The following is a 225,454-nucleotide window of genomic DNA, read 5'->3' on the forward strand; positions in this document are numbered from 1 at the left end:
CAATCGGATTGCCGCTGCCGGCCAGCAGCTCAAGGTTGACCGAGACCTGTAGGAACAGGCCGGTCAGGCAAAGGGCTGCAATGGCGGGGGCTATGGTCGTGGTGAACATCGAATAGCCGTTGGGGGTTTTGCGGAAGAAGGCGATGACCGAGAGACTGACGATGATCTGCACCGCAAGGATGCCAATGACGGCAAAGGCCGACATCCACGAGAAGACGAGCAGATAGGGGTCTGCGCCGAAGGCGGCAAAGGCGATCAGGATGCCCGCAACGATCAGCGCCTGCACGCGGCCCGCCATATGTGGCGAGGCATGGCGGGGGTGGACGCGGGCCAGACCGCTCCAGGCCAGCCCTTCGCGCCCCAAAGCAAAGAAGTACCGGTTCAACGTGTTGTGGAACGACAGCACGCAGGCAAACAGGCTGGTGATCAGCAGGATGTTCATCACCTGAGAGGCCCATGCGCCAAGGATCGCCTCGATCGCGCCGAAATAGAACCCGTCGAGCGAGGCATTGGCGACCTCGACCACGTTGGAGGGACCGTAGTATTGCACGATGGCCCAGGTCGAGAAGGCGTAGAAGGCAGTGATCAGACCGACCGCGACATAGGTGGCGCGCGGAATGGTCTTGGCGGGCTCATGGGCCTCTTCGCCAAAGATCGCCGTCGCCTCGAAGCCGATGAACGACCCGATAACGAAGACCAGCGTGACGCCCAGCCCGGGGCCGAACACTTCGGATGGGCGGAAGCCGGACAGGGTCAGCCCCTCCGCGCCGCCACCGATCACGATGCCGATGTTCATCAGCAGCAGGATCACGATCTCGGCCACCATGCAGACGCCAAGGATGCGTCCCGACACGGCGATGTTGAACTGCCCGCAGACAGTGACCGCGGCGAGGGCCAGCAGACCCCAGACGTACCACGGCAGTTCCAGCCCGAGTGACGCCATCGCGCCGCCCATGAACACGCTGAACAGGCCGTAAATCGCGACCTGCACAGCGGCGTAGGTGGCCAGTGCCATGACCGCGCCACCAACGCCCAGCGGCTTGCCGAGGCCGCGCGTGATATAAGTGTAGAACGCCCCCGCATTGCCGACGTGACGGCTCATCGCGGTGAAGCCGACGGCGAACATCAGGTAGATCAGTCCGGTGACCACAAAGGCCCCCGGCACACCGACGCCCGAGCCGAAGGCAAAGGCCGGTGGCGTCGCCCCAACCACGGCGGTCAGTGGCGCCGCAGCGGCGACAACGAAGAAGACAATATGCGCCATGCTGACTGAGTTGCCTGTCAGCCCGGTTGCTCCGGTGGGTGGGTCAATGGCGGTGTTGTGATGTGTGGTCATGGCAGTATCCCTGTTTTTTATCCGCCAAGCAAACTTCAAACATCACAGATATGCCTATTGCAGAGGGCGACAAAGACTCGATAAAATGCGCCAAATGACCTAGGGGTAGCCAGAAATGATCACTTCGGCCCAAAAAGCAGGCCCCTTGCCCAGAGTTCCATCGCTTCGTGCATCGGTCTTCGTGCCCATTCTTCAGCACATTGCTGAAAATGGTGGCGATGTGGAAAGTCTGCTGAAGGAAAACGGGCTGAGCGCGGCGCGCGTCGATGATTCCTACGCCGCCGTCTCGCTGCAATCCTATCTCAATTTCTTCGAGGACGCGGCCAGTTTCCTTGCCGATCCGATGCTGGGTGCTCGGATCGGGATGCGGATCAGGCCGGCGGATCTTGGGCCGATCGGGATGCTTGTGTTGCAGTCCGGCTCAGCGCGCAGTGGCTTGGACCGCTTTTGCCGGTTCACGAATGCGCTGCAGAACAGCACCGGGACCAGCCTCGTTCCCGGCGACGATTGTCTGATCCTTACCTACAACATTTTTGGCAAGGGCCTGATGGGCAGCCGTCAGGACAGCGAGTTCTCACTGGCGTGCCTGTGTCGATTGCTTCAGCTGGCGATCTCTCCGGACTGGAGGCCGCTTGAGGTGCATTTTGATCATGCGCCCCTTGGGGACGCGGGGGCCCTGTCGCGGCTGTTCCGTGCGCCCGTGCTTTTTGGTCAGAGCTGTAGCCGCCTGATCCTGAAACCGGACGCGATCGACCGTGTCTTGCGCCCCGAGGACAGCGATCTGATTGCATTGATTGAACGCCATGTCGCCAGTCTGGTGATGACCGATCACGAGTCCATGGCGCTCAGCGACAAGGTCCGCTCTCTGGTCTCATTGTACCTTGGCCAGAGGCCGATGACGCTTGACGTGATTGCTGCCGAGCTGGGAATGACGCGCCGCAGTCTGCAACGCAGGCTGTCCGACGAGGGCACCAGTTTGCGCGAACTGACACGGGCGCATCGGCTCAGAATTGCGGAAACCTATCTCAGCGAAAGCAGTCTGAGCATGACCGAGGTGGCGGCAGCCCTGAACTATGCTGATGGGACGGTGTTCTGGCGCGCCTACCGCGACTGGACCGGCAAGGCGCCGACCAAACAGCGCTGAACGAAAGGGAAGGCATGATGGGCTTTGCCGTTCGCTTTCTGGTTCAAACGCACCTCTCCATGGGGGTGCCCTCTGCCATGGATCACTGCAGACGCCCGTCATGCATGGTGCCGGTTCGCCGCGCCAGCTTTTGCGATCGTGGATACCGTCCGGATCAATTTTCGTCGATGGGGCATCTTCGGGCCGTGATCGCTGACGCCTTCTCCTGCGAACCTCACGCGGGCTTCTGAGGAATACCGGGCCCATATCTCGTTAAACGATCATAAAAAGCGAAGCGGCAGCGCTCTTCTCTGGTGTCATTTTCAGCCATTCTGACAGGGCCCCGCATGATCTTATATCGCGCGGGCTGGCAGATCTCTCCGAAAATTCGCTCGAAACGATCACCTCGACACCTGCATGAGGTCCCGACTTTTCTCGAGATTGACCCTCAGGTCGCAGCCAACTGTGCCCCCGACCTGATATCGCCTGCGCATCTGCGTATGACGAGGCTTCCGGCAAGATCGCTATGGACCTTAATCGCCAGGCATTTCAAAAAAGGGGCGTTGAGCATGTCTTTCAGTGTGCCGTTCTGCGCCCAGGTTCGCGCAGAAGTTTTCGACTGAGTATGAGTTCGTTTGCGCGGAGCTGGGTGGCGCCGCTGAGGTGGCCATGGACTTCGCAGAGCGCCTGCGCGCTGATGTGCGAGGTCGAGCAGATCTGGCACTTCCGTCTGCGCTATGTGGCGCTTGACCCGGCGGGCACGCGGACGCAGATCCTGCAGGGCGACGGCCCAGAGACGGAGCGGTTTTGCGAGCTGAAAGCCGGGATGGCGCAGGGCGCTATTTCTTCTTTTTAGAGTTGTTGGGATAGCGCGTGCACTCCCAGTGGTACGTGCCATGCCGGGACATGGCCAGAGTTGCGCAAGATCTCACGTTGCTCGTCGATGGCTGGCATGCGCCACTCGGAGAGAGCTCACGCTCAGACGGCGTTCGCTGCGCGCTGGTGGGCCGCAACAGGAACGGCGCACCGGCTGCGATAGCGCCATTGTACATGATCTGCCACGTGATCCGGGACAGCCCGACCTGAACTCAGGTGCAGTTCAGTACGGCGCTGCTGCGTAAACTGAAGTGCGCGGAGAGCCTTTTAGGGCCGTCGTTGCCGCCGCGCTGGTTCTCATTGAGGCGGAGGTTGGTGCGGTATGCGTGCCGGGCGGTCAGGTGGTAGATATGTCGACCCCGATCTTGCGCAAATCGACGGCCTCGGCCAGCACGTCAATCTTTGCGCCGACGCCGCGGCAGGCGGAGAGCACGGGGCTTCGCCGTATGTCAACACCATGCCGGTTCCAGCTCCCGCGATGTTTGATGCCGACCTTTGGGGCCAACCCGCGCATGGGATGATGCCTTTGACGCAGATGACGGAGTGCCGCTCGCTCAGCATGCTTCAGGAATTGTCCACGTCGGCGGCGAAGGCCGTTTAAGGTCAGGCCTCGTTGTCTCGCGTCAGCATTTCGAGGGGGCAGGGGAGGAAACTGCCATGTCCAGCGCTTCGCTCAGCGCGGGCGACTCTCCGGGTGTTGCGGCGTAATCCTGCTCGGCGTCTGGTGTGCGGCTGGCGCAGGTCCGAAGCACGTCGCGGGTGTGCGTGTCGTTCGCGCCTTTGGGGGCTGGATCATCGCCATGTCAGTTCCGTTCACCACCATTTCGGATAGCACAACTGGACGACCCTGATAGGCGGAAAAGGACAGCACCATCTGGCCAAGCTCGCCGAGGGGACAGGCTGAAAGCGTCAGTGCCGCTAGCATGGCAAGGGGCAGACGCAGCATCAGAACTCTCCTGTCGGAACCGGGCCCATGCCCTCTATTCCTAAGCGACCTCCGGCGTGATCGTCCACCTTGACGATGGACACGATGATCTTCTCAGGGTCAGGGCGGTTGGCAGGCTGTCACGCGCGCCAGTCCGCGCATGATGTTCTGAGTGGGCGAAGCGACAATCGCGGTGTGCTTGCCGGTGCCGGCGGTGATCGAGGTGCCGGCATCAGGGGTATATTTGCCCGCGACCTCGCCTCTTACAATCGCGTCGCAGCTCGCTGAGGTGATCGGCATAGACCGACTGGCTGAGCGGATTGCAGACGCGGTAGATGTGGTCCTTGCTGTATGTATCAAGACCTCTTCACGGGGCTACGAATGCTTGAAGCGCAACTCGTTGTCGCCCGCGCCCTACCTGGTGATCACTCTCTGGCTGGCGACACCTTTGGCTTGCTGGCCTTGCACATCGTCGAGCGTTGTCTTGAGCGTGGAGAGCGCGGCGGCGAAGGCCGCAGGATATAGCGCCCGGTAGGCATAGCTGCAGCCCGAGACATAGTTGGGGGGCAGGAATGGCTCGCCGTCAGGCGCAGGTTCTCTTGGCCCAGGCTGTGGACCGTATCATCGGAGGAACGACACAGGCGCCGCCACGCGCCTGATCGGAATAGTCCCCTTGCCAGTCGATGCTTTCGATCTTGCCCCCCCCATGCAAGGTACCTCCCGTGCGCTCGACCTCCCATTGAGGTGGTCGCGTCTTGAAGTTGCAATCGGTCAGCAGGATCGCGGCGGTGGTGATGCGCCGCGCCGGGGGCCATGTTGGGAATTTCCTGTGTCTTCCTGTTGGTTCCTTATGCGGGCCTGAAGGGCCACGCGCCGATCGTTGCGTGGCGTTCGATGTATCGCTGAGGATCATCTGATTTTCATCATCGACCGTGGGCGAAATGGCAGCTAATCCCTTGGCTCTCCGTTAGCCGGGTGGCGAAGGCTATGTCGGTTTCGCGTTTATGAACCGTGTACTGAAGCTCGGTGTCGACGTCGAACAGCTTGATCATAAGCGCGCCGGCATCGCTGTAGGGCCGCTGCAGTGTGGTCAGGATGGTGATGTAGGTCTTGTTGTGGCCACACCGGCCGCCTTGATGGCTGCGCTTACTTTCGGGGGCGGCATTGCCGTCGTCTCAATGAGTTGAGGGTGCGTGATCTGGTCTGGCTGACCTTGGCCTGGTCCTTAGTGCAGGTGAATTTGTCGCCGCGTCCTGTCCCGTTCGGGCAGCGCTGACCATTGTCCTGAAGACCAGCAGGGGGAGCCTCAATTCCGGTGAGGCTCGCGACCTTACTGCGCTCCAAGGGCTTGCTTGCCGGGATGACGCAGGCAAGATCCGGATGTTCGGCGATGCCGCGTTCGAGGCAGGGGCCTCGTCATAACCCGCAGGCTGGTAAAGGCGCTCTCTACCCTAGCCTGATGACCTGACCGCGGCTGCTGCGCCCGGCGTTGTGAAGCGATACGTGAGGCACGGTGCCGCCCGTTGCACCCGCCCCGTCACTGGGCTGACCCATCCCACGTTATCGTGCTCATGAGGGCCTTGTGCCAAACGATCGGCCCTTTTCCCGTTTCCCACAAGGCCCGGCTCAGCCCCGTCGCACTTCAGGTCAGGGCCAATCCGCCAAGTTTTCCTCTCCAACAAAGGCGGTGGTCATGCGGCGGGGTCTGCGTGTGCAACCGGCATCTGTACTTGCCCGATTTCGCGACACCTGTGCCGATTTTTTTTGCGATGCGGTGCAGGGAGAGCGAAACTTTTAAGCCTGAAACTTTAAGCTTGAATTAAATTTTACTTCTGCTCACAGTCGATGAAAATAAAAATGTCGCAGGATCCGGTCGTTTTTACTTTGGCGCGATCACTGCAGCAGACGACCAACACTGTGAGGAATGACATCCCATGACCTGCGATATCCCGCGTGCTGCGGCACGTTTGCACCATCAAAAGCCATGCAGGGCTCTGCCCTCGACGAAGCAACGTCGCTGACATCACATCCGTGCCGTTTGATAATTTATACCGCCTTCAGGGCGTCATCTAGATATGGGGGTTGTGACGATGCTTGGGTCTACGGCGCATCGCGATAGTTTTTGTCGGGACAATCTGCCGCCAGTGGCAGAGTGGCCGGAGTTGCTGGACGGGTTCGATTATCCCGAGCAGCTGAACGCAGCGGTGGAGCTGACGGACCGCATGGTCGAGCGCGGCTTCGGCGACAATATCGCGCTGGTCGGCAATGGGCGGCAGCGCACCTACAAGGAGCTGACCGATTGGACCAACCGGCTGGCGCATGCGCTGGTCGAGGACTATGGCGTGCAGCCGGGCAACCGTGTCCTGCTGCGCTCGGCCAACAATCCGGCGATGGTGGCCTGCTGGCTTGCGGTGACGAAAATCGGCGCGGTGGCGGTGAATACGATGCCGATGCTGCGCGCCAAGGAATTGCACCAGATCGTCGACAAAGCGGAAATCGCTGTGGCCCTTTGCGATAGCCGGATGCTGGAGGAGCTGGAGATCTGCGCCAGCACCAGCGCCCATCTGAAAACGGTTATCGCCTTTGACGGCACCGCCAATCATGAGGCGGATCTGGACCGCGCAGCGCTCAACAAGCCTGTTAAATATAGCGCTGTCGCGACAGGGCAGACAGATGTTGCCCTGCTGGGCTTTACCTCGGGCACGACCGGATCGCCGAAAGCGACGATGCATTTTCACCGCGACCTTCTGATCATCGCGGATGCCTATGCGGCTGAAATTCTGGGGGTGACGCCTGAGGATGTGTTCTGCGGCTCTCCGCCGCTGGCCTTTACCTTTGGCCTTGGCGGGCTTGCGATTTTCCCGCTTCGGTTCGGGGCGACGGCGGTGCTGCTGGAAAATGCCAGCCCGCCGAACCTGATCGAGATCATCGAGAAACACCGCGCGACGATCTGTTTCACGGCACCGACCGCCTATCGCGCCATGTTGCGCGCGATGGATGAGGGCGCGGATCTGTCGTCGCTGCGCTGCGCGGTTTCTGCCGGTGAAACCCTTCCGGCGCCTGTCTTTGATGAATGGGTCGCGCGGACTGGCAAGCCAATGCTGGACGGGATTGGCGGTACGGAAATGCTGCACATCTACCTCTCGAACCGTCTGGGCGATGCGCGGGCAGCGTCGACGGGCACGCCGCTCAAGGGGTATGAGGCGAAGATCGTCGACGACGAGATGAACGAAGTCCCGCGCGGCACGCCCGGCCATCTTGCGGTGCGGGGGCCTTTGGGGTGTCGGTATCTGGCGGATGAGCGGCAGGCGAAATACGTCCGAAATGGCTGGAACCTGCCCGGCGATACCTTCGTGCAGGATGCCGAGGGCTATTTCCACTTCGCGGCGCGCTCAGACGACATGATCGTCTCCTCGGGGTATAATATCGCAGGGCCTGAGGTCGAGTCCGCGCTGCTGGCCCATGCTGCGGTCGCAGAATGTGCGGTGATCGGCGCGCCGGACGAGGCGCGCGGCACGATTGTCGAGGCGCATATCGTGCTCAGCGAAGGCTTTTCGGCCTCGGACGCTCTGGTCAAAGAGCTGCAGGATTTCGTCAAGGCGACCATCGCGCCGTTCAAATATCCGCGGCGGGTGCATTTTGTGGCGAGTCTGCCAAAAACAGAATCCGGTAAAATCCAGCGGTTTCGCTTGAAATCCTGAAGAGGGTCTGACGAAACTCTTCTTGGGCGTGCCGGGAGAGACATCTATTCAATCGCTTGATCCAGCTTTCTTTTTGCCGAACCACGCAGACCAAAAACTAAAAACAACATAAAAACCAATACGGATGGAAAAAATGAAAATCGTAAAGACTCTGTTTCCTTCGCTGGCTCTGAGCCTTGCTCTGGCGGGCGGCGCAATTGCCGAGCCGGTCAAGGTCGGGCTCATCACGACCCTGTCGGGTGGCGGCGCCACCCTTGGCATCGATACCCGCGACGGCTTTCTGCTGGGGCTGAAGCAGGCGGGTGCCACCGATGTGGAGGTGATCGTTGAGGACGATCAGCAAAAACCGGATGTTGCCGTGCAACTGGCCGACAAGATGATCCAGTCCGACCAGGTGGACGTGCTGACGGGGATCGTCTGGTCGAACCTCGCGATGGCGGTGGTGCCTGCCGCAGTGGGGCAGGGCAAGTTCTACCTCTCGACCAACGCCGCACCGTCGCAGCTGGCGGGGGCGGGCTGCAATCCGCTGTATTTCTCCGTGTCCTATCAGAACGACAACCTGCATGAAGCCGCAGGGGCCTTCGCGACCGATACCGGCTACAACAAGGTCTTCATCATGGCGCCGAACTATCCGGCCGGGAAAGACTCGCTGGCTGGGTTCAAACGCTACTTCAAGGGCGATGTGGTTGACGAGGTCTACACTCAGGTCGGCCAAACCGATTACGCGGGCGAGATCGCGCAGATCCGCGCGTCGGGCGCGGATGCCGTCTTTTTCTTCCTGCCGGGCGGCATGGGGATTTCCTTCATGAAGCAATATGCCGATAGCGGTGTCGACCTGCCGCTGGTCGGGCCGGCCTTCTCCTTTGATCAGAATATCCTGCAAGCGGCCGGGAAGGCCGCGCTGGGGGTGCACAATACCTCCAACTGGTCCAAGGACATCGACAACGAGGCGAACAAGACCTTCGTGGCCGAGTACAAGGCGGAATACGGTCGCCTGCCGTCGATCTATGCCTCCTATGGCTATGACACGGCGCATCTGCTGCTGTCTGCGATGAAAACCGCCGATGTGAAGGACAAGGAGGCGTTCCGCGCAGCGCTCGCCAAGGCCGATTTCGCCTCGGTGCGTGGCAAGTTCAGCTTCGGTCCGAACCAGCACCCGATCCAGGACATCTACGTTCGGGAAGTTGTCGAGGAAGATGGCATTCTGACCAACCGTATCGTCAGCACAGCTCTCGCCGACCGTGCCGATGCTTATGCGGCCGAGTGCAAGATGTAAGAACCCCTGAAGAAAGCGCGCACGGGCCGATGCGGCACCGTGCGCGCCGCTTGGGGTGAAGGAAATCCTATGACATTGCTGTTGATCGAGCAGATCCTGAACGGGCTGCAATACGGAATGATGCTGTTTTTGATGGCCGCCGGGCTGACGCTCGTTTTCGGTGTCATGGGGCTGATCAATCTGGCGCACGGCTCACTCTATATGTTGGGGGCGTTCGTCTGCGCTGCAGTGGCGGGGTTCACCGGGTCATTCTGGCTGGGTCTGGTGGCGAGCCTGATCGCCTCGGCTGCGGCGGGGGCCGTGATCGAGGTCGCGGTGATCCGGCGGCTTTATGCGAGAGACCACTTGGATCAGGTGCTGGCGACTTTCGCGCTGATCCTCGTCTTCTCGGAAGGCTGTCGCTGGGTGTTCGGGTCCTCGCCGCTGTTCCTGACTGTTCCGGCGGTGCTGTCGGGGGCGGTCACCTTTCCCGGCGGGCTGCAATATCCGTTGTTCCGTCTGGTGATCATCTTTGTCGGGCTGGCGGTGGCGGGCGGGCTGTTCTGGCTGATCGGTGGCACGCGGCTTGGCGTTCGCATCCGCGCCGGTGAGGCGGATCGCGGCATGATCGCGGCCCTCGGCGTCGACATCAGCCGTCTTTACACAATCGTTTTCGCCCTTGGCGCGGCGCTGGCCGGGATCGCGGGGGCGCTGGTGGGTACCTTGCAATCGGTTCAGGTCGGCATGGGAGAGCCTGTTCTGATCCTTGCCTTCGTGGTGATCGTGATCGGCGGGATCGGGTCGATCAAGGGGGCGCTGATCGGCGCGCTACTGGTCGGGATGACGGACACGATGGGGCGGTTCCTGCTGCCAATGGGATTTGCGCAAATCATGGACCCCGCAGCGGCGCGGGGTGTTGGCTCGGCGCTGGCCTCGATCCTCATCTATCTTTTGATGGCGGTGGTGCTGGTGGTGCGCCCGCAAGGGTTGTTCGGAGCAAGAACATGAACATCACACGCGAAACAGTGGTCAACAGCGCGGTTCTGGCGCTTCTTGTTCTGGTGCCCGTGGTGGCACAGCTGCGCGGCGATCCGTTCACGATCACGCTGGCGACCAAAGTGGCGATCTTCGCACTGGCGGGTGTGGGCCTGAACCTCGCGCTGGGGTTCGGCGGGTTGATCTCGTTCGGACATGCGGCGTTCTTCGGGATCGGCGGTTATGTCACGGGGATCCTGGCAAGCCATGCGGCGAACTACGAGCCGCTTTTCGACGGCGCGTTTACCGTGAACGGCACGCAGCAGATGCTGCTGATCTGGCCGATCGCGATCGTGGTCGCGGGGCTGTTCGCGGTGGTGATCGGGGCCCTGAGCCTGCGCACCAGCGGTGTGTTCTTCATTATGCTGACTTTGGCCTTCTCGCAGATGATCTATTATTTCGCGGTGTCTTGGCCCAGCTATGGCGGCGAGGATGGTCTGTCGTTTTACACACGCAACCAGTTCCCCGAACTCAACATGTTTGATCCACTGAACTATTTCTGGGTCTGCTTCACGCTGCTGATCCTGGCAGTGGGCCTGTCGGCGATGATCACGCGCTCGCGCTTCGGACTGGCGCTTGGCGGCGCGCGGCAAAACCCGCAACGGATGGCCAGCATCGGCATTCGCCCGTTCTGGCTGTCGCTGACGATCTTCGTGATTTCGGCGATGATGACGGCTCTTGCCGGCTCGCTGTATGCCGATCTGAACCGTTTCGTCAGCCCTGCGATGCTGAACTGGCACATGTCGGGCGAGATCATGGTGTTTGTCATTCTGGGCGGCAATCGGCGGCTTCTGGGGCCGGTGGCTGGGGCGGGTCTGTATATTCTGGCGGAACATCTGTTGGGCCAGTTCAGTGATTACTGGCAGTTCTTCCTTGGTCTGGTGCTTCTGGCTGTGGTGCTTTTTGCGCCCGGCGGAGTGATCGGAATTCTGACACGGAGGCGCGGCGATGTCTGAGGTGATCCTTGAAATCCACAATCTCCATAAGGCCTTCGGGGCTTTGCAGGCGACGCAGGATGTTTCGCTGACCCTTCGGCAGGGCGAGATTCACGCGCTGATCGGGCCAAACGGGGCGGGCAAATCCACGCTGATCAAACAGATCGCGGGGGAGATCCGTCCCGACAGCGGCAGCATCGTGTTCGCGGGCCAAAGGGTCGAGACTTGGGATGCGGCGGCGCGCGCACGGGCGGGTCTCGCGCGCAGTTTCCAGATCTCCTCCGTGATGCCCGACTACACCGTCTTGCAGAATGTCGTGCTGGCGGTGCAGGGCGCGCAGGGGCGCAGCTTCGGCTTCTTTCGTCCCGCGCTATCGGACCGGCATCTGACCGATCCGGCACAGGCGCATATCGCGCATGCCGGGCTGGAGGGGCGCGAAGGCGTCACGGCGGCGGCGCTGTCGCATGGTGAGCGCCGCAAGCTGGAGATCGCGATGGCTCTGGCGTTGCAGCCGAGGGCGTTTTTGCTGGATGAGCCGATGGCGGGCATGGGGCCGGAGGGCGCGCGACAGTTGACGCCGATCCTGTCCGAGCTGCGTACATCCGCGCCGATCCTTTTGGTCGAACACGATATGGACGCAGTCTTTGCACTGGCCGACCGGATTTCCGTGCTGGTCTATGGGCGCATCATCGCCACGGGCTCTGTCGCGGAAATCCGTGCAAATCCAGAGGTCCGCGCCTCTTATCTGGGAGAAGAGGCATGAGCCTGCTGTTGGAACTGGATCAGGTCACGGCGTCCTACGGATCTGTCCAGGCGCTGTTTGGTGTCAGCCTCAGCCTGCGTGAGGGCGAGGTCCTTGCGCTGATGGGGCGCAATGGCATGGGCAAGACGACAACGATCAGCACGATCCTGCGGATGCTGCCGCTCAAAAGCGGCGCTCTGCGCTTTGCCGGGCGCGACATTGCAGGGCTGGCGTCGCATCAGGCCGCGCGGCTGGGGCTGGGGCTTGTGCCCGAGGGGCGGCGCGTGTTCGCTCCGCTCAGCGTGCGCGAAAACCTTATTGCTGCGGCGCGCCCAGGCGCATGGGATATGGCCCGGGTGGTTGCGCTTTTCCCGCGGTTGGGCGAGCGGCTGGAGCAGCGGGCCGGCACGCTTTCAGGCGGCGAGCAACAGATGCTGGTGATTGGGCGTGCGTTGATGACCAACCCGCGCCTCCTGATCCTCGACGAGGCGACAGAAGGGCTGGCCCCCGTGGTACGGCAGGAAATCTGGGCGGCGATCCATGCGCTGAAAGCCAGCGGTCTGGCGCTGATCATCGTCGATAAAACGCTGAAAGAGCTCGCTCCCGTAGCCGATCACGCGGTCATCCTGGAGCGCGGAACAACAGTCTGGACGGGCGACTGCAAAGCACTCACGCCGGAGCTGACTGACCGGTATCTCGGCGTCTAGACGCCCAAGCTGAAGGGGTGAATCGCGGCGGGCGCTGGAATGCTGACGTCTTTCTTGGGGAAAGCGATCCTCCGCTTGTGCACAACTGATCAGGCAAGCGCGGAGAGATGATATGTTTGCAAAGGGCGACTTAGCGATAGCGGGGGGCATCTGCACGCGCGGGTACTCAGCACTTTCTTGGCCATTGGTTAATAGTCGTCGCCTCTCATGCAGGTAAACATGCAGTGCCGGTAAACAGACGCATGCCGAATTGGGCTGCCAGCTCCGACACGGTATCCTTGCACTTTCAGTGCGTTGAACTTAGCGGCATGCGGCTTTCGTTTCGACATCTTCGATGTCCCATGTGCTGAAAATCAGCAGACAGAAAATCGGAGATTATGTCAGAGTTCAGTTTTCGGTAACCACCTCAGTTCTCACAGTCTTGCGACCGAAATCTATCCTGGGCTCCGGACCCATGACTCGTTTTGAGGCTACGAGGTCTGCATGTTTCACTGTCCCTAACCAAAGCGCGGCTTGATGAGCAGTCCTCATTGGCTAAGCGATGCCCAGATGGAGCGGCGTTGGCTTTATTTCCCGACGAGCCGTGGCGTGCCGCGCGTCGATGACCCGTTGCCCGGCAGTTGACGTTTCGGATTACCGAGCGGGAGTGCATCCTGAGCTAAATTATCTATTTATTCGCAATGGCTTGAGTTGGCAGGATACTATGCGAGAGTATGGTCAATAAAAGTCGATCTGTATCGACGGGACTTATATCAAAGTACATCGCATGCCCTCGAGCCTTGCGACAAAAGAATGCGGCGAACAGAGGGCAGTATGCCACACTGCCCGGGAGCGTATTGAGCCCCAATATTAACCCACTGAAAATCTGCTCCTGCTACAAAGTAGAAGTTAGCAATGAGTGTGTCGATGGACGAGAGCATCAAACGTTGGACTGCGAAGCGAAAGACAGCTGAGGTGATCGCGATCATTCAGGGCGAGACAACGGTGGCCGAAGCGGGCCGATCCTTCGATCTGACACCCTCCGATATCGAGGGCCGGGTCGGGGATGCCAAGCGCGGCATGGATCTCCAAGGGGACCGTGGCTGCAGTGCAGCCGCGTAAGCACCGAAGATGTCCCCGCTGGCCAATCCGTTCGACATCAATGCCCACTACGACAAGCCGCTGAAAATCTGCAGGAGGCATATGGCGAGGCGATGCTTGAGGTGCGCGCCCGAAAAAAGCTGCAGGCCCTCCTGGTGAGGCGCTGAGCCGCTCTTGGTCGGAGGCAAGGGCCGAACGGAGGGCGGTAATTGATCCGGACGCTTCACGAGGGCCTCGCGGTGTCGATCGCCGGGCTTGTCCCCTTGGTTCGGCGTGCCGCTTCGGACACCCTATGACAAGCCGATTTAGTCAGCGCAGAAGATCGATCCGCGTTTTGGCGATCCGATCAAGGCGATGGTCGAGGAGGAGCCCTCCTTCGGCTAACGCACGGTGGCCTGGCTGCTGGGCTTCAAAAGTGAGTCCCCGAACGCCACAGGTCCGAGTGCGCGGGCCGAACAATGGTCCAGCGGATCTTCCAGCTCAAGGGCTGGCAGGTTCGCAAGCGCGCCGCGGGCATGCGCCCCCGCATCCAAGCCATCCCTTCCGTCGCCACGGCACCGAACCAATGCCCCCTCTCGGCAGATTTGCTTTGCAAATCGCCTGCCGGGCAACGCGTCTACTAATCTGGCCCGCGTCTGGGCCGGAAAGGATGGATGGGCCTCGCTGGCGTCCGTCGGGAAAACGATCCCGAGGATCATTTTCTTGTCCTCGTCACTGATCGACGGCCACAGCTGCGGGCTTCTAGGCTGGCATCTGTCGCGCTCGGGCAAGGCCACTAACGCCAGCGCGGCCCTCGAGCACGCCCTGATCGCCAGGTTCAGGACATGAGGCCGGGTCGAACAGGAGTTCCTGCTGAGGTCGGACAACGGTATTGTGTTCACCGCCATCGCTTCGAGAGCATCCAGCATGCGAGCCGAGTCATCGGCGACTGTATCAGCTTCTACAACAACCGCCGTCCTCATCAGGCGCTTGCCATGCGCACGCCTGCCGAGGCATTCAGATGAGCGGCTTAACCTGAGCAGATTCAGATGGGACAATACGGCAGCGATGCTCCAAGAGGGGCAAATTGGCATGCCGTCACCGCTGCGCAAGGCAAACCTATCAGGTTCTTCATGTCTGCAGGACCCCATCTCGGTGATGAAGGCATCACCTGCTGGGCTGCGGGGCAGTGATTCTACCGGCGCGGCGGGCTTTCTGGGCAGTCTGTCGGAGGCCGATTGGTTGTTGCTGGACAGGGGTTATGATGCTGATTGGATGCGAAACCGTTGCAAGGCAGAGGGATAAAAGCCTGCATCCCAGGCCGATAGTCGCGCAAGAAGACAGTGAAACACGATAAGCGTCGCTACAAAGGCGTAATCGCATCGAGCTTTGTCGGACGCCTAAAGGACTGGAGATGTATCGCCACACGTTACGACGGGTGCCCGGAGACCCACCTCTCTTCTATCGCTTTGGCCGCAACCGTCGTGTTCTGGCTCTGATCAAGAACGAATCCTGACCCTTGTGGCATGACCACGCTACTTAGCCTGTCGGCCCGATGCGCCGGTCGCTGCCTTCCCAAAGAAAAGCTGCGATTTCTTAGAGCTTTGACCTCAAAGCGGGCCCAGATCTTAGAGATGCACAAACATCTACTGGCACAGATCCGCCCGCATCAGAAGCCTGGCGCAGCCGAAATGTTCGACAGCATCGATACCGAACTGAAGGCGCTGCTCGAACGCCTGATCAAGGAGCTGGAAGATAGGATCGGGGCCGCCATATCCAGCGACGATTTGCTGGCGGAGACCTCTGGTGTTCTACGCTCCATCCCCGGGATCGGACCAGTGGCCAGCGCAATGCTGATCGCCGAGATGACTGAGCCTGGCACCGTGACCCGCGAACAGGCCCCAGCTCTCGTAGGGCTCGCCCCCGTAGCGCAGACAGTGGAACCCTTCGCGGGAAGCGAACCATTGCAGGCGGTCGCCGTGCCCTGAGGCATGTGATATTCCAAGATGCTCTGGTCGCCGCGCATCTTAACCCGGCCATGAAGACCTTTGCGGATCGTCTGCGAAAAGCCGGGAAACCGCACAAGTTTATTACAATGGCCGGCGCCTGGAACCGGGTCAACCTTTCTCACACCCTGTGTGAAAGCCGTCAGAAATGGACGCCTTCGACCGTGTGAGGGATAGATTTGCTAGGCGCTGCAAAAGGCAATGAGGTGTTGCATTTCCGCAACGTGAAAATAGTTGTATGGGCCAATAAATATATTTGGGAAAATTGCCGCGAAAATACTCAGCTTGTCAGGCGACATATGAGGAGAAATTGAAATTTTCATTTACCCAGGCGGCACTTCAATCTACGAAAATACATACTCTCGAACGCCATGCCAATCTTTACCAGTTCCGAAAATAATCCCTGAACTGCCGTTAATTGAGTCAATCGCCAATTCGATTATTTGCACATTTGTATGGGAATTTTAAAGTGTCCGCGTGGCGCCCGGTCGGCTGTGATTAAATGATGCGTCCTCGGTAAACTACGGCTTCAGTTCTCCGCTATGTCGTAATGAGAGCAGCATGGCCGCCTTAAAGGCTGAGCGTGCAACGCCCGTTACTTTTGCCTCTGTGCAGCAAGGCGATGCGATCCCTGCAATAGACACGGCGAAAGTCTGCTCTGAGGAAGGGGGAAGACCAGCTTTGCAGATAGACCGAACTTTCGCTGCGCCAGACTAAAAAGTCGCGAAAAGGGTGACTATTGCACCATGCCTCACGCTGCAGAGCCGTCACCCCTTAACAGGATCAAGTGCAGATTAATCGCCCTGAGATCATGCCATCAAAAATTTCCGCTATCCAATGCGTCTATTACATTTTCGATATGTCTACGCATCGCTGCTCTCGCCTGATCTCCGTTGCCACTCCGCAGGGCCTCTAGGACTGTTTCGTGATCATCGATCCAATGCAGGCGGAGGATCGGGCTTCTTATGTGCTTCTGGAGGCTCTGCCACATCGGTCCGGTCATATCTTGCCAGATCCGCTGCAGTAATCCCAACAGGACCGGATTTTGGGTGGCTCTGGCGATGGCAAAGTGGAATTCGCGGTCGCCATTTTCGGTCTCTGCTGACATGCGATGCTCGTCGCGCATTTTCTGCACGTAAGCCGCGATCGCCTCCAGTGCTTCCGCAGTTGCACTGACCGCGGCCAATGCGCAGATCTCCGGCTCAAGGGTCAGGCGCGCCTGGAGGATGTCACTCGGGCTGGGCTGATCTTCAAGATCACCGGACAGTGTCATGGCATGATCCGGGGGCGGCGGGGCAAGCACAAACACCCCGGAGCCGACCTTGATCGACACCAGCCCGGAAATTTCGAGCGCAAGCAATGCCTCGCGCACACAGGTGCGTGAGACGCCGTAGTCACGGGCAAGGTCGCGCTCCGTCGGCAGTCGCTGTCCTGGCTCAAATTCGGCGGCGGCGATCCTTGTCTCAAGGCTATCAGCAACCTGGCGGTAGACGCGGACAGCCCTGATCGTGCGGTTTACCGACGGGGACGGGGGGTTAGCTTGATCCATAAAACGCCGCCGGGTTCGCGAGGGGGACAACCGTATCCGGGCCGGCGGCATAGGGCGCAAGAGCGGCGCGGTCGAAATCGACACCAAGGCCAGGGGCATCCGACAGGATCACCTTGCCATACACGGGCGCGGCCGCGTGGTGTGCAATGCCCTGATCCATGAAGCTGCCTCCGTCAATGTTCTCGACCGGATAACACCCGGGTATCGCTGCAGCAACGATAACCGAGGCTTCGAGAGCGCCGTGCGGCGCGATCGTCAGGTTGGCACAATTGCCCAGATGCGCGATCTTGAGCCACTCGGTGATGCCGCCGACCTTCAGCACGTTCGGCTGCAGATAGTGGACGGCCCCGGAGGACACGTAGCGCCAGAATTCGTATCGTGTAGAGACCTCTTCGCCCAAGGCAATCGGGGTGGGAGAGACAGAGGCAAGCCGCGCGTGACCGTCGACATCATCGGAGGCCATCGGTTCTTCCATCCAGACAGGATCAAAGCGCGCATAGGCCGTGATGCGCCGCAGTGCCTCGCCCGGTTTGAACCGCTGGTTGGCGTCCAGCATCAGGGGGCGGTTGCCGATCACCTTCCGGACGGCCGCGATGCGCGACAGATCATCCTCGACCTCGGGACGCCCGACCTTGATCTTGAACAGGCGGTTGCCGGCCTCCAGAAAACCACGCGTCTGCTCGACCAGAGCGGCCTCGCTGAGGTGCAGGTTCACCGCACTTGCGTAGACTTCCAGGCTATCGGCCGCGCCGCCGATCAGCTTGCGCACGGGCAGACCAGCCAGCTTGCCGCGCAGATCCCAGAGTGCGAGATCAAAGCCCGCAACCGCGAGCGCCGCGATACCGCCCGGGCCCGGCTGATGACTGCGCCGCCAAAGCTCGTTCCAGAGGGCCTCATGATCATGCACGTCGCGGCCAATCAGCATCGGGCCAAGATAACTGCGGGCCAGTGCGGCCACCGCCATCCCTGCGTTGCCCATCGTCGAACACCAGCCGGTTCCGGTCAGCCCACCTTCCAGCGTGACCTCGACCAGAATGTGTTCGTGGTGCGTGATCGCATGTGCTGCTGAAACCCAAGGCTTGGCGAGAGGCACCCGGAATATCGACACGGAGAAGGATTCGATCCGGGTTTTCGCCTGTTGCGGTGAGGTGGTCATGTGTCCGCGCCCTTTATAAGTTGCATCTGGTCCAATGGTCCAGTGGTCCAACCAATCTGTTGACAGCACCGGAATTGCCTGTCAAGTCTTCCGCGTCCTTTCACTGCAGGGCACATCATGATGAGGGAGGAGACGAGATGACCAAACGTTCCAACATGACACTGACGCGCCGTAGCATTCTTAAAACGGGGCTCGCGGGCACCGCGCTGCTGGGCGCGCCAATGATTGCATATGCCAAAGCGGCCACGACACTGCGTGCCGCGCACGTGGAATCGACGGAAAGCGCGACGCACAAAGGCTATCTCGATTTTGCGCAGAAGGTTGCGGAGTCGACCGACGGTGCTGTCGAGGTCAAGGTTTTCCCGGCCGGTCAGCTGGGCAACCTGCGCGACCTCTATGAGGGCATCAAGCTCGGCTCGGTCGACATCACGTCCTCTGGCCCCGACTATACCGCCAACATCGCGCCCATCATGGTGACAGCTGCACTGTATTATTCCTACCGTGATGAGGCCCATGCGGATTCGCTGCTGGACGGTGCGTTTTCGGCCAAGCTGTCCGACGCTCTGGCGTCCCAGGCGGGCATGCGCATTCTGGCCTGGGGCGAGCTCGGCTGGCGGTCTGTTTTCAACACCGCCCGTCCGATTGAGACAGCAGAGGATTTCAAGGGCCTGAAACTGCGTGTCCCTGAAGCCCAGCTACACCTGCTGCCGATGGCTGCTCTTGGTGCCGCTCCGACGCCGATCCCATATTCCGATGTCTACACCTCGATGCAGACCGGCGTCGTCGATGGGGCAGAGGGCACGCCTGCCGCCGTTGTGCAGCAGAAGTTTGATGAGGTCTCGAAGTTCTATTCGCTGACGCGCCATCTCTACAACCCGCTGCATCTCGTGATTGCCGACCGCAGCTTTGGCCGCATGGCGCCGGAGCATCAGTCCGCCGTACAGGCCGCTGCGACCGAGGCATTCCATGCGCAGCGCACACAGGCACGCGCCGACAACACCGCCGCACTGACCAAGATGCAGGACGAAGGACTGCCCGTGAACACGCCCGACGTGACCGAGATCCGCAAGATCGTGATCCCGACGTGGCAACCGCTGGTCGAAAACCTCGGCGCTCAGGGGCAAGAGCTGGTCGATATGCTGCTGGCCTGACGCCGACTCTGCGAAACATGGATGAGGCCAGCGGCCGCCGCCCTTTGGCACTGGCCTCATCGGACGAAAGTAGGGGGACAACAATGCTATTTCTCGAAAAGATCATCGGCTGGATCGTGGCCGCAGTCTTTGGTCTGTTCGTCGGGCTGACCTTTCTGCAGGTTGTCCTGCGCTATGGGTTCTCGAACTCGCTGGGCTGGATCGACGAGGTGTGCCGGTTCGGCTTCATCTGGATGATTGGCCTTGCCGCCGCCATCGCCGCGCGGCACGGCACGCATATGGCGATAACTCTTCTGGAGGAACTGGTCGGCGCCAGTTTCAAGCGACCGCTGCAGATTCTGGGCGACCTTGGCCTGATCGCTTTCGCCGCCCTTCTGGGGATCGGGGGCTGGCAACTTGTCCAGCTGAACTGGACCTCCTTATCGCCCGCGATGCAGCTGCCGATGGCCTACGTCGAGCTGATCCTACCCATTTTCGGTGTGCTGACTGCCCTTTTTGCCGCCGAGCATGCCGTCCGGCTGATCCGGCGTCCGGAACCAACCGCGCCGCTGACGAAAGAAACCTGAAATGCTCGCTCCCCTTCTGATTTCATTTGCCGGGTTTCTGATCCTGCGTATTCCCGTTGCCGCAGCAATGGGGCTGTCCGGGGCGATCGCGCTCTTGAGTTCCGACATGAACCTGCCGCTGGCCGTCGTGCCGCAGCGGGTGTTCGTCATGCTCGACAGCACATCTCTGCTTGCGATCCCGTTCTTCATTCTCGCCGGTGCCATCATGGAGCGCGGCGGTATGGCCCGTCGCATGATCGCATTTGCCGAGACGCTCGTGGGCCACTGGCGCGGCGGCCTTGCGCAGGTCGATGTTCTGGCGAGCACGATCTTTTCGTCGCTGACCGGGTCAAGTGCCGCAAGCGCCTCTGCCACCGGGGCCATCATGATCCCGGCGATGAAGCGTGCAGGCTATCCGGCTGGGTACGCGGCAGCACTTGAAGCGACAAGTGCCGCAACCGGCCCCATCATTCCGCCATCGATCATCATGGTCATCTACGGCTCTCTTGCGGGTGTGTCCGTGGGCGCCATGTTCCTGTCCGGGATCATTCCGGGGCTATTGATCACGCTGGGCCTTTTTGTCGTGAACGCGGTCATGGCGCGCCGCCACGGTTGGGGTGGTGCTGCCCGCACGCCTCTGCTTGGGCGCCTGAAAGCTGGCCGTGATGCGGCGGCAGCCCTGCTCGCGCCCTTCATCATCATTGGCGGCATTCTCGGCGGCGTATTTACCCCGACCGAGGCAGGCGCTGTAGCCGTGGTCTATTCGACGCTGGTTGGCGTCTTCGTCTACAAGGAAATCCGTCTCAATGAACTGTTTGGTGTTATGCGTGAGGCTGCGCTGACGACGGGTATCATCGGTCTCATCATCGCGTCTGCCGGGATCTTTGGCTGGGTTCTGGCGCTGGAGCAGGTGCCGCAGACGATCGTGGATTGGGTCCAGAACTTCACTGAAAGCCCTACCATGGCAGTGACGCTGGTGGTGCTGTTCGTTCTGGTGATCGGCTGCGTCGTCGATGTGACGGCGGCGGTCATCATTCTGGTTCCGGTGTTCGCGCCCCTTGGGGCCAGTTATGGCTTCGATCCGGTCCATTTTGGCGTCATCATCTGTATCGCTCTGGTCTATGGCAATGTCACGCCGCCCGTCGGTCTGCTGTTGTTCCTGACAGCCGCCATTGCAAAATGCTCGGTCAGCGAAGTGATGCGATATCAGCTTCCCTTCTACCTCGTACTTACCTTGACACTGGTTATCACCGTGGCTTTTCCAAGCTTGGTTCTATGTCTTTCAAAGCTCTGAAAATAGAGTTCCTATCTTGTCTGGCATTGCGAGATGCCTGAAAATCTTCACACTTCAGGACTTTGGCTTACTTTACACTGTCTTTGCAGGTGAAGGGGAGGAAACCCAGCACGGGGCAAGCTCTGATTTTCGCTGCCGAGGCGACTAGGTGTGTCGAAACGAAAGCAGCATGCCACTGAGTTCGAGCCAAAGGTGGCGCTGAAAGGTGAGGCGCCCGTGCAGGCGCTGGCGAGCCGGTGTGACGTGTATCTGTTACCAACTATGCATTTTACATGCATGAGAGGCGACGGGGATCAAGCAATGGAAATCTGCGCCTCATGCCAACTCAGCAGAAGCCTAAAACGATTGTTGCGGACACTTCCGAAAATGACGTTTAGGCGATCTGCCAGCGTCGCATCGCTTTTGCTGCGCTAACTGCGAATAACATGAAAGAACCGGCTGCCGTCGGTCGCGTTGGCCTGTTGACGTGGTTCGGAGAGGTTGCCACATGCCGCGCTGTCGCGAGGCGTTGCGAGCCACTTTTGCATCGTACCGCGATCAGATCGAGCGCCCGCCTTTGCTGCCTCTTAACTTTTCGACAGACACTTAGCCATCTACCTGCGCCTCTGGGTTGGATAGCAAGTCGTTCATGTCCGACATGGCTTTGAGGAACAAGGTTTCGTACGCGCATGTATTTACGGCCAAGGTAACTGACCATGGATCGACACGGTCCGCAGTGACCTATACCGGCCTGAGGCGCGCTGCCATGTCCAACACCATCAGGCCCCGCGTTTCCCCGGTCAGAGGGTCCAGCACTGGCTGGGGCGTCAGCTCCCCCGCGCTGTCAATCTCGAAAAGAGTACGGAAGCGCTCTATCAGGGCACCATTGCGGTCGAGGCGGAAATACCGATCAAGGAGCCAGGCAAACCTTTCCGGGGCAGTGGCTTCGACAGTCGGCGTAGAAATGGCAGTTGTCTTCATGGTCTATCCTTTGATTAGGCATGACTGCTCCGGTCTCTGACGCAGGCGCGCAGAGGGAGAAGCCTTAGGAGTTGAGGAGGTTTCCCGTCGGCCACGAGATGAACGCCCTGGATGTGATCTCGGAGCAGAACGCACGAGCCTATGCTGCAAACCGGGCCACAGCCGCAGAGGAGAGGATTCTGGTGATTGATGCAGACACGCCGGCGCCGAGTGGCGACGGGGATAGGTCTGTCTCGGACCTAACAGATGCAGAGGTGGCCTCGCTGACGCCGGAGCTGGTCGGCTACCTCAATCTGTTCGGACCGGCGGCCATCGACTTGATTGACAAACTGAGAGTGGCGGAAAACCGTCAGTTCCTGCAAGAGGTTGGCCTTCAAAAAATGCGGTTCTACAAGCTGGGCAACGGGCGGCAGATGGTCGCCTTCAAAGGCTCAAACAGATTGCGCACACTGATAACCGGAACGACCTACGGACTGAAAGGGTTGACGTCAAAGAACATTTCGCTCCTGGATGTTGGTGTCACGCCTGCCATGGGCAACCTCAAGGCGGGGATTAAGACGGTTGGCTCGAAGGCCGGCGTGCTGTCCCTTATTTTTGTGACCAGTGTCGACATCGGCAGCTACTACGCGCAGCCCGCCCATGAGCGCGAGCTATCCGATCTGATGGTTGATCTGGGTTTCGACCTTACGGAAACCGCTATAGGCATCGTCGCGGGGGCTGTCGCGGCGGGCCTCACAATGGGCGCGGTCGTAGCGGCTCCGGTCGCAGTGGTGGTCGCGTTCGGCTTGATTGTCGGGATTGTCGTTTCAATCGGGATCAGTACGGTTGAAAACTATACCGGCGTGCGTCAGTCAATGAAGGACGCGCTGCGGAACACCGAAGCGTCCTCTGACAGCCTTTATCAACAGATGATGGTAGCGACATGAACAGGACGCTACTTCAGGGTAAGCCCTACCGATCCGGGCCTGAGCTCCGCGGCTTGTATGGCAATGGTCTTTTCATGCATCTGTGTATGGCATTCATGCCATGGTTTATCTTTGCTTTGGAACAAGGCCACCTTGCCGTCTTCGGGGCGGTTTTGTTTGTCTTGGAGGCCCTGTTCCTTGCCTGCTATCTGCGGCAGCGCAAGATGCAGACTGCCGATGGCTACTATCGGCTGAAGTGGTTGGCCATGGGGGATCTGCTCTGGCCGGTCTTCGGTGTTGGTATGATCCTGAATGCAGGTGTTCTCGTCATCCCATCTTGTACAATTCTGGTGGCGCTGGCAGCGGTGGTCATGGCTTTGAACATCCGTGAGGGGCGGGCGCAAAATCTTGTGAAGCTTACGACCTCGTTGCGTCGCAAGGGCTTGCTGGTCGAGGATGACGCAGGCCAGATCCGGATGTTCGGCGACGCCGGATTCGAGGCGGGCGCCCCTTTCTCTGACAAGATTCGCACGGGCTTGCACTATGTCTCAGGTCTATGCATGGTGATCGCAATCGCGGCGATGATCCTTCCGCTTAAGCCTTTCCGGGAAATCGACGGCCTACCGCTGCTAATCTTTGGCATGGGCGCTAGCTTGGGCGCGCAGATTCTGTTCTCGCCCCTGTTACGAGACCTTGTCATAACTGGAATGCCCCCACTGAAGTGGTCCACCTTTTGGGATAGAATTATCCCGTTTTCAGGAGGACGACGAGATGGCTGGCAAGCGAGAGAAGCCCGAGGATATCGTGCTGAAGCTGCGACAAGTTGAAGTGCTGCAAGGGCAAGGCAAATCAGTTCAGGAGGCCGTGCGGCAGATCGGTGTGACTGTTCAGACCTACTATCGGTGGCGCAAGGAGTATGGCGGCATGAGCCGCGATCAACTCAAGCGGCTGAAAGAGCTGGAGGCCGAGAATACCCGGCTCAGGCGTGCCGTGTCGGATCTCACGCTGGACAAGATGATCCTGGCCGAGGCTGCACGGGGAAACTTCTAAGCCCTTCCCGCCGCAGGCAGTGCATCGACCATGTGCGGCAAACCCTCAGCGTATCGGAGCGCAGGGTTTGCCGCACATTGGGTCAGCATCGCTCGACGCAGCGCAAGGTGCCCTGTGGTCTGCCGGACGAAGCCCGGCTGACCGAGGACATCACCGCGTTGGCCGAAGAGTTTGGGCGCTATGGATATCGCATGATCACTGGGCTGCTGAACAACAGTGGCTGGCATGTAAATCACAAGCGCGTTGAACGGATATGGCGGCAGGAAGGGCTTAAAGTCCCGCAAAAGCAGCCCAAAAAAGGCCGACTTTGGCTGAATGATGGTTCCTGCGTCCGGCTGCGGCCGGAGCGCCCGAACCATGTCTGGTCCTATGACTTTGTCCAGGACCGAACCCACGACGGGCGGATCTTCCGCACGCTGAATATCATCGATGAGTTCACGAAAGAGGCGCTGGTGATCCGGGTCAAACGCAGGCTCAATTCAACGGATGTGGTCGATGCTTTGACGGATCTGTTCATCCTACGCGGTCCGCCGGAATACATAAGGTCGGACAATGGCGCAGAATTTATTGCCAAGAAGGTGCGTGCCTGGATCGGTGCCGTGGGCGCAAAAACCGCATTCATCACACCAGGCTCACCGTGGGAGAACGGCTACTGTGAGAGCTTTAACGCCCGTTTCCGGGATGAGTTGCTTAACGGCGAGGTCTTCACCACGTTACGCGAGGCCCAGATCCTGATCGAACGCTGGCGTCGTCACTACAACACTATCAGGCCACACAGCGCTTTGGGATACCGGCCGCCGGCGCCCAAGAGCATCGTCCCGATAGACCAAAGACCGACTATGCATTAACATTCAAACTGGACCACTCGATGGGGGCACTCCAGAGCAGTCGAGTGTCATGTGGTGCGTGGCGCAGAAAGGCGCAAGAAGCGGTCAGGCATCATACGAAACCTGGCGTGTTGCCCTCCTTGCTGCCGCATAGCGGATGGGAGACGATGGTTTCGCTGAAGCCTTTGAGTATGTGCGTGGGGACTGGCGAGCGGTTTCGACGAAGGGTGTCAAACGGCAGACCGCAATGGTTGACGAGTAGCGGGAACGAAGCACACTCGCGTCAGGTCATCCTCGGCATCACCATGCTTTTCGTTCGGGTAGCCGAGCGAGACGTTCTGGATGCGTGTCCCTGCTATCATGGCAGATAGCCTCCGGTGCGAATGTCCAAAGTACCAGCAGTCAATGTCATGCGCCCGAAGGAGATCTTCCAGGTTCGAGTGGAAGGCCGACGTAAGCCTGCCGGTGGGTCCTGCCGCGGAAAGATGCGGGCCGTGGTGGCTCACGACAAACGTTCGCCCCTTCGGTGAAAAGTGCGGTTCAGCAAGGCGCTCCGTCAGCCAGTCCCTGTGGTTCTGGTGGACTGCGATCGTGTCGTCCGGGGTAATGGGACGCAGGCGATGAGCCTGCTCCACATCGACGTCGCGCATATCGCCGCCAGGCGCCGCAATCGAAATTACTTTATAATCGCGCATCAAGCGTTGCGCGACCTCCTTGCCAACGTCCGGGGCGCCCAAAACGTTGAAGTCGGTCCAGAGGGTGGCGCAGAAATAGCGATCTCCGCGATGGCGCAGCTCCGCTTTCTGTACGTACCAGCTCCCGTGGGCGCGGACGAGCTCGCGCAACGGTGCATCATCGTCGAGCCGAGTATTGTAGTAGTCGTGGTTGCCCGGCAGGACGAATATGCGATCTGCCGGGACGTAGCGGGTGAGATAGGCGAGCGCGTCTTGCAGGGATGGACCGAAGATGTCTGATAGGTCGCCAGCGACGATCAACGCGTCAAGGTTCTGCTGGTGAAAGCACGCCTCAAGGCCAAGAGACGCGAATGGATTGCAGCCGTACTGAGAGTAGGATTTGAAGTGTAGGTCCGCGATGATCGCAACAGGTCCACCGTGGTTCGGGATTTCGAGAATGGACGGATCGGACAAATTTGCCTCCCAAAGGCTAAAGAACACTCTGACCCGGCGGTCGGCCGGGCCGTGATTGGGCCAAAGAGCCGTCCCCTCTAGGGACCAGCTCATGCAGACTCCCCCAAGAACTGCAATGGTTGCCGGGGCCTTGCAAGGCCTTGATCCTTATGGATTATTTTTCGCATCCCTCATTCTAGCCCCGTGGGCCAATATTTGCTGACCAATCAAGGCGTCAAAAAATATTTTTCGCACCCTCGAGAGCCGAGCGCCGGGGAGTGTCCAAATCCAAGCTGTGGCCGCCTACCTACAATCCAAGCCCGTCAGCGATAACCTCAACCAGATGCGTATGGGTTGCCTTGCGGTCCGTGCCTGCTGGATCTGAGCAGATCGGGTCCTCACCTTCTTCGTCCAGCATGTCCGCAGCTCCCGGTTTGCAGGCCGCGATAAAGGTGAAGTGGTGAGCAGGCGCGATTTCGACATAATGCGCATCGGGCAAGCGGCGGGTGAGGTCGTTTCCGCTCGGCCGAACATCAACCGCCCCCAGACGATCTGCATCCCCCAGATTGATCAGCGTCATACCGGTCAGCGCAGCAGCGACGCTTATGGGGTCGGCTGAGCCTCCAAAGCCTGGATCCACGATAACGGCCTTCGCGATGCGCTAGTCGAGGGTATGGGCTGTTCACGTTGGGCGGGAAGCTGACTTTCGCTGCGTCGTGGATGAACGGCGCAGTGCGCAGCTGACAGACATTGCCCGCAGAAGATCACTTCTCGGCCTTAAGCGATCTCTCCCGCAGGCATAATTCATTCAGACATCTCGACCTCGGCTTCTTCCCGGATTATTTTTACAAAGTCGATTGGGTCGTTGAAGTAATTTCGATATGCCGACCGCAGCTGTTTAGGATTACTCGCTCGAACGTAAACAGCATTTAAGCTCGAACCCGAAGTCTCTAATTCAGTGGCTTTAGCAATTGCGTCGCCGGAATTTTTGAACGGAATCACTTCTAGTCCGGCACTTCCATCAGTGTTTTGGAAAACATTTAGAACGGTATGCTCTTGCAGCTTCTCCTCGTCCTCAAACTGCTTGAGTGCGGACAGCCGCTGGAGAATCCCGAGCTCATCCTCAAGGCTCTGAAGCTGCTCCTGAAGTTCGCCTGTGCTCACCTCCAAAAAAGCTCTTTCCACATGTTCATGTTTACGAGCAATAATCTCGCTGGCAATTGCAAAGAATTTGCCCCGCTTCGATTGATCCATTTCGAACTTTGTTCGTTCTCCGTCGATTAAGTCCGAGATCTCAACTGCCGTAGCCCAAGCATGCTGGGCACGAGTGCGGTATTGAATCTCTACCATCAGTCCATCCCAAGGCTTTTTGGTTTCAGTCCGATCACTGCCACGTGGCAGGTGCCGATATACATCATGGATACCGCGGTATCCGGTGAACTTGGGCGCTTCTATGTAGTCGTACTTTTCGCGTGGGTATCTCAGCGCATGATTGACGCCTTTCATCACAGCCGCCGAATTTAGATAATCCCTGAAGTCATGAAGATCTGCCAGGTTTTCAAAAATCATCCTGCAACCGGCGAAATCATGCATGGTGGAAACGTCTGCAATTAGAGGATCGCCTGCATCATTTTTTCGTTTCAGCTTGTCAATCACAGTGTTTCGGCGCTTCAATCGCTGCGCAAATTCAACGTTATACGGCTTGATCGCAATTTTTCGCTTTAGCCAGATTTGAAACGTGTTAATGACATAGCCGTGGGATGAGCGCCACTTATCGACAAGATCAAAATCTGCGTCTGTCCCAATACCATCCGCGATACGTTTTCCTGCCTGTTTGACTTGGGATTTGCTATCAGGTGGTGGGGACCAGATCGACATCATTATTCCAGAATTTGTGCTTGTCGCCTCAAACTTACTTGTAAAGCGCCTGCATGTCACCGGAGATTCTGTGGACACCGAACTGGGCCCGACAAGCGCCTGCTTGAACCACGGTGATAAGATTGGCTGTGAACAATTGATCACACGTTACAGAGGTCAGCTTAATGGGGATGGTTATCTGCTGCGCTTGGCACCAAGGTCCGGTGCGGGCTGCCACCGGCCATCTACCGCTTCTAGTTTGAAGGTCGGCTCTGGGCCGTTCGCCCCGTTATGCTTTCAGTCGGGGCCCTTTTGGGGCCGTCCGCTTCCTGCGCATTGCAGCCCACTGTAGAGCCTGCAGCGAAAGCAAACGTGGCGGATAAGCTTTGAGGATTCGCCTTCACTTTACGCGGTCAAGTGATCTTAAGGTCGCCAAGAGTACTGTACTGCCCTTCGCCCTTTCGACGGTCAGTTACACAAGGTGCCAATACCAGGATACGTATTTAAACCTATCCTTCCCAGGCGTGCGCTTCAGATAGACATGTGCTTTATGTCAATTACCGAGCCAGTTCGCGATATTTTCCGCGGCATCTTTCAATTGCTGATCGTGAGACTTGCCGGTTACTCTGATACGAGGCTTCAGGTCGTGGTCGCCGTCTTCGAGCCAGGTCAGGGAAATTTGCGGAGATAGCCTGTAGCCTGAGACCTCTGCGCGTGTGCCGAAAGGATCCCTGCTGCCCTGGCAGATCAGGGTTGGGGTCTGCAGCGCTTCAAGATGGTCCACCCGCAGCTTCTCGGGCTTGCCGACGGGGTGGAACGGATATCCGAGACACAGCAGGCCTGCGATGCAGCCCTGCGCATGGAGATCGTCAGCGATGTGGCTGGCGACACGGCCCCCCATGGACTTGCCGCCGATGATCAGGGGTCCGTCGCAGGGCAAGGCATCGATGGCGGCGCGGTATTCCTCCTCAAGCAGGCTGACCTTCGGCGGTGGGCGTTTGGCGCCGCCCGTCCGGCGGGCGGCCATATAGGAGAATTCGAACCGGGCGACGCGCAGGCCCCGAGTGGCCAGACCCTCGGATATCGTATCCATGAATGGGGTGTCCATTCCGGCCCCGGCGCCATGGGCGAGCAGGATCGTCGGACGTCCGGGTACATTGCCGTTCAGAAGGAACTGGAATTCAGTCAAATCACGGACCCTATATATAGTAAGGGCGCCCAGTGGGCGCCCTGCATGTAGATCTCGGGAAAAACTTAGCCTTCCACGGGAGAAACTTAGGTTGGTCTTACAAACTCAGTGCGTCCAGGCGCCGCGACGCTTCGTGGCGAAGTTTTCGCCATAGCCGCCGGCGCGGATGTTGGCCTTGCGCACCTGAGGCTCGGTCACCACGGCTTCGATGCCATGTTCGGCGGCGTAGTCCAGTGCAGCTTCCTTGGTGTCAAAACGCAGGCGCACCTGAGTCTGCGTATCGGCAGAAGAGGTCCAGCCCATCAGGGGGTCAACCTCACGCGCGGAGTTGGGAAAATACTCCAGCAGCCAGGACCGGGTTTTGGCCGTGCCCGATTGCATGGCGGTCTTGGTGGGGCGGTAGATTCGTGCACGCAGCATGGGATGGCTCCTTGATGACGCCTCCTTATCGGGAATTTCTTAACGTACTGCAAGCGCCAGAGGCGTCACAGGGCGGGGCGATGTCCCTCTGAAAGCGGGCAGGGGGCCATTATGCTGCCACCCGCTGACAGGATGTGCATCTGCGCGGGGTTGCGAAGCCGCGAAAAGGGGCCAATTCTATAGCCAGACCGAACGGAGTGCCCATGCCCTACGCCCACAGCGACAAGTCCATGCCGATGATGACCGCCCCCGCGCCCGACGTGAGGACGCGCGAAAAGCTTGAGGGTGGCAAGCAGCTGGTCATGCAGACGGAATTCACTGCCGCCGGTGACCAGCCCAAAGCGATCACCGAACTCACCCAAGGTGTGCTGGAGGGCGAGCGGGATCAGGTGCTGCTGGGGGCCACTGGCACCGGCAAGACCTTCACCATGGCCAAGATCATCGAGAAGACGCAGCGCCCGGCGATCATCCTTGCGCCCAACAAGACGCTGGCAGCGCAGCTTTATGGTGAGTTCAAGAATTTCTTTCCCGACAATGCGGTCGAATACTTCGTCAGCTTCTACGACTACTACCAGCCCGAAGCCTACGTCGCGCGCTCGGACACCTATATCGAGAAGGAAAGCCAGATCAACGACCAGATCGACCGCATGCGCCACTCGGCCACGCGGGCGCTGCTGGAACGCGATGACGTGATCATCGTCGCCTCGGTGTCGTGCATCTACGGTATCGGCTCGGTCGAGACTTACGGCGCGATGACGCAGGATCTGAAGGTCGGCGGCGAATACAACCAGCGCCAGGTCATGGCCGATCTGGTGGCGCAGCAGTACAAGCGCAACGATCAGGCCTTCCAGCGCGGCAGCTTCCGGGTGCGCGGCGACAGCTTGGAGATTTTCCCGGCTCACCTTGAAGATCGCGCCTGGCGGCTGAGCTTCTTCGGCGAGGAGCTGGAGAGCATCACCGAATTCGACGCGCTGACCGGCGAAAAGACCAACACCTACAAGCAGATCCGTGTCTACGCCAACAGCCACTACGTGACGCCGAAACCGACGATGCAGCAGGCGATCATCGGCATCAAGAAAGAGCTGAAACAGCGCCTCGACCAGCTGGTCGGTGACGGCAAGCTGCTGGAGGCACAGCGGCTGGAACAGCGCACCACCTTTGATCTTGAGATGCTGGAGGCGACCGGCGTCTGCAACGGGATCGAGAACTACTCGCGCTACCTCACGGGCCGCGCCCCGGGCGAGCCACCGCCCACGCTCTTCGAGTTCATCCCCGACAATGCCATTGTTTTCGCCGATGAATCCCACGTCAGCGTGCCGCAGATCGGCGGCATGTATAAGGGCGACTTCCGGCGCAAGATGACGCTGGCGGAACACGGCTTCCGTCTGCCCTCTTGCATGGACAACCGCCCCCTGAAGTTCGAGGAATGGGACGCGATGCGCCCGCAGTCGGTCTATGTCAGCGCCACGCCCGGCAAATGGGAGATGGAGCAGACCGGCGGTGTCTTCACCGAACAGGTCATTCGCCCCACCGGCCTGATCGATCCGCAGATCGAGATTCGCCCGGTCGAGATGCAGGTCGACGATCTGCTGGACGAGATCCACAAAGTGACGGCGAACGGCTTTCGTACTCTGGTCACCACGCTGACCAAGCGCATGGCCGAAGATCTGACCGAATACATGCACGAGCAGGGCATCAAGGTCCGCTACATGCACTCCGACATCGACACGATCGAGCGGATCGAGATCCTGCGCGATCTGCGTCTCGGGGTGTTCGATGTGCTGATCGGGATCAACCTGTTGCGTGAGGGCCTCGATATTCCCGAATGCGGGCTGGTGGCGATCCTGGATGCGGACAAGGAGGGCTTCCTGCGCTCGGAAACCTCGCTGATCCAGACGATTGGCCGGGCGGCGCGTAACTCCGAAGGCCGGGTCATCATGTACGCCGACCGGATCACCGGCAGCATGGAGCGCGCTCTGGCCGAAACCGACCGTCGCCGTGAAAAGCAGGTCGCCTACAACGAAGAGCACGGCATCACCCCGACGACGATCAAGAAGAACGTCGAGGACATCCTGCAGGGCCTCTACAAGGGCGATGTCGACATGAGCCGTGTCACCGCCAAGGTCGACAAGCCGATGGTGGGGGCGAACCTTCAGGCGCATCTCGACGGGTTGCGGCTGCAGATGCGGAAGGCGGCCGAGAACCTGGAGTTCGAGGAAGCCGCGCGGCTGCGCGATGAGGTCAAGCGGCTGGAGGCGGTCGAACTGGCCATTGCGGATGATCCGATGGCGCGGCAGTCTGCCATTGATGCGGCGGCCGAGGCCTCGACCAAATCACGCGGTCGCTCGACCGCGGGGCGCGGTGGCCAGCACGGCGGCAATGTTCAAAGGCGTAAAAAACGGTGAGCCGGGCGGAACAGAGCGAAGATGCACCTGAGCAGGCACCGCTCAGCGAGGCGGCGCCCCTGCCGGTTGCGCTGATCCTCGGGGCGGCGGTCTGGCCCGGTGGCATGCCTTCGCCTGCGCTGGAACGGCGGGTGCGCCATGCCCTTTCTCTGTGGCAGGCGGGCGTTGTCAGCCGGCTGATCTGCTGTGGCGGCGTTGGCAATCATCCCCCCGCTGAATCGCAGGTGATGCGCGCCATGCTGATCGAGGCGGGCGTGCCGGGTGAAGCGATCGGTGTCGAGATCCGCTCGAAGGACACCATCTCCAATATCGGCAACGCTCTGGCGCAATACCCCGAGCTTTGGAAGGGCCAGGTGCTGATCGTGACCGACGGCTTTCACGCCTACCGGGCCCGCCGGATCGCCGCCTGGTTCGGCCTCGATGCCGAAAGCGCCAGCGCCCCTGACGACGATATTCCACGCGGCTTGCTGATGCGGGCGCGCCTGCGCGAAGCCGGCGCTATGGTGAAGACGACGGTCTGGATGGCACTGCATCACTGATCCGGCGGTTCGCTCGGAACAAAAGCGGCCCTTCTGGCGTTTGATTTCCGAACGCACAAGACGCAAGCAACTGGAGCCGGACCAATGGAATATGGACTTCTGGGACTGATCGTCCTTATCGCCGACATCTACGCAATCTATCAGACCGTGACCTCCGGCGCCTCGACCGGCAGCAAGTTGCTGTGGGTGCTGTTGATCCTGATCCTGCCCGTCATCGGGTTTATCCTGTGGCTGGTTGCAGGCCCACGCGGCGGCAGCGTGCGCGTCTGATCTCACGACATCGCGACCCGAGGCAGTTTTCCTGAGCTTCCTCGTTTTCCTGATCTGAAAGGCCACTGCAATTTCGCGGTGGCCTTTTTGCATGTGCCTGTAGGTCACCTGTGCAATCTGAACCAATTTCGCAACAAAACTGGGGAAATTGGACATGACGCGCTGTCGCTCTGGCCGGAATTTGAAGTCCGCGTGTAACCATTCTCTCATATTCGAACTATACGATGAATGGCCTGCCACTGGTGCGGCAAGAGGGGGATGAGATCACATGAAAGGCCGTTTGATCCTGATCGCAGCCGCATGGTTCGCTGGCCTGCTGGCCGTACCCGATGCGGCGCTGGCACGGGACTTTCTTGGCTATGGACGACATGTCAGCAATGACCTTCTGGGCGATGGCAGGGACCGCTGGCATAGCGGGTCGATAAGCTCCAGCCGGGTCTGGGGCGATCCCTGGACAGGGGCGCTGCCACAGGATTTCGCCAGCTTACTGGAGCTGCGGATCGCGGGCGAGATCATGGCCCCGGAAAACCTCAGACGGCCAGCCCGTGATGATCGTCCCTATGCGACGTCGCTGTCCTTTGGGCTGCACAGTCATTTCGACTGGCAGGGGATGGAGACGACACTCGGCACGGATCTGGTGCTGACCGGGCCAATGACCGGGCTGCCCTGGTTGCAGGACAAGGTGCATGACTGGTTGGGGGCCTCAACGACCTCGGCAAGAACCAAGGCGGGGGCGGTGCCGGATGGCGTGCACCCAACGCTGGCATTTGAAAACGGCCGCAGCTATGGGCTTGGTGCTGCCACGCTGCGCCCCTTTGTGGCCGGGCGCTGGGGGGATGAGACGCTGCTGCGCGCCGGTGCCGATATCACCATCGGCTCTGTCGGGATGGCTGAGCTGCTGGTGCGTGACCGGGTGACGGGCCAGCGCTACCGCGTGGTGACAGCGCCGCATCCGGGGGTCGCTTTCGTGCTCGGTGCCGATTACGCCTATGTTCAGGACTCGATCTACCTGAGACGGCCCCGCGATACGCGGGCACGGGTGCGCACAGGCGTGCATTTCCAGACGCGCCGCGTCGGTGGCTTTTACGGGCTGACATGGATGGGACCGGAGTTCGAGGGGCAGAAGGAGGGGCATGTCATCGGCTCCGTCCGCCTCAAGGTCGACTTCTGATCCTTGGGGGCGATGCGCCCTTTTTATATTGGGGTTTTCTGCGGCTGCGTGATTGACTCTGTGCGGACCGCGTATATAAGCGCGGCTCCATTGGTGTTGGTGGCCCCCGCGAGGGGATGCCTGTCATGGGCCGAAATCAGCGACGGGCAACCCGGTCTGAAATTGGTACCAAGAGGACAACGCCCTTTCAGTCCAAGGCTTTGCCGAGGCTGGTTTCGACCCGAAGAGCCGCTTTTACAAGGGGTTACAAGGTGCAGGGCCGGTTTCGCTGACGTCGGGGACGCAATCGAGAAAGGATATCAGCCGTGACCAAACGCACGTCTGCCAAGTACAAAATCGATCGCCGCATGGGCGAGAACATCTGGGGTCGTCCGAAGTCCCCGGTCAACCGTCGTGAGTATGGCCCCGGCCAGCACGGTCAGCGCCGCAAGGGCAAGGTTTCGGACTTCGGTCTGCAGCTGCGCGCCAAGCAGAAGCTGAAAGGCTACTACGGCGACATGACCGAAAAGCAATTCCGTCGCATCTTCGCGGAAGCTGAGCGGGTCAAGGGCGACACCGGCGAGAACCTGATTGGTCTGCTGGAACGCCGCCTGGACGCGGTTGTCTACCGCGCCAAGTTCGTCGCAACCGTCTTTGCTGCGCGCCAGTTCGTGAACCACGGCCACGTCACCGTGAACGGCCAGCGCGTCAACATCCCCTCCTACCGCGTCAAGGAAGGTGATGTCGTCGAAGTCCGTGAAAAGTCTAAGCAAATCGCCGTCATCCTGGAAGCTACCCAGCTGTCCGAGCGCGATGTGCCCGACTACATCGATGCCGACCACTCCAAGCTGACCGCGACCTTCGTGCGGACCCCGGGTCTGAGCGACGTTCCCTATCCGGTTCAGATGGAACCGCATCTGGTCATCGAATTCTACGCTCAGAACTGATCCAGTTCAGAGCCAAAATTCAGAAAGGGTCGCACCAGTGGTGCGGCCCTTTTTCGTTGTGCGAGCGCTGGGTGTGGAGGACGGGAGAGGCTGTTTTGCGGCAGATTTCGATGTCGGTATTGCGTCGGTATCCGAACGGTATCTGAACGGTGCGATTTTCGCGCAATCAGCCGTCTGAAGCGCCGCCAAGACCCGTGGGTCCCACGGTGAACCGGGACCGTTTGGGCGCGCTGGGGATGGACAGTCTCTGGCGGGCGATAGGGGTGGCTCGGACGCAGAGGGTGGAATGACGGTGGGGCACCGCTGTTAAGGACGCGGCAGATGGCAGCCGGAGTGCAAAAGGAAAGCTCTGACAAAACCCAAGGACTTCAGGCCCGTTTCGAGCGTCGCTTCTGAGGCATAAATGCCAGCCCCCTCATTGCCTTTCGGCGGGGCGGCGCCGTAGGGCAGGGCGCTGTCTTACATGCACCGTATTTATTTATCATATTGATATATATCGGAAATATATCAAATCCGAAGGCTGATCGTCCCCCGTTCCCCCAGCCCACTATGCGATAGCCCCCGGTCAGGCCGCGGCCCCGGGGCAGGCTTTTCGTCGCTGGCACAGACTTCATCTTTCAATAGCGCGGTTTCGCGGCTAGAAGTTGGGCCGTTGCAAGGTGCGAGACAATGACACAGACGATTACGCCCCAGCCGGGGATCCTCGAAATCGCCCTCTATCAGGGTGGCCAGTCGAAAGTGGAAGGCGTCACCGACGTCGTCAAACTTTCGTCCAATGAAAACCCTTATGGCGCTGGTGAGGCGGCGATCGACGCCTTCCGTCGTGCCTCCTATGAATTGCATCGTTACCCCAATACCGATCATACGTCCCTGCGCGAGGCGATTGCCGCCCAGCATGGCCTTGATGCCGCCCGCGTCATCTGTGGCGTCGGGTCGGACGAAATCATCCACTTCCTCTGCCAGGCCTATGCCGGGCCGGGCGATGAAGTGCTGTTCACCGAGCACGGCTTTGGCATGTACCGCATTGCCGCCCTCGCCGCCGGGGCCACCCCGGTCGAGGTGCGTGAGCGTGAGCGTGTCACCGACGTCGACGCTCTGCTGGCCGGCTGCACGGAAAACACCAAGCTGGTCTTCATCGCCAACCCCAACAACCCCACCGGCACGATGATCGGCGGGAACGAGGTTGCGCGTCTGGCCGATGGTCTGCCGGCGCAGGCCATTCTGGTGCTCGACGGGGCCTATGCGGAATATGTCGAAGGCTTCGACGGCGGGCTGGCCCTGCTGGAGCAGCGCGAGAACATCGTCATGACGCGCACCTTCTCCAAGGCTTACGGTCTGGGCGGGTTGCGCATTGGCTGGGGCTACGGCCCCAAGGCGATCATCGACGTGCTGAACCGCATTCGCGGCCCCTTCAACCTGTCCAACGCCCAGCTCGCGGCGGCCGAGGCGGCGGTCAAGGATCAGGCCCACGTCAATCGCAGCCGCACCGAAAACACCCGTATGCGCGCCTGGCTGGCCGAGGCGCTGGCCGAACATGGCGTGCCCTCCGACACCTCCTGCGCCAACTTCATTCTGGCCCGTTTCGCCAGTCCGGAGGAGGCCGAGGCCTGCGATACCTTCCTCAAGCGCCGGGGCCTGATTGTGCGCCTCGTCGCCAGCTACAAGCTGCCGCATTGCCTGCGCATCACGGTGGGGGATGAATCCTCCTGCCGCCGGGTGGCCCATGCGATCGGCCAGTTCAAGGCCGGAGCCGAGGCGTGATCTACAATAAAGTCGCTCTGATCGGGCTGGGCCTCATCGCCTCGTCGATCTTCTGGTCTGCCAAGCGCGGCGGTCTTGTGGGGCAGGTGTCGGGCTATGCGCGCTCTGCCGCCACCCGCGACACCGCCCGCCGCATCGGCCTGTGCGACGTGGTCTGTGATACCGCCGCCGACGCCGTGGCTGACGCCGATCTGGTGATCCTCTGCGTGCCCGTCGGGGCCATGGGCGCCGTCGCCGAAGAGATCCGCCCGTTCTTGAAGCCCGGCGCTGTCATCTCGGATGTCGGGTCGGTCAAGAAGGCCGTGATCGAGGCCGTGCAGCCGCATATCCCCGAAGGCGCGCATTTCATCCCCGCACACCCGCTTGCGGGCACCGAACATTCCGGCCCCGAGTCGGGCTTTGCAGAGCTTTTCGACAACCGCTGGTGCCTGCTGGTCCCGGTCGAGGGCAGCGATCCCGCCAAGGTCGCCGAGCTGCGCGCCTTCTGGGAGGCTCTGGGAGCCAATGTCGAGGAAATGGACGCCGAGCATCACGACCTCGTCCTCGCCGTCACCTCGCACACCCCGCACCTGATCGCCTATACGATGGTCGGCGTGGCCGACGATCTGCGCCGCGTGACGGACAGCGAAGTCATCAAGTACTCTGCCGCCGGTTTCCGCGATTTCACCCGGATTGCCGCCAGCGATCCGACGATGTGGCGCGACGTCTTCATGACCAACAAGGAAGCCACGCTGGAGATCCTTGGCCGCTTCACCGAGGAGCTGTTTGCCCTGCAGCGCGCGATCCGCACCGGCGACGGCGATCTGCTGTTTGATTACTTCACCCGCACCCGCGCCATCCGGCGTGGCATCATCGACGCGGGCCAGGATACCGATGCGCCCAACTTCGGTCGCGCGGCAGGGCGGAAGTGAAGCTTTTTCTGGTCGGGCTCGCCTGCCTGCTGCCCCTCGCGGCGGCGGCGCAGGCCCCCGAGCGGTCGCTGCGTCCCCTCGCTTCGCCCCGCGCCATCACGGCCCCTGCGCCGCCCCTCGCCGAAGCAAAGTCTGCCGCCGTGCAAGCCCCCAAAGCCTCCACTCCTGCGCCGAAAGTCCGCCCCCTGGCGCGCCCTGAGGCGGCATTGGGCCAGATCGCAACCGCGCCGCGTGATCCCAAGCAGGCCGAGACGATGGGTGTGACACGCGAACTGGAGCCCGGACCGGACGGCATCCAGCTCTCCAAACGTCCCAAAGCCCGCCCGATCGATGTCCGCAAGCTCGCCGGTGTGCAGCAGACTGCGCCCGCCCCCCGTGCGAATGCGCCGGCCCAGAAAGTCACGCCCGTCAAAGGCCAGATCTGTGGCGATCCGGCGATTCAGGGTGTCTTCGTCGGCCCGGTCGAGGCCAGCCTTTCGGCCTGTGGCATCGACAGCGCCGTGCGCGTCCAGTCGATCAGCGGCATCAAACTGTCGACCAGCGCGCTGATCGATTGCAACACCGCCACCGCCGTGCGCACCTGGATCGACAAGGGCCTGCGCCCCGCCGTGGGCAATTACGGTGGCGGAGTCAGCACGCTGCAGATCGCGGGCAGCTATGCCTGCCGCACCCGCAACCACGTCAAGGGCGCGCGGATTTCCGAACACGGCAAGGGCCATGCCATTGATATCGCTGCAATCCGCTTGAAGGATGGCACCAGTCTCAGCGTGCTGAACGACTGGGGCAAGGGCAAGAAGGGGCGCATGTTGAAAGCCTCTCATGCGGCGGGCTGCCGGATCTTCGGCACTACGCTGGGCCCCGAATCCGACGCCCAGCACCGCAATCACTTCCACTTTGACACGGCGCCCCGGCGCGGCGGTGTCGGCTACTGCCGCTGATCAGCGCAGCCGGAACACCGGCGCTGGCCCAAGCGAGATCGGGCCGAGGTAGACGCGCCCGTCCCGCAGGCTCAGCGTGACATCCAGAGTCTCGGAGTTGCCGCCCATCCGTGCCATCAGCCCCAGCGTGGTTTCCGCGATGCTGGCGACCGACGCATCCAGCGCCCCGGCGGCGACAGCGGCCTGCACCATCTGACGCCAGTTGCGCGCCTGCAGGCTGACGTCGCCGGTGGCCTGCCCGGCTTCGTCCACAGCCAGATCCGCCGCAATCTGCAGCGCCAGCGCGCCCCACTCGGCCCGCGCCAGCGCCACGGTGATATGCCGGGGCTGCGGGCGCGCGCGATTGATCGCGGAAATATCCCAGGGCTTGTCGAAGGTTACCGTCGCATCCAGACGGGCCTCCTGCATCTGGTCCGGCAGGGCCATGCCTGAGGTGACACGATTGCGCAGGACCTCTGGCGGTGTCAGCCCGCTTGCCAGCAGGCCCAGCCGATAGGTGCGCTCGTCATCTTCATGTTGCGACACGGCGAGGCTCAGATGATCCAGCGACGCGGGCTGCGGCCCGGCGAGGACCAGCTTGTCGGCCGACAGTTGTGCGCGATCCAGCTGCAGGCTTGGCCCCGCGTGCAGCCGCAGCGAGGCCCGCAGATCGTCGTTGCTGATCGGATAGCTGTCCTGCGGGGTGCGCAGCAGCATGGTTTTCGGGGCCACGGCAATGACGTGGTTGGGCTGATAGGACAGCGCCATCAGGGCGAACTTCGGCAGATCCAGCGCCACGCCGGTCGCCGGATCGGCCAGCGCCATATCGGTCCAGATCGCATCCAGCCGGTTGGGATAGCCCTGCACGGTGAACCCCGCGTAATCGGCCTGCCAGCCCTCGGCCCGGCGCGCGGCGAACCACTGCGTCAACGCGCGCTTTTCGGTATGCGCGGCGATGAACCAATAGCCGGACCACAGGGCGGCTGCGGCCAAAATGACGATCACCAGACGTTTCATGCAGCTGCCCCCTTTTCGCGCTGTGCCCCTTGTTGTTTATACGGCCCCGAAAGAGAAGGACCAGTGATGCCAATGTGGGTTTTCGGCTACGGATCGCTTTTGTGGAAACCGGGGTTCACGCCTGCCGCTGAGGTGGTGGCGCATCTCTCGGGCTATGCGCGGTCGTTCTGCATGTCCTCGATCCACCATCGCGGCTCGGTCGAACACCCCGGTCTGGTCCTCGCGCTGGACGCCCAGCCCGGCGCCGCCTGCACCGGCCTCGCGCTGCAGGTCGCCTCCGGGGAGGAAGACACCGTCCTGAGCTATCTGCGCGAACGAGAGCTGGTCTCCTCCGCCTATATCGAAAAACGCCTGCCGGTTGAGCTGAGCGATGGCCGCACCGTCGAGGCCGTCACCTACGTGATCGACGCCGCGCATGTGCAATACTGCGGAGGCATGCCGCTGGAGGCGCAGGCCCGGATCATCGCCCACGCCCATGGCGGCATGGGGCCGAATGCCGAGTATCTGTGGAACACTGCCCGCCATCTGGACGACCTTGGCCTGAGCGATGCAGATTTGACATGGCTGGCCGCCCGCGTCACTGAAATCTTGGGATAAATCCTTTTCTTGCAAGGGCAAACGCCATACAACCTACGCAACAGGAACCACATCCGGGACACGTCCGAATGGACCATACGGACCGCAAGGTCGCGCCTCAGTTTTCGCAGCCCATCCGCCAGATCATCCTGATGCTGATCGTCATCGGGCTGAGCGGTGTCGGGGCGTTTTTCGCCGCGCCCAGCGTGCTGCCGGTGTTCATCCCGAACCCCTATCTGAACGGCTTCATCGCCTTTGTCTTCGTTCTGGGCGTGCTTGCCTGCTTCTGGCAGGTGGTGCAGCTGATCTCCTCCGTGCGCTGGATCGAACGCTTCACCTCGGGCAACCTCGAGACAATCGAACGGGCGCCGCGCCTGCTGACGCCGCTGGCAACGCTGCTGGGCGCGCGCAACAAGCGGATGCAGATCTCCTCGACCTCCGCCACCTCGATCCTTGAATCCGTCGTCACCCGGATCGACGAGGCGCGCGAGATCACGCGCTATATCACCTCGTTGCTGATCTTCCTCGGGTTGCTCGGCACCTTCTACGGCCTCGCCACCACGGTCCCGGCGCTGGTTGAAACCATCCGCAGCCTCGCCCCGCAGGACGGCGAGGACGGCATCGCCGTCTTCACCCGCCTGATGGCCGGGCTTCAGGGCCAGCTCGACGGCATGGGCGTCGCCTTTGCGTCCTCGCTGCTCGGCCTCACCGGCTCGCTGATCGTCGGCCTGCTGGAGCTTTTCGCGGGTCACGGCCAGAACCGTTTCTACCGCGAGCTTGAGGAATGGCTCTCCACCATCACTCGCCTCGGTCTGGCCGAGGGCGACGGCGCGGCGGATCAGTCCATCCTCGTCGGCGTGCTGGACAACATCGGCGAGCAGATGGAGGGCATGCAGCAGATGTTCGCCCGCTCCGATGCCTCCCGCTCCGAGGTTGACTACAAGCTCTCCGCCCTTGCCGACACCATCGAACGCCTGACCGACCGCATGGCGGCGCAGAACGCCGTCACCAGCCCGATTGCCGAAGCGCTGAGCCGCATTGCCGATGGTCAGGATGCGCTGCTGGTCAAGCTGGGCGAAACGCCCGAGGGCATCGACGCCGAAAGCCGCATGCGCCTGCGCTCCATGGATGTGCAATTGCTGCGCATTCTTGAGGAAATCAGCGCCGGACGGCATGAAACCATGGCTGAGCTGCGCACCGATATCGCCGCCCTCAGCCGCGTCATCTCGCAGACCCAGAGGGCGCAGGTCACCCGTGCCATGTCGCCGCGCTCCGATACCGATCAGGACGGCTGACCATGGCCCTCTCCCGCAGATCCGGTGCCCGGCTTCAGGCCAATATCTGGCCCGGTTTCGTCGATGCGATGACCGGGCTGCTGATGGTGCTGATGTTCGTTCTGACCATCTTCATGGTGGTGCAGTTCACGCTGCAGGAAACCATCACGGGCCAGAAGACCGAACTCGACGACCTCTCCTCCGACCTCGCCGCGCTCAGCCGCGCCCTGGGGCTGGAACGTGACAAGGCGGCGAAGTTGGAAACCCAGGTCGGCACGCTGACCTCGACACTGGACGACGCACAATCGCGCGCCGATCAGCAGGCGGCGCTGATCGCCTCGCTGACCCAGGCCCGCGACCAGACGCAGGATGCGCTGCGTCAGGCGCAATCCCAGATCACCGATTTCGAGGCGCAGGTCGCCACCCTGCTGTCGCAGCGCGACGACGCCCGTGGCTCGGTCACCGCGCTTGAGGCAGAGCGCGACCAGCTCACCAGCGACCGCGACGCCCTGCAACTCGCCGTCGCGCAGGCCCGCACCGAGATCGACGCACAGGCCGAAGCCGCCCGTCTCTCCGCCGCCAAACGCGAGGCGATGGAGGCCCTGATTGCCAGCCTGAAAACCGATCAGGCCGAGGCGAGCACCCAGAACACCGCGCTGAACGCGCAGCTCAGCGACCTGCAAAACCAGCTCACCGAAGAAGAGAAATCCCGTCTGGCCGAAGCGGCCGCCGCGCAAGCGCTGCGCGCCAAGCTCAAGGACGCACAGACCGAGCTGACCTCGATGACCCTCGCGCTGGAATCCCAGCGCAAGAAGGCCGAGGACACGCTGACCCTTCTTGCCGCCGCTCAGGCCGCCGAAAAGGACCTCGACGACAAGCTGCTGGCGGCTGTGCTGGCACAGGAAACCGCGCAGGCCTCCGCCAGCCAGCTGCAGGATGATCTCTCGCGCACCCAGGCCCGTCTCGCCGAAGCCGAAACCGGACGCGAGGCCAGCTATGGCCAGCTCACCGCTCTGGAAACCGCCCTCGCCACGGCCCTTGCCGATGTCGATGACCGCGACGCCAAACTGGCCGAGCTTGAAGGCCGCCTCGCCGTGCTGGAAAAAACCCTTACCGCCAGCGAGGGCACGCGCGACGATCTGACCCGTCAGGCCGCCGTGCTGCGCGACGAGATCGACGCCGCCAAAGCCGCTCAGGCGCAGGCCGAAGCCGCCGCGACCACTGCCCGCGACGCCACCGCCACCGCCCGCGCCGAGATGCAGACCCAGATCGATACCCTCAAGGCCGACGCGGCCGAGCGGGAGGCCACGCTGAACGCCCAGCTCGCCCGCGCGCAGGCCGACACCGCCGAAAAGGTCGACGCGGTTGAGGAAATCCGCCTGCGTATCGTCGCGCTCGAAGCCGCTCTGGCCCGCGCCACACAGGAAAAGACCGGGCTTGAGGATCGCCTCAACGCCGCCCTGCAAACCGGCAGCCAGACCGAAAAACTGCAGGCCGACAAGACCGCGCTCGAAGGCGAACTCTCCCGTGTCCAGCAGCAGGCCGAAGGGCGCGCCGCCGAAATCGCCACCCTACAGGACAAGCTGACTGCGCTTGAGGCCGCGCTGACGCGCACCCAAACCGCGCTCGACGCCGCCGATGCGACACATGCGGAGGAGCTGGCCTCGATCCAGAAACGCCTCGCCGCCGCGCTCGCCGCGCAAAAGACGGCCGAGGCCGCCTCGGCGGATCGCGACACCGTGCGCCAGCAGCTGACCGCCGCGCTCGCCGCGAAACTTGCCGCCGAACAGCAGACGAAAGACCAGCTGAGCGAGACCGAGCAGCGCCAGATCCTGCTGCGCCAGGCCAATCAGGCGCTGGAGCAGGAAGAGGCCAAGTCCGCCGAAAGCCAGCGCCGCGCCACCCTGCTGAACCAGCAGGTCTCGGCCCTGCGCACCCAGCTCGCCGGACTTCAGGCCTTGCTGGACGATTACAAGGCGCGCGAGGATGTCAGTCAGGTGAAGATCCAGTCGCTCGGCTCCGACCTGAACGCGGCCCTCGCCCGCGTCGCCGCCGTCGAGAAAAAGGAACGTCAGCGCCTGCAGGAAGAGGCCGTACGCCTCAAGGCCGAGGCCAACAAGCTAGAGAAATACCGCTCTGATTTCTTTGGCCGGATGCGCGAGATTCTGGATGGTCAGGACGGTGTGCGCGTCGTCGGCGACCGCTTCGTCTTCTCCTCCGAGGTGCTGTTCGGCACGGGGCAGGCCGACCTGTCGGAAGCGGGCAAGCAGCAGATCGATCAGGTGGCCGGGCTGCTCTGGGAAATCAGCGACGAGATCCCGCCCGAGATCGACTGGATCATGCGCGTCGATGGCCACACCGACAACGTGCCGCTGTCCGGCACTGGTGAATTCCGCGACAACTGGGAGCTGAGCCAGGCCCGCGCCCTGTCTGTCGTGCGCTACATGGTTGATTCTTTGGGTATTCCGCCGCGCCGTCTGTCGGCCAATGGTTTTGGCCAGTACCAGCCGATCGCCGTCGGCGACAGCCCGGAGGCACGCGCCCTGAATCGCCGGATCGAGCTGAAGTTCACCGAACGCTAAGCTGCGCTTGGGATCCATCGCGGCCATGAGAGAGGCTGCGTTGCCCCGCATTCGTCAGCGCCGCAGGTTCTGGGGACGGCCAGCACGCGCAGCTTTCAGGAACGCGGGCTGGCCGTCCCATTGATGCGACCCCCGGCCCGCGCGGAGCTATCGAACCTCAGCCCGGCGTGCGGAGCCGACCCCTCGGGGCAGGGGCCTGCGGACATGCAAAAGGGCGGGGAAATTCCCCGCCCTTTCAAATCATCTCACCAGATCACTCGGCCGTAAGCAGCGGAGGCTTGTTGCCAGAGAGGCGCAACTTGTCCGGCCCCTCCATTTGCAGATCCAGCTCGCCGTTCTTGACGCCGACGCGGACAACCCCGCCCTTGGTCAGCTTGCCGAACAGCAGTTCCTCGGCCAGCGGCTTCTTGATGTATTCCTGGATCACGCGGGCCAGAGGCCGTGCGCCCATTTTGTCATCATAGCCTTTGTCGGCCAGCCATTCAGCGGCGGGTCGGGTCAGCTCGATGCTGACACCACGATCCAGAAGCTGGGCTTCGAGTTGCAGCACGAACTTCTCGACCACCTGCATGATGACCTCTTTCGGCAGCGGCGCGAAGGAGATCACGGCATCCAGACGGTTGCGGAATTCAGGCGTGAAGGTCCGCTCGATCGCGGCCGTATCCTCGCCCGTGCGCCGGTCGCGGCCAAAACCGATGGCCGATTTCGACTGTTCCACGGCGCCCGCGTTGGAAGTCATGATCAGGATCACGTTGCGGAAGTTCACTGTCCGGCCGTTGTGGTCGGTCAGCTGGCCGTGGTCCATCACCTGCAGCAGGATGTTGTAGACATCCGGGTGCGCTTTCTCCATCTCGTCCAGCAGCAGCACGCAATGCGGATGCTGGTCGACACCGTCCGTCAGCAGCCCGCCCTGGTCAAACCCGACATAGCCCGGAGGCGCGCCGATCAGCCGCGAAACCGCGTGTTTCTCCATGTATTCCGACATATCGAAACGCAGCAGCTCCACGCCCAGCGTATCGGCGAGCTGGTTGGCGACCTCGGTCTTGCCGACGCCAGTGGGCCCGGCAAACAGGTAGTTGCCGATGGGCTTTTCAGGTTCGCGCAGACCGGCCCGCGCCAGCTTGATCGCCGAGGACAGCGCATCGATGGCCGCATCCTGACCGAAGACAACGCGTTTCAGCGAGGCCTCCAGATCTCTCAGCACGGCGGCGTCGTCCTTGTTGACCGATTTCGGCGGGATGCGGGCGATCTTGGCCACGACGGCCTCGATCTCTTTCACGCCGATGGTCTTGCGGCGTTTGCTCTCCGAAATCAGATGCTGTGCGGCGCCGGCTTCGTCGATCACGTCGATCGCCTTGTCCGGCAGCTTGCGGTCGTTGATATAGCGCGCCGCCAGTTCCACCGCGGAACGGATCGCGTCGTTGGTGTACTTGATCGAGTGGTGTTCTTCGAAATACGGCTTCAACCCCTTGAGGATCTTGACCGAATCTTCAACCGAAGGCTCGTTCACGTCGATCTTCTGGAACCGGCGCGACAGCGCGCGGTCTTTCTCGAAGTGCTGACGGAACTCCTTGTAGGTGGTGGAGCCCATGCAGCGCAGCTTGCCGCCCTGAAGCGCAGGTTTCAGCAGGTTCGACGCATCCATCGCGCCGCCAGACGTCGCCCCGGCACCGATCACGGTGTGGATCTCGTCGATGAACAGCACCGCGTCGGGGTGCGCCTCAAGCTCCGTCACAACGGATTTCAGGCGTTCCTCGAAGTCGCCACGATAGCGGGTGCCGGCCAGCAGCGCCCCCATGTCGAGCGAAAAGATGGTGGTCTTGGACAGCACCTCAGGCGTTTCGCCAGAGATGATCTTGCGCGCCAGCCCTTCGGCAATCGCGGTCTTGCCGACGCCGGGGTCACCCACCAGCAGCGGATTGTTCTTGCGGCGGCGGCAGAGCACCTGAATGCAACGCTCCACCTCAGAGGCGCGGCCGATCAGCGGATCGACATCGCCCTCACGCGCCTTGACGTTGAGGTTGACGCAATATTTGTCCAGAGCAGATTCCTTCCCGTCAGTTTCGCTTGCAGCGGATTGGGACGATTTCGAGGAATTCTGCCGTTCTTCTTCGGGCGCGCCTGTCACCGGGCGGCTTTCCCCATAGGCGGGGTCTTTGGCCACGCCATGGGCGATGAAGTTGACGGCATCGTAGCGCGTCATGTCCTGCTCCTGCAGGAAATAGGCCGCGTTCGATTCGCGTTCGGCAAAGATCGCGACAAGGACGTTGGCCCCGGTCACTTCGGTGCGACCCGAACTTTGCACATGGATGGCGGCGCGCTGGATGACGCGCTGGAAAGCTGCGGTGGGGACGGCTTCGGAGCCGTCGATGTCGGTCACGAGGTTGGCGAGCTCCTCGTCGACGAATTCGACAAGAGTCTGTCGCAATTCCTCGGTATCTACCGAGCAGGCTTTCATGACGCGGGTCGCATCTGGTTCATCAATCAGGGCCAGCAGCAAATGTTCGAGCGTCGCAAACTCGTGACGTCGGGCATTTGCCAGCGCCAGCGCTGCATGGATTGCCTGTTCCAGGGTGGTCGAGAATGAAGGCACTGTGGTGCTCCTTTTCGAACTGTGTCGGAGCGGGGAGAAACGAGCCCCAATTCCAACCATGGCCTCTTAGTCTTAAAGTTTGGTCGATCTGGACCCAGCTTCAAGGATTTTCTTTGGCTGCGCGATCACATTTCACTGCGCAGCCGGTATATCGCGTGACAAATCGGCGTTTCAGAAGGCGTCCTTGCGGCGTCTGACTTCGGCAAAGACCTCGTCAGCAGGGGCACCAGGCAGTCCGACGGCTTCGGCGACAGAGGGCTGGTGGGCACGCAGAAAGGGGTTGGTGTCCATTTCATCAGAGAGGAGAGACGGCACTGTCGGCTGACCGGCCGCGCGCGCGGCTTTCACCGCGTTGATACGAGATATAAGCGCGGGATTTTCTGGTTCAATCGTCTGGGCGAATTTCGCATTCGCTTCTGTGTATTCGTGTCCCGAACAGACGAGGGTATCGCCGGGCAGGGCGGCCAGCTTGCTCAGGCTGGCGTGCATCTGGGGGAAGGTCCCCTCGAACACGCGGCCACAGCCGAACGCCATCAGGCTGTCGGCGGTGAACACCAGCTTGGCACCCGCCATGTGAAAGGCGATATGGCCCAGCGTATGGCCGGGCACCTCGATCACGCGCCAAAGGCCATCGCCTGCGCCGCCGGTATCGCCCTCGGCGACATAGCGGTCCATCGCGGGCATCTTGTCGGCTTCGGCCTTCGGGCCAATCACCGTCATGTCGGGAAAACGGGCGCGCAATTCGGCGATGCCGCCGACGTGGTCGTGGTGGTGATGGGTGATCAGCAGCGTGTCCGGCACCCAGTCGCGCGCCTCCAGCACCTGCAGGATCGGAGCGGCCTCCGGCGCGTCGACAATGCATGTCCCCTCTGGACCGTGGGCCAGATAGGCATAGTTGTCTTTCAGGCAGGGCACGGTGACGAGTTCAAGGGCCATGGTCAAATTGTCCTTCCTTGCTATTGTCCCCGAGTGAAACCGATCAGAGGGCGGCTTGCAATGCATCTGGACGTGCAGGACCTGCGGAATTTCTATTATCGCTCCACTCTGGGTCGGGCGGCACAAAGCAATGTGCGCAACCAGATGTTGAAACTCTGGCCCGAGGCGAAGGGTCAGACGGTCCTTGGCTTCGGCTTTGCGGTGCCCCTGTTGCGCCCCTATCTGGCCGAGGCGCGCCGCGTCATCGCCCTGATGCCGGGGCCGCAGGGCGTCATGCCCTGGCCTGCGGGCATGCCCAATGTCTCGACCCTGTGCGAGGAAACCCTCTGGCCCATCGACACTGGCCATGTCGACAAGCTGGTCGTCATGCACGGGCTTGAGACATCGGAGAGGCCGACCGATCTGCTGAAGGAATGCTTTCGCGTCCTTGGCCCCGGCGGCAAGGCCCTGTTCATCGTGCCGCACCGCTCTGGCCTGTGGTCGCAATCCGATCGCACGCCCTTCGGCTATGGCCGCCCCTACAGTCAGGGCCAGCTCGAGTCCCAGCTCAAGCTGCACTCCTTCCTGCCCGAGCGGCATGTGCATACCCTCTACCAGCCGCCCTCGCAGCGCCGGTTCTGGCGCAAGACCGCGCCGTTCTGGGAAAAGCTGGGCGGCACCCTGTCGATGGTCGTGTCGGGCGGCGTGCTGATGGTCGAGGCCAGCAAGCGGGTGCAGGCCCCCTCCGGCCCCGGCGAGAAAGTGCTCCGCTCCTCCGGTTTGCGCGTGCTCGAAGGGCTGGCCGCGCCCAAGCCCGAAACCGCCCGCAGTGCCGGGGCCGGCTGGTCCGGCTGCCGGTTCGAGGGGGCGGACGACTGAGGCGCGCGATTCGCTCGCGCGTCGCTCTCTATGGCGCGGGACGACTGGGCCGAGCCTGCCGCCCATGTCCAGCGGCGACGGGGCAGGACGGTGTGCTGGCACTCGGAGAAAGGCGAAATTCGCACCGCTCGGATACCGTTCAGATACCGACGCAATACCGACACCCGGATTCAGCGGACTTGGCTGCCGATCCCGAGGGGGAAACGCCGCGAACACCCACCCTGCAAAATGTCGAAACCCCTGCGAATTTCGCCCTGACTGCGTGATCCTTGCAACGTCTCACCGGGATATCCGGGCCGCAGACACATTTTCTTAAGAAATACTCAGACGGCCTGATTTGCGCGAATCCTTGATAATGCAGGAATTGCTGCCATAGGTGAAATCCCGAAAAGGTGAACAATTTCTAGCCCTTTGGGGTCAAAGCTGGAAGTGGGCAGGGGGGTGCATATGGCGTTACCCTCTGAAAACACTGAAAAAGCGGCCGGTTTGCTATACGTGCAAAGCACCTCAAGCGGGTTGATGGGGGGGCAGTGCTCTGCTAGACCCGTGCCGATTTTGATGCTTTGGCTGCGCCAAGGCTACAAACCCCCTGCGCCGGTGTTTTTACCGGTACGGGGCCAGACATCGGAAGGGTGGACGTGTCCGAACCAGCTTCGATCTCCTACGGCATCGCCTCGCGCTATGCCTTGGCCGTTTTCGAGATTGCCCGCGAGAATGGCGCGCTGTCCGAACTCGACGCCAGCATTGCAAAACTTGCAGAAGCCCTCGCCGTCAGCGCCGATCTGCGTGACGTGATCGCTTCGCCCATCCTCAGCCGTGCCGAGCAGGAAAAGGCGATCTCCGCCGTTGCTGCCGGGCTTGAGCTGATGCCTGCCGTCCAGCACACGCTGGCGCTGATGGCGCAGAACCGCAGACTGTTCACGCTGCCGCAATTCGTGCAGCGTTCGAACGAACTGATCGCCGAAGAGAACGGTGAAGTGACGGCAGATGTGACCAGCGCCACGGCGCTGACCGCTGACCAGTCCAAGAAACTCTCTGCCACGCTTGCCGAAACTGTTGGCAAGACCGTGAAACTCAACACGACCGTCGATGAATCCCTCATCGGTGGTCTGGTCGTCAAAGTGGGCTCGCGCATGGTCGATACGTCGATCCGCACGAAGCTGAACGCACTCCAGAATGTCATGAAAGAGGTCGGATAATGGGAGTCCAAGCAGCCGAAATTTCTGCTATCCTGAAGGAGCAGATCAAGAACTTTGGCCAAGACGCCAAAGTGGCCGAGGTTGGTCGCGTGCTCTCCGTCGGTGACGGTATTGCCCGTGTGCACGGCCTCGACAATGTTCAGGCCGGCGAAATGGTGGAATTCCCTGGTGGGATCCGCGGCATGGCCCTGAACCTCGAGACCGACAACGTCGGTGTCGTGATCTTCGGGTCTGACCGTGACATCAAGGAAGGCGACGTCGTCAGCCGCACCAACTCCATCGTGGACGTGCCTTGCGGCAACGGCATGCTGGGTCGTGTTGTCGACGGTCTCGGCAACCCGCTCGATGGCAAAGGCCCCATCGAAGCAACCGAGCGTCGCGTGGCCGACGTCAAGGCGCCGGGCATCATCCCGCGTAAATCGGTTCACGAACCCATGGCAACCGGCCTCAAGTCGGTCGACGCCATGATCCCGATCGGCCGTGGCCAGCGCGAGCTGATCATTGGCGACCGTCAGACCGGCAAGACCGCTGTGGCGCTCGACACGATCCTGAACCAGAAGTCCTACAACGAAGCCGCCGGCGACGATGAAGGCAAGAAACTCTACTGCATCTACGTTGCTATCGGTCAGAAACGTTCGACCGTTGCGCAGCTGGTGAAGAAGCTGGAAGAGACCGGCGCGATCGAATATTCGATCGTCGTGGCCGCAACCGCCTCCGATCCCGCGCCGATGCAGTACCTCGCGCCCTACACCGCGACCGCAATGGCGGAATTCTTCCGCGACAACGGCCGCCACGCGCTGATCATCTATGATGACCTCTCCAAACAGGCCGTCGCGTATCGCCAGATGTCGCTGCTGCTGCGTCGTCCGCCGGGGCGTGAAGCCTACCCGGGTGACGTGTTCTACCTCCACTCCAGACTTCTGGAGCGTTCGGCGAAACTGAACGAAGACTTCGGCTCCGGTTCGCTGACGGCTCTGCCGATCATCGAAACGCAAGGTGGCGACGTTTCCGCGTTCATTCCGACCAACGTGATCTCGATCACCGACGGCCAGATCTTCCTGGAAACCGAACTGTTCTACCAGGGCATCCGTCCTGCTGTGAACACCGGTCTGTCGGTGTCGCGCGTGGGTTCGTCGGCTCAGACCAAGGCGATGTCCTCGGTTGCGGGTCCGGTGAAACTGTCGCTCGCTCAGTACCGCGAGATGGCTGCCTTCGCTCAGTTCGGCTCCGACCTTGATGCCGCGACCCAGCGTCTGCTGAACCGTGGTGCGCGTCTGACCGAGATCATGAAGCAGCCGCAATATTCGCCGCTGACCAACGCCGAAATCGTCTGTGTGATCTTTGCAGGTACCAACGGGTATCTCGACAAGGTCGCCGTCAAGGACGTGGGCCGCTTTGAAGCTGAACTGCTGAAATTCCTGCGCAACACGCGCCCGGAAATCCTGCAGTGGATCACCGACGAAGATCCCAAGATCAAAGGCGCACCCGCGGACAAGCTCAAGGCAGCACTCGACGAATTCGCCGCTGACTTCGCCTAAGCCCGAGGGAGGATGACATGCCTTCTCTGAAGGATCTCAAGAACAGGATCGCGTCGGTCAAATCGACCCGCAAGATCACCAAGGCCATGCAGATGGTTGCCGCGGCGAAACTTCGCCGCGCGCAAGACGCTGCCGAAGCCGCCCGCCCCTATGCGGAACGCTTTGACGCGGTTCTGGGCCAACTCGCCGCTTCGGTGGGTGGCTCGGACACGGGTCCGAAGTTGCTGACGGGGACCGGCAAGGACGACGTGCACATGCTCGTCGTCATTACGGCAGAGCGGGGCCTTTGCGGCGGGTTCAATACGAACATCGTCAAGAAGGCCAAGCAGAAGATCAGAGAGCTGAAGACAGCTGGCAAGACGGTGAAGATTCTCACCGTCGGCAAGAAGGGCCGTGAGCAGCTGCGTCGCGAATACAGCGATCTGCTGGTCGGTCACATCGATCTGAGCGGCATCAAGACGCTCGGCTACGTCAATGCACAGGATATCACCCGTGATCTTCTGACCCGCTTTGACGATGGCGAGTTCGACGTGGCAACGATCTTCTACGCCTCGTTCCAGTCGGTGATCGCCCAGACGCCGACCGCCTTGCAGGTCATCCCGGCCCAGTTCGAAGCGCAGGACGGTGACGCCACCGGCCCGCTCTATGAATATGAGCCGAGCGAGGAAGCCATCCTTGCCGACCTGCTGCCCCGCGGTATCGCGACGCAGATCTTTGCGGCGCTGCTGGAAAATGCGGCCTCTGAGCAGGGCGCGCGGATGTCCGCAATGGACAACGCGACCCGCAACGCAGGCGACATGATCGACAAGCTGACGATCCAGTACAACCGCTCGCGTCAGGCCGTCATCACCAACGAGCTGATCGAAATCATTTCGGGCGCCGAGGCGCTCTGACGAAACCGGAGACCAACACATGGCAAACGCAAAAGGCAAAGTGACCCAGGTCATCGGCGCCGTTGTGGACGTGCAGTTCGAGGATAGCCTGCCAGCTATTCTTAACGCGCTGATCACTGACAACAACGGGAACAAGCTGGTTCTGGAAGTCGCGCAACACCTTGGTGAGAACACTGTTCGCACCATCGCAATGGACGCAACCGAAGGTCTGGTGCGTGGTCAGGCCGTCGAAGACACCGGCTCGCCCATCATGGTGCCGGTCGGCAACGCGACCCTCGGCCGGATCCTCAACGTCATCGGCGAGCCGGTTGACGAAAAAGGCCCCGTGAACGCTGACGAATACCGTTCGATCCACCAGCCTGCGCCCGAATTCATCGAGCAATCGACCGAATCCGTCGTGCTGGAAACCGGCATCAAGGTCATCGACCTGCTGGCGCCCTACGCCAAAGGCGGCAAGATCGGCCTGTTCGGCGGCGCCGGTGTGGGCAAGACCGTTCTGATCATGGAACTGATCAACAACATCGCAAAGGTGCACTCGGGTTACTCCGTGTTCGCCGGTGTTGGTGAGCGGACCCGTGAAGGCAACGACCTTTACCACGAGATGATCGAATCCAACGTCATCAAGCCCGACAACCTCGCGGAGAGCCAAGTGGCCCTGGTCTACGGCCAGATGAACGAGCCTCCGGGAGCCCGTGCCCGCGTTGCACTGACCGGCCTGACCCTGGCCGAACAGTTCCGCGACCAGTCCGGGACCGACGTTCTGTTCTTCGTCGACAACATCTTCCGCTTTACCCAAGCGGGCTCCGAGGTTTCGGCTCTGCTCGGCCGTATTCCTTCGGCCGTGGGCTACCAGCCGACGCTGGCCACCGACATGGGCCAGATGCAGGAACGCATCACCTCGACCAAAGCCGGCTCGATCACCTCGATCCAGGCCGTCTACGTTCCCGCGGATGACCTTACCGACCCGGCGCCGGCAACCACCTTTGCCCACCTTGACGCCACCACCAACCTTAACCGTGCGATCTCGGAACTCGGCATCTACCCCGCCGTTGACCCGCTCGACTCGACCTCGCGTCTGATGGACCCGCAGATCATCGGTGAAGAGCACTATCAGGTGGCCCGTGACGTTCAGGGTATCCTGCAACGCTACAAGTCGCTGCAGGACATCATCGCTATCCTCGGGATGGACGAACTGTCCGAAGAAGACAAACTGACCGTGACGCGCGCCCGCAAGATCCAGCGCTTCCTGTCGCAGCCCTTCGACGTGGCAAAAGTGTTCACCGGCTCTGACGGTGTGCAGGTTCCGCTCGAAGACACGATCTCGTCGTTCAAAGCCGTTGTGGCTGGCGAATACGACCACCTTCCCGAATCCGCCTTCTACATGGTCGGCGGCATCGACGAGGTGATCGCCAAGGCCGAAAAGATGGCCTCGGAAGCCGCGTAAGGGGCTGATCAATGGCAAACACGATGGACTTCAGCCTTGTTTCCCCGGAACGGAGCCTTGTCTCCGGTCTGGTGACCGAGGTGCAGATTCCGGGCACAGACGGTGATCTGACGGCCATGCCAGGGCATGCGCCGATGATCACCACCCTGCGCCCCGGCCTGCTGCACATCAGCGGCCCCAATGGTGAGGACGATTACGTCGTCACCGGCGGGTTCGCCGAGATTTCGGCCGAGGGCGTCACCGTCCTGGCCGAGCGCGCGCTGCACCAGAAAGAGATGACCCAGGACATTCTGAATGACTGGGTTGTCGAGGCACGCAAGGCCTGGAAAGACGCGACAGACGACAACGGCGTGGCCCATGCGGCCAAGTTGCTGGCGGATATGGTGGCCATGGGCACCCATGTGGGTCTCGACCCGGATCACGCAAACTACGTCGACTGATCTTTGCGTTTCAGTATTGCTTCAGGCCCCGGCATTGTCCGGGGCCTTTTGCGTTGGTGCTTCGGATTGACGGTAGTATTCGTGCCGCCCTGCAACCTGTTGGCAAGGTTGTGCGTGTCTTGACTGGGGCAGGGCGGCCCCGCTGCTGCCACCCTGTCGCGGCATCTTGTCGAACCGACTGTCTCAGCTTTAGTATCGGGATTGATGAAAAAACTATCCACGCATCGCATCGGCGTTGAGCAGGGTGACAGCACTCTGTTCTCCGATTTTCAGGACGGCGGCGAGATGTGGACCGGCACTGGCCCGCGCGAACGGCGCAAACGTGTCGCCTTCTCCGAAGCCTTTGCGCAGCCGCCCAGTGTGCAGTGTTCGTTGTCGATGTGGGACATGGCGCAGGCCAGCAACCAGCGCGCCGATATCTCGGCCGAGAGCGTGACAGAGAAAGGGTTCGAGATCGTCTTTCGCACATGGGGCGATACGCGCGTGGCGCGTGCGCGTGTCGCCTGGATGGCCATCGGTGAACTGGCGCATGAGGACGACTGGCAGGTCTGAGCGGCGGTCGGCGGGATGCACGCACCCCGCCGTAGCCAGCTTCAGATTTCGATGGCCGTCATGACTTCGGGCTCGATCACCTTCACGCCCGGCAGGCTTTTCGCCAGCAGATCGGCGCTCTGTTCCAGCGCCGGGAAGGTTTTGTAGTGCATCGGGATGACCGTCTTGAAGTTGAAGAAGGTCTTCGCCGCATAGGCCGCGCGGCGCATGTCCATGGTGTAGTGGCCACCCGCGCAGAGGATGCCGATGTCAGGCTCATGCAGATCGTGGAAGATCTTCATGTCGGCCATCACGTCGGTGTCGCCCGAGAAATAGATCGAATGCCCCTCGCCCTCGATGACGAATCCCGCTTCGGAGCCGAGGTAGATCGGCCCATGCGGTCCGTCGGTCGAGGAGGAGTGCGTCGCGTTGACCATCGTCACCGAAACGCCGTCCAGTTTGATCGTGCCGCCCTTGTTGAAACCGGTCGTCTCAATCCCGTGGTTGGCGGCCAGCCAGCCCATCAGCTCGACCATGCCGAAGACCGGGATGCCCAGCTCTTTCGCGATGCCGGCGGTGTCGGTGACGTGGTCGCCATGGCCGTGCGTCACGAAGATATGCGTGGCACCTGCGATCGCCTCGGCGCGGCGCGCCTCGGGGAAGGCGGGGTTGCCGTCGAACCAGGGGTCGAGCAGCAGAACCTTGTCCGCGATCTCAAGCCGAAAGGAGCCGTGTCCGAGCCAGATGATTTTCATGTTGAACCTCCGAAGGTTTGCACCCAGCCTGCGATCAGAGCTGACGCAAGGCGGGGTCTTGTTCCGGGCCAGACACTAGCGTTGCAGTGACGAAAGGAAAGACCCATGGACCTGATGGCGCAGGTGGATGCCTATTGCGAACGCCTCGGGCCCGGTCTCTGGGCCGAACCGGTCAATGCCCTGACCAACCTCGCCTTCATCGCCGTCGCCGCGGCGCTGTGGCGGCCCTGCCGGGGCCTGCCGCTCGCCCGGCTGCTCTGCTGCGTGCTGTTCGGGATCGGCGTCGGCTCGGGCCTGTTTCACACGGTTGCGACAGCCTGGGCAGGGATCGCAGACACGCTGCCGATCCTGATCTTCATCCTGATCTACATCTTCGCCGCCACGCGCCATTTCTTTGAAGCACGCGTCTGGGTGGCCGTGATGATCCCGGCGCTGTTCCTGCCCGTGTCCTCAATGCTGACACCCCTGCTGCGGCTGGTACCCCTCTACGGCGCCAGTGCGGCCTATCTGCCGGTGCCGATACTGATCTTCACATATGCGGCACTGCTGGCAAAACGGGCGCCCGGCACGGCCTGGCGGCTGGCCTTAGGGGCTGGCATCCTCATGCTCTCGCTCACCTTCCGCTCGCTCGACGCGTCCCTCTGTGACGCCACAGAGGGCCTCGGCACCCACTTCCTGTGGCATATTCTCAACGCAATCATGCTCGGCTGGATGATCTGGACCTATCGGTTTCACATGCAGACCCGCCATATGCTTGCGGGCGGGGCCTTGCGGCGCTAAACCCGTGCGCGATCCAAGTGAAAGAGGCGTTCCATGTCGATCGACACAGCAACCGCGGCCCGCGTTGCGAAACTGGCCCGTATCAAGGTGGAAGAAGACCAGCTTCCCGCACTGGCGGAGGAGTTCAACACCATCCTCGGCTTCATCGAGCAGTTGAACGAAGTCGATGTCGAGGGCGTCGAGCCGATGACCTCGGTCACCCCGCAGCGCCTGAAACGGCGCGAGGATGTCGTGACCGAAGGCGATCAGCAGGCCAAGATCCTGTCGAACGCTCCCGACGCCCGCGAGGGCTTTTTTGCCGTGCCGAAGGTGGTGGAATAATGTCTGATCTCAACACCCTGACCATCGCCGCCGCCCGTGATGCCCTGCGCAAGGGCGACACGACCTCGGCCGCGCTGACCGCCGCGTGCCTCTCGGCCATCGAAGGCTCTGGCGCGCTGAACGCCTTCGTGCACAACACCCCCGACCTTGCCATGCAGCAGGCCGAGGCGGCTGATGCGCGCCTCAAGGCGGGCGACGCCCCGGACATGTGCGGCATCCCCCTTGGCATCAAGGACCTGTTCTGCACCAAGGGCGTGCCGTCGCAGGCGGCCTCGAACATCCTCAAGGGCTTCCTGCCGGAATACGAATCCACCGTCACCCAGAACCTGTTCGATGCGGGCGCGGTGATGCTGGGCAAGCTGAACATGGACGAGTTTGCCATGGGCAGCTCGAACGAAACTTCGGCCTACGGCAATGCGGTGAACCCCTGGCGGCGCAGCGATGACGATACCGCGCTGACGCCCGGCGGCTCCTCCGGTGGCTCGGCCTCGGCTGTGGCGGCGGACCTCTGCCTTGCGGCGACCGGCACCGACACCGGCGGCTCGATTCGCCAGCCTGCGGCCTTTACTGGCATCACCGGCATCAAGCCGACCTATGGGCGCTGCTCCCGCTGGGGCGTTGTCGCCTTCGCAAGCTCGCTCGACCAGGCCGGTCCGATGACCAAGGACGTGCGCGACGCCGCCATCATGCTTGAGGCGATGTGCAGCTACGACGCCAAGGATTCGACCAGCATGGACATCCCCGTGCCGAACTTCGAGGCGATGCTGACCGGCGATGTCAAAGGCAAGACCATCGGTATTCCGCGCGAATACCGCCTTGACGGTATCCCGGACGAGATCGACGCCCTCTGGACTGCGGGCAAGGAAATGCTGGCTGATGCAGGCGCCAAGATCGTCGACATCTCGCTGCCGCACACCAAATACGCGCTGCCCGCCTACTACGTGATTGCACCGGCCGAGGCGTCCTCCAACCTCGCGCGCTATGACGGGGTGCGCTATGGCCACCGCGCCAAGCTGAGCCACGGCGACGGCATCACCGAGATGTACGAGAAGACCCGCGCCGAGGGCTTTGGCCACGAAGTGCAGCGCCGCGTCATGGTCGGTACCTACGTGCTGTCTGCGGGCTTCTACGACGCCTACTACAACCGCGCCCGCAAGGTCCGTGCTCTGATCAAGAAGGACTTCGACGATGCCTTCGCGGCGGGTGTCGATGCTATCCTGACCCCGGCGACCCCGTCCTCGGCCTTTGGTCTGGGCGAGATGGTGGATGCCGATCCGGTGCAGATGTACCTCAACGATGTCTTCACGGTTACCGTCAACCTTGCCGGTCTGCCCGGGATCTCGGTGCCTGCGGGTGTCGATGCCAAGGGTCTGCCGCTGGGTCTGCAACTGATCGGTCGCCCCTGGGAAGAGGGCGATTTGCTGAACACCGCCTATGCGTTGGAGCAGGCCGCAGGCTTTGTTTCCAAGCCGGCGAAATGGTGGTAAGTACTGCTTAAATACCGACGTCATAGAGACAGGATACCGCGGGTGATGTCCGGTATCCTGTCTTGCACATTTTAGCCGCGGCGATCTGAGCCACAACGAGAGAGTTTTCGATGCGCGTGTTGATTCTGGGAACGGCCCTTCTGGGTCTTGCGGCCTGTAACCAGACCGGGCCCAACGGTGGCAATGGCTCCTATGGCAGCCTGAACCAGTATGCGCGGGAACGCGAAATGATCCTGCAGGCCGGTCAGACACAGGGCTCGGGCGGCGGTCTTCCGGCGGCCGATACCGTGACCAGCCAGCCGCTGTCGGCCATGGGCACACTGCCCGCCGGTGCGGCCACGACCTCGGCCTCCGCGCCCTATGGCACTGACCCCGAAGCGCTTGATATCGCGCGTGAAACGCAGGCTGCTCTGCAGGCCGCCGGGATGAACTCCGGGGTTGTGCCGCTGCAGGCCAGCCCATCCAATCCGGCCCCCGAAGCGGTGAACGCCATGGGCATTTCGCAAGAGAACAACTTTGAGGCCGTGGGCGAGCAACGCTCGATCGCGCAGGACAAGGAGTTCATCGCCCAGAACCGCGCCAAGTACGAACAGATCGCCCCCTCGGAGCTGCCCCAGCGTGTCGATACCGGGCCGAACCTTGTGACCTACGCACTGCAGACTTCGAACCCGATGGGCCAGCGGCTGTATTCGCGCATCCAGATCGCCTCCGAATCCCGGTTCAACCGCAAGTGCTCGCAATACCCCTCGCCTGACCTTGCACAAACCGATTTCCTGAAAAAGGGCGGGCCTGAGCGTGACCGGATGGGCGTTGATCCCGATGGCGACGGCTATGCCTGCTCCTGGGATCCGGCCCCCTTCCGCAAGGCCTCGCGGGGCTGATCTTGACGCACGGACGGCAGCAGGGGGCGATCTGGCATCCCTCGCCGAACGTGAATGCACGGCGGGGCGGTGCGCTGCCCGATATCGTCGTGCTGCACCATACCGCCATGGCCTCTGCCGAGGTGGCGCTGCAGCGGCTCTGTGACCCGGAGCCGCCTGAGTGCCTCTCTCCCGTGTCCTGCCACTATCTCATTGGGGAAGCAGGGCAAATCTGGCAGATGGTGGATGAGGCCGATCGTGGCTGGCACGCCGGGGTCGGGCAGTGGGGCGACGTGACAGACGTCAATTCGCGCTCGGTCGGGATCGAGCTGGCCAACAGCGGGTCAGTACCCTTTGCCGAGGCGCAGATGGCGCGGCTGGAATGGCTGCTGCCGCAAATCCTTCAGCGTTGGGATATCCCTGCCGAGCGTGTGATTGGCCATTCCGACATGGCGCCTTTGCGCAAGTTCGACCCCGGTGCGCGCTTTGACTGGCGGCGTCTGGCGCTGCGTGGTCTGTCCGTCTGGCCGGACGAAACCGCAGAGCACGAGGCCGATTTTTTCGAGAGCCTGCAACGCTTTGGCTATCCTGAACTGGCAGAGGATGCGCCCGAGGATGGCTTGCTGCGGGCGTTCCGGCTGCGGTTTCGTCCTTGGGCCGAGGGGCCGGAAAATCCACAGGATCGCATCGTGGCTGGGGATCTGGCGCGGCGCTTTCCGGTGCGGGCAGGCTAGGGCTGGACCCGGTTCGCCGCTGCGTAAATTGTGCAACGGGCTCTGGCTGGGCTTGCCAGAGCGGGGCGAGGTGCTTAGGCGGTAGATATGAAAATTCTGTTCCTAGGAGATGTCATGGGGCGCGCCGGGCGCGACGCCGTGACACAAACGCTTCCCAAGCTGCGCGAGGCCTGGAAGCTGGATTTCGTTGTCGTGAATGGTGAAAATGCCAGTCATGGAGCGGGTTTGACCGGTGCCCATGCCAAAGGCATTCTGGACGCGGGCGCGGATGTGGTGACGCTGGGCGATCACGCCTTTGATCAGCGCGACATGCTGCAGTTCATCGAGACCGAACCGCGCGTGATCCGGCCGCTGAACTTTGCCAAGGAAGCCCCGGGTCGCGGCTTTCGCGTCTTTGATGCGAAGGGCGGGCGCAAGGTGCTGGTGACGCAGGTTCTGGGCCAGGTCTTTATGAAGCGCCCCTTCGACGATCCCTTCAGCCACATTGATTCCATTCTGAAAAAACACCCCATGGGTGGGATGGTTCAGGCGTCGCTGGTGGATGTGCACTGCGAGGCGACCTCGGAAAAGATGGCTCTGGGGCACTGGTGCGACGGGCGCGCGAGCGTTGTCGTCGGCACCCATACGCACGTCCCGACCGGCGATGCGCAGATCCTGAACAAGGGTACGGCCTACCTCAGCGATGCGGGCATGACGGGCGATTACGACAGCGTCATCGGCATGGAAAAGTCCGAGCCGATGCGCCGTTTCATCACCGGAATGGTCAAGGGTCGCTTTACCCCGGCCGAGGGCGAGGCGACGCTGTCCGGCCTCTATGTCGAGACCGATGATCGCACCGGCAAGGCCACGCGGGTCGAGATGGTGCGGCAGGGCGGGCGGTTGCAGCAATCCGGTCCGGCACCGAAATAATGGCCAGATTCCGATGTCGGTATCCCGTCGGTATTTGAACGGTATCCGAACGGTGCGACATCCGGCCCTCCGCGCATTCTGCCGGAGGCCGGGGCGCACCACCGGGCGCAGTGATCAGGATATGTTCATCCTGCCTGCGTTCACCAAAGCAGCGCGACGGAAGTGAACGCTGCGCTTGCACGCCGGGCTCTGCATGGCCTAGATGACTCCGATGATCTGACAGGGCGCATATTATGCCACTACTGCCGTTGACGGACACCGCTCAGGCGATTTTGACGCTTTGCGTCGTCGGGGTGATGTTCGTTCTATTTGTAAAAGAATATTACCCTACCGAAGTTGTTGCCCTTGCGGGGGTGTCGCTGATGATGGCGCTGGGGTTGCTGCCCTATGACCTGGCGCTGCCGGTGCTGGCCAACCCCGCGCCCTGGACCATTGCGGCGATGTTTATCGTCATGGGGGCGCTGGTGCGCACCGGGGCACTGGAGAGTTTCACGCGATTGGCCGCCTCTCAGGCGACGAAGCGGCCCAAGTTCGCGCTTGCGGGGATGTTCGCCTTTGTGCTGCTGAGCTCGGCCATCGTGTCGAACACGCCGGTCGTCGTGGTGATGATCCCGGTGTTCGTGCAGATGGCGCGGGTGCTGAACATCTCGGCCTCGAAACTGCTGATCCCGCTGAGCTACGCGGCGATCATGGGCGGCACGCTGACGCTGATCGGCACCTCGACCAACCTGCTGGTGGATGGCGTGGCGCGGGCGCAGGGGCTGGAGCCCTTCGGCATCTTCGAGGTGACGCCCATCGGCATTATCGTCGTGATCTGGGGCATGTTCTACATGCGCGTCATGTCGAAATGGCTGCTGCCCGAGCGGGATTCGATGGCGTCGATGCTGTCGACACGGTCGCGGATGAAGTTCTTTACCGAAGCGGTGATCCCGCCGGATTCCAACCTTGTGGGCCGCGAAGTCACCGGCGTGCAGCTGTTCAAGCGTGACGGTGTGCGGTTGGTCGATGTGGTGCGCGGCGACCAGTCGCTGCGGCGCAATCTGGGCGGGGTGACGCTGCAGGTCGGGGATCGGGTGGTGCTGCGCACCCAGATGACCGAGCTCTTGTCGCTGCAGCGCAACAAGGAGCTGAAGCGCGTCGATCAGGTCAGCACGGTCGAGACGACGACGGTCGAAGTGCTGATCACGCCGGGTTGCAAGATGGTGGGCCGTGCGCTCGGCTCGATGCGGTTGCGGCGGCGCTATGGGGTCTATCCGCTGGCGGTGCACCGGCGGAACCAGAACATCGGGCAGCAGCTGGATCAGCTGGTGGTGCGGGTCGGCGACACGCTGCTGCTGGAGGGCGCCCCCGAAGACATTCGCCGCCTCGCGCGCGAGATGGACATGGTCGATGTCAGCGCCCCGACCGAGCGCGCCTATCGCCGCAGCCATTCGCCAATTGCCCTCGTCGCGCTGCTGTCGATCGTGGTGCTGGCGGGCCTGGGCGTGGCGCCGATCTTTCTGCTGTCGATCTTTGCCGTGACCGTCGTGCTGCTGACCCGCTGCATCGATGCGGACGAGGCTTTCGAGTTCGTCGACGGGCGGTTGCTGGCGCTGATCTTTTCGATGCTGGCCATCGGGGCGGCGCTGGAACACACCGGCGCGGTGGCGCTGATCGTCAACGCTATGGCACCGATGGTGTCGAAGCTGCCGCCCTTCCTGGTGATCTGGGCGATCTATCTGCTGACCTCGGTGCTGACCGAGATGGTGTCCAACAATGCGGTGGCGGTGGTGGTCACGCCGATTGCGGTGGGGCTGGCCAGTGCCATGGGGATCGACCCGCGCCCGCTGGTGATTGCGGTGATGATCGCGGCCTCGGCCAGTTTCGCCACGCCGATCGGCTATCAGACCAACATGCTGGTCTATGGGCCCGGCGGCTACAAGTTCACCGACTTCCTGAAGATCGGCATTCCGCTGAACCTGTCGATGGGGCTGATTGTCAGCTTCGCCATTCAGCTGATGTGGCCGCTGTAACGCAAAGGCCCCGCAGCGGATGCGGGGCCTTGTGTGTGTGGGGCTAGTTCTGGCGCAGCGCGGCGCGCACTGTCGCCATGCGTTCGGCATTGGGCGGATGGCTGCTTTGAAACTGCTCACCCGGGTCGGGCAGGCGCTGGAAATACTGCGCCCCGATCAGCGGGTTATATCCGGCAGAGCGCGCGATCTGCGCCCCGAGATAGTCGGCCTCAAGCTCAAACTGTTTGGAATAGCTGCGCGCGCCAAGCTCCGCCCCGAGGGCGACGGCCCGACGGATTGCCGCGCGCGACGCGCCCTTGCTGGCCGCCGCCTGACCGTATTCGCGCGCCGAGGTATCGGCATTGAAGCGCTGGCGCGACAGGTGGTCGCGGATGTGGTGCGAGGCCTCATGGCTCATCACGAAGGCCAGCTCATCAGGATTGCGCATGTCGGCGATCAGCGCGATCGTGAAGATCAGCACCGGCTGGCCATTGTCGTCGATCGTCTGAAACGCATTCGGCTGGCTGCGCTTGCGGGTGTCGACGATGATATGGAAATCGCATTTGTCGTCGTTGCGCGCGGCTCGGCAGTACCGCTCGGCCACGGGTTCGACCGTGCTGACGACCTGCGCAAACTGGCGGGCTGCGGAATCGGCATCCAGCCGCGACGGAAAGGCGGCGTCGATGGCGCCGGCCCGGCCCTGCGTTGGCCCCTGTGTCTGGGGCGGCGTGGCGCACCCTGCCAATGCCACCAGCCCGAGGAGGAGCCAGACGACCCTCAAACCCTTCATCATCACGTCCTTAGTTTCTTGTCTGTTCGGCCTCTGTGACCATGGTAGTGCAGTGCGCCGGTCGGGACAGCCGGAAAAGCGGTCTTTGCCGAATTTGGTGATTTCGCCCCCCGTGGGATGCCGCTAAGCTGGGAGGTATGTTTACCATCGAGCATGATTTCGACTGCACCGTTGTGACCCTAGTTGATGACGGCCCTGCGCCGTTACAAGAGGATATTGTCATCAATGCCTTCGAAGAGTGCATCACAGTTGAACAATATGACGCGCGTCTGGACGAGGTGCGCAAGGTGACCCTGTCGATGGCGCAGCTGCGCGATCTGAGCGCGGCGCTGAACCTGCCCGAGGGCAGCTATAGCCTGACCCCCTCCGTGATCGACTGAGGCCCCTCAGGGGGTGTCGATGCGAAACACCTTGTCGCGCGAGGTCACGCCGCGCAGCAGGATCAGCGATGTCTTGGGCACGCCGAGCGCCTTTGCCAGAAGTTTACGCACAGCCTCTGTCGCCTTGCCGTCTTCGGGCACCGTGGTGACATAGACGCGCAGACCCCCCTCGGGGTCTGTGGTGATGCGGTCTCGGGCGGCCTTGGGCGTGACCCTGACGACAATTTCCGCGCCCGGCTGGGCCAGATGCGCGAGCGAGGGGGCTTTCGCGGCCAAGGCGATGTCCTTTCGGCGGGTTGGGCGGCCATTCGGCGGGTGGCTCTGGCCATGCGGCAGGGGGGCTTTCCCCCTGTGCTGGCCTTGCGGCCCGGGCACGGACAGGTCAGTCTGTGGCCGAGGAAAGACAGCGGAGGTGCCTCAATGTCAACCACGGGTCGCAAGACAGGGTTTTACTGGGACGAGCGGTGCTTCTGGCACGCGGGGGGCAATTACGCCCTGACGCTGCCGATTGGCGGGCTGGTGCAGCCGCTGGCGGCAGGGGGCCTGCCCGAAAGCCCCGAGACCAAGCGCCGTCTGCGCAACCTGATGTCTGTGACCGGGATCATCGGCGATCTCCACGAGGCCTCGGCCCCCGAGGCCAGCCGCGAGGATCTACTGCGGGTGCACCCGGCCAGCTACCTCGACCGGTTCAAGGAGATGTCGGACGCGGGCGGCGGAGAGCTGGGCCTGCGCACGCCCTTTGCACAAGGCGGGTACGAGATTGCGGCGCTGTCGGCGGGGCTGGCGAAACAGGCGCTGCTCGACGTGATGCGCGGCACCGTGGCCAATGCCTATGCGCTGTCGCGTCCGCCGGGGCACCACTGCCTGCCGGACTGGCCGAACGGCTTCTGTCTGATGGCCAATATCGCCATCGCCATCGAGGCCGCGCAGGCCGAGGGGCTGGCCGGGCGTGTCGCCGTCGTCGACTGGGACGTGCACCACGGCAATGGCACCGAGGCGATCTATTATGACCGCGACGATGTGCTGACGATCTCTGTCCATCAGGAAAAGAACTATCCGCTGGATACCGGCGATATAGCCGACAAGGGCCGGGGCAAGGGCGAGGGGTACAATATCAACCTGCCGTTGCCCTCCGGTGTGGGCCACAATGGCTATGTCGAGGTGATGGAGCGTATCGTGGTGCCGGCGCTGGAGCGATTCAAGCCCGATGTGATCATCGTCGCCTGTGGCTTTGATGCGGGGATCTATGACCCGATCGCCCGGATGCTCTGCACCGCCGAGACCTTTGGCGTGATGACACAGCAGATGAAGACGGCGGCGGAAAGCCTCTGCGAGGGGCGTCTGGTGATGGTGCATGAGGGCGGCTATTCCGAGGCTTACGTGCCCTTCTGCGGCCATCGCGTGATCGAGGCGCTGTCGGACTCGCAGCACAAAGCGCCCGATCCGATGGCGACGACTGTGCAGATCCGCCAGCCGAATGCGCGCATGGATGCGTTTTTCAGCGGGCTGATCGACGAGCTGGCGGAGGAATTCGCGGGCTGAAGGGGGGCGCGCGGCCCCAGACGTTGAAACTCTGTCACCAAAGGGCGATATCTTGGCCTGAACCAGACGGAGTTTCCCATGCCTGACGCCAACCCGGCCGCGCTCTCTTTCCTGCTGACACGCCGTTCGCGGCCCGCGAAGACGCTGGTCGCCCCCGGCCCGACGCCGGAGCAGCTGGAGCCGATCCTGACTGCCGCCGCCCGCACCCCCGATCATGGCAAGCTGGAGCCCTGGCGCTTTATCGTCGTTCAGGGCGCGGCCTTCGCGCGTCTGTCGGCGCTGTCGGCGGAGCTTGGGGCGGCTGCCGGGCGCGACGCGGCGCAGATCGCCAAGGACCGCAGCCAGTTCGATCAGGGCATTCTGGCGGTCGCCGTGGTGGAGAGCCCTAAGGCGTCCGACAAGGTGCCCGCGCTGGAGCAGACCTATAGCGCCGGGGCCGTCTGCCTGTCGCTGCTGAACGCCGCGCTGGCCGCAGGCTGGGGCGCCAACTGGCTGAGCGGCTGGGCCTCGCACGACGCGGGCTTCGTGCAGCAGGGGCTGGGGCTGGCACCGCATGAACGGCTGGCCGGCCTCATCCATATCGCGACCGAGAAAACCGCGCCCTCCGACCGACCCCGGCCTGATCTGGAGGCGATCACGACATGGCTGTCGGCGTGATCTTTTCGGCCTTCACGCGCGCCGTGGGGCAGGTGTTCGACCCGCGCTTCCGGCGGGTGCTGTTCCTCGGCCTTGGGCTGACCATCGGGTTGCTGGTGGTGGTGACGGCGGTGGTGATGTGGTTGCTCGGCTGGGCCGTGGGCGACGCGGTGACCTTGCCCTTCGTCGGGCCGGTGACATGGCTGAACGACCTCGCCAGCGCGTCGGGCTTTCTGGTGATGATGCTGGCCTCGGTGTTTCTGATGATCCCGATTTCCTCGGCCATGATGGGATTTTTCCTTGAGGAAGTCGCCGAGGCCGTGGAGGAGGAGCATTATCCGCATCTGCCCCCGGCTGAGGGCGTGCCCTTCATGGAAACGCTGATGGACACGCTGGGCTTTACCGGCGTGATCATTCTGGCCAACCTGCTGGCGCTGATCCTGTACCTGATCTTCGCGCCTCTGGCGCCGTTCATCTTCTGGGGCGTGAACGGGTTTCTGCTGGGGCGAGAGTATTTCACCCTTGCCGCGATGCGCCGGATCGGGCGTGAGGCGGCGCAGAGCTTACGCCGCCGTCACGCCGGAGCGATCTGGATCGCGGGGACGCTGATGGCTGTTCCGCTCTCGATCCCGATCCTGAACCTGCTGGTGCCGATTGTCGGAGCGGCGACCTTTACCCATATCTATCATGGGCTTGCCAAACGGCAGGGGGCTCAGGTCGGGTAGGGGGTCTGCATCCGCCCGAACCAGTCCAGATCCTCCATCGTGATCCAGCCAGACAGGATGATCCCGGCGCAGATGATGAACAGCACCGTCGTGATGGCGGTGGTGATGATCACCTTGCCCTTGAGGTGATGTTCCTCGGGCGCGCCGGACTGGGTGCCCGGGGTGACTTTGCCGACGTCCTGCTGGGTGCGCAGCCGCACCGGCACGACGCAGAGCAGCGTCATCCACCAGATCACGGCGTAAAGAACGATGGCCGAGGTGATACCCATCAGGTTTGCTCCAGTTCAATCAGGCAGCCGTTGAAATCCTTGGGATGCAGGAACAGCACCGGCTTGCCATGGGCGCCGATTTTCGGTGTGCCGTTGCCCAGCACCCGCGCGCCGGTCTCTTGCAGATGGTCGCGGGCGGCAATGATATCGTCAACTTCGTAGCAGATATGGTGAATGCCGCCTGCTGGGTTCTTTTGCAGAAAGCCGTTGATCGGGCTGTCCTCGCCCAAGGGATAGAGCAGTTCGATCTTGGTATTTGGCAGCTCGATGAAGATCACCGTGACGCCGTGGTCGGGTTCGTCCTGCGGCGCACCGACACTGGCCCCGAGGGCGCCGCGATATTGCGCTGCGGCGGCGTCGAGGTCCGGCACGGCGATGGCGACATGGTTCAGGCGTCCGATCATGGGTGTTCTTCCTCCGAATCCTCACTCCTGCGGTCTTTATCGCTGGGCGGGGGCGGGCAGGCAAGCGGACCTGAGGTCGCGGCGCGGGGGGGCGCGGCCAAAGCGGCGCTCCTCTGGGGTTAACTATGCATTAGGCAAGCGGGCCTAGCCTTCCTTCACGCCATAATGGCGAATCTGTTGATAAGTGAGCGAGGGAAGTGCGATGGACCCGCTGGAAATGATTTCTTCACCGACCGCGACCCGCCCGATGCTGGGCATGACCATTCTGGTGGTCGAGGACAGCCTGTTCGCCTCTGAGGCCATGCGGTTGCTCTGTCTGCGATCCGGGGCGCGGATCCGGCGGGCGGATTGCCTGCGCTCGGCACGGCGGCACCTTGAGGTCTATCGCCCCTCGGCGGTGATCATCGACATGGGGCTGCCCGATGGCTCCGGGGCGGAGCTGATCGAACAGCTGTCGCACTCCAGCCCACGGGTTGCGGTGGTGGCGGCAGTGTCGGGCGATCCGGGGGCCGAGGCGGCGGCGCGCAAGGCCGGGGCGGATTGCTTCATGGCCAAGCCGATGACCAGCCTGGCGATTTTCCAGCGCACTCTGCTGTCGCATATGCCGCCCGAATATCGCATGACCGGCCCCCGCCCGCTGTCCGATGAACGGGTGCAGCCGGACCCGGTGGCCTACAAGGACGACATGGCCCATGCGGCTGAACTGCTGCGTGAGGCGGAGGGCGATGAGGTGCTGGCCTATCTGGGGCAGTTCCTGCGCGGCGTGGCCAATTGCGCCGGCGATACCGCGCTGTCGGCCGCCGCGGATCGTATGGACCGTGCCCGCGCCGGAGAGGCACAGCTGCGCCCGGAGCTGTCGCGGCTGGCGGGCATGCTGCAGGAGCGCGTGGGCGAGCGTCTGGCGATCTGAGAGCCGCCGTGAGAGGGCCGCGCACAAAAAACCGGCGCATGTCGGGCAGGACATACGCCGGTTCATCGGGATGTTCAGGGGCTGGCCCCCGGATCACGCTGCAGTGAGGCGATCCGGCAGCCCGTCAGAGATCAGGCTTCGGCAGTTGCAGGGGCAACCAGCTTGGCGGTGATTTCGACCAGGCGCTGTGCTTGGTGGCTGACAGCGGCGCGGCCTGCGTCGTTGAATTCACCGGCTTTCACGGCGTAGCCGTAGGGGTTGCCGCCCGCTTCGCCGATCGAGGCGTGGGTGAAGCCCGGCGCGACCAGGATGCTGCCCCAGTGCATGACCGAGGTGTAGAAGCCGAGCAGAGTGCTTTCCATGCCGCCGTGATCGTTGGCTGCGCTGGTGGTCGCGGTCACAGTCTTGTTGGCCAGACCGCCTTGCGCCCAGACACCGCCGAGGGTGTCGATGAAGGCGCGCATCTGGCTGGGAGCGGAGCCGAAACGGGTCGGGAAGCTGAAGAAATAGCCATCGGCCCAGATCATGTCGTCTGCGGTTGCGACGGGGGCATCCTTGACCTTGTCGGCCTGAGCTTTCCACGCCTCTTGCGTGTCGACGACCGACTGCGGTGCGGTTTCAGCCACGCGCAGAACGCGGACTTCGGCACCGGCTTCGCGGGCAGCGCGGGCGGCTTCTTCGGCAACGGCGTGGTTGGTGCCATAGGTGGAGTAATAGATGACTGCGATTTTGGGGGCGCTCATGGCGATCTCTCCGTGACTAAGTTTGGTGACTAAGCTTGTGAGAGGGATCTAGTCGGCCCGGCCGCTCAATACGAGTGGCCTAACCGCAAAGTATGTGTGCGCCAATGCACCAAGGTCTTAGCGAAACGGCGCGCCGTGCGCCCAGACCGTCAGGGAGAGCCGCTCTCCGGCGGTCACGGGCACCACGCGGTGCAGGGCAAAGGAGGGGAAAAGCACGGCTGTTCCCGGCTCCAACGGGGCGGTGCGCAGGTTCGAATCGAACCAGACCTCAAGGGTGCCGCCCTTGTAGGCGCCGGGCTCGGAAAGCTGCGTGACCAGCGTCAGTTTGCGCCGCGCCGCCAGTGTGCCGTCGCCAACATCGGAGTGCCAGCCGAAGTGCCCCTCTCTCGCGGCGTCATAGCGCGCGATCTGTGGGCTTTCGGCGAAATCCTGCAGGTCGAAATCGAAGACCTCGCGGTTGGCGACGCGCACCACGTCGATCAGCCGGTCCATCACCCAGTCGGTGCCGGGAACATCATCGACCCAGACCAGTTCGGCGCGGCGCAGGTTCTGATCCTTGGCACGACGCACGAGGCCCGCCTCCTGCGCGGGGGCGGCGCGGGCAATCTCGGCCAGCCGAGCGCATTCAACGGCGGAAAAGGCTTCGGGAACAATGTGAAAGGCGATCATGACAGGCTGCGGCTCCGGGAGGGCGAAGCGCTGGCAATAGGGCCTGTGGCCCGGCGTCGCGCATAGGTTTGCGACGCCGGGCATGTCGTATTTGACGCATACGAGCGGGGATCAGCCGCCGTCGCGCCAGCGGTTGACGATGGGATAGCGGCGATCCAGCCAGAAGGCGCGTTTGGTCAGGCGGGTGCCGGGGGCGGACTGAAAGCGTTTGTATTCGCTGAGGTAGAGCAGGCGTTCGACCTGCTTCACATCCGCGTGATCATAGCCCGCCGCGACGCAATCGCTGACCGAGGCATCCTGATCGACCAGCAGGTCGAGAATCCCGTCGAGCACCGGATAATCGGGCAGGGAATCGCTGTCTTTCTGGTCGGGGCGCAGCTCGGCCGAGGGGGGTTTGGAGATGATGCGCGCGGGGATCACCTCGCCCTCGGGGCCGGCCATCCAGTCGCGGTGATTGGCATTGCGCCAGCGGCACTGTTCAAAAACGCGTGTCTTGTAGAGATCCTTGATCGGATTGTAACCGCCCGCCATGTCGCCGTAGATCGTGGCATAGCCGACCGCGACCTCGGACTTGTTGCCCGTCGTCAGCAGCATTTCGCCGAACTTGTTGGACATCGCCATCAGCAGCAGGCCGCGCAGGCGGGACTGGATGTTTTCTTCGGTGATGTCGGGCTTGGTGTCCTCGAACAGCGGGGCGAGGGTTGCGGTGATCGCGTCGCGGCCTTCGCTGATCGGCACGTAATCGTAGCGGCATCCGAGGGCCAGAGCGGCGGCTTTGGCATCTTCCAGCGAATGCTCAGACGTGTATTCCGACGGTAGCATGACGCAGCGCACGTTCTGCGGGCCGAGTGCATCGACGGCGATGGTGGCGACCAGCGCCGAGTCGATGCCGCCGGACATGCCGAGCAGCACCTTCTTGAAGCCGGTCTTGCCGCAGTAGTCGCGCAGGGATTCGACCATGGCGCGGTAGTCCTGCTCCCACTCATCCGGGATACGCTCCTTGGCCCCGGTTTCGATCTGCCAGCCCTCGGGCGTGCGGGCGAGGTCGACATGCACGACGTCCTCGTCAAAGACCGACATCTGGAACGCCAGAGCACCGCCGGGGTTGAGGCCGAAGCTGCCACCGTCGAAGACCTGATCGTCCTGACCGCCCACCATGTTGAGGTAGATCAGCGGCAGGCCCGTCTCGATCACGCGCGCGACCATGTGGTTGAAGCGGGTGCCGAGCTTGTTGCGGTAGTAGGGCGAGCCGTTCGGGACCAGCAGGAACTCGGCGCCGGTTTCTGCAAGGGTTTCAGAGACTTCCGGGTGCCAGGCGTCTTCGCAGATCGGGCTGCCGATGCGGGTATTTCCCACGGCATAGGGCCCGCCGAGCGCGCCGCTGTCATACAGGCGCACCTCGTCGAAGACCGTCTCGTTCGGCAGGTTGTGCTTGAGCACACGGCTCACGACGCGCCCGCCGCGGCAGATGTGGTAGGCGTTGTAGAGCGAGGCGCCCTCAAGCCAGGGCCCGCCGATCGCCAGCGCGGGACCGTCGGCACATTGCACGGCAAGTGCTTCGATCGCGGCGATGGCGGTCTGGTGGAACACCGGCTTTTCGATCAGATCCTGCACCTGATAGCCGGTGATGAACATCTCGGGCAGGGCCACCAGATCGGCGCCGGCGTCGCGCCCGGCCTGCCAGGCGGTGAAGGCTTTCAGGGCATTGCCCTCGATATCCCCGACTGTGGGGTTGAGCTGGGCCAGTGTGATGCGGAACCGGTCGGACATGAGAACCCCTTTCGCTGCCCTGCGTGAATACGCATCAGGGCTTTATCTTTGATTACCGGCTGGGCGGGGCGAGTGAAAGCCGATTTGCCGATCCGGGGCGTTTGCGGGCAAGGCTCGGCCGGTCTGGCGGAAAGGCGTTGTATCACGGTGCAGCGTCGCTTAGGTTTTCGACAATCCGGGAGCCAGGCCAAGTCATCAGCCAGGACAGGCCCCCAGCCGGAAATTGCACGTTCAAGGAGAGAACATGGCTCAGAGGCTGAAGACGCTTTTGGCGGCCGGCGCGGCCTGCATCGCACTGGTGTCGACATCGACCTGGGCGCAGGACGCAGATGTGCGCACCAAGCAGTACGAAGACGGAGGCGTCTACGAGGGCACCTTTCTGAACGGTCTGCAGGACGGCACGGGCACCTACAGCCTGCCGAACGGCTATGAATATACCGGCGACTGGGTGCAGGGTGAAATCCTCGGCCAGGGGCGGGCGCGGTTCCCCAACGGCTCGGTCTATGAGGGGGCGTTTGCCAAGGGCAAGCCCGAGGGCTTCGGCAAGATCACCTTTTCCGATGGTGGCACCTATGAGGGCGAATGGGCCGACGGCAAGATCACCGGGCAGGGCATCGCGGAATACGCCAATGGCGTGCGCTATGAGGGCGGCTTTCGCAACGCCATGCACAACGGCAAGGGCCGGATGAAGAATCCCGACGGCTATGTCTACGAGGGCGACTGGATCAACGGCGTCAAGGAAGGCACCGGCACCATCACCTATCCCGACGGCGCGACCTACGAGGGGCAGATCGTGGCGGGCGTGCGGCAGGGGCAGGGCACGCTGCTCATGTCCGACGGGCTGAGCTATACCGGCGACTGGGACAACGGCCAGATCAGCGGCACCGGCAAGCTGACGCAGCCGAACGGCGATATCTACGAGGGCGCGCTGAAGGACGGCAAACGTCAGGGGCAGGGCCGCGTGACCTATGCCAATGGCGACATCTACGAGGGCGGGTTTGTCGACGACAAGCGCGAGGGCGAGGGCACCTTCAGCGGCGTCGACGGCTATCGGTACGTCGGCCAATGGGCGGCGGACAAGATTGCGGGGACCGGCGAAGTCACCTTCCCCGATGGCTCGGTCTACAAGGGCGACTTTGCCAACGACCTCGCCAATGGCAAGGGCACGATCACCTATCCCGATGGCGCCACTTACGTCGGCGACTGGGTCAATGGCGTGATCGAGGGGCAGGGCGTGGCGCGTTTCCCCACCGGCGTTGTCTATGAGGGCGGCTTCAAGCAGGCCAAGAACGACGGCTACGGCGTGATGACCCACTCCGACGGCTATCGCTATGAGGGCGACTGGGTCGCGGGCCAGCGGCAGGGCAAGGGCACGGCCACCTTCCCCGGCGGCATGGTCTACACCGGCGATTTCGTCGCCGGAGAGCGCGACGGCGTCGGCAAGATCACCATGCCCGACGGGTTCTCCTACGAGGGCGCATGGAAAGCGGGCGAGATGACCGGCAAGGGCGTCGCGACCTATGCCAATGGCGATATCTACACCGGCACGTTCGAACAGGGCCGCCGTCAGGGCGAAGGCACGCTGACCTATGCCACGGGCGAAGTCCTGTCGGGCAAATGGTCGAACGGCGCGCTGGAGGGGGCAGAGGCCAAGCCCCTGCCTGCCGACCCCGCAGCGCTGGCACCCGAGACGGATGCGCCTGTGACGGCCCCTGATACTGCACCGGCACCCACACCGGCCCCGGCGAACTGATCCGTCGTGCGCCGTTTGCGACTTTCCTCAAGGCCCCGCACTCTGTTGCGGGGCCTTTTCGCTTTCCCCCTGAAAGGAGTGTCGTCATGAGCGATGCCATCATCACCAAACCCCTGAGCTATGTCGCCGGCGGCGCTGACTGCCACGGCTATCTGGCGCTGCCTGCGGGCCCCGGGCCGCATCCTGGCGTGCTGGTCGCGCCTGCTTTCGGTGGCCTGTCCGACAGTGACCGCGCCGTGGCCGACAGGCTGGCCGGGCTGGGCTATGCCGCGCTCGGCGTCGATTATTACAGCGGCGGGGCCTATACGCAGGACCGCGAGGAGGCGAGCGCCCTGATGCAGGGGATGCAGAACGACCGCCCCCTGCTGGCCGCCCGGATGCAGGGCGCGCTGGCGGCGCTGGCCGGGCAGGAGCAGGTCGACGCGGCCCGCCTCGGGGCGATGGGGTTCTGCTTTGGCGGCAAGGCGGTGCTGGACCTGGCCCGCTCGGGCGCTGATTTCCGCGCCGGGGTGACCTTCCACGGGGTCTATGATGCGCCCGCGTCTGGCAGCCAGACCATGAAGCCCGCGATGCTGATCCTGCACGGTTGGGATGATCCGCTGGCCACGCCAGAGCAGACCGTTGCGCTGGCCGCCGAGCTGACCGCCCATTGCGCCGACTGGCAGCTGCTGGGCTTCGGGCACACGGGCCACGGCTTTACCAATGTGAACGCCAAAGGCCCCGGCATGGGCTATTCCGAGGCCGCGACGACGCGCGGCTGGGCCAATATGCTGCAGCTCTTTGCCGATAAGCTGGCCTGAGGGCCGAGACGGCACACCCCAGAAACGACAAAGGCCGGGGACATCCCCCGGCCTTTTGATCTTGTGGAGGAAGGGGCGGCGTTACAGCTGCTCCATCACCTCGTCCGAGGCCTCGAAGTTGACGGTGACGCGCTGTACGTCGTCGTCATCTTCCAGCGCATCGATCAGCTTCATCAGCTTCTGCATGCCCTCAAGGTCAAGCTCGGTCGTGGTGGTCGGCTTCCAGATCAGCTTGGTCGAGTCGCTCTCGCCCAGCTCGGCCTCAAGCGCTGTGGCCACGCCGTTCAGATCGGTGTCGAGGCAATAGATGGTGTGGCCATCCTCGGTGCTTTCGACGTCTTCGGCACCGGCCTCGATCGCGGCCATCATCACGGTGTCGTTGTCGCCGACGCTGGCGGGGTAGGTCACTTCGCCCTTGCGGTCGAACATGAACCCAACCGAGCCGGTTTCGCCCAGGTTGCCGCCGTGCTTGGTGAAGGTCGAGCGGACGTTCGAGGCGGTGCGGTTGCGGTTGTCGGTCATCGCCTCGACGATGACGGCAACACCACCGGGGCCGTAACCCTCATAGCGGATCTCTTCGTAGTCGTCGCCGTCCCCGACCTGCGATTTCTTGATCGCGCGGTCGATCACGTCTTTCGGCACGGAAACCGACTTGGCTTCCTTGACCGCCAGCCGCAGCCGGGGGTTCTTGTCGGGATCAGGGTCGCCCATCTTGGCGGCGACGGTGATCTCTTTCGAGAGTTTCGAAAACAGCTTGGACCGCGCAGCGTCCTGACGACCCTTGCGGTGCTGAATGTTTGCCCATTTAGAGTGGCCGGCCATAGGTGCCTCCATGCTCCTGAAATCCAATATCGCGCCTCTATATTGCAGGGTGCCCCTTGCCTGCAAGGGGATCGGCGCGGGCATATCGCGATGGATGGCAAGTTTCGCGCGCCTTTCGGCGTGCCGGGGTCCGCACAGGGCGTCGCAGCCGGACTTCCCGCCGATCTGGAGAGGCGGGAAAAATATTTGTGGATCGGTAACTTGGCCGGGTTATGTCTGCTCAATGACAATAGATCAGATCATTCTCTTCACCCTGTTTTTCGCCGTCTTCGCCCTGCTGATATGGGGGAGATGGCGCTATGACCTTGTCGCCTTCGCCGCCCTGATGGTCGGGGTGGCCACGGGCGTCGTGCCCTATGAGGAGGCCTTTGCCGGGTTTGGCCATGAGGCGACGCTGATCGTGGCGCTGGTTCTGGTGATCTCGGCGGGGCTGGTACGCTCGGGGGCGGTCTATCTGATCACGCGCACGCTGGTGGACAGTTCGCGCAATCTTGGCCTGCATATCGCGCTGATGGGCGGGATCGGCGGCGTGCTGTCGGCCTTCATGAACAACGTGGCCGCGCTGGCGCTGCTGATGCCGGTGGATGTGCAGACCGCCAAGAAGGCCGGGCGCGCCCCGGGGCTGTCGCTGATGCCGCTGTCGTTCGCCACCATTCTGGGCGGTATGGCGACGCTGATCGGGACGCCGCCGAACATCATCATTTCCTCCATCCGGGCGCAGACCCTGGGCGAGCCCTTTGGCATGTTCGACTTTGCCCCTGTGGGCGCGCTGACGGCGCTTGGTGGGCTGGCGTTCGTCGCGCTGATCGGCTGGCGGTTGATCCCGCAGCCCAAGACGGCGAGCCTGTCGGACAAGGAAATCGCGCAATACGTCGCCGAGCTGACGGTGCCCGAGGACAGCAAGATGATCGGCAACCGGGTCATCGACTACAGTGAGCAGGCGGAAAAGGCGGATGTGGCGATCCTCGGGCTGATCCGGGACAACCGGCGTCTTTATGGCCGTGCGCAAAACACCCGCCTGCAGGCAGGCGATGCGCTGGTGCTGGAGGCGGTGCCCGAGGCGCTGGACGAATTCCGCAGTGCGCTCGACCTGAGTTTTTCCGACCAGATCCGCGAAGATCAGCTGAAGGCAGACGGCGAGGGTCTGGATATTCTGGAGTTGGTCGTGACGGCCGAGTCGCGGCTGTCGGGCAAGACAGCGCAGGGTATCGGGCTGTCCTGGCGTCATCGCGCGGTGTTGATGGGGATTTCGCGGCAGGGCCGGCGGATCACCAAGCAGGTGCGCATGACCGAAGTGCGCCCGGGCGATCTGTTGCTGCTGCTGGTGCCGAAAGAGCAGGGGCAGGAGATTGCGGAATGGCTCGGATGTCTGCCGCTGGCCGACCGTGGGCTGGCCGTGACCGAGAACAAGAAGGTCTGGTCTGCCATCGGGCTGTTCGCGCTGGCCGTGGCGGCGGCGAGCTTTGGTCTGATCCATCTGCCGATTGCGCTTGGCTTTGTGGTGATCGCCTATCTGCTGCTGCGGATCGTGCCGATGCGCGAGCTTTACGATCATATCGAGTGGCCCGTCGTGGTGCTGCTCGGCTCGATGATCCCGCTTGGCATGGCGCTGGAGAGTTCCGGCGGCACCGAGCTGATTGCGCAGGGGCTGGTGACGCTGACCAGCGGCTGGCCGGCCTGGGCGATCCTGACGGCGCTGATGGTGGTGACGATGACCCTCTCGGACGTGCTGAACAACACGGCGACGGCGATTGTCGCGGCCCCGATCGGCATCCGCATGGCGCAGACGCTGGAGGTCTCGCCCGATCCGTTCCTGATGGCGGTGGCGATTGCGGCCTCGGCGGCGTTTCTGACGCCGATCGGGCACAAGAACAACACGCTGATCCTCGGCCCCGGCGGCTATCGCTTTGGCGACTACTGGCGCATGGGGCTGCCGCTGGAGATTCTGGTCGTGGCCGTGTCGATCCCGCTGATCCTGATCTTCTGGCCGCTTTGATTAGGATCAAGGCGGGGCCGGTCTTGCGGGCGTAGCCTCGGTGCCAAGGGCATTCGCACGGGCGGAGCCGGGGTCATCAGGAGGTTTACATGGGACTATTTCGCAAGCTGGACCGTCACGCGGCGCTGATGGATGGCATGGCCGAGCGGCTGGGCAGTGATATTGCCGGATCTGTCGAGCAGTCACCCGAAGCAGGCGCACGGGCCTATCGGGCGGCGGTCATTTCCTGTGCGTCCTGTGGCAAGGAGGGGGCCTGTGTCAGCTGGCAGGCAGAGCATGAGACGGCTGACGCCGCGCCGGGGTATTGCCGGAATGGTGACTGGCTGGCAGCGTTGCGCCCCTGATCGGGCGTTCCGCCGGTGGCGAGGTGGGGGCCTCCGGCGGAAGTATTTTGGGCAAGATGACTTTGGAGCGGCGCTTTAGTTGGTGAGGCGGCCCCAAAGGTCGTATTCGCCGGCCTCGTCGACCTCGACCGTGACGATGTCGCCGGGGGAGAGGTGTTCGAAGCCTTCGTCGATGAAGAGGTTGCCGTCGATTTCCGGGGCATCGGCCCAGGTGCGGCAGGTGGCGGCGTCTTCGTCGACCTCGTCCACGATGACCTGCAGGGTCTTGCCGACTTTGGCCTGGAGTTTCGCCTCGGAGATGGCTTGCGCCTTTTCCATGAAGCGGTCCCAGCGCTCCTGTTTGACTTCGTCGGGGACGTGGTCGGGCAGGTCGTTGGAGCGGGCGCCTGCGACGTTTTCGTATTGGAAGCAGCCGACGCGGTCGAGCTGGGCTTCGTCCATCCAGTCGAGCAGGTACTGGAACTCCGCCTCTGTCTCACCGGGGTAGCCGACGATGAAGGTCGAGCGCAGGGTGATGTCGGGGCAGGTGGCGCGCCAGGCGGCGATTTCATCCAGCGTGCGGGCGGAGGCTGCGGGGCGGGCCATGCGTTTGAGCACATCCGGGTGGGCGTGCTGAAACGGGATGTCGAGATAGGGCAGCAGGCCCGAGGCGGGATCGGCCATCAGCGGGATCAGGTCGCGCACATGCGGGTAGGGGTAGACGTAGTGCAGCCGGACCCAGGCGCCAAGCGCGCCGAGGTCGCGGGCGAGGTCGGTGATATGGGCGCGATGGTCGCGTTCCGTCATGTGCTTGATGTCGACGCCGTAGGCCGAGGTGTCCTGTGAGATCACCAGCAGTTCCTTGACGCCCGCTTGCACCAGCTTTTCAGCCTCGCGCACGACAGCATGGGCGGGGCGTGATTGCAGGCGGCCGCGCATGTCGGGGATGATGCAGAACTTGCACTTGTGGTTACAGCCCTCGGAAATCTTGAGGTAGCTGTAGTGGCGCGGTGTCAGCGAGACTCCGGACGCCGGCAGCAGGTCGACGAAGGGATCGGGGCTGGGCGGCACGGCCTTGTGCACCGCGTCGAGCACCTGTTCGTATTGGTGCGGCCCGGTGACGGCGAGGACTTTCGGGTGCGCGCCGGTGATATATTCAGGCTCGGCCCCGAGGCAGCCGGTGACGATGACGCGGCCGTTTTCGGCCAGCGCTTCGCCGATGGCCGCGAGGCTTTCCGCCTTGGCGGAGTCGAGGAAGCCGCAGGTGTTCACGATCACCGCATCGGCGCCCGCGTAATCGGGGCTGATGGCATAGCCCTCAGCGCGCAGGCGGGTCAAAATCCGCTCGCTGTCGACAAGGGCTTTGGGACACCCGAGGCTGACCATACCGAGAGACGGCTGGCCTGCGCGACGGGAGGTATCGCCCAGCCGCGGAGCGGGGGCGAGATCGGGGCGGAGGTTTGGCGGGTTCTGCGACATATGCCGCCTATAGCGCGAGTCGAGGCACAAGGGAATTGCCCGCGCGCAGAGGCTGCATCAAGGCCGCTTTGCTTGCCGCGCGGGGGTCAGCTGCTATCTTGTGCGCAAAGGCCCGCAACGAGGCCATGCGATTTCAAGGAGCGAGTGGATGCGGGTGATCAGGCGAATTCTGGGTTTTGTCGTTGTTCTGGTGGTGGTTCTGGCGCTGTTTGCCCTCGGCGCGGTGTTTCTGCTGCCGGGCGAGCGGATTGCCCGGATCGCCGCGGATCAGATCGAGGCGCGCACCGGGCGGGCGCTGACGATCTCGGGCGATACTTCGGTCAGTTTTTATCCCAACCTTGGGGTCGAGACGGGGCCGGTGCAGCTGGCCAATGCCGACTGGTCGGGCAACGGGCCGATGTTTCAGGCGCAGGCGCTGAAGATCGGTGTCGATGTCCGGGCCCTGATCGGCGGCGATATCCGCATCACCACGCTTGAGGCGACCGAGCCGCGCATCCTGCTGGAAAAGACCGCCGACGGGCGCGCCAACTGGGATCTGTTCGGCACGCTGAGCGCCAGTGACCCGAGCCCCGCGCCGACCGGAGCCGAGGCACCGGCGCCACGCGGTTTCGGGCTGGAGCGGGCCATGCTGAGCGGTGCGGCCCTGCGCTATGTCGATCCGGCGACCCAGACGGATACCTTGGTGCAGGGCGTCGATCTGGATCTGCGCCTGCCCGATTACAACGGCCCTGCGGATCTGGACATGGTGCTGCATCCGGCGGGGGAGGCAGTGACGCTGACCGGGCATATCGAGCGGTTCGCCGATCTGGTGAACGGGGCGGTCTCGGCCACCCGGCTGGCTCTGGTGGCACCGGGGGGCGAGGCGCATTTTGATGGCAGCTTCGGTCTGACGCCCGAGGCGCAGGGCGCACTGCGTCTGAACCTTGCCGACACCTCGCGCTTTCTGGCCGCGCTCGGCAATCCCGGCGTTGCGCTGCCGCAGGGGCTGGGGCAGAGCGCCCAGTTCACCGGGCAGATGACCTTTGCCGAGGGCCGGGTCTCGTTGCGGGGCGGGCGTGTGACGCTGGATGACAACGCGCTGGATGTCTCGGCGGATGTGGCGCTTGGGGATGTGCCGCAGGTGACGGCGCGGCTGGTGACGGGCACGCTGGATCTGTCGGGGCTGGGCACGACCGCGCCGGCGGCCAGTGGGGGTGCGACTGGGGCAGGCGGGGCACCCGCTGAGGGCTGGTCGCGCGCGCCGATTGATGCCTCGGCCCTGGCGCTGTTCAATGGCGATGTGTCGCTGAAAGCCGATGTGGTGAACCTTGGCGTGACACAGCTGAGCGGCGTCGACACGCTGATCAGCGTCGACCGCGCCCGCGCCGTGGCCGATATCCGCAGCCTGTCGGCCTTTGGCGGCGCGCTGAGCGGGCAGGTCGTGGCGAACAACCGCGCGGGCCTGTCGGTGGCGGCCAATCTGGGCATCACCGGCGTCGATCTGGCGCGGCTTTTGCGCGAAACCGCTGGGATCACGCGCTTTACCGGGGCGGCGGACGGTCGGGTCGATCTGCTGGCCACGGGCAATTCGATGGCGGCGTGGATGTCGTCGCTGTCGGGGACCGGCACGCTTTCGACCGGGCAGGGCACGATTGCGGGCATCGACCTCGACAAGCTGTTCCGCACCGGCGCGGCCAATGGCGGCACGACGATCTTTGATCAGACCTCGGCCAGTTTCCTGATCGCCGACGGCGTGCTGCGCAACAATGACCTGAGCATGAAGCTCGCCTCGATTCAGGCGACGGGCAAGGGCACGGTCGATCTCGGCGGGCGGGCGATCGACTATCTTTTCACGCCGACGCTGCTGCGCACGGGCGAGCAGAACATCTCGGTCCCGGTGCGCATCAAGGGTCCCTGGGCCAGCCCGCGCATCATCCCCGATCTGGAGCAGGCGCTGCAGAGCAACTTTGACATCAACAAGGGCGACGTGAAGAAAGAGGCGCAGGACAAGCTGCGCAAGGAAGTGCAGGACAAGCTGGGCGTCCAGCAGCAGCAGGGCGAAAGCAGCGAGGATGCGATTCGCCGTGGCATCGAAGAGAAGCTGCGCGGCAGTCTGAAGGGGCTGTTCAAATAGGCGCGCCACGCCTCTGCCGAAGCAACAAAAAATGCGCCCTCAAACGGGGGCGCACTTTTCTTTTTCAAAAAGCGAGGGCGTCAGCGTTTGCGATCGCGGCGCGACGACATCGGCTGGAAGGCGACGCCGACATGGGCCTCGCAGTAGGGTTTGCCCTGTTGCACGGGCAGGCCGCAGAACCAGAAATCTTCCGTGGCGGGGTCGCCGACGGGCCATTTGCAGGTGCGCTCGGTCAGCTCCATCAGGGTCAGGCGCTTGGCCTTCTTCTCGATTTCGCTGACTTTCGCCAGGGCCTCGGGGCTGATTTCATTGGCCGAGGGCTGCGGCGGCAGCGGCTGGCCTGCGGGGATGATGGCGCGGCGCGCCGCCGACATGGCGGGCGCGGCAGGTGCTGCGGGTTCCGCCGCAGGGCGCGCCTCGGCCGGAGCCTCGCGTTTCGGCGTGGCGGCGGCAGGCGTCACGGGCGCTGAGGGTTTGGCCTTCGGGGCCTCGGGCTTGGGGGGCGCGGCGGGGGCTGCTGCGGCAGGGGTTGCCTGCTGCGGCGCACCGCCACCGGAGCGGTTCGACAGGCCCAGACGGTGGACCTTGCCGATCACTGCGTTCCGGGTCACGCCGCCCAGCTCCTTGGCGATCTGGCTGGCGGATTGGCCCTCGCTCCACATCTTTTTCAGAAGCTCTACGCGTTCGTCGGTCCAGGACATGCAGGTCCTCCAGGGTTCTCGGCGGCCGCTTCCTGCGGTCGAAGGTGACAGGGCGGCACCCATGTGCCGCCCCGGTCCGTTGATCAGTCCCCTATTTTAAACACCATCGCCCGAGATACAAGGTCGCGTGGCGACGATTCGCGGGCTCAGCGGGGAACCAGAGCCTGTTACAGGCGGATCACAGGGGCGCAAGGCCCATGCTAGAGGCCAAGGCACCAGCGCATCACGGCCTTCTGGGCGTGCAGGCGGTTTTCGGCCTCGTCAAAGATCACCGACTGCGGCCCGTCCATGACGGTAGAGGTCACTTCCTCGCCCCGGTGTGCGGGCAGGCAGTGCATGAACAGCGCATCATCGGCCGCTGCCGCCATCACCGCTTCGTTCACCTGATAGGAGCGCAGCATGTTGTGGCGGCGTTCGCGGGCCGATTGCGCATCATGCATCGACACCCATGTGTCGGCGACGATCAGATCTGCGCCCTCGACCGCGCGCATCACGTCGCGTTCAATGATCACGGTCGAGCCCTGCTCGCGCGCAAAGGCGACGGCTCTGGGATCGGGGTCCAGCTGCATCGGGCCGGCAAAGGTCAGATCAAAGCCGAACTGCCCGGCGGCATGCAGGAAGCTGGCGCAGACGTTGTTGCCGTCGCCGGTCCAGACCACCTTCTTGCCCTTGATCGGGCCACGGTGTTCCTCAAATGTCATCACGTCCGCCATGATCTGGCAGGGATGGCTGGAATCGGTCAGCCCGTTGATCACCGGCACGCTGGCGGCATCGGCCATCTCGTGCAGCACGGCCTCGTCAAAGGTGCGGATCATGATCATGTCGACATAACGGCTGAGCACGCGGGCGGTGTCGGCAATCGTCTCGCCATGCCCCAGCTGCATGTCCTGACCCGACAGCACCATCGTTTGCCCGCCCATCTGGCGCACGCCCACGTCGAACGAAACGCGTGTCCGGGTCGAGGGCTTTTCAAAGATCAGCGCCACCATGCGCCCGGCCAGCGCCTGTTCGTCATCGGGCATGCCGCGCGGGCGACCCTCACGGGCGGTCTTTATGGCGCGGGCATGGTCGATGATCTGGCGCAGCTCTCCGGCGTCGGTGGTGTGCAGGTCTAGGAAATGGTTCATCGGGAAACTCTTGTTGTCGCCGGGGGCAGGGCGGCCCACACCCCCGGAAGGTTCTGAATTCGGTGCAGTCCGGCCTTACTTGGCCAAGCCCTGCTCCACATTCGTTGCAGCAGCGTCGAGGCGGGTGATGGCCTCGGCAATCTCGTCATCGGTGATGGTCAGCGGCGGCAGCAGACGCAACACGTTGTCGGCAGCCGGGACGGTGATCACCTCGTTGGCATAGCCCGCCTTGACGATGTCGGCGTTGGAGGCCTTGCACTTCAGCCCGATCATCAGGCCAAGACCGCGCACGCTCTCGAAGACGTCGGGGTGCGAGGCGACAAGCCCCTCCAGCTTCTGCCGCAGCAGGCTGGATTTGCGGTTCACTTCGGCCAGGAAATCGGGGTCGGAGACATGCTTGATGACTTCGATGCCAATGGCGCAGCCCAGCGGGTTGCCGCCATAGGTCGACCCATGGGTGCCGACGACCATGCCGGACGCGGCCTCTTCTGTCGCCAGCACAGCGCCCAGCGGAAAGCCGCCGCCGATGCCCTTGGCCACCATCATGATATCGGGGGTGACGCCCGCCCACTCATGGGCAAACAGGCGGCCGGTGCGCGCGATCCCGCATTGCACCTCGTCCAGAATCAGCAGGGTGCCGGTCTCGTCGCACATCGCCCGCAGAGCTTTCAGATCCGCATCGGGGATCGGGCGAATGCCGCCCTCGCCCTGCACCGGCTCGATCAGGATCGCGGCGGTCGTCTCGCTCAGGGCGCCCTTCAGAGCCTCCCAGTCGCCCCATTTCATCACCTTGAAACCGGGCAGCAGAGGGCCAAAGCCCTTGACCATCTTCTCGGTTGGCGAGGCTGCAATCGCGGCGGAGGAGCGGCCATGAAACGCACCATCAAAGGTCAGGATCTCGACCCGCTCGGGCTGGCCCTTCTCGTACCAGTATTTGCGGGCCATCTTGATGGCCAGCTCACAGGCCTCGGTGCCGGAGTTGGTAAAGAAACAGGTGTCGGCAAAGCTTGCGTCCACCAGCCGCCGCGCCAGCTCTTCCTGCTGCGGGATCTCGTAGAGGTTGGACAGATGCCAGACCTTGTTCGCTTGGGTCGTCAGCGCGGCGACCAGCGCCGGATGCGCATGCCCCATCACGTTGACGGCAATACCCGCGCCAAGATCAAGAAAACGGCGCCCGTCCTCCTCGATCAGCCAGGTGCCTTCACCTTTGACAAAGTGAAGCGGCGCGCGGGAATAGGTCGGCAGGACAGCAGGGATCATCAGACGTTCCTCTGGAGTACGGAGGCCCTGAAAGAGCACGCGCCCCCGGGCCAAGTCAAGTTTTCAGGATGTGGGAGTATCGCGCCGCGACAATTTGGGCGCAGGATCGACCAGAGAACGCCCCGGCAAAGGGGCGACTGTTACGCGCGTCGGCGTCGAAGGGCGAGGGGCGTTTGAGCGATCATGCGCCACCGCATACGCTGATCCCCGGCTTTTGCATAGATCCAATATCAGATCGCCCCCCGCGCCCGTGGTAGCCTTGCTCGCCTCCGGCGGAAGTATTTAAGGCAAGATGATGAAGAGCGCCTCCCACCTGTTTCCCTGTTGGAAATATCCCGGGGGTGGCAGGCGCAGCCTGACGGGGGCAGCGCCCCCATCCTACCCTTGCCGCAGGGCGGACAGCATCTCTTCAGCGGCGAGGGCCGGTGTTATCTCACCCCGTGCCACGGCCTCGCCCAGCTCTGTCATGTGGGTGCGGGCCGCAGGCGTTTCCAGCTGTGCCAGAAGGCCCCGTTTTACGTCTTCGCGGAACCAGTATCGCGCCTGGGCAGCGCGGCGCGCCTGCAGGTGTCCGGCCTCGCGGCGCCAGCCCTCCAGCGACTTCATCTCGGTCCAGGCGGTCTCAAGTCCTGCCTGTTCAATGGCGGAGACCATCAGCGCCTTGGGAAAGCCTTCGGGGTCCTGTGGGCGTTTGCGCAGCAGGCGCAAAGCTCCGGCATAGTCGGCGCAGGTGCGGCTCGCGGCGGGTTTCAGCTCTCCGTCAGCCTTGTTGATCAGGATCATGTCGGCCATCTCCATGATGCCGCGTTTGACGCCCTGCAGCTCATCTCCGCCGGCCGGGGCGAGCAGCAGGATAAACAGGTCGCTGATCTCGGCCACCACGGTTTCGGATTGCCCGACGCCCACCGTCTCGATCAGTACCACGTCGAAGCCTGCCGCCTCGCAGACAGCCACCGCTTCGCGGGAGCGGCGGGCGATGCCGCCCAGATGCGTCTGGCTGGGCGAGGGGCGGATGAAGGCGCCGGGCGCGCGCGCCAGCTGGTCCATCCGGGTCTTGTCGCCGAGGATCGAGCCGCCTGAGCGCGCCGAGCTTGGGTCGACGGCCAGCACTGCAACGCGCAGCTCCGCTTGCGTCAGCATCATCCCGAAGCTCTCGATGAAGGTCGATTTGCCCACCCCCGGCGTGCCCGACAGGCCGATGCGCAGCGCCTGCCGCCCCGATTGCGCCAGCCGCTGGATCAGGCCGGCCGAGGCCTCCCGGTGATCGGCGCGGCTGCTCTCCACCAGGGTGATGGCGCGGCTCAGCGCGCGGCGGTCACCGTTCAGAACCTTCTCGGCGATCGTCTCGATGTCCATCCGGCCTCTCCCCCCTGCTGTCTGCGTTTGGGTGTAGCGCGCGCGCGGCGGGCGCGTCCAGAGGTGTGGGGCGTGGATTGACCTGTGGTCGCTGGGGTGGTCTGGTCCGCGCATTCGAGGAAGGTTGATGACATGCTGAACGCCATTCTGCACGCCAAGTCCGGCCGCCACGGCGAGGCCGAGGCGCGCACGCCCTGGCGCGAGACGTTTCGCGACAGTGAGGATTTCATCACCGCGACGCTGTTCGAGCGGCTCTCCTATCTCTCCGGCCCCACGGCCATGTCGATTCTGGCCGAGGCGACGCGGCGGGACGCGGGCGGCGACGGTGCCAAGCTGTTCGGCTGGCGCATGGCGGAAATCACCGAGATCGCGTTCTGGCCTCTGTGGGAGGATCCCTTGCCCGAGGCATGGCGCAAGGAACCGGACGTCTTTCTGACCTTGCGGGTGGGCGATCCGCAGCAGGTGATCCACCTGATTGTCGAGGCCAAGCGCGGCGGCGCTCCGCAGTTGCAGGAGCAGTGGTGCAATCAGTTGCGCTGTTACAACGACCTCAGGCATGAGGATGCCTCGCCCGATCTGGTTGGCTACCTTGCCATCGGTGGACACGTGCCGGACCCAACAGCCTATCGGGGCGCGGGCCTGAAACAGCGCCCGGACACGCTCTTCGCGATTGCAGGCTGGGAGGATATGGCGCGTGGCGTGGCGCAGGCGCTTGATACATCTGCCCCGGCGGAGGCGCGCATCCTGAAGGACATGCAGGAGGCGCTGACGCTGTTCGGATACCTGCATGTCAAATTCGAAGACACCCTGAAACACATGGCCGAGGTCGATGCCCGCGCCGTCACAAGCTTTGGAGCCTGGACATGAGCGATCTCGACTGGGGGCACTCACTGGCCAATGTGCGCAAAGCCTACCGCGTCGTTGCCGCCTATCAGCAGCGCGTGCAGGCGATGATGAAGATCGCGGGGCGTGAATTCGAGCCGTTGGAGTTTGCTGATTGGATGGCAACGGATCACGGGATGCCACCACCGCGCAATAAGAATCCCATGTGGAACTGGGTCTGGGATCTTTTGCCGATGAATTGCTGTTCTGTCCTCCTGAACTTAGAGGGTAAACGTATATGGGATATCAAGACGGGCGAATGCCTCGTCTTCTGCGTCTACATGTCGGACACCGCTTTCTGGGAGGCACGCCAGGCCCATCCCAGGGTTTCGCCAGACCCTGATCGGCTCGCCCCGGCCGAGGAGGCCACCACGTGCTTCCGAATGATGGCGTTCCAGTGGCTTGCGGACGACCGGACGGTGAATTGCATCAACGACTTCTGGAATGCGCGGCATCCTGAGAACATCGGTCTCACCCCAAAGACCAGCGCCGACGGCAGGTGGCAGGTCATGTTCGTTGAGGCAGACCTCGCGAACCTCGAAACCGAGGAGGCCTTCACCACCCATGTGCGCACTTTCCGCGACCATGTGAACACCGCCTTCCAGCTCGACAAACCCCTCGGCGCCGCCTGACGCTGCCAATGGACGCGCCCCTCCGGATCGGGGATAAGCGCGCCATGACACGTTTGCCCATCGATGATGCCCTGCCTGCGCTGATCGCCGCCCTCACAGCGCGCGGTCGCGCCGTGCTGCAGGCCCCACCCGGCGCGGGCAAGACGACCCGTGTGCCGCTCGCGATGCTGGACGCCGGGATCGGCGGGCAGGGACGCATCCTCATGCTTGAACCCCGCCGCCTTGCTGCGCGTGCCGCGGCCGAGCGGATGGCCGAGACGCTGGGCGAGGCGACCGGCCAGACCGTCGGCTACCGGGTGCGCGGCGAAAGCAAGGTCAGCAAAACCACCCGGATCGAAGTCGTGACCGAGGGCATCCTGACCCGGATGATCCAGTCCGACCCGGAGCTGACCGGCATCGGCGCGGTGATCTTCGACGAATTTCACGAACGCTCGCTGAACGCCGACCTCGGGCTGGCGCTGTGTCTTGAGATCGCGGGCGCGCTGCGCGAAGACCTCGTGCTGCTGGCAATGTCGGCGACGCTGGACGCGGGGCCTGTGGCGGAGCTCATGGGCGATGTGCCGGTCATCACCTCGGAGGGGCGGGCCTTTCCGGTCGACCTGATCCATGCCGAGGCGCCCCTGCCGAAGGGCCCCGCGCTCTGGGGCGCCATTGCCGCCCTTGTCGCCCGTGCGGCGCGTGACACCGACGGCGGCGTGCTGGTCTTCCTGCCGGGCGCGGGCGAGATTTCGCGGGTCGAGCGCGCGCTAACTGGCCAGCTGCCGCCCGATTGCACCATCCGCCCGCTCTATGGCGCGATGAAGTTTGCCGATCAGCAGGCCGCCCTGCGTCCACCTGAAAGGGGGCGCAACGTGGTGCTGGCGACGTCGATCGCGGAAACCTCGCTGACAATTCCGGCGGTGCGTGCCGTGGTCGATGCCGGCCAGTCCCGGCGGGCGCGCTTTGATCCCGGCTCTGGCATGTCGCGGCTGGTCACCGAAAAAGTCAGCCGGGCCGAGGCCGCGCAGCGCGCCGGGCGCGCGGGCCGCGTCGCGCCGGGCACCTGCTACCGCGCCTGGACGAAGGGAGAGGAGGGCGCCCTTGCCGCCTATCCCCCGGCCGAGATCGAGGCCGCTGACCTCGCCGGGCTGATGCTGGAGCTGGCGCTCTGGGGCGCGGCCCCCGATGCGCTGGCCTTCCTGACGCCGCCGCCCGAGGGGGCGCTGGGCGAGGCGCGCGCGCTGTTGCAGATGCTCGGCGCGCTGGATGCAACCGGCAGCATCACCACACATGGCCGTCGCCTTGCCGGGCTGCCGCTGCACCCGCGTCTGGCGCATATGCTGGCTGTGGCTGGGAAAGAGGCCGCGCCGCTCGCCGCCCTGCTGGCAGACCGCGATCCGATGTCGCGCGGCGCGCCTGTCGACCTTGGCCTGCGCCTGCGGGCCCTTGCGGGCGAGCGGGAGGAGCGCGCCGATGCGGGTGCCATCAACCGCATCCGCACTGAGGCCAAGCGCCTTGCCCGCGATGTGCCGCCCCTTGGCCAGATCGGTCAGCGCCTCGGCGCGGCAGAGATGGCCGCGCTTGCCTACCCCGACCGTATCGGCCTGCGCCGCCCCGGCGATGCGCCGCGCTATCTGCTCTCGGGCGGCAAGGGGGCCGTGCTGGCGGCGGAAGACCCGCTGGCGGGTGCGCGCCTGATCGTGGCCACCGACCTCGATGGCGATCCCAGAGAGGCGCGCATCCGTCAGGCCGCCCAGATCAGCGAGGGCGAGATTCGCGCCCTCTTCTCTGACCAGATCCGCCCGGTGCGCCTGTGCGAATGGTCCCGGCGCGAGCGTCGCGTCATCGCCCGCCAGCAGGAACGCCTCGGCGCGATTCCCCTCAGCGACATCGCCTGGAAGGACGCCCCGGCGGAGGACATCGCCCACGCCATGCTCGACGGTGTGCGCGAGCTCGGGTTGCAACCCAACGGCCCCTCGCGGCTGTTCCTGTCGCGTGTCAGGCTGGTCGGCGCGCAGCACCCGCTGCCTGATTTCTCCGACACCTCTCTTATGGAAGGGATCGAGGACTGGCTGCTGCCGCATCTCTCCGGCGTCCGCTCGGCGGGCGACTGGAAGGGGTTTGACCTGCTGCCCGCCCTGCGCGCCCGCCTCGACTGGAACCAGCAGCAACTCGTGGATACCGAGGCTCCGGGCCATTTCCTGACCCCTCTGGGCCGTCGAATCGCCATCGACTACGGCGGAGAGGCCCCCGCCATCGCCCTGCGCCTGCAAGAGATGTTCGGCCAGATCCGCCACCCACAGGTCGCCGGGCGGCCCCTTGTCGTCACGCTGCTGTCGCCTGCGGGGCGCCCGGTGCAGGTGACGCAGGACATCCCCGGCTTCTGGACCTCCTCCTATCCGGACGTGAGGAAGGACATGCGCGGGCGCTACCCCCGGCACCCTTGGCCCGAGGATCCGCGCGAAGCGGATCCGACATTGCGCGTAAAGCGCAAAGGGACGTAGTGGATCCGCGCGAAGGCACGGTATGGATTCGCTCAGGTTATGAGGAAACCACCACTCTTGCCCGAGCAGAGTCTGGCTTAAGGCTTGACCTCACCGCCAACCGGGCCTAAAGACGCGCAACGAGTTTCAGGGCGCCGTAGCACGCGGTGCCTGTTTCTATTGAACGGGGCGCGACCCGCCCTTCTGATCAGACGAGGATATACCATGTCGCGCCGCTGCGAACTGACCGGTAAAGGCCCAATGAGTGGCAACAATGTCAGCCATGCCAACAACAAAACCCGCCGCCGTTTTCTGCCGAACCTGAACGACGTTTCTCTGCGTTCGGAAGCACTTGGCCGCACCATCAAGCTCAAGATCTCCGCAAGCGCCCTGCGCTCGGTCGATCACCGCGGTGGCCTGGACAAGTTCCTGGCCAAGGCGAAAGACATTGAGCTTTCGGACAACGCTCTGAAAGTTAAAAAAGAAATCGCGAAACTCCAAGCCGTTCAGGCCTGATTCTTCGCGACGTTTCAGCTATGCAGCCCCGCCCCTCTTTGGCGGGGCTCTTGCGTTTTTAGGGGCCTGATCCGCTGAGGCAGGTCCGCACGCTGCGGCGCCCTCTCCGCCGCCCCTGACCCCGGCAGACCGCTACAAAACGCCCCGCAGCCCGTCTTCGCGGACTGTTCGAATTTGATCGGTGTTGGCCTGCATATCGTGCCACGGTCTGCCACGCGGGCCCCTGTCTGGCGAATCGGGCGACGGGACCGCTCTGCAGGATGCGTCTGGCCGCACGCATCCCGGCATTTTATCCGAGCCCCGGCCTGATGTCGTTTCGCAGGAGGTACCGTTGTTCAGATCCCAAGTGCTCATCCTTCTCCTTGGCCTTTTCCCCGCCGTCGCGCAGGCGGATATCCTGATCGAGGATGCCTATGCCCGCGCCGCCAGCCCGGCCGCCACCTCGGGGACGGTTTACATGACGCTGCGCAACACCGGCCCGCAGACGGATCACCTGATCAGCGCCCGTAGCCCCATCGCCGCCAAGGCCGTGCTGCACCGGAATATCGAAGACGCCGATGGCATGATGCGGATGATCGCCGTCACCGATGGCCTCGACATCGATGTCGGCTGCGCCGCCCGGCTGGAGCGTGGCGGGGATCATCTGATGTTCATGGGGCTGACAGCGGAAATGACCCAAGGCAGCCACTTTCCCCTGACGCTCAGCTTTGAAAAGGCCGGCGATATCACCATCGACGTGCCCGTCGACATGACGCATGTGCCCGGAGCCGTGGTGATTTCCGGCCATGTGAACCATGATCACAGCGGTATGGATGACACCGCCACGTCCCATGAGGCGATGCATCAGCACAATACGCAGATGTGCGCGATGAAGATCGCCGACTGAGGGCGGCTCAGCCGACCTCGGCCAGCATCTCCGCCACCCAAAGCGGCACCAGATCGCTGGCGCGACCCTGCCGGGCCTCGGCAAAGGCACTGCGCCCGGCCGAAGCTTCCAGATTGAGCTCCAGCGTATGCGCACCCGCCGCGTCGGCCTGCCGCACGAATCCCGCCGCCGGATAGACCTGCCCCGAGGTGCCGATGGCGACGAAATAGCTGCACGCCTCCAGCTGCGTCAGGATCTCGTCCATGTGATAGGGCATCTCTCCGAACCAGACGATATCGGGGCGCGCCCTCTTGGTGCCGCAGGCCGGGCAGGGGTGCGCCACGGCCATTTCCGCCGGTGCCTCCCAGCGATGACCACAGGCCGGGCACAGCGCTCCGCTCAGCGCCCCATGCATATGCAGCACGCCGGTCGAGCCCGCAGCCTCGTGCAGCCCGTCGACATTCTGGGTGATCAGGGTGACGCTTCCGGGATACTCTGCCTGCAGGCGCGCCAGTGCGATATGGGCGGGGTTCGGCGTGGCCTCGGCCGCCGCGGCGCGGCGGGCGTTGTAGAAGCGCTGCACCAGCGCCGGGTCACGGGCGAATCCTTCGGGCGAGGCGACGTCTTCGATGCGGTGCTGTTCCCATAGCCCTCCGGCATCGCGAAAGGTGCCGAGGCCGCTTTCGGCGGAAATGCCTGCCCCTGTCAGGATGACGATCTTTTCCATGGCCGGTTCTCCTGTTGTGGCGACTGCTGTCTGGCGCGGACCTTTTCCTCGGCCTGCGCGGGGGGTAGACTCGGCCCCGAACCTGCACGATCGGGGCCGCAATGACCACGTCCATCCTGTTTGTCTGTCTCGGGAATATCTGCCGCTCGCCCTCAGCCGAGGGGGTGGCGCGAAAAATGGCACCGGATCTGGTGCCCGACAGCGCCGGGACCGGCGGCTGGCACGCGGGCGAGGCGCCCTATGCCCCGATGCAGGCCGCAGCACTGGCGCGCGGCTACGATCTGTCGGACCTCTGGGCACGGCAGTTCCGCCGCGCTGATTTTACAAAATTCTCGCTGATTCTTGCGATGGATCGCAGCAATCTGGCGGATATCGAGGCGCAGCGCCCTGAGGGCAATGCCACCCCGCTGCGCCTGTTCACCGACTACCTTGGCCCCGAGAGCGCGCATTTCGGCACGCTCGACGTGCCCGATCCCTGGTACATGCGCGATTTCGACGCCACGCTGGACCTGATCGAGGCCTGCACCCGCGCGCTGCTGGCCGATCTGGGGCAGAGCGCGCGCGACTAGATCAGGAGCACATGGCCTGTGCAGCCTGACCGAAGCTGCTGTATTTGTCCCAGAAGGCGTTGTCCTTGGCGGTCTTGGACATCTTCACGTCCTGCGCCTTCTGCGGTTCCTTGATGATCTTGGCGGCAAGGCGCTGGTCGCTCTTGTTCAGCGTCATGTCGGCGACCTGCTGGATGCAGACGCAGAGCCGCTGGCTGCTCTTGCTGCCGGTCCCGAGGCAGGCCTGGCTGATGGGGCCTGCGCTGAGCGCGCTGCCTGTAAACATCGCGCAAACGGCCAGTGCCGCAATCGGAAGTGATCTGATCATTGTCGTTGCCTTCTGTCCCGTGCCGCTGTGCAGGTTTTGCCTGTCTGACGCGGCTGACGATTCCCGTCCACGCAGGATTTATGACAGAATTTGGACGGGATTTGGGTTAATGCTGCCATATTCCTGCAAGCGTGAGCAAAAAACTGCCGATACCCACAGCGCCGCCGAAGCAGGGCGCATCTCACCGGGAAACGCCCGTCCGCACGCTGCTCAAAACGCATTTTTTGCGCCCGTTCAGGCGGTGTTAACTGTGGTGGCGCAACGATCCCGGCTCAGCTGCTCCGCCCTTCAGTTTCCGGTAGATGTCATGGCAACGATCACACTCACGCTGCGGGGCAATCAGATTGCCACCTACACGATGTTCAGGGGCGACGGGAACGGTGCGGACCGCGCGGTCGAGGTGCAGGGCGTCACGGCGATCGGCAGCGCGTCGCAGACGTTCACCGTCTTCATCGAACAGGTGAACCCCGGCGCGACGCAGTTTCAGAACGGGCAGTTCGTCACGATCTTCGATTCCAGCGGCGCGGTGGTGATGCCGCGCGCTGGCGTCAATCCGGACGCCGAACAGGGGCTCGCGGGCGGCGACGCGCATATGCTGTTTCTGTCGCGCAAGTTTTTCATCAACCTCGCCGGGGTGCCGGTCGGCCCGGAAACGGTTGTGCTGCGGCACGCGGACGAGGCCGGGGACACCGGCATCGGCGACAATGACGGAGAGTTCGACTGGGACGATGTGCCCGCCTTTGTCTGTATCGCCAGCGGCAGCCTGATCCGCCGCGCCACCGGCGCCGATATCGCGGTCGAGGATGTGTCTCCGGGCGATTGGCTGTCCTGTGCCGACGGGCAGGCGCGCCGCGTGCTCTGGGTCGGGCACGGGCGCATCGATCTGACCCGCGCCGAGAGCGCCCTGCAGAAGCCGGTCCTGCTGCCGAAGGGCTGTCTGGGCCCGGGCCGTCCGGCGCGCGATCTGGTGCTGTCGCCGCAGCACAGGGTGCTGCTGCAGGGACCGGAGGTGCGGGCCCTGTTTGACACGGATCAGGTGCTGGCCCCGGCGCGCGGCCTGCTGGCGCTGCCCGGTGTGCGGGTGTTGCAGGGGCGCCGCGCGGTGATCTATGTCTCCGTGCTGCTGGAGTGCCATGCCGTGCTGCTGGCCGAAGGCGCCCCGGTCGAGAGTTTCTATCCAGGGGCCGAGGGCATGAAGGTCCTGACGCCTGCGCTGCGTGATGCCCTGTGGCGCGTCCTGCCGGGGCTGGCCGGGGGCGATGTGGCGCAAGCCTATGGCCCGCCCGCCGCCCGCCTGCTGCGCGTCGCCGAGGCGCGAAAGCTCGCCCTGCGTCTGGCGCAGGCGCAGCGTCGGGGCAGGCGTCCCGACGTGGCCTTGCCGATGCCGCGCCGCTCCGGCGCGCGATTTGAGCCGGTGTTGCACCAAAGCCCCTAGCGCCGCGCCAACGCAAAACGCCCGCAGCCGGGCGGCCACGGGCGTGTGTTCAGGTCAGCCGGTCTGTCATGTCAGCTCGTGTACCAAGGGCCCATCACGACCTCAGTCTCAGCGCCGCTTTCGGCAAGGAGGCTGGCAAACTTCTGCGGATCGCTGTCGCGGTAGTGGTAGGGGTAGACCACCTTGGGCGCAAAGGCGGCGACGCCATCGGCGGCCTGCTCCTCTGTCATCGTATAGGGCAGGTTGAAGGGCACGAAGGCGATGTCGATATCGCTGAGCGCCTTCATCTCGGGCGTGTTCTCGGTGTCGCCGGCGATGTAGATGCGCAGCCCGCCGACCTCCAGGATATAGCCGTTGTCGCGGCCCTGCGGGTGATATTCGAGCCGCTCAGGTGTCATGTTATAGGCCGGGATCGCTTCGATCGGCATGTCCATCAGCGTGCCGCTGTCGCCGTTCGCCATCACGGTGTTGGTCGCCTGCATCTCCTGGGGGAGCTGTTCGCCGACGGTGGGGTTGGTGATCATCGGCACCGGAGCGCCCGCCCGCGTGACCAGCCCGGCGAGGGTCTCGGGGTCGAAGTGGTCGCCATGGTGGTGGGTGATCAGGATGAAATCGGCGGGCGGCAGGGCGGCATAGGCCTCGGCGCCGCCGACGGGGTCGACATAGATCGCACCGGCCGGGGTGACCATGACGAAGCTGGCGTGCTGCACCGGGTGGACCGAGACAGTGTCGCCCGCGTCGGTCTTGTAGATATCGCCGGTGAGGTTCTGCGCCATGGCTGCAAAGGGGCGCAAGAGGGTCGTGGCGGCCCCAGCAGCGGCGGCGCTGGTCAGAAAGGTTCTGCGCTGGATCATTGTCGTCTCTCCCATGGTTGTTGCGCGTGAAGGTAGCGCAACTGGGAGAGGGGTCACTTCACGAAGCTGTCAGGGAAGGGGGGGCGCTGCCCCCTTGGGCCCCGTGCCGGGCCCAATTCCCCCGAAGTATTTGGGGCAAGATGACAGGGAGGGGGCGCGGTGACCCGGGGGCTGGGTGGACCCTTGGCCGGGCGGACGGTGTGGCGGGTTTGGGTCGGGGGGCGGGGAATTCGGGTTGCGCGGGGGCGATGCGCAACAGAGCTTGCCAAAGCCCTGTTTCCCTAGCATATGCTGGCGACCATGACCGAGCTTTCGCACATCCGCAACTTCTCCATCGTCGCCCATATCGACCACGGGAAATCCACCCTGGCCGACCGGCTGATTCAATCCACCAACACCGTGGCTGCGCGCGATATGAAAGCGCAGCTTCTGGATGCCATGGATATCGAACGCGAACGCGGCATCACCATCAAGGCCAACACCGTTCGCATCGAATACAAGGCCGATGATGGCGAGACCTATATTCTCAACCTGATCGACACCCCCGGTCACGTCGACTTTGCCTATGAGGTCTCCCGCTCCATGCGCGCGGTTGAAGGCTCTCTTCTGGTGGTCGATTCGACGCAAGGCGTCGAGGCGCAGACCCTCGCCAACGTCTATCAGGCAATCGATGCCAACCACGAGATCGTGCCGGTCCTGAACAAGATCGACCTGCCCGCCGCCGATTGCGCGCGCGTTGCCGAGCAGATCGAGGATGTCATCGGCATCGATGCCTCCAACGCGCTGCAGGTGTCGGCCAAATCCGGCATCGGCATCCATGAGACGCTTGAGGCTATCGTCACCCGTCTGCCCGCCCCCAAGGGCGACGTCACCAAGCCGCTGACCGCGATGCTGGTCGACAGCTGGTATGACGCCTATCTCGGCGTTGTCGTGCTGGTGCGCATCATGGACGGGCTGCTGAAAAAGGGCGACCGCGTCAAGATGATGCAGAACGGCTCGATCCACGTTGTCGACCGCATCGGCGTGTTCCGCCCCGCCATGCAGGACGTCAAGGAGCTGGGGCCGGGCGAGATCGGCTTCATCACCGCGCAGATCAAGCAGGTCCGCGACACCCGCGTCGGCGACACCATCACCCACGAGAAGAAGGGCGTCGACAAGGCGCTGCCGGGCTTCAAACCCTCGCAGCCCGTGGTTTTCTGTGGCCTCTTCCCCGTTGACGCCGCCGAATTCGAAGACCTGCGCGACGCCATCGAAAAGCTCGCCCTCAACGACGCCTCCTTCAGCTACGAGATGGAGACATCGGCGGCGCTCGGGTTTGGCTTCCGCTGTGGCTTCCTCGGGCTCTTGCACCTTGAGGTGATCCGCGACCGGCTGGAGCGCGAGTATGACATCGACCTGATCACCACCGCGCCTTCGGTGATCTACCACGTCTACATGCGCGACGGCTCGATGACCGAGCTGCACAACCCCGCCGACATGCCCGACCTGACCCTGGTCGATCACATCGAGGAGCCGCGCATCAAGGCGACCATCCTCGTGCCCGACGAATACCTCGGCGATGTGCTCAAGCTTTGCCAGGACCGTCGCGGCATCCAGATGGATCTGACCTATGCCGGCACCCGCGCCATGGTCGTCTATGACCTGCCCCTGAACGAGGTGGTCTTTGACTTTTACGACCGTCTGAAATCGGTCACCAAGGGCTACGCCAGCTTTGACTACCACCTCATGGGCTACCGCGAGGATGCTCTGGTCAAGATGTCGATCCTGGTCAACGATGAGCCCGTCGACGCCCTGTCGATGATGGTGCATCGTGACCGGGCCGAGATGCGCGGCCGTGGCATGGTCGAAAAGCTGAAAGAGCTGATCCCGCGCCACATGTTCAAGATCCCGATTCAGGCGGCCATCGGCGGCAAGGTCATCGCGCGCGAGACCCTCTCGGCCATGCGCAAGGACGTGACGGCGAAATGCTACGGCGGCGACGCCACCCGGAAACGCAAGCTGCTGGACAAGCAGAAGGCGGGCAAGAAGAAGATGCGCCAGTTCGGGAAAGTGGATATTCCTCAGGAAGCGTTTATTAATGCGCTGAAGATGGATTCGTGAATGAAGCGCATTCAAATGAATTTGATTGCGTTTTTGTAATCGGCGCAGGGGCTAGTTATGAGTTTGGTCTTCCGACAGGGGGAGATCTTAAAGATCTGATTATTTCTACACTAGATGATCTTTTGAATCGTCAAGGTTTGGTCGATCAACTTTCTGACGCGATATTCTCTTCACTTGGACGCCATACTCAAGCTGATGAAAAGTTAGCGCGAGAGCAGTGCCGAGTAATTAGAGATGGCTTGGTGTTTTCGCCGTCAATTGATAACTTTCTACATCTTCATCGGGATAATGAGCTCTTGGTGAATATAGGGAAGTTAACAATTGCTTTCGTAATACTCGGTAGTGAGCGTTCTTCCACTCTGTATGTACAAAAAGACAATTGGCAGAAAGAATCTGTGCCACAATTCAGCAAGAAGGCTGATGGATTGCATCCAGCTTCGACATACTTGGGGAAAATCTTCGAAGATTTAACTGTTCTAAGGGGGTTTTCAGAATTTTGCGAACGATTAAACAGAATTTTATTTATATCGTTTAACTATGATCGTTGTATTTTAATGTTTATTTGCTTTGCCGCAAAGTTGTTGTACCCAGATGCACAGTATAAAGAGGATCAATTATTTGACAGCATTCACGTTCTGCATCCGTACGGCCACCTTGGTGAAATTTCTTCCCTCCACGACCTCAAAATAAAGTTTGGAGGCGGGCATCAGCTTAACTCTAATCATTTGTTAGCTGCATCAAAAGGCATTCGAACTTTTACTGAAGGGGTGTCTGAGGATAATGTCGCTCAAAGCATTGGAGAAGCTCTAAGTCATGCTAATCTTTTGGTGTTTCTTGGGTATGGATTTCTCGATCTGAATAACAAGATTTTGGCGCGCGCTGATTTTTCACAATCAATCAAAAGTGTTTTCTCGACTTGCTACATGGTTAGGAATCCCAAGCAAGACGAAATCGTTGAGTTTTTGGGTGGCAACTATCGCTCAGGTGTAGGTGCAGGTGGCAAGTACCGCCTCTCGGAGGCCATCGTTCAAAATAAGACCTGTAGCGACTTTGTTGAGGAGTGGCGGTCGAAATTTCGACAGCATTACTGACCCTTCGTCGAAAGTGTTTATCCAGGTTTTGATCTTTGAATTGGTCCGATTTTAGCGAGAAATTTGTCGGATGGGTGTTAGCCCGCGAGTCTACGCTTGCCTCCCCCGTTAACCCAATCCCAGCCCCAAAATCCGCACCGTTCAGATACCGTTCAAATACCGACGGGATACCGACGTTCCGATTTGGCCAAAACCCTTTCCTGGGTTCACGCGCGGATCTCACGAAATAGTCCCAACTTAAAGTAATCTCACATGCCGTTTGCGCGTACCCACATTGAACGCCGAACACCTCTGGAGACGTCCAAAAGCTGCCCCTCCGAGTCCCTCAGTCGTCATAACACACGCATGCCCTGAGGCCCTTCGTTGTATGGCTCCGCGCAGCCCCGTCGCGGCCCATGTGGTGCCCTTGGCTGCATGGGCACGCGGAGACGCCGAAACCAGAACGGCAGCGCACAGACCCGGTCGGGGAAGACGCCGCTTCGCATGGCCCGCCTTGGCGTCACGGTCGTGCAGCCGGCGCGGGATTTTCCGTTCATCCTCTTCGGGCTTTCCAGGACGGTTGATCGTCTGCCCGCGTGGTTTGCTCAAAACTCTGGCGACCTCCACCCGCTCCGCAAAGCCCTTTGTCAGGCCGCCAAAGCGGTGCCGGGCTTGGGGCGACGCAAAGCCCGGCACAGGAAGAGCGCAAGCACGCCGAAGGAGAGCAACGGGACTTGACGTAACATCGCGAGCGCGGGATAGGTCGCGATCTAGTCTGGGAATTGTAGGTGCCTGTGTAGAAAGAGGAAAAGGGATAAGCTTCTTCTCTGGTCTGGGTCATCTCGCAACACTGCACCAGCCCCTCTTGATCCGGTTGCTGGTACGTGATTGCCTCGTCGTTTGTCTCATTGCGAAAGAATTTTTGATATGCGTGTCAAGCCTAACTGCATCCTGGTCCTTGGAATGCACCGGTCCGGAACAAGCGCTTGCACACGTGTCCTGAGCCTTCTGGGTGCGGCTTTGCCCGACAGCCTGATGCCGAGCCATGAAACGAATGTGACTGGGTTCTGGGAGTCCCCCGCCTTCATGGACGTCAACGATGCCATGCTGGCCGAAGCGGGCAGCAGCTGGGATGACTGGACCGCCTTCGACGAGAGCGCGCTTGAGCCGGATCGGCTCGCGGCTTACGAGGCCCGGATCGCTCAGACGATACGGGCCGAACTGGGCAATGCGCCTGTGATCGTCCTGAAGGACCCGCGTATCGCGCGCTTTGTGCCGCTTTATCTGAGGGTACTGCAGTCCGAAGGCTTTGATGTCCGCTGCGTTCACATCACACGCAACCCCTGCGAGGTTGCTCAGTCGCTGGAAGACCGCGATGGTTTTTCGGCCGCGTTTTCGTCGCTTCTGTGGTTGCGCCACACGCTGGATGCCGAACAGGCGTCGCGCTCGTGTAACCGGATTTTCCTGACCTATCAGGGCCTTATGTCCGATGAGGGTGCCACGATCCGGCGTCTGGCCGAATGGGGCGCGGGGGTTGGCCTGTCATCGGCTCCGCAGTCTCTGCAGGCGGCATCCCGGCATCTTGAGAGTGGATTGCGTCACTTCGCCGATGGCGAGGCGCTGCTTGCTCAGGGGGGCGATGCTCTCTCGCAATTTCTGGCAACGACGTATACCACCGTGACGTCGCTAAGTGGCGATCCGATGCAGGCAGACGCGCTCGCCAAACTTGATGACTGTGCGGCAAGGCTGAACTGGGCAACCGAGCTGTGCGGACCGGCGTTTCACGCGCTGAACCAAAGACTGCGGCGGCAAGACGAGACCGACAGCACGCGTGTCACCGAGCTTGAAACAGCGCGGAGCGAAATCGAAGCGCTGCGTCAGGCACATGCCACCGAAATCGCCGCGACACTGAAGAACGCCGAAGCGCATGCCGCCGAACTGGCAGCGATGAAGACGCAAGTCCAAGCCCTTTGCGACACTCATGCGGCGCAGCTGGTGGCCGCACAACAGGACGCCGAAACCTCGGCTGCAATCCATGCGTCTGAGCTGGCCGCAGCACAGGGCGAACAGGAGGTTCTGCGCCGCAGGTTCGCTGCCGAACTGACAGCCGCGCGCAGTGAAACCGAAACCATGCGCCGGGTGGCGAGCAAATTCCTGCGCAGCCCACTGGTGCCTCTGGCTGACATCATCCGCTATTACAGCGCGCTGAAAATGTCGAAACTGCTTGAAAATTCCAAGCCGGCTGCGTCACGTAAGTTCGCCCGTTCGGCGGCCAAGCGCGACCCAAAGCGGTTCATGACGCCCGGCGCCTCGGACACGGGCCTGACAGGCCTCCCGACCGAGGCAGGCGTCTCGGGCGGCGTGATCGACTCCGCCTATGGTGCGCCGACGGTTCTGCTGCCCTTCGCCGCCTCCATGACCACACCGCGCCACCAGATGCGGATCGCGGTGGTGCTGCATGTCTATGCCCTTGAGCAGGCGGCAAAGTTCCGCGATGCGCTGAAAGCGCTTCAGGTGCCGTTCTCGCTGTTTATCTCGACCGACACCGAGGAAAAGGCGAACTCCCTGCGCAAGACCTTCGGCAATGGCCCGGCGCAAGAGACCGAGGTGCGCGTGATGCCCAACCGGGGCCGCGACATCGCCCCGAAACTGGTCGGGTTCGCCGATATCTACGACTCTCAGGACCTTGTCCTGTTCCTGCACGCCCAGACTTCGCAGCACACCACAGATGAGCTGAATGGATGGCGCGATCAGCAGCTCAAGTCCTTGCTGGGCTCTCGCCACACGGTGAACTCGGTCCTCTATGCCTTCTCGGTTGCGCCGGAACTGGGCATGGTGGCCCCGCCGAACCCTGCCGTGATCCGCAAGGACATGGACTGGTCGAACAATTACGAGGGCTGCCGGGCCCTGGCCGAACGCATGGGCATCACTCTGACGGCGGACAGCCCGCTGGACTTCCCCGCGGGGGCGATGTTCTGGGCGCGCCCCGCCGCGCTGCGGCCCCTGCTGGACGCCGGGATCACGCTGGAGGACTTCCCTGAGGAGGCCGGCCAGAAGGACTCACCCTTTGTCCACGCCGTCGAGCGGCTGTTCTTCTATTCCTGCGAAGCCGCTGGCCTGCGCTGGATCCATGCCGGCGCACCCGATCAGCTGGCGGATGCGGACATGCCGCTGGCCATCGAGAAAGGCTTCAATCTGGAATGGGCCCTGTCGGACCAGATGCCCGCGCTGATGCTGCCGGGGATCCGCCCGCGGCCCAAGCCCTTTGACAACCCCATCGCGCGGCTTGCCTCCGCCAAGGACGACTTCCGCGCCCATTGCAAGCAGGACCTCGCCCGCTTCCTGGCCAGCGATGCGCGTCTGGTTTTCGACGCGCCCGGCGATACCCCCAAGGTCAGCATCGCGCTGATCCTCTACAATCAGGCAGAGCTGACCTTTCATTGCCTGCAGTCGCTGCACCGCAATGCCGGGGTGCCGATCGAGATCATCCTGCTCGACAACGGGTCAAGCGATGACACCGGCGCGCTGCTCGATCGCCTCGATGGCGTCACCATCCTGCGCAACGGCGAGAACCTGCATTTCCTGCGGGGCGTCAACCGTGCCGCTCAGGAAGCGCATGGCGAGCATTTCCTGCTGCTCAACAACGACGCGCGGGTGCTGCCCGGTACCATTCCAAGCGCCGTCGCACGGCTGGAAGAGGACGAGAGCATCGGTGCCGTCGGCGGGCCGATCGTTCTGCTGGACGGATCTCTGCAAGAGGCCGGCAGCATCATCTTCAACAACGGCTCCTGCCTCGGCTACGGGCGCGGGCGCGACCCTGGCGACTCCGAGTTCCGCTTCCGCCGCGATGTCGACTATTGCTCCGGCGCCTTCCTGATGATGCGCCGCGCGGTCTGGGAAGAGCTCGGCGGCTTCGACGAGGCCTTTGCCCCGGCCTATTACGAAGAGACCGACCTCTGCATGCGGATCCGCGAAGGCGGCCGTCGCGTGGTTTATGATCCCGACGTCAAGATCGTGCATTTCGAATTTGGCAGCTCTTCGACCAGCGAGGCGGCGCTTGCGCTGCAACGGCGCAACGTCGACATCTTCCGCACCAAGCATGCCATGGCGCTTGCGAAGGGGCACCTGCCGGTGAGTGCCGCGCCCATCCGCGCCCGTCAGCGGCACGAGGGGATCCCGCGGTTGCTGGTGATCGATGACCGCGTTCCGATGCCCCACCTCGGGTCTGGCTTTCCGCGCGCGGCCCGCATGTTGAACGATATCGGCGCTGCGGGCTGGTCCGTGACGCTCTATTCCACGGCGGTGCCGTTCTTTTCCTGCGAAACTGCCTATCAGGTGATCCCGCGCACGACCGAGCTTCTGGTCGGCGGGCCGATCCTGCCGATGGTGGATTTCCTGCGCGACCGGATCGGGTGTTACGACGCCATTCTGGTCAGCCGCCCCCATAACATGGTCCGGTTCCGCCAGGCCGTGGCGCAAGTCCCGGGGTGGGAGCGCGTGCCCGTGCTCTACGATGCCGAGGCGATCTTTGCCGAGCGGGACGCGGCGCTGGCCCAGCTGGGCGGCGGCAAGGACTTCGACTATCAGACAGCCCTGCGCGACGAACTCGCCCTTGCCGAGGGCACGCAGACCGTATTCTCGGTTTCTCAGGCCGAGGCCGCGATCTTTGGGGCGCATGGCAACGACGATGTCCGCGTGCTTGGTCACGCGATGAAACCGCGCCCGCTGGGTGCGGGGCCAGAGGGGCGGCGCAACATGCTGTTCGTCGGCGCTCTGGATGATGACAACAGCCCCAACACGGATTCCCTGATCTGGTTCATCAACACCATCATGCCGCGTATCGATGCCGAACTTGGCACCGATTGGTCGCTGGATGTCGCCGGACGCTCGGGCGCGCGCGACCTGCGCGGACTGGCGAGCGACCGGGTGCGGATCCTCGGCAAGGTCGATGACCTCGATCCGCTCTATGCCCAGTCGCGTCTATTCATCGCTCCGACCCGCTATGCCGCGGGGATCCCGATGAAGGTGCATGAGGCGACCTCGGTCGGCTTGCCGACGGTGGCGACGGACCTGCTGACACAGCAGCTGGGCTGGACGCATGGGCAGGAACTGTTGAGCGCCGCCGATGCGGATGCCTTCGCCGCCTGCTGCGTGCAGCTCTACCGCGACGATGCGCTGTGGTCGCGGCTGCGGGCTGGCGGACTTGCCGCAATCGAGCGCGATTGCGACCCCGAACGTTTCGGTGCGGTTCTGGCCGGTGCCTTGTGGGACAACGTCAGCTGATCTCGCAACCCGGACGGCTTCGCGCGGCTATTCCGCCGTCGCGGAGCGCGGTGCGCAAGCGGTCTTGTTTCAAACGGTGACGTCAGTCGGCCCTGCCTGCGCGGTGTTCAATCCACGCCTTGGCAGGGTCGGCCGCCTTTGCGCACCCTTGCCGGTCCGGAAGGGGGCGGCCACCCGCTCTGCTGTTTAGACCTGATAGCCGCGGCGCGCTTTCTGACGCCGCAGATCAATAAGCGCATCGACTGCCACGCCCTCGTTCGCGAAGGTCTCCGCCCGCACCCGCCCAGCCTGTCCGATTCTGCCCGATTCCTGGATGAGTGTGCATCCTCCGAACAGATCGGGCTGCAGGGCCACCCGATAGAACCGGCGCGTGTTCTGGCCCGGATCGATCCGGGTCAGCCGCAACGTGGCGGGGAACAGTTCAAGCTGCGCAGTCATGCTCACATCCTTTCTGCGATTGCCTGTTCTTCCGGGCAGGGGGCATCGGCATCGATCACGGTTATGCTCTTTTGGTCATGGTACCGCCACCTTTGCAACATGTGCTGAGGCATGCCAGTCACCGTCGCGTTGAACCCCAAAGCCGTGAGCCCGGACCCTGTCACGCGTCGTCAATCTGTGAATGATGATCGCAGCGCTAGAGGGGGCACCCTTGCTTCGCGTGATCAGTCGGCCTCGCTGGTCGCCACATCGGTGAAGTGTGGCACGTAGCTCTAAGTGTGAGGCTGGTCCACGACCTGATACATCGGTTCGCAAGACAGCGTGAATGTGTCGCGTCGCTCTCGCAGAGCTCATAATCTGGCGGCCCCAAATTTAAGATCCCCACCGCAGGACCTCCATTAACCTTCTCGTCGCCCCGAAATCCGCACCGTTCAGATACCGTTCAAATACCGACGGGATACCGACATTCCGATTTGGCAAAAATCCCTGTTAACCAAGGCTCCGGCGCCCCCGACGCGCTCCTTTGACCAATCACCATGCGCGGGCACCTTTTACAGGCCCGCGCCATGCGAAAAGGGGCCGACCCTTCGGTCGACCCCTTGTCCGATGCCTGTTAAAGCGCCGTCACATCTGGGCTTGAGTTTTGTTCGCCTCAGTGGAAATCGTGCTGCCAGCTTTCTGGATATCTTGGCCTGCACCTTCAACCGTTTCGCACGCCGCGAGCGCGCTAAGTGCAACCATACAAAGCAAAATACGTTTCATTGGATCCTCCGGTTACATGTCTGTTAACCCAACGGCGACGGGGGGCATGAGGTTCCATCCCTCCGCATCATTCTCCTGCGCAATTTAATCCGACGGAGCCGCGCCACTTGTGCGTATAGTCATCGCAGCGCACAGCCAGAGGATCCGAGCCATGCAAACATCAATCAAACCAGCCAGTTACAGCCGCCTGCAGATTTACCTGCACTGGGCGGTGGTGCTGTTGATCGCCTATCAGTTCCTGTTCAGCGATGGCATGTCGCGCGCCTTTGGTCAGGTGCTCGACAACGTGGCCACCGCGACCTCGCTCGCCGCGACCAGCCATATCGTCATCGGCTTCACGGTGCTCGCCCTGACCCTGCTGCGCCTGCTGCTGCGTGCCACCCGTGGCGCCCCCGCGCACCCCGAGGCCGAGACGCCGCTGATGCGCCTTGCCGCGCGGATAACCCATTGGGGCATCTACGCTTTATTGGTTCTGGTGCCGCTCTCAGGCTCTGTCGCGTGGTACGCGAGCCTTGGTGTCGCGGGCGAGGCGCATGAGGTCTTCAAGACCCTGCTGCTGATCCTGATCGGGCTGCATGTTCTGGCGGCGCTGTTTCACCAGTTCGTGCTCAAGACCAACCTGATCGCGCGGATGAACCCGCACGGCTGAAAGCCTTGAAACGACAGTATAAGTTCGTCTGAAAGGCGCAGTTCAGAACGACAGGAACTGCGCCACGGCGGCCTCGAACTCACGCGGTTTTTCGGCGTGCAGCCAGTGGCCGGCCCCGGGAATCTTGGCGAATTTCGCCTCCGGGAACAGCTGCTTGATGCGCTCGCGGTACTCGGGTTTGACATAGTGGCTCTCCGCACCCGTCAGGAACAGGGTGGGGCCGTTGAAGGGGCCGGTCAGATCCTCGGGAAAGCTGAGGATCTTGGCCATCTCGGCCTCCAGCACGTCAAGGTTCAGGCGCCATTCCTTTGCCTGCACGTCCAACGATTGCGTGAAGAAGCTCTGTAGGGCCTTGTCGACGCCGGCCTTGGCCAACTGCTCCTCCGCGTCCGAACGGCGCGTCAGAGTGTCGAGGTCAACCTCCCGCATGGCATCAATAAATTCCTGCTGCGAGTGGCGATACGAGACGGGCGCGATGTCGGCGACGACCAGTTTCGCGAGCTTTTCAGGATCGCTCAGCGCCAGAGCCATTGCGGCCTTGCCGCCCATCGAATGGCCCAGAAGATGGCAGGCGCGCCCCTCGGCGGCGATCACCTCGGCCAGGTCGGCGGCCATCTCGGGATAGCCATGCGCGGGATCCTTGAACGAGGCGCCATGGTTGCGCATATCGACGGCAATCACCTGCCGCTCCGCCGCGAGGCGTTTTGCAATGACGCCCCAGTTGCGCCCGGAGCCGAACAGCCCATGGGCGATGACAAGAGGCGTGGCGTCGGCGGGGCCATCATGGCGGATCACGTTCAGCATGAGCAGATTGATAGCCAAGCGCGCTGCGCGAGGCCAGAGCAATCCGTCGCCGACCTGCCCTTGGAGCGGCGCGCGATCCACGTTAAAACCGTGCAGGTGAGTTGGGGAAAGCCGATGTTTGACGTTGATAAATTCCGTCGCGATGTTGAGAGAACCGAAGCTGCATTGCGCGCGAAATTCCACCGCGACAGTGGCGATCTGGCCAGCCTGATGCGCCACGCCGGGCGTCGCCTACCGCCTCGCGCGCATCGGGCCGCCGAAGAAATTGAACGCGCACAACAACTTGCCGGGCATCCGAAGCTGGCAAAGCAGCTTGATCAGGACAGTCTGAAGCAACCCTTCCGCCGGATCGATGCGGCGGTTGCGGCCTATGATGGCAAGGATCATCGCAAGGGGCTGCTCCTGGGAGTGTTGAGCAGCATGGCCTTTAATGTGCTGGTTTTTGTGGCGCTGCTGATTGCCTTTGCGCGCTGGCAGGGTCTGTTCTGAGGGAGGCTGGGCGGAAAGGCGCGCGTCTCAGCGCGCTGCGCATCACCAGCGTGACGGTGGTGAAGCTGACGAAGAACAACAGATACCACGCGCCCATCTTGGACAGCGACACCAGCTCGAAATGGCCCTGGCCTCGATAGGCCCATGTGCCTGTAAAGGTTCCGATATTCTCGGCAATCCAGAGCGCGAACGCGATGCCGAGCGCGGCGCAAGGGAAGGGCATCCAGAGCCACGTCCCGCCCATGCGAAACCACAGGCGCGTGCGCAGGAACAGCCCCAGAGAGGCGGCGAACAGCAGCAGCCGGATGTCGGGCAGATAGTGATGCGCGAAGAAGTTGACGTAGATCGCGATCGCCAGCAGCGTGCCCGCCCAGAACGGCGGATAGGGCGCGATCACGGCATCGAACAGGCGGATCATCCTGGCGATATAGCTGCCGAGTGACGCATACATGAACCCGGTGAACAGCGGCACATCGAACAGCTTCAGTACACCCGGCTCGGGATAGCCCCAGCTGCCGGCATGGACCTTGAACCATTCCATCACGGTGCCGGTGATATGGAACAGCAGGATGACCTTCGCCTCCTCCCATGTCTCCAGCCTGAAGGCGATCAGCAGGACCTGCGTCAGCACAGCGATGATCACCAGAGCGTCATAGCGGGCAAGCGGCCAGTCCGGGCTCCAGATGGCGCGGGTCAGCAGGATCGCGCCGAGGATGATCAGGGCGAAGAGGGCGGCCCAGAGCTGTCGCGCGATAAAGATGGCACAACCGGCAAGGCGGCGCGGCAGGTGGCGTTTCAGCCATCCTTCAAGGTGCAGTTCCGCAGAGTGATCGGCCATATCTTTCATGGCCGGGGTTGTCGCGTGAAAGGCCGGGGCTGTCCAGTGACATGACCGCGGGTGGCTTCGTTTCGAGGTGCTTGGCGAGGGTCAGTCGAACTTGCGCGACGGAGCCAGCACCGTTGCCTCGCCGATCAGCACCTTCTTGCCATTCACCAGACAGCGGCAATCCAGCTGCACGCGACGTTTGCCGTGATCGATGGCGATCACCTCAACCTCGGCAGTCACGACGTCTCCGGGCCGCACGGGAGCGAGAAATTTCAGCGTCTGGCCCATGTAAACGGTGCCGTGGCCGGGCAGCTGCTCGCCGATCACAGCCGAGATCAGACCCGCTGTCAGCATGCCGTGGGCGATCCGCCCTTCAAAGATGGTATCCTGAGCATAGGCGTCGTCGAGGTGGACAGGGTTTCGGTCCGTTGAGACCTGCGCAAACATCTCGATGTCGTCATCGGTGATCTGTTTGCGCAGGTGGCGGGTCATGCCCATTTCGATATCTTCGATGCAGATCGTGCCGCGCGGGAAGTTGTCCAACATGTGACCCTCCATCAGTCGCAAGGTAATATTGCGGCGATTCAAGTGTCGCCTGCGAAACAATATTACTTCGCGACCGCAGAAAGCAAGTCCGTTCTGAACCTAGCGCAGTTTGCCAATCGCATAGGTCGGGGTCATTTTCTCTTTCTCGATGAACGCGTTGAGGGCATCTGCCTCGGGCTGGTCGGTGGTTTTTGTTTCTTCCGCCGCCAGGCCACCGGTGATGAACAGGGAATCGATACCCTCGCCCAGAGCGCCCTGAATATCGGTGTGGATGCCGTCGCCAATGGCGAGGATGCGCCTGTCGGAGATATCCTTGCCCAGCTTGTTCAGGCGCAGCCGCGCGAGGTCGTAGATCGGGGGATGCGGTTTGCCGAAATAGAGGCTTTCCCCGCCCATTTCGGAATAGAGCTTGGCCACCGCGCCGGCGCACCATTCGCGGTGATCGCCACGGTCGACGACGATATCGGGATTGGCGCAGAGCAGCTTGAGGCCCATGGTCTTGGCCAGCAACAGCTGCGGGCGCAGAACGCTCGGGTCGGCGTCAGCATCGAAGGGGCCGGTGCAGACGATACCTTCAGCGTCCTCGAGTGCGACGCGCTCGATGTGCTGGGGATTATCAAGCGCTTGCAGGGGGGCGAAGAATGGCGCGTCATGCGGTTCGCCGATGTGAAAAACGCGGTGGCCGACGATGCCCTGGAACATGGCCGAGCGTGCAGAGTCGCCCGAGGTCGCGATGGTGTCCCAGGCGTCGGTCGGCACGCCGAAACCGTCGAGCTGGGTGCGCACCTGTGCGCGCGGCCGAGGAGAGTTGGTCACCAGAACCACGGTGACGCCGGTTTTGCGCACGGCCTGCAGGGCGGCGACGGCGTCGGGCAGGGCGGTGACGCCATCGTGCACGCAGCCCCAGAGATCGACGAACATGGCGTCGTAGTCTGCGGAAATCTCGGCGAGAGAGGAAACGATCTGGGTCATGGCGGGCACTCCGGAAATTGTCGAACGGGCAGGTCTTTATGCTGCCGTTATGGTGGCGGCATCATGTCGGTTTTGCAGCGCAGCAATCGGCGCCGCCGTCGGCCAAGGTATGACGGATGCGCAGGCGCGCGACCAGAGGAAGTTGCTGGTGGAGGGTGCGCCCGGAATGGCAGACGTAGCGCCGGGTCGGAATGGGGAATGAATATGGGGGCAAGAATAAGCCGGGCACTTTGCAGCCGCCGCGCCATGAACTGACCACGAAAAAGGGGCGCTTGATGCGCCCCTGATCCAGTGTGAAGGTCGATGGCCTCAGAGTTTGAGGTTCGGGATGATCTGCTTTTTGCGGCTCATAATGCCGGGCAGGACGACGCTGTCACCGGTGACTGTGGCGCCAAAGCTCTTCTCGGCGAGGGTCTTGACCAGATCGTTGGGCACGAAGAGCGTGGCTTCTTCGTTGAGGATGTCGACAATGAACAGCAGGACTTCGTCCACGCCATCTTCCATCGCAACGGTCTTGAAGCTCTCCATCAGGGAGGTCTTGCGATCCAGTACGATTTTCGGCGCGGTGGTTTCCAGAACCGAGACGCGGAACTTGGTACCCTCGACCGTGAACTCCTTGGAATCCATGCGGATCAGTTCACCGTCGGAAAACGCCGAGATGTCGGATTTGGCTTCGAACATCTGACCGGCATAGGTGCTGAGGTCGATGTTCAGCTCGCCCGCCAGTTTCTCGGCCAGGGCCTTGTCGGTGTCGGTGGTTGTGGGCGACCGGAATTCCAGCGTGTCCGACAGGATGCAGGACAGCATGGCACCCTTGATATTGTCGGGCATCTTGGCCGCATCATCACCCATCAGATCGTACATGATGGTCGCTGTGCAGGCCAGGGGCTTGATCGTGATGTCGATCGGGCCTTTTGTCTCAAGCCCGCCAACCAGCTTGTGGTGGTCGATGATCTGGATGATGTCGGCGTCATTGATCGCGGCCGGAAGCTCGGCCGGGTTGTTGGTGTCAACGATGACAACGGTGTCCTCGGCGGTGACCTCGGAGATGATCTCGGGCTTGGCAAAGCCCCATTTCTCGATCACGAAGGCGGCTTCTGTGTTGGGCTCGCCCAGCAGCTTGGCTTCGGCAGGGGTGCCTTTGATTTCGGAGAGATACCAAGCCCAGATGAGCGGGGAGCCGGTGGAATCGGTATCGGGGGATTTGTGGCCGAAAATCTTGATCGTCATTTTATGCGTCCGTCCTTGGAAAAACTGCAAATCCGCGCCCTTATAAGAGGGCTGAAACTCAGTGTCACCCGCCTGCGTTGGCGGCACGACAAAATTGGCGATTTCGTGGCCGGGGCTGCGAAAGAAGGATGCGGGAGGTTCGGCCCCGATGGCAAAACTACGTGAGGCGGACCTTTATGCGCCGGTGAAGGCGTTTCTTGAGGCGCAGGGCTACGAGGTCAAGGGCGAGGTCGCAGGTGCCGACGTGGTGGCGATGCGTGACGATGATCCGCACCCGGTGATCGTTGAGCTGAAGCTGGGGATGAACCTGACGCTGGTGCAGCAGGGGGTGGCCCGGCAGGGGGTGAGCGATTTCGTCTACCTCGCCGTGCCGGCCCTCAGCGGGCGCAAGACGCTGGCGGGGCATATCGGGGTATGCCGCCGGCTTGGGCTCGGGTTTCTGACGGTGCGCGCCCGCGATGGGTTTGTCGAGGTGCATTGCGATCCGGCGCCTTACGTGCCGCGCCCTGCGCGGGGGCGCGGCGGGAGGCTGCTGCGCGAGTTCCAGCGTCGGGTCGGGGATCCGAATGTTGGGGGCGTAAACCGGGTTCAGATCATGACCGCCTATCGTCAGGATGCGCAGCGTTGCGCCGCCTATCTGGCTGAGGCCGGGCCGAGCAAGGGGGCCGTCGTGGCAAAAGGTGCCGGTGTGCCACGTGCCACGACGATCATGCGCGACGACCACTACGGCTGGTTCGAGAAGGTTGCGACCGGGATCTACGCGCTGACGCCCAAAGGCGCCGCGGCATTGGCCGATACATAGGCGGGGGGCAGTTCTTCGGGGCGTTGCTGGTGCTGCACCATCTGCCAGCCACCCTTGCGCGGCACCCAGCACGAGGTGCACCAGGCCATATAGGGCGCGCCGCAGGCTTGCCGGGCTTTGGCACGGTAGGCGAGAACGACGGCTCCGTGGTGTTCCGATGCATTGCGGCGCGAGATGCGCACATCGCCCCAAGCCGCGGCTTGGCTATGGGCCAGCGCTTCGTCGCGTTTCAGCGGGCCGGTGCCGGGCAGGGTCATCAGGCAATGCGGCGCGAGACGGTCGCGGATATTGGCGGCCCCTTCGGTCCAGAGGCGCAGTTCTTCGGACCAGAGGTCGGTGACCGTAGACGTGTGCATGAGGTCTTCTCCTGAGCCGTGATGGCGTGGCGTATGGCTGTGAAAAGCAAGACGCCCGAGCGGGGCTTTCGGTTCCATCGCACAGCGGATGTGTCGGCGGAGTGTTGCGCGCTTGGGCAGCAGGGGGGCTTGTATGGGGCGTGCTGCTGATTAGGTGGGCTGCATCGTGCTGCCGGACAAGGCTGCAGGGTTGGCAAATTTTGCAACACAGCGTTGTTGACTCGCCGCCTCTGCTTGCCTATCTCCGGTGGCGTTAGCACTCATCAAGGGTGAGTGCTAACGCCCGTCGATCGGCGGGCAAGGGAGAAACTTTGAGCCAAGGAGCCTCAGAGATGGCATTTACACCGCTGCATGACCGTGTGCTTGTGGAACGCGTCGAGAGTGAAGAAAAGACCAAGGGTGGTCTGATCATCCCCGACAGCGCAAAAGAAAAACCTGCTGAAGGTATCGTTGTTTCGGTTGGCGCAGGCGCCAAGGCCGAAGACGGCGCACGCGTCGCAATGGACGTTAAAGCGGGCGACAAGATCCTGTTCGGCAAATGGTCGGGCACCGAGATCACGCTCGACGGCAAAGAAATGCTGATCATGAAAGAATCCGACATCATGGGCATTATCGCCTAAGTCGCATTCGCATTTCTGTCCCAAGAAATTCAACGAATTAGTCAGGAGACACGCTATGTCTGCCAAGGACGTCAAGTTCAACACCGAAGCTCGTAACAAGATGCTCAAGGGCGTCAACATTCTTGCTGACGCCGTCAAAGTGACGCTGGGCCCCAAAGGCCGTAACGTCGTTCTGGAAAAATCCTTCGGCGCACCGCGCATCACGAAGGACGGTGTGTCTGTCGCCAAAGAGATCGAACTGGAAGACAAGTTCGAGAACATGGGCGCGCAGATGGTTAAAGAAGTCGCTTCGCGTACCAACGACGAAGCCGGCGACGGCACCACCACCGCAACCGTGCTGGCGCAAGCCATCGTGAAAGAGGGCATGAAAGCTGTCGCAGCTGGCATGAACCCGATGGATCTGAAGCGCGGTATCGACCTCGCGACCCTGAAGGTCGTCGAAGCGATCAAGAACGCCTCGCGCCCCGTCAACGACTCGAGCGAAGTTGCTCAGGTCGGCACGATTTCGGCGAACGGCGAAGCGACCATCGGTCAGCAGATCGCGGACGCCATGCAGCGTGTTGGCAACGACGGTGTGATCACCGTTGAAGAAAACAAAGGCATGGAAACCGAAGTCGAAGTCGTCGAAGGCATGCAATTCGACCGCGGCTACCTGTCGCCCTACTTCGTCACCAACGCCGACAAGATGACCACCGAGCTGGAGGACGTTATCGTCCTGCTGCACGAGAAGAAACTGTCGTCGCTGCAGCCGATGGTTCCGCTGCTGGAGCAAGTCATCCAGTCGCAGAAACCCCTGCTGATCATCGCCGAAGACGTCGAAGGCGAAGCGCTGGCAACTCTGGTTGTCAACAAACTGCGCGGCGGTCTGAAAATCGCAGCTGTCAAAGCACCTGGTTTCGGCGATCGCCGCAAAGCCATGCTGCAGGACATCGCGATCCTCACCGGCGGTCAGGTCATCAGCGAAGATCTGGGCATGAAGCTCGAGTCCGTCACCATGGACATGCTGGGCACTGCCAAGAAAGTCTCGATCACCAAAGACGAGACCACCATCGTTGACGGTGGCGGCGAGAAGGCCGAGATCGAAGCACGCGTTGCTCAGATCCGTAACCAGATCGAAGAAACGTCCTCGGACTACGACCGTGAGAAGCTGCAGGAACGCGTTGCCAAACTGGCAGGCGGCGTTGCCGTCATCCGCGTTGGCGGCATGACCGAAACCGAAGTGAAAGAGCGTAAAGACCGCGTCGACGACGCGCTGAACGCTACTCGCGCTGCCGTTCAAGAAGGCATCGTTGTCGGTGGCGGCGTTGCTCTGGTTCAAGCTGGCAAGGCCCTCGAAGGCATGACCGGTGCGAACTCCGACCAAGAAGCCGGTATCGCCATCGTCCGCAAGGCGCTGGAAGCACCGCTGCGTCAGATCGCTGAAAACGCTGGCGTCGATGGCGCTGTCGTGGCCGGCAAGATCCGTGAATCGGACGACCTGACCTTTGGCTTCAACGCGCAGACCGAAGAATATGGCGACATGTTCAAGTTCGGCGTCATCGATCCGGCCAAAGTGACCCGTACCGCGCTGGAAGATGCAGCCTCGATCGCAGGCCTGCTGATCACCACCGAAGCCATGGTTGCCGACAAACCGTCGAAAGACGGCGGCAACGGCGGCGGCATGCCCGATATGGGCGGCATGGGCGGCATGGGCGGCATGATGTAAATCATCCGAACTGCTTTCCCCGGCACGTTGCCGGTCGGGAAAGGGGGCCTTCGGGCTCCCTTTTTTGTTGGTCGCCGGCCGGGCACGGTTTTTCCTCCAAGCCCTAGAACTCGGTCAGATTTTGATCGACTCCTAGGTGCACGTGTTTTTTTTGCTGCCGTGCGGCGCGAAGTGGATGCAATTGCAGAATTTTGCCGTACACTGGTCTGAACCCCGGTGCTCAGGCGTCGGACTGGATACGGGACTCCCATGGCACGCAACGCAAATATAACACTACGCCTTTTTCAGCCGAGTGATGATATCGCGGTCGGCAATGTCTTGACCCAGGCCTACGACACCCCGTCAGAGGCGCGTCTGGCGCACGCTCTGCGAGAATCCGGGGATATGGAGGTCGAATTGCTGGCCTTCGACGGTGACAAAACCGTTGGTTACATTGGGTTTTCTCGCCACAGCTCACCGCGCAACTGGTTTTCGTTGATGCCGCTGGCGGTGCTCCCCTACCGGCGCAATATCGGTATCGGTGCGGATCTGATCCGCTACGGTCTGGATTACGCGCGCCGGGCTGGGGCCGATGCGGTGACGGTCGTGGGGGACGGGCGCTACTATCAGCGGTTCGGGTTCACCTATCGCGCGGCGCAGAATCTGACGACTCCTTACAAGCTGGACGATACACTGTTGTATCCTATTGCCCCGGGGACAGCGTTTTCGCAGGCAAGGCTGGTCTATCCCGACGCCTTTGCGATGGCGGACTGACACAGCCGCCAGAGGCCTTTCCCGAGCGCGCCTGCCTGTGCTACCGGGACGGATGATCGCGATTTTGACATTCAGACTTTCTCTGCGCTACTGCGGTGGTGTGGCATGCTGAGGCCGATGCATCTGCGCGGGGCGCAAGTGTTGCGCCCCGGTGGGTTCAGCGATGCTGTCGTAGGTATTGACGGCGGTGTCCTGAGCGATGACTCCTGTGGCCGACCGGTCGATCTGTCGGGCTGGTGGGTCCTGCCCGGCATCGTGGATGCGCATGGCGACGGCTTCGAGCGGCATCTGGCGCCGCGGCGCGGCGCCCTGCTGGATCTGCGCGACGGGCTTGCGATGAGCGCGGCCGAACTGGCGGTCAATGGCATCACCACGGCAATGCTGGCGCAGTTCTTCAGTTGGGAAGGCGGGATGCGCAGCCCTGAATTCGCTGCCGAGATGCTGAGAGCCCATGCCGCGATTGCCCCCTCTCAAGCCGTCGATCTGCGGGTTCAGCTGCGCATTGAGACCCATCTGACAGACCGCTTTGACGAGGCCGCTGCGCTGATCGCCCGCCATGGTATTGGCTATGTCGTGTTTAATGATCACGTGCCGCACAAAGCGCTGGCGGCCGGAAAACGCCCGCCGCGTCTGACCGGTCAGGCGCTCAAGAGTGGCCGCAGCCCTGAGGCACATCTGGCCCTATTGCAGGCGCTGCATGATCGATCGTCTCAGGTGCCTGCGGCGTTGGAGGCTCTGATTGCACCGCTGCTGGCAAAGGGCGTGATACTGGGCAGTCATGATGACCCGGATGCTGAGGTGCGGGCCCAGTGGCAGTCGCGCGGCGTCGCGGTCTCGGAGTTTCCTGAAAGCGTCGAAGCGGCGCGGGCTGCGGGCACTGGCGTCGTGCTGGGCGCGCCAAACGTGGTGCGAGGGGCGTCACATACGGGAAATGTCTCGGCGACGGCGCTGGTGGCGGAAGGGCTCTGCGATGCGCTCGCCTCGGACTATCACTATCCTGCGCCCCGACAGGCGGCGTTGAAGCTGGCGCAGAGCCTCGGGATGGAGGTCGCCTGGGGGTTGGTGTCTTCGGGGCCTGCGCGCCTGCTGGGGCTGAGTGACCGGGGCCGAATCGAGGCCGGCTTGCGCGCGGATCTTGCCGTGGTGGACCCTGTCAGCGGGCGTGTCGGGGCAACAATATCGGGTGGGCGTCTGGCCTGGCTCGGGGCTGAGCTGGCGGGGCGGTTCCTCGGCTGAGCGGGCGCAGGTGGGGGCGCTGCCCCCGTCGCGCGTGCCGCGCGCTTCCCCCGGGATATTTCCGACAGGGAAACATCTGGGGGCAGGGCGGTTCAGGTCAGGGGGGTGACGTGGTTCACGTGGGCCATTTTGCGGCCGGGACGGGTTTCAGACTTGCCATAGAGGTGCAGGGCGGCGCCGGGCGTGGCGGCGAGGCTGGGCAGGCGCGCCATGTCGTCGCCGATCAGGTTTTCCATGCGGACGTTGGCATGACGTTGACCATCGCCCAGCGGCCAGCCGGCGATGGCGCGGATGTGCTGTTCGAACTGGTCGATGGTGCAGCCGTTTTGCGTCCAGTGACCGGAGTTGTGCACGCGGGGGGCGATCTCATTGACCACCAGGCCTCCAGGGGTGACGAAGAGCTCGACCCCGAGGACGCCGACGTAGTCGAGGGCATTGAGGACGCGGGCGGCCAGCAGCATGGCGTCGGTGCGCAGGGCGGCAGGCAGGCCGGCGGGCACGGTGGTGGTGCGCAGGATGCCATCGTCATGGACGTTTTCGCCGGGATCGAAGCAGGCCACGGAGCCGTCGAGGCCGCGGGCGGCTATGACAGAGATCTCGGCGGTGAAGTCGATGAAGCCTTCCAGGAGCGCGGGGGCGCCTGCCATGTCTTCAAAGGCTTGTGGAGCTTGGTCAGGGGTCATGATGCGGGCCTGACCCTTGCCGTCGTAGCCGAAACGCCGGGTTTTCAGGATGCCGGGGGTGGCGAAGTCGGCCAGCGCGGCGTGTAGGGAGGCGAGGTCGGTGATGTCGGCGTAGGGCGCGGTTTTCAGGCCGAGGGAGGTGAGGAAGTCTTTCTCGGTCAGGCGATCCTGGCTGGTCGACAGTGCGGATCGGCCCGGGCGGATCGGCACGATGGCCTCAATCACGTCGAGAGCGGAGGTGGGGATGTTCTCGAACTCGTAGGTGACCACGTCGACGGAGCTGGCGAAGGCGCGCAGGGCGGCGTCATCCTCGTAGGCGGCGCGGGTCACTGCATGGGCGACGTCTTCGGCCGGCGGGTTGGCGCCGGGCTCGAAAATATGGCAGCGCAGCCCGAGGCGGGAGGCGGCGACAGCGAGCATGCGGCCGAGCTGGCCGCCGCCAAGAATGCCAATGGTGGCGCCGGTGGAGAGGGGCTCAGTCATCTGTCGGGACCTCAGGGATGGAGGCCGACAGGGCTGTGCGCCAGTCGTCGAGACGCGCGGCGAGGGCAGCATCGGAAATGGCAAGGATACCGGCGGCCATGAGGCCTGCGTTGGCCGCCCCTGCAGCACCGATTGCCATGGTGGCGACGGGAAAGCCCTTGGGCATCTGCACGATGGAATAGAGGCTGTCTACGCCGGAGAGCGCGCGGGTCTGGACCGGGACGCCGATGACGGGCACGCGGGTCTTGGAGGCCATCATGCCGGGCAGGTGGGCGGCGCCGCCAGCGCCTGCGATAATCACATGCAGGCCACGGTCCACGGCGGTCTTGCCATAGTCCCAGAGGCGGTCAGGGGTGCGGTGGGCGGAGACGATGCGCGTCTCGTAGGGGACGCCAAGTTCGTCGAGGACCGTTGCGGCCTCTCGCATGGTGGGCCAGTCGGACTGGCTGCCCATGATGATCCCTACCTTGATATCGCTCATCGCCGGTCACCTCTGATGGGGTCAGAAAACCGGTTTATAGAGGATCTGGAGGTGGGAGCAATCGGGCGGCTGCGCCAAATGGGGGATTTTGCATCCCCCAGACCCCCTGCAAAGTATTTTTGGCAAGATGAGAGAGCCGCTGCCCTGTTGGGGTCAGGCGATGATGTCCGGGGTCAGGCGGTCTTCGATCTGAGCGATCTTGTCCTTGAGGTTGAGCTTTTTCTTCTTCAGCCGCTGCATGGTCAGCTGGTCGGCGGTACCACGGTCCTGCAGTGCCATGATCGCCTCGTCCAGATCACGGTGCTCTCGGCGGAAGACCTCAAGTTCCACCCGCAGCACGTCATCGGTTTTCATCGAGATGTCTGACTGGGCGTTCATGAGTGATTCGACCTTTGTTTTGCGTAGGATAAGGATAGGCGCAAAGGTAGGTTTGCGCAAAGCCCTTGCACCGGACGTTGGTGCCCACCATATTAACCCATGCCGGGTTCGCCGCCTGCGGGGGCTCGTCACCAGACGTCGCTTTTTATGCAAGGACGCGCGAGATGACCAAGATGAGCCTGGGGTCGCACCCCTATCTGCTCGGTTTCGAACAGCTGGAACGGTTGCTGGAACGCAGCGCCAAATCCGGCAATGAGGGCTATCCGCCCTTTAATATTGAACAGACGTCGGAGAATTCCTACCGCATCACGCTGGCGGTGGCGGGGTTCGCCGAAGCCGAGCTGGCGGTGACGCTGGAGGATCGCCAGTTGGTGATCCGGGGACGGCAGTCTGAAGACGGCGAGGGGCGGATCTTTCTGCACCGGGGAATCGCTGCTCGACAATTTCAACGGAGCTTTGTGCTGGCTGAAGGCGTTGAGGTAGGTGAGGCCGTCATGGAAAACGGTTTGTTGCACGTTGATCTGACCCGGGCCGAGCCCGAACGTGTCGTTCAGCGCATTTCGATTAAGAAAGGGTAAGCCAATGGAACCGAAAGATAATATCGAAGATACCGGCGAAAAGATCGTCTATGTTCGTCCTGTCGAAGCGGCCGATCTGCCCGAAGATGTGCAGGAAGAGCTGAATGAACAGGCACCCGGTCTGACACGGCTGTTTGCCGTTCACAACTCCGATGGTGAGCGTTTGGCGCTGGTGCGCGACAAGGCCACGGCCTTTATTCTGGCGCGCGAAAATGACCTTGCGCCGGTGACGGTACACTGAATTTCGCCTCTGCGTGCGATGCGTGGAAGTGCAAAACGAACGCCTTATGCCCCGCTGCCTCACCGCAGCGGGGTTTCGCGTTTTAACCCTCCAGAGCGAAAATCCTGATGTCGGTATTGCGTCGGTATCTGAACGGTATCCGGGCGGTGCAAAAAAGGTGGAGCTGCCTTAGGATCTCACACCCCCCCCCCCGGAGTGTGCTCTGCGGGGGGGGGGGGGCTGCAGGTGCCGTGGGCGTGGGTGTCGTTAAAAGAGACCTTCGCGGCCGCGCGGGAGCTGTGGGGCGCCGAGTGCAAAAAGGGCCGCCGGGCGAAATGCCGGGCGGCCCTGATGACAGTGAAGCGGTGTGAAGAGCCTCAGGCCACGCCTTCGTTTTCCGGCGCGCCGTAGCCCAGGGGCAGGGTTTCGTCCTTGCCATCATCCAGACCGATTTCGGAGAGGAAGCGTTCCGCATCTAGCGCGGCCATGCAGCCCATGCCGGCAGAGGTCACGGCCTGACGATACTTGTGGTCGGTCAGATCGCCTGCGGCAAATACACCGGGGACCGAGGTCTCGGTCGAGCCGGGTTTGACCTTGACGTAGCCGCCGTGGTGCAGCTCGAGCTGGTCCTTGACCAGTTCGGAGGCGGGGGCGTGGCCGATGGCGATGAATACCCCCTTGGCCGGGATCTCGGATTCAGCGCCGGTCTGCACGTTGCGGACCTTGATGCCGGTGACGCCGCGCGGGGTGTCTTCGCCGACAACCTCGACAAGTTCATGAAACCAGAGGGTTTCGATCTTTGGGTTCTTCTCCATCCGGTCTTGCAGGATCTTCTCGGCGCGCAGCTCGTCGCGGCGGTGGATCAGGGTGACCTTGGAGGCGAAGTTGGTCAGGAAGAGGGCCTCTTCGACGGCGGTGTTGCCGCCACCGATGACGACGATTTCCTGCCCGCGATAGAAGAAGCCGTCGCAGGTGGCGCAGGCCGAAACGCCGAAGCCCTTGAAGGCATCCTCGGTCTCAAGCCCCAGCCACTTGGCGCGCGCGCCGGTCGCAAGGATCACGGCGTCGGCGATATATTCGGTGCCCGAGTCGCCCTTGGCCACGAAGGGGCGCTTGGAGAGGTCGAGGTCCGTGATGATGTCGCCGATGATTTCGGTGCCCATGGCCTTGGCGTGGGCTTCCATGTTGATCATCAGGTCGGGGCCCTGAATCTCGGTGTTGCCGGGCCAGTTTTCGACCTCGGTCGTGGTGGTCAGCTGGCCGCCGGGCTCGATCCCCTGAACGAGGATGGGGTCCAGCATGGCACGGCTGGCGTAGACGCCCGCAGTATAGCCTGCGGGGCCGGAGCCGATGATCAATACCTTCGTCTTGCGCGTCTCAGCCATGTCAGCCTCTCATGATATCAGAGTTTTGTCTAAGTAAGCGCGCCGGGGCACAGGTGCAAGCCGGGTGGCGGTGCGCAGAAAACTGCCGCCCGTTTCGAGGCAGGTGAATTGTGAAATGTTGCGCGATTGTGAAACATTATTGCGCAGGGTAAGGCGCCTGCTATAAGAAACGTAATCCTGAGGAGCGCTAACATGTCTGGCACACGACTAGATCCAATTGACAGGAAAATTCTCGCTGAGCTGCAGGCCGATGGCAGGATGACCAATGTCGAGCTTGCCAAGCGTGTCGGAATTTCCGCGCCGCCCTGTCTGCGCCGGGTGCGCACGCTGGAGGAATCGGGCTTTATCCGCGGCTATCATGCCGAGGTCGATTCGCGCGAGCTGGGCTTTGAAGTGCAGGTTTTTGCCTCGGTCGGGCTGGTCAGTCAGGCCGAAGCGGATCTGGTCGCCTTCGAGTCGCTGTGCCGCGAATGGCCGCTGGTGCGGGAATGCCATATGCTGAACGGCGAGGTCGATTTCATCCTCAAATGCGTGGCGCCGGATCTGTCGACCTTCCAGACCTTCCTGACGGGCAAGCTGACCTCGGCTGAGAATGTGGCGAGCGTGAAAACCTCGCTGGTGATCCGCTGTGCCAAGGATCTGCCGGGTGTCCCGTTTGAAATCCTGGAAGAACGGCTGGCGCGCAACGCCTGAGGCGGAGAGCGCCGCCGGGACTGCAAACCGGCCGAATCGGGATGTCGGTATCCCGTCGGTATCTGAACGGTATCCGAACGGTGCGAAATCGCCCCTCTAGAGCCGGATGACCGAGATCAGCCGCCCGTAGTCGGCCTGCCCTTCATGGGTGGTGCGGCGAAAGGAAAAGAACCGCTCGGAATCCGAATAGGTGCAGTGACCGATCCATTCGGCCTGTTTGATCCCGGCGCTGCGCAGACGGTGCAGCCCGTAGGCGGGCAGGTCGAACAGATAGCGGTCGCCCTCGCCATTGGCGAAGAAGCGGGTGTTGTCGGGATCGTCGACCATGAAATCATCGAGGAACTCAGGCCCGACCTCATAGGCGCGCTGGCTGATCGTCGGGCCGATGGCGGCGGTGATGCGGGCGCGGTCGGCGCCGAGGTCGATCATGGCGTCGATCGTCGTCTCAAGCACGCCGTCGATGGCACCGCGCCAGCCGGCGTGGGCGGCACCGATGACCTGCGCCTGTGGGTCGGCCAGCAGCACAGGCTGACAATCGGCGGTCAGGATCGACAGGGCGACGCCGGGGGTGGCGGTGACGATGCCGTCGGCCTCGGGGACAGGATCGAAGGGGCCGGTGGCTGCCAGCGCCCGCGCGGAGTGGACCTGACGCACATAGGTGAGGGCACCGGGGGCGATCTCCATCGCGGCGGCGACGCGGGCGCGGTTGATCGAGACGATCTCGGCCTGATCGGTGGAGCCCAAGCCGCAGTTCAGCCCGGCGAAGATGCCCGAAGACGCGCCGCCCTTGCGGGTGAAGAAGCCGTGGCGGATGGAGCCAAGCGCCGGTGAGGTGAGGATTTCGAGTGTCATGCGGTCCTAACGGGCAGGGTTGGCCTTGTGGGCGGTTCAGGGTTTGGCGGGCTCAAGTCCGGGGGGCGGTTGCTGCCCCTCGGGATAGAGCGCCAGCGTCTTGAACAGCGTTCCCATTTCCTGCGGGTGGGTCAAGCGGCGATGTGCAGCAATGTGATCTGACAGCGCGTCACCGCTGAGGCGGGCGGCCAGCGCCTGAGCCCGCGCCGTGATGCCGAGACGTTCGAGGAAGACGCCCTGTGTGCTCAGCAGCGTATGGCGCGCGGGGGCGGCGGCGGTGGCGAGTTCCTCGAAGTCGACATGGGCGGTCAGGTCGGACTCGCCCGGATCGGTGAAGGGATCGGCGTAGGCATGGGCGCGCATGGCCTGCAGCGTATCGCCCTGAGAGCGCCAGTCGCCATAATCCACGATCAGCGCCGCGCCGCCGTGCTGGGCGATATGATTGCCGATTTCGGCCGCGATGGCGGAGGCGGAGGGCGAGAGCTCGACAATGTCGCCGGGCTTGGTATCGCCCAGACGATGCGCGAGGGCGGGTTCGGGCGCCGCACCGGTCAGCCCGAGGGTGAGGGCGTCGCCCTGGGTGGTAACGCGGCGCTCCTGCCAGAGGATATCGTCGGCGCGCACGAACTGGCGGATCGGCAGGGCGTCGAAGAATTCATTGGCGACGAGGAAGAGGGGGGCGTCGGGCAGGTCTGCGAGGCGGTCGCGCCATTCCACGTCGTAGCCCTTGAGCGTGGCTTTCTGCGCCTTGCGCAGGGCGGGCGAGACCTCGACCAGCAGCAGGGTCATGGCGGCGTGAAAGCCCGGCACGCCGCGCGTGGCGCGCAGGATGTCGGCCATCAGGGTGCCACGACCGGGGCCAAGCTCGGCCAGGGTGAAAGGGGTGGGCGCGCCTTGGTCGAGCCAGCTTTGCGCGAGCGAGAGGCCCAGCAGCTCTCCGAACATCTGGCTGATCTCGGGCGAGGTGGTGAAATCGCCCGCCGCGCCAAGGGGATCGCGGGTGGTGTAGTAGCCATAGCGCGGATGCAGCAGGCAGTCGGCCATGTAGTCCGACAGGCGCAGCGGGCCGTCTTGCGCGATGCGGTCGTGCAGGTGCCGGGCGAGCGGGGTCATGGTGGGCGGGGTCGTCATGGGGTTCGGGGGCGCATGGAGTAGGCGATCAGGGCGAGGCCGATCAGCACCATCGGCAGCGACAGCGCCTGACCCATGGTGATGCCGAGGCTCTGGGTGAACTGGATCACATGGCCATGCGGGTTGGTCGGGGTGATGAACTGCGCATCGGCAAGGCGGAAGAATTCGACAATGAAGCGCGCGATGCCGTAGCCGGCGATGAAGATGCCGGTCAGGCGACCAGGACGTTTCAGCGTGCGCGTGGCGAAGGCCAGCGTGATCAGGATCGCCCCGAGGATCAGCCCCTCCATCCCTGCCTCATAGAGCTGCGAGGGGTGGCGGGCGCAGGGCGCGGCGGCTGTGGCACAGCTTTGCGCGGCCTCACCGGGAAAGATCACGCCCCAGGGCGCGTCGGTGGGACGGCCCCAAAGCTCGGCGTTGATGAAGTTGGCGATGCGGCCCAGCAGCAGCCCCGGCGGCGTGGCCAGCGCCAGCATGTCGAAGGCGGGCAGCAGCGGGATCGACTGGCGGTAGCAGAAGATCGTGATCGCGGTGGCGACGCCGATCAGCCCGCCGTGAAAGGCCATGCCGCCTTGCCAGATCATCGGGATCTCGGTGGGATGGGCGAAGTAGTATTCGGGCTGGTAGAACAGCACGAACCCCAGCCGCCCGCCGAGGATGACGCCGACGATTAGCCAGGTCAGGAACTCGTCCAGCTGTTCGCGGTTCAGCGGCGCGCTATTGGCGGGCCAGAGGCGGGCGCGGTCGATCGCTGCGCGCGCCAGCAGCCAGCCCAGCAGGATGCCCACAAGGTAGGCCAAAGCGTACCAGCGCAGCGAAAACGAGAACCCGCCGAGCGACAGGGTGAAGATCTCGGGCGAGATGTCGGGGAAGGGGATTGCGGCTTTCATCGGGGGTATCTGCCTGTGGGGGCCGCGCAAAGTCAAGCGGGGGCGTTGGGCGCAATTCAGCGCAGAGGGTTGAGCCTGCGCCCCTCCCGGCCCATATAGGAGGAGAACAGTAACACATACGTGTGAGAGAGCCGATGCAGACCAGATCCAAGTTCTTCGACGACATGTCCCAGCTGATGACGAACGCGATGGGTGTGGCCCAGGGCGCCAAGGATGAGGCCGAAACGGCCTTCAAATCCCGGATCGACCGCTGGCTGGCCGATCGCGATTTCGTCACGCGTGAGGAATTCGATGCCGTCCGCCTGATGGCCCAGAAGGCCCGCGAAGAGAACGCGGCGCTGAAGGCCCGTCTGGATGCGATGGACGCCGCCCCGAAGGCCTGAGGCCTTTCGCGACGGATGAGTTGAAAAAAAAGCGCCTGTCCCGCGAGGGGTGGGCGCTTTTTTGTTGGCATAGGGCTGATCGCGTCGCCCGGTGGGTCAATGACAGCTGCTCGCCCAAGGCAGGCGCAGCTTCAGACCGGCGTTGGGCATCAGGACTCAGGTCATCAGATGGTCGGGATAGTGCCTAGAGGGACGGCAGGCTTGGCGCTTTAGCGCGCTCACCTCGTTGCATCAGAAGCGGACGCTGCTTCATAGGGGGCTATTGCCGTTGGGGCGATGCACCCAAAAAAAACAGACCTTAGGAGCCGTCTTGCTCAAAGGTCTTGTTTTTCTGACGCAAGGGCCTGAGACCAAGGGCCTTCACGACTTCCGAGATGCTGATATCGTATTTGGCGGGCAAGGTCTTTGGATAGGGGGTAAGTCCTTGCTTTTGCAGTCCGAGGACATCGCCGTCACGAATTTCGTCCGCGGTCAATTTAAGGGCCGCTGGCCCGCATTCCCAATCGCCGCCGGGTTTGCCGGTGATCGCGTCGCGCGAGTGCGGATACAGGTAACAAATCCTCGGGTTGCCCGCCGGCCCTGTGATCTTCCAGAAGCCCTGAAGCGACCTGAGGTTGCCAGGAAACACCAGCCACGTCCGACCACTGACGCTATGGTATTCTATCTGCGTGCCGTAGCGGCTGTCCCAATTCTTGATGGTCGTGTCCGCGAGGAACGCGCGCAGGGCAGTCGGATCCGCCAAAAGCGCGTTGAAGCGCGGCTTATCCGCCTCTGAAACGGCCAAGCGCGCCACTGACGGGGCGCAGCCACTGAGGGCGAGCCCCGAAATCACGACCAGAGCTGAAAGTGAAAATATTCTTGTCATCCGTACATCCCATAGCAGTCAGTTCACAACTTTGTGTTGTATGGTCGCAGGCTCTGCCATGCAAGCAAGTGGCCGTTTTGTTTGCAAAAACGGGATGTTGATCGTGTCTCCCTTGAGGACGTTTTACGCAGTGTGTCGTGCCCGAAAAGAGGCACTGTCGGGGGCGTCCCTCAGAGCTTGGAGCAGCCGTTTTCCGACTTCAGGGTGACATTGCCGGTGCGGGCCTGCGGGAAGTCCTTGAGGACGGCGCCGAGGATCGCGTCGCCTTCGGTGGTGAAGGCGGCGCATGGGCCCCGGCTGACGCCGCGCGCCTCAAACACCGGCTTGCCGGTGAGCGCGTCGGTCATGTCCAGCGTGACGCGGCGGGTGAAGACGGTCTTTGTCTCGCTGCGCATGTCATAGCCGACGACGCCGTAGATCGGGATGCTGCGGGTGCCGCCGTCGGGTTTGCCGGTGGCGACGGTGCGATAGCCGACGATCTCCCGGTCGGGCACGGGGTATTCGGTGGTCACCTGTTTGCCGTCGTCGACCGAATAGGCGAGGGCGGCGATCAGGCGGGCGTCCTTGCGGCGGGGTACGGTGGCAAAGCCCTTGGCCTGCAGCACCCCCGCCAGCGTGCGCGCATTGGTCTGCCAGCCGAGCGAGGCGGCGTCCATCCCATCGCCCGGGGTGATGAAGACGGTGCGGGGGCTGAGATCGGCGGGGATCGCGGAATTGCCTGCGACGCTGGTGGTCACCATCGAACAGGCGCCAAGCGCCAGCAGGGTCAGACCAGAGACCAGAGTTGGGAAAAGCCGCATGGAAACCTCCGTCGCGCAAAACACGCATGAGGCGAAGTTTAGGTGCGGAGGGGCCGCAGTGGCAACGGCCTGCCGCATCGGTGAGGGATCACGTTTGCGACAGGCCGGGATGTGCGCGCCTCAGAGGCTGGCGAGCAGCACGGGTTTGAGGTTTTCCGCCGTCAGGGTGACGGGGTTGCCACCGCAGGAGGGGTCCTCCAGCGCCATGGCGACGATATCGTCGACGCGGTCATCGGCGACGCCAAGCGCGGAGAGTTTGCGCGGGATGCCGAGCTGATCGTTGAGGTCCTGCACGAAGGCGCAGAAGCCGTCAAAACCGCCCTGCACGCCGAGGTAGGGCGCGGCGAGGTCAAAACGGTCACGGATCGCATCGGCGTTCAGCTGCAGCACGGCTGGCATGAAGACCGCGTTGGTGGTGCCGTGGTGGGTGTTGTAGACCGCGCCGATCGGGTGGCTCAGCGCATGGATCGCGCCGAGGCCCTTCTGGAACGCGGTAGCACCCATCATGGCGGCGGACATCATCTGCGCGCGCGCCTCGATATCATTCGGGTCGGTGTAGGCGCGGGGCAGGTTGTCGATGACCAGACGCATCCCCTCAAGCGCGATGCCCTGCGACATCGGGTGGTAGTGGGGCGAGGAGAACGCCTCGACACAATGGGCAAAGGCATCAAGGCCGGTGCCGGCGGTGATGAACTTGGGCATGCCCACGGTCAGCTCGGGGTCGCAGATGACGACTGTGGGCAGGACCTTGGGGTGGAAGATGATCTTTTTGACGTGCGTTTCGGAATTGGTGATGACCGACGCCCGGCCCACCTCAGACCCGGTGCCTGCGGTGGTCGGCACGGCGACGATGGGCGCGATGCCGGCGGGGTCGGCGCGGGTCCACCAGTCGCCGATATCTTCATAGTCCCAGATGGGCCGTGTCTGGCCGGACATGAAGGCGACCATCTTGCCGAGGTCGAGGCCGGAGCCGCCGCCAAAGGCGATGACACCGTCATGACCGCCCTCGTGATAGGCCGTGAGGCCCTCGGCGAGGTTCTTTTCGGTCGGGTTGGCATCGACGCCGCTGAACATGGCGCGGCCAAGGCCTGCGGCCTCGAGCAGGTCCAGCGTGCCTTGGGTGATCGCCATCGAGGCCAGCCCGCGGTCAGTGACCAGCAGGGGTTTGGAGATATTGGCCGCGGCGCAGGCGGCGGCGATTTCGGAAATGCGACCGGCGCCGAAGCGGATCGCGGTGGGGTAGGACCAGTTTGCTGTGGGGCTCATGGGAGGTTTCTCTCAGGATTTGCGGTAGTGGTGCGACTTGGGACGCGTCAGGGCCAGGAAGCCGAGCGCCGAGAGGCCCGCGCCATGCCCGGTGTCCTTGCAGCCCGTCCAGCAGAGCGCCGGGTCGAGGTAGTCACAGCGGTTCATGAAGACGGTGCCGGTTTCCAGCTGCGGCGCGATATAATCCATCGCGGCGGCGTCCTTGGTGTAGATCGCGGTGGTCAGGCCGTACTTGCAATCGTTCATCATGGCGATCGCCTGATCGTCGTCGGAGACGGACATGATGCCAACCACGGGGCCAAAGCTCTCCTCGACCATGACGTCCATCTCGTGATTGACGTTGGTCAGGATCTGCGGCGTCAGGTAGGCCCCGCCATCATCGGCCTCCATCTCCTCGATATGGGCGACAGCGCCTTGCGTGACGGCCGAGGCGATCTGCGCGCGAACGGTGGCGGCGAAGCGTTCATTGGCCATCGGGCCGATGGTGGTTTCGGGGTCCAGCGGGTTGCCGAGGCGCAGGGCCTTGACCCAGGCGACGGCTTTTTCGACGAAGGCGTCATAGAGGCTCTCGTGGACATAAATCCGCTCGATCCCGCAGCAGCACTGACCGGCGTTGAACATCGCGCCGTCCATCAAGCCGTCGACGGCGGCGTCAAGATCGGCATCGGCGCGCACATAGCCCGGGTCCTTGCCACCAAGCTCGGTGGCGACGGGGGTGAAGGTGCCTGCGGCTGCGTGCTCCATCGCCTGACCGCCGGCGACGGAGCCGGTGAAGTTGACGAAATCGAAGGCGCGGGCGGCGATCAGGTTCGAGGTGGTCTCGTGATCCAGCACGAGGTTCTGGAAGACGTCCTCGGGCAGGCCAGCGGCCTCGAACGCCTCGGCCAGATGCTCACCCACCTTGAGGGTCTGAGAGGCGTGTTTCAGCACCACCACGTTGCCCGCGATCAGGGCGGGGGCGATGGTGTTGATCGCCGTCATGTAGGGATAGTTCCAGGGCGCGACGACCAGCACGACGCCGTGGGGTTCACGGGTGATCATGCGGGTGAAGGCGGCGCTGTCCTCGATCACCATGGGGGCGAGGGTCGTTTCGGCGATGTCGGCCATATAGCCCGCGCGTTCGTTGAAGCCGCCGAATTCGCCGCCATAGCGGATCGGGCGGCCCATCTGATGCGCCAGCTCGGTGGTCATGCGGTCGGTCTGCTGGCCGATGATGGCGACAGCGGCACGCACCAGTTCGATACGCTCGGCCATCGGGCGCGCGGCCCAGTCGAATTGCGCGGCGCGGGCGTTGTCGACGGCCATGCCTGCGGCGGCGGGGTCCATGACCTCGCGCTCAAGATAGACAGACCCGTCGATGGGCGAGATGAGTTTAACGGTCTTGGACATGCTCAGGCTCTTTCAAATCCGCGTTGCAGTTCCCAGTCGGTGACGACTGCGTCATAGGCTTCCTGTTCCCAGTCGGCGGCGCGGGCGTAGTGGTCGACCACGTCATCGCCGAAGGTGTCGCGCAGGAAGGTCGAGGTGTTCAGTGTCTCGCGTGCGGCGCGCAAGGTCGAGGGCACCTCGGGCATCTTGCCCTGTTCGTAGATGTCACCTGTAATCGGCGCGTCAAGGGTCAGCCCGTCTTCGATGCCCTTGATACCTGCGGCCAGTTGCACGGCCATGGCGAGGTAGGGGTTCAGGTCCGAGCCGCCAATCCGGCACTCCATCCGAACGGATTTGGAATTCGCGCCGCAGAGGCGGAAGCCCGCGGTGCGGTTGTCCACCGACCAGACCGATTTCGTGGGCGCAAAGCTGCCCGCCTGAAAGCGTTTGTAGGAGTTGATATTGGGCGCGAGGAAGTAGGTGTAATCGGGGGCGTATTTGATCAGGCCCGCGCAGTAGCTTTTCATCATCGACGACATGCCGAGGTCGTCTTCGGGGTCATAGAAGGCGTTCTTGCCCTCGGCCCACATCGACTGGTGCACATGCGAGGAGCTGCCGACGCGGTCGCGGTGCCATTTCGGCAGGAACGACGCGGCATGCCCCTTCATCAGCGCGATGTCCTTGATCGCGAGCTTGGCGATGGTGTGGTAATCGGCGCAGGCCAGAGCCTCGGCGTATTTGATGTTCAGCTCTTCCTGACCGGCCTCGGCCTCGCCCTTGGAGTTCTCGATGGGGATGCCGGCGGCGTAGAGGGCGTTGCGCACCGGGCGCATCACGACCTCATCACGCAGGGTCAGCTGCATCGAGTAGTCGGCGTTATGCGGCGCGAGGGTTTCCAGCGCAGTGAAGCCGGATTTGCGGATCTCGTCATAGCTCTTCTCGAACAGGAAGAACTCAAGCTCGGTCGCCATCATGGGGGTCAGGCCCATCTCGGACAGGCGGGCGATCTGGCCCTGCAGCATGGCGCGGGGCGAATGGGCGACGGGGGCGTGGTGGTGATCCAGCACATCGCAGAGCACCATGGCCGTGCCCTCGATCCACGGCACGGGGCGCAGGGTGGAGAGGTCTGGCTGCATGATGTAGTCGCCGTATCCCGCCTGCCAGCTGGTCGATTTGTAGCCATCGACCGTGTACATTTCCAGGTCGGTGGCCAGCAGGTAGTTGCAGCAGTGGCTTTCGGACCATGCGCTGTCGACGAAGTGGGCGGCGTGAAAGCGTTTGCCCATCAGGCGGCCCTGCATGTCCACGATGCAGGCCAGAACCGTGTCGATGGTGCCGTCTGCGACCTGTTGTTTCAAAGCGTCGAATGTCAGTTGTGCCATGGCGTCTTTCTTCCTGCCTTTCAGCATAAGGGGGCGACCCTGAGGCCGCCCCTGAGAGATGTTTTGCGGCGAACCCTATCAGAAGGTGTAGGGCGGGCCTGCTTTGGACACGACGTCGTTGTAGTCGCGGAAGATCTTGACGATCTTGGCCGCGGTTTCGCCTTCTTCGGCCATCTCGTCCCAGAACTTGACGGCGGCGTCTTCGACGGTCTTCCATTCGTCCTGCGGGATCGAGGTGAGTTCGAGCTTGTCGCCCTGCGCGCGCAGACGCGCTTCGCCGCCCCAATACCACTGGTTGCGGTAGGTGTGGCTGGCCTCGATCGCGGAGGAGACGATGACCTTGAGGTGTTCCGGCAGATCGGCCCAGCGTTGCTGGTTGACGAAGAACGACCCGATCCAGGCGCCGGAGATGTTGTTGGTCAGGAAGTAGTTGGTCACGTCTGCCCAGCCGACGGTGTAATCTTCAGTGATGCCGGACCATGCCATGCCGTCGAGTTCACCGGTTTGCACGGCGACCTGTGCATCCTCGTAAGGAATGTTCACCGGAACGACGCCAAACTGCGACAGGAAGCGGCCAGCGGTCGGGAAGGTATAGAGCTTGAGCCCGTCCATGTCGGCCAGCGAGGTGATCGGCTTGACGGTGTTGAAGTTACAGGGGTCTTGCCCGGCGGCGGAGAGCCACTTGACGCCGACCTTGGCGTATTCTTCTTCCCAGATCTCGGCCAGGCCGTACTGGTTGAACAGCACGGGGACGTCGAGGGAATGCTTGGTCGCCAGCGGGAAATATCCGCCGAAGTTGCGCACCGGGGTGGGCGAGGCCATCGAGTCATCGTCCGAGTGCACACCGTCGAGGGTGCCGCGTTGCAGGGCCTGAAACAGCTCGCCCGTGGGGACGATCTGGTCGGCGTAGTAAAGCTCAATCTCAAGCTCGCCTTGTGCGGCGGCGTTGATCGCGTCGATGGCGGGTTTGGTGACTTCCTGACCGAGGGCCGAGCCGGCGTAGGTCTGGAAGCGCCACTTGATCGCCTCTTGTGCGCGCAGGATGCCGGGGGCGGCGAGGGCAGCGGGCGCGGCCATGGCGGCGCCCCTCAGAAAGGACCGTCTGTTGGTTGGTTTGGTGGTCATGTGATAACTCCCATGTTGCGGTTGTAGGCGCCCTGCTTGGGCAGGGTTCTTGTGGTTAATTCGCGTAGACCATGTTCGGCAGCCATGTGGCGATGCCCGGAAAGACCATGACGACGATCAGCGCCAGGATCATCACGGCGACGAACGGGAAGATCGACCCGTAGATGTCGCGCAGGGTGATTTCCGGCGGCGCCATGGCGCGCATCAGGAACAGGTTATAGCCGAAGGGCGGGGTCATGTAGGCAATCTGGCAGGTGATCGTATAAAGCACGCCGTACCAGACCAGATCGAAGCCGAGCGCGCCGACAAGCGGCACATAAAGCGGCGCCACGATCACCAGCATCGCGGTGTCGTCCAGAAAACTGCCCATGATCAGGAAGCTGAGCTGCATCAGGATCAGGATGACCCATGGGCTGAGGCCAAGCTGTTCGGTGAACAGGCTTTCGATCGCCTTGACCGCGCCGAGGCCGTCGAAGACCGCACCGAAGGCCAGCGCCGCGAGGATGATCCACATGAACATGCAGGAGATAGCGAGGGTCTGGCGGGTGGCGGTTTCGAACACGCGCCAGCTCATCCGGCCTTTCAGCAGGGCGGCGACGAAGGCGGCGAGGGCGCCGATGGCCGAGGCTTCGACCAGCGAGGTGTAGCCCATCACGAAGGGCACCATCATCACCATGAAGATACCCAGCGGCAGGGTACCGGCCCAGAGCAGGCGCATCTTTTCGCGCCGCGGGATGTCGCGTTCCTCGGCGCTGAGGGCGGGGCCGAGCGAGGGGTTCAGGGCGCAGCGGATGACGATGTAGAGGATGAACATCCCCGCCATCAGGAAGCCCGGGCCGATGCCCGCCAGCCAAAGCTGGCCGACCGGCTGACGCGCGATCATGGCATAAAGCACCAGCACGACCGAGGGTGGCACGAGGATGCCGAGCGACGATCCCGCCTGAATGACACCGGTGACCATCTTCTTGTCGTAGCCGCGTTTCAGCAGCTCCGGCAGGGCGATGGTGGAGCCGATGGCCATGCCCGCGACAGAAAGGCCGTTCATCGCCGAGACGAGGACCATCAACCCGATGGTGCCGATGGCGAGGCCGCCGCGAATGCCGCCCATCCAGACGTGGAACATGCGATAGAGGTCGTCGGCAATCTTGCTCTCGGACAGCACGTAGCCCATGAAGACGAACATGGGCAGCGTCAGCATCGGATACCATTTCATCAGCTTCATCAGCGCGCCGTAGCCGAGGTCGAAGCCACCCTTGTCGCCCCAGAGGCAGAGCGCGGCGACGACGGCGACAAAGCCGATGGCGCCAAAGACCCGCTGGCCGGTCAGCAGCATCAGCATCATCGAGCTGAACATCAGCAGGGCGATCAGTTCATATGACATATCAGACCGCTTCCCCGCGTATGCGCAGGATATCCTTGAAGAATTCCGACAGCACCTGCAGCAGCATCAGAAACAGCCCGATGCAGGTGATCAGCTTGATCGGCCACATGATGGGCCGCCATGAGGAGGAGGAGACCTCGATATAGCCCAGGACCTCAGACGCCGCGTCGGGGCCGCCGGTGACAAAGGCACCGATCAGCCTGGCGAAGAAGCTGAAGGGCGAGCCCATGAAATTGCCGAGCGAATAGGCGAGGGAGGCGAGGCCGCCCCAGATCAGCACCCCGAGGTAGAAGATCAGGCAGAACACGGTCAGCGCGTCGAGGCAGGCTTTCCTGTGGTCCGAAAGCTCGGCGTAGAACAGGTCCATCCGGACGTTGCTGCCGAGCTGGATCGAGTAGGGCCCGCCGAGGATGTAGTAGGCGACCATGACGAACTGCGCGGTTTCCAGCGTCCACATGGCGGGGGAGTAGAAGACCTTGGAGACGGTGGACCACAGCAGGATGCCCATCAGGCCGAAGAGGGCGAACATCATCACCCGCCCGAGGCCGTAGTTGAACAGGTCGACAAAGCGGATGTAGCCGCGCATCAGTCTCATGCTGCACCGCCCCGTGACAGGTGTTTCTCGGCGCAGCGTGTCGCCAGTTGCGCCAGCGACCGGCTGAGCGCACCGCAGAGCTGTTCGGCGACGGCCGCGACGGAGGCAGCATCGGCCAGCAGGTCGTTGCGCACCTCGATCATGACGTTCAGGCGGCCGCGGGGAATGGCGTGGGTGGCCAGCGTGTGCGTGACGCCGTCGGTGGCGGAATAGGGGGCGTTGAGCTCGGCTTTCAGAGGTCCGCTCCAGTTTTTCATCATCGCCGTGGCGAGGCGGGCGTCGCTGTCGTGCAGCAGGCCGATTTCGGTGCTGCGCGGCGTGCCGTGCCAGACGGGGGTGAAGGAATGCACCGTGACAACCGCGCCGCCGTGACGTTCCAGCACCGCCGACAGGGCGGTCTGGAAGGGGCGGTAGATTGCGTCGGTGCGGGCGGCGCGCTGGGCGGGGGTGAGGGCGTGGTTGCCCGGCACCTCGACCACTTCGCTGCGTTCGGGCATGGCGGTGGGCGCTTCGGGCGGGCGGTTGCAGTCGTAGACGAGGCGCGAGATACGGCCCGCCACCAGCGGCGCATGCAGGCGTTCGGACATCGCCAGCGCGAGGTCCAGCGCGCCGGGATCCCAAGCGGCATGGCTGAGGCGATCGGCCTGCGACAGCCCCAGACCGTCCAGCGAAACCGGGATCGTGGCGCTGGCATGTTCGCAGACCAGCACGACCGGGCCGGTGCCGCAGGGGTTTGTCACCGCCACCGCAGGGCCTTCATCTTGGTTAAGAATTTGTGAGTCACTGCCTGTCATGGCCGCAGAAGAGAACGGCACCGGGGTCGAAGTCAACGCATTTTTGTAGACATGGCTACAGAGCGCGAATATTTTGTAACCAATCAGACAAGGGGAGTGCAGAACGTGGCAGAGGCAGGCGCAAAGCAGGTCAAGGCGCTGATACTGGCGGCCACGACGCGCCTGACGGCCAGCGAAAAACGGGTCGGAGAGGTGATCCTGAAGGACTATCCGATGGCGGGGATGCAGTCGGTCACCAAGCTGGCAGAGCTGGCCTCGGTCTCGACCCCGACCGTTATACGCATGGCGCGCAAGCTGGGTTTTGAGGGGTTTCCAGAACTCCAGAACGCTCTGCGCAGTGAGGTGGCCGAGCGCATCAAGGCACCGTCGCTGAAGCGGGACGCGCGCTCCGCCGCGAGCGAGGGCGAGGGGCATGTGCTGCATCGCTTTACCGAGGCCGTCATCCGCAATCTGACCGGCTCGCTGGAGCGGCTGGACCCGGTGGTCTTTGACCGGGTGGCAGATTTGCTGGCCGATACCTCTCGCCCTGCCTATTTCGTGGGCGGCCGGATCACGCGGGCGAATGCCAGTTATTTTCACAATCACATCCAGATCATCCGCGCCAACGTCACGCTGCTGAGCCAGACGCCGAACGTCTGGCCGCATTACCTGCTGGATATGGACGCGCGCTCGGTCCTGATCGTGTTCGACATCCGCCGGTACGAGAAGGATTTGCAGAAGCTGGCGGAGCTGGCGCAGGAACGCGGCGCGACGGTGGTGCTGTTCACCGATCAGTGGGGCTCGCCCATCGCGCAGGTGGCAGAGAACGTCTTTAACCTGCAGGTCGAGGCGCCGTCGAACTGGGACAGCACCATCGCCATCATGGCGGTGGTCGAGGCGCTGATCGCCGAGGTGCAGGCCAAGCGCTGGGATGACACGCAAGGCCGGCTGCAGGAACTCGAGTCGATGTTTTCCACCACGCGGGTGTTTCGCAACTTTACCTGAGGGCTACTGCGCCAGCAGCGTGCCGAGGCGGCGCAGGGCGAGGGTATAGCCCTCGGTCCCGAAGCCCGCGATCACACCATCGGCGCGCAGCGAGACATAGGAGTGATGGCGGAAGCTTTCGCGCTTGTGGACGTTGGAGATATGCACCTCGAACACCGGCCCCTCGAAGGTGTTGAGCGCATCCAGAATCGCGACGGAGGTATGGGTGAAGGCACCGGGGTTGATCACGATGCCAGCGGCAGTTTCGCGCGCGGCGTGGATGCAATCGATGATGCCGCCCTCGTGGTTGGACTGGAAGAAGGCGCAGGTCAGGCCGAGGGTTTCGCCCAGGGTCGTGCAGGCCGAGGCGACATCCTCAAGCGTTTCGTGGCCATAGATCTCGGGCTGGCGTTTGCCGAGCAGGTTGAGGTTGGGACCGTTGATGATCTGGATCAGCTGCGCCATTGCGCCCTCCTCTGGCGAATACGTTCACCGACTGTGTAGTGCGGGGGGGCGGGCTTGACCAGTCAGTCGCGCAGCAGGGCGGTGCGGGCGGCGGTGTCGTTGAAGGTGAGGCCAAGGGCGGCGCAGGTCGCCTCAAGCGCGGTGAAGTCGCCGCGGGCGATGGCGTCGGCATCGGCGGTGAGGACCTGCGCGCCGCTCTCGGCCAAGGTCTGCAGGCGGTCGTCATAGGCGGCGCAGAAGGGCTGCCAGAACTCGGTGCTGGTGGAGTGGCGGCGCATGAAGCTGGCACTGGCGAGCGAGGTCAGCACATCGGCGCGGGTGCGGCGGACGATCAGCCACGTGGCGCCGGGAAAGGCGCGGGCGAACATCGGCCAGAGCAGGGTGAGCTTGGGGTCCTTGAAAGCCCAGGGGGTGGTGCCGTCGTAGCCCTCATCGCGGATGGCGGTGATCAGGCGGTGGGCAAGGTCGGGACAGGGCGGCAGCGCCTCGGTTCTGGGCAGAGGCATGACGCCGCGCGGATCGACCCCAAGCGCGCGCAGGATGCCCTTGAGGTGGGTGTCGCGCAGCCGCCGGTTCTCGTAGTAGCCCTGCGGGTTGTCGGCGTTGCCGGGGATCGTCTGCCCCAGCCAGAGGCCCTGCGCAGCCAGCAGGCGCATTACCATCGAGGTGCCGGAACGCGGCAGGCCGCAGACGAACAGAGGACGCTCGGGCGCGGGCCGCTGCAGGTTCGGCGCGGGCAGCGCGACCGGCGGGCGCTGGTTCCAGTTTGCCGTGGCTTGCGTGATCCAATGGCCAAGGGCGCGGGCCGAGAGGTCGGGTTTCGGCAGGGTCTCTGCGCTGGCAAAGACCGTTGCCGCGTCGCGTTCCGGCCCCCAGTACCAATGCGCGGTGCGGTTCATGATTGCCAGCAGTGGCACGCCGGAAAACCCCGCCATGTGCCAGTTGGCACTGTCGACCGAGATCACCCCGGCGAGGGGGCGGATCATGTCGATGGTCGCGACCGGGTTGCGGGTGAGGTCGGCCATAGGCACGGCGCAGCGGCCATCGGCGATCAGCAGGGCGCGCTCTTCGTCGGTCAGGTCGAACTGCAGGGCGAGGTAGCGCGCGCCGCGTGGCAGCATGTCGAGCAGGAAGGGCAGGGGGATGTGACGCTCCTCCCGCCGGTTCTGGCCGGAGCCGCCGCGCCAGCACAGGCCAAAGACCGGGCCGTCGAAGGCATGGCGCGTGGGGGTGTCGAGCGTCACGCTGAGGGCGACGCGGCCCGTGCGGCGATAGGTGCGGGCGATGAAATCAGCCGCCAGATGCGCGGCAGGCGGGGGTGTCGTGTCGGGCAGCTTGTCGGCGGGGACAAAGCGCGCCTGTGGGAAATAGCGCTGGATCAGGGGCGCGTATTTGGCAAGGCCGGTGAAGGTGGAACGGGCATGTGCGCCCTCGGCCCGGATATGGGCGAGGTGGAACAGCACATCGCCGAGGCCCTGTTCTAGCACGATCAGGGGCGCATCCTCGGCAGGATCGGCCGACAGGGGCGCGTGGGCGACGCGGGCGGGCAGCACGCGGGGGAAGTTGATCGCGCCATGTCGGTGGGCATAGAGGGCCAGGCCCAGAGAATAGCGGCGGGCCCAGATCTCGTGCAGGCCGGCGGAGGTGCGGAAATCGGCCAGCTCGCGCGCGCCGTTGCTGGGGGATTTGCGCAGACGGCGGGCGGTGGCGGGATCGCGCAGGCGCAGCGACAGCCGATAGCGCATCGGCGTCCAGAGCGCGGGCGGCAGGCTGGCGTTGAGCAGACGTGCCGCGGCAAGATCGCCCTGTTGAAACAGCGCACAGCCAAGCTGGAGGTATTGCAGCGCCTCGCGCTCCGGCTTTGGCATGTGCTCTAGATCTGGCGCGGCCAGCAGGGGCGCGATCACCTGCCAGCATTTCGAGATCTGGCCGACGGTGAAATGGGCGCGGGCCGTGTCGATCGGGCCGGTCAGGGGGCTGGGGCGAGTGGTCTGTGCTGTTGCGCCGGTCATTGCGCTTGGTGACGGCAGAGGGGGATGATCTGCATCTCGCGGCTCCCGGGGGGGGCGCAGCGCGTGCGCGCTGCAACTGGCACAGGCCTATGCCCTCGGAGGGGTGTCGCGCAAGGCGTTGGCTCGATTTGTCGCTATCCTAGGGCAGGACGCTGAGCCAGAACCAGACGGTGAACAGGCAGACCCCCGTTGCGATCAGCAGCGACGAGGCGGCAGAGCGTTTGCCGCGATCATAGAGGTTTGCGAAGACGTAGGTGTTGATCCCCGGCGCAACCGAGGCGGTCAGCACGGCGGAGCGGAAGGCGTCGCGATCCAGCCCGCCGAGGCTGCCGAAGATCCATGTCAGGGCCGGATGCACCATCAGGGTGATCAGGCAGATCATGCCGATCAGGCGCCAGTCGCCCTCAAGCTTGTATTGCACCAGCACGCCACCGACGGCGAACAGCGCGCTCGGCAGGGCGGCGCGGGCGATCATGTCCAGCGCCTCGGCCACGGGGGCAGGGATGTAGAGGTGCGTGAGGTTGACGATGAAGCCGAGGAACAGCGCCACCACCAGCGGGTTCGACAGGATCTGGCGGATGATCCGGCGGATCAGCGACAGCACGGGCAGGCCGGTGCCGCCGGCGCGGACATACTCCATCGAGACGATGCCGATGACATAGCAGATCGGCGCGTGGACCGAGATGATGGCGAAGTTGGCGCCAAGGGCGTCGGGGCCGAAGGCGCGTTCGGTGATCGGCACGCCCAGCATCATCGAGTTCGAGAACAGGCAGCAGAACCCGATGACGACGCTGTCCTGCGCATCGCGCCCCAGCAAACGCGCGCCCACCAGCCCCAGCACGAAGCAGATGATGGCGGCGGTATAAAAGCTGATCAGCAGCGGCGCGTGAAACTGTGCGCCGATGTCGAAGGTGCTGATGGCGCGGAACAGCAGACAGGGAAAGGCGAAGTTCTGCGTGAAGGAGAGCAATCCCTCGACCGCCGACATTTTCAGCAGGCGCATCCGCGTCGTGACGTAGCCCGCGCCGATGATCAGGAAGACCGGCAGGACAATGTTGAAAAGCGCGCTCATCCCCGGCGCGCCGGGGCGTCAGATCTCATAGGTGATCTGCATGCCGTCAAAAGCGGGGGTGATATGGGCGGGGGTCTCGGCCTCGAGCGTGTCATAGTCGAGGTCGATGTGCATGTTGGTCAGCACGGCGCGTTCGGGGGCGGCGCGCTCGATCCATTGCAGGGACTGCTCCAGATGAGAATGCGTCGGGTGCGGCGTGCGGCGCAGGGTGTCGAGGATCCAGCAGTCGAGGCCAGCGCAGGCCTCCCACGCCTCATCGCTCATTTCGGCGACGTCGGGCAGGTAGGCGAGGTCGCGCACCCGAAAGCCGAGCGCGTCGATGGAGCCGTGGTTGACCCGGAAGGGTAGCAGGGTGATCGCGCCACCGGCCCCATCGATGGTGAAGGCGCCCGCGATCGTCTGCATGTCGAGGATCGGCGGATAGGGAGAGCCCTCTGGCTGCTCGAAGGCATAGCCGAAGCGGGCAAACAGCGCCTCTTGCGTGTCGTCATCTGCCCAGACGGGCAGGCGCTTGCGGGTGTTGAAAACAATCTGGCGCAGGTCGTCGATGCCATGCACGTGGTCGGCGTGGGAATGGGTGTAGGCGACGGCGTCGAGCGCACCGATCCCGGCATCGAGCAGCTGCGCGCGCATGTCGGGCGAGGTGTCGACCAGCACGCGGGTGGTGCCGCCCTCGCGTTCCTGTTCGATCAGGATGGAGCAGCGGCGGCGGGCGTTCTTGGGGTTCGTCGGGTCGCAATCGCCCCAGTGCCCGCCGAGGCGTGGCACCCCACCGGAGGAGCCGCAGCCGAGGATGGTGATACGCAGCGTGCCCATCAGGCGGCCTCCTGCCAGTTTGCCGCCTTGGCGAAGAGGCGGTCGAAGTTGGCCTGCGTCTGGGCGGCGAAATCGGCGTAGTCGAGGCCGAAGACCTCGGCCCCGACGCGGGCGGTATGGGCGGTGAAGGCGGGCTCGTTACGCTTGCCGCGATGCGGCGGCGGCGCGAGGTAGGGGCTGTCGGTCTCCACGAGGATCCGCTCGATCGGGGCTGCGGCGAAGATCTCGCGCAGGTCTTTTGAGCGGGGGAAGGCCGAGATGCCGGACATCGAGAGGTAAAAGCCGAGGTTCAGCGCCGCTTCGGCCAGTGCGGCGGTCGAGGAGAAGCAGTGCATGACGCAGCCGAAGGCGCCGTTGGCGTGTTCCTCGGCCAAGATACGCGCCATGTCGTCATCGGCATCGCGGGCGTGGATCACCAACGGCAGGCCGGTGGCATGGGCGGCGGCGCAGTGGATGCGCAGGCTGTCCTGCTGCGCGGCGGCGCTTTCGGCGGTGTAGTGGTAATCGAGGCCGGTTTCGCCGATGGCGACGAATTTCGGGTGCCTGGACATCTCGACCAGCTGGTCGAAGGTGGCCATGGGCTCTTCGGCGACCGACATCGGGTGGGTCGCGGCGGCGTAGAAGACGGGGGCGTGGGCCTCGGCAATGGCGCGCACGGCGGGTTCGTTCTTCAGCTTGGTGCAGATCGAGACCATGCGCGTCACCCCGGCCTCGGCGGCGCGGGCGATGACCTGATCCAGTTCGCCTGCGAAATCGGGGAAGTCCAGGTGGCAATGGCTGTCGGTGATCTGCGGCGTATGGGTCATGTCTGTCCTGCTTGGTGGTTTCGCCGGACGGCCCCTGATCTGGGACGCCTAACCTCCGGCAGCGGCTTTCTGCAGCCTGAAAACCGTATCTAGGATGAGTGCGGCAGGGTCAAGGTTGACGGCCAGCCCGTGACGCAGACGCGCCCCGATCTCTTGCGCCTGTGCTGCCCAAAGACGCGCCGAGGCGGGATCCGGGGCCAGACGCATCAGCACCTCGGCTTCGCCCTTGGCCGCTTCGGGCAGGGGCGGCTGGCCGGTGGCGCCGGTTTTCGCCAGTCGCGCAAGCGCCTGATCCAGCAGGGCGACCATCAGGGCGCGGCGTTCTTCGGCTCCGCGCATTGCCGCCGCTTCGGCCAGCGCCTGCGCGCGGGTCCGGTCCAGCCGGGGCAGTGAGCCGAGGATGGCGATCCATTCGGCATAGAGCGCGAGGCCGTTGAGGTTGGCCAGACGCACCGCCGCCCCGACCGAGCCTTCGGCAAGGGCTGCCATCTGGTCGGGCGCGTCGGTCTGCACCCCGGCCTGATCGAGGGCCTGCTGCATCTGATCGGGTTCCAGCGGTTTCAGCCGCAGCACCCGACAGCGCGACCGGATCGTCGGCAAAAGGCCCGAGGGCTGGTGCGTGACCAGCAGCAGCGTGGTGCGGGCGGGGGGCTCTTCCAGCAGTTTCAGCAGGGCGTTGGCGGCGGAGGTGTTCAGCTCGTCCGCGGCATCGACGATGACGACGCGACGGCCGCCATCGGCCGACGATAGCGAGAAGAAGCCCTTGAGCTTGCGCGCTTCGTCGACGGTGATCTGGTCTTTCAGTCGTTTGGTCTTGTCGTTGTAGCCGCGCCGCAGCACGAACAGCCCTTGTTCGGAGCCTGCCGCCATGCGCCTGCGGAGGGGGTGATCTGGCGCGATGTCGAGGGTGTCTGCGTGGGGCGCATGCTCCAGCTCGCCGAACATCCCGCCGGCGATCGGCAGCGGCGTTGCCAGAAGGAAGCGCGCGATGGACCATGCCAGCGTGGCCTTGCCCGAGCCACGCGGGCCGGTGATCATCCAGCCGTGGTGCAGGCGCTCGGAGTTGTAGGCCTCAAGAAACTCCTGCTCGGCACCCTGCTGCCCGATCAGGCGGAGGGTGTCGCGCGGATGCGGCGCGCCATCGACGACGTCGGGTTCTGGAAGGGTGTCGTCGCTCATACTTGTGCCGGTCCGAAAAGCTCGGGCAGGCGGGCGTGCAGGCGGGCCGCGACCTCAGCTGCCGTGCCGGTGCCGTCGATGGTGCGAAAGCGGTCGGGCGCTGCGGCGGCGAGGGCGAGGAAGCCCTTGCGCATGGCTTTTTGCAGATCGGCGCCGAAGCCCTCGAACCGTTCCTCGGAGCCTTTGCGCGACAGGGCGCGGGACAGGCCGACCTCGGGGTCCATGTCGATCAGCACGGTGATGTCGGGTTCGCGGCCGATCATCAGGCTGTGCAGCTGGTCCACGGTGTCGCGCAAATCGCCGCGCGATAGGCCCTGATAGACGCGGGTGCTGTCGGCAAAGCGATCACAGATCACCACGGCGCCGCGCGCCAGAGCGGGCTGGATCGTGCGCTCCAGATGGTCGCGGCGGGCGGCGGTGAACAACAGGATCTCGGTCTCGGCAGACCAGCGGTCGGGTTCGCCTTGCAGGACCAGCGCGCGGATCTCCTCGGCGCCCGGCGATCCGCCGGGTTCACGGGTCAGCACGACGTCGCGCCCCAGATCCCGCAGGGCAGCGGCCAGCTGCCGCGCCTGCGTGGATTTGCCGGAGCCGTCGATGCCCTCAAAGGACAGGAACAGGCCGTTGGTCATGCTCAGGAGGTGGCCCCGGTGGTGGCTTCGGGCGTCGCGGCCTCTTCAGGACCTTCGTTCATGCGGCGCATCAGGTAACGCGCGGCGCTTTGCACCTTGGTCATGAAACCGCCGTAGGAGACTTCTTCTGCGGCGACCAGAGGAACGCGCATTTCGGGCAGGCCCTCGGGCTTCATCACCAGCTGGCCGATCTCCTGGCCGGCCGCGATCGGCGCGGCGAGGGGGCTGTTGTAGACCACTTCGGAGGGGATGCCCTGCTGCGACAGGAAGGGCACCAGCGTCACCAGATCCTGCGCCACGGTCAGGCCGACATCGGGTTTGCTGCCCTGAAAGACGGAGGCGCGGGTCACGACGGTGCCCTTCGGAATCACGGTGCTTTCCTTGAACTGGCGAAAGGCCCAGTTGACGATGGAGCGGCTTTCCTCAGCCCGGGCCTGCACGGACTCAAGACCCGAGACGACGAAGACGACGCGACGGCCATCCTGCTTGGCGCTGCCGACCAGACCATAGCCTGCCTCGGCGGTATGGCCGGTTTTCAGGCCATCGGCGCCGATGCCCAGACCCAGCAGCGGGTTGCGGTTGTGCACGTTCTGCGGCGCGCGCCCGTCAAAGGCGTATTCGGTTTCCGAAAACAGCGGGTAGAAGTCGGGGAAATCCTTGATGATATGGGTCGCGAGCAGCCCCAGATCGCGCACCGACATGCGCTGGTTGTCGTCGGGCCAGCCGTTGGAATTGGCGAAGGTCGAGTTGGTCATCCCGAGCTCCTGCGCGCGCTTGGTCATGAAGCGGGCGAACCCGGCCTCGGTGCCATCGGGAGAGAGCGCCTCGGCGATCACGGCGCAGGCGTCATTGCCCGAAAGCACGATGATGCCCTGCAGCAGATCCTGCACTTTTACGTGATCGGTGGTGTCGAGGAACATGGTCGAGCCGCCGTAGTCCATCGCATGCTGCGAGACGGGCAGTTCCTCGTCCATGCGCAGGCGGCCATCGCGGATCGCCTCGAAAGCGACATAGAGGGTCATCAGTTTCGACATCGACGCCGGCGGGATCGGCTTGTCCGCATCCTTGGCGAGAAGAACCGTTCCCGTCGTGATATCAACGATATAGGCCGCGCGGGCACTGGTATCGAAGGCCTGTGCCGGCAGGGTGGAGAGCGCCAGACAGGCGGCGGCAAGAACGCCCATCACAGGGCGCAGAGAGGACAGCTGCATGGACGATTCACTCCTGCTTGGTATTTCGGGTGCGGGCCTGATGAGCGGCGCGCGCGGTTTTTCTTAGCATAACCGGCCCGGTTCGTAACCGCATAGGCGCGAGAAAAACCAGCCTGCCGTCCGTTTTTGGCAGGCTTGCGCGTTTGCTTGCCGCCCGGAGTGGCCGGTTCGCCGGGCAGGGGCCTGTGGAGGGGCCTGTTTGCTTAAGTGGAGGGCAGGGGAGGCGCGGTCCTCTCGCTGGTCTGGCGTCGCAGAGGGCCGTTCATCGCGGTTTGCGACCGGGTGTATCTTTCATTGGTGCCAAGTGCGCCGAACCACTTTCAGAATCAGATCCCTGCCGTTAAACGCCATCCAGCCGGAGGAGTGGCAGAGTGGTCTAATGCACCGGTCTTGAAAACCGGCGTGCGTGAGAGCGTACCGTGGGTTCGAATCCCACCTCCTCCGCCACTATACCTCATAAAATCTTGTTTTATTGGGGAAATTTGCAAGGCAGATTCTCCTACGTGTCATCCGGAGTGTATTGCCGAAAACGCTTGAAAGCGCTTCCTGACAGAACTGGTGAGTCCGGGGATGCCGGACGCTTCGACCCGCGCCGGGTCTCATAGAGCGCGCGTTCCGCGCATCATCATTTCTTCTATCCGCCCAGCATCCGCGACCGTCCCGTTCAAGGGGCGAGCGCCGCGCTGTGCGCGTCGGTTACATCGGGGCCCGTGTCCTCGCCTCCGGCTGCGGGCCGCACCAGCCCCGCCTTACCCCCTTGATCGAGCCGTTCGCGGTCGCGGGTCGGGCTGCGCCCTCCCCCCCCCTCTGCCCCGCCGAAATCACGGGGTTTTCGCCGGAGCAGTTGGTGGAGACGCCGCCCAGAGGCGGAGGGGGCAAGGAGAGCCATTCCAACACGCCGAAGAACGGCGGATCATGTATGTAGCAATGACCCGCGCACGCTCAACCGTCACGCTGCTGGCGTCTGAAGCCGAGCCCTCATGCTTCGTTCGGGAACTGGTTGCCGATACGGAGTACGGTCTAGCGACTTCGGCCGGGTCGATGGCCGCTCATGTTCCTTGAAGCGAATGCGGTGGACGCTTGCTTCCAGTGCCCGCCGGGGATGGCCAAGTATGGTATCGATGTGAGCACAATCTCATGTGCAGCAATTACATGCCCGCCTGCAGTCAATGCGGGATTGGGATTCCCACGGTTTCGGGGGCTTCGGGTATCCTCGAGTGCTCACATTGCGGCGTCAGCCACCATGAATGCCCGAAGTGTTCCGATGGGTGGCTTGTCGAGAGGCATGGACCCTACGGCGATTTCTTCGGCTGCATTCGCTATCCGGATTGCACAGGAAAGGCCTCTATGTCTGAAATCCTCTCACGCGAGACGGGACAAATTGAGGGGGTGGACGACATTGAGCAGGCCGCTACGAGGCCAAGTGCGAGATCAAGATGACATCGTGAACAAGCAATTCAGCTCGTCAAATTGCCCGCGACGCCGAGACAAGGGTTGATTTCCAACCGGCCTCGGACAAACAAGAGCAGAAATAGAGAAAGGAAAATCAGTGTTTGGCCTTTTCAAGAAGGAAGCCCAGAGCAAGCTTCGCGTCATGGGGCACGATTTGGAAGTCGTTTCGATAACTCGAGACGGGAAAATACTTTTCACTGGAGAAGCGGCCCGAAAGTTTCCCAAAGACCACTTTGAGGGCACCATCATGGAAGTCGCGTTCGTCTGTAAATCCGGTAGCCCATACTTCGCCTATTACACCTGTCCGGACTATTACGTTGCTGTTGCGGCTCCTGGTGGCTCCGCGTCCTTTGGTGGACCTTTTGAAACTGAGAAATTTAGATCGGCAGTCTCGCAAGCCATCGGGGCTTTTCTGGTCAAGTGTTTGAAGGACACTCTGAAGATCGACGCCGGCCGGGAAATTGTGTCATTCAGCCATAACCGTGCCCACACAAACGTGCTTGCTTACATCTCTTCGATCGGTAGTTGGGCCCCAATCCAACACAATGATGCAGAAGGTGATGACGCTTCCGAAAGAAAGGCTGCCGCCGTGGATAGTGGGCACGTGAAACTGTCAGAGGTAATCGCAGTAAACGAACTTTCTCCGTCAGCGTAATGGTGGTGTACTATCCCATTCCCGCACGCGAGCTTTCGTCAACGGGCCTGAAACGTCGGGCCTGGGTCAAACACGGTGTCAGCCATGCTGCGCGTCAAGTTCATCGATGTGACGCGCAGCGAATTACAGCTTTCCCGCCCTTCGCGGCGGTGCTTGGTTGGACGCTGCGTTGGGCACGAATGTCGGGGAGGGGCTGGGAGCGGTCATTAGACGGTTTTCGCACGAACGGCAGCTTGGGGCCGTTCCAGGCACACTGGATTGAAGATTTCACCTTCCTCACAATGTCGCTAGAAAAGGTGCCGTGGAGAAACTGGATGGGGCTTGAATCGTGACAAAGAACTGGACCGCGATAAAGGGAGCGTTGTCGGGATTTTCCAGGGTACAGCTCGTGGGCCTCGTCCAGGACCTGTATCGCGCCGACCCGAAGAACTAGGATTTTCTGCACGCAAGATTCCTCGTCTCGGATGGGTGCACCGACCTTTCGCCCTACAAGAAGCGGATCAAGGCAGCCATCAATCCAAGCCGGTGGGATGCACCCATCAAATACCGCGACGCCCGACGCGCCATATCCGATTACAACAAGGCTAGGGGACAGCTCGGCGAAACGCTGGAGCTGATGTTCTACTACATCAAATGCGGCAATGAGGTCACGCTGGAGTTCGGTGATATGGATGAGACCTTCTATAACAGCATGGGGTCCATGTTTGGCGCGATCGTGGAGAAGATATCCGTGCAAGCCGATCCGGAACTGACGACAACTTGGCTGGATCGGCTGGAGAAAGAATATCAACGCGTTGTCGATACCGGCTGGGGCTATGGTGACGAACTTGCAGGCTACCTTGAAGACCTCAGGTCTTCGCAAACATAGTTCCTATCCGGTCCGGTCAGTGCAGCGTCAACAGCGTCTACTCAGTACGACACAGATTTGTCCACCGCCCTGATTTGCGCCTGCCCTCGGCGGCACCTACCGGCTGCCCGGCGCTGGCGCGCTGACACTTGCGCATATGGCTGCAGGGCGCCTTGATGGCTTCTGGGAGGCGCAGATCTACCCTTGGGACGTGGCGGCCGGTATTGTCCTGGTGCGCGAGGCTGGCGGGTTGCTCACGCCCTTTGGTGAAGACCGCGGCTGGTCTGGAGCTGCCCCGCTCATGGCCCTTGCGCCTGCCCTGAAAGAGATCCTGTCCACCAGCTTGCCCGGGGCCTCGTGCTGGACAGGACCGCTGCAGGGGCTGAGGTGATGACGAAGCCAAGGCGGCCTAGACAAATTGTCGAGGGCCAGAGTAGCCGCTGGAGCTAGCGATGACCTGTGCACGCCGCGGGAGTTTGGATTAAGACCTGCGCATCAGGACGCCGCGCGCTCAATTTCGCGCCATCGGCAGGGTCAGACGACTGGCCGTGTCCGACGATGATCCAAGAGATCGATGCAGGCCCCATGAAGGGCAGGTTGGCCTTCAGCGCTCTTCGAGAAACGGGTCCGCTTGCTGTCCGGACTGCGGTCAGAATTTTGTGCTGGAAGTGGAAATCTACCACGGTAACGGCGGGTCGTGGAGTAAATCCACGCCCCTTGAAGCGCCATCAGTGGCGCGGCCTCTCGGGGCGGGGCAAAGCGGCCGTTGTCTGCGCTCTGGCAGACTGGGATAACGTCGGAGGAGAACCCAATGCGGGGCAATATTGCCAAGAGGCATGTCATTCTGTCGGGATGTTCAGGCGGGGGAAAGTCGACGCTCCTGGCCGAACTGAAACGGCGGGGCTACGAGACTGTGGAAGAGCCGGGCCGCAGGATCGTCGCGCAGGAGATGCACGGTCAGGGAAGGGCGCTTCCGTGGGTCGATCTGGAACTGTTCGCCAGCCGCGCCATCGAGATGGCGTCCTTTGACCGGGCGCGCGTCGAGGACGCGAACGGCTGGGTCTTCTTCGACCGTGGGCTTGTCGATGCGGCCGTGGCACTGGAGCACGCGGCGGGTGTGCCCGTCGCGAAAACCCTCACGGGGCTGGATCGCTTTCACCACCAAGTCTTCCTGACCCCGCCATGGCCAGAAATCTATCGATCTGACGGCGAACGACAGCTGAATCTGGTGGAAGGCATCGCCGAATATCATCGGCTGTTCGATGCTTTCGAGGGGCTTCGATATGATCCGGTCATATTGCCGAAGGTCGATGTCGAGGCGCGGGCGGATTACCTCCTGGAGCGACTTAGTTGATCGCATCGGTTCGAACCCTGCTCGCGGCAGCACAGCGGGGCGCCATCGGTCCAAAGCTGCTTCGGCGAACACTGCAACAGGCCGCGGGCAGCTCTTTCGAGACCTTCGTGCCGAGCGTAGCATGAAGCAGTGCTCGGGCATGAGGTCGGAGAACGGACCTTCGCTGCGCCCGCAAACTAGAATAAGGAAGCCGAACAAAGCGGCCGCTCGGGGCCGCCGCACAATATTTTTCGGGGTGCATCTGCAGCGAAGGTCGGCAGTAAGCCCAGAGTGACCGCTGTTCAGCCGGGGTGAGACAGAATGTTCAGCAACTTCCCCGAAGGATCACGAAGATAAAAGCGGCGGACGCCCCACGGTTCGTCAGTGAGATCATAGACAATATCGTGACCAAGCATTTTCGCTCGCGAGAATGCCGCGTCGACGTCATCTACCTCAAGTGAAAGATCTGGCACGGGTGTTCCTGAACCACCCTCCGTAGCTATACTTATTTGGACCGCTGCTATCTGAACGGATGCCAATGTTACAATCCATCCATGATCCATGATGACTTCTAGCCCAAACAGATCAGTGTAGAATTTTTGAACTTCAGCGACCGATGCCACATCAATGTTTGCGACTATGCGTCGAATGGTCATGGCCAGATAACTCCTGTGCTTATAGCGGTAGAATAGCTTGTCAGCGATCGGCAGAAAAGTCCGCAGTGCCGCCGCTCGCCCTCCGGTTTGACGCTGATTTCGTTTGCAAGTGCAGCGAAGGTCGGCAGTGAGCCCAGAGTTACTTGTAAGCGATGCTACAATTGGACGTGTATATGATCATCGTGGCGTGCTGCGCGACACCCCTGAAATCTGACCTTTGGGTTTTTAGCGCCGAACCTTTCTCTCAGATGCGGTTCGATAAAGATTTTTCCCACGCGATCGTCTGCGCCAAGCAACTGCAGGGCCTCTCTCATCCTTAGGGGGTCAAGTCTGTAGTCAGGCCAAAGGCCTTGTAGCCAGGTCAAATTCCACCGCAACGTGATCGTATTATCGGGACAATCGGTTGGCCCGTCCTCGAACGCGAAATAGCCAACAGGCGTTTTAGATACACCGGGCAAATAGCCCTCGTCGCTCTCATAGTAAAAAGCAAGATCGGCTTTTCTCCCATCATCATGTGAAAGATGTGGAAGCAAAGGAAAGCCAGAAAAATATGGAAAGTTGGCATCCAAGACACGCGTCTCTGTTCCTGGGTATTGGCGCTCCATTCGGGAGGCAAAGTCGATCAAAACTTCATGAAGCTCTGGAGTAACGTATTGCCTGTTCAGAGCACAATACAGCTTGGACTGCATCTGAATCACCTCTCCCGAGGTGCAGGGGATTGGTTCACGTCCCATCATCGGCGCAACCCAAAGGGCCGTCAGTGATAGTGTGAAGTAGGTGGCCGCGAAAACAACGGTTCTCTGCTTGGAACACAGGGCCATCAACCAAGCCAGCCCGCCAACTTGCGAAATGATGGTCAGTGAAACGAAGATGAAGACGTGAAATAGAACCCTAAGCATGTTTTCAACTTGCCGCAGATTCCCAGCATTGAACAGACGACAAACGAAGGTTCGGTTTGTCCCGCTCAGCAGACCTCCGACCATCCGATTTCGCTGCACGATGTCATGAAGGGCGGGTTCGGGGAAGCTGCGCCGCAGCGAGGCCAAACCTCTCGAATGTCCGCATTGGGCCGGGAGCGACGCCGCGCGAGGGGCAGCCAGGCGCTTGGCCCTGCGGCGCAGCGAAGGTCCGCAAGGAGCCGATACTGTTGAAAAACTCCTGCTACTTCTCAGCAGTAGTCTAAAGTTGGAACTTTGTTCCTATCGATACTGAACAGGGGCTCATCTCCGGCATCCACCTTCAGAAAAGGGAACGTTGTTCCTTCTAACGCAGCCGCGCAGACCCACCGGCGAGTTTTTCAACAGTATCAGCCCAAATTGACCGAGAACACCGTCATGGTATGGTCCCAAAAATTATACTACGGAAAAGGTGCTGCACATGGACCATGCGAAGGCTATCGAAGCGATTAAAGACGCTACAATCAACATTCCGGGCATCCGGGCTTTGTTCCTGAGTGGCAGCTACGGAAATGGGATGGCTGATGAATACAGCGACATTGATTTTGTCTTGGTTGCCAGTGAAGGTGCGACAGACGCTGTTGCAAAAATTTGGCGAGAGGCAGTTGAACGAACTGGCGACATCGTTCTTTGGTGGGATCGGAAGACTGTTCCCGTTCTTATCAACGCTATCACCGAAGACTGGACCCGCACGGACGTCATGATTTTGAAGCCTGAGCAAATGGGAACGCAGATACAGAGCAGCTTAAAACCTCTTTTTGACCACGATGATATTTATGATGGATTGGCAGAAACAGCCAAGAATATCGGCCCAAACCTGCCGAAAGCCAAGCATCAGTTTGAGGAATTCATCAGGATACTTGGCTTGTTACATCTTGCAGCGGGCCGTGAAGAATACATCAATGGTGTTTTGGGGGTGTTCCATCTGCGCAACCTTTTAGTCGAGCTGATGATTGAAGAAACAAACGCCCCAAATCGCGGTGGGGTTCTTCATCTTAATCGGCTTATCACTGACGAACAGAAGGCCGTTCTTACGTCACTTCCACCTGCTGTTTCTAGTCGCGAAGCGATGATATCGGCTCATCTGGCCTATGCAAAAGCTTATTTGCCTCGTGCGCGAAAGAGGGCACTGCAAATTGGTGTGGAATGGCCCGAACGTTTCGAGACAGTAACTTGGGCAAAGCTCCGCGAAACCTTGTCGATTAAACGTCCATACAACCCTGATTGATAATGCTATCTCAGGTCAGCAAAGTCCGTTCAGCTGACCTTGCACCCCCGCGAGGGTTTGCAAGCGCGGCGAACGGCAGCTTTGACGGGCCGCGCTGCAGCATTCTGATCCAGGGATGAATGACGGCAATGGGCCGGGAGCGACGGCGCACCTAGTGCAACCACGCGTGTGCCTCCTGCTGCGCCGCCGTATGACCGCTTCGAGCCCGCGTTGACCGATGCTGCGGCGCGCGTGAACGGCGGCTTTGACGCCCCGCTGGGGGAGCTGTTTGCCGTCAGACGTGATCCGGCTCGAGACGGCGTAGGAACCGCAACGCGACCAAGATCGACAGTCCGCCGAGCAGGAACGTGATCTGCAAGCCATCGGTCACCGCAGCGGAGGGAGCATCCTCAATGGCGGCACTTCCGACTCCGGCTGAGAAAATGGCTCCCATGACGGACGCTCCGGATATGAGGCCGATGTTGCGTGACAGGTTAAGCAGGCCCGACACCGCGCCACGCTGGTCTGCGGACACATCTGCCATCACCATCATGGTATTGGCGGATTGGAACATCTGGTATCCCGGCGTCAGGATCGCGATTGCCGCGATGTAGCCGACGACGCCGAAAGTCGCGGGCAGCACCGACAGCGAAAGTGTTCCGGCGGCAAGGGTTCCCAGCCCGATCGTCAGAACCCGCCGACTCCCCCAGCTATCGACCAATCGACCCGACGGGACGCCGGTGCAGATCGAGAGGACCGGCCCCACCGACATCACCAGACCGACAACCGCCTCTTCCAGGTGGAGCGCGAAGGCGAGGTAGAACGGCCCGAGCACCAATGTGGCCATCATAATATTCGCCACCAGTAAATTAACCGCCAAGCCGGGAAAGACGCCATTCTTGCCAAGAGCGGACAAACTCAATCGCGGCGTTTTCCCGACCGGCGAGACAGCTGGCAGGAGCCGCAAAACCAATCCGGCGGCCAGCAGACCGACCGGAGCAAGTACAAGGAAGATCGCAGGCCATCCGATCCAATCGATCAGCACGCCGCCGAGAGACGGGCCGAGCGCAGTGCCCACCGCCGACATCGTACCGAGCAATCCCATGGTCCGTCCGACACGCTCGGTCCCGACAGTCTCTCGCACAAGTGCGATGGTGAGCGTCATCAAAAACGCTGCGCCGATCCCCTGAAGCGCCCGTGCAGCAACCAGCATCCACAGGCTGGATGCCAGACCGCACAGCGCGGATGCCAGCGAGAACAGAACCAAACCGAGCACGAGCATCCGTTGCCGACCGAAAACGTCCCCGAGGCGCCCGGCGATCACAACGAAAAGCGTGATCGACACCAAATAGGCGATCACAACCCACTGCACCCAATGAAACGGCACGTCGAAGGCCAATGCGAGCGTCGGGAGTGCGATATTGGCGATGCTGGTTCCCAGCGAGGCCAGCACCATGGATAGCGAAAGACAGAGCATCACTCCACGCCGCGCAGCCTTTAGCTCCGATGTTTCGAGAGTCTTCATCTGTTTCCTCCACTTGCGAGAATCGCTACAGGAAGGCACCTTACGAATTGAAGCCAACTTGAGGTCAAGCATGAGACTGCTCGATATCGGCGAGGTGTCGCGACAGGCCGGTGTCCCGGCATCGGCGCTGCGGTATTACGAGGAGATTGGTCTGATATCTTCGGTCGCTCGACGCGGGCTGAGGCGCCAGTTCGAACCCGATGTCCTGTTGCAGCTTGCGCTGATCTCGATGGGGAAAGCGGCGGGCTTCTCGCTTGGGGACATCTCGGCAATGTTCGGTCGAGACGGCAAGCCCGATCTGCCCAGGAAGGACATGCATGACCGTGCAAATGAACTTGATCGGCAAATTTTAGAGCTGACCGCGCTGCGCGATACCCTGCGCCATGTGGCCGACTGCCCGGCTCCGTCCCACATGGAGTGTCCAACGTTCATGCGACTCGTCGACCTGGCTGGAAAACGGCGACGAAAAGGGATCAAGGTGCGTTTAAAGACGTTGGATTAGTCGGAACAGATGCCCGCTTTGTCCGCACTGCGGACCTCAGGGCCTTGGACGATGCCGCGCAGAGCCATAAAGGTCCGCTATTGGGACGTCGCGCTGCGGCGATGGCCATCCTGGCGAACGGCAGGTCAGGGCCGTCCGTGACGGTCAATGCCCACGCTTGATCCGGAGATGCTGCGCGGCGGAGAATGGCGGCAGTGAGCCCTTCGGAACTCTCACGTCTTGATGGCCCCCCGCGGTCAATTTCGCGGTGAAATCGACCGCTACTTGATTTTCGTCCGGGATACACTTTGGGAAATCTCGGTCACCCGCGCACGGTTCCTATTGCCCCATTCGCATAGAGGGATCAGCGCTTCCACGAGTGTTTGGCCGAAGGGGGTAAGGGAATAGTCGACCACCGGCGGCACGCGGTGATGGTCGCGCCGCTCGAGCACGCTCATTGCCACGAGGTCACGAAGCTGCTGTGCCAAGACCTTCTCGCTGATGCCGCCGATCAACCGCCGAATTTCGGAAAACCGCGTCGGGCCATCCTGAACATGATACAGGATCAGTGGCTTCCATTTTCCGCCCATGATCTCCAGCGAAACGTCCAGCCCACACGGTGTATCCGACTGCTCCATAAAAAGACCCCACACTTACCTTTTGGTATGTACTGCCATATAGGTCAGCCGCAGTCTATATGGCAAGAACGAACGCGTCAGACCAGACGCCATTCTGCATTTACAGGAGTTCTACTATGCCAAACGACGCACCCACCATCATCATCTACGCGACTTATCGCATCGAAGCTCACGACATGGATGAATTTCGAGACGTCGCCACCCGCATGGCTGAGGCCGCCAGATCACGGGACGGCTGTATATTCCTGGATGTTGCGGAAGAGGTCGGCGCGCCCGGCACGTTCCGCCTGATCGAAGGTTGGCGAGATCAGATGGCCCTAGACGGGCACCTGTCCTCGAAGGACTTTCAAGCCATTCTCGCGGAAGCCGGGAAACTCGCGATCGTCGATCGTCGAGCCGACGTGTATTCCATCGCGTCCAAGACATCCCTCTGCACGACGAGATGCGCAGCTTCTACAGCCATACCGGTCGGCCCTCGATCGATCCTGAGCTCATGATCCGGATGCTGGTCGTTGGCTATGTCATGGGGCTGCGGTCTGAACGTCGCCTGTGCCAGGAGGTGCATCTCAACCTGGCCTACCGCTGGTTCTGCCGTCTGGGACTCGAGGACAAGGTGCCGGATCATTCGAGCTTTTCGAAGCTCCGGCATGGCAAGTTTCGCGACAGCGATGTCTTTCGCCTCGTCTTCGAGCGCGTGGTGGCCCAGTGCATCGGCCGTGGTCTGGTCGGGGGCAAGGGCTTCGCTGTTGATGCCAGCCTGATCAGCGCCGATGTCCAGAAGCAGAGCTCGAGTCGTCAGGATAAATGGGATGCGGCCACCATCGATCCAAACGACGCCCCGAGGGCGGTGCGCGAATATCTCGATACGCTCGACGAAGAAGCCTTCGGCGCGGCCACGCCCGTAAAGCCCAAGTTCACGGCCCATGCCGATCCTGCCAGCCAGTGGACAGCCGCGCGCAAGGGTCCCGCTTTCTTTGCTTATTCAGATAATTACCTGATCGACACCGAACATGGGATCATCATGGACGTAGAGGCGACCCGATCGGTCAGGCAGGCCGAGGTGGGCTCCACCCTCACGATGCTGGACCGCACGGCGACGCGTTTCGACTTGCGCCCCGATTGGCTTGTTGCCGACACAGCTTATGGGTCCGAGGAGAGCTTGGTCGAGCTCGCCCTGAAACGGCAGATCCTGCCCTTCATCCCGGTCATTGATAAAGGCGAACGCACGGACGGGACTTTGTCGCGCTCCGACTTCACCTGGGATGACGAGAATGACCGCTATATCTGTCCGGAGGGGAAGGATCTGCGGCATACCCGGAGGAATTACTCCGATCCGGAGCGTATCTCGACCGAGATGAAACCGCGCAAGTATCGCGCGACGAAGGCGGACTGTCAGGCCTGCCCTTTGAAGGAAAAATGCTGCCCCAACAGCGATACCCGCAGCCTCCAGCGCGGGAAATACGAAATGGTACGTGATTTTGCCCGCAGCTGCATGGCCTCCGCTTTCAATGAGATCGCCCAGAAACGGCGCAAGAAAGTCGAGATGCTCTTCGCGCATCTGAAACGTATCCTGGGCCTCACCCGCCTGCGTTTGAGAGGTCCATTGGGGGTGAAAGACGAGTTTACACTCGCCGCCACCGCCCAAAACCTCCGAAAACTGGCCAAGCTCTGCCTGACAACAGTCCCATCGGCGCCGATCAGCTGAGAAAACCGATCTGGCGGCTGTTCAAAGTGGCGAGATCTCAGTGAAAATGCACGAAGAGCGAAAACCAAGTCGAAGTCGCCATAGAGTTTTTCAACAGCATCGGCCGGGAGCGACGCCGCGCTAGGGTCAACAAGGCTCTTGGCCCTGCCGTTCAGCGAAGGTCCGGAACGAGCCCAAGCTACAAGCGGTTTCGGGTGTCTTTTAAATAGTACAGCGCCCCTATTACCAAGGATGTACATATCCAGACTAGGCCCACCCCCAGCCAACTGAAGGCACGACTGGTCTCGCCACTCCCCGAGTATCGTTCCGGTACCGGAAGAAGTAACGGCACGGCAATAATTACAGTGGCTTGCGTGGCGCCTATCAAGACCGGGCCTTTCAGCTTTCGCAGCTTTTCGATAAGCATTTCACCCTCCGATGTTAAGAAGTGACGCTGGCGCTTAAAGGCTGGCACGTGAAAGATCGGAACAACGTACTGAAGTCTTATGATGGATCAAGAGCAGGTTTGTCTGCTCTAAGGTCACCCAGTCATTAAATATTCTGCGAGATGGACGAATGGCCGGTTCGGTGAAGCTGCGTCGCGGCGAAGCCGGACCCAGCCAAGGTCGGCTCCGGGCCGTCCATGTCAGACTACATCAAGCCAAGGGTACCCCAGTGGACACGCCTTCAGTCTGCCTCCAAGAAAATGGAAATGCACGCTACACTCAAGAGCTCTCATGTTCATCGAGCAATCCGAACGAAGCCGCTTCCGGAACTGAGGTAGGCGTCAGCTGCAATACCGTGTGCTTCGCGAAGGATCTGTTCTGCGCTCTCCAAGCTATAAGGTCCAGCAATCATGGCGACGTAGCCAGACTGAGTGTGGACCTTCTTGATGACGTCTACTGGAATGTCGCCCGCGGCACCTGGGCTCAAGCCCGACAGTTCCTTAGAACTTGCCAGGACGACCCAGCGGTAGCCTGTCGGTAGCTGCAAAGATATCTGGGCGTTTGCATCATCTTTGGCTGCACTGTTCGCTATCGTTGTCCCATCCGCTGCCAAGAGTTGCACATCAAGACCGGCATCCCGCGCATCAGAGATCGTCATCCAGTTCATTCCGTCAGGATCAGCGCTAGTTGCGTATACTATTCCCGCCTGACTAAACCCGATGGTCTGAAGATACGCTCCAACAAGCGCATTGCCGACAGCACTCGTACTTGCATGCCCGCTCCTCTCTTCCCAGGCTGCATGGAACCCAACCAGAGCACTGGGCGCCATTGCCTTGAAATCTCCAGCCGCCCAGATCAAAGCGCACGCAGAAGCGCAAACCATCCCTGGACCAACTCCGGTTGATACTGCGTTTGCATGAACCGCGCGGCCAATCTCTAGCCCCTCCAGAAGGTTGCCCCCCGGACTGTCTAGGACTAGTATAACACGGCTGTAGTTGTGCGTTGCGCTCACAAAATCGGCAGCGTCCCCTGCGGCGATTTCACCTGCTAGAACAGCGAAAACCGCACCATTTCCAAGCGGCAACACTGATATGTCAGCAGCTCTCAGGGGAGTGGAAAGCCCGACAAGCCCAGCAATAAGAGCGGGAGCGATTGAACTTCTCAGCAAATTTCTGTTCCCCAAACCTCACACGAAATCGTTAGCATGCAATTCTAATTTCGCCAAACTGACTGGAAGTCTGCACCGAAGGCATGCGTCTATGGGTTTTTCTGCGCTAAGCTGGGAACGGCCGCTTCAGGGAAGCCGCGTTGCGGCGCAGGAATGCTCACGAATGACGGCTATGGGCCGATCGCAACAGGCTGGATTTTCTGCTCGTGCAATATGCTGCAACACAGCATTTGGTAAAGAGGGCTCTGTCCGGTCATTCACTGCACCACGCACGAACGGCCGCTGTTGTTAAGAAAGCCTGCTTCTGACGCTTGACGAACAACGGATACTCTAGGCCCCAGCCGGCAGACCGGCTTTCGCCCGCAACGTCCCGGCCCATCCTCCCTGTCCGAATGGTCTGCGCCCTGTCTCTCCGAGCCAGCGCGCAGACCATTCGGCCATGGGCGTCCTGGTCCGTGCCGATGCGCCCTTGCGGGTGACGATCACTGGGGCAGGCAGACAACGATATGATCGTTTGGGTCAGTTGATGACGTGAAGGTCAGATTTGCCTGACGTCTCACATCTAGCAAGAGGACGATGCAATGGAACTTCAGGCATTCTTGATCTTCGCGACGACACAAGCCGTCGTCATGGCGTCGCCCGGTCCTTCCGCGATCCTCGTGGCGTCGCAATCCGCTATAAACGGCTGGAGCAGGACCGTTTTCCCAATGTTCTGAATGATGGAAGCAACGGCGATTTACTTCGTTATGTCGGCGACGTGGCTGGCCGCTCTCATCCTCGCGTCCAACCTTGTCTTCCAAATCATCAAGTGGGTTGGAGGCCGCTACCTTATCCATCTCGGCCTTACCGCCTTGCTCAGCCGGTCGGGTGGGCTCGCGGTCCGGCGGACAAGTAAATTGAGGTCCCGGCAAGCTCTCTTCTCGCAAAGATTTGTCGTGGAGTTCGCCAATCCCAAGGTGCTTCTCTTCTTTGCAGCTATCCTGCCCCAATTCCTCGACACCGCAGCGCCGATTGCGCCGCAGAGGATCATCATGGGGCTGACGGAGGCTGCGATGCAGTTTGTGATTTACTCGGCCTACGCAAAGCTGGGGAACAAGCTTGCCAATGGCGGCCTGCGCGCCTGGAGCGTCGGTCTGATTAACAGAACAGCAGGAGCGGCCTTCATCTTCGCGGGCATTAAGATGGCGAGCATCACCGCTGAGCGATAGGGTGCAAGCGTGCGGTACGGCACAGTGAAACGGTTTGTCTATTGCAAATACACCCTTGCTGGTTCTCGGAGCGCACCGACGGGTGGGTGCAGGATCATGTGAAGCGCCATGCTGCGCCGCAGCGAGAAATGGCGAAGCTGACAATCGTGCACCGTGCAGCATCGAAAAGTTTGGGCTCTTCGGTAGCCTTCGCTACGCAATTCACGAATGACCGCTGTTTCTCACGACAGTCTTATGCAGATTGAGATTGGGGAAAGACCAACGCAGTAGAAGGTTGCAGACGTCAGCGCGGCATAATCCCAAGCTCGGCAGTATGCATCTTATGCCGACATCGGCATAATTGCCACTGGACCGGGCATCACTCGCGCCTTGCGCGGCTGGACGAGGCCGGGGAGGTCAAGGGTAAGAGGGATTATGCTTTCGAGGAGCTGGTCGCGGAGATCGGCGCTTGCATGGCGTCAGTGAAGCTGGAAGTCGTCCCCGACTTCAGCCAGAGCGCGGCATATGTTGAGAGCTGGGCGAAGGTCCTGAAGGCGGACAAGCGCGCGATTTTCCGGGCCGCAGCGCTGGCGCAGGCGGCGGCGGACTATGTCCGGCCTGAAGAGGCTGCGAAGGCAGCCGAAGCTGCCTGAACGATGTAGAAGGCGCGGCCCAGCAGCCGCGCCCCACTTCGGAGGCTACGCGGCCCGGTAGCGGCGAGGTGGGCCTTATGGGTCAACGATGCATCAAGCAGAAGATGCGGGGGCCCGCGATTGCGGGGCCCGGCCCGGATGATGTTGGGCCGGGCCCCGCAAAGCAATGCCGAACCGGCCCTGTCGCTCCCGGTCACCGGGAGCGACCAGCGTGCGCCGCTGGACCACTCTCATAGAGGAAGGGACATGGGGGAATGTTTGCGCCCATATCTCCACCACACACCGAATTCGATGAATAAGGGTGAGGGAGTGAGGGAAGTGAGGCAACTTCCTATACATCTTCAGAAAGTATCTAAGTTATTGTTTCATAGCATATAAATTTCTAAGGAAATGTTAAAGAAAGTGCCTCACTTCCCTCACCACCCTCACCGGTGGCGGGTCGTTGAAGGCTTTTAACACATCGGATTATTCTGTGATTGCTTCACCAGGCGTAGCCGCTGGCTATTGGTTCATTGATGAATTCGCCGATAGGCGTTTCGCGCAACCGTGCGCGTCCTGTCCTTTTTCGGGTCTAGGCCACGTCCACACGGTCGATTCCGCTTTGGATCGACGCAACCCAACCGGCTAAACAGTCCGTAGGCTCCAGACCCATTAATCGGCTTGAGGCTGTCAGGTCTGCGTGTTTCAAGTTCCTCCGAACTGAGGGGGACTTATGAGCAATCTGTATTGGCTGAGCGAAGAGCAAATGGCACGGCTTCGTCCCTATTTTCCGAAGAGCCATGGCGTGCCACGCGTGGATGACAGACGTGTGCTCAGTGGGATTATATTCATCAATCGCAATGGGTTGCGGTGGTGTGACGCGCCCAAGGAATACGGGCCAGCAAAGACCCTGTACAACCGGTGGAAGCGATGGAGCGACATGGGGGTTTTCGCCAGGATGATGACGGGACTGGCGGCAGAGACGCCTGATAACAAGACGATATCCATCGATGCAACGTACCTCAAAGCACACCGAACGGCGTCCAGCTTACGGTTAAAAAAGGGGGGCGTGGCAGGCTGATAGGGCGGACGAAAGGCGGGATGAACACGAAGCGACATGCCGTCACCGACGTCAAAGGGCGCCCGATCCGGTTCTTCATGACTGCCGGTCAAGTGAGCGATTACACCGGGGCTAGAGCCTTGGTGAGCAGCTTGCCATCGGCGGATTGGTTGCTGGGCGACCGGGGCTATGATGCAAATTGGTTCCGCGAGGCCTTGATAGACAAGGGAATAAAGCCCTGTATTCCCGGACGGAAGTCGCGCGACAAGCCCGTCAAATATGACAAGCGCCGCTACAAAAGGCGCAACCGGATCGAAATCATGTTCGGTCGTCTGAAAGACTGGCGTAGGATATCCACCCGATACGACCGTTGTCCCAAGGTCTTCCTATCTGCCATCGCTCTCGCGGCAACCGTCCTGTTTGGCTATAAGTTAATGAGTCTGGAGCCTAGAGGGCCCAGTATAGGATTACCGGGAACGCACTGTCCAACCACAAACCGGCAGCCACAGCACCGTCCGTAACAAGTTGCACGGTGTCCAACCCCAGGGCCCGTTCATGACTCGCCGTGCTTGCATGAGCACCGGCGTCAAGGGCACCTGCTCGCCCGCGTCGAGAAGCTGAATATACCGGACCAGTCCTTCCTCCGCCTCATCGAGCCCGCTTTCCTGATATACGATCAACAAGTCGGACAACTCTCGTAGTGACGGGGTCGTGTGCGCAAGCCTGAGTGCATCGCGAGCGGCCTTATCCAGTAAACCCAGCCTCCGTTTCCCCAGCCAAGACCGAGTGGCCATGCGCGCCACCGCGATTTTCGCATGGAGGATCTCATGCCTCAAGAACCAATCGGCCCGGGCCTCCCAGTCTTGTCCGGCAAACACCCGCTCATTTAGCCAGATTACCCCGTCGACGAAGGCGGCGTCACAGATCAATCCATCGCCCGCACAAAACTCCGCGTCTTCTGTCACGCCCAGCCGGAGCGGCATCCCCGTTTCCCACCAGATTTTCAGACGGGCATTGTTTCTGAATCCGAGCGATGACCGGGTCCAGGCAAAGGGTCCGGACCCAATATTTTTAGGGGACCTGAGGGACTTGAGACTTGAAAAAGGTATCATGATACCCCATATAGGAAGTAAGAGACAGCAAGCAATGTTTTCGGCCCTAAATTAGGCCCAAAAACCGCGCTACGCGCGAGGGTCGCCCAGCGGGCTCCGATAGTCGCCTGCGGCTCCAAATTGGATAGGTCGGGAAGGACAGCGGATGAGGCAGAACGTACTGAAGATTTATCTCAGTGACGCCGAATGGGACCACGTCGTAGGCATGGCCGAGAGCGTTTCGATGCCGATGTCTGGCTTCGCGCGAACCTTTCTCGTGACCCAGAAACCACCACGACCGAAGGCGTCGGGCGTGACTGTCGAGGCCGTGGCGGCGTTGAATCGGTGCGGGGCGTTCTTGAACCAATTTGCCCGTGTTGCGTGCCGTTCGCAGACCCTCTCACCGGCTGAAATCCGGGAGGTGACAGCCGCGAGAGAGCATCTTCTCGCCATCGCTGAACAACTGACAGGAGATCGACCATGAAACGCCACACCACCACGATCCGGAGTATCGCCGCTGTAACAACGATCCTCACCGGCCTGTTCGCCGCGCTTTTCGTCCGGTCAGTCACACCGGGCACGCCCGGCCGTCGGCGAGCAAACCCACCGCGGCGGAAGACGCGGCGATGATCGGGAAGATCAGGAAGGGCGATACTTTTGGCGGCCTTGCGCGCTATCTGACTGAGGACGGACGGGGGCGGGTCCTAGCCCTCGACAATCTCTCGTCCGACAGCGTCGCAGCCGCGGCCAGCGAAATGACCATCGCGGCGGCGACGTCGAGGCGGACCCAGAAACCAGTTCTCCATCTGTCGATCAGTTACGCGGAGGGCGAAATTGTCAGCACTGACCAGATGCGTCACGACGCCCGGCGGGTCCTCAGAGCCCTTGGCCTGAAGGGGCACCAAGCCGTGATCCTTGCGCATGACGACACGGATCATCCCCACTTGCATGTCATGGCCTGCAGGGTTGGGCCGACTGGAAAATCCGTTTCTGATAGCCGGAGTTACTCAAGGGTCGAAGCGGCCCTCCGAGAAATCGAAACTGTGAGAGGCTGGAACTCGGTCCTCGGGCGGCACGCGCCATCGCCAGCGACAGGGCAGCGCATGACGGGACATCGCAAGTCGCGATACCCGCGACAGCACCGCGTCCCGGATCAGGTGCGTCAATCCCTTCTTAATGCCGGAAGTTGGGCGGAACTTCATCAAGGGGTTCGAAGTGCCGGGTGGCGGCTGGAAGTTGTCCAGAAAGGGCGTGGGTCGGGCGCTCTGCTCGTCGGCCCGGATGGGGAGCGTGTGGCGGCGGGAGAGGTTGACAGGGGAGCAACCCTAACCAGACTGCGCAGGCGGCTGGGGCGCCACCCGGAAACCCAAAAACGAGCGCTGGCAAAACTTGCACAAAGCCGGACCAAAGGGCCAGGCCGCGCGCCCTTCAGCACCGGGCACGTTTTGGCGGTGGCACTACGACAGATGCTGACCCACGACCTTACGCCGACCCTCCGGCCCCGCCGGTCCGGGCCGCGTCTGCCCGGCCTGCCACGTCTTTGAAAGAGGAGGCCTCAATGGCCCGCATACGCAAACCCACAGCGAACGAACCGCACAGCGGGCCCGAGGGTAACCCAGAGGCGGGCGACGATTTGCGGCGATTCATCGAGCACGCCTCGGATTTGTTCGCCTCACAGGAGGCGGTCCGGGTCAGCCTGGCAGTTGCCACCGCCGCGCTAGAGAAGGCGGTGGTCAGCTACGACCGGTCAGCCCTCGCAATCGCGCGGCGTGAGCGCGATGGGATCGCTGTCAGGATCGAGACGGATATCGACGCGGTCTTGCGCCGGATGAAAGCGGCGCTCACCGACCCGGTTATCCGGGCCGAGCGTGTCGCGCGGGAGACGCGCATGTCCGCTGCGCTGGCCGGGCTGGCCGGGGCCTTGCTCGGCGCGGCTGGGCCGGTCGCGTACCTGTTGTTCTGGATAAGCTGAGAGGAAACCGATGCGGAACTCTGAGGCCATCGCGTGCCTGGTCACCGCCGCCGAGGCCGCGCAGGACCCACTTGACCAACTCGCCTGTCGCCGCGCCGGGACCTGGTTGCGCTGGTGCGACGGTTTCGGGGCCACTGTGACCCGTACCGAAGCGGAGCGTATTGCGGCGGGCGGGGCCCTGGGTGAAGCGGCGCGCGGCCTGATCCGCAGGCTAGCTGAGACATACCCGGCCCCGCCCGAGGATGCGCGCCTCGAATATCTGACCGATGACGACGAAACGACGTCTGGGCTTCAGAGCATCGCGCAGTTCTCTGCCGCGACACGCAGGCCGGGGCGGGAACCGCGAGAGGGCGATTTCGTGCGGGGGGCGGTGGTGAAGGATCCGTTTGGATCGGTTGGGATCAGAGCGGGCGGGAACGATCTTCCAGCCCCGGACCCATGGTCGTGATACAAATGGACCGGGCCTTTTGCCCGATCCATCAGCCGATCAAACGACGGGGTCAGGAGACCGGATATCAGAAGCCGTGCTCGTCGCTGGAGGTCAGGCTCTCGTTAGCCGCTTTGGCGAGACGCAGCCTGCGCTCCGCAGCGCAGACCCACCCTTGGCAGATCTTAAGCCCGTCGGAGACGACTTGGTCGAGAGGATCACCCCGCTCGAAATTCGTAGCGATCAGCCCCTCGAATGCGTAGAGGCACATCGCCGCGTCGAAGAGTTCGCTCTCCGCCGCCTCCTCCGCGGCTTCAAAATGTGCGGGAAGTTCGGAATTATTGACCCGCGCGGCGAGACAATTGACACAGGTGCCGCCAATTACAAGCTCCGCTTCATCCGCTTCATCCGCAACATCGCTACTGAGGGGTGCGTCCTGTTTTTCGCGCGGTACCAGGGCTCCGATCTCCTCCAGATCAGCAAGAAAAGCGGTACACTCATCTTCGTGGGTCGGGATATTGCGTTCTTCGGACGTCATGTCGATTATCCTTTTCATTTAACGTCAGTTCAGGGTCGGTCCACCCCCGGCGCAGAACCGGGGGCGGAAAGGGGTCAGGCGGTCGGTGCCGAGGGCACGTACCGCGCGGCGCCTTTGAATTCACCAGCGGTGATCCGTCCCCCGTTCTCCCATCCGAGGGAAACCAGCTCTTTTGCGACTCTCTTGCTCATGGCGGGGGTCATGTCGGCGGACGCGAATCCCATTTCCCCCAGGATCGCTTTCGTGGTGACTTCTTGCAGGCCCTCAATGAAGTCAGCGATGCCAGACCGCCAAGGGTCCTCGGGACGGCGCGCGCTGGCCTCTTGCAGGGCGATCTTTTCCACCTCGCCCTCAAGATGCCATTTTTCCCCCCGCTGAAAACGGGCCACGGCCTCCGCCCAAAGCTGATCCCGGTCGCGTGCGAGGCCTTCCAGATCAATCTCGCCCACCTTCACCGGCCAGAACCGACGGCCTCCGGTTTCGTCGGGCTGCCAGTCTGCCCTGTTGGTGGTCCCGGCAAAGATGCAACGCCGAGGTTCAACCACGCTCTCCCTTCCGTAGGTCGGGCGGTACCGTTCAATCTGTGTCGTCAAAAATGCCTTAGCCTTCTCCGGGCGGCGCACCATGGATTCCAACTCCGCGACCTCGATAATCCAATGCCCCCTCAGGTGCATCTGGGCGTCCTTAGTGGACATCTCTGGGAGGCAATCAGAAAACCACGATTCGCCAGCGAGAATGGCAAGACCGGTCGACTTCTTAAGCCCTTGCTGGCCTTCGAGGACCAGCATGTAGTCCGCCTTGCATCCCGGCTTGAGCCCACGTGCAGCCCCGGAGATCATCCACCGCAGGCCAACTTCGGACACATATTCACTGCGTGGCGCGGAGAAGTAGGTCGACAGCATATACCGAAGGCGCTCGACCCCATCCCATTCCAGGCCGCAGAGGTATTCCACAAGGGGATCGTACGAATTATCCCGACAAACCTTACAAACCGCGTCAACCACAACATTTTTGGCGATGGTAGGGAAACCACTGTAGTTAAGGTACACCTGCACCGCGGTGTAATCGTAGTCTTCGAGAGGCCGGGGGAAGCCGGTTCCCTTCTCTCCCGGAATCGCTTTGTTCACCATCCGCTGATGAGCGAGGGAGTTATACGAAAATACGTCACGGAATGCCGGATGGATCGTCAGAACCGTAATGGCGTTCGCGACGTCCTGTTCCGGGCGGCCCTTATCGTCCACGATCAGGTCGAGGGCTGCGCGCTTATCTTCCTCGCGCGTCTTCTTTTCTTTGGGGGCCGTCTTCTCCTCGTTCTCGATCTGGGAGGACAGGACTTTGAAACGGTTAGGCTTGGGCATCACGCGGCCTCCTGAACGTATTCGACAAATTCGCGGCGCTTATCCTGGGAGAGGGCCATGAACGTACTAAGCGCGTAGGCCTCCAACTCATTCGGGCTGGCATAGGCCGCCCACCAGAGCGCATCGTCGATCGGGTCGAGAAAGGGCGGCAGGGGGGTGCCGGCACCGCCCAACACTGTTTCAGCGACCCGGAGAGCGCCATCATGATCAAGGCTGCGCAGCGCGGCCCACGCGAGTGCAGCGCACTCTTCGGGTTCGAGCCGGGCCTGCCAGACGGCAGACGCACCTTCCCACGCGACTTCGTCAGAGAGGGTGAGGGCATACCCGAGGACCCTCGTGGCCCCCAGATGACGCCGGGCGATCAGTTTCGAAAAATAATTTGTCAAGAACAGTCTCCATTGACTGTCCGGGTTTTTTCCGCCATGAAAGTCGTGGAAAAAAGGGCGGTCCCGGACCGTTTCAGTTTGTCGGGTTGCACCCCGACGGCTCCAGAACCCCGGCTCTCAGCCGGGGTTCTTTACGTTCATGCTGCGAGTGCAACAGAACGAATCTCTTCGAACCGCTCGATATCGGCCAGCCGCCAGCGCGTGACGCGCGGGGTCAGCCGGACCGGGTCCGGAAATTCATTTTCTGGGGTGCGTGCCCAACGCCAGATCGTGTTGCGGCTCACGCCGAACCGAGAAGCGATCTCGTCGGCGTTGACCCAAATTGTCGCCGCGATCTGAGGCTTATCGGTCAGATTGTTCGGTTGCTTGGTCATGGGTTACCTCCTGTGTATGGAAGGGGTAACCCAGAGCTTTTTGGACGTCTAAATGGACATTTGAATTTTTTCAAATTGCCCTGCTTCGAAAATCTGGTGCTGTCCCGTAGTGGTCTGTGTGGCCCCACGGTGCGCATCAGCAAAGCTCTTCGAAGACAGCCACTCCTAGCAGCTAATCGACCTGGTCGAAGTATCCATCGAGAAAATCAAGGTCGTCGCAATCTTCGAAGTCAGCTTGAGTTTCTTGGGAGAAGTTAGATTCCCAGTCGAAACCTTCGGTATCAACAGCCGCCTTCAGTCGGGGTATTTTTTTGCGAAGACTCTCTGACGTTGGCGTTTCGATTTTCGCGGCACGGTATGCGTCAGTCAAGGCAGCAGTCAAAAAGCGTCCGAGGGGACCTCCATCATTTCTTTGATTGTTTGAAAAACGTATTTCTCCCCCTGTTCCAAGCCATACGCCAATACAGATGACTTGAAACCGGTTAGTCAGGGGGCAAGTCCGGTTAGAAAACTCTTCAAAATGCGCTTGGTCGATACGCGAGAGGATTTCTTGATTTCGAACCAATTCGATCAATGAATTGGCGCGCCTCGGGTCTGAAATCAAATCAATTGCCTCGGGATCCAAGCCCATATCTTTGGCTCGACATATAGCCTTTTCCTGCGCTTCGCCGGTAAGCTCCTTGACCTTGTTAATCTGGGCAACCAACGCCGGGGGGTTGTGCGTGCGCCGAGAAGGCTTCCACCGCTCATGGGCAAAGCGCCGGGCTGCGAAATCTAACTTCTTGATGGCCCAGTTAATCGTATCAGGTGAGACATCACGGGCCGCTAACTCACGCGCGATTACCTCCTGGTTCTCAGGTGAGATCATTTCTGGCATGTCATGGCCCCCAGAAAATCGGCCCAGTCTTCCATCATATGGCGGCGTTTCTCCATCATATCGGAACGCCTATACGCCCGCTCTACCGCAGACCCCACCTGATGCGCGAGCGCCATCTCGGCCATCTCCGCAGGGTACTCCGTTCTCTCAGCCGCCCAGTCCCGGAACGTGCTGCGCAGGCCGTGAGGTACGGCAGGCCGTTTGGACCGTGCATCGAGATAGCCACTGTCGCGCGCTTCATTTATGCGCTTCATGCAGGCGCTGAGCGCCATGTCCGAGAGCGCACCGCCTCGTAAAGCCGGGAAAAGGTACGGACTGTCTCCCATTCGGTCCATCCCCTCCAAAAGCGCCTTCGCCGCCACGTTAAGAGGAACACGGTGCTCCTTCTCGGCTTTCATGCGCTCCGCCGGGATGGTCCAGACCCCGGCTACAAGATCGATCTCGTCCCAGGTCGCACCGCGAACCTCCCCGGACCGGGCTGCGGTGAGCACAGTAAACTCCAGCGCGCGACTAGCGAACCCATCGCGTTTCCTAAGGTCGGCGAACCACGCCGGGGCGTCGTCGAGGGTCAGCGCCGGATGGTTTTTCACCTTTGAACCTTTCTTCGGTTTTGGGAGGCTCGCGTCGAGGTTGCCTTTCCATCGCGCTGGATTGTCGCCGGTCCGGTGGCCATGGACTGTCGCCCATGCCAGAACCGCTTCGATCCGGCCCCTCAGACGGGTCGCGGTCTCTGTTTTTGTTGTCCAGATCGGTTCAAGCACCCGCTTTATGTCATCGACGGTTATATCGGTGACAGGCATGTCTCCGAGGACGGGGGCGGCATAGGTGTCGAGTGTGGACCTCCACTGTTTCTTGTGCTTTTCGTTCCGAAATCCACCTGATTTTGCCTTTACCGTCTCGTCGGCGGCGTCGGCGAAAGTGACTTGGGCGCGACGCGCTTCTTGTGCGACCCGCTTCTCGCATAGAGGATCGCCGCCCGCTCGGATCATCTCTCGGGCATCGCGCGCCTTCTCGCGCGCCCGGGCGAGGGTCACTTCCGGGAAGGGGCCGAGGCCCATGCTGTGTCGTGAGCCGTTGACAACATAGCGCAAGAGCCATGACCGGGCACCATTCGGCGTGATTTGAAGATATAATCCCGTGACCCCGCCGACAGCGTGGGCGACATTGCCCCCGTGGCCCGGATGGGCCAGGTTCCGTACGGTTATGGCAGACAATTCTTTCGCTATGCGAGGCATTGAACTTTTACCTTACGTGTCTAAAAATCCACCATAAAGCATGATATGTTGTGTTACCGAGCGCAACCTAGTGTTGCACTAATTCGCGCAAGGTACTGCTTTTAATAGTTTTAAAGTGACGTGCAGCGCTCAGTGCTACTAACTCTTGCCGCACCTCGCCTCCGCCATAAACCTCTAATAACCTTAACGAAAGCCTTAAGGGGTGAAGAGGCTAGCGTCATATGGGGGAGTGGGCCTAGAACCATGTGGACGCTGTTGTGTGATTATCGTATTCCTTCAGGCCATTATCAGATCACGCAAGCGAAGGAACTGTTTTTGCTGGTGATGATTGATTCCGATGCAAATCCGTCCTCCGCATCCCTCGAGACAACCGGACCCTTGGCATGGGGAAAACACGATGCAACCGCAAGCAGCTGTCTGGCGTTTCACAATGGCCAGACCGTCGGAAGGATTTTCGAACGCAGCAACCATACCAACGCAGACAAGGAGGTCTATTTGATTTGAGATTCTTGGAGAGGTAGTAGCCCACGCTGTCCACCGCATAGCAGACGCATGCCAATTAGGCGAGGAAGCATTCCGGCAAAAACAGAAAAAACGAGGAAATCTGTAAGATTGATCTTGCCCACAACTCAGACAGTGATCCTACCTCACAGAATGAAATAATTAAGATCTAATATGTTTTGCTTCAATACTTTACATCGATGGTGTGAACTAGATTATAAAGGGCGGTGATGCTAGCATCTGAAAGTGGAGTGTCGACTGAGCGCATCATGTCGATTTCCGTTCTCTGACTGCTGATATCAAGTTTAGTAAGTGACCGCATCCGGCAGATGTCGGGCGTGACATGAGTCAGTTTATTTCCGCTGAGGTCGATCGCGTATACATCGACAAGCTGATGGATGCCATCCTCGACCCGGCGGATATGATTATCCTCAAGATCCAGCCTCTGCAGTGATATGCACTGGTATAGTTCGGTCGGAATGGCAGAAATCTTGTTGTTTGTGATGCAGAGGCCTTGGAGCAAGGGAAGTTTTGCAATTTCGGCTGGTATCTCCGTGATCCCATAGTCTTGGGTTACCAGAAGGAAGCGTAAGTTATTGAGATCGCCAATATTTCGGGGAACGCCAGCCTGCTTATAGAAAGTTGCATTAAGGCGCTGAAGCTGCGGCAGATTATGATCATTCGCCCACTCGATGATCCGGCTAAAGGTACGAGAGGTGTCTACGGCGCGCTCGTTGAGGGCGCTACTACGATGATGCAGTTTGTTATTGATTGCTGCGTAGTCGCCGCTCTTGGCAGCATCAACAAGCGCCATTGAACTCACCCCTGCCATAGAGGTGATCGTATATGACAGATTGACGGCTTCTTGGACCTCGAATGCAACATCGAGCGGAAGTCCCATAGTCCAACCGCCAGCTACATTCTCAAACCATTCAGCACATTTGGAATCTTTCATTAGCGCGCTGAATTGTTCGATCAGTGGATGGATTTCAGTAGTAGATTTCTTTTTCGAAAAGGGCCACATATATTTACTCCAAGGAATTTTTCAGAGCTAGCCAAGTCGCCAGTCCTTTTATTATTATCTTTGCACAAATAACTTAATCGAAGAAGGCGTCTATGCCGCGAAGTGGTTCTGCGTTCTGCCTATAAGGCGATTTCAGAATGATATATCCAACTATCGAGCATCGAGCCATCACAATGAGGTTTTGATCATAGCCGATTTGCCTCATTGCCACAGATAGAGCATTCAATCCGTCCGTTACCTGATCCGCAGCGGACCCTTCAGACAGACGATTTAATCCGCCTTCATAAAACGAACTTTCAATCCCTGTCCGCTCTATGAATGAGTGGATGAATTTCCAATCTCTTGATGCGGCGCCGTCCAACTCGTATGCGATGACGTCATTTGTCGCTCCGTATTTCTTGCAGGTCACATCAAAGAATCTAGCAGCGCAGATCATAACTGATGATTGCAGGACTGAACCATTTTTGCCCTGTATGCGCGCTAATTCTACAAGATTATCGCTCCCAAATCCGCCCCTATCGGCGGCCTCGAGGAGACACAAAGTTTCTTGAGCTTTAGGGTGGCCGGCGGCCGCAGCTTTATACCAACAGTCCGCTGCCAAATCGAAGTCATACGGGCTTACGGCACCGCTTCCCCACAGAATCGAAAGATTGTAATATGCGGAAATATGTCCGCCTTCAGCAGCTTTCACTAGATGTCGACTGGCAGCGTTCATGTCTCCATGCTGGAGATGCATCACACCGGCAGTGTATTCTTCCTCGACGTAAGAGCTATCGCTCTTAAAAAAAGGCTTCTGAAATAGGGCCATCTTGATCTCCAGTGCTCGTTATCTGGCTGACATACAGATTGTGGTTTGTAGCTTTTCCCGACATTCCCCAAGTGGCCTTCGGACTGTTGTAAAAATGGCCTGATTTTTTAAGTTGAACAATCGTTTTTTGCCCTGAGCGCCGTGTGCAGTCTCGCAGCCTGCTGGAACCGGGCCCATCAAACCGCGAAGCCGCCGTCTTGTGTCCCGGCGGCGGAGTTTTTCAGCACAGCGGGCAGACCTGTCCCGCCGGTTTCGTTCGAGTTGAGCGTGGGTCGCGGTCATTTGCATAACGGAGGCGCTCGCAATCGGCGGATGGCGGCGAGAATGGCGCGCACCATCGGACCTGTGACGGCCATCTCGGCCAGTTGGAAGGTAATGGCGCGGGCGTGCCGGATGACACGCGCCTAGATCGTGATCAGTTTCAGTTGCAGGCTGGTCAACGACCAGTCCGCCATGGCCTCGGGTAGTTCGATGCAGCGCAGGAAGGTGGCCAGGTTATAGGCCATCTCCCGATCTCCGCCGGGTTGCCGTAGCATCCTCGCCTGCAGCAAGCGGAAGGGTTCGAGCCAAGGTAAACGCAGATGTCAGAGCGTCTCATTCGCTGATCATGCTACGACGGAAAAGGATTGGAAATCCTATGTCAGGCGCAGAACACTAACGCGATCGCCATGACCGCTTGAAGGATATTTTGAGACTCGGCAGTTCCTTCACAATTGAATGCTGCCAAACGTTGGTAACGCTCTCAATATATTGCTGATCCAAAGATGCCGGGAAGAAAGCATCTAAGACAAGAAACGTTTCGTTTTTATCCTGCCGATACATCGTTGTGAACCTGTTGTCTGCGTTCCAGAAATCCATCTCTTCGTTAGAAAAGGAGAATTTATTTATTCCAGCCCTGAAGTGAGCGGTATTTGAAAAAATCCCATACTTCAGGTCGGGCTCGTACAGATGCACTGCGTAGGACAGGCCGCCGATCGAACCTGCAAGTCCATACGTGTTAGACTGAGCTCCCGTGAAAAGGCAGGTAGAACGGGTAATTTTACTCGTTCCATGTCTCTTCAGGTCGACGCATAGTTTCTCTGCTACCGAGTTGATATTTTGCATATTGCTCTCCTGCTCTGTTTTGCGGCTACTTAGCCGGGCCGCAGTCTTGATCCGAAATTCCCAAAGTGAGCTGCCGCTTGACGGCAAACTCGCCTAATTTGGCCCGCTGGACAAATGTTTTCAGCCACGAGCAGCATCTGCGGCGTCTATAGTTTTCATTGCCCGAGCAGTCGTTCGAAGCTCCCTTGGAGCGGGGAGCATTCTTTGGCGGTATTGGATGTGTCTGCTGCGTTCGTCCGCCAGCGCTTCGGCAATCGCCGCCCTTTGCGCCGATCAGGCTGCCGCCGAACTTGACGCGTTTACCGTCTCGTCGGCGGCGTCGGCGATAGTGACCTGGGCGCGACGCGCTTCTTGTGCGGCCCGCTCCTCGCCTAGAGGATCGCCGACCGCGCGGATCATCTCTCGGGCATCACGCGCCTCCTCGCGCGCCCGGGCGAGGGGCACTTCCGGGAAGGGGCCGAGGCCCATACTGCGTCGTGAGCCGTTGGCGACATAGCGCAGGAGCCACGACCTGGCACTATTCGGCGTGATCTGAAGATATATTCCAGTGACGGCGCGGGCGACATTGCCCCCGTGGTCCGGATGGCTCAGGTTCCGTAAGGCTATGATAGACAATTCTGTCGCTATGCGAGGCATTGCGTTTATACCTTACGTGTCTAACTACATACCATAAAACTATGATATGTTATGATACTGAGTGCAACTCAATGTTACACTAATCCTCTTAAGATACTGTTTTTAAAACTCTTAAAGTGACTTGTGGCGATCAGTGTTACTAGCTCATGGCGGCCACCTCCTCCGCCAATCTCGTGAACATCTCCAGCACTCGACGGTGCGATGAGACTGGCGAAGGGCAACTCCCCTTGTTGTCTGCCGACCGGACAATCCGCCTGCAGTGGTTTGAAAACGCAGTTGGTTGATGGGTGCCTGTGGACTCGATCCGGATGGGCACGGGTGGGGCAACCTCTCGGGCGGCGACAGGGTGCACAAGGTACGTTGACCAGATGGCTCATGGGTGATCTGATCTTTTGGGCTCGGGCGGGACACCCCGATCACCTCTCGGCATCGCAAGAGCGTGGGAGAGGGGTTGGGTGATCTGGTCGGGCCTCTGGCCTGTCAAACCGCCCGTGTCGATGTTGCGCCGGTTCTGACCGTCTACGCAGTATAAACTTCACACCTGACAGAAGCCGCCCCTTCTGTGTCGAGATAAGGATTATCAGGTGGTGTACATGACGATCGCACTTATCGAAGATGACAGCCGTCTGAGACATGCCCTCAGTGATTTCCTCAGCGCCGCGGGATATGTAGTGCGCAGTTTCGACAACGCACTGAGCTTTGTGACGGACCCGTACCACTCCAAGATCCGCTGTATCGTGACGGATGTTCACCTGCCCGGCATCGGCGGACTGGAGCTGTGCCGGAGCGTGACACTGCGCCGGCCCGCTCCCGAGGTGATCATGATCACCGGACGCCCCGAACCTGAGCTTGAGGCGCGCGCGCTCGATTGCGGGGCGATGGTGCTGCTGCGCAAGCCCTTCGACATGCAGGTGCTGCTCGGCTGGGTCGAACGCCTGCTGGGCCGCCCTTGAACTGTTCAAAACAGTCTGGGGAGCCTTGCGGTCCGGTGCAGGCCCTATGCCTGATCCGTTCGTTGCCGCAGTATGGCTCCGGGCTGATGGCACAGCCGTAGCGATGCGACGTCAGGGGACCGTGCGATGATCAGGCTGCAGGGATACGGGATCGAACTGCTCAGCGATGATGGCCGGACGTCGCTGTTTCGCTGCTGCCCGGACCATGCGGGTGAGACGTTCCTGATCCGCTGCACCAACCAGACCGGTCACGCCGGGGATCCCCTCACGCATGAGATGGAGATGGCGCCGCATCTCGGGCCGGAGTGGGCCGTGCAGCCAATCGCGCTGCGTGATATCGACGGGCGCCCGGTGCTGCGGCTGAGCGATCCCGGTGGCATGGCCTTCGACAAGGTCATCGACAAGCCGGTTGATCTGCAGAAATTCCTGCGCATCGCGATCAACATCGCCGGAGCTTTGCGCCAGTTTCATGCCCGGGGGCTTGTCCACAAGGATCTGAAACCTGCAAATATCCTTGTCGCGACGGATCTGTCGGTGCGCATAACGGGCTTCGGGGCGGCAGCGCGCCTGCGACCTGAACGGCAGAGAGAGACCGGGCGGGCCGCCGACGCCAGCCCCGAGCCCGCGTCGGGTGGCGTGGAAGTGTCTGGCACATGGGAATATATGGCACCCGAGCAGACGGGACGCATGACCCGGTCCGTCGACAGGCGCAGCGATTTCTATGCCCTCGGCGTGTCGCTGTATCAGGCGCTTGCGGGCCGCCTGCCGTTCGTGGCGGCGGACCCGGCGGAGTGGGTCTTGTGCCATATGGCGCGTGAGCCGCGCACCTTCAGCCCGCAGGACGGGGTGCCGGACGGGCTGGCTGCGGTGGTCATGAAGCTGTTGTCCAAGCCGCCGGAGGATCGCTATCAGACTGCCCGGGCGCTGGAACTGGACCTTATGCACTGCCTTGGGGACTGGCAGCAGAGCGGCGCAATCGGGCCGTTCAAGCTGGCGCGGCAGGACCGCGCGGACCTTCCAGTGCCGCCGGGGATGCTTTATGGGCGCGCCGGTCCTATCGGGGCGCTGGAAGACGAGTTGCGCCGTGTTGCCGACAAGGGGCGCATGGTGATGGTGCTGGTCTCGGGGACGTCGGGGATTGGCAAATCCTCTCTGGTGCATGAACTGCGGCGCCGCGTGGAGGCCGAGGGGGGGCTGTTTACGGCTGGCAAGTTCGACCAGCACCGCGAAGGGATGGCCTATGCAACCGGCGGGCAGGCGGTGCGGGGCCTGATCGCTCAGCTGTTGGAACTTGGGCCCAAGGCGCGTGATATCTGGCGCAGCGCCTTCCAAGAGGCCTTGGGAGAGAACGTGGTTCTGCTTGCGGAGATGATCCCGGAATTCGCCCGGCTGATGGGTCCGTGCCCTGCGATTGCCGAGCTTGCACCGGCTGAGTCGATGAACCGCTTTGACCATACCTTCCGGCAGTTTCTGCGGGTTCTGTCGCGCAAGGGGCGGCCGCTGTGCTTGTTCATTGACGACATGCAATGGATCGACAAGGCCACTCTTGGGCTGATCACACGGCTGATCTCGGCCGGTGGGGTGCCGCATCTGATGCTGATCGGCGCGTTCCGCGACAACGAGATTGGCCCAGGGCATCCGATGCTGGGCCTTGTGGCTGCTGCGCGGCAGCAGGTGGCGGACCTTGACACGAGAGAGATACAGCTCGGCCCGCTGTCGCGCGAGGAGGTCACAGCACTGATCGCCGACACGCTGGCGCGCCCCATGGCGGAGGTCGTGGAGCTGGCAGCCTATGTGCATCACCAGAGCAATGGCAATCCGCTGTTCACAACGCAGATGCTGACGGCACTGGCGGAAAGCGGTGCCTTGCGGTTCGATTGCGGGCAGGAGCGCTGGGACTGGGACATGCCTGCCATTCTGCTGCGACAGCCTGTCAGCAGTGTGACCGAGCTGATGGCCGCGCGGTTGGAGCGGTTGGAACCTACAACGCAATTCGTCATCGCGCGTCTGGCCTGCCTCGGCAGCATTGCGCACAAGTGCACACTGGCGCTGGCCTGCGGGCTTGACCTGAGCACGGTGGAAGATGCGCTATGGTACGCGGTTCAGGAGGGGATGTTGTCACAGACAGGCAGGGGCTATGCCTTTGTACATGACCGTGTGCGCGAGGCTTCCTATGCGCTGATCCCCAACGATGCCCGGCCCGTGACACATCTGCAGATCGCGCGACGCCTGACGGCTGAGCTGCAGGGTGCGCCCTCTGATGACCTCATCATCGAAGCCGTCAGCGCCTATGACAAGGCTGCGGCGCTGCTGACAGATCCGCAAGAGCGGCATCGGGTGGCTGAGCTGCACCTGGCAGCGGGGCGGCTTGCGAAGGATTCCGGTGCGCAGGGTGCCGCCTGCGATCTTCTGGCCGGTGGGCTGCGGCTGCTGGGGGCTGAGCGCTGGACAACCTGCCACCAGCTGAGCTTTGATCTGGACTTCACACTGGCGGAATGCGCGCTGGCCAATGGTGATTTCGCCCAGGCTGAGGCCTCGCTGCTGAGCCTGCAGGTGCAGGCCATTTCAGTGCCTGCACGGGCGGCGGTGACATCGCTGCTGGTGACGCTGTATACGGCAAGTGATCGTAGTGACCGGGCCATCGAGACCTGCCTTGTCTTCCTGCAGGGCTTCGGTTTTGACTGGGAGGCAAATCCCTCACCCGACTTGCCGCTCGCGGAATACGCCCGCCTTTGCAAGCTGCGTGGCAGCCGGAGCGTGCCATCGCTGATCGATCTGCCGCTGATGACGGACGAAGGCAGTCTGGCGATCATGGATGTGTTGGCCGCAGCGCTGCCCCCGGCGTTTTTCAGTGACGAGCACCTTGTCAGCCTGATCCTGTGCCGCATGGCCAATATCAGCCTTTTGCACGGTGTTTCGGATGCGTCCTCGCTTGGGTTTGCCTATCTCGGAATGGTCGGGGGCTCGTATTTCAGCGAGTATCAGGTCGCCTACAGCTATGGCAGGCTCGGCTTTGATCTTGCTGACAGGCATGGCTTCCGGCGCTATCGGGCCCGGGTGCTGATGACCTTCGCCTATCACGTTTCGCCCTGGACGAATGACATCCGCGAGGAACGCCCCCTGCTGGTGGAGGCCTTCGAGGACGCCAAGCAGAGCGGCGATCTGACCTATGCGGGCTTTTCCAGCGTCACGCTGGTGACCAGCATGCTGGCGGTCGGCGACCGGCTGGACAAGACACAACGCACCGCCGAGACCCGGCTGGCGTTCGTGCGGCAGGCGCGCTTTGGGCTCTGTGTCGACATCCACACGACGCAGTTGCAACTGGTGCGGACATTGCGGGGGCTGAACAACGATCTTGCGACGCTCAATTCGCCCGAGTTTTCCGAGACCGACTTCGAAAACCATCTGGCGAAGAACCCCAGCCTCGATATCGCGGCGTGCTGGTACTGGATCCGCAAGCTGCAGTCGCGGTTTCTGGCGGGACGGATCGAGGAGGCGGGACATGCGGCGGATCGGGCCGAGGCGCTGATCTGGACCTCCGGCGGGCATTTCGAGATTGCAGAGTATCACTTTCATGCAGCGCTTGCGCGTCTGGCGCTGCCGGTGCCCCCGATGGAAAAGATTGCGGCGCATCTGACGCAACTGCAGATCCTGGCCGGGAACTGCCCCGCCAACTTCGAGGCGCGCTTCCTGCTGGTCAGCGCGGAAGTGGCGCGCGTGAGGGGGGAGGCCGACGCGGCGATGCGCGGATATGATGCTGCGATCCGCGCGGCGCAGGCCTCAAATCTGCCCCAGATCGAGGCCATGGCCCATGAGCTTGGCGCGGCTTTCTATGCCAGTCGGGCGGCGGATACGGTCGAAATTGCCTATCTGCGTCAGGCCCGCAGCTGCTACGAGACATGGGGCGCGACAGGCAAGGTCCGCCAGCTTGACCAGTTGCACCCCATGCTGATGCAACGGCTTGGGGCGCCGGTCGGGGGCAGGGCGCAGAGTGATCCCGGGCTGTCTTCGGTGCTGTTCGGCTCGCTGCACGAGGTTTCGGGGATGGCGTCGCTGGCCGACACGATCTCGGCTCTTTTGAGGGTTGTTCTGGAGCAGGCGGCCGCAAGCCGCGCCGTGCTGATCCTGTCCCACGGCGAGCGGCTGAAAATCGAGGCGGAAGCGGCCCTCAGCGCGGACGGATTTTCCGTGCGCATGGTGGGAGAGCCGGTGGACGCGGCGACCCTTCCGCAGACCATACTGCATGCCACGATCCGCGAACGGGACGCGATCGTTGTGGAGGACACCCAGTCTGAATCCGTCAGCGCCGATCCCTATTTCAGCAACACGGCGGCGCGATCTGCGCTTTGCATCCCGCTGGAACACCGCGCCAAGACCGTGGGGCTGTTGTACCTCGAGAACGACCATTTGCGCGATGCCTTCCCGCCGGACCGCATCTCCAGCCTTCGTCTGATTGCCGCCCAGACAGCGCTGACGATGGAGAACGCCACGCTTGAGGAAAAGGAAGCGCTGCTGAAAGAGGTCCATCACCGGGTCAAGAACAACCTGCAGCTGATCACCAGTCTGTTGAACCTGCAGGCCTGCCGCATCGACGACCCGCAGGTTGCCCGGCTGTTTGCCGACAGCCGTGACCGGGTCCGCTCGATGGCACTGGTCCATGAAAACCTCTACCAGCTGGGCAACTTTGCCCGTGTGCCGATGCGCACGCATCTTGAAGCGGTCGCCTGGCATCTGTTCCGCGCCCATTCGCAACAGGATGGGCGGATCAAGCTGGTGATGCTGGTGGATGACATTCAGCTCGATCTCGACCGGGCGATCCCCTGCGGGTTGATCGTCAACGAGCTGGTGTCAAACGCGCTCAAGCACGCGTTCCCCGACGACGGCGAGGGCATTGTCACGGTCCGTCTGGAACTGCAGGACCGATTGTGCCGCCTGACGGTGTCCGATAATGGGATCGGCACGCCCGCAACGGTGAATATCGAAACCGCCAACACGCTGGGTTTGCAGCTGGTGGGGGACCTTGCGGCGCAACTGAAGGGGCGGCTTATCCAAGTGGAACAATCTGAGGGCACCGGGTTCTCGGTCGTGCTTCAGCTGCCGAAGGTTGATGCAAAATGGTGAGCGCCCGCATTCTGGTGGTCGAGGACAACTTTATTGTCGGGCGGGACATTCGCGAACAGCTGGAGCGGATGGGGCATGACGTGATCGGGCTTGCGACCACGGCCGAGACGGCGGTGGACAAGGCCGCCGCGCATCGTCCCGATGTGGTGCTGATGGACATCCGGCTTGATGGCTCGATGGATGGCATCGACGCGGCGAGGGCGCTGCGCGACATGTCCATCCCGGTGATCTTTCTGACCGGCTATGCCAACGAGGAGATTGTCGAGCGCGCCAGCAGCACTGATCCCTTCGGCTATCTGCTGAAGCCGTTTGAAGAGCCTCAGCTGCGCACGGCAATCCAGATGGCGCTGTATAAAAAGGCCAGCGAACAGCGCATCAGGACGGGCGAACGGCGCTATGAGGCGACGCTGGCCAGCATCGGTGACGGTGTCATCACCTGTGACGCTCAGGCGCGGATCGACTATATCAACCCCGTTGCGGAAAAGCTGACGGGCTGGATGCGGGCGGAGGCGATGGGCCAGCCGGTCGAGACGGTATTCCTCACCGCCGACGAGCTGACGCATGAGGTGTTGCGCGACCAGATCAGCACGGTGATGCAGACCGGTCAGCAGGTCGCGATTCCGCGCGGTCTGCTATTGGCAGAGAGTGAAATCGAGATCGAGACGACCTATGCGCCCATCATGGCAGACACCGGCGGCGTGAGCGGTGTGGTCGTCGTGTTTCGTGATATGCGCCAGGCCAGACGGTCGGCCGAGGCGCTGCGCGCGGCGCAGGAAGACCTTGCCGTGGCCAGCCGGCTGACGCTGATGGGCGAATTCGCCGCGGCTATCGTGCATCAGGTCAATCAGCCTCTGGCGGCGATCATGGCGAATGCCGGGGCCTGCCGGCAATGGCTGTCCCGGCAGATCCCCGACACGGTCCGTGCAGCTGCAATCCTTGAAGACATCACCCGCGACAGCCAGCGCGCAGGCGAGGTGATCCGCAGTCTCAGCGCTCTGGCGGGGCGCATCCCGGCCGAAAGCGCCCCGGTCGCGATCAATCCGTTGATCGAAGAGACGCTGGTTCTGATCCAGTCCGACATCCAGCGCAATCGTATCAAGCTGATCACCCGCCTGACCCATGATCTGCCACCGGTCAGCGGAGACCGCGTGCAGCTTCAGCAGGTCTTGCTGAACATCCTCACCAATGCCGTCGACTCGCTGCCCGACAACCGGTCTGGCCAGATCGGAATTTCGACCGAGCGCACCCGCGAGGCCGTGACCATTTCGATCGAAGACAACGGTCGGGGGGTGGCGGGCGCCGTGCGAGACACCTTGTTCGATCCACTGGTGACGACCAAAGCGAAGGGGATGGGCATGGGCCTCGCCATCAGCCGGACGATTGTCGATCACCACGGCGGCGAAATCCGGTGCGAGCAGGCGTCGCCCGAGGGTAGCATCTTTCGCATCAGCTTGCCGATGTCACAGGTCGCGGTCATCTGAAGCAGATCGTCTGACGCTGGCTGTTTGATGGGGACTGGCCGACGTGTCTGCGTGTCTGCCAGCCCCGCATCGCCTTATGCGCTTTGCGCCGCGACGTAGGTGGCCGCGTCGGCGATCACTGCCGCGACCGCCTGAGGTTGCGACAGGATCGACATATGGCTGCTGTCCAGCTCGGTCGTGTGCGCCTTCAGACTGGCCGCAAGTTCGCGCTGCAGATCGACGCTGACGGCGCGGTCCGCACCGGAAATGACGAACCAGACCGGTCTGCCCAGCCACGCCGTCTGTGTGACCTTATCGGCGAAGGTCTGCATCCCGAGCGGGGTTTGTACCGCCGCCAGCACACGCGCTTCGGCCTCTGGCAGGTCCTGTGCCACGTTCTTCACCCAGCTCTCAGCGCTCATCATCAGATGGCCATTGTCGTCGTCGATGATGCCGTCGAGTCCGGGAGGGGTGGAGTGCAGTGCAACCTGTTCGCCGGTAGACTGGCCGACTTCGGGCGCGAAGGCCGCGACATAGACCAGTGCCTTCACCTTTGGATCATTGCCTGCCTCGGTGATGACGGTGCCGCCCCAGCTGTGACCGGCCAAAACCACCGGGCCTTCGATGGAGGCGAGGGCCAGTTGGGTCGCAGCCACGTCATCGGCGAGCGATGTAGTGGGGTTCTGCACCGCGACAACGGGCAGGCCAGCTGCGTGAAGGTGCGCGATGACGCGTCTCCAGCCGGAGGCATCGCCCCATGCGCCGTGCACAAGAACCACGGTCACAGGCTTTTCTGGCAGGTCTGACATTCTGGTGTCTCCTTGGGGGGTGTGCGCGGCGCTGCTGGTGAACGGCTGGCTCGGCGCTGTTGAGAGCTGTGACTACCTTCATATCGCGTGCGTCCGTGGGCTCGGAGATGCACCTAAGTGTGATGGACCTAGAATGCTCAGCCCGGCAGAGCCAGCCGGTGAGACCACCTCCGGCCATCCGGGGAAAACAGGGCAAATATGCACTGGTGTTGAAGGTGACAGCATCGTGTGTCCGGGAAAACGCTCTCAGCTGACGGTCAATATGCCCGGATTTTACTCAGTTTCGGAGCTGAGAGGAGCAGTGACGCAGGGGGGCCCTTATACTTTGATATGGTTTCACGCTGAAGCCTGACTGACATACCCTGACGTGATATGGTCGAACCGGAACAGTGAGTATTTGTGTGTCTTCCAGGTCGCGCCTGTGCGTGGGAAGAACAACAGACTTGGTGCCCTTTCGGCGTTCATGGATCGGGGCAAGGCAGGTGCAGGTAGCGAGGCAAGATCAGTTCACACCCGTCGTCGCTGTTGTCGATGACGATCAGTTCGTGCGCTCAGCCCTGCGTAACCTCTTGGATTCGGTGGGCTATATGGTGCAGGCCTTTGCCTCTTCGCAGGCATTTCTGGCGGATGAGCGCGCGCGCCTGACAAACTGCCTGATCCTTGATGTGCGCATGCCTGCGGTCAGCGGTTTCGACCTTCAGGCGGGCCTTGCGCAGGCCCAGATGCACATCCCGATCGTATTCATGACCGGCTATGCCGACATCCCCATGAGCGTGCGGGCGATGAAGGCCGGTGCGGTCGATTTCCTGCCAAAACCTTTCCGCGATCAGGATATGCTCGACGCGGTATCGGCGGGTGTGCAGGCCGATCTGCGACGCCGCCAGATGGGCAGGGTCTCCGCCGAGAACGAGCAGCTCTTTGCCGCCCTGACGGAGCGCGAGCGCGAGGTGATGCTGCTGGCGACCTCGGGCCTGATGAACAAGCAGATCGCCTATGAACTGGGGCTGAGCGAAATCACCATCAAGATCCATCGTGGCAAGGTGATGCGCAAGATGAAGGTGCGGACCTTCGCGGACCTGATCCGCGTTGCGGACGAGCTTGCGCTGAGCAAATCGGAGTGACGCCACCAGAGGCCGGGTCACCATCTGCCCCTAAATCCGTGGACCTTCTCTGACGGGTGGTTCATGCCGGGTACCTGGCACGACCATCCTCGCAGGCGCGCTGCGAAAGACGTTATGGCAGTGATCGGATAATCATATTGCTCTTCAATTTCAGGGACCTTTAGGTTGGCCACAGTCGACTATTGTGAAGATTGAGAGGGCCGCCATGACCGACACACCCGAGCATTGGATCGGACGCAGCCGCAGGCTGTCGGATGTGATCACACGGCGTATGGTCGAGGAGTATCGCGTTACCCTTGGTGCCCGGTGTGGTCCCGGCGACGTACCTGCCGGATTTCAGTGGTGCTTGTCGCCGGATGTTGCGCCTCGCTCTGATCTGGGGCGGGATGGCCATCCGCGGCCGGGGCTGTTCCTGCCGCAGCTTCCGCTGCCGCGCAGGATGTGGGCCGGGGGCGACATCACCGTGGTCCGCCCCTTCCGCCTGGGCGAAACCGTGACGCGGACCTCGACCATCTCGGATGTGACGTTCAAGCAGGGGCGCAGCGGCGATCTGGGCTTTGTGACCGTCCGTCATGAGCATGAAGGCGAGGACGGGATTTGCGTCACTGAGCGGCAGGATATCGTCTATCGTGCTGACCCCGACCCGGAACAACCGGTCAGGCTGCCGGCCCCGGGTGACCTCTGGACGCCGCGAAAGGTCTGGGAGGTCACGCCGGATGCGACCATGCTGTTTCGCTATTCCGCCCTGACCTTCAATGGCCATCGCATTCACTATGACTATCCCTATGCGACACAGGTCGAGGGGTATGGCGGGCTGGTCGTGCATGGTCCGCTGCAGGCGACTTGGATGCAGAACCTGGCGGCCAGCCTGGTGGGCTCGCAGCAGATGAGCTTTCGCTATCGCGGGATGTCGCCCCTGTTCGCCGGTCAGCCGGTCTGTGTCGAGGCGATCGACGCCGAGGACGGCCTGCAGCTTCGCGTGCGTCGACTGTCGGACGGCGTGGTGACAATGCAGGGCAGCGCGGAAGCCACTTGAGGGGCGCTGCCCTGAGGGGGGTCAGTCGAACTCGATGACCTGACGGATGGCAATGCCCTGATCCAGCTGGTCCATGGCCAGGTTGATCTGGTCCAGCCGCAAACGGTGGGTCAGCATCTTTTCCACCGGCAGTTTGCCTTGGGCGTAGAGCGAGAACATCCGCGGCAGGTCGCGCTGCGGCACGCAGGAGCCGATGTAGCTGCCTTTGATCGTGCGCTCTTCGGCGACCAGCTTGAGGGCGTTCAGCGGCATGCGGGCATCCGGGTGAGGCAGGCCTGCGGTCACGGTCATGCCGCCCCGGCAGGTGATCTCATAGGCCGTTTCCAGCGCCTTCACCGAACCTGCCAGCTCAATCGCGAAGTCGACGCCGCCGCCGGTCAGATCGCGCACCGCTTCGATGGTGTGGTCGTCTGAGGTGACACAGTGGGTCGCGCCCATTTCCATCGCGGCCTGCATCTTGGCCGGGAAGGGATCGATGGCGACGATCTGTCCGGCCCCTGCGGCGGCAGCCCCGAGGATCGCGGACAACCCGACACCGCCGAGGCCGATGACAGCAACCTTGCTGCCGGGGGTGATGCGCGCGGTGTTGAAGACGGCGCCGGCGCCTGTCAGCATGGCGCAGGAAAACAACGCCGAGATATGGGCCGGCAATTCCGCCCCGACCTTGACCAGCGACTGGCGCGCCAGCACCGCATGGGTGGCAAAGCCTGAAACCCCGACGTGGTGGTGCACGGGCGTTCCGTCCATCGACAGGCGGCGATGACCTGTCATAAGCTCTCCTAACCCGTGGTGTTTGGCGGCGCGGGTGCACAGGGCAGGGCGGCCCTCGGCGCAATAGACGCAGGTGCCGCAGCCGGGCGCGAAGATGCAGACGACGTGATCGCCGGGGACCAGATCGGTGACGCCCTTGCCTGTCGCCTCGACAAAGCCCGAGGCCTCATGCCCCAGCACCATGGGCACGGGGCGGGGGCGGGTGCCGTTGATGACCGACAGATCCGAGTGGCAGACACCGGCGGCCGCGATGCGGATCAGCACTTCTCCGGGGCCGGGTTCGGCCAGATCCACCTCACGCACGCTCAGCGCGCCTGCCTGCTCAAAGCCATGGTCTATTCCGCCATCCAGCAGAACGGCTGCCTTGATTTTCATGATGTCCCTCCTCCTCATACCGCCACGCTGGCGGGCTGTTCTTGGCGACAGGCTATCGCCATCCCGCAGGGTTTGGCACGTTTTAAAGTGGCAATAGCCGGAGGCTATGGCGGGAATAAACCTAAAGTATTGGCGATGCTGCCCGCCCGGCTTCTACGCTTGGTCCACGGCCCGGCGGAGGGAGAGACCGCAGAGGGGCCATGTCTCACATCAGGATCCGCGCCACTGAGCGACGGGCAGAGGTGCAGTGCGCCCGATACGCTGGCGTAGGAGTCGGGATATGTCTGCCGGTCGTCATGTGGGGGCCGGATCGGAACAAGGGAGGAGAACAGAATGAAAAAACTGCTTTTGACCACGGTTGCCTGTGTCGCGATGCCCATGATGGGGTTTGCACTGGATAAACCTGACAGCCTGAAGGTGGGGATGACGACATTCCTGACCGGTCCGGCCTCGGTCTTCGGGGTGCCAGCGCGGGATGCGATGGATATTCTCGTCGCCAACCTCAACGACGCGGGGGGCATCGACGGTGTGCCGGTCGAGGTGTCCTATATCGACGAGGGTGCCGGGGCCGAGGCGCTGTCCTCCGAATTCCGCCGCATGGTTGAGACGGGCGGCGCGGATGTGATGTTCGCGGCCATCTCGTCTGGGAACTGCCAGACGCTGGCGCCGCTGGCCGAAGATCTGAAGGTGCCGAACTTCCTGTGGGATTGCGGCACCCAGAAGATCTTTGAAGAACACGACTACAAATACGTTTTCCGTACGCAGGCGAATGCCACGCCCGAGATGCTGGCGGCGGTGATCTACCTGCTCAAGGTCAAGCCGGACTTCAAAACGCTTGCCGTCGTCAATCAGGACTACGCCTGGGGCCGCGACAGCTGGGACATCTTCAGCACCGCGCTGAAGGCGATGAAGCCGGATGTCGAGGTGGTGGGCGAGTTCTTCCCCAAGTTCGGCGCCCCTGACTTTTCGACCGAGATTTCGCGTCTGCAGGCGCTGCGGCCCGATGTCGTCCTGTCGACCTCATGGGGCGGCGATCTGGATACCTTTGTGCAGCAGGCCTCGCAACGCGGGCTGATGAACACCTCGACCTTCGTGCTGCCACTGGCCGAGTCTTCGCTGGAGCGGCTGGGCTCGGCCCTGCCTGCCGGGCAGATCGTGGGCGCGCGCGGCGATCACTATTTCCTGCACCCCGAGCGGCGCGACGACGCTGACTTCAAGGCCTTCATGACCGAGTATGAGGAAAAGACCGGCTCTGTCAGTGTGTATTCGGTGTTCCATGCCAGTCAGGCTCTGGCAGCGCTGAAGGCGGGGTACGAGAAGGCGATTGCCGACAATGGCGGCACCTGGCCCGACAAGGATCAGTTCGTCGCTGCGATGGAGGGGCTGACGTTTCAGGGACTCGGCCTACCTGTCACCATCCGAGCGGATCATCAGGGCATCGAGGCGCAGCTGATGGGCACCAGTGTGCAGACCGGCGACTATCCCTTTGCTACGCTTGAAAACATCATGGTGTTTGACGGGGCCGAGCTGACCGCCCCCGTGGGCGCGGTATCGACCGAGTGGGTCGGTGCGCTGGATGCCAGCTTCATGGACGGCCTGTCGATCAGCACCTTCGACAAGTGATCCCGAGCGGAGGGGGCCGCTGCGCCCCCTCCGACCTGCGGCCCAGCCTGGATGGACCCGATGAACGTGACAATTTTCCTGCTCGCGCTGTTTGACGGCGTGTCCTATGCGGCGTTGGTCTTTATCGTCGCGCTGGGGCTGACGCTGATCTTCGGTGTGATGCGCATTCTGAACGTGGCGCATGGCTCGCTCTATGCCATAGGGGCATACGCTACCGTATCCCTGACGGGCTTTGCCCTGTCGATGGGCGCGGCGCCGATCCTGGCCTTTCCGCTGATGCTGATTTCGGCGGTGCTGGTGGGCCTTCTGATCGGGGGGCCGATCGAGGTGCTGCTGCTGCGCCGGATCTACAACAAGCCCGAGGTGCTGCAACTGCTGGTGACCTTCGCGGTCTTCATGATCCTGGAGGATGTGCAGCGGCTGGTCTGGGGCACCCAGCCCTACTTTCAGTCCGCCGTGCTGCAATCGCTGGGCAATATCACCGTGCTGGGCGTCACTTATACCGTTTATCAACTGATCCTGCTGCCGCTGGTTGCCGTGGCGCTGCTGCTGGGGCTGCGCTTTTTTCTGCGCCACACCCTGAACGGCAAGCTGATCCTTGCCACGACCGAGGACCGCGAGGCGGCGCAATCCATCGGCATTGATGCCGACCGGGTATTCCTGCTGACCTTCATCGTCGGTGCGATACTGGCCGGGCTCGGCGGGGCGCTGGCCTCACCGACCACCTCGATCCTGCCGGGCATGGGGGCGGACATGATCGTGCTGTCCTTTGCCGTCGTCGCCACGGCCGGTCTGGGCCAGATCGAGGGCGCGGCGCTGACCGCGCTGATGATCGGTCTGGGGAGGTCCTTTGCGATCTACTTCTGGCCCGAAATCGCGGTGCTGGTGCCATATCTCATCATGGTTCTGGTGCTTCTGGTGCGCCCCGAGGGGCTGTTCGGCAGCCCCGCCGCGCGCAAGATCTGAAGGGACAGCGAAGATGTCATCCGTATCCACTGCGCCCAAGACCGACGCACCGAAGCACCCGAAATCCATGCTATGGATCGTCGGAGTGGTCCTGCTGGCCGCCGTGCCCTTTGCCGTGCCGTCGCTGCAACTGCTGGTCACCTTCGCGCTGGCCAAGGGGCTGGCGGTCGTTGGCGTCACCGTTCTGCTGCGCGCGGGTCAGGTTTCCTTCGGGCACGCGCTGTTCTTCGGGATCGCGGCCTATGCCTGCGCCTTCCTGATGGCGGCAATACCGGGGGCCGATCTGGCGTTGCTGTTGCTGGTCGGCACACTGGGCGCGCTGCTTGCGGGGCTCTGCGTCGGGCTGTTCGTCGTGCGCTATCGCGGCATTTTCTTTGGCATGCTGAACCTCGCCTTCTCGATGATCTTCTGGTCGATATTGGAGAAGTTCTATCACATCACCGGCGGTGCCGACGGCATCCGCCTGCCGCGCCCGACCGTGCTTGGCATGGCGCTGGAGCGGGGCCCGTTCGAGCTGATCCTCTACTACCTCGCCATTGTGCTGATGGTGGTGCTGGGGTGGGTCACGATCCGCTGGTTCGCCTCGCCCGTCGGGCAGATCTTTCAGACGATAAAAACCAATGAGACGCGTCTGGAATACCTCGGGGTGTCGCCGCGGCGCGCGCTGCTGTCGGGCTATCTGCTGTCGGCGTTGCTGTGTGGCGTTGGAGGGGTGCTGATGGGCGTCGCTCAGGGGGCCGTGACGCCTGAGTATGTCTGGTGGGTCCGCTCGGCCGAGATGGTGTTCATCGCGGTTCTGGGCGGGGCCGGTTCGGTGCGGGGCGCGTTCCTCGGGGCGCTGATCTACGAGATCGTGCGCACCTATGCCAGCGCCTACGCCGGGGACATCTGGCAGATGCTGCTGGGGGCCTTCCTGCTGATCATCATCCTGTTCGCGCCGGGCGGTCTGATCGGGATCTTCGGATCTCTGGCCGGCCGCGCCGTAAAGGAGGACGCGAAATGACCACTCCGCTGCTGGAAACCCGCAATCTGACGATCACCTTCGGCGGTGTGATCGCCGCCAATGATGTGTCGCTAAAGATCGAGGCCGGGCGCAACCTGGCCATCATCGGCCCCAATGGCGCGGGCAAGACGACCTTTCTGAACATCTGCACCGGCTGGATCAAGCCGCGCAAAGGACAGGTGCTGTTTCAGGGTGAAGACGTGACCGCCCTGCCGCCGCGCAAGATCGTGCAGCGCGGCGTGGCGCGGGCGTTTCAGATCCCGCAGCTGTTCACTGAACACACCGCACTGGAAAACCTGCTGATCGCGGCGGCTGCGCGCGATGGAATGCGCAACCCTCTGATCGATCTGCACGACACCCCGGCGCGGGACGAAATGCTGCATCTGCTTGAGATGGTGAATTGCGCCGATGTCGCGCACCGCCTCGTGGTCGAGCTGTCGGAGGGCCAGCGCAAGCTGATCGACATCGCCGTCGCGCTGGCGCTGAAACCCCGCCTGCTGCTGATGGATGAGCCGACCTCGGGCGTCGCCTCGTCGGAAAAGGATGGCATCATGGAGATCCTGATCACCGCGCTGGCCGAGGCCAAGGTCACCTCGGTCTTTGTCGAGCATGACATGGGCATCGTGCAGAAATATGCGGATGAGGTGGCCGTGTGGAATGCGGGCAACGTGCAACTGCGTGGCGCGCCTGCCGAAATCCTGGAGCACCCCGACGTCATCCGGGACGTGATCGGAGAGGTGGCGTGATGCTGCAGCTCAAGTCCCTCGATGCCTCGATCGGCATTATCCCGATCCTGCGCGGCGTCGATATCAGCCTGCAGGCCGCGGAAACCGTCGCTCTGATCGGGCGCAATGGCGCGGGCAAGACAACCGTGCTGCGCACGATCATGGGCTTCACCAAGGTCACGCGGGGCGAGATCCTGTTTGAGGGCGCGCCCGTCACCGCCCTGCATCCGCCGAAACGCCCCGCTTTGGGGATTGGCTATGCGCCCGAAGATCGCCGCCTGTTTTCAGCCTTCACGGTCGAGGAAAACATCCTGCTGCCCGCACAGGCTGCTGGCCTCGACAAGGGCGAAACCCGGCGCAGGCTTGAGCGCGCCTACCACATCCTGCCCGAACTCAAGGCCATGACGGATCGACCCGGCGGGGCGGTGTCGGGTGGACAGGGCAAGATGGTGGCGCTGGCGCGGGCGCTGATGCTGGGGACCAAACTGATCATGCTGGACGAGCCGTTTCAGGGCCTCGCCCCGGCGCTGGCGCAGCGCTACGCCGAGGCGCTGCGCACCCTGCGTGACACCGACCGTTCGGTCACGCTGATCATCACCGAATCCAACCCCGCGCTGCTGCGTGGCTTTGCGGACCGCACGCTGGTGATCGAGCGGGGTGAGGTTGCCGCAGGCACGCTGGACGCAGAGCGCACCCCCGCATGAAAGAAGCTGATCCCATGACAGACCTGAAGATCCCGGCCCTGAAAATACCGGCACCGATGAACCTGATTGCCAACCAGTGGGTGCCCGCGCGCTCGGGCAGGGTGATGGAGGTGCTGTCGCCGCTGGATGGCGAGGCCTTCGCGCAGATCGCCGACAGTGATGCCTCTGACGTCGACGCGGCTGTCGAGGCCGCCCGCGCTGCCTTTGATGGCGGAGCGTGGTCGCAGCTGACAGCGGCCGAGCGGGGGCGGCTGATGCTGCGCCTCGGCGACAAGATCCTGGAGCACGCCGAGGAACTGGCTCAGCTGGAAACCCGCGACAACGGCAAACCGATCAAGCAGGCGCGCGCCGACATGATCGTCACCGCGCGGTACTTTGAATTCTACGGTGGCGCGGCGGACAAGGTGCATGGCGAGGTCATTCCCTTCCTTGCGGGCTACAACGTGCAGGTGCAGCGCGAACCGCATGGCGTCACCGGCCATATCATCCCGTGGAACTATCCCGCGCAGATGTTCGGCCGCTCTCTCGCGCCCGCTCTGGCCATGGGCAATGCCACGGTGATGAAACCGGCCGAGGATGCCTGCCTGTCGGCGCTGCGCATCGCTGAGCTCGCGGTCGAGGTCGGCTTTCCCCCCGGCGCAATCAACATTGTCACCGGGCGCGGCAACGTCGCGGGGCAGGCGCTGGCCGATCACAATCGGATCGACTTTATCTCGTTCACCGGCTCGCCCGAGGTTGGGGTGATGATCCAGATGGCAGCGGCAAAGAACTTCATCGGCTGCACGCTGGAACTGGGCGGCAAGTCACCGCAGATCGTGTTCGAGGATGCGGATCTGGAGGCCGCGCTGCCGGTGCTCGTCAACGCCGTGATCCAGAACGGCGGGCAGACCTGCTCGGCGGGGACGCGGGTGCTGATCCAGCGCGGCATCTATGACCGTGTGGTGGCTGAGTTGAAGGCGCGCTTTGAAGGCATTGCCGCGTCGGATTCCGGCGATGATGCCGTGCTCGGCCCGCTGATCAGTGCCAAGCAGAAGAAACGGGTTGAGAGCTATATTGCCGAGGCGGACGCGCCGCTGATCGCCCGTGGGTCGGTGCGCGACGGTATGCCCAGTGGCGGCTACTATGTTGCCCCCGCGATGTTTGGCCCCTGTGCACCGCACTCGCGCATCGCGCAGGAGGAGGTCTTTGGCCCCGTGCTCTGTGTCATTCCGTTCGAGGATGAGGCCGAGGCGATCGCCATTGCCAACGGCACCGACTACGGCCTGATCGCCGCCGTCTGGACCCGCGACGGCGGTCGCCAGATGCGCGTCGCCAAGGCCCTGCGCTGCGGGCAGGTCTACATCAACGGCTACGGCGCGGGCGGCGGGGTCGAGCTGCCCTTTGGCGGTATCCGCAAGTCGGGGCATGGCCGCGAAAAGGGCTTTGCCGCGCTGCACGAGTTTTCCCAGATCAAGACTGTCGTGAACAATCACGGCTGAGGCGGCATTCACAGGAGGAGTGGACATGAGACTGGATGGCAAAAGGGCCCTCATCACCGGGGCAGCATCGGGCTTTGGCAAGGGGATCGCGGAAACCTACGCGCGGGAGGGCGCGCGCGTTGCTGTGGTGGATCTGAACATCGAGGGCGCGCGCGCCGTCGCCGAGGCCCTTGGTCACGGCGCCATCGCGGTGCAATGCGATGTCTCCAAGGCCGAGGATGTCGCCGCCGCCGTGAAGGAGGTGAACGACACCTTCGGCGGGCTGGACATCGTCGTGAACAACGCGGGCTGGACTAATCCCAACAGCCCGCTGATGGACACGGACGAAGCGACGTTCCGCAAGATCTACGACATCAACGTTCTGTCGATCTTTCACATGACCAAGACCTGCGTGCCGCTGTGGCGTGCGGCGGGGGCGGGCGTGATGATCAACATCGGCTCGACCGCCGGTATCCGGCCGCGCCCGGGGCTGACGTGGTACAACTCCTCCAAGGGCGCGGTGAACCTGATGACCCGATCGCTGGCGGTCGAACTGGCGCCCGACAAGATCCGGGTGAACTGCATCGCCCCGGTGATGGGCGCGACCGGCCTGCTGGAGCAGTTCATGGGCATGCCGGACACGCCGGAAAACCGTCAGAAGTTCATCTCGACCATTCCGCTGGGGCGCTTGTCCGAAGCGCAGGATATTGCCAATGCGGCGCTCTATCTCGGCTCGGACGAGGCCAACTTTATCACCGGCGTCGTGCTGGAAGTTGACGGTGGCCGCACGGTCTGACGGTTTGGGCGCGGGCCGCTATGGCCTGCGCCAGCGGGCCGGGCCGCTTTGGTGGATGGAATTGCCCTTGGTATCTACCGCCACGGTGACCGGCATATCTTCCACCTCGATCTCGTAGATCGCCTCCATCCCGAGGTCCTGATAGGCGACGGGGCGGGCTTTCTTGATCGCCTTGGACACCAGATAGGCCGCGCCGCCCACGGCGATCAGGTAGACCGCACCGTGGTCGCGGATGGCGGCAATCGCCTCGGCGCCGCGCTCGGCCTTGCCGATCATCAGCTTCAGGCCAGACGCCTCAAGCAAGGGGCGGGTAAACCTGTCCATCCGGGTCGATGTGGTGGGGCCGGCGGGGCCGATCACCTCATCGCCCACTGGATCGACGGGGCCGACATAGTAGATCGCCCGCCCACGCAGGTCGACCGGCAGCGGATCGCCCTTGGCAAGACCGTCGATCATGCGGCGGTGTGCGGCGTCGCGTCCGGTGAACAGACGGCCCGACAGCAGCAGCGTGTCGCCGGGGGACAGCGACTGCAACAGCGCGTCGTCGAGCGCCTCCAGATCGACACGCCGCCCGGTCACCGCCGCCTCGCCCAGGTCGGGCCAGAGCGAGAGATCGGGCGGGCTAAAGCTGGCAGGGCCAGAGCCATCCAGCGAGAAATGCACGTGACGCGTGGCGGCGCAGTTCGGGATCAACGCCACGGGCAGAGAGGCGGCATGGGTGGGAAAGCTGCGGATCTTGACGTCGAGCACCGCCGTCAGCCCGCCCAGACCCTGCGCCCCGATGCCAAGCGCGTTCAGACGCTCGTAAAGCTCAAGCCGCAGGTGTTCTTCGGCGGTTTCGGCGCCACGCTGGCGCAGCGCGGTGATGTCGATGGGATCGTTCAGGGCGCGCTTGGCCATGGCCATTGCCTTGTCGACACTGCCACCAACACCGAGGCCGATCATCCCCGGGGGGCACCAGCCCGCGCCAAGGCCCGCGACCGTCTCAACCACCCAGTCCGCGACTGAGGACGAGGGGTTCAGCACGGCGAACTTCGCCTTGTTCTCGGACCCGCCGCCCTTGGCGGAGACAGTGACGGAAACCGAGCTGCCCGCGACCATCTCGGTCTGCAGCATCGCCGGGGTGTTGTCGCGGGTATTGCGCCGTGTGCCCAGCGGGTCCGTCACGATAGAGGCGCGCAGCGGGTTCGCCGCAAACGCATAGGCGCGCCGCGTTGCCTCGTCGACCATCTCCTGCGGGGTGCGGCTCCAAGCCAGCGGAGCCTGCACGCCGATGTCGAGGAAGACGTTGACGCTGCCGGTGTCCTGACAGATGGGCCGGTGCCCGATGGCGGCCATGCGGGCGTTCATCAGGATCTGGCGGATCGCGTTGCGGGCGCTGTCGCTTTCCTCGCGCGCATAGGCCTCGGCCATGGCGGTGATGAAATCGGGCGGATGGTAGTAGGAGATATACTGCAGCGCCTCGGCAACGCTGTCGATCAGGTGGCCTTCCGTGATCATGCGGCTGTCCCCCGCGCCAAGATCGCCTCGGCGCGCTTGATGACAGGGGCGTCGATCATCTGACCGTCGACCTTGATTGCCGCAGCCGAGGTGCGGGTCGCGTTCAGAACCCGCTCTGCCCAGTCGCGCTCCTCTTGGGTGGGGGCAAAGCCGCGCCGCGCCGGGGCGATCTGGGCAGGGTGGATGATCAGCTTGCCGCCAAAGCCCATGGCGACGCTGTGGCGGCAATCCTGCAGGATCGCCGCTTCGTCATTCACCGCCATGGTGACGCCATCCCAGGGTGCGGCCTGTCCGTTCAGCCTGGCGGCAAGGACGATCTGCGCGCGGGCAAACAGCAGTGGGGCCTGGTCATGCGCCAGTCCCAGATCGGCTGCGAAATCGATGGAACCGAAAGCGAGATGCGCACAGGCCTGCGCGACCGCGTGAACATGGTGCAGGCCACGGGCGGATTCGATCAGGCCGACGACGGGAAGGCCTGTATGCGCGCTGAGATCGGCGCAGACCTTCGGGTCTTCGGCCTTGGGCAGCACAATGGCGACCAGTGGCAGCCCCCGGCAGGCGTCAACGTCGGCGTCGAAGTGGGGACTGTCGGCGGCGTTGATCCGCACCAGAACCGGACACTCCGGGTGCTGCGGCATGTCGCGCAGAAGGCTGGCGCGGGCCTTGTCCTTGGCGTCGGGGGCGACAGCGTCTTCAAGGTCGACGATCACGGCGTCCGCTCCGCTGCGGCTGGCCTTGGCAAATCTGTCCATGCGGGTGGCAGGGACGAACAGGGGCAGGGCAATCCGGTCAAATGGCATGAAGGGGGTCCTTGGAGATGTGGCCGCGGCCCCGCCAGCCTAAAGGCGCGGCGCGATGAGGGAGGTATACTTTTCCCCGATACCCCCCAAAAGGATTAGCTATTTTGCAGGGCGCATCCCGAAGTGCATTTTGACCCCAAGCAGTCAACAACGACGGAGAGGCACGTCATGCAGGACGATCTGGAAGGACTTTTCGTTGTGTCACTGGAGCAGGCCGTGGCCGCGCCTTACCTGTCGGGTCGTCTGGCCGAAGCGGGCGCACGTGTCATCAAGGTCGAGCGGGAGGAGGGCGATTTCGCCCGCAATTATGACCAGCTGGTGCACGGCGAAAGCGCCTATTTCGTCTGGCTGAACCGGGGCAAGGAATCCGTCATCCTCGATTTGCGCAAGGAGTCCGACAAGGCGGTGATGGAGCGGATGCTGCAGGTGGCGGATGTCTTTATCCAGAACCTCGCCCCCGGTGCCATCACCCGGCTCGGCTTTGATCCTGCGCGCCTGCGCGCGATGAACGAACGACTGATCACAGTGTCGATTTCCGGCTATGGGGATGAGGGCGACTTTGCCGATCGCAAGGCCTATGACCTGCTGATCCAGGCTGAAAGCGGCTTGTCCGCGATCACCGGCAATGCCGAAGGCTCGGCCCGTGTCGGGGTTTCGGTCTGTGACATCGCCTGTGGGATGACGGCGCATCAGTCGGTGCTGCAGGCGCTTTATGCACGCAGCCGCACGGGCAAGGGGCGGCATATCTCGGTCAGCCTGTTCCATGCGCTGACTGACTGGATGAACGTGCCCTATCTGCAATTTGCCTATGGCGGCAAATCGCCGGACCGAAATGGCCTCAGCCACCCGACGATTGCACCCTACGGGGCCTATAGTTGTGCGGATGGCAAGCAGGTGCTGTTCTCGATCCAGAACGAACGGGAATGGCTGCGGTTTTGCGAACAGATGCTGGGGGATGCAGGGATCGCGCATGACCCCCGCTATGCCGATAATTCCGCCCGCGTCGCCAATCGCGCTGCGCTTGATGGGCTGATCGAACAGGCCTTTTCGGCAATCCCGCGCGACCGCGTGGCGCAGATGCTTGAGGACGCGGGGATCGCCAACGGCCGCGTCAACACGATGGAGGATCTGGCCCACCACCCGCAGAACCGCTTTGTCGAGGTGGCGACGCCGACAGGCCCTGTCCGCCTGCTTGCGCCGGGGGCCGTTGTCGACGGTGAGCTGCCCAGTTTTGGTCCCGTGCCGGCGCTGGACGCCGACGGAGACCGTGTGCGGCGTGAATTCGGTGCCGCCCATGGCTAATCCGACGCTGGAGCGGATCATCGACGCGCTGCAGGGCGCGGACCGGGTGCTGGACATCGGCTGCGGCAATGGTGCCTTGTCGGGCGCTTTGGCCAAACGCGGTTTCCGCATGACCGGCGTCGACCCGCAGGCCGACCGTATTGCGCAGGCGAAGACGCGTTTCACAGACGCCGCGTTTGCCGTGGCGACTGCCGAGGCTTTGCCGTTCGATGACGGCAACTTCGACGCGGCGGTGTTTCTGAACGCCCTGCATCATGTGCCCGAACCGGCGATGGCGGATGCGCTGAGCGGGGCCTTGCGTGCGCTGCGCCCCGGTGGCGTGCTGATCGTCGTCGAACCCCTCGCGGAGGGCAGCTTTTTCGAGGCGATGCGCCCGGTCGATGACGAGACCGCGATCCGTGCCGCCGCGCTCCGTGCCCTTGACGATCTGCAACAGGCTGAGACCTGCACTCAGATCGATCACCAGCGCTACGACCGCCCCAGCCACTTTCCGGATCTGGAGGCGTTTCTGGCCTTTCTGCGCGCCGCAGAGCCCGAGCGTGACGCGATGATCGAACTGAACCGCGCTGACGTGGCGCAGTCCTTTGCGACCCATGCCGCGCCTGAGGGCACAGGCTTTGCGCTGGCCCAGCCCATGGCGCTCTGGATGTTCCAGACCCGCGCCATTCCCCTTTGACCGACTGAACCCGAGAGAGACGCTCCCATGGCCGATATCGACCTCCACGCAGACATTCGCGATGCCGTCGGCAAGCTGTGTCAGGATTTCCCCGGCAGCTACTGGCGCAAGCTGGACGAAGAGCGTGCCTATCCGACCAGCTTCGTCACCGCCCTGACCGAGGCGGGCTATCTGTCGGCGCTGATCCCCGAGGAATACGGCGGCTCTGGCTTGCCGCTCTCTGCCGCAGCGGTGATATTGGAGGAGATCCACCGTCAGGGCGGCAACGCCGGGGCCTGTCACGCGCAGATGTACACCATGGGCACCTTGCTGCGGCACGGGTCCGAGGCACAGAAGCAGGCCTATCTGCCGCAGATCGCTGACGGGTCGCTGCGCCTGCAGTCGTTCGGGGTCACTGAGCCGACCAGCGGAACCGACACCAGCGCCCTGCGCACCACCGCGCGCCGCGACGGCGATGACTTCGTGGTCAACGGGCAGAAGATCTGGATTTCGCGTTCGGAACATTCGGACCTGATGATCCTGCTCTGCCGCACCACGCCGATCGACCAAGTGGAAAAACGCACGCAGGGACTGTCGGTGCTGCTGGTGGACATGCGCGAGGCCAAGGAGAACGGCCTGACCATCCGCCCGATCCGCACCATGATGAACCATGCCACGACCGAGCTGTTCTTTGACAACGTCCGTGTCCCGGCGAAAAATCTGATCGGGGAAGAGGGCAAGGGCTTTCGCTATATCCTGTCGGGGATGAACGCAGAACGCATCCTGATCGCTGCCGAATGTATCGGCGACGCCAAGTGGTTCATCGACCGGGCCACGGCCTATGCCAATGAGCGCGTCGTCTTCGGCCGTCCGATTGGCCAGAACCAGGGCATTCAGTTCCCCATCGCGCAGGCCTATGCCCGGATGCGCGCGGCCGAGCTGATGCTGCACGAAGCGATCCGCAAATACGAGGCCGAGGAAAACCCCGGCGCCGAAGCCAATATGGCCAAGATGCTGGCGGCCGAGGCCAGCTGGGCGGCGGCAGAGGCCTGCGTGCAGACCCACGGCGGCTTCGGCTTTGCCGAGGAGTACGATGTGGAGCGCAAGTTCCGCGAAACCCGCCTCTATCAGGTCGCGCCGATCTCGACGAACCTGATCCTGTCCTACCTTGCCGAACACGTCCTCGGCCTGCCCCGGAGCTATTGAATGTCCCTGTCCAGCGATCTTGCCACCTGGGCCGCCGGCCCCGTGACCCTGACAGAGGCGATGCGGCAGTCCGTGCTGTCGTCTCTGTTCGACTGGGCCAGCGTCGGCCTTGCGGGCCGGGACGAACCTGTCGCGCAGCGCACCCGCGCGCTGGCGCTGGATGAGGGCAATGCCGGGCCGTCGGGTCTGTTCGGCGGGGGGCGCGCCAGCGCACGCACAGCTGCGCTGGTCAATGGCGCCACCAGCCACGCGCTGGATTATGACGACACGCATTTCCTGCACATCGGCCATCCCAGCGTGGCCGTGGCGCCTGCCGCCCTCGCCGTGGCGCAGTCCGTTGGGGCAACGGGGGCTGAGCTGATCACCGCACTTGCCGCAGGGCTTGAGTTGTCGTGCCGCATCGGCGACTGGCTTGGCCGCGCGCACTACGAGGCTGGGTTTCACCAGACCGGCACCGCGGGCGCTTTTGGCGCGACAATCGCCGCAGGACGCCTGATGCGGCTGGACGCAGCGGCCATGGCTGCGGCGCTTGGCCTGACGGCGACCCGTGCGGCAGGGTTGAAAAGCCAGTTCGGGACCATGGGCAAACCGCTGAATGCCGGCTTTGCCGCCGAGGTCGGCGTGACCTGTACAATCCTCGCCGCGCAGGGCGTCACGTCTGCGCCCGAGGCGCTGGAGGGCGCGCAGGGTTTCGGCCCGACCCATGCCGGACTGGCGCGCCTGGCGGCTTTTGACAGGCTGGGGGACGCATGGGTGTTTCCCGACGTCTCCTACAAGTTCCACGCCTGTTGTCACGGCTTGCACGCGATGCTTGAGGCGATTGGGTCGCTGAACATCGCGGGCGAAACTGCGACCTCGATCACGATCTATACGCATCCACGTTGGCTGGCGGTGTGCAATCAACCCGCGCCCACAACCGGCCTCGGGGCGAAGTTCAGTTATCGCCTGACCGCTGCAATGGCTCTGACAGGCGTCGATACAGCGGCGTTGGACACCTATAGCGACGCCATGACCCAGCGGCCCGACCTGATGGCGCTGCGTGACAGGGTCAGTGTGATCGGCGACCCGACGCTGACGGACATGCAGGCCCGCGTCAGCGTGGCCACGTCGGACGGCGTGACGGAGGCCTTTCACGACCTGATGCAGACCGGCCCCGCCGAAGAAGTGCAACGCCGCTTGCGGGACAAGTCCACGACGCTGCTCGGGGCCGAGGTTTCTGGGCCATTATGGTCCGCCGTGGCGGGATTGCCTGACGCTCCGGATGCATCCCAGCTGAGCGATATCCTGTTTGCCTGACCCCGCAACCCGGGCACATCGAGCCTGAGCCGAGTTGTTGCCCTCAAACATGCCCTGCGCTGCCTCCGGGCCACGCGGGGTCTTTTGGCGTTTCGCCGGCATGGGACGGGATAGGCGCATCACATGGCGGCGATAGGAATTTTGGATTACCGCGCCCGGCCCGGAGTGACCCAAGGTCGACCATCGAAAGATGTTTCGCGATCACGGGAGGGGAGGCCCGCAATCAATGAAGCAGTCCACGAAACGGACAATGTCCATCGGAGCCCTCAGTCAGGAAAAGATCGTCTTCGCCATTACGGTGGCGATGTTCCTGATCTTCGCCGTTTTTCTCAACGGCTTTCTCGGCGCGAATAACCTGCTGGCTCTGCTGCGCAGCGTCTCGGTTCTGGGGATCCTCGGGCTGGGGATGCTGATCGTCGTGCTGGGGCGTGGCATCGACCTTTCGATGGTGGCGAACATGGCGATTTCGGTCGCCTGGACGATCCAGCTGGTGGGCAATGGCATGGGCCTTGGTCCGGCGCTGGCTATCGGATTTGCCTTTGCCCTGACGATGAGCCTGATCTGTGGTCTGCTGGTCGCCTATGCCGAGATTTCGGCGATCTTCGCCACCCTCGCGATGAGCAGTTTCATCTATGGTTTCGGGCGGGCCAACCTGATCACCGGCACCGACGTGGTCTATCTGCCCGCCTCCTTTGGCTGGGCGTCGCAGATCGGGCAGGGGCGGCTGGCGGGCATTCCGATCCCGATCCTGCTGGCGGTGATCCTGGCCGTGCTGGTGTATCTGTTCCTGAAGCTGTCCAAACACGGCTGGAATACCTACAACATCGGCGACAACGCCACGGCGGCGCGCATCACTGGCATTTCGGTGCGCCCGACGATCGTGCTGCAATACATGCTCAGCGGGACGGCGGCCTTCGTGGCTGGTCTGATCACCGCGACAGCGGTGCAGTCGATGAACACCCGGATCGTCAATTCCAACATGATCTACGACGTCATCCTGATCGTCGTGCTGGGCGGGGTCAGCCTGTCGGGCGGGCGCGGTACGGTGCGCAACGTCATCGTCGGCACGCTACTGATCGGGGTGCTGGTGAACGGCATGACCATCATGGACATCCAGTACACCATTCAGAACGTCATCAAGAGCATCATTCTGCTGATGGCCGTCATCGCGGACAGCGTGCTGAACCCGCGCGACGAACAGACCGGCCAGCAGGGCGACATCTGATCTCATTTCACGACAGAAGAAACCGGAGGAGGAGGACACCATGACACTGAGGACTTTCACGAAAGCGGCGGCCTGTGCGGCCCTGACACTCGGGCTTGCGACGGCGGCACAGGCGCAGGATCCTAGCGATCCGTTCCGTGGCCCGGCGCTTGAGGCGCTTGAGGGCAAATGGGTTGCCTATCTGCCCATTTCCGCAGGCTTTGATCTGGCGCAGGCCTGGGGCGGCGTCGTCAAGGAAGAGGCCGAACGCTACGGCATGAAGTTCACCGTGCAGGACCCGAACTGGGTTACGGACGCGATGTCGCAGGGCATGACCTCGCTGATCGCTGAACACCCCGACGTCATCGTGACCCAGAACCCCGACACCCAGTCGCTGGCGCGCCTTTTGATGCAGGCCAACAAGGCAGGGATCGCGGTGGTGCAGATGAACATGCAGGGCGCGGTGCAGACCGATGCCTACGTCGGCCCCGACTATGTCGACATGGGCCACAAGATCGCCAATCTGGCGGTCGAGACCTGCGGAGAGGGCACCGATACCTCGCACAAGATCTCGATCGTGCAGGGCGTGCTGACCGGCGGCGTCAGCTATTTCCAGGTGCAGGGCATCATGGAAGTGCTGAACGAACACCCCGAGATCGAGGTCGTCTCAAGCCAGGCGGCGGACTGGGATGCCTCCAAGGCGCGCGCGATCACCGAAACCGTGCTGCAGCAAAACCCCGACCTCTGTGCGATCCTCGACATGTGGGATGGCCAGGCGATTGGCACCGGGGCTGCCGTCAAGCAGGCAGGCATGGCCGACAAGGTGATGGTGATCACCTCGGGTGGCGGCGCCAAGAGCACCTGTGACCTGATCCGCGACGATACTTTTGATGTGGTCTACAACTATGACGCGCCCGGCATGGGCCGCGACGCCTGGACCGCGATCATGATCGCGCTGCAGAACGGTGGCGGTGGCAACACCAAGACGCAGATCTTCTCGCCCACTTACAAGATGACCAAAGAGAACGTCGACGCGGCCTCTTGCTGGGACGCGGAGACATACGCCGCGATGCTGCGCTAGAGCCTGACCGGACGGGGCGCGCCAGGGCCGCCCCGTCCGACTCTTTTCCACGATAATCCTTGCACTGCCCCTCGGGAGGGATCTTGACGTGTCGCTGACAAACACCCTGAAAAAATGGCGATATCGCTGGTTCCCCGACCATGTCGTCGGAGAGATCCTGTCGAAAAACTGGATCGACAACGCCATTCCCTTCACCATCATGGTGATCACCGTAATCATCTTCGGGGCCTTGCTGCCGAATTTCTACGGTGGCAGCAATATCGGCATCCTCGCCCGCCAGTACGGAGAGCTGGCGCTGGTCGTGCTGGCCATGACGACGGTGATCCTTGTCGGCGGGATCGACCTCTCGGTCGGGTCGAACTTCGCGCTCGGCAACTTCATGATGCTGTATTTCCTCAACATCGCGGATCTGCCGGTCGGGCTGGCGGCGCTGCTGGTGGTGCTGATTTGCGGCACAGTCGGGTTGGTGAACGGGCTGCTGGTGGGCTATCTGCGCCTGCGGGCCTTTCTGACCACGCTGGTCACGCTGATCATCGTACGGGCCATCGTCGATCTGCTGCTGCTGCAATATGCCCAGCAGATGTCGATGTCGTTCTATTCCTCGCCCCTCTGGGACGCGATGGGGATGGGCGGAGCATGGGTGTTTCCGTTCAGTTTCATCGTGTTGGCCGTCGTCGCGATCATCGGCCATATCGTCTTCAGCCGCTCTGGCGTGGGCTGGCGGCTGCTGGCCATCGGCGGGTCGCGCCGCTCGGCCTACAACATGGGGCTGCCGGTGCGCCGGCTTGTGTGTTCCGCCTACGTCGTCTCGGGGATGCTGGTCGGTCTGGCCGGGGTGCTCTATGCCGCGCGGCTCAGCGGGGCAGGGTCGGACACCGGCATCGGGCTTGAAGTCTCGGCCCTGACGGCGGCGATCCTGGGCGGCAACAGTCTGGGGGGTGGGCGCGGCTCGGTCTCCAAGGCGCTGATGGGGGCGGTGACGGTGCTGGTGCTGACCAATGGCGTGCTGCGCCTTGGCCTCAACAGCGGTTCCGGCCCGATGGTGCTGGGGCTGGCGCTGTTGTTTGCCGTCTTCATCGACGTGCGCTGGATGAAAAACCGCCAGAAACTGCTCAGCAAGGTCTACGTCTCGCCCACTCTGGTCGAGATGCCGGAGCCGAGGCCCACCAACAGCGGCCCCTTCGCGCTGAATGACCGCCTGAACGCTGTCGAGGTGATCGCGCAGGGCGAAGTCGAGAGCCCCGAGGACGTGATCCTGGACGACGAGGATTTCCTCTACAGTGGCAACCGGCACGGCGACATCATCCGCTATTTCCCGCCCGACTATACCCGGCACGAGGTTTATGCCCATATCGGTGGCTCGCCCCTCGGGATGGCCTTTGATCCTGCAGGCAATCTGCTGGTCTGCGTCGGCGGCATGGGGCTCTACAAGATCACCAAAGCGGATCGCAGCGTCAGCCTTGTCACGGACGAGACGAACCGCTCGCTGTTCTCGGTGGTCGATGACAGCCGCCTGCGACTGGCCGATGATCTGGATATCGCCCCTGACGGCAAGATCTACTTCTCCGAAGCGACGGTGCGCTATGAGATGCACGATTGGCCGGTCGACGCGTTGGAAAGCCGGGGCAACGGGCGCATCATCTGCCATGACCCGAAAACCGGGCGGACCACGACAGTCTTGCGCAACCTGACCTTCCCGAACGGGATCTGCACGGCGCATGACGGCAAGTCGATCCTGTTTGCCGAAAGCTGGGCCTGCCGGATCAACCGCTACTGGCTGGAGGGCCCGAAGAAGGGCACGACCGAGGTTCTGGTCGATCGCCTGCCGGGGTATCCCGACAACATCAACCGCGCCTCGGATGGCACCTACTGGGTGGCTCTGATGGGGATGCGGAGTCCGGCGCTGGACCTCGCTCTTGGCATGCCGGCTTTTCGCAAGCGGATGGCGCGGCGGATCGCGGCGGACCAGTGGCTCTATCCCAACCTCAACATCGGCTGCGTTGCGCGGTTCGATGATGCGGGCGAGGTGCAGGAAACCCTCTGGGATCGCCGTGCTGCCAACCATCCGATGATCACCTCGATGCGCGAACACAAGGGCTGGCTGTATCTGGGCGGCATCACCAACAACCGCATCGGGCGCATCCGCCTGTCAGACCGCGATGAAGGCTGGACAGGTTTTGCCAGCTACTGGGGCAAGAAGAAGGGAGCCTCCGCATGAGCCGCATGTTTGCCATGTTTGACCGCTTTCTCGGGCGCGGTCAGGCGGCTGTCACGGTGCCGCCGCTGGACGGAGGGCTGAAGCCGAACAACCGGCTGGATGACCTTCCAAACGGCATCGCAGCAGACCGACCCGACGATATCGTGCTCTGGCAAGGCCGTCCGATCTGGTCTGATGGTGCGTTCCTTTGTGATGCAAACGGGCCTCTGATGGTGACCTTCGCATCCGATATCACGGCCCTTGCCACACATGGCAACCGGATGGCCGTGGCGACGCTGCAGGGCGGGATACAGGTCTTTGACGCGGCGCTTGCGGATGTGACGCCGGGCTTTAACCAAACGATCAGCCATGTCACCGCGATGGCCTTCGCGGCAGAGGGCGCTCTTTGGTTCTGCACCGGATCAGCGCTGTATGGCCCGGACAACTGGCGCCGCGACCTGATGGAAAAGAACCGCACAGGCAGCGTGGGTCTGGCCGATCCCCGCTCGGGAGAGGTCAGGATCCTGCGACAGGATTTGGGCTATCCGGCGGGCATCGTTGTGCAGCCTGACGGCTCGGTCGTGGTGTCCGAGGCCTGGGCCTCGCAACTGGTCGGGATCGGGGCGGACGGGCGCACAGCGGTGCTGCTGGACCAGATCCCCGGCTATCCCGGTCGCCTGATTGCCCGGCATGGCGGTGGCTACTGGCTGTGCATCTTCGCCCCGCGCAGCCCGCTGATCGAGTTCGTGCTGCGCGAGGATGCCTATCGCACCGCGATGCTGCGCGACCTTGATCCAGCGCATTGGGTGGCCCCGAAATACCAAAGCGGCGTCAGCTTTCAGGAACCGATGCAGGGGGGCGCGCTGAAACAGATGGGGATTCTCAAGCCATGGGCTCCAACGCTGTCCTACGGTCTGGTGGCGGAACTGGCCGATAACTTCATCCCGCGCAACAGCTACCACAGCCGCGCCGGGGGCAAACGCCATGGGCTCACCGCTGCACTGGAACACGACGGGCAGCTCTGGCTGGCCGGGCGCGGCTGCGGCGAAATCCTGACCATCGACCTGACAGAGACAGGAGAGACGGCATGACGACACCTGTGGTCGAACTGCGCGACGTGACCAAGGAATTCCATGGCAACTTCGCCATCCGCAACGTCACCTTCGCGCTGCACCCCGGCGAGATCCATTCGCTGCTGGGCGAAAACGGTGCCGGGAAATCGACGCTGACCAAGATGATCGCCGGGGTGCATGCCCCGACCTCTGGCACGGTGGTCTACCTCGGCAAGGAGGTCCACTTTGCCAGCCCGCAAGAGGCGCTGGAGGCGGGCGTCGCCATGGTGTTTCAGGAAACCAGTCTGGTGCCATCGCTGACCGTCGCCCAGAACCTTGAGCTGGGCAATGAAAAGCCGCTGAACCGGCTGCGGGGGCTCTACATCTCGGCCCAGCAGTTCCTGCAGTCGCTCAGTTTTGATGTCGACCCGACGGCGCTGGTCTCGACGCTTGGCGCCGCCAAGAAACAGATGGTCGAGATCGCCCGCGCGGTGCGCCACAACGCCCGCGTCATCATCTTTGATGAACCCACCGCCACCCTGACGCCTGAGGAAAAGTACCACTTTTTCGAGCTGGTGAACCGGCTCAAGGCCAAGGGCGTGTCAATCATCTTCATCAGTCACGCGCTTGAAGAAGCCCTGCAGGTCTCCGACCGTATCACCATTTTGCGTGACGGAGAGCTGGTGGTGACGGATGAGGTCTCGGCCTTTGACCGCGACAGTATCGTGCGCCACATGGTCGGGCGTACCCTGAGCCACGCAATCCATGGCGAGGGGACGCCGCGCCGGGCGCGCAAGGCCGGCACGCGGGTCTTGTCGGCGCAGAACCTGTCGATGGGCTCGATGGTGCGCAACACGTCGTTTTCGGTCTTTGCAGGGCAGGTGACAGGGGTGTTCGGGCTGATCGGGTCGGGCCGGACCGAGACCTTCAAGATCATCGCGGGCGTGCTGAAGCGCGACTTTTTCCATGGCGGAGAGGTGCGCCTGAACGGCAAGCCTGTGCGCTACCGTGTGCCACGCCCTGCGGTGCGCGACGGCATCATCTACGTGACCGAGGATCGCAAGCTGGAGGGGTTCTTCGAGACGAAATCCATCGCACAGAACATCTACTCCGGGCTGATCGGGGCGGATCTGAACAAACATGCGGTGGTGCGCTATTCCGAGATGGCCGAGCTGGCGAAAACCTGGACCGAAAAGCTCAACGTCAAGGCGATCGACACGGATTCCAAGGTGATCGAACTGTCGGGCGGCAATCAGCAGAAGGTGGTTCTGGCCAAAGCGCTGGTGCAAAAGCCCAAGCTGATCATTCTGGACGAGCCGACGCGCGGCGTTGACGTCGGTGCCATCGCTGAAATCCACGCGGTGATCAACGATCTGGCGGAAAGCGGTCTGCCGGTGGTGATGATCTCATCCTACCTGCCGGAAATCCTCAGCCTGTCGGATCGCATTCTGGTGTCGCGTCTGGGCCGCGTTGTCGAAGAATTCTCGATCGAGGAGGCCAGCGAAGAGAAAATCATGTATGCCGCTGTGCACTGAGGTCTGAAGCGCTGTTTGTGACCCGTGGGGCAAAGGCAGTTCGCGCAGATAACCGTCTGGGGAGGGCGCAGTTTGGATATCCGGCAATTGAAGTACTTTATCGCGATTGCCGAGGCGGGGTCGCTGTCGCTGGCCGCGCGTCAGTTGCATATCGCCCAGCCCTCGCTGTCGCAGCACCTTGCGAACATGGAGAAGGAGCTGGACGTGCGGCTGGTGGCGCGGTCTCCGCGTGGCTCTACGCTTACGGCCGAGGGGCAGGTGCTGCTGCGCCATGCGGTTGAAATCTGCACCAGCCTGAACACCTGCCTCAGCGAGATGCGCGATCTGTCGGCGGAAATCGCGGGTGGTGTGCGCTTTGGAATGCCGCCTTCCGTCTCGATGGTGATGTCGGTACCGCTGGCCGAAACCGTCCGTATCGAGCTGCCCGACGTCCGCCTGCGGGTCAGCGAAGCGATGAGCGGTTTCATCAAGACCTGGGTTGATGACGGCACGGTCGAGATCGGCTTTCTCTACGATCTCAACGGGGCGGAGCATTTTCAGATCACCCATGTGCTGAACGAAAAGCTGTTCTTCTTTTCCGCGCCGGACAACTGGCCGCTGCAAACGCCCCCCGGGACCCCGGTGCCGTTGCGCGACCTTGAGGGGATAGAGCTGGTTCTGCCGGGAGAGCCGCACGGGCTGCGCCGCATCATCGAAAAGGCGGCGGCCGAGGCGAAAGTGCGCCTCAATGTCGTGACCGAGCTGGACGCGATGACCCAGATCAAGGAGCTGGTGGCGCGCGGGTCGGGATGTTCGATCTTTGCGCCCGCGGCCTGTCATGACTTCGTGACGGCGGGCCGTATGATCAAGACGCCGATCATCGATCCAGTCATCTCGCGCCCGGTGTATCTGGTCCGCAACCGGGCTGTGGTGCAGACCCGTGCCTGTGCGGCGGTCGAAAAGGTCACGCTCAAGGTCGCTGCCGAGATGGTGGAGCGTGATATCTGGGAAGGCGAGCTGGTCTGGTCCGAGGACTGAGGCACCACTTTCGCGCCGATGCGCAGCAATGCCATGGCGGCGGTGTCAGAGGGTCGCTTCCTCTATCGCATGCAGCAAGGCATCGGGGTCGACGGGCTTGGTGAGGAAGTCGACGGCGCCCGAGCTCATGGCCAGCTGGCGCGCCATGTCCGTCGGATAGGCGGTCATCAGGATCAGCGGTGTGTGCCAGTGTCTGAGCGCGAGCTGCTCCTGCAACTCAATGCCCGACAGGCCTGGCATGTGCAGATCGGTGACGATGCAGTCGAGGTCGCGTGGGGTGTCATAGGCCAGCAGGTCCTCGGCAGCGGCAAACCCGACACCGTCCAGCCCGGCCGAGCGCAACAGGCTGTGGACGCTACCGCGCACGCCGGGGTCGTCATCGACAATCGCAATCAGTAGGGGGAGGGACATTCGCAAACTCCGATCACCCGGCGCTCGTCGCCCGGTTCAGGAGGCGTACCGCGCGGGGGCCCGCCGCACTATCATACCTAAATGCTATACGCCGGAATGCTGTCTTCCGCGAGGTCTAGGCTCAGGGCCAAGCGCACCAGATGCGCCATCGGCGGGGCTGGGGACATGGCCGCAGGGGATCGAGATGCTGAGTTGGGGGAGGTGCCCCGCACCTTTGCGCCCGCTCCCGGGCCTGCATCCCAATGACAGGCGTCTGCTCGGTGCGTCGCGCAGGGGGCTCCTCAGCAGGTCTGTGGCCAGGCGGAGCCTCGCCCTCCGGCCTCAGCCGCAGGCGTTCACCTCTGTCATCCGCGCGCCCGTTCTCAGCTCCTGCGCGGCAGGCGAAACTGCATCGTGACACCGCCATGCGCATTTGCCCCCGCAACCAGCGTGCCGCCGTGCTGTTCGATGATCGAGCGGCAGATCGTCAGCCCCATCCCCATACCTTCGGCCTTGGTGGTGAAAAACGGGTTGAACAGCGTTTCCGGGTCTGCCCCTTTCAGGCCCGAGCCGCAGTCGCTGATATTGACCTCGATATGGGCGCTGTCACTCTGCCCCTCGATCCAGATATTGCGGTCCTCGGGGGCCGTGTCCGCCATGGCCTGCTGCGCGTTCATGATCAGGTTCATCAGCACCTGCTGCAATTGCACCCGATCGGCATGGACCGGCGGCAAAGTGTCGGGCAGGGCGATGTGCAGGCGGGTCTCGGCCGCGTTCAGATCGCGCTGCAACAGCATCACGGTGTCCGCCAGCACGGCGTGCACATCAATCGCGGCCTGCACCGGGTCGGACTTGCGCGCGAGGTCGCGGATCCGGGCAATCACTTCGGCGGCGCGGCTGCCGTTCGCGGCGATCTGATCCAGACAATTCGTGACTTCGCCGTAGTCCGGTTCCTTACGGGCCATCCAGCGACGACCGGACTTTGCATAGGTGATGATGGCGGTCAGCGGCTGGTTGACCTCATGCGCAATCGACGCCGCGATCTGGCCGAGCGTCATCACCCGCGACATATGCACCAGCTCTGCCCGGGAATCCGCCAGCCGTTGTTGTGCGCGGTTGCGCTCGGTCACGTCCAGCGCCGTGACCAGCACCCGCTGCCAGCCGTGATCATCCGGCGGCAGCGAGACCCGCAGGACGACATCGACCAGATCTCCGACGGCTGTCAGCAACTGCACCTCTGCTTCGACGGGGCTTTCCCCTGCCAGCAAACGCTCAAAGATCTGCGCCAGACAGGCCTGTGTCGCGAGCGTCTGGTGATGGAGGATGTTGCTGCCGATCAGATCGTTGCGGCTGCGAAAGCCGAACAATTGCGCCGCCTGATGATTGGCGTTGCGCAGCATGGCAACCTTACCGGCGCGCTTGACCAGGGCGACATCGGCGGGCACCCCTGCCTTCAGCATCCTGTAAGCGCAGGACCAGTCGGATTCCCAGATCGGAAAGCCGGCGGCATTGAAGATCGTCGCATAGAGCGCATCGGCGCGCTCGGCGGCGGCGGCGGTGGCGATCTGGCTGGCACTCAGCAGGCTTGTCACCAGGATGGACACCAGACTGACGCCAAGGCGCACGGCGGGCGATCCCACGGGGGCATCACTATGGGCGATGTCATACCCCGCGACAGCGAGCAGCGCACAGATGCCACCCGTCGCCAGTACGATGCGCCGGCTTGCCGTGCGCGTCGTGATCATCACGACAATCGTATAGAGCACCGCTACTGCGCCCTGCAGCGGGCTGAGCACGTCGAGCGCGAAGATGCCAAGCGCCAGCGACATGGCCACAGCAACAAGCGCGGTCGTGGCAAAAGGCGATGGTGACCTGTTCTCGGCACCCGCCTTGTGCCTTGCTGCCTGTGAGGTGCTGCGCCCGGGCGCTTCGTCTGCCCGGTGCAGGTCGCGTGTCGGTCCGGTCATGCAGCGCTCTGCGCAATGGAGAGGCGAAAGCGCAGGCCGGGCGCGGCATCTTCCCAGGTCGCGACGCCACCCAACTGCTGCGCCGTGCTGTCGATCAGCCGTTGCCCCAGCCCAGTGCCCTGCGTGCGGCCGATCACGCCGCAGCCATGATCCTCGATGGTCAGCTGGTATCCAGCGCCGCCAAGCGTGCCGAGGGTGATGAAGATGTCGCCGGGTTCCGTCGCTTGATAGGCGAACTTGCAGGCATTGGTGACCAACTCCGTGGCCAGCATGCCGATAAGTGTGGCGGCTTCGGCACCCACCGCAACCGGCACGGCTCTCAGGATCAGGCGCCGGTGATCCGGGCAGTATTGGGCAAACTGCGCACAGAGCCGCTCCAGAAAATCCTGCAGGTCAACGCTTTGATCGGTGCCAGAGCCCTGCAGCAGGCGATGCACATTGGCGATGGCGGTGATGCGCGCCTGCATACGGTAGAGCGCCTCTCGGGCCTCATGGCTTTCAAGGATGCGGGCTTCGCCGGAAATCAGTGCCGAGACGAGCTGCAGATTGTTGGCAATGCGGTGATTGGCTTCGTCGGCAGGGCTGGGCCCGCCGGGCGGTGGCCGAAGCTGGCCAGCGACAGGAGAGGGGAGAGCGGTCTCGGTATCTGTGGGGCGCATTCCCGGCTCCAGCCTGCAAGGTCAAGGGATGACACGACTCTGCGCAATCCGGGCAGCGCTTGCCATCATACGTGGGTTTACGGGGCGCAGGGGCAGGCAACAGCGGCAGTCGGCAGGGGAAGAGGCAAACTTGCGTATGATAGCCGTGCGGCCTGTTTCGGGGGAAACTGCTGCTCAGGCGCGTGATCGCGCGCGCACCCTGAATGCTGAGGACCACACCATGACAACCGATACAGACCGGGACCATCAGAAGTTTCCCGTCCTCACCCCGGCGCAGATTGCGATTGCACGGCGGTTCGCCAGCGGGCCGGAAACCCGGTTCGCGCCGGGCGAAACCGTCTATGTCATGGGGGTGCGGGACGCCCCCGCGTGGGTGCTTCTGTCCGGAACGATCGACATCGTGCGCCGCGATGGTCTGAACTCGGAGGCCCCTGTCACCTCGCATGGCGCTGGCCAGTTCACCGGCGAGGTCAACCAGCTGTCGGGCAACCCCACGATAGCGTCGGGCCGTGCGGGGCCGGAGGGCTGCGTTGCCCTGCCGTTTGATCCGCCACATTTGCGCGCGCTGATGATCGGCTCGGCCGATATCGGTGAAATCATGATGCGCGCCCTGATTCTGCGGCGGGTGACGCTGATCGGGCAGGGCGGTGCGGGCACGATCCTGATCGGGGCCCCCAGCAGCCCCGACATCTTGCGCCTGCAGAACTTTCTGACGCGCAGCGGCCAGCCGAACCTGGTGCTCGACGTCAATCTGGAGGGAGAAGGGCGCGCTCTGGTCGAGCGCAGCGGTGTCCCGGTTGAGGATTTGCCGCTGGTCGTCTGTCCGGGTGGGCAAATCCTGCGTCGGCCAAGCGATGTAGAGCTGGCCAGCTGTCTTGGTATCGTGCCGGAGCTGAACGCCGACCGGCTCTACGATGTCGCGATCGTCGGGGCCGGCCCTGCCGGGCTGGCGACGGCGGTCTATGCCGCCTCGGAAGGGCTGTCGGTGCTGGTACTGGACGAACGTTCCATGGGTGGGCAGGCCGGGGCCTCGGCCCGGATCGAGAATTATCTTGGCTTTCCAACGGGGATCTCCGGACAGGCCCTGTCGGGGCGGGCCTACAATCAGGCTCTGAAGTTCGGCGCGGAAATCGCCATTCCGGTGACCGTCGACCAGCTGAAGCGCAAGGACGACCATCTAGCTCTGACCTGTTCGGGGGACCGGCAGGTGCAGGCGCGCGCGGTGGTGATCGCTTCGGGCGCGCGCTATCGCCGCCCCGACGTGGCCAACCTTGCGACCTTCGAGGGGGCCGGCGTGTCCTACTGGGCGTCGGCGATCGAGGCGCGGCTCTGCGCGGGAGAAGAGGTTGTTCTGGTGGGCGGCGGCAATTCCGCCGGGCAGGCGGTGGCCTTTCTGGCGCCGCAGGTCAAACGCCTGCATCTGGTCGTGCGCCGCCCGCTGGCCGAGACGATGTCGCGCTATCTGATTGATCGGATTGAGGCTTTCCCCAATGTAGAACTGCACGTCGGGTCCGAGCTGGCCACGATGGAGGGCGACCGCGAGAGCGGGCTTCATGCGGTGACGCTGCGCAATCGCGCCGATGGCACCCTGAGCCGCTGCGACATCCGTCATGTCTTTCTGTTTATCGGCGCCGACCCGAATGCAGACTGGGCAAAGGACTGTGTCGACACCGATGCCAAGGGCTTTGTCATCACGGGGCAAGGCGCACAATCGCTTGAAACCAGTATGCCGGGCGTCTTCGCCATCGGCGATGTGCGCGCCAGTTCGACCAAGCGGGTTGCCTCGGCGGTCGGCGAAGGGGCCGCCGTGGTGTCGCAGATCCACGCCATGTTTGCCGCAAAAACCAAGGAGGATGCGCTATGAGCTGCTCTCACACGTCAACGATCCGCATCGTGACGCCCAGTGCAAAGGGCTGCGAGGAGTGCCTGAAGATCGGCAGTTACTGGGTGCATTTGCGGCTGTGCCGTGACTGCGGCCATGTCGGGTGCTGCGATGACTCGCCCCATCGCCACGCCCGCGCGCACTTCAACAGCACTGGCCATCCCATCATCGAGGGCTACGACCCGCCCGAGGGCTGGGGCTGGTGCTACATCGATGACGTGCAGGTCGAGCTGCCGAACACGACGCCTCAGGATGGCCCGATTCCGACGTTTTTCTGAGGAAAGTTGTGCGGGGGTGGCAGACTGTGCCCCCCGCTATCCCGCTGACAGGGGCCGAAAAAAGCGCTTCAAGCAAACGTAGGTATGCGATGCGGCGGCCCCGGGGCGCTACTAGATTTACCGGCAAGGACAAGCCGATCCGGTTGGCTGTCTGAGCCCATTATGGCGGCAGATGCCGTCCCAAAACCTCCAAGGAGAAGTGACATGACCGACCAGAAAACAGTGCGCACCGCCGCTGAGCGTCAACTCGGCACCCCGACAGATCTGAGCGCCAACGCCACCCGTGACCTCGCAGCGGAGCTGAACCGGGTGCTGGCGGATGTCTTTGCGCTCTACCTCAAGACCAAGAACTTCCACTGGCACATGAGCGGTCCGAACTTTCGCGACTATCACCTGATGCTGGACGACCAAGGCGATCAGCTGCTGGCGATGACCGACCCGATTGCCGAACGCGTGCGCAAGCTGGGTGAGACCACGCTGCGTTCGGTCAGCGATATCGCTAACCGTCAGAGCTTGCTGGACAATAACGCCGATTACGTCGATCCGCTGGACATGCTGGCCGAACTGCACAGCGACAACCGCGCGCTGCTGGCCGAGATGCGCACGGTGCATGGGCTGTGTGACGAGCACGGCGATGTTGCCACGGCGAGCGTGCTTGAGAACTGGATCGACGAGACCGAAAACCGCGCCTGGTTCCTGTTCGAAATCTGCCGCACCAGCAAGATCCGCTGATCCGACGACAGGGCAATACACCCCGGCGGGCCAGGTCCGGCGGGGGTATCCCCTTGCAGCCTCTCCATAAAATGCGTTGCCTGCGGAGCGCCGCGCCTCTGGTAGGGCGGGGCGCTTCGGCCTATGATAGCGGGCTCGTGTCGACCCGGAGGCTGACCACATGGATCTTTTCGACGCCTCGCCGTCAGACCGGCGCAGACCCCTCGCGGATGTGCTGAGACCGGCCTCGCTGGACGAGGTGATCGGGCAGACAGCGCTGGTTGCGCCGGGGTCTCTGCTGCGCCGCCGGATTGCGGCGAATGCCCTTGGCAGCCTGCTGCTCTATGGTCCGCCGGGGATCGGCAAGACCTCGATCGCGCGGGCGGTCGGGCTGATGTTGGGTAAGGAATTCAGGGTGTTGCACGCGGCGGGTGCGCGCGTCGCCGATATCCGCAAGATCGCGGACGAGGCGCGGATGCATCCGGTGCTGATGTTCGTCGACGAGGTGCATCGCCTGTCGGCCACGCAGGCCGATGACCTGCTGACGATCTGCGAGGAAGGCACCACCGATTTCATTGGCGCGACCACCGAGAACCCCTATCACTCGATCCCCAAGGCATTGATTTCACGCTCACAAATCCTCAAGCTGGAGCCGCTGTCGCTGGCGGATATGGAGCAGGTGTTGCAGCGCGGGCTGGACCATCTGGCGCAGAACGGCATCGAGGTGACGCTGACGCCGGAGCATCTGACGCTGATCGCCGGGCGATCCGGGGGCGATGCGCGGCGTGCGCTGGTGACGCTGGAGAGCCTCGCGGTGGGCCATGGCGAGGGGCCGGTGGAGATCAGCGCGGCGATGATCGAGGAGGTCTATGCGGCCGCGGCGGTGAACTTCGACCGCTCGGGGGATCAGCATTACGACGTGATTTCCGCCTTCGTGAAATCGATGCGCGGCTCGGATCCGGACGCCACCCTCTACTGGCTGGCGGTGCTGATCCACGCCGGAGAGGACCCGCGCTTCATCGCGCGCCGCATCATGATCCATGCCTCCGAAGATGTCGGGCTGGCGGATAATACGGCGCTGCAAACGGCTGTGTCGGCAGCGCAAGCCGTTGAAATGATAGGCTATCCTGAGGCGCAGATCATTCTGGCCCATGCCGCGCTGCATGTGGCGCGGGCGCCGAAATCGGGGGCCGTGGCGCGGGGGATCGGGGCGGCGCTGTCCTATGTCCGCTCCGAGCCAGAGGTCAAGGTGCCGCTGCATCTGAGGGATGCGCATTACACCGGCGCGGCCAAGTTGGGGCATGTCGGATACCGCTTGCCGCACAACGATCCGCGCGGCTGGGTCGAGCAGACCTATGCGCCGGGGATCGCGCCGGGGCAGTTTTACCTGAGTGATGCGCGCACCGCCGCGACCTTCGAGAAGCGCGCGGATGAGTTCTGGGCGCAGCTGTCGGGCAAGGATCAGCCGCGCCGGTTCTGAGGCGCCTGACATGCGAACGCCCTGCACCGGAAGGGGCGATGCAGGGCGTCGTCTGCGACACCGGATCGGGAGGACGGGACCGGTGTCTAGCGGGGCGCTCAGGCTCTGGCAAAAGGCGCTGAAATGGCCAGATCGGAACGTCGGTATTGCGTCGGTATCTGAACGGTAACTGAACGGTGCGATTTTGCGCCGTTCAGGCGGCTTGCGGTTCGGGCTCTTTCGCGCCGGTCATGAAGGCGACGGCATCGGACATGGAGTAGTCGCGCGGGTTGATGACGCAGAGACGACGCCCCAGCCGGTGGATATGGACCCGGTCGGCCAGTTCGAAGACATGCGGCATGTTGTGGCTGATCAGGATGATCGGAATGCCACGGTCGCGCACGTCCTGGATCAGCTCCAGCACGCGGCGGCTTTCCTTGACGCCGAGGGCGGCTGTCGGTTCGTCCAGAATGATGACCTTGGAGCCGAAGGCGGCGGCGCGGGCGACGGCAACGCCCTGACGCTGACCGCCCGAGAGGGTCTCGACCGTCTGGTTGATGTTCTGGATCGTCATCAGCCCGAGGTCCGACAGCTTCTGACGGGCGAAATCCTCCATCGCCTTGCGGTCGAGCTGGCGGAACACCTTTCCCATGATCCCGGGTTTGCGGATCTCGCGGCCCATGAACATGTTGTCGGCGATCGACAGGGCCGGCGACATGGCGAGGGTCTGATAGACCGTCTCGATCCCCGCGTCGCGGGCGTCGGTGGGGGCGGTGAAGCTGACGCGCTTGCCGTCGAGGTAGACCTCGCCCTCTTCGGGGACCACGGCGCCGGACAGCGCCTTGATCAGGGTCGATTTGCCAGCGCCGTTGTCGCCGATGACGGCCAGGATCTCGCCCGGCATCAGCTCAAAGTCGCAGTGGTCGAGGGCGGTGACGCGGCCATAGCGCTTGACCAGGTTCTTGGCGGAGAGGATGGGCGTGGTCATGCGGAGACCTTTCTGATCCATTGGTCGACAGCGACGGCGGCGATGATCAGCACACCGATGAAGAAGTAGGTCCACTGGGCGTCGGCCCCGAGCAGGCGCAGACCGAGGGTGAAGACCCCGACGATCAGCGCGCCGAACAGTGCCCCGAGGATCGAGCCACGTCCGCCGAACAGCGAGATGCCCCCGATGACGACAGCGGTGATGGATTCGATGTTTGCCTCATAGGCCGAGGTGGGGGAGACCGAGCCGAGCCGCCCGATCAGCGCCCAGCCTGCGAAGGCGCAGATCAGACCGGCGATCATGTAGACCGACATGATGGTCGCCTTGACGTTGACGCCGGAGAGTTGCGCCGCTTCGGGGTCGTCGCCGACGGCATAGACGTGGCGGCCCCATGCGGTGTGGCGCAGGATCCAGGCCATCAGCAGCATCAGCACGATCATGAAGACCACGCCGAAGGTGAAGACCGCGCCGCCGATCTGGAATTTCGTGCCCATGAACTGCAACAGCGGGGCGGTGGTTTCGATATCCTGCGCACGGATCGTCTCGTTGCGGGAATAGAGGTAGTTCGAGGCCAGGATGATCTGCCAAGTGCCCAGCGTGACGATGAAGGGCGGCAGTTTCATGCGGCTGATCAGCAGCCCGTTCAGTGCCCCGCAGAGGGTGCCGAAGGCGAGGCCGATCACGATCGAGATCGCCGGGGGAATGCCGTAGCGAAAGGTCATCTGCCCCATGACGACCGAGGAAATGACGGTAATCGCGCCGACCGACAGGTCGATGCCCGCCGTCAGGATGATCAGCGATTGCGCCGCCGCGACGATGCCGACGATCTGCACCTGTTGCAGGATCAGCGTCAGCGCGAAGGGCGAAAAGAACCGCGAGCCGAGCAGAGCGCCGAAAACGATGATGGAGATCACCAGCACGATCAGGGGCACAAGCGCCGGGGTGACGTGCAGGGTGTGTTGCACACGGTGCATGAAGCCGTGGTCTTCGTCCTGAAACTCGGCGAAGTTCTCTTCGCGGCGGGTTTTGACGATGTCTTCGTAAGAGTCGCTCTTGCTCATCGCGCCGTCCCCTTCTGGCTGGCGGGAGGGGTGAGGCGGCGCGGCCGCCTCACGGGTTGGTCAGGGTGACGGGGCTTAGCCCCAGCAGATGTCCGTGCCCTTGGTGGAGTCGATGGAGTCGACCCCGTCCACGGGCTGGTCGGTCACGAGGGTGACGCCGGTGTCAAAGAAGTCCTTGCCTGTCGTGGGTTGCGGCAGGGTGCCATCCTTGGCGTATTGGGCAATCGCTTCGATCCCCTTGGAGGCCATCTGCAGCGGGTATTGCTGCGAAGTGGCACCGATCACGCCGTCGGCGACGTTCTGCACGCCGGGGCAACCGCCATCGACCGAGACGATCAGCACGTCTTTTTCACGGCCCAGCGATTTCAGCGCCTCGTAGGCACCGGCGGCGGCGGGTTCGTTGATCGTGTAGACGACGTTGATCATGGGGTCCTGCGCGAGGAGGTTTTCCATCGCCTTGCGGCCACCCTCTTCGTTGCCTTGGGTCACGTCATGGCCGACGATGCGGGCGTCATCCTCGTCGCCGTAGCGGCCGGGGTCCTTGATGTCGATGCCGAAGCCCTGCATGAAGCCCTGATCGCGCAGCACGCCGACGGTGGGCTGGCTGACGTTGAGGTCGAGGAAGGCAATCTTGGCATCCGCTGCGGCGTCGCCCAGCTTGGCCTTGGCCCATTGGCCGATCAGCTCGCCCGCCTTGAAGTTGTCGGTGGCGAAGGTGGCATTGGCCGCTGTCGCGGGATCAAGCGGGGTGTCGAGGGCGATGACGATGGCGCCCGCGTCCTGCGCCTGCTTGACGGACGACACGATGGACGAGGTGTCCGAGGCGGTCAGCAGGATGCCCTTGGCGCCGCTGGCGATGCAGGTCTCGATCGCCTGAGCCTGACTTTCGTGGTCGCCGTCGTATTTGCCGGCGAAGGTCATCAGCTTGAGGCCCAGTTCTGCGGCCTTGGCTTCGGCGCCTTCGCGCATCTTGACGAAAAACGGGTTGGTGTCGGTCTTTGTGATGATGCAGGCAGTGTCCTGCGCAAAAGCCGTACCTGCCGTCGCAGTGAGCGCGAGTGCGGAAATGGCGATAAATTTCTTCATGTGTGGTCCTCCCAGACTGTACGCAGGGGCCGGACTCCTCTCCGGACCTTGTGCAGGCCGCCAACACAGCGGACAGGGCATGTGTAGGTGTGATTCCCGCCCCTCGTCAATAAATAAATCAAGTTGACTTATTAATTAAGTCATGCAGAACTTCGCCAAGGAGGAACCCTTTCATGACGATGACCGCCGCGCCCGGAATGGACGCGACAGTGCCCTTGCGCAGCTACAGCGCCAATGAACGTGCGATCCTGAACCTGTTGCGGGTCGGGGGGCCGACGCCGTCGGCTGAGCTGGCGCGCCTGACGGGGCTGTCGGCGCAATCGGCCTCGGTCATCACCCGTGGGCTTGAGGCCGAGGGGCTGGTGCGGCGTGGCGATCCGGTGAAGGGGCGCGTCGGCAAGCCCTCGACCCCCATCGGGCTGGACCCGGACGGGGCGTTCTCGGTCGGTCTGCGGCTGGGGCGGCGGCAGTCGGATCTGGTGCTGATGGATTTCATCGGGCAGGTGCGGGGCCAGATCACCACCCGCCATGCCTATCCGACGCCTGCGCGCACGCTTGAGTTCGTCGCGCAGGGGCTGGCACGCTTTGCCGAGACACTGACCCCGGCGCAGCGCGGCCGCATTGCCGGGCTGGGCGTGGGCATGCCCTATGACCTCTGGGACTGGCTGGATCTGGTCGGCGCGCCCGAGGCCGAGATGCTGGCGTGGAAAAGCTTTGATCCCGAAGCGGCGCTGTCGGCGCGGACCGGGCTGCCGGTCTATGTCGGCAACGACAGCTCGCTCGCCTGTTACGGAGAGCATCTGTTCGGGGCCGCTGCGGGGATTTCGGATTTCGGATATATCTACCTTGGCGCCTTTGTCGGCGGCGGCGTGATGATGGACAACCGGCTTTACGCCGGGCCGGGGGGGAATGCGGGGGCGATCGCCTCGATCCCGGTGCCGCGACGCGATGGCAAGGTCGTGCAGCTGCTGGAGGTCGCCTCGGTCTATGAGCTTGAGCGGCGGATTGATCTGCGCGAGGCGGGCGCGGCTAAGCGGCTGCTGGGCGGCGCGGGCTGGGACGGCTTTGAGGATATCCGTGATCTTTGGCTGGGCGAGGTGGCGGAATATATCGCCTATGGCACGGTGTCGCTGGTGGCGATCCTGGATGTGCCGGTGGTGGTGATCGACGGCAGCGTGCCCGAGGCGCTGCGCGCCCTGCTGGTGGCGCAGGTCCGGGCGCGTATCGCCGGGATGGACACCCGCGGCATTGTGCTGCCCGAGGTGGTGGCGGGGCGTCTGGGCACCACGGCCTGTGCGCTGGGCGCAGCCTATCAGCCTATCGTCGCGCGCTATCTGGTCGAGTGACGCTCAGCCGTTGAAGCGGGCCATGAAGGCGCGGTCGATGCGGTCTTTCAGGTGCCAGAACGCAGCCCCCGAGGCGGTCAGCCCGTGCCAATCCGCGATAGCGCTGTGCCCCCCGAGGGACAGCAGTTTCAGATAATCGCTCTGAGGATGGTAGGGCCGCAAGGGCTGCCCCTGCGCGAGGGCCTGCAGGTTGTCGGCGAGGATCGGCGCCTGCCGCACCGCGAAGACCCCCGCCTTGGGCAGAGGGCGGGCGGTGAAATGGGCGCAGTCTCCGGTGGCGAAGAGGTCGGGGTGGGCGCCTGTCTGCAGCGTCGGGGCGACGGGGATGCCTTGCGGGCCGGTGAGGGCGTGCAGCCAGCGGTGCGGCTGGCCTCCGGTGGCAGTGATCTGCAGGTCGGCTTTGGGGGCGATGCTCTGGCCGAGGTGCAGGGTGGCGCCTGCGGTGTTCAGCGCGCGGGTCAGGCGGTGGCGGAGGGCCGGGGCAAGCTGCGGCGCGATGTGCTCGGCCCGGTCGATCAGGGTGACGTGGCTGCGGGGGCCGAGGCGATGCGCAGCGGCCAAGGCCAGCTCGCACCCCGCAGCGCCCGCGCCGAGGATGGCGACATGGCCGCCGCCCGCCGAGACAAAGCTGTCCCAACGGTCGCAGAGCGTGGCGAAGGGTTTCACCGGCAGGCCCGGCCCGCTGTGGTCAAGGCCGATGTCGAGGGAGGCGATATCATAAGCGATGTCGCCGCCGCTCTGCAGGGTGAGGCGTTTCGCGATGGGGTCGATTGCGCTGACGTGGGCCTGCAGGAAAGTGGCACCGGCGCGGGCGGCCAGTTGGGCGAGGTCGATCTGTAACTGGTCGCGGGTGTAGTGCCCGGCGAGGTAGCCCGGCACCATGCCGCTGTAGGTGGCGTGGGGCTGCGCGTCGATCAGGGTCAGGCGCAGGTTGGGCGCGGCTTTGGCGTAGGCCTGCAGGACAAGGGCGTGGGTATGGCCGCCGCCGATCAGCACTACATGTTTCATAGGGTGATGACCGGGCCAGCGGCGGCCTCGGCATCCTCTGCGTCATGGGTGACCATGAGGGCGGGGATGTTGCGGGCGCGGATATGGGCGAAGGTGAAGGCGCGCATTTCGGCCCGCAGGGCGGTGTCGAGCTTGGCGAAGGGTTCGTCCAGCAGCAGCGCTCTCGGCTCGGCCAGCAGGCTGCGCATCAGGGCGACGCGGGCCCTCTGGCCGCCAGAGAGGGTGGCGGGGTCGCGGGCCTCCATGTCGGGCAGGCCTGCGTGCTCGAGGGCCTCTGTGACTGCTTTGCGGCGGGCCGTGCGGCCCCGGGTGCGGGGCGAGAGGCCGAAGGCAAGGTTGTCCCCGACCGACAGATGCGGGAACAGCAGGGCGTCCTGAAACAGCAGGCCGATCTGGCGGGTATGGGCGGGGCGCGTGGTAATGTCGTCCCCGTACAGGGTGATCTGGCCGGAGAGCGTGGCCTCGGGCGGCAGCGATCCTGCGATGGCATCCAGTAGCGTGGATTTGCCGACGCCGGAGGGGCCCATGACCGTGGTGATGCCCGGCGGGACGCTCAAGCTCAGCGGGGCGAACAGGGGCGGCTGGCCGGGGAAGTGGATCGAGAGGGCGGTGAGGGTCAGGCCCATGCGGTATGCCCTCCGTTGAGGGCGCGGCGGTTGCGGTGGACCAGCGCGGGAAGGGCGAAGGCGATCAGGTACGCAAGCAGTGGCAGCGCGGCTTGCAGGGTGGCGGTCGCCCCGGTGATGCGCCGGTCGGAGCCGGATGCGAGGGTCACGGCCTCGGTCGTCAGGGTGGCGATGCGGCCCGCGCCCATGAACAGCGTCGGCAGGTATTGCGCGACGGAGACGGCGACTCCGATGGCCGCGGCGGTCAGCAGCGGGCGCAGCAGGGCGGGGAGCTTGACCGCGATGAGCTGCCGCCATGGCCCTGCGCCAAGGGCGGCGGCGGTGCGCGTCAGGCGGGGGTCGAGGGCGCGCCACGGTGCCGAGAGGGTCAGCATGACATAGGGAAAGACGAAGAGCGTCTGCGCCCAGATCACCGCGCCCATGCCGCCTGAGATCCCGATCCGCAGGAACAGGATGTTGAGGCCGTAGAGGAACGAGATCTGCGGCACCAGCAGGGGCAGGTAGATCAGCGCCTCGGCCCATGGGGTGCGGCGGCGGGCGCGGTCCTCGCCCTCAAGCCAGGCCACGGCGAGCAGGGTCGAGAGCAGCGTTGTGGTGAGGGCGAGGAGGAGGGTGGTTGTCAGGGGGGCGGTGCTGGTGTCCCAGGCGCTGAGCGACCAGCTTTCGGGGGCAAGGCGCGGGAAGGGCCAGCGCCAGGCCAGCGACCAGACCAGCAGCGCGGCCATGGAGAGCGCGCCGAGGGCGAGAAGCGCCGTGGCGGTGAGCGCAGGCAGGGGGCCTAGCGCGCTGTGGGGGCCGCGTGTGCCTTTGCGCAGCCAGATGCGCCCAGCCCAGCCGGTGAGGCGCGCGGTGGCCCAGAGGGCGGCGAAGCTGGCGAGGACGAGGAGCGCTTGCAGGATCGCGCCGGCCGAGGCGGGCAACAGCTTTGCGGTGTCGGGGTCCGAGAACAGGCGGGCCAGCAGCACCGCCAGCGTCGGCGGGGTCGCGGGGCCGAGGATCAGCGCCATGTCGACGTTGGACAGCGCATAGGCCAGCACGACCATCAGCGGCAGGCGGATCAGCGGCCAGATCTGTGGCAGCACGAGTTTGAGCCAGAGCGCGCCCGCGCCATAGCCCAGCGCCCGCCCGGTGATCAGGCTTTGCCGCAGGGGGATTTGCGACAGGGCCGAGAGGGTGACCAGCAGCAGAAAGGGCACCTCCTTGATCACCAGCCCGAGGATGAGGGCGAACCCGTGCGGGTCGTTGACGGTGATCCAGAGCGGCGGCGTGCTCCAGCCAAGGACCTGCGCCAAGGCGCGTGCGATCCAACCCGAGGGCGCGATGAGGAAGGCGAGGCCGATGGCCATGGCGGCATGGGGCGCGGCGAGGAAGGGCGCCAGCAGGCGTGGCGGCACCGGGGCGCGGTCGGCGCGCGCAGCACAGAGCGCGACGACCAGCACGAAGGCGATCAGCGTCGCGCCGAGGCCCGTGGTCAGCGTCAGCGCCAGGCTGGTGGTGAGGCCGGGCAGCTGCATCAGCTGCCCCCATGGCGCTGGGCTGAGGGTGGTTGCGCCGAGGGCGGGCAGGATGCCGAAACTGGCGCGCAGGCTCTGCCAGAGACCGGCGAGGATCGGCAGAACCCCCAGCAGGGCGACCAGCGACAGCACTGCGCGGCGCAGGGTGGGCTGCCTCATCTGGTGATGCGCCGCGCCCAGTCCTCGGTCAGGCGGGTCGTCCAGCTTGGGTGCGGTTCGAGCAGCGTCGGGCCGAGGTCGGCCAGCGTCGGCAGGGCCGGGGCGCTGGGCAGGGCGTCGAAGGCGGCGCGGGCCGTGTCGTCGAGCTTGGCGGGGTCGAGGACGGAGAAGGAGCCGAGCACCTCGATATTCTGCATATGCGCCTGGGTTTCGGGGGCGAGGAGGAAATTGGCCACGACCTCGGCCCCCGCGCTATGGGCGGCGTTATAGGGGATGGCGACGAAGCTGACGTTGCCGATGGTGCCGCCTTCGGGGACGAAGACGCGCGCGGTGTCGGGCAGCAGGCCCTGATCTATGGCGGCGGCGGTGGAGGCGGGGTCAAATGACATGGCGATGTCGATCTCTGCGTCATTCAGCATCTGTTGCTGGACCGACTGGTTTTCGGGAAAGGCCGTGCCCTGCCGCCAGAGGTTTGGGCGCAGCGTCTCGTACCAGTCCCAGAGGGGGGCGGTCTGGGTGGCGTAGGTGGCGTCGGTCACGGGGGCTTGCAGGGCGCTCGGATCGGGGGCGAGTTCGACCAGCGCCTGTTTCAGGAAGGTCGCACCCATGAAGTTGGACGCATCCGGGTGCGTCATGCGGCCGGGGTGGGCGGCGGCCCAATCGGCGAAGGCGGCCATGCTGGTGGGCGGCGTGGTGACGCGGGCGCTGTCGGTGACGAAGACGAACTTGGCCAGCCGCCAGGGGCTCTCCATCCCTTCTACGGGCACGGTGAAATCGGTGGTGGCGGCGGAGCCTGTGGTGAGGTCGAGGTAGCGCGCATTCGGCAGGTCAGACACGAAGGGGCCATGCAGCAGGCCCTGCGCCTTCATCGCAAGGAAGTTCGGGCCGTTGATCCAGATCAGGTCGACCGAGCCGTCGCTGTCTTGCCCTGCGGCTTTCTCCGAGAGGACGCGGGTGACGGCCTCGGCCGTGTCGCTGAGTTTCACCTGCTGGACGGAGACGCCGAAGCGCGCCTCGGTCTGCTGGCCGACCCAGTCGATGAAGGCATTGGTGCGCGCGTCACCGCCCCAGGCGTTGAAATAGACGGTCTGGCCGCGGGCGGCGGCGAGGGTCTCGGACCAGTCGGCAAGGGCCGGGGTGGCGCTTAGGGTCAGGGCAAGGGCAGTCGCGGCGAAGGGCAGGCGCATGGGGGCTCCTCAGGGGGCGGTGTCGGAAAAGGCGCGCCAGCCCTGAAGCCAGCGCAGCACGGTGGAGAGGGCGCAGGCCAGCGCGAAGACCCCGGCGAGGGCGGGGAAGGCGGCGGGCCAGAGGCACATGGCGGTGAAGATCGCGATGGTCTCGAACCCCTCGGTCAGGCCGCCGAGGTAGTAGATGCCCTTGGTGGGGAAATCGGGTGCCGCGCGGCCCTGTTTCGCGGCGATGGTGGCGAAGGCGAGGAAGGACGAGCCGGTGCCGACGAAGGCCGCGATCAGGATGGCGGCGGGCAGGGCGTTGCGGACGGGATCGTGCAGGGCGAACCCCAGCGGCACCAGCGCGTAGAAGACGAAGTCGAGCGAGATGTCGAGGAAAGCGCCGCGATCCGTCGGCGTTCCAAGCCGCGCGACGGCCCCGTCGAGCCCGTCGCACAGCCGGTTCAGCGCGATCAGAAGCAGCGCGATGCCCCAGCCCCCCAAGGCCAGCGCGAGCACCGCCAGCAGACCGCAGGCAAAGCCTGCGAGGCTGAGGCTGTCGGCGCTGACGCCCCGTCGCGCCAGTGCTGACGCAAGGGGCGCGAGGGCGGCGCGTTGCAGGGGCAGAAGGCGGGCGTCGATCATCCGCGCCTCCAGTCGTGAAAGCGACGCACCACGCCCAGCAGGCGGGCGTTGATATGGGCGCGGCGCCAGGTGCCGGCGACGCTTTTGTTCGCCTCGGCCAGCGTCGGGTAGATGTGGATCGTACCGAGGATCTTGTTCAGCCCCAGCCCGTGTTTCATCGCCAGAACGAATTCGGCCAGAAGCTCGGCGGAGTGCGCGCCGACGATGGTGGCGCCGAGGATGCGGTCCTTGCCGGGCACGGTCAGCACCTTGACGAAGCCACGGGTGGCGCTGTCGGCGATGGCGCGGTCGAGTTCGGCGAGGTCATAGCGGGTGACCTCATGGGAGATATTCTGGGCCTGCGCCTCGGCTTCGGACAGGCCGACGCGGGCGACCTCGGGGTCGGTGAAGGTTGCGAAGGGGATGACGCGGTAATCGGCCTTGAAGCGTTTGAAATCGCCGAACAGCGCATTCACGGCGGCGAACCACGCCTGATGGCTGGCGGTATGGGTGAACTGGTAGGGCCCGGCGACATCCCCCGCGGCGAGGATATTGGGGTAGAGGGTTTCGAGGTAGTCGTTCGTCTCAAGCACGCGATCGCAGGGGATGCTCAGCTCCTCCAGCCCGAAGCCCTGCAGGCGGGCGCGGCGGCCCACGGCGACGATGATTTCATCGAACGCGATCCGCTGGGGGGAGCCGTTGTGGCTGACCTCAATCCATTTTTCGCCGTCGGTGATACCGCAGGCCTGCGCCTTGTGATCAGTCAGGACGCGCACGCCGTCGGCCTCGAGCGCGGTCTGCACCATGGCAGAGACCTCCGCGTCTTCGCGCGAAAGCAGGCGGTCGCCCTGTTCGATCTGGATGACATCGCTGCCGAGGCGGGCGAAGGCCTGTGACAGCTCGCACCCGATGGGGCCGCCGCCGAGGATCGCGAGGCGGGCGGGCGGGGTGTCGCGGTCGCTGAGGTGCGCCCACATCGTGTCGGAGGTGAGGGGGGCGACGACCTCCAGCCCCGGCAGTGGTGGCAGGTAAGGGCGGGAACCGGTGGCGAGGATAATGGCGCGGCTGGTCAGGCGCTGGACGGTGCCGTCATGGGCCGTGATCTGCACTGTCCAGGGGTCGATCAGGCGGGCATGGCCGAGCAGGACCTCGACGCCGAGGCCCTCGTAGCGTTCCACCGAGTCATGCGGTTCGATATCGGAAATGATGCGGTGAATGCGGGCCATCAGGGCGCGGAAGGGCACCTGCGGCTGGGTGTCGCTCAGGCCATAGTCGCTGGCGTGGCGCATCTGGTGGGCGAGGGTGGCGCTGCGGATCAGCGCCTTGGAGGGCACGCAACCGTAGTTCAGGCAGTCGCCGCCCATCTTGTGCGCCTCGACCAGTGTGACGCGGGCCTTGGTGGCGGCGGCGATATAGGCCGAGACGAGGCCCGCCGCGCCTGCGCCGATGACGATCAGGTTGCGGTCGTAGGCCACGGGCCGTGTCCAGCCGCGATAGGCGCGGCGTCGCTTGATCATGGCCAGGACCAGACGGGCGATCCACGGGAACACCGCCAGCAAAGCGAAGGACGCGAGGATGCGGGGCGAGACGATGCCCGAGAGGCTGTCGAGCGTCGCCAGTTGCGTGCCCGCGTTGACGTAGATCGCGGTGCCCGCCAGCATCCCGGCCTGACTGACGAGGTAGAACACCCGCGCGGGCATGGCCGAGAGACCCATCAGCAGGTTGACGGCAAAGAACGGCACCACCGGGATTAGTCGCAGCGTGAACAGATAGAAGGCGCCGTCGCGCTTCAGCCCGGCGTCGATCTTGTCGGCGCGCGCCCCGAGGCGCTGTTTCACCCAGTCGCGCAGCAGATAGCGCGCCGCGAGGAACGCCAGTGTCGCCCCGATGCTGGAGGCAAAGGAGACCAGCAGCAGCCCCTGCCAGAAGCCGAACAGCGCACCCGAGGCCAGCGTCATCCACAGCGCCAGCGGAAGTGACAGGGCGGTGACGATGACATAGCCCGCAAAGACCAGCGCGAAGAGGGTCAGCGCATGGTCCTGCCGCCAGCCCTCAAGACGGGCCAGCAGATCGCGCAGCGCGCCGAGGTCGAGCGGATGGGCGCGCAGCAACAGAGCTGCCGCAACGACCACGATCACCAGAACGAGAAAGAGCAGGGGTTTCTTCACGATGGGCCTTTCGGGCTGGGCGATAGGGTCTGACTGTCCCTTCGCCCCAAGGTAACGCTTTGTTACGCCGTGTCAGTGGCTTTTGCGAAATGATTGACGCGGCGTTGCTGGGCAGGGGCTGTGGCCGGGCTGCAAAAGCGCTGCAAAAGCGGGGGGCTGCGCTGATTTGACCTCGCATCCGGTCGCGCAAAGCAGGATTATCGCGGGCAGGTCCGGGCGGACCTTTGCACGAGGGCGCGACCGATGAACGATGAAATCCTGCTGATCACCTTCACTCTGTTTCTGGCGGGCTCAATCGCGGTGCCGATTGCGACGCGCTTTGGCCTCGGCTCGGTGCTGGGGTACTTGCTGGCGGGGATCGCGATCAGCCCGGTGCTGGGCTGGATCGGCGTCGATGTGATGGCTTTGCAGCACCTGACAGAGTTCGGCGTGGTGATGATGCTGTTCCTGATCGGGCTGGAGATGCAGCCGCTGTCGCTGTGGAAGATGCGCTCGCGCATTTTCGTCATGGGCGGCGGGCAGGTGGCGCTGACGGCGCTGGCGGTGATGGGCGTGGCGGTGGCCTTTGATCTGGCCTGGCAGAGCGCGCTGGCCATCGGGCTGATTCTGGCGCTGTCCTCGACCGCGATTGTCAGCCAGACCTTGCAGGAAAAGGGCCTGATGAAAAGCGATGGCGGCATGGCGAGCCTGTCGGTGCTGTTGTTTCAGGACATCGCCGTGATCCCGATGCTGGTGCTGATCCCATTGCTGGCGATGCCCGGTCTGGGCGCCAGCGGGGCGGAGGCGGAGCACGCGACCCTCAGCCTCAACATGGTGGATGGCTTGCCCGCGTGGGCTTCGGGCCTCGTGACACTGGGGGCGGTGCTGCTGGTGATCGTGGTCGGCCATTTCACCACGACGCCGATCTTTCGCTATATCTCGACCGCGCGACTGCGCGAGATTTTCGTCTCGACCGCGCTGATGATGGTGGTGGGGGTCGCTCTGCTGATGACGATGGTGGGTCTGTCCCCCGCGCTCGGCACCTTCCTCGCTGGGGTGGTCATGGCCAACAGCCCCTATCGGCATGAACTGGAGAGCGACATTGCCCCCTTCAAGGGCATCTTCCTCGGGGTGTTCTTCATCACCGTGGGGGCCAGTATCGACTTTGCGCTTCTGGCGGATCATCTGGTGTTGGTCGTGGGGCTGACGCTGGGGCTGATCGTGGTCAAGATGGCGGTGCTGGGGGCCTTGGCGCGTGGCTTTGGCCTGTTTGGCGGCGACCGCTGGCTGGTGGCGCTGGGGCTGGCGCAGGCGGGCGAGTTCGGCTTCGTGCTGATCAGCTTTACCGTCGGCAGTGGCGTGATCGCGCGCGACACGGCGGATCTGATGCTGCTGATCGTGACGCTGTCGATGTTCCTGACCCCGGCGCTGTTCATCCTCTATGACAAGGTCGTCGCGCCGCGTTATTCGCGTCAGCAGCAGACCGAGGCTGACGCGCCGCCCCCCGCCGATATCATCATCGCTGGGCATGGCCGCTTTGGCGGCATCGTCAACCGCGCGCTGCGGGCAGCGGGCTATCGCGCCACGGTGGTCGACTACAGCGCCGAACAGCTGGAAATCCTGCGCAACTTCGGCCTGCCGGTCTATTACGGCGATGCCACCCGGCCCGACCTGCTGGAGGCCGCAGGCATCGCCAACGCCCGCCTTCTGGTGATCGCGATCGACGGCAAGGAGGCGGTGACCGAGCTGGTGAAGCTGGTGCAGAGCCGCTATCCGCATCTGCACGTCATCGCGCGCGCTTATGACCGCTATCACGTCTATGACCTCTGGGCGATCGGCTGCCGCGATATCATCCGCGAGACCTACGACAGCTCGATCCGGGCCTCGCGCTCGGCATTCGAGGCGCTTGGCCATTCGCGCGCCAAATCCGAAGCGGCGCTGGAGCTGTTTCTGGCGTCCGACCGCGAGCATATGCTGGAGATGGCCAACCACTATGCCGTCTCCGACCCGAGCGACCGCGACGGCGTTCTGGCGCGCTATGTCCGCGAGGGGCGCGAAAGCTGGGAGGCGGAGCTGAACGTGCGCATCGCCGAGATCCTGCGCGGCTGAGCAGGATCCCGGGCCGGGGTCAGTGCGACCCGGTGCTTGAGGCGTGCCATGGCGCGAGCCAGGCGCGCAACCGGCCGATCAGCAGATAGAGGCAGAGTCCGACCAGCGTCAGCACCACGACCACGGCAAAGAGGTTCGGCACCGAAAGCTCCTGCAGGTATTTCACGGCGAGATAGCCGAGGCCTTCGCTGCCGCCGATGAACTCGCCGACGATGGCACCGATCATCGACATCACGACCGAAACCTCCATGCCGGTCAGCACCACGGGCAGGGCATTGGGCAGCTCCAGCATGACGAAGCGCTGCGCGGCATTGGCCTGCAGCATGGTCATCACGTCGCTGTCGCCGGGATCGACGGATTTGAAGGCGATCAGCGCGTTGGAGAAGACCGGAAAGAACGCCAGAGCGGCGGCGATGACGATCTTGGATTCCAGCCCGAAGCCGAACCACAGGATGAACAGCGGCGCCAGCGCGATCTTGGGCACCAGTTGCAGCAGCACGATGAAGGGCTTGGCGGCCCATTCCACCGGGGGAAACCGCGCCATCAGGAAGCC

At 62.9% G+C, this 225,454-nt stretch carries 214 protein-coding genes, 1 tRNA gene and 5 pseudogenes (2 of these 220 cut by a window edge); 122 read left to right on the forward strand and 98 right to left on the reverse strand.

What is annotated here, in order from left to right; all coding sequences use genetic code 11:
- On the reverse strand, positions 1-1,336 hold the 5' portion of the coding sequence (locus F3W81_RS17820) for an APC family permease (protein ID WP_193080695.1). The gene continues 116 nt to the left of window position 1, outside the view; only the first 1,336 of its 1,452 coding nucleotides appear in the window; its start codon is at positions 1,334-1,336; its stop codon lies off the left edge, out of view.
- Between the two features lie 145 nt (positions 1,337-1,481).
- On the opposite strand from F3W81_RS17820, the gene F3W81_RS17825 reads away from it, so the two are divergent.
- Together F3W81_RS17825 and F3W81_RS17830 are read left to right on the forward strand one after the other, a co-directional pair.
- Entirely contained in the window at positions 1,482-2,480 is a 999-nt protein-coding gene (locus F3W81_RS17825) for an AraC family transcriptional regulator (RefSeq protein WP_193080697.1), read from the forward strand.
- Positions 2,481-3,156: 676 nt separating this feature from the next.
- Positions 3,157-3,315: a hypothetical protein gene (locus F3W81_RS17830; RefSeq protein WP_226941734.1), complete on the forward strand. Its 159-nt coding sequence runs from the start codon at positions 3,157-3,159 to the stop codon at positions 3,313-3,315.
- Positions 3,316-4,380: 1,065 nt separating this feature from the next.
- Here the strand turns inward: F3W81_RS17830 and F3W81_RS17835 are convergent.
- The 3 genes from F3W81_RS17835 to F3W81_RS21190 form a co-directional block, all read right to left on the reverse strand.
- Entirely contained in the window at positions 4,381-4,560 is a 180-nt protein-coding gene (locus F3W81_RS17835) for a hypothetical protein (protein ID WP_193080701.1), read from the reverse strand.
- 283 nt (positions 4,561-4,843) lie between these two features.
- Positions 4,844-5,173 (reverse strand): hypothetical protein, encoded by a 330-nt coding sequence (locus tag F3W81_RS21185; protein WP_193080705.1) that lies wholly within the window; start codon positions 5,171-5,173, stop codon positions 4,844-4,846.
- A gap of 10 nt (positions 5,174-5,183) precedes the next feature.
- On the reverse strand, positions 5,184-5,363 hold the full coding sequence (locus tag F3W81_RS21190) for a contractile injection system protein, VgrG/Pvc8 family (protein ID WP_193084014.1): 180 nt from the start codon (positions 5,361-5,363) through the stop codon (positions 5,184-5,186).
- A 987-nt stretch (positions 5,364-6,350) separates the two neighbouring features.
- Here F3W81_RS21190 and F3W81_RS17855 point away from each other — a divergent pair.
- The 11 genes and pseudogenes from F3W81_RS17855 (at position 6,351) to F3W81_RS17895 (ending at position 15,682) form a co-directional block, all read left to right on the forward strand.
- Positions 6,351-7,961: an AMP-binding protein gene (locus F3W81_RS17855; protein WP_193080706.1), complete on the forward strand. Its 1,611-nt coding sequence runs from the start codon at positions 6,351-6,353 to the stop codon at positions 7,959-7,961.
- Between the two features lie 133 nt (positions 7,962-8,094).
- On the forward strand, positions 8,095-9,237 hold the full coding sequence (locus tag F3W81_RS17860; protein ID WP_193080707.1) for an ABC transporter substrate-binding protein: 1,143 nt from the start codon (positions 8,095-8,097) through the stop codon (positions 9,235-9,237).
- 69 nt (positions 9,238-9,306) lie between these two features.
- Entirely contained in the window at positions 9,307-10,224 is a 918-nt protein-coding gene (locus F3W81_RS17865; protein WP_193080709.1) for a branched-chain amino acid ABC transporter permease, read from the forward strand.
- Complete coding sequence (locus F3W81_RS17870) at positions 10,221-11,207, forward strand: branched-chain amino acid ABC transporter permease (protein WP_193080710.1); 987 nt, start codon at positions 10,221-10,223, stop codon at positions 11,205-11,207. Before F3W81_RS17865 ends, F3W81_RS17870 begins: the two co-directional genes overlap by 4 nt.
- Positions 11,200-11,949 carry an ABC transporter ATP-binding protein gene (locus F3W81_RS17875; RefSeq protein WP_193080711.1) on the forward strand — a complete coding sequence of 250 codons (750 nt, stop codon included), beginning with the start codon at positions 11,200-11,202 and terminating at the stop codon, positions 11,947-11,949. The genes F3W81_RS17870 and F3W81_RS17875 overlap by 8 nt, the downstream gene beginning before the upstream one ends.
- A complete protein-coding gene (locus F3W81_RS17880; protein ID WP_193080713.1) occupies positions 11,946-12,635 on the forward strand; it encodes an ABC transporter ATP-binding protein in 690 nt (229 codons plus the stop codon). The genes F3W81_RS17875 and F3W81_RS17880 overlap by 4 nt, the downstream gene beginning before the upstream one ends.
- 516 nt (positions 12,636-13,151) lie before the next feature.
- Positions 13,152-13,241 (forward strand): annotated as a pseudogene (locus F3W81_RS21195) (IS5/IS1182 family transposase); the annotation flags it as partial.
- Between the two features lie 288 nt (positions 13,242-13,529).
- Positions 13,530-13,736, forward strand: coding sequence for a hypothetical protein (locus F3W81_RS20940; RefSeq protein ID WP_226941735.1), 207 nt, complete (start codon positions 13,530-13,532; stop codon positions 13,734-13,736).
- 803 nt (positions 13,737-14,539) lie between these two features.
- Positions 14,540-14,719, forward strand: coding sequence for an integrase core domain-containing protein (locus F3W81_RS21200; RefSeq protein WP_193080714.1), 180 nt, complete (start codon positions 14,540-14,542; stop codon positions 14,717-14,719).
- Positions 14,720-14,785: 66 nt separating this feature from the next.
- Positions 14,786-15,193, forward strand: a pseudogene (locus F3W81_RS20945) (transposase); the annotation flags it as partial.
- A gap of 135 nt (positions 15,194-15,328) precedes the next feature.
- The gene (locus F3W81_RS17895; RefSeq protein ID WP_193080716.1) at positions 15,329-15,682 is read left to right on the forward strand and encodes a transposase; all 354 of its coding nucleotides are present in this window, start codon (positions 15,329-15,331) and stop codon (positions 15,680-15,682) included.
- Between the two features lie 835 nt (positions 15,683-16,517).
- Here F3W81_RS17895 and F3W81_RS17900 read toward each other — a convergent pair.
- The gene (locus F3W81_RS17900; protein ID WP_193080717.1) at positions 16,518-17,249 is read right to left on the reverse strand and encodes a FadR/GntR family transcriptional regulator; all 732 of its coding nucleotides are present in this window, start codon (positions 17,247-17,249) and stop codon (positions 16,518-16,520) included.
- A complete protein-coding gene (locus F3W81_RS17905; RefSeq protein WP_193080719.1) occupies positions 17,236-18,405 on the reverse strand; it encodes a mandelate racemase/muconate lactonizing enzyme family protein in 1,170 nt (389 codons plus the stop codon). Before F3W81_RS17905 ends, F3W81_RS17900 begins: the two co-directional genes overlap by 14 nt.
- A gap of 137 nt (positions 18,406-18,542) precedes the next feature.
- On the opposite strand from F3W81_RS17905, the gene F3W81_RS17910 reads away from it, so the two are divergent.
- From F3W81_RS17910 to F3W81_RS17920, 3 genes are all read left to right on the forward strand, one after another.
- Entirely contained in the window at positions 18,543-19,556 is a 1,014-nt protein-coding gene (locus F3W81_RS17910) for a TRAP transporter substrate-binding protein (protein ID WP_193080720.1), read from the forward strand.
- 83 nt (positions 19,557-19,639) lie between these two features.
- Positions 19,640-20,122, forward strand: a complete 483-nt coding sequence (locus F3W81_RS17915) for a TRAP transporter small permease (RefSeq protein WP_193080721.1) — start codon at positions 19,640-19,642, stop codon at positions 20,120-20,122.
- A 1-nt stretch (position 20,123) separates the two neighbouring features.
- A complete protein-coding gene (locus tag F3W81_RS17920; protein ID WP_193080722.1) occupies positions 20,124-21,395 on the forward strand; it encodes a TRAP transporter large permease in 1,272 nt (423 codons plus the stop codon).
- A gap of 720 nt (positions 21,396-22,115) precedes the next feature.
- On the opposite strand, the gene F3W81_RS17925 is transcribed toward F3W81_RS17920, so the two are convergent.
- Entirely contained in the window at positions 22,116-22,355 is a 240-nt protein-coding gene (locus tag F3W81_RS17925) for a hypothetical protein (protein ID WP_193080723.1), read from the reverse strand.
- Between the two features lie 98 nt (positions 22,356-22,453).
- Here F3W81_RS17925 and F3W81_RS17930 point away from each other — a divergent pair, with 98 nt between their 5' ends.
- The 3 genes from F3W81_RS17930 to F3W81_RS17940 all read left to right on the forward strand — a co-directional run bounded on the left by F3W81_RS17930 (position 22,454) and on the right by F3W81_RS17940 (position 25,158).
- Entirely contained in the window at positions 22,454-23,281 is an 828-nt protein-coding gene (locus F3W81_RS17930; protein ID WP_193080724.1) for a hypothetical protein, read from the forward strand.
- Positions 23,278-24,087 (forward strand): hypothetical protein, encoded by an 810-nt coding sequence (locus tag F3W81_RS17935; protein WP_226941736.1) that lies wholly within the window; start codon positions 23,278-23,280, stop codon positions 24,085-24,087. The genes F3W81_RS17930 and F3W81_RS17935 overlap by 4 nt, the downstream gene beginning before the upstream one ends.
- Positions 24,032-25,158 (forward strand): IS3 family transposase gene (locus F3W81_RS17940; RefSeq protein ID WP_193080726.1). Its coding sequence is split into 2 segments (ribosomal slippage): positions 24,032-24,296 and positions 24,296-25,158, totalling 1,128 coding nucleotides; the frame shifts between segments, so codons are not numbered across the junction. The genes F3W81_RS17935 and F3W81_RS17940 overlap by 56 nt, the downstream gene beginning before the upstream one ends.
- A gap of 209 nt (positions 25,159-25,367) precedes the next feature.
- Here the strand turns inward: F3W81_RS17940 and F3W81_RS17945 are convergent.
- The 5 genes from F3W81_RS17945 to F3W81_RS17965 all read right to left on the reverse strand — a co-directional run bounded on the left by F3W81_RS17945 (position 25,368) and on the right by F3W81_RS17965 (position 29,727).
- Complete coding sequence (locus tag F3W81_RS17945) at positions 25,368-26,285, reverse strand: metallophosphoesterase (RefSeq protein ID WP_226941737.1); 918 nt, start codon at positions 26,283-26,285, stop codon at positions 25,368-25,370.
- Positions 26,286-26,571: 286 nt separating this feature from the next.
- Positions 26,572-26,844, reverse strand: coding sequence for an alpha/beta hydrolase (locus F3W81_RS17950; RefSeq protein ID WP_226941738.1), 273 nt, complete (start codon positions 26,842-26,844; stop codon positions 26,572-26,574).
- Positions 26,845-27,068: 224 nt separating this feature from the next.
- The gene (locus F3W81_RS17955) at positions 27,069-28,142 is read right to left on the reverse strand and encodes a RelA/SpoT domain-containing protein (protein ID WP_193080728.1); all 1,074 of its coding nucleotides are present in this window, start codon (positions 28,140-28,142) and stop codon (positions 27,069-27,071) included.
- Between the two features lie 532 nt (positions 28,143-28,674).
- A complete protein-coding gene (locus tag F3W81_RS17960; protein WP_193080729.1) occupies positions 28,675-29,310 on the reverse strand; it encodes an alpha/beta family hydrolase in 636 nt (211 codons plus the stop codon).
- Positions 29,311-29,415: 105 nt separating this feature from the next.
- Positions 29,416-29,727 (reverse strand): ETC complex I subunit, encoded by a 312-nt coding sequence (locus F3W81_RS17965; protein ID WP_193084016.1) that lies wholly within the window; start codon positions 29,725-29,727, stop codon positions 29,416-29,418.
- A 206-nt stretch (positions 29,728-29,933) separates the two neighbouring features.
- Between F3W81_RS17965 and uvrB the strand changes: the two genes are divergently transcribed.
- The 8 genes from uvrB (at position 29,934) to F3W81_RS18005 (ending at position 38,651) form a co-directional block, all read left to right on the forward strand.
- Complete coding sequence (uvrB, locus tag F3W81_RS17970; protein ID WP_193080730.1) at positions 29,934-32,135, forward strand: excinuclease ABC subunit UvrB; 2,202 nt, start codon at positions 29,934-29,936, stop codon at positions 32,133-32,135.
- Positions 32,132-32,674, forward strand: coding sequence for a YdcF family protein (locus F3W81_RS17975; protein WP_226941739.1), 543 nt, complete (start codon positions 32,132-32,134; stop codon positions 32,672-32,674). Before uvrB ends, F3W81_RS17975 begins: the two co-directional genes overlap by 4 nt.
- Positions 32,675-32,758: 84 nt before the next feature.
- Entirely contained in the window at positions 32,759-32,944 is a 186-nt protein-coding gene (locus F3W81_RS17980) for a PLDc N-terminal domain-containing protein (protein ID WP_193080732.1), read from the forward strand.
- A 268-nt stretch (positions 32,945-33,212) separates the two neighbouring features.
- Positions 33,213-34,115 carry a lipid A-modifier LpxR family protein gene (locus F3W81_RS17985; RefSeq protein ID WP_193080734.1) on the forward strand — a complete coding sequence of 301 codons (903 nt, stop codon included), beginning with the start codon at positions 33,213-33,215 and terminating at the stop codon, positions 34,113-34,115.
- A gap of 305 nt (positions 34,116-34,420) precedes the next feature.
- Positions 34,421-35,041: a 30S ribosomal protein S4 gene (gene rpsD / locus F3W81_RS17990; RefSeq protein ID WP_193080736.1), complete on the forward strand. Its 621-nt coding sequence runs from the start codon at positions 34,421-34,423 to the stop codon at positions 35,039-35,041.
- A 669-nt stretch (positions 35,042-35,710) separates the two neighbouring features.
- A complete protein-coding gene (gene hisC, locus F3W81_RS17995; protein WP_193080738.1) occupies positions 35,711-36,802 on the forward strand; it encodes a histidinol-phosphate transaminase in 1,092 nt (363 codons plus the stop codon).
- A complete protein-coding gene (locus F3W81_RS18000; protein WP_193080740.1) occupies positions 36,799-37,713 on the forward strand; it encodes a prephenate/arogenate dehydrogenase family protein in 915 nt (304 codons plus the stop codon). Before hisC ends, F3W81_RS18000 begins: the two co-directional genes overlap by 4 nt.
- Complete coding sequence (locus F3W81_RS18005) at positions 37,710-38,651, forward strand: extensin-like domain-containing protein (RefSeq protein WP_193080742.1); 942 nt, start codon at positions 37,710-37,712, stop codon at positions 38,649-38,651. The genes F3W81_RS18000 and F3W81_RS18005 overlap by 4 nt, the downstream gene beginning before the upstream one ends.
- On the opposite strand, the gene F3W81_RS18010 is transcribed toward F3W81_RS18005, so the two are convergent.
- Entirely contained in the window at positions 38,652-39,647 is a 996-nt protein-coding gene (locus tag F3W81_RS18010; protein WP_193080744.1) for a DUF2125 domain-containing protein, read from the reverse strand.
- Positions 39,648-39,713: 66 nt separating this feature from the next.
- On the opposite strand from F3W81_RS18010, the gene F3W81_RS18015 reads away from it, so the two are divergent.
- The 3 genes from F3W81_RS18015 to F3W81_RS18025 all read left to right on the forward strand — a co-directional run bounded on the left by F3W81_RS18015 (position 39,714) and on the right by F3W81_RS18025 (position 44,079).
- Complete coding sequence (locus F3W81_RS18015) at positions 39,714-40,244, forward strand: gamma-glutamylcyclotransferase (protein WP_193080746.1); 531 nt, start codon at positions 39,714-39,716, stop codon at positions 40,242-40,244.
- Between the two features lie 68 nt (positions 40,245-40,312).
- Positions 40,313-41,518, forward strand: coding sequence for a biopolymer transporter ExbB (locus F3W81_RS18020; RefSeq protein ID WP_193080748.1), 1,206 nt, complete (start codon positions 40,313-40,315; stop codon positions 41,516-41,518).
- A gap of 2 nt (positions 41,519-41,520) precedes the next feature.
- On the forward strand, positions 41,521-44,079 hold the full coding sequence (locus F3W81_RS18025) for a peptidoglycan -binding protein (RefSeq protein ID WP_193080750.1): 2,559 nt from the start codon (positions 41,521-41,523) through the stop codon (positions 44,077-44,079).
- A gap of 253 nt (positions 44,080-44,332) precedes the next feature.
- Here the strand turns inward: F3W81_RS18025 and clpA are convergent, their stop codons facing one another.
- Both clpA and gloB read right to left on the reverse strand, forming a co-directional pair.
- Complete coding sequence (gene clpA / locus F3W81_RS18030; protein ID WP_193080752.1) at positions 44,333-46,672, reverse strand: ATP-dependent Clp protease ATP-binding subunit ClpA; 2,340 nt, start codon at positions 46,670-46,672, stop codon at positions 44,333-44,335.
- Between the two features lie 171 nt (positions 46,673-46,843).
- Complete coding sequence (gene gloB, locus F3W81_RS18035; RefSeq protein WP_193080754.1) at positions 46,844-47,608, reverse strand: hydroxyacylglutathione hydrolase; 765 nt, start codon at positions 47,606-47,608, stop codon at positions 46,844-46,846.
- Positions 47,609-47,668: 60 nt separating this feature from the next.
- On the opposite strand from gloB, the gene F3W81_RS18040 reads away from it, so the two are divergent.
- The 7 genes from F3W81_RS18040 (at position 47,669) to F3W81_RS18070 (ending at position 54,532) form a co-directional block, all read left to right on the forward strand.
- Complete coding sequence (locus F3W81_RS18040; RefSeq protein ID WP_193080756.1) at positions 47,669-48,466, forward strand: class I SAM-dependent methyltransferase; 798 nt, start codon at positions 47,669-47,671, stop codon at positions 48,464-48,466.
- A 632-nt stretch (positions 48,467-49,098) separates the two neighbouring features.
- Positions 49,099-49,665, forward strand: a complete 567-nt coding sequence (locus tag F3W81_RS18045; RefSeq protein ID WP_193080757.1) for a F0F1 ATP synthase subunit delta — start codon at positions 49,099-49,101, stop codon at positions 49,663-49,665.
- Complete coding sequence (atpA, locus tag F3W81_RS18050) at positions 49,665-51,203, forward strand: F0F1 ATP synthase subunit alpha (protein WP_193080759.1); 1,539 nt, start codon at positions 49,665-49,667, stop codon at positions 51,201-51,203. Before F3W81_RS18045 ends, atpA begins: the two co-directional genes overlap by 1 nt.
- Before the next feature lie 17 nt (positions 51,204-51,220).
- Positions 51,221-52,096: a F0F1 ATP synthase subunit gamma gene (locus F3W81_RS18055; protein ID WP_193080761.1), complete on the forward strand. Its 876-nt coding sequence runs from the start codon at positions 51,221-51,223 to the stop codon at positions 52,094-52,096.
- A 19-nt stretch (positions 52,097-52,115) separates the two neighbouring features.
- Positions 52,116-53,540 carry a F0F1 ATP synthase subunit beta gene (atpD, locus tag F3W81_RS18060; RefSeq protein WP_193080763.1) on the forward strand — a complete coding sequence of 475 codons (1,425 nt, stop codon included), beginning with the start codon at positions 52,116-52,118 and terminating at the stop codon, positions 53,538-53,540.
- An 11-nt stretch (positions 53,541-53,551) separates the two neighbouring features.
- On the forward strand, positions 53,552-53,980 hold the full coding sequence (locus F3W81_RS18065; RefSeq protein WP_193080764.1) for a F0F1 ATP synthase subunit epsilon: 429 nt from the start codon (positions 53,552-53,554) through the stop codon (positions 53,978-53,980).
- Between the two features lie 204 nt (positions 53,981-54,184).
- Positions 54,185-54,532, forward strand: coding sequence for an H-type lectin domain-containing protein (locus tag F3W81_RS18070; protein WP_193080766.1), 348 nt, complete (start codon positions 54,185-54,187; stop codon positions 54,530-54,532).
- Between the two features lie 41 nt (positions 54,533-54,573).
- Here F3W81_RS18070 and F3W81_RS18075 read toward each other — a convergent pair whose 3' ends face one another.
- Entirely contained in the window at positions 54,574-55,266 is a 693-nt protein-coding gene (locus tag F3W81_RS18075; RefSeq protein WP_193080768.1) for a metal-dependent hydrolase, read from the reverse strand.
- Positions 55,267-55,371: 105 nt separating this feature from the next.
- Between F3W81_RS18075 and F3W81_RS18080 the strand changes: the two genes are divergently transcribed.
- From F3W81_RS18080 to F3W81_RS18110, 7 genes are all read left to right on the forward strand, one after another.
- Positions 55,372-56,046, forward strand: coding sequence for a ceramidase domain-containing protein (locus F3W81_RS18080; protein ID WP_193080770.1), 675 nt, complete (start codon positions 55,372-55,374; stop codon positions 56,044-56,046).
- A 33-nt stretch (positions 56,047-56,079) separates the two neighbouring features.
- Positions 56,080-56,367: an Asp-tRNA(Asn)/Glu-tRNA(Gln) amidotransferase subunit GatC gene (gene gatC, locus F3W81_RS18085; protein WP_193080772.1), complete on the forward strand. Its 288-nt coding sequence runs from the start codon at positions 56,080-56,082 to the stop codon at positions 56,365-56,367.
- Complete coding sequence (gene gatA, locus F3W81_RS18090; RefSeq protein ID WP_193080774.1) at positions 56,367-57,854, forward strand: Asp-tRNA(Asn)/Glu-tRNA(Gln) amidotransferase subunit GatA; 1,488 nt, start codon at positions 56,367-56,369, stop codon at positions 57,852-57,854. The genes gatC and gatA overlap by 1 nt, the downstream gene beginning before the upstream one ends.
- Positions 57,855-57,964: 110 nt before the next feature.
- Positions 57,965-58,735, forward strand: coding sequence for a hypothetical protein (locus F3W81_RS18095; protein ID WP_193080776.1), 771 nt, complete (start codon positions 57,965-57,967; stop codon positions 58,733-58,735).
- Positions 58,736-58,737: 2 nt separating this feature from the next.
- Complete coding sequence (locus tag F3W81_RS18100; protein ID WP_226941740.1) at positions 58,738-59,448, forward strand: N-acetylmuramoyl-L-alanine amidase; 711 nt, start codon at positions 58,738-58,740, stop codon at positions 59,446-59,448.
- An 87-nt stretch (positions 59,449-59,535) separates the two neighbouring features.
- Positions 59,536-60,357 carry a TIGR00282 family metallophosphoesterase gene (locus F3W81_RS18105; protein ID WP_193080778.1) on the forward strand — a complete coding sequence of 274 codons (822 nt, stop codon included), beginning with the start codon at positions 59,536-59,538 and terminating at the stop codon, positions 60,355-60,357.
- 233 nt (positions 60,358-60,590) lie between these two features.
- Positions 60,591-62,369 carry an SLC13 family permease gene (locus tag F3W81_RS18110; protein ID WP_193080779.1) on the forward strand — a complete coding sequence of 593 codons (1,779 nt, stop codon included), beginning with the start codon at positions 60,591-60,593 and terminating at the stop codon, positions 62,367-62,369.
- Between the two features lie 43 nt (positions 62,370-62,412).
- On the opposite strand, the gene F3W81_RS18115 is transcribed toward F3W81_RS18110, so the two are convergent.
- A complete protein-coding gene (locus tag F3W81_RS18115; RefSeq protein WP_319022272.1) occupies positions 62,413-63,138 on the reverse strand; it encodes a M48 family metallopeptidase in 726 nt (241 codons plus the stop codon).
- 137 nt (positions 63,139-63,275) lie between these two features.
- On the opposite strand from F3W81_RS18115, the gene F3W81_RS18120 reads away from it, so the two are divergent.
- On the forward strand, positions 63,276-63,518 hold the full coding sequence (locus F3W81_RS18120) for a hypothetical protein (protein WP_193080783.1): 243 nt from the start codon (positions 63,276-63,278) through the stop codon (positions 63,516-63,518).
- A 6-nt stretch (positions 63,519-63,524) separates the two neighbouring features.
- On the opposite strand, the gene F3W81_RS18125 is transcribed toward F3W81_RS18120, so the two are convergent.
- Complete coding sequence (locus F3W81_RS18125) at positions 63,525-63,794, reverse strand: DUF167 domain-containing protein (RefSeq protein ID WP_193080784.1); 270 nt, start codon at positions 63,792-63,794, stop codon at positions 63,525-63,527.
- A 144-nt stretch (positions 63,795-63,938) separates the two neighbouring features.
- Here F3W81_RS18125 and F3W81_RS18130 point away from each other — a divergent pair, with 144 nt between their 5' ends.
- The 3 genes from F3W81_RS18130 (at position 63,939) to F3W81_RS18140 (ending at position 66,421) form a co-directional block, all read left to right on the forward strand.
- Positions 63,939-65,060, forward strand: a complete 1,122-nt coding sequence (locus F3W81_RS18130) for a class II histone deacetylase (RefSeq protein WP_193080786.1) — start codon at positions 63,939-63,941, stop codon at positions 65,058-65,060.
- A gap of 78 nt (positions 65,061-65,138) precedes the next feature.
- Positions 65,139-65,717, forward strand: coding sequence for a nitroreductase family protein (locus F3W81_RS18135; RefSeq protein ID WP_193080787.1), 579 nt, complete (start codon positions 65,139-65,141; stop codon positions 65,715-65,717).
- Positions 65,702-66,421: an EI24 domain-containing protein gene (locus F3W81_RS18140; protein WP_193080789.1), complete on the forward strand. Its 720-nt coding sequence runs from the start codon at positions 65,702-65,704 to the stop codon at positions 66,419-66,421. The genes F3W81_RS18135 and F3W81_RS18140 overlap by 16 nt, the downstream gene beginning before the upstream one ends.
- On the opposite strand, the gene F3W81_RS18145 is transcribed toward F3W81_RS18140, so the two are convergent.
- Positions 66,409-66,690, reverse strand: coding sequence for a DUF1467 family protein (locus F3W81_RS18145; protein ID WP_193080791.1), 282 nt, complete (start codon positions 66,688-66,690; stop codon positions 66,409-66,411). The two genes, F3W81_RS18140 and F3W81_RS18145, sit on opposite strands and share 13 nt — an antisense overlap.
- Positions 66,690-67,094 carry a methylmalonyl-CoA epimerase gene (gene mce, locus F3W81_RS18150; RefSeq protein WP_193080792.1) on the reverse strand — a complete coding sequence of 135 codons (405 nt, stop codon included), beginning with the start codon at positions 67,092-67,094 and terminating at the stop codon, positions 66,690-66,692. Before mce ends, F3W81_RS18145 begins: the two co-directional genes overlap by 1 nt.
- A gap of 202 nt (positions 67,095-67,296) precedes the next feature.
- Here mce and F3W81_RS18155 point away from each other — a divergent pair, with 202 nt between their 5' ends.
- Positions 67,297-68,004: a response regulator gene (locus F3W81_RS18155; protein ID WP_193080794.1), complete on the forward strand. Its 708-nt coding sequence runs from the start codon at positions 67,297-67,299 to the stop codon at positions 68,002-68,004.
- A 131-nt stretch (positions 68,005-68,135) separates the two neighbouring features.
- Here F3W81_RS18155 and F3W81_RS18160 read toward each other — a convergent pair whose 3' ends face one another.
- The 3 genes from F3W81_RS18160 to F3W81_RS18170 form a co-directional block, all read right to left on the reverse strand.
- Positions 68,136-68,747, reverse strand: coding sequence for an NAD(P)H-dependent oxidoreductase (locus F3W81_RS18160; RefSeq protein WP_193080796.1), 612 nt, complete (start codon positions 68,745-68,747; stop codon positions 68,136-68,138).
- Between the two features lie 117 nt (positions 68,748-68,864).
- Positions 68,865-69,416, reverse strand: coding sequence for a 2OG-Fe(II) oxygenase (locus F3W81_RS18165; protein ID WP_193080798.1), 552 nt, complete (start codon positions 69,414-69,416; stop codon positions 68,865-68,867).
- Between the two features lie 111 nt (positions 69,417-69,527).
- Entirely contained in the window at positions 69,528-71,186 is a 1,659-nt protein-coding gene (locus F3W81_RS18170) for an NAD+ synthase (RefSeq protein WP_193080800.1), read from the reverse strand.
- Positions 71,187-71,430: 244 nt separating this feature from the next.
- On the opposite strand from F3W81_RS18170, the gene F3W81_RS18175 reads away from it, so the two are divergent.
- Both F3W81_RS18175 and F3W81_RS18180 read left to right on the forward strand, forming a co-directional pair.
- Positions 71,431-72,939, forward strand: coding sequence for an MORN repeat-containing protein (locus tag F3W81_RS18175; protein WP_193080802.1), 1,509 nt, complete (start codon positions 71,431-71,433; stop codon positions 72,937-72,939).
- A gap of 86 nt (positions 72,940-73,025) precedes the next feature.
- Positions 73,026-73,739 carry a dienelactone hydrolase family protein gene (locus F3W81_RS18180; RefSeq protein WP_193080803.1) on the forward strand — a complete coding sequence of 238 codons (714 nt, stop codon included), beginning with the start codon at positions 73,026-73,028 and terminating at the stop codon, positions 73,737-73,739.
- An 81-nt stretch (positions 73,740-73,820) separates the two neighbouring features.
- Here F3W81_RS18180 and F3W81_RS18185 read toward each other — a convergent pair whose 3' ends face one another.
- Positions 73,821-74,561, reverse strand: coding sequence for a YebC/PmpR family DNA-binding transcriptional regulator (locus F3W81_RS18185; RefSeq protein WP_193080805.1), 741 nt, complete (start codon positions 74,559-74,561; stop codon positions 73,821-73,823).
- 223 nt (positions 74,562-74,784) lie between these two features.
- Between F3W81_RS18185 and F3W81_RS18190 the strand changes: the two genes are divergently transcribed.
- Together F3W81_RS18190 and F3W81_RS18195 are read left to right on the forward strand one after the other, a co-directional pair.
- Positions 74,785-76,557 (forward strand): SLC13 family permease, encoded by a 1,773-nt coding sequence (locus tag F3W81_RS18190; protein ID WP_193080807.1) that lies wholly within the window; start codon positions 74,785-74,787, stop codon positions 76,555-76,557.
- Positions 76,558-76,646: 89 nt separating this feature from the next.
- Complete coding sequence (locus tag F3W81_RS18195; protein WP_193080808.1) at positions 76,647-76,901, forward strand: DUF6455 family protein; 255 nt, start codon at positions 76,647-76,649, stop codon at positions 76,899-76,901.
- 75 nt (positions 76,902-76,976) lie between these two features.
- On the opposite strand, the gene rimO is transcribed toward F3W81_RS18195, so the two are convergent.
- A complete protein-coding gene (gene rimO, locus F3W81_RS18200) occupies positions 76,977-78,359 on the reverse strand; it encodes a 30S ribosomal protein S12 methylthiotransferase RimO (RefSeq protein WP_193080810.1) in 1,383 nt (460 codons plus the stop codon).
- A gap of 148 nt (positions 78,360-78,507) precedes the next feature.
- On the opposite strand from rimO, the gene F3W81_RS18205 reads away from it, so the two are divergent.
- Entirely contained in the window at positions 78,508-80,472 is a 1,965-nt protein-coding gene (locus F3W81_RS18205) for an AsmA family protein (RefSeq protein WP_193080812.1), read from the forward strand.
- Between the two features lie 80 nt (positions 80,473-80,552).
- Here F3W81_RS18205 and F3W81_RS18210 read toward each other — a convergent pair whose 3' ends face one another.
- The 4 genes from F3W81_RS18210 to meaB form a co-directional block, all read right to left on the reverse strand.
- Positions 80,553-81,173 carry a GcrA family cell cycle regulator gene (locus F3W81_RS18210; RefSeq protein WP_193080814.1) on the reverse strand — a complete coding sequence of 207 codons (621 nt, stop codon included), beginning with the start codon at positions 81,171-81,173 and terminating at the stop codon, positions 80,553-80,555.
- 200 nt (positions 81,174-81,373) lie between these two features.
- Positions 81,374-82,300 carry an ornithine carbamoyltransferase gene (gene argF, locus F3W81_RS18215; RefSeq protein WP_193080816.1) on the reverse strand — a complete coding sequence of 309 codons (927 nt, stop codon included), beginning with the start codon at positions 82,298-82,300 and terminating at the stop codon, positions 81,374-81,376.
- Between the two features lie 75 nt (positions 82,301-82,375).
- A complete protein-coding gene (locus F3W81_RS18220; protein ID WP_193080817.1) occupies positions 82,376-83,560 on the reverse strand; it encodes an aspartate aminotransferase family protein in 1,185 nt (394 codons plus the stop codon).
- A gap of 378 nt (positions 83,561-83,938) precedes the next feature.
- Positions 83,939-84,916, reverse strand: coding sequence for a methylmalonyl Co-A mutase-associated GTPase MeaB (meaB, locus tag F3W81_RS18225; protein WP_193080819.1), 978 nt, complete (start codon positions 84,914-84,916; stop codon positions 83,939-83,941).
- 132 nt (positions 84,917-85,048) lie between these two features.
- On the opposite strand from meaB, the gene F3W81_RS18230 reads away from it, so the two are divergent.
- The 5 genes from F3W81_RS18230 (at position 85,049) to F3W81_RS18250 (ending at position 90,294) form a co-directional block, all read left to right on the forward strand.
- Complete coding sequence (locus F3W81_RS18230; protein ID WP_193080821.1) at positions 85,049-85,783, forward strand: hypothetical protein; 735 nt, start codon at positions 85,049-85,051, stop codon at positions 85,781-85,783.
- The gene (locus tag F3W81_RS18235) at positions 85,780-86,430 is read left to right on the forward strand and encodes a hypothetical protein (protein WP_193080823.1); all 651 of its coding nucleotides are present in this window, start codon (positions 85,780-85,782) and stop codon (positions 86,428-86,430) included. The genes F3W81_RS18230 and F3W81_RS18235 overlap by 4 nt, the downstream gene beginning before the upstream one ends.
- Before the next feature lie 44 nt (positions 86,431-86,474).
- Entirely contained in the window at positions 86,475-88,913 is a 2,439-nt protein-coding gene (gene hrpB, locus F3W81_RS18240; RefSeq protein ID WP_193080824.1) for an ATP-dependent helicase HrpB, read from the forward strand.
- A gap of 204 nt (positions 88,914-89,117) precedes the next feature.
- A complete protein-coding gene (gene rpmB, locus F3W81_RS18245; RefSeq protein WP_193080826.1) occupies positions 89,118-89,408 on the forward strand; it encodes a 50S ribosomal protein L28 in 291 nt (96 codons plus the stop codon).
- 331 nt (positions 89,409-89,739) lie between these two features.
- Positions 89,740-90,294, forward strand: a complete 555-nt coding sequence (locus tag F3W81_RS18250) for a copper chaperone PCu(A)C (protein ID WP_193080828.1) — start codon at positions 89,740-89,742, stop codon at positions 90,292-90,294.
- A gap of 7 nt (positions 90,295-90,301) precedes the next feature.
- Here the strand turns inward: F3W81_RS18250 and F3W81_RS18255 are convergent, their stop codons facing one another.
- Complete coding sequence (locus tag F3W81_RS18255; protein WP_193080829.1) at positions 90,302-91,000, reverse strand: NAD-dependent deacylase; 699 nt, start codon at positions 90,998-91,000, stop codon at positions 90,302-90,304.
- A gap of 101 nt (positions 91,001-91,101) precedes the next feature.
- Here F3W81_RS18255 and F3W81_RS18260 point away from each other — a divergent pair, with 101 nt between their 5' ends.
- Entirely contained in the window at positions 91,102-91,569 is a 468-nt protein-coding gene (locus tag F3W81_RS18260) for a low molecular weight protein-tyrosine-phosphatase (RefSeq protein WP_193080831.1), read from the forward strand.
- A gap of 1 nt (position 91,570) precedes the next feature.
- Here F3W81_RS18260 and F3W81_RS18265 read toward each other — a convergent pair whose 3' ends face one another.
- The gene (locus F3W81_RS18265; RefSeq protein ID WP_226941741.1) at positions 91,571-91,876 is read right to left on the reverse strand and encodes a hypothetical protein; all 306 of its coding nucleotides are present in this window, start codon (positions 91,874-91,876) and stop codon (positions 91,571-91,573) included.
- A 307-nt stretch (positions 91,877-92,183) separates the two neighbouring features.
- On the opposite strand from F3W81_RS18265, the gene F3W81_RS18270 reads away from it, so the two are divergent.
- On the forward strand, positions 92,184-93,311 hold the full coding sequence (locus F3W81_RS18270) for a Hint domain-containing protein (RefSeq protein WP_193080833.1): 1,128 nt from the start codon (positions 92,184-92,186) through the stop codon (positions 93,309-93,311).
- Positions 93,312-93,382: 71 nt separating this feature from the next.
- Here F3W81_RS18270 and F3W81_RS18275 read toward each other — a convergent pair whose 3' ends face one another.
- Entirely contained in the window at positions 93,383-94,165 is a 783-nt protein-coding gene (locus tag F3W81_RS18275) for an MBL fold metallo-hydrolase (RefSeq protein ID WP_193080835.1), read from the reverse strand.
- A 300-nt stretch (positions 94,166-94,465) separates the two neighbouring features.
- Between F3W81_RS18275 and lepA the strand changes: the two genes are divergently transcribed.
- The 3 genes from lepA to F3W81_RS18290 all read left to right on the forward strand — a co-directional run bounded on the left by lepA (position 94,466) and on the right by F3W81_RS18290 (position 102,618).
- The gene (gene lepA, locus F3W81_RS18280) at positions 94,466-96,265 is read left to right on the forward strand and encodes a translation elongation factor 4 (protein ID WP_193080837.1); all 1,800 of its coding nucleotides are present in this window, start codon (positions 94,466-94,468) and stop codon (positions 96,263-96,265) included.
- Positions 96,262-97,356 carry a hypothetical protein gene (locus F3W81_RS18285; RefSeq protein WP_193080838.1) on the forward strand — a complete coding sequence of 365 codons (1,095 nt, stop codon included), beginning with the start codon at positions 96,262-96,264 and terminating at the stop codon, positions 97,354-97,356. Before lepA ends, F3W81_RS18285 begins: the two co-directional genes overlap by 4 nt.
- A 1,065-nt stretch (positions 97,357-98,421) precedes the next feature.
- Positions 98,422-102,618 (forward strand): rhamnan synthesis F family protein, encoded by a 4,197-nt coding sequence (locus tag F3W81_RS18290; RefSeq protein ID WP_193080840.1) that lies wholly within the window; start codon positions 98,422-98,424, stop codon positions 102,616-102,618.
- Between the two features lie 186 nt (positions 102,619-102,804).
- Here the strand turns inward: F3W81_RS18290 and F3W81_RS18295 are convergent, their stop codons facing one another.
- Together F3W81_RS18295 and F3W81_RS18300 are read right to left on the reverse strand one after the other, a co-directional pair.
- Positions 102,805-103,056 carry a WGR domain-containing protein gene (locus F3W81_RS18295; protein WP_193080841.1) on the reverse strand — a complete coding sequence of 84 codons (252 nt, stop codon included), beginning with the start codon at positions 103,054-103,056 and terminating at the stop codon, positions 102,805-102,807.
- A 624-nt stretch (positions 103,057-103,680) separates the two neighbouring features.
- Positions 103,681-103,818 (reverse strand): entericidin A/B family lipoprotein, encoded by a 138-nt coding sequence (locus tag F3W81_RS18300; RefSeq protein WP_193080843.1) that lies wholly within the window; start codon positions 103,816-103,818, stop codon positions 103,681-103,683.
- 151 nt (positions 103,819-103,969) lie between these two features.
- On the opposite strand from F3W81_RS18300, the gene F3W81_RS18305 reads away from it, so the two are divergent.
- Positions 103,970-104,467, forward strand: a complete 498-nt coding sequence (locus F3W81_RS18305) for a cytochrome b (RefSeq protein ID WP_193080845.1) — start codon at positions 103,970-103,972, stop codon at positions 104,465-104,467.
- Positions 104,468-104,509: 42 nt separating this feature from the next.
- Here the strand turns inward: F3W81_RS18305 and F3W81_RS18310 are convergent, their stop codons facing one another.
- Positions 104,510-105,271 (reverse strand): alpha/beta fold hydrolase, encoded by a 762-nt coding sequence (locus F3W81_RS18310; RefSeq protein ID WP_193084024.1) that lies wholly within the window; start codon positions 105,269-105,271, stop codon positions 104,510-104,512.
- Between F3W81_RS18310 and F3W81_RS18315 the strand changes: the two genes are divergently transcribed.
- Entirely contained in the window at positions 105,251-105,760 is a 510-nt protein-coding gene (locus tag F3W81_RS18315; protein WP_193080847.1) for a hypothetical protein, read from the forward strand. The two genes, F3W81_RS18310 and F3W81_RS18315, sit on opposite strands and share 21 nt — an antisense overlap.
- On the opposite strand, the gene F3W81_RS18320 is transcribed toward F3W81_RS18315, so the two are convergent.
- The 4 genes from F3W81_RS18320 to F3W81_RS18335 form a co-directional block, all read right to left on the reverse strand.
- Positions 105,699-106,607 (reverse strand): DUF817 domain-containing protein, encoded by a 909-nt coding sequence (locus tag F3W81_RS18320; RefSeq protein ID WP_226941742.1) that lies wholly within the window; start codon positions 106,605-106,607, stop codon positions 105,699-105,701. The genes F3W81_RS18315 and F3W81_RS18320 overlap by 62 nt on opposite strands.
- 81 nt (positions 106,608-106,688) lie before the next feature.
- On the reverse strand, positions 106,689-107,132 hold the full coding sequence (locus tag F3W81_RS18325) for a MaoC family dehydratase (protein WP_193080850.1): 444 nt from the start codon (positions 107,130-107,132) through the stop codon (positions 106,689-106,691).
- 99 nt (positions 107,133-107,231) lie between these two features.
- Positions 107,232-108,104 carry a TIGR01459 family HAD-type hydrolase gene (locus F3W81_RS18330; protein WP_193080852.1) on the reverse strand — a complete coding sequence of 291 codons (873 nt, stop codon included), beginning with the start codon at positions 108,102-108,104 and terminating at the stop codon, positions 107,232-107,234.
- A gap of 309 nt (positions 108,105-108,413) precedes the next feature.
- On the reverse strand, positions 108,414-109,334 hold the full coding sequence (locus F3W81_RS18335) for a manganese-dependent inorganic pyrophosphatase (protein ID WP_193080853.1): 921 nt from the start codon (positions 109,332-109,334) through the stop codon (positions 108,414-108,416).
- A 148-nt stretch (positions 109,335-109,482) separates the two neighbouring features.
- Here F3W81_RS18335 and F3W81_RS18340 point away from each other — a divergent pair, with 148 nt between their 5' ends.
- Positions 109,483-110,136 carry a DUF2161 domain-containing phosphodiesterase gene (locus F3W81_RS18340; protein ID WP_193080855.1) on the forward strand — a complete coding sequence of 218 codons (654 nt, stop codon included), beginning with the start codon at positions 109,483-109,485 and terminating at the stop codon, positions 110,134-110,136.
- Here F3W81_RS18340 and F3W81_RS18345 read toward each other — a convergent pair.
- On the reverse strand, positions 110,091-110,492 hold the full coding sequence (locus tag F3W81_RS18345) for a DUF4440 domain-containing protein (RefSeq protein WP_193080857.1): 402 nt from the start codon (positions 110,490-110,492) through the stop codon (positions 110,091-110,093). The two genes, F3W81_RS18340 and F3W81_RS18345, sit on opposite strands and share 46 nt — an antisense overlap.
- Before the next feature lie 332 nt (positions 110,493-110,824).
- Here F3W81_RS18345 and F3W81_RS18350 point away from each other — a divergent pair, with 332 nt between their 5' ends.
- The 4 genes from F3W81_RS18350 to F3W81_RS18365 all read left to right on the forward strand — a co-directional run bounded on the left by F3W81_RS18350 (position 110,825) and on the right by F3W81_RS18365 (position 114,806).
- Complete coding sequence (locus tag F3W81_RS18350; protein WP_119400307.1) at positions 110,825-111,112, forward strand: co-chaperone GroES; 288 nt, start codon at positions 110,825-110,827, stop codon at positions 111,110-111,112.
- Between the two features lie 55 nt (positions 111,113-111,167).
- On the forward strand, positions 111,168-112,817 hold the full coding sequence (gene groL, locus F3W81_RS18355; protein ID WP_193080859.1) for a chaperonin GroEL: 1,650 nt from the start codon (positions 111,168-111,170) through the stop codon (positions 112,815-112,817).
- 249 nt (positions 112,818-113,066) lie between these two features.
- The gene (locus F3W81_RS18360) at positions 113,067-113,570 is read left to right on the forward strand and encodes a GNAT family N-acetyltransferase (protein ID WP_193080861.1); all 504 of its coding nucleotides are present in this window, start codon (positions 113,067-113,069) and stop codon (positions 113,568-113,570) included.
- Between the two features lie 105 nt (positions 113,571-113,675).
- Positions 113,676-114,806: an alpha-D-ribose 1-methylphosphonate 5-triphosphate diphosphatase gene (locus tag F3W81_RS18365; RefSeq protein WP_193080862.1), complete on the forward strand. Its 1,131-nt coding sequence runs from the start codon at positions 113,676-113,678 to the stop codon at positions 114,804-114,806.
- A gap of 92 nt (positions 114,807-114,898) precedes the next feature.
- Here F3W81_RS18365 and F3W81_RS18370 read toward each other — a convergent pair whose 3' ends face one another.
- The 3 genes from F3W81_RS18370 to F3W81_RS18380 all read right to left on the reverse strand — a co-directional run bounded on the left by F3W81_RS18370 (position 114,899) and on the right by F3W81_RS18380 (position 116,831).
- Positions 114,899-115,972: a 5-(carboxyamino)imidazole ribonucleotide synthase gene (locus F3W81_RS18370; protein WP_193080864.1), complete on the reverse strand. Its 1,074-nt coding sequence runs from the start codon at positions 115,970-115,972 to the stop codon at positions 114,899-114,901.
- The gene (purE, locus tag F3W81_RS18375) at positions 115,965-116,453 is read right to left on the reverse strand and encodes a 5-(carboxyamino)imidazole ribonucleotide mutase (RefSeq protein WP_193080866.1); all 489 of its coding nucleotides are present in this window, start codon (positions 116,451-116,453) and stop codon (positions 115,965-115,967) included. The genes F3W81_RS18370 and purE overlap by 8 nt, the downstream gene beginning before the upstream one ends.
- A 153-nt stretch (positions 116,454-116,606) precedes the next feature.
- Positions 116,607-116,831 carry a YdcH family protein gene (locus F3W81_RS18380; protein WP_193080868.1) on the reverse strand — a complete coding sequence of 75 codons (225 nt, stop codon included), beginning with the start codon at positions 116,829-116,831 and terminating at the stop codon, positions 116,607-116,609.
- A gap of 164 nt (positions 116,832-116,995) precedes the next feature.
- Between F3W81_RS18380 and F3W81_RS18385 the strand changes: the two genes are divergently transcribed.
- On the forward strand, positions 116,996-117,409 hold the full coding sequence (locus tag F3W81_RS18385) for an Hsp20 family protein (RefSeq protein ID WP_193080870.1): 414 nt from the start codon (positions 116,996-116,998) through the stop codon (positions 117,407-117,409).
- 4 nt (positions 117,410-117,413) lie between these two features.
- Positions 117,414-117,650, forward strand: a complete 237-nt coding sequence (locus F3W81_RS18390) for a DUF1150 family protein (RefSeq protein ID WP_193080872.1) — start codon at positions 117,414-117,416, stop codon at positions 117,648-117,650.
- Between the two features lie 356 nt (positions 117,651-118,006).
- Here F3W81_RS18390 and trxB read toward each other — a convergent pair whose 3' ends face one another.
- The gene (trxB, locus tag F3W81_RS18395) at positions 118,007-119,014 is read right to left on the reverse strand and encodes a thioredoxin-disulfide reductase (RefSeq protein WP_193080873.1); all 1,008 of its coding nucleotides are present in this window, start codon (positions 119,012-119,014) and stop codon (positions 118,007-118,009) included.
- A 192-nt stretch (positions 119,015-119,206) separates the two neighbouring features.
- Here trxB and F3W81_RS18400 point away from each other — a divergent pair, with 192 nt between their 5' ends.
- Complete coding sequence (locus F3W81_RS18400) at positions 119,207-119,707, forward strand: Lrp/AsnC family transcriptional regulator (protein WP_193080875.1); 501 nt, start codon at positions 119,207-119,209, stop codon at positions 119,705-119,707.
- 96 nt (positions 119,708-119,803) lie between these two features.
- On the opposite strand, the gene pgeF is transcribed toward F3W81_RS18400, so the two are convergent.
- From pgeF to lgt, 3 genes are read right to left on the reverse strand one after another with little or no spacing between them, the layout of a single operon-like run.
- Complete coding sequence (pgeF, locus tag F3W81_RS18405) at positions 119,804-120,559, reverse strand: peptidoglycan editing factor PgeF (protein WP_193080877.1); 756 nt, start codon at positions 120,557-120,559, stop codon at positions 119,804-119,806.
- A 36-nt stretch (positions 120,560-120,595) separates the two neighbouring features.
- The gene (locus F3W81_RS18410; RefSeq protein ID WP_193084026.1) at positions 120,596-121,672 is read right to left on the reverse strand and encodes a class I SAM-dependent methyltransferase; all 1,077 of its coding nucleotides are present in this window, start codon (positions 121,670-121,672) and stop codon (positions 120,596-120,598) included.
- A gap of 14 nt (positions 121,673-121,686) precedes the next feature.
- The gene (gene lgt, locus F3W81_RS18415) at positions 121,687-122,580 is read right to left on the reverse strand and encodes a prolipoprotein diacylglyceryl transferase (RefSeq protein WP_193080879.1); all 894 of its coding nucleotides are present in this window, start codon (positions 122,578-122,580) and stop codon (positions 121,687-121,689) included.
- A gap of 134 nt (positions 122,581-122,714) precedes the next feature.
- Here lgt and F3W81_RS18420 point away from each other — a divergent pair, with 134 nt between their 5' ends.
- Positions 122,715-122,963: an accessory factor UbiK family protein gene (locus tag F3W81_RS18420; protein WP_193080880.1), complete on the forward strand. Its 249-nt coding sequence runs from the start codon at positions 122,715-122,717 to the stop codon at positions 122,961-122,963.
- Between the two features lie 298 nt (positions 122,964-123,261).
- Here F3W81_RS18420 and F3W81_RS18425 read toward each other — a convergent pair whose 3' ends face one another.
- From F3W81_RS18425 to F3W81_RS18465, 9 genes are all read right to left on the reverse strand, one after another.
- Positions 123,262-123,828 carry a hypothetical protein gene (locus F3W81_RS18425; RefSeq protein ID WP_193080882.1) on the reverse strand — a complete coding sequence of 189 codons (567 nt, stop codon included), beginning with the start codon at positions 123,826-123,828 and terminating at the stop codon, positions 123,262-123,264.
- A 170-nt stretch (positions 123,829-123,998) separates the two neighbouring features.
- Positions 123,999-124,628, reverse strand: coding sequence for a DUF4136 domain-containing protein (locus tag F3W81_RS18430; protein ID WP_193080883.1), 630 nt, complete (start codon positions 124,626-124,628; stop codon positions 123,999-124,001).
- A 120-nt stretch (positions 124,629-124,748) separates the two neighbouring features.
- Positions 124,749-125,894, reverse strand: a complete 1,146-nt coding sequence (locus F3W81_RS18435; protein ID WP_193080884.1) for an iron-containing alcohol dehydrogenase — start codon at positions 125,892-125,894, stop codon at positions 124,749-124,751.
- Between the two features lie 12 nt (positions 125,895-125,906).
- Entirely contained in the window at positions 125,907-127,283 is a 1,377-nt protein-coding gene (locus F3W81_RS18440) for an aldehyde dehydrogenase family protein (RefSeq protein ID WP_193080886.1), read from the reverse strand.
- 2 nt (positions 127,284-127,285) lie between these two features.
- Positions 127,286-128,644 (reverse strand): glutamine synthetase family protein, encoded by a 1,359-nt coding sequence (locus F3W81_RS18445; RefSeq protein ID WP_193080887.1) that lies wholly within the window; start codon positions 128,642-128,644, stop codon positions 127,286-127,288.
- A 78-nt stretch (positions 128,645-128,722) separates the two neighbouring features.
- Entirely contained in the window at positions 128,723-129,769 is a 1,047-nt protein-coding gene (locus tag F3W81_RS18450) for a TRAP transporter substrate-binding protein (protein ID WP_193080888.1), read from the reverse strand.
- 55 nt (positions 129,770-129,824) lie between these two features.
- On the reverse strand, positions 129,825-131,150 hold the full coding sequence (locus F3W81_RS18455) for a TRAP transporter large permease (RefSeq protein WP_193080889.1): 1,326 nt from the start codon (positions 131,148-131,150) through the stop codon (positions 129,825-129,827).
- 1 nt (position 131,151) lies between these two features.
- A complete protein-coding gene (locus F3W81_RS18460) occupies positions 131,152-131,745 on the reverse strand; it encodes a TRAP transporter small permease subunit (RefSeq protein WP_193080890.1) in 594 nt (197 codons plus the stop codon).
- Positions 131,742-132,491, reverse strand: coding sequence for an N-formylglutamate amidohydrolase (locus tag F3W81_RS18465; RefSeq protein ID WP_319022274.1), 750 nt, complete (start codon positions 132,489-132,491; stop codon positions 131,742-131,744). Before F3W81_RS18465 ends, F3W81_RS18460 begins: the two co-directional genes overlap by 4 nt.
- Before the next feature lie 153 nt (positions 132,492-132,644).
- Between F3W81_RS18465 and F3W81_RS18470 the strand changes: the two genes are divergently transcribed.
- A complete protein-coding gene (locus F3W81_RS18470; RefSeq protein ID WP_226941743.1) occupies positions 132,645-133,523 on the forward strand; it encodes a MurR/RpiR family transcriptional regulator in 879 nt (292 codons plus the stop codon).
- Positions 133,524-133,526: 3 nt separating this feature from the next.
- On the opposite strand, the gene aroQ is transcribed toward F3W81_RS18470, so the two are convergent.
- From aroQ to F3W81_RS18510, 8 genes are all read right to left on the reverse strand, one after another.
- Complete coding sequence (gene aroQ, locus F3W81_RS18475) at positions 133,527-133,967, reverse strand: type II 3-dehydroquinate dehydratase (protein WP_193080893.1); 441 nt, start codon at positions 133,965-133,967, stop codon at positions 133,527-133,529.
- 62 nt (positions 133,968-134,029) lie between these two features.
- A complete protein-coding gene (locus tag F3W81_RS18480) occupies positions 134,030-135,979 on the reverse strand; it encodes a sulfotransferase (protein ID WP_193080894.1) in 1,950 nt (649 codons plus the stop codon).
- Between the two features lie 139 nt (positions 135,980-136,118).
- Positions 136,119-137,051 carry an AEC family transporter gene (locus F3W81_RS18485; RefSeq protein ID WP_193080895.1) on the reverse strand — a complete coding sequence of 311 codons (933 nt, stop codon included), beginning with the start codon at positions 137,049-137,051 and terminating at the stop codon, positions 136,119-136,121.
- Positions 137,052-137,069: 18 nt separating this feature from the next.
- Entirely contained in the window at positions 137,070-137,867 is a 798-nt protein-coding gene (locus F3W81_RS18490; protein WP_193080896.1) for an MBL fold metallo-hydrolase, read from the reverse strand.
- Positions 137,867-138,673 (reverse strand): TatD family hydrolase, encoded by an 807-nt coding sequence (locus F3W81_RS18495; RefSeq protein ID WP_193080898.1) that lies wholly within the window; start codon positions 138,671-138,673, stop codon positions 137,867-137,869. The genes F3W81_RS18490 and F3W81_RS18495 overlap by 1 nt, the downstream gene beginning before the upstream one ends.
- A 48-nt stretch (positions 138,674-138,721) precedes the next feature.
- Positions 138,722-139,852: a DNA polymerase III subunit delta' gene (locus tag F3W81_RS18500; protein WP_193080899.1), complete on the reverse strand. Its 1,131-nt coding sequence runs from the start codon at positions 139,850-139,852 to the stop codon at positions 138,722-138,724.
- Entirely contained in the window at positions 139,849-140,484 is a 636-nt protein-coding gene (tmk, locus tag F3W81_RS18505) for a dTMP kinase (RefSeq protein ID WP_193080900.1), read from the reverse strand. Before tmk ends, F3W81_RS18500 begins: the two co-directional genes overlap by 4 nt.
- Before the next feature lie 2 nt (positions 140,485-140,486).
- Positions 140,487-141,695, reverse strand: a complete 1,209-nt coding sequence (locus tag F3W81_RS18510) for a D-alanyl-D-alanine carboxypeptidase family protein (protein ID WP_407692451.1) — start codon at positions 141,693-141,695, stop codon at positions 140,487-140,489.
- 357 nt (positions 141,696-142,052) lie between these two features.
- Between F3W81_RS18510 and F3W81_RS18515 the strand changes: the two genes are divergently transcribed.
- The 6 genes from F3W81_RS18515 (at position 142,053) to F3W81_RS18540 (ending at position 146,003) form a co-directional block, all read left to right on the forward strand.
- Positions 142,053-142,142, forward strand: a tRNA-Ser gene (locus F3W81_RS18515).
- A 705-nt stretch (positions 142,143-142,847) separates the two neighbouring features.
- Positions 142,848-143,135, forward strand: a complete 288-nt coding sequence (locus F3W81_RS18520; protein ID WP_226941997.1) for a topoisomerase DNA-binding C4 zinc finger domain-containing protein — start codon at positions 142,848-142,850, stop codon at positions 143,133-143,135.
- A gap of 109 nt (positions 143,136-143,244) precedes the next feature.
- Entirely contained in the window at positions 143,245-143,802 is a 558-nt protein-coding gene (locus tag F3W81_RS18525) for a hypothetical protein (protein WP_193080902.1), read from the forward strand.
- Positions 143,803-144,418: 616 nt separating this feature from the next.
- A complete protein-coding gene (locus F3W81_RS18530; protein ID WP_193080903.1) occupies positions 144,419-144,670 on the forward strand; it encodes a hypothetical protein in 252 nt (83 codons plus the stop codon).
- Positions 144,671-144,806: 136 nt separating this feature from the next.
- A complete protein-coding gene (locus F3W81_RS21205) occupies positions 144,807-145,040 on the forward strand; it encodes an inositol monophosphatase family protein (protein WP_407692452.1) in 234 nt (77 codons plus the stop codon).
- A gap of 420 nt (positions 145,041-145,460) precedes the next feature.
- Positions 145,461-146,003 (forward strand): AAA family ATPase, encoded by a 543-nt coding sequence (locus F3W81_RS18540; protein ID WP_193080904.1) that lies wholly within the window; start codon positions 145,461-145,463, stop codon positions 146,001-146,003.
- A gap of 281 nt (positions 146,004-146,284) precedes the next feature.
- On the opposite strand, the gene F3W81_RS18545 is transcribed toward F3W81_RS18540, so the two are convergent.
- Together F3W81_RS18545 and F3W81_RS18550 are read right to left on the reverse strand one after the other, a co-directional pair.
- Positions 146,285-146,638, reverse strand: a complete 354-nt coding sequence (locus F3W81_RS18545; protein ID WP_193080905.1) for a VOC family protein — start codon at positions 146,636-146,638, stop codon at positions 146,285-146,287.
- Positions 146,639-146,793: 155 nt separating this feature from the next.
- Entirely contained in the window at positions 146,794-147,684 is an 891-nt protein-coding gene (locus F3W81_RS18550; protein ID WP_226941744.1) for a hypothetical protein, read from the reverse strand.
- Between the two features lie 331 nt (positions 147,685-148,015).
- On the opposite strand from F3W81_RS18550, the gene F3W81_RS18555 reads away from it, so the two are divergent.
- Positions 148,016-148,822: a nucleotidyltransferase domain-containing protein gene (locus F3W81_RS18555; RefSeq protein WP_193080906.1), complete on the forward strand. Its 807-nt coding sequence runs from the start codon at positions 148,016-148,018 to the stop codon at positions 148,820-148,822.
- A gap of 274 nt (positions 148,823-149,096) precedes the next feature.
- Here F3W81_RS18555 and F3W81_RS18560 read toward each other — a convergent pair whose 3' ends face one another.
- Positions 149,097-150,326, reverse strand: a complete 1,230-nt coding sequence (locus F3W81_RS18560; protein ID WP_226941745.1) for an MFS transporter — start codon at positions 150,324-150,326, stop codon at positions 149,097-149,099.
- Between the two features lie 70 nt (positions 150,327-150,396).
- On the opposite strand from F3W81_RS18560, the gene F3W81_RS18565 reads away from it, so the two are divergent.
- Positions 150,397-150,828, forward strand: a complete 432-nt coding sequence (locus F3W81_RS18565) for a helix-turn-helix domain-containing protein (RefSeq protein WP_193080907.1) — start codon at positions 150,397-150,399, stop codon at positions 150,826-150,828.
- Positions 150,829-151,088: 260 nt separating this feature from the next.
- On the opposite strand, the gene F3W81_RS18570 is transcribed toward F3W81_RS18565, so the two are convergent.
- Positions 151,089-151,445, reverse strand: coding sequence for a winged helix-turn-helix transcriptional regulator (locus F3W81_RS18570; protein ID WP_193080908.1), 357 nt, complete (start codon positions 151,443-151,445; stop codon positions 151,089-151,091).
- A 176-nt stretch (positions 151,446-151,621) separates the two neighbouring features.
- Between F3W81_RS18570 and F3W81_RS18575 the strand changes: the two genes are divergently transcribed.
- Together F3W81_RS18575 and F3W81_RS18580 are read left to right on the forward strand one after the other, a co-directional pair.
- Positions 151,622-151,942: a putative quinol monooxygenase gene (locus tag F3W81_RS18575; protein WP_264298926.1), complete on the forward strand. Its 321-nt coding sequence runs from the start codon at positions 151,622-151,624 to the stop codon at positions 151,940-151,942.
- Positions 151,888-153,150: pseudogene (locus tag F3W81_RS18580) on the forward strand (IS1182 family transposase); the annotation flags it as partial. The gene F3W81_RS18575 and the pseudogene F3W81_RS18580, both read left to right, overlap by 55 nt.
- 720 nt (positions 153,151-153,870) lie before the next feature.
- Here the strand turns inward: F3W81_RS18580 and F3W81_RS18585 are convergent.
- Positions 153,871-154,233 (reverse strand): hypothetical protein, encoded by a 363-nt coding sequence (locus tag F3W81_RS18585; RefSeq protein WP_193080911.1) that lies wholly within the window; start codon positions 154,231-154,233, stop codon positions 153,871-153,873.
- A gap of 1,226 nt (positions 154,234-155,459) precedes the next feature.
- Between F3W81_RS18585 and F3W81_RS18590 the strand changes: the two genes are divergently transcribed.
- The 3 genes and pseudogenes from F3W81_RS18590 to F3W81_RS18600 form a co-directional block, all read left to right on the forward strand.
- Entirely contained in the window at positions 155,460-155,951 is a 492-nt protein-coding gene (locus tag F3W81_RS18590; protein ID WP_193080912.1) for a LysE family translocator, read from the forward strand.
- A gap of 377 nt (positions 155,952-156,328) precedes the next feature.
- On the forward strand, positions 156,329-156,583 hold the full coding sequence (locus F3W81_RS18595) for a zincin-like metallopeptidase domain-containing protein (protein WP_264298927.1): 255 nt from the start codon (positions 156,329-156,331) through the stop codon (positions 156,581-156,583).
- 712 nt (positions 156,584-157,295) lie between these two features.
- A pseudogene (locus F3W81_RS18600) lies at positions 157,296-158,044 on the forward strand (IS5 family transposase); the annotation flags it as partial.
- A 45-nt stretch (positions 158,045-158,089) separates the two neighbouring features.
- On the opposite strand, the gene F3W81_RS18605 reads toward F3W81_RS18600, so the two are convergent.
- Positions 158,090-158,605 (reverse strand): hypothetical protein, encoded by a 516-nt coding sequence (locus tag F3W81_RS18605; RefSeq protein ID WP_193084066.1) that lies wholly within the window; start codon positions 158,603-158,605, stop codon positions 158,090-158,092.
- Between the two features lie 274 nt (positions 158,606-158,879).
- Here F3W81_RS18605 and F3W81_RS18610 point away from each other — a divergent pair, with 274 nt between their 5' ends.
- The 4 genes from F3W81_RS18610 (at position 158,880) to F3W81_RS18625 (ending at position 161,133) form a co-directional block, all read left to right on the forward strand.
- Positions 158,880-159,197 (forward strand): hypothetical protein, encoded by a 318-nt coding sequence (locus F3W81_RS18610; protein ID WP_193080913.1) that lies wholly within the window; start codon positions 158,880-158,882, stop codon positions 159,195-159,197.
- 142 nt (positions 159,198-159,339) lie between these two features.
- Positions 159,340-160,257, forward strand: a complete 918-nt coding sequence (locus F3W81_RS21210; protein WP_193080914.1) for a relaxase/mobilization nuclease domain-containing protein — start codon at positions 159,340-159,342, stop codon at positions 160,255-160,257.
- 14 nt (positions 160,258-160,271) lie between these two features.
- Positions 160,272-160,685 (forward strand): hypothetical protein, encoded by a 414-nt coding sequence (locus tag F3W81_RS18620; protein ID WP_193080915.1) that lies wholly within the window; start codon positions 160,272-160,274, stop codon positions 160,683-160,685.
- A 10-nt stretch (positions 160,686-160,695) separates the two neighbouring features.
- Positions 160,696-161,133, forward strand: coding sequence for a hypothetical protein (locus F3W81_RS18625; RefSeq protein ID WP_193080916.1), 438 nt, complete (start codon positions 160,696-160,698; stop codon positions 161,131-161,133).
- Positions 161,134-161,200: 67 nt separating this feature from the next.
- Here the strand turns inward: F3W81_RS18625 and F3W81_RS18630 are convergent, their stop codons facing one another.
- The 6 genes from F3W81_RS18630 to F3W81_RS18655 all read right to left on the reverse strand — a co-directional run bounded on the left by F3W81_RS18630 (position 161,201) and on the right by F3W81_RS18655 (position 165,880).
- Positions 161,201-161,650, reverse strand: coding sequence for a hypothetical protein (locus tag F3W81_RS18630; protein ID WP_193080918.1), 450 nt, complete (start codon positions 161,648-161,650; stop codon positions 161,201-161,203).
- Between the two features lie 74 nt (positions 161,651-161,724).
- A complete protein-coding gene (locus tag F3W81_RS18635; RefSeq protein WP_193080920.1) occupies positions 161,725-163,008 on the reverse strand; it encodes a virulence-associated E family protein in 1,284 nt (427 codons plus the stop codon).
- On the reverse strand, positions 163,008-163,394 hold the full coding sequence (locus tag F3W81_RS18640) for a hypothetical protein (protein WP_193080922.1): 387 nt from the start codon (positions 163,392-163,394) through the stop codon (positions 163,008-163,010). The genes F3W81_RS18635 and F3W81_RS18640 overlap by 1 nt, the downstream gene beginning before the upstream one ends.
- 137 nt (positions 163,395-163,531) lie before the next feature.
- Complete coding sequence (locus tag F3W81_RS18645; RefSeq protein WP_193080924.1) at positions 163,532-163,768, reverse strand: helix-turn-helix transcriptional regulator; 237 nt, start codon at positions 163,766-163,768, stop codon at positions 163,532-163,534.
- A gap of 172 nt (positions 163,769-163,940) precedes the next feature.
- A complete protein-coding gene (locus F3W81_RS18650) occupies positions 163,941-164,645 on the reverse strand; it encodes a hypothetical protein (RefSeq protein ID WP_193080926.1) in 705 nt (234 codons plus the stop codon).
- Positions 164,633-165,880 carry a tyrosine-type recombinase/integrase gene (locus tag F3W81_RS18655; protein ID WP_193080927.1) on the reverse strand — a complete coding sequence of 416 codons (1,248 nt, stop codon included), beginning with the start codon at positions 165,878-165,880 and terminating at the stop codon, positions 164,633-164,635. The genes F3W81_RS18650 and F3W81_RS18655 overlap by 13 nt, the downstream gene beginning before the upstream one ends.
- Before the next feature lie 243 nt (positions 165,881-166,123).
- Here F3W81_RS18655 and F3W81_RS18660 point away from each other — a divergent pair, with 243 nt between their 5' ends.
- Entirely contained in the window at positions 166,124-166,384 is a 261-nt protein-coding gene (locus F3W81_RS18660) for a hypothetical protein (protein WP_193080929.1), read from the forward strand.
- Positions 166,385-166,565: 181 nt separating this feature from the next.
- Here the strand turns inward: F3W81_RS18660 and F3W81_RS18665 are convergent, their stop codons facing one another.
- The 5 genes and pseudogenes from F3W81_RS18665 to F3W81_RS21215 all read right to left on the reverse strand — a co-directional run bounded on the left by F3W81_RS18665 (position 166,566) and on the right by F3W81_RS21215 (position 169,953).
- The gene (locus F3W81_RS18665; protein ID WP_193080931.1) at positions 166,566-167,405 is read right to left on the reverse strand and encodes a leucine-rich repeat domain-containing protein; all 840 of its coding nucleotides are present in this window, start codon (positions 167,403-167,405) and stop codon (positions 166,566-166,568) included.
- A 73-nt stretch (positions 167,406-167,478) separates the two neighbouring features.
- The gene (locus F3W81_RS18670) at positions 167,479-168,213 is read right to left on the reverse strand and encodes a sel1 repeat family protein (RefSeq protein WP_193080933.1); all 735 of its coding nucleotides are present in this window, start codon (positions 168,211-168,213) and stop codon (positions 167,479-167,481) included.
- Positions 168,214-168,491: 278 nt separating this feature from the next.
- Positions 168,492-168,719: pseudogene (locus F3W81_RS18675) on the reverse strand (transposase); the annotation flags it as partial.
- A gap of 148 nt (positions 168,720-168,867) precedes the next feature.
- Positions 168,868-169,317 carry a hypothetical protein gene (locus F3W81_RS18680; RefSeq protein ID WP_193080935.1) on the reverse strand — a complete coding sequence of 150 codons (450 nt, stop codon included), beginning with the start codon at positions 169,315-169,317 and terminating at the stop codon, positions 168,868-168,870.
- Between the two features lie 273 nt (positions 169,318-169,590).
- Entirely contained in the window at positions 169,591-169,953 is a 363-nt protein-coding gene (locus tag F3W81_RS21215; RefSeq protein ID WP_193080937.1) for an Arm DNA-binding domain-containing protein, read from the reverse strand.
- 593 nt (positions 169,954-170,546) lie between these two features.
- On the opposite strand from F3W81_RS21215, the gene F3W81_RS18690 reads away from it, so the two are divergent.
- The 3 genes from F3W81_RS18690 to F3W81_RS18700 all read left to right on the forward strand — a co-directional run bounded on the left by F3W81_RS18690 (position 170,547) and on the right by F3W81_RS18700 (position 177,508).
- Positions 170,547-170,906 (forward strand): response regulator transcription factor, encoded by a 360-nt coding sequence (locus tag F3W81_RS18690; RefSeq protein ID WP_193080938.1) that lies wholly within the window; start codon positions 170,547-170,549, stop codon positions 170,904-170,906.
- Between the two features lie 126 nt (positions 170,907-171,032).
- Positions 171,033-176,027, forward strand: a complete 4,995-nt coding sequence (locus F3W81_RS18695) for an AAA family ATPase (protein WP_193080940.1) — start codon at positions 171,033-171,035, stop codon at positions 176,025-176,027.
- A complete protein-coding gene (locus F3W81_RS18700; RefSeq protein ID WP_193080942.1) occupies positions 176,021-177,508 on the forward strand; it encodes an ATP-binding response regulator in 1,488 nt (495 codons plus the stop codon). The genes F3W81_RS18695 and F3W81_RS18700 overlap by 7 nt, the downstream gene beginning before the upstream one ends.
- Before the next feature lie 74 nt (positions 177,509-177,582).
- On the opposite strand, the gene F3W81_RS18705 is transcribed toward F3W81_RS18700, so the two are convergent.
- Positions 177,583-178,296, reverse strand: a complete 714-nt coding sequence (locus F3W81_RS18705) for an alpha/beta fold hydrolase (RefSeq protein WP_193080944.1) — start codon at positions 178,294-178,296, stop codon at positions 177,583-177,585.
- 482 nt (positions 178,297-178,778) lie between these two features.
- On the opposite strand from F3W81_RS18705, the gene F3W81_RS18710 reads away from it, so the two are divergent.
- Together F3W81_RS18710 and F3W81_RS18715 are read left to right on the forward strand one after the other, a co-directional pair.
- Positions 178,779-179,417, forward strand: a complete 639-nt coding sequence (locus tag F3W81_RS18710) for a response regulator transcription factor (protein ID WP_226941746.1) — start codon at positions 178,779-178,781, stop codon at positions 179,415-179,417.
- A gap of 205 nt (positions 179,418-179,622) precedes the next feature.
- A complete protein-coding gene (locus F3W81_RS18715; RefSeq protein ID WP_193080945.1) occupies positions 179,623-180,453 on the forward strand; it encodes an FAS1-like dehydratase domain-containing protein in 831 nt (276 codons plus the stop codon).
- A gap of 21 nt (positions 180,454-180,474) precedes the next feature.
- Here F3W81_RS18715 and F3W81_RS18720 read toward each other — a convergent pair whose 3' ends face one another.
- Positions 180,475-181,599 carry a zinc-dependent alcohol dehydrogenase family protein gene (locus tag F3W81_RS18720; protein ID WP_193080947.1) on the reverse strand — a complete coding sequence of 375 codons (1,125 nt, stop codon included), beginning with the start codon at positions 181,597-181,599 and terminating at the stop codon, positions 180,475-180,477.
- 333 nt (positions 181,600-181,932) lie between these two features.
- Here F3W81_RS18720 and F3W81_RS18725 point away from each other — a divergent pair, with 333 nt between their 5' ends.
- From F3W81_RS18725 to F3W81_RS18755, 7 genes are read left to right on the forward strand one after another with little or no spacing between them, the layout of a single operon-like run.
- The gene (locus tag F3W81_RS18725; protein ID WP_193080949.1) at positions 181,933-183,222 is read left to right on the forward strand and encodes an ABC transporter substrate-binding protein; all 1,290 of its coding nucleotides are present in this window, start codon (positions 181,933-181,935) and stop codon (positions 183,220-183,222) included.
- 60 nt (positions 183,223-183,282) lie between these two features.
- The gene (locus F3W81_RS18730; RefSeq protein ID WP_193080950.1) at positions 183,283-184,188 is read left to right on the forward strand and encodes a branched-chain amino acid ABC transporter permease; all 906 of its coding nucleotides are present in this window, start codon (positions 183,283-183,285) and stop codon (positions 184,186-184,188) included.
- Between the two features lie 13 nt (positions 184,189-184,201).
- On the forward strand, positions 184,202-185,191 hold the full coding sequence (locus F3W81_RS18735) for a branched-chain amino acid ABC transporter permease (RefSeq protein ID WP_193080952.1): 990 nt from the start codon (positions 184,202-184,204) through the stop codon (positions 185,189-185,191).
- Complete coding sequence (locus F3W81_RS18740; protein ID WP_193080954.1) at positions 185,188-185,937, forward strand: ABC transporter ATP-binding protein; 750 nt, start codon at positions 185,188-185,190, stop codon at positions 185,935-185,937. Before F3W81_RS18735 ends, F3W81_RS18740 begins: the two co-directional genes overlap by 4 nt.
- Entirely contained in the window at positions 185,937-186,620 is a 684-nt protein-coding gene (locus F3W81_RS18745) for an ABC transporter ATP-binding protein (protein WP_193080956.1), read from the forward strand. The genes F3W81_RS18740 and F3W81_RS18745 overlap by 1 nt, the downstream gene beginning before the upstream one ends.
- The gene (locus F3W81_RS18750) at positions 186,617-188,098 is read left to right on the forward strand and encodes an aldehyde dehydrogenase family protein (RefSeq protein WP_193080958.1); all 1,482 of its coding nucleotides are present in this window, start codon (positions 186,617-186,619) and stop codon (positions 188,096-188,098) included. Before F3W81_RS18745 ends, F3W81_RS18750 begins: the two co-directional genes overlap by 4 nt.
- Positions 188,099-188,123: 25 nt before the next feature.
- Positions 188,124-188,873 (forward strand): SDR family oxidoreductase, encoded by a 750-nt coding sequence (locus tag F3W81_RS18755; RefSeq protein WP_193080960.1) that lies wholly within the window; start codon positions 188,124-188,126, stop codon positions 188,871-188,873.
- An 18-nt stretch (positions 188,874-188,891) separates the two neighbouring features.
- Here F3W81_RS18755 and F3W81_RS18760 read toward each other — a convergent pair whose 3' ends face one another.
- Positions 188,892-190,373, reverse strand: coding sequence for a fumarate hydratase (locus tag F3W81_RS18760; protein WP_193080962.1), 1,482 nt, complete (start codon positions 190,371-190,373; stop codon positions 188,892-188,894).
- Positions 190,370-191,173, reverse strand: a complete 804-nt coding sequence (locus tag F3W81_RS18765) for an HpcH/HpaI aldolase/citrate lyase family protein (RefSeq protein ID WP_193080964.1) — start codon at positions 191,171-191,173, stop codon at positions 190,370-190,372. The genes F3W81_RS18760 and F3W81_RS18765 overlap by 4 nt, the downstream gene beginning before the upstream one ends.
- A 168-nt stretch (positions 191,174-191,341) precedes the next feature.
- On the opposite strand from F3W81_RS18765, the gene F3W81_RS18770 reads away from it, so the two are divergent.
- The 10 genes from F3W81_RS18770 to F3W81_RS18815 all read left to right on the forward strand — a co-directional run bounded on the left by F3W81_RS18770 (position 191,342) and on the right by F3W81_RS18815 (position 203,718).
- Positions 191,342-192,475: a CaiB/BaiF CoA transferase family protein gene (locus F3W81_RS18770; RefSeq protein WP_193080966.1), complete on the forward strand. Its 1,134-nt coding sequence runs from the start codon at positions 191,342-191,344 to the stop codon at positions 192,473-192,475.
- Positions 192,468-193,151, forward strand: a complete 684-nt coding sequence (locus F3W81_RS18775) for a class I SAM-dependent methyltransferase (RefSeq protein WP_193080967.1) — start codon at positions 192,468-192,470, stop codon at positions 193,149-193,151. Before F3W81_RS18770 ends, F3W81_RS18775 begins: the two co-directional genes overlap by 8 nt.
- A gap of 27 nt (positions 193,152-193,178) precedes the next feature.
- The gene (locus F3W81_RS18780) at positions 193,179-194,336 is read left to right on the forward strand and encodes an acyl-CoA dehydrogenase family protein (RefSeq protein WP_193080969.1); all 1,158 of its coding nucleotides are present in this window, start codon (positions 193,179-193,181) and stop codon (positions 194,334-194,336) included.
- A complete protein-coding gene (locus F3W81_RS18785; protein ID WP_193080971.1) occupies positions 194,337-195,632 on the forward strand; it encodes an MmgE/PrpD family protein in 1,296 nt (431 codons plus the stop codon).
- Between the two features lie 250 nt (positions 195,633-195,882).
- On the forward strand, positions 195,883-196,857 hold the full coding sequence (locus tag F3W81_RS18790) for an ABC transporter permease (protein WP_193080972.1): 975 nt from the start codon (positions 195,883-195,885) through the stop codon (positions 196,855-196,857).
- 40 nt (positions 196,858-196,897) lie between these two features.
- Positions 196,898-197,917, forward strand: a complete 1,020-nt coding sequence (locus tag F3W81_RS18795) for a sugar ABC transporter substrate-binding protein (protein ID WP_193080974.1) — start codon at positions 196,898-196,900, stop codon at positions 197,915-197,917.
- Positions 197,918-198,005: 88 nt separating this feature from the next.
- On the forward strand, positions 198,006-200,135 hold the full coding sequence (locus tag F3W81_RS18800) for an ABC transporter permease (protein WP_193080976.1): 2,130 nt from the start codon (positions 198,006-198,008) through the stop codon (positions 200,133-200,135).
- Positions 200,132-201,205 carry an SMP-30/gluconolactonase/LRE family protein gene (locus F3W81_RS18805; RefSeq protein ID WP_193080978.1) on the forward strand — a complete coding sequence of 358 codons (1,074 nt, stop codon included), beginning with the start codon at positions 200,132-200,134 and terminating at the stop codon, positions 201,203-201,205. Before F3W81_RS18800 ends, F3W81_RS18805 begins: the two co-directional genes overlap by 4 nt.
- On the forward strand, positions 201,202-202,701 hold the full coding sequence (locus tag F3W81_RS18810; protein WP_193080980.1) for a sugar ABC transporter ATP-binding protein: 1,500 nt from the start codon (positions 201,202-201,204) through the stop codon (positions 202,699-202,701). Before F3W81_RS18805 ends, F3W81_RS18810 begins: the two co-directional genes overlap by 4 nt.
- Before the next feature lie 72 nt (positions 202,702-202,773).
- The gene (locus tag F3W81_RS18815) at positions 202,774-203,718 is read left to right on the forward strand and encodes a LysR family transcriptional regulator (protein WP_193080982.1); all 945 of its coding nucleotides are present in this window, start codon (positions 202,774-202,776) and stop codon (positions 203,716-203,718) included.
- A gap of 45 nt (positions 203,719-203,763) precedes the next feature.
- Here the strand turns inward: F3W81_RS18815 and F3W81_RS18820 are convergent, their stop codons facing one another.
- The 3 genes from F3W81_RS18820 to F3W81_RS18830 form a co-directional block, all read right to left on the reverse strand.
- Positions 203,764-204,129 carry a response regulator transcription factor gene (locus F3W81_RS18820; protein ID WP_193080984.1) on the reverse strand — a complete coding sequence of 122 codons (366 nt, stop codon included), beginning with the start codon at positions 204,127-204,129 and terminating at the stop codon, positions 203,764-203,766.
- A gap of 362 nt (positions 204,130-204,491) precedes the next feature.
- Positions 204,492-206,075: a sensor histidine kinase gene (locus F3W81_RS18825; protein WP_193080985.1), complete on the reverse strand. Its 1,584-nt coding sequence runs from the start codon at positions 206,073-206,075 to the stop codon at positions 204,492-204,494.
- Entirely contained in the window at positions 206,072-206,734 is a 663-nt protein-coding gene (locus tag F3W81_RS18830) for a sensor histidine kinase (protein ID WP_193080986.1), read from the reverse strand. The genes F3W81_RS18825 and F3W81_RS18830 overlap by 4 nt, the downstream gene beginning before the upstream one ends.
- A 220-nt stretch (positions 206,735-206,954) precedes the next feature.
- Here F3W81_RS18830 and F3W81_RS18835 point away from each other — a divergent pair, with 220 nt between their 5' ends.
- The 4 genes from F3W81_RS18835 (at position 206,955) to F3W81_RS18850 (ending at position 211,085) form a co-directional block, all read left to right on the forward strand.
- Complete coding sequence (locus F3W81_RS18835; protein ID WP_193080987.1) at positions 206,955-208,598, forward strand: FAD-dependent oxidoreductase; 1,644 nt, start codon at positions 206,955-206,957, stop codon at positions 208,596-208,598.
- Positions 208,595-208,894, forward strand: a complete 300-nt coding sequence (locus F3W81_RS18840) for a UBP-type zinc finger domain-containing protein (protein WP_193080988.1) — start codon at positions 208,595-208,597, stop codon at positions 208,892-208,894. The genes F3W81_RS18835 and F3W81_RS18840 overlap by 4 nt, the downstream gene beginning before the upstream one ends.
- 204 nt (positions 208,895-209,098) lie before the next feature.
- Positions 209,099-209,626 carry a Dps family protein gene (locus F3W81_RS18845; protein WP_193080989.1) on the forward strand — a complete coding sequence of 176 codons (528 nt, stop codon included), beginning with the start codon at positions 209,099-209,101 and terminating at the stop codon, positions 209,624-209,626.
- A gap of 160 nt (positions 209,627-209,786) precedes the next feature.
- Positions 209,787-211,085 (forward strand): replication-associated recombination protein A, encoded by a 1,299-nt coding sequence (locus F3W81_RS18850; protein WP_193080990.1) that lies wholly within the window; start codon positions 209,787-209,789, stop codon positions 211,083-211,085.
- 193 nt (positions 211,086-211,278) lie between these two features.
- On the opposite strand, the gene F3W81_RS18855 is transcribed toward F3W81_RS18850, so the two are convergent.
- The 3 genes from F3W81_RS18855 to F3W81_RS18865 all read right to left on the reverse strand — a co-directional run bounded on the left by F3W81_RS18855 (position 211,279) and on the right by F3W81_RS18865 (position 214,199).
- Positions 211,279-212,052, reverse strand: coding sequence for an ATP-binding cassette domain-containing protein (locus F3W81_RS18855; protein ID WP_193080991.1), 774 nt, complete (start codon positions 212,050-212,052; stop codon positions 211,279-211,281).
- Positions 212,049-213,113, reverse strand: coding sequence for an ABC transporter permease (locus F3W81_RS18860; RefSeq protein ID WP_193080993.1), 1,065 nt, complete (start codon positions 213,111-213,113; stop codon positions 212,049-212,051). Before F3W81_RS18860 ends, F3W81_RS18855 begins: the two co-directional genes overlap by 4 nt.
- Before the next feature lie 75 nt (positions 213,114-213,188).
- A complete protein-coding gene (locus F3W81_RS18865) occupies positions 213,189-214,199 on the reverse strand; it encodes a sugar ABC transporter substrate-binding protein (protein WP_193080995.1) in 1,011 nt (336 codons plus the stop codon).
- A 173-nt stretch (positions 214,200-214,372) separates the two neighbouring features.
- On the opposite strand from F3W81_RS18865, the gene F3W81_RS18870 reads away from it, so the two are divergent.
- Complete coding sequence (locus F3W81_RS18870) at positions 214,373-215,545, forward strand: ROK family transcriptional regulator (RefSeq protein WP_193080997.1); 1,173 nt, start codon at positions 214,373-214,375, stop codon at positions 215,543-215,545.
- A 3-nt stretch (positions 215,546-215,548) separates the two neighbouring features.
- Here the strand turns inward: F3W81_RS18870 and F3W81_RS18875 are convergent, their stop codons facing one another.
- Genes F3W81_RS18875 through F3W81_RS18900 form a run of 6 tightly spaced genes read right to left on the reverse strand, consistent with a single transcriptional unit; the run spans position 215,549 to position 222,813 of the window.
- Complete coding sequence (locus F3W81_RS18875; RefSeq protein WP_193080998.1) at positions 215,549-216,553, reverse strand: FAD-dependent oxidoreductase; 1,005 nt, start codon at positions 216,551-216,553, stop codon at positions 215,549-215,551.
- Entirely contained in the window at positions 216,550-217,179 is a 630-nt protein-coding gene (locus F3W81_RS18880) for an ATP-binding cassette domain-containing protein (protein WP_193080999.1), read from the reverse strand. Before F3W81_RS18880 ends, F3W81_RS18875 begins: the two co-directional genes overlap by 4 nt.
- On the reverse strand, positions 217,170-218,852 hold the full coding sequence (locus tag F3W81_RS18885) for an ABC transporter permease (protein ID WP_193081000.1): 1,683 nt from the start codon (positions 218,850-218,852) through the stop codon (positions 217,170-217,172). Before F3W81_RS18885 ends, F3W81_RS18880 begins: the two co-directional genes overlap by 10 nt.
- Positions 218,849-220,039, reverse strand: a complete 1,191-nt coding sequence (locus F3W81_RS18890; protein WP_193081001.1) for an ABC transporter substrate-binding protein — start codon at positions 220,037-220,039, stop codon at positions 218,849-218,851. Before F3W81_RS18890 ends, F3W81_RS18885 begins: the two co-directional genes overlap by 4 nt.
- A 9-nt stretch (positions 220,040-220,048) precedes the next feature.
- Positions 220,049-220,666: a CDP-alcohol phosphatidyltransferase family protein gene (locus F3W81_RS18895; RefSeq protein ID WP_193081002.1), complete on the reverse strand. Its 618-nt coding sequence runs from the start codon at positions 220,664-220,666 to the stop codon at positions 220,049-220,051.
- A complete protein-coding gene (locus tag F3W81_RS18900) occupies positions 220,663-222,813 on the reverse strand; it encodes an FAD-dependent oxidoreductase (RefSeq protein WP_193081003.1) in 2,151 nt (716 codons plus the stop codon). Before F3W81_RS18900 ends, F3W81_RS18895 begins: the two co-directional genes overlap by 4 nt.
- Before the next feature lie 243 nt (positions 222,814-223,056).
- Here F3W81_RS18900 and F3W81_RS18905 point away from each other — a divergent pair, with 243 nt between their 5' ends.
- Positions 223,057-224,901, forward strand: coding sequence for a cation:proton antiporter domain-containing protein (locus F3W81_RS18905; RefSeq protein WP_193081004.1), 1,845 nt, complete (start codon positions 223,057-223,059; stop codon positions 224,899-224,901).
- A 19-nt stretch (positions 224,902-224,920) separates the two neighbouring features.
- Here F3W81_RS18905 and F3W81_RS18910 read toward each other — a convergent pair whose 3' ends face one another.
- Positions 224,921-225,454, reverse strand: partial view of an ABC transporter permease gene (locus tag F3W81_RS18910; RefSeq protein WP_193081005.1) — the 3' portion only. Its footprint extends 246 nt past the window's final position; only the last 534 of its 780 coding nucleotides appear in the window; its start codon lies off the right edge, out of view; it ends in the stop codon at positions 224,921-224,923.

The organism is Pseudooceanicola spongiae, assembly GCF_014899185.1.
In the GTDB taxonomy this organism is placed as follows: Bacteria; Pseudomonadota; Alphaproteobacteria; order Rhodobacterales; family Rhodobacteraceae; genus Pseudooceanicola; species Pseudooceanicola spongiae.

Excerpts from the sequence above, each read along its gene's own strand:
- F3W81_RS18230 (WP_193080821.1), top strand. The coding sequence starts at position 85,049 with ATGCTGAACGCCATTCTGCACGCCAAGTCCGGCCGCCACGGCGAGGCC.
- F3W81_RS18565 (WP_193080907.1), top strand. The coding sequence starts at position 150,397 with ATGAGACTGCTCGATATCGGCGAGGTGTCGCGACAGGCCGGTGTCCCG.
- rpmB (WP_193080826.1), top strand. The coding sequence starts at position 89,118 with ATGTCGCGCCGCTGCGAACTGACCGGTAAAGGCCCAATGAGTGGCAAC.
- F3W81_RS18500 (WP_193080899.1), bottom strand. The coding sequence starts at position 139,852 with ATGAGCGACGACACCCTTCCAGAACCCGACGTCGTCGATGGCGCGCCG.
- F3W81_RS18845 (WP_193080989.1), top strand. The coding sequence starts at position 209,099 with ATGACCGACCAGAAAACAGTGCGCACCGCCGCTGAGCGTCAACTCGGC.
- F3W81_RS18490 (WP_193080896.1), bottom strand. The coding sequence starts at position 137,867 with ATGGGCACGCTGCGTATCACCATCCTCGGCTGCGGCTCCTCCGGTGGG.
- F3W81_RS18680 (WP_193080935.1), bottom strand. The coding sequence starts at position 169,317 with ATGCAAAATATCAACTCGGTAGCAGAGAAACTATGCGTCGACCTGAAG.
- F3W81_RS18485 (WP_193080895.1), bottom strand. The coding sequence starts at position 137,051 with ATGAGCGCGCTTTTCAACATTGTCCTGCCGGTCTTCCTGATCATCGGC.
- F3W81_RS20940 (WP_226941735.1), top strand. The coding sequence starts at position 13,530 with ATGAGTGTGTCGATGGACGAGAGCATCAAACGTTGGACTGCGAAGCGA.
- F3W81_RS18265 (WP_226941741.1), bottom strand. The coding sequence starts at position 91,876 with ATGATCAGATCACTTCCGATTGCGGCACTGGCCGTTTGCGCGATGTTT.
- F3W81_RS18545 (WP_193080905.1), bottom strand. The coding sequence starts at position 146,638 with ATGACCATTCGACGCATAGTCGCAAACATTGATGTGGCATCGGTCGCT.
- F3W81_RS18025 (WP_193080750.1), top strand. The coding sequence starts at position 41,521 with ATGGCCCTCTCCCGCAGATCCGGTGCCCGGCTTCAGGCCAATATCTGG.
- F3W81_RS18010 (WP_193080744.1), bottom strand. The coding sequence starts at position 39,647 with ATGAAACGTCTGGTGATCGTCATTTTGGCCGCAGCCGCCCTGTGGTCC.
- F3W81_RS21215 (WP_193080937.1), bottom strand. The coding sequence starts at position 169,953 with ATGCCTCGCATAGCGACAGAATTGTCTATCATAGCCTTACGGAACCTG.
- F3W81_RS18610 (WP_193080913.1), top strand. The coding sequence starts at position 158,880 with ATGAGGCAGAACGTACTGAAGATTTATCTCAGTGACGCCGAATGGGAC.
- F3W81_RS18870 (WP_193080997.1), top strand. The coding sequence starts at position 214,373 with ATGACGATGACCGCCGCGCCCGGAATGGACGCGACAGTGCCCTTGCGC.
- F3W81_RS18135 (WP_193080787.1), top strand. The coding sequence starts at position 65,139 with ATGCCTGACGCCAACCCGGCCGCGCTCTCTTTCCTGCTGACACGCCGT.
- atpA (WP_193080759.1), top strand. The coding sequence starts at position 49,665 with ATGGGAGTCCAAGCAGCCGAAATTTCTGCTATCCTGAAGGAGCAGATC.
- F3W81_RS18190 (WP_193080807.1), top strand. The coding sequence starts at position 74,785 with ATGACAATAGATCAGATCATTCTCTTCACCCTGTTTTTCGCCGTCTTC.
- F3W81_RS18780 (WP_193080969.1), top strand. The coding sequence starts at position 193,179 with ATGGCCGATATCGACCTCCACGCAGACATTCGCGATGCCGTCGGCAAG.
- F3W81_RS18335 (WP_193080853.1), bottom strand. The coding sequence starts at position 109,334 with ATGACGATCAAGATTTTCGGCCACAAATCCCCCGATACCGATTCCACC.
- F3W81_RS18110 (WP_193080779.1), top strand. The coding sequence starts at position 60,591 with ATGCCACTACTGCCGTTGACGGACACCGCTCAGGCGATTTTGACGCTT.
- F3W81_RS18730 (WP_193080950.1), top strand. The coding sequence starts at position 183,283 with ATGAACGTGACAATTTTCCTGCTCGCGCTGTTTGACGGCGTGTCCTAT.
- trxB (WP_193080873.1), bottom strand. The coding sequence starts at position 119,014 with ATGGCTGAGACGCGCAAGACGAAGGTATTGATCATCGGCTCCGGCCCC.
- F3W81_RS18770 (WP_193080966.1), top strand. The coding sequence starts at position 191,342 with ATGCAGGACGATCTGGAAGGACTTTTCGTTGTGTCACTGGAGCAGGCC.
- F3W81_RS18905 (WP_193081004.1), top strand. The coding sequence starts at position 223,057 with ATGAACGATGAAATCCTGCTGATCACCTTCACTCTGTTTCTGGCGGGC.
- F3W81_RS17985 (WP_193080734.1), top strand. The coding sequence starts at position 33,213 with ATGAAAGGCCGTTTGATCCTGATCGCAGCCGCATGGTTCGCTGGCCTG.
- uvrB (WP_193080730.1), top strand. The coding sequence starts at position 29,934 with ATGCCCTACGCCCACAGCGACAAGTCCATGCCGATGATGACCGCCCCC.
- F3W81_RS18830 (WP_193080986.1), bottom strand. The coding sequence starts at position 206,734 with ATGCGCCCCACAGATACCGAGACCGCTCTCCCCTCTCCTGTCGCTGGC.
- F3W81_RS18260 (WP_193080831.1), top strand. The coding sequence starts at position 91,102 with ATGACCACGTCCATCCTGTTTGTCTGTCTCGGGAATATCTGCCGCTCG.
- F3W81_RS18625 (WP_193080916.1), top strand. The coding sequence starts at position 160,696 with ATGCGGAACTCTGAGGCCATCGCGTGCCTGGTCACCGCCGCCGAGGCC.
- F3W81_RS18305 (WP_193080845.1), top strand. The coding sequence starts at position 103,970 with ATGCAAACATCAATCAAACCAGCCAGTTACAGCCGCCTGCAGATTTAC.
- F3W81_RS17915 (WP_193080721.1), top strand. The coding sequence starts at position 19,640 with ATGCTATTTCTCGAAAAGATCATCGGCTGGATCGTGGCCGCAGTCTTT.
- F3W81_RS17910 (WP_193080720.1), top strand. The coding sequence starts at position 18,543 with ATGACCAAACGTTCCAACATGACACTGACGCGCCGTAGCATTCTTAAA.
- F3W81_RS18015 (WP_193080746.1), top strand. The coding sequence starts at position 39,714 with ATGCCAATGTGGGTTTTCGGCTACGGATCGCTTTTGTGGAAACCGGGG.
- F3W81_RS18460 (WP_193080890.1), bottom strand. The coding sequence starts at position 131,745 with ATGAGACTGATGCGCGGCTACATCCGCTTTGTCGACCTGTTCAACTAC.
- F3W81_RS18360 (WP_193080861.1), top strand. The coding sequence starts at position 113,067 with ATGGCACGCAACGCAAATATAACACTACGCCTTTTTCAGCCGAGTGAT.
- F3W81_RS18790 (WP_193080972.1), top strand. The coding sequence starts at position 195,883 with ATGTCCATCGGAGCCCTCAGTCAGGAAAAGATCGTCTTCGCCATTACG.
- lgt (WP_193080879.1), bottom strand. The coding sequence starts at position 122,580 with ATGAAAGCCGCAATCCCCTTCCCCGACATCTCGCCCGAGATCTTCACC.
- F3W81_RS18040 (WP_193080756.1), top strand. The coding sequence starts at position 47,669 with ATGCATCTGGACGTGCAGGACCTGCGGAATTTCTATTATCGCTCCACT.
- F3W81_RS18810 (WP_193080980.1), top strand. The coding sequence starts at position 201,202 with ATGACGACACCTGTGGTCGAACTGCGCGACGTGACCAAGGAATTCCAT.
- F3W81_RS17920 (WP_193080722.1), top strand. The coding sequence starts at position 20,124 with ATGCTCGCTCCCCTTCTGATTTCATTTGCCGGGTTTCTGATCCTGCGT.
- F3W81_RS18555 (WP_193080906.1), top strand. The coding sequence starts at position 148,016 with ATGGACCATGCGAAGGCTATCGAAGCGATTAAAGACGCTACAATCAAC.
- F3W81_RS18175 (WP_193080802.1), top strand. The coding sequence starts at position 71,431 with ATGGCTCAGAGGCTGAAGACGCTTTTGGCGGCCGGCGCGGCCTGCATC.
- F3W81_RS18585 (WP_193080911.1), bottom strand. The coding sequence starts at position 154,233 with ATGACGATCTCTGATGCGCGGGATGCCGGTCTTGATGTGCAACTCTTG.
- F3W81_RS18365 (WP_193080862.1), top strand. The coding sequence starts at position 113,676 with ATGCTGAGGCCGATGCATCTGCGCGGGGCGCAAGTGTTGCGCCCCGGT.
- F3W81_RS18325 (WP_193080850.1), bottom strand. The coding sequence starts at position 107,132 with ATGTTGGACAACTTCCCGCGCGGCACGATCTGCATCGAAGATATCGAA.
- F3W81_RS18180 (WP_193080803.1), top strand. The coding sequence starts at position 73,026 with ATGAGCGATGCCATCATCACCAAACCCCTGAGCTATGTCGCCGGCGGC.
- F3W81_RS18290 (WP_193080840.1), top strand. The coding sequence starts at position 98,422 with ATGGACGTCAACGATGCCATGCTGGCCGAAGCGGGCAGCAGCTGGGAT.
- F3W81_RS18875 (WP_193080998.1), bottom strand. The coding sequence starts at position 216,553 with ATGAAACATGTAGTGCTGATCGGCGGCGGCCATACCCACGCCCTTGTC.
- F3W81_RS17855 (WP_193080706.1), top strand. The coding sequence starts at position 6,351 with ATGCTTGGGTCTACGGCGCATCGCGATAGTTTTTGTCGGGACAATCTG.
- F3W81_RS18590 (WP_193080912.1), top strand. The coding sequence starts at position 155,460 with ATGATGGAAGCAACGGCGATTTACTTCGTTATGTCGGCGACGTGGCTG.
- F3W81_RS18840 (WP_193080988.1), top strand. The coding sequence starts at position 208,595 with ATGAGCTGCTCTCACACGTCAACGATCCGCATCGTGACGCCCAGTGCA.
- F3W81_RS18775 (WP_193080967.1), top strand. The coding sequence starts at position 192,468 with ATGGCTAATCCGACGCTGGAGCGGATCATCGACGCGCTGCAGGGCGCG.
- lepA (WP_193080837.1), top strand. The coding sequence starts at position 94,466 with ATGACCGAGCTTTCGCACATCCGCAACTTCTCCATCGTCGCCCATATC.
- atpD (WP_193080763.1), top strand. The coding sequence starts at position 52,116 with ATGGCAAACGCAAAAGGCAAAGTGACCCAGGTCATCGGCGCCGTTGTG.
- F3W81_RS18160 (WP_193080796.1), bottom strand. The coding sequence starts at position 68,747 with ATGAGCGCCCCCAAAATCGCAGTCATCTATTACTCCACCTATGGCACC.
- F3W81_RS18450 (WP_193080888.1), bottom strand. The coding sequence starts at position 129,769 with ATGACCACCAAACCAACCAACAGACGGTCCTTTCTGAGGGGCGCCGCC.
- F3W81_RS17895 (WP_193080716.1), top strand. The coding sequence starts at position 15,329 with ATGCACAAACATCTACTGGCACAGATCCGCCCGCATCAGAAGCCTGGC.
- hrpB (WP_193080824.1), top strand. The coding sequence starts at position 86,475 with ATGACACGTTTGCCCATCGATGATGCCCTGCCTGCGCTGATCGCCGCC.
- F3W81_RS18120 (WP_193080783.1), top strand. The coding sequence starts at position 63,276 with ATGTTTACCATCGAGCATGATTTCGACTGCACCGTTGTGACCCTAGTT.
- F3W81_RS18220 (WP_193080817.1), bottom strand. The coding sequence starts at position 83,560 with ATGATCCCTGCTGTCCTGCCGACCTATTCCCGCGCGCCGCTTCACTTT.
- F3W81_RS18570 (WP_193080908.1), bottom strand. The coding sequence starts at position 151,445 with ATGGAGCAGTCGGATACACCGTGTGGGCTGGACGTTTCGCTGGAGATC.
- F3W81_RS18105 (WP_193080778.1), top strand. The coding sequence starts at position 59,536 with ATGAAAATTCTGTTCCTAGGAGATGTCATGGGGCGCGCCGGGCGCGAC.
- F3W81_RS18130 (WP_193080786.1), top strand. The coding sequence starts at position 63,939 with ATGTCAACCACGGGTCGCAAGACAGGGTTTTACTGGGACGAGCGGTGC.
- F3W81_RS18695 (WP_193080940.1), top strand. The coding sequence starts at position 171,033 with ATGATCAGGCTGCAGGGATACGGGATCGAACTGCTCAGCGATGATGGC.
- F3W81_RS18145 (WP_193080791.1), bottom strand. The coding sequence starts at position 66,690 with ATGGGTATCACCTCGGCCATCGTTCTTTACGCCGTGATCTGGTGGATG.
- F3W81_RS18115 (WP_319022272.1), bottom strand. The coding sequence starts at position 63,138 with ATGAAGGGTTTGAGGGTCGTCTGGCTCCTCCTCGGGCTGGTGGCATTG.
- F3W81_RS17955 (WP_193080728.1), bottom strand. The coding sequence starts at position 28,142 with ATGTCGATCTGGTCCCCACCACCTGATAGCAAATCCCAAGTCAAACAG.
- F3W81_RS21210 (WP_193080914.1), top strand. The coding sequence starts at position 159,340 with ATGATCGGGAAGATCAGGAAGGGCGATACTTTTGGCGGCCTTGCGCGC.
- F3W81_RS18560 (WP_226941745.1), bottom strand. The coding sequence starts at position 150,326 with ATGAAGACTCTCGAAACATCGGAGCTAAAGGCTGCGCGGCGTGGAGTG.
- F3W81_RS17980 (WP_193080732.1), top strand. The coding sequence starts at position 32,759 with ATGGAATATGGACTTCTGGGACTGATCGTCCTTATCGCCGACATCTAC.
- F3W81_RS18785 (WP_193080971.1), top strand. The coding sequence starts at position 194,337 with ATGTCCCTGTCCAGCGATCTTGCCACCTGGGCCGCCGGCCCCGTGACC.
- F3W81_RS18825 (WP_193080985.1), bottom strand. The coding sequence starts at position 206,075 with ATGACCGGACCGACACGCGACCTGCACCGGGCAGACGAAGCGCCCGGG.
- F3W81_RS18210 (WP_193080814.1), bottom strand. The coding sequence starts at position 81,173 with ATGTCCTGGACCGACGAACGCGTAGAGCTTCTGAAAAAGATGTGGAGC.
- F3W81_RS21200 (WP_193080714.1), top strand. The coding sequence starts at position 14,540 with ATGAGGCCGGGTCGAACAGGAGTTCCTGCTGAGGTCGGACAACGGTAT.
- F3W81_RS18760 (WP_193080962.1), bottom strand. The coding sequence starts at position 190,373 with ATGATCACGGAAGGCCACCTGATCGACAGCGTTGCCGAGGCGCTGCAG.
- F3W81_RS18255 (WP_193080829.1), bottom strand. The coding sequence starts at position 91,000 with ATGGAAAAGATCGTCATCCTGACAGGGGCAGGCATTTCCGCCGAAAGC.
- F3W81_RS18575 (WP_264298926.1), top strand. The coding sequence starts at position 151,622 with ATGGATGAATTTCGAGACGTCGCCACCCGCATGGCTGAGGCCGCCAGA.
- F3W81_RS18410 (WP_193084026.1), bottom strand. The coding sequence starts at position 121,672 with ATGACCCCGCTCGCCCGGCACCTGCACGACCGCATCGCGCAAGACGGC.
- F3W81_RS18445 (WP_193080887.1), bottom strand. The coding sequence starts at position 128,644 with ATGGCACAACTGACATTCGACGCTTTGAAACAACAGGTCGCAGACGGC.
- aroQ (WP_193080893.1), bottom strand. The coding sequence starts at position 133,967 with ATGGCGCAGCTGATCCAGATCATCAACGGTCCCAACCTCAACCTGCTC.
- F3W81_RS18070 (WP_193080766.1), top strand. The coding sequence starts at position 54,185 with ATGAAAAAACTATCCACGCATCGCATCGGCGTTGAGCAGGGTGACAGC.
- F3W81_RS18755 (WP_193080960.1), top strand. The coding sequence starts at position 188,124 with ATGAGACTGGATGGCAAAAGGGCCCTCATCACCGGGGCAGCATCGGGC.
- argF (WP_193080816.1), bottom strand. The coding sequence starts at position 82,300 with ATGAACCATTTCCTAGACCTGCACACCACCGACGCCGGAGAGCTGCGC.
- F3W81_RS17880 (WP_193080713.1), top strand. The coding sequence starts at position 11,946 with ATGAGCCTGCTGTTGGAACTGGATCAGGTCACGGCGTCCTACGGATCT.
- gatC (WP_193080772.1), top strand. The coding sequence starts at position 56,080 with ATGTCGATCGACACAGCAACCGCGGCCCGCGTTGCGAAACTGGCCCGT.
- F3W81_RS18540 (WP_193080904.1), top strand. The coding sequence starts at position 145,461 with ATGCGGGGCAATATTGCCAAGAGGCATGTCATTCTGTCGGGATGTTCA.
- F3W81_RS18880 (WP_193080999.1), bottom strand. The coding sequence starts at position 217,179 with ATGGGCCTGACCCTCACCGCCCTCTCGATCCACTTCCCCGGCCAGCCG.
- F3W81_RS21185 (WP_193080705.1), bottom strand. The coding sequence starts at position 5,173 with ATGATCCTCAGCGATACATCGAACGCCACGCAACGATCGGCGCGTGGC.
- F3W81_RS18765 (WP_193080964.1), bottom strand. The coding sequence starts at position 191,173 with ATGCCATTTGACCGGATTGCCCTGCCCCTGTTCGTCCCTGCCACCCGC.
- F3W81_RS18690 (WP_193080938.1), top strand. The coding sequence starts at position 170,547 with ATGACGATCGCACTTATCGAAGATGACAGCCGTCTGAGACATGCCCTC.
- F3W81_RS18665 (WP_193080931.1), bottom strand. The coding sequence starts at position 167,405 with ATGTGGCCCTTTTCGAAAAAGAAATCTACTACTGAAATCCATCCACTG.
- F3W81_RS18020 (WP_193080748.1), top strand. The coding sequence starts at position 40,313 with ATGGACCATACGGACCGCAAGGTCGCGCCTCAGTTTTCGCAGCCCATC.
- F3W81_RS18885 (WP_193081000.1), bottom strand. The coding sequence starts at position 218,852 with ATGAGGCAGCCCACCCTGCGCCGCGCAGTGCTGTCGCTGGTCGCCCTG.
- F3W81_RS18855 (WP_193080991.1), bottom strand. The coding sequence starts at position 212,052 with ATGACCACGCCCATCCTCTCCGCCAAGAACCTGGTCAAGCGCTATGGC.
- F3W81_RS18330 (WP_193080852.1), bottom strand. The coding sequence starts at position 108,104 with ATGACCCAGATCGTTTCCTCTCTCGCCGAGATTTCCGCAGACTACGAC.
- F3W81_RS18235 (WP_193080823.1), top strand. The coding sequence starts at position 85,780 with ATGAGCGATCTCGACTGGGGGCACTCACTGGCCAATGTGCGCAAAGCC.
- F3W81_RS18740 (WP_193080954.1), top strand. The coding sequence starts at position 185,188 with ATGACCACTCCGCTGCTGGAAACCCGCAATCTGACGATCACCTTCGGC.
- F3W81_RS18720 (WP_193080947.1), bottom strand. The coding sequence starts at position 181,599 with ATGAAAATCAAGGCAGCCGTTCTGCTGGATGGCGGAATAGACCATGGC.
- hisC (WP_193080738.1), top strand. The coding sequence starts at position 35,711 with ATGACACAGACGATTACGCCCCAGCCGGGGATCCTCGAAATCGCCCTC.
- F3W81_RS18705 (WP_193080944.1), bottom strand. The coding sequence starts at position 178,296 with ATGTCAGACCTGCCAGAAAAGCCTGTGACCGTGGTTCTTGTGCACGGC.
- F3W81_RS18185 (WP_193080805.1), bottom strand. The coding sequence starts at position 74,561 with ATGGCCGGCCACTCTAAATGGGCAAACATTCAGCACCGCAAGGGTCGT.
- F3W81_RS18075 (WP_193080768.1), bottom strand. The coding sequence starts at position 55,266 with ATGAAAATCATCTGGCTCGGACACGGCTCCTTTCGGCTTGAGATCGCG.
- rimO (WP_193080810.1), bottom strand. The coding sequence starts at position 78,359 with ATGTCGCAGAACCCGCCAAACCTCCGCCCCGATCTCGCCCCCGCTCCG.
- F3W81_RS18835 (WP_193080987.1), top strand. The coding sequence starts at position 206,955 with ATGACAACCGATACAGACCGGGACCATCAGAAGTTTCCCGTCCTCACC.
- gloB (WP_193080754.1), bottom strand. The coding sequence starts at position 47,608 with ATGGCCCTTGAACTCGTCACCGTGCCCTGCCTGAAAGACAACTATGCC.
- F3W81_RS18495 (WP_193080898.1), bottom strand. The coding sequence starts at position 138,673 with ATGACCCATACGCCGCAGATCACCGACAGCCATTGCCACCTGGACTTC.
- F3W81_RS18660 (WP_193080929.1), top strand. The coding sequence starts at position 166,124 with ATGTGGACGCTGTTGTGTGATTATCGTATTCCTTCAGGCCATTATCAG.
- F3W81_RS18385 (WP_193080870.1), top strand. The coding sequence starts at position 116,996 with ATGACCAAGATGAGCCTGGGGTCGCACCCCTATCTGCTCGGTTTCGAA.
- F3W81_RS18155 (WP_193080794.1), top strand. The coding sequence starts at position 67,297 with ATGGACCCGCTGGAAATGATTTCTTCACCGACCGCGACCCGCCCGATG.
- F3W81_RS18380 (WP_193080868.1), bottom strand. The coding sequence starts at position 116,831 with ATGAACGCCCAGTCAGACATCTCGATGAAAACCGATGACGTGCTGCGG.
- F3W81_RS18275 (WP_193080835.1), bottom strand. The coding sequence starts at position 94,165 with ATGATCCAGCGCAGAACCTTTCTGACCAGCGCCGCCGCTGCTGGGGCC.
- F3W81_RS18630 (WP_193080918.1), bottom strand. The coding sequence starts at position 161,650 with ATGACGTCCGAAGAACGCAATATCCCGACCCACGAAGATGAGTGTACC.
- F3W81_RS18205 (WP_193080812.1), top strand. The coding sequence starts at position 78,508 with ATGCGGGTGATCAGGCGAATTCTGGGTTTTGTCGTTGTTCTGGTGGTG.
- F3W81_RS18670 (WP_193080933.1), bottom strand. The coding sequence starts at position 168,213 with ATGGCCCTATTTCAGAAGCCTTTTTTTAAGAGCGATAGCTCTTACGTC.
- F3W81_RS17870 (WP_193080710.1), top strand. The coding sequence starts at position 10,221 with ATGAACATCACACGCGAAACAGTGGTCAACAGCGCGGTTCTGGCGCTT.
- F3W81_RS18315 (WP_193080847.1), top strand. The coding sequence starts at position 105,251 with ATGGCGGATCACGTTCAGCATGAGCAGATTGATAGCCAAGCGCGCTGC.
- F3W81_RS21205 (WP_407692452.1), top strand. The coding sequence starts at position 144,807 with ATGGCTGCAGGGCGCCTTGATGGCTTCTGGGAGGCGCAGATCTACCCT.
- tmk (WP_193080900.1), bottom strand. The coding sequence starts at position 140,484 with ATGACCAACGGCCTGTTCCTGTCCTTTGAGGGCATCGACGGCTCCGGC.
- F3W81_RS17905 (WP_193080719.1), bottom strand. The coding sequence starts at position 18,405 with ATGACCACCTCACCGCAACAGGCGAAAACCCGGATCGAATCCTTCTCC.
- F3W81_RS18270 (WP_193080833.1), top strand. The coding sequence starts at position 92,184 with ATGGCAACGATCACACTCACGCTGCGGGGCAATCAGATTGCCACCTAC.
- F3W81_RS18530 (WP_193080903.1), top strand. The coding sequence starts at position 144,419 with ATGTTCTACTACATCAAATGCGGCAATGAGGTCACGCTGGAGTTCGGT.
- F3W81_RS17925 (WP_193080723.1), bottom strand. The coding sequence starts at position 22,355 with ATGAAGACAACTGCCATTTCTACGCCGACTGTCGAAGCCACTGCCCCG.
- F3W81_RS18055 (WP_193080761.1), top strand. The coding sequence starts at position 51,221 with ATGCCTTCTCTGAAGGATCTCAAGAACAGGATCGCGTCGGTCAAATCG.
- F3W81_RS17830 (WP_226941734.1), top strand. The coding sequence starts at position 3,157 with ATGTGCGAGGTCGAGCAGATCTGGCACTTCCGTCTGCGCTATGTGGCG.
- F3W81_RS18300 (WP_193080843.1), bottom strand. The coding sequence starts at position 103,818 with ATGAAACGTATTTTGCTTTGTATGGTTGCACTTAGCGCGCTCGCGGCG.
- gatA (WP_193080774.1), top strand. The coding sequence starts at position 56,367 with ATGTCTGATCTCAACACCCTGACCATCGCCGCCGCCCGTGATGCCCTG.
- F3W81_RS18095 (WP_193080776.1), top strand. The coding sequence starts at position 57,965 with ATGCGCGTGTTGATTCTGGGAACGGCCCTTCTGGGTCTTGCGGCCTGT.
- F3W81_RS18645 (WP_193080924.1), bottom strand. The coding sequence starts at position 163,768 with ATGACCAAGCAACCGAACAATCTGACCGATAAGCCTCAGATCGCGGCG.
- F3W81_RS18620 (WP_193080915.1), top strand. The coding sequence starts at position 160,272 with ATGGCCCGCATACGCAAACCCACAGCGAACGAACCGCACAGCGGGCCC.
- F3W81_RS18430 (WP_193080883.1), bottom strand. The coding sequence starts at position 124,628 with ATGCGGCTTTTCCCAACTCTGGTCTCTGGTCTGACCCTGCTGGCGCTT.
- meaB (WP_193080819.1), bottom strand. The coding sequence starts at position 84,916 with ATGGACATCGAGACGATCGCCGAGAAGGTTCTGAACGGTGACCGCCGC.
- F3W81_RS18820 (WP_193080984.1), bottom strand. The coding sequence starts at position 204,129 with ATGTCCCTCCCCCTACTGATTGCGATTGTCGATGACGACCCCGGCGTG.
- purE (WP_193080866.1), bottom strand. The coding sequence starts at position 116,453 with ATGAGCGATATCAAGGTAGGGATCATCATGGGCAGCCAGTCCGACTGG.
- F3W81_RS18650 (WP_193080926.1), bottom strand. The coding sequence starts at position 164,645 with ATGCCAGAAATGATCTCACCTGAGAACCAGGAGGTAATCGCGCGTGAG.
- F3W81_RS18310 (WP_193084024.1), bottom strand. The coding sequence starts at position 105,271 with ATGCTGAACGTGATCCGCCATGATGGCCCCGCCGACGCCACGCCTCTT.
- F3W81_RS18425 (WP_193080882.1), bottom strand. The coding sequence starts at position 123,828 with ATGACAAGAATATTTTCACTTTCAGCTCTGGTCGTGATTTCGGGGCTC.
- F3W81_RS18895 (WP_193081002.1), bottom strand. The coding sequence starts at position 220,666 with ATGATCGACGCCCGCCTTCTGCCCCTGCAACGCGCCGCCCTCGCGCCC.
- F3W81_RS18725 (WP_193080949.1), top strand. The coding sequence starts at position 181,933 with ATGAAAAAACTGCTTTTGACCACGGTTGCCTGTGTCGCGATGCCCATG.
- F3W81_RS18165 (WP_193080798.1), bottom strand. The coding sequence starts at position 69,416 with ATGATCGCCTTTCACATTGTTCCCGAAGCCTTTTCCGCCGTTGAATGC.
- F3W81_RS18320 (WP_226941742.1), bottom strand. The coding sequence starts at position 106,607 with ATGAAAGATATGGCCGATCACTCTGCGGAACTGCACCTTGAAGGATGG.
- F3W81_RS17875 (WP_193080711.1), top strand. The coding sequence starts at position 11,200 with ATGTCTGAGGTGATCCTTGAAATCCACAATCTCCATAAGGCCTTCGGG.
- F3W81_RS18890 (WP_193081001.1), bottom strand. The coding sequence starts at position 220,039 with ATGCGCCTGCCCTTCGCCGCGACTGCCCTTGCCCTGACCCTAAGCGCC.
- F3W81_RS18390 (WP_193080872.1), top strand. The coding sequence starts at position 117,414 with ATGGAACCGAAAGATAATATCGAAGATACCGGCGAAAAGATCGTCTAT.
- F3W81_RS18745 (WP_193080956.1), top strand. The coding sequence starts at position 185,937 with ATGCTGCAGCTCAAGTCCCTCGATGCCTCGATCGGCATTATCCCGATC.
- F3W81_RS18510 (WP_407692451.1), bottom strand. The coding sequence starts at position 141,695 with ATGCAGCTGTCCTCTCTGCGCCCTGTGATGGGCGTTCTTGCCGCCGCC.
- F3W81_RS18455 (WP_193080889.1), bottom strand. The coding sequence starts at position 131,150 with ATGTCATATGAACTGATCGCCCTGCTGATGTTCAGCTCGATGATGCTG.
- F3W81_RS17900 (WP_193080717.1), bottom strand. The coding sequence starts at position 17,249 with ATGGATCAAGCTAACCCCCCGTCCCCGTCGGTAAACCGCACGATCAGG.
- F3W81_RS18655 (WP_193080927.1), bottom strand. The coding sequence starts at position 165,880 with ATGCCTCGCATAGCGAAAGAATTGTCTGCCATAACCGTACGGAACCTG.
- F3W81_RS18860 (WP_193080993.1), bottom strand. The coding sequence starts at position 213,113 with ATGAGCAAGAGCGACTCTTACGAAGACATCGTCAAAACCCGCCGCGAA.
- F3W81_RS18420 (WP_193080880.1), top strand. The coding sequence starts at position 122,715 with ATGCAGACCAGATCCAAGTTCTTCGACGACATGTCCCAGCTGATGACG.
- F3W81_RS18480 (WP_193080894.1), bottom strand. The coding sequence starts at position 135,979 with ATGACCGGCGCAACAGCACAGACCACTCGCCCCAGCCCCCTGACCGGC.
- F3W81_RS18850 (WP_193080990.1), top strand. The coding sequence starts at position 209,787 with ATGGATCTTTTCGACGCCTCGCCGTCAGACCGGCGCAGACCCCTCGCG.
- F3W81_RS17835 (WP_193080701.1), bottom strand. The coding sequence starts at position 4,560 with ATGCCGATCACCTCAGCGAGCTGCGACGCGATTGTAAGAGGCGAGGTC.
- F3W81_RS18350 (WP_119400307.1), top strand. The coding sequence starts at position 110,825 with ATGGCATTTACACCGCTGCATGACCGTGTGCTTGTGGAACGCGTCGAG.
- F3W81_RS17950 (WP_226941738.1), bottom strand. The coding sequence starts at position 26,844 with ATGACGCTGATCAATCTGGGGGATGCAGATCGTCTGGGGGCGGTTGAT.
- F3W81_RS18805 (WP_193080978.1), top strand. The coding sequence starts at position 200,132 with ATGAGCCGCATGTTTGCCATGTTTGACCGCTTTCTCGGGCGCGGTCAG.
- F3W81_RS18750 (WP_193080958.1), top strand. The coding sequence starts at position 186,617 with ATGAAAGAAGCTGATCCCATGACAGACCTGAAGATCCCGGCCCTGAAA.
- F3W81_RS18340 (WP_193080855.1), top strand. The coding sequence starts at position 109,483 with ATGGCAAAACTACGTGAGGCGGACCTTTATGCGCCGGTGAAGGCGTTT.
- F3W81_RS18435 (WP_193080884.1), bottom strand. The coding sequence starts at position 125,894 with ATGAGCCCCACAGCAAACTGGTCCTACCCCACCGCGATCCGCTTCGGC.
- F3W81_RS18715 (WP_193080945.1), top strand. The coding sequence starts at position 179,623 with ATGACCGACACACCCGAGCATTGGATCGGACGCAGCCGCAGGCTGTCG.
- F3W81_RS17865 (WP_193080709.1), top strand. The coding sequence starts at position 9,307 with ATGACATTGCTGTTGATCGAGCAGATCCTGAACGGGCTGCAATACGGA.
- F3W81_RS18065 (WP_193080764.1), top strand. The coding sequence starts at position 53,552 with ATGGCAAACACGATGGACTTCAGCCTTGTTTCCCCGGAACGGAGCCTT.
- F3W81_RS18370 (WP_193080864.1), bottom strand. The coding sequence starts at position 115,972 with ATGACTGAGCCCCTCTCCACCGGCGCCACCATTGGCATTCTTGGCGGC.
- F3W81_RS17930 (WP_193080724.1), top strand. The coding sequence starts at position 22,454 with ATGAACGCCCTGGATGTGATCTCGGAGCAGAACGCACGAGCCTATGCT.
- F3W81_RS18735 (WP_193080952.1), top strand. The coding sequence starts at position 184,202 with ATGTCATCCGTATCCACTGCGCCCAAGACCGACGCACCGAAGCACCCG.
- F3W81_RS18170 (WP_193080800.1), bottom strand. The coding sequence starts at position 71,186 with ATGTCCGACCGGTTCCGCATCACACTGGCCCAGCTCAACCCCACAGTC.
- F3W81_RS18520 (WP_226941997.1), top strand. The coding sequence starts at position 142,848 with ATGCCCGCCTGCAGTCAATGCGGGATTGGGATTCCCACGGTTTCGGGG.
- F3W81_RS18080 (WP_193080770.1), top strand. The coding sequence starts at position 55,372 with ATGGACCTGATGGCGCAGGTGGATGCCTATTGCGAACGCCTCGGGCCC.
- F3W81_RS18700 (WP_193080942.1), top strand. The coding sequence starts at position 176,021 with ATGGTGAGCGCCCGCATTCTGGTGGTCGAGGACAACTTTATTGTCGGG.
- mce (WP_193080792.1), bottom strand. The coding sequence starts at position 67,094 with ATGATCGGACGCCTGAACCATGTCGCCATCGCCGTGCCGGACCTCGAC.
- F3W81_RS18605 (WP_193084066.1), bottom strand. The coding sequence starts at position 158,605 with ATGCCGCTCCGGCTGGGCGTGACAGAAGACGCGGAGTTTTGTGCGGGC.
- pgeF (WP_193080877.1), bottom strand. The coding sequence starts at position 120,559 with ATGACACTCGAAATCCTCACCTCACCGGCGCTTGGCTCCATCCGCCAC.
- F3W81_RS18635 (WP_193080920.1), bottom strand. The coding sequence starts at position 163,008 with ATGCCCAAGCCTAACCGTTTCAAAGTCCTGTCCTCCCAGATCGAGAAC.
- F3W81_RS18865 (WP_193080995.1), bottom strand. The coding sequence starts at position 214,199 with ATGAAGAAATTTATCGCCATTTCCGCACTCGCGCTCACTGCGACGGCA.
- groL (WP_193080859.1), top strand. The coding sequence starts at position 111,168 with ATGTCTGCCAAGGACGTCAAGTTCAACACCGAAGCTCGTAACAAGATG.
- F3W81_RS17860 (WP_193080707.1), top strand. The coding sequence starts at position 8,095 with ATGAAAATCGTAAAGACTCTGTTTCCTTCGCTGGCTCTGAGCCTTGCT.
- F3W81_RS18140 (WP_193080789.1), top strand. The coding sequence starts at position 65,702 with ATGGCTGTCGGCGTGATCTTTTCGGCCTTCACGCGCGCCGTGGGGCAG.
- F3W81_RS18295 (WP_193080841.1), bottom strand. The coding sequence starts at position 103,056 with ATGACTGCGCAGCTTGAACTGTTCCCCGCCACGTTGCGGCTGACCCGG.
- F3W81_RS18195 (WP_193080808.1), top strand. The coding sequence starts at position 76,647 with ATGGGACTATTTCGCAAGCTGGACCGTCACGCGGCGCTGATGGATGGC.
- F3W81_RS17935 (WP_226941736.1), top strand. The coding sequence starts at position 23,278 with ATGAACAGGACGCTACTTCAGGGTAAGCCCTACCGATCCGGGCCTGAG.
- F3W81_RS18400 (WP_193080875.1), top strand. The coding sequence starts at position 119,207 with ATGTCTGGCACACGACTAGATCCAATTGACAGGAAAATTCTCGCTGAG.
- F3W81_RS18795 (WP_193080974.1), top strand. The coding sequence starts at position 196,898 with ATGACACTGAGGACTTTCACGAAAGCGGCGGCCTGTGCGGCCCTGACA.
- F3W81_RS18440 (WP_193080886.1), bottom strand. The coding sequence starts at position 127,283 with ATGTCCAAGACCGTTAAACTCATCTCGCCCATCGACGGGTCTGTCTAT.
- F3W81_RS18345 (WP_193080857.1), bottom strand. The coding sequence starts at position 110,492 with ATGCACACGTCTACGGTCACCGACCTCTGGTCCGAAGAACTGCGCCTC.